This window comes from Pseudomonas abyssi, from assembly GCF_002307495.1.
Classification (GTDB): domain Bacteria; phylum Pseudomonadota; class Gammaproteobacteria; order Pseudomonadales; family Pseudomonadaceae; genus Halopseudomonas; species Halopseudomonas abyssi.
The window spans coordinates 1-229,114 of sequence record NZ_NTMR01000012.1; the positions used below are offsets into that span (position 1 = coordinate 1).

General features: G+C 61.7%; 210 protein-coding genes and 1 pseudogene (1 of these 211 cut by a window edge). 97 read left to right on the forward strand and 114 right to left on the reverse strand.

Translation table 11 applies throughout. From position 1 onward, the window contains the following. Positions 1-43: 43 nt before the first annotated feature. A complete protein-coding gene (locus tag CNQ84_RS10430; protein WP_096004822.1) occupies positions 44-2,167 on the reverse strand; it encodes a methyl-accepting chemotaxis protein in 2,124 nt (707 codons plus the stop codon). A gap of 266 nt (positions 2,168-2,433) precedes the next feature. Then, positions 2,434-3,453, reverse strand: a complete 1,020-nt coding sequence (locus CNQ84_RS10435) for a cyclase family protein (RefSeq protein WP_096004823.1) — start codon at positions 3,451-3,453, stop codon at positions 2,434-2,436. Between the two features lie 237 nt (positions 3,454-3,690). On the opposite strand from CNQ84_RS10435, the gene CNQ84_RS10440 reads away from it, so the two are divergent. Next, entirely contained in the window at positions 3,691-4,488 is a 798-nt protein-coding gene (locus CNQ84_RS10440) for an undecaprenyl-diphosphate phosphatase (protein ID WP_096004824.1), read from the forward strand. Positions 4,489-4,551: 63 nt separating this feature from the next. Here the strand turns inward: CNQ84_RS10440 and CNQ84_RS10445 are convergent, their stop codons facing one another. Beyond that, positions 4,552-6,825, reverse strand: a complete 2,274-nt coding sequence (locus CNQ84_RS10445) for a putative bifunctional diguanylate cyclase/phosphodiesterase (protein WP_096004825.1) — start codon at positions 6,823-6,825, stop codon at positions 4,552-4,554. A gap of 150 nt (positions 6,826-6,975) precedes the next feature. On the opposite strand from CNQ84_RS10445, the gene desA reads away from it, so the two are divergent. Further along, complete coding sequence (desA, locus tag CNQ84_RS10450; protein WP_096004826.1) at positions 6,976-8,157, forward strand: delta-9 fatty acid desaturase DesA; 1,182 nt, start codon at positions 6,976-6,978, stop codon at positions 8,155-8,157. Between the two features lie 76 nt (positions 8,158-8,233). Continuing rightward, complete coding sequence (locus CNQ84_RS10455; protein WP_096004827.1) at positions 8,234-9,121, forward strand: peptidoglycan DD-metalloendopeptidase family protein; 888 nt, start codon at positions 8,234-8,236, stop codon at positions 9,119-9,121. Between the two features lie 80 nt (positions 9,122-9,201). Here CNQ84_RS10455 and rpmG read toward each other — a convergent pair whose 3' ends face one another. From rpmG to radC, 3 genes are all read right to left on the reverse strand, one after another. Beyond that, on the reverse strand, positions 9,202-9,357 hold the full coding sequence (gene rpmG, locus CNQ84_RS10460) for a 50S ribosomal protein L33 (RefSeq protein WP_083723973.1): 156 nt from the start codon (positions 9,355-9,357) through the stop codon (positions 9,202-9,204). A gap of 11 nt (positions 9,358-9,368) precedes the next feature. After that, positions 9,369-9,605, reverse strand: coding sequence for a 50S ribosomal protein L28 (gene rpmB / locus CNQ84_RS10465; protein WP_083723971.1), 237 nt, complete (start codon positions 9,603-9,605; stop codon positions 9,369-9,371). Between the two features lie 187 nt (positions 9,606-9,792). Beyond that, on the reverse strand, positions 9,793-10,467 hold the full coding sequence (gene radC, locus CNQ84_RS10470; protein WP_096004828.1) for a RadC family protein: 675 nt from the start codon (positions 10,465-10,467) through the stop codon (positions 9,793-9,795). A gap of 123 nt (positions 10,468-10,590) precedes the next feature. Here radC and coaBC point away from each other — a divergent pair, with 123 nt between their 5' ends. Genes coaBC through CNQ84_RS10495 form a run of 5 tightly spaced genes read left to right on the forward strand, consistent with a single transcriptional unit; the run spans position 10,591 to position 16,221 of the window. Then, a complete protein-coding gene (gene coaBC, locus CNQ84_RS10475) occupies positions 10,591-11,799 on the forward strand; it encodes a bifunctional phosphopantothenoylcysteine decarboxylase/phosphopantothenate--cysteine ligase CoaBC (RefSeq protein WP_096004829.1) in 1,209 nt (402 codons plus the stop codon). A 9-nt stretch (positions 11,800-11,808) separates the two neighbouring features. Beyond that, positions 11,809-12,264 carry a dUTP diphosphatase gene (gene dut / locus CNQ84_RS10480; RefSeq protein WP_096004830.1) on the forward strand — a complete coding sequence of 152 codons (456 nt, stop codon included), beginning with the start codon at positions 11,809-11,811 and terminating at the stop codon, positions 12,262-12,264. Positions 12,265-12,305: 41 nt separating this feature from the next. Further along, positions 12,306-14,828, forward strand: coding sequence for a phosphomannomutase/phosphoglucomutase (locus tag CNQ84_RS20920; protein ID WP_096004831.1), 2,523 nt, complete (start codon positions 12,306-12,308; stop codon positions 14,826-14,828). A gap of 23 nt (positions 14,829-14,851) precedes the next feature. After that, positions 14,852-15,760 (forward strand): acetylglutamate kinase, encoded by a 909-nt coding sequence (argB, locus tag CNQ84_RS10490; RefSeq protein ID WP_096004832.1) that lies wholly within the window; start codon positions 14,852-14,854, stop codon positions 15,758-15,760. Beyond that, the gene (locus CNQ84_RS10495; RefSeq protein WP_096004833.1) at positions 15,760-16,221 is read left to right on the forward strand and encodes an acyl-CoA thioesterase; all 462 of its coding nucleotides are present in this window, start codon (positions 15,760-15,762) and stop codon (positions 16,219-16,221) included. Before argB ends, CNQ84_RS10495 begins: the two co-directional genes overlap by 1 nt. A gap of 33 nt (positions 16,222-16,254) precedes the next feature. Here CNQ84_RS10495 and CNQ84_RS10500 read toward each other — a convergent pair whose 3' ends face one another. After that, the gene (locus tag CNQ84_RS10500) at positions 16,255-16,848 is read right to left on the reverse strand and encodes a DUF4124 domain-containing protein (RefSeq protein WP_096004834.1); all 594 of its coding nucleotides are present in this window, start codon (positions 16,846-16,848) and stop codon (positions 16,255-16,257) included. 132 nt (positions 16,849-16,980) lie between these two features. After that, on the reverse strand, positions 16,981-17,625 hold the full coding sequence (gene pyrE, locus CNQ84_RS10505) for an orotate phosphoribosyltransferase (protein WP_096004835.1): 645 nt from the start codon (positions 17,623-17,625) through the stop codon (positions 16,981-16,983). 72 nt (positions 17,626-17,697) lie between these two features. Between pyrE and CNQ84_RS10510 the strand changes: the two genes are divergently transcribed. Continuing rightward, complete coding sequence (locus CNQ84_RS10510; protein WP_096004836.1) at positions 17,698-18,477, forward strand: exodeoxyribonuclease III; 780 nt, start codon at positions 17,698-17,700, stop codon at positions 18,475-18,477. Positions 18,478-18,580: 103 nt separating this feature from the next. Here CNQ84_RS10510 and CNQ84_RS10515 read toward each other — a convergent pair whose 3' ends face one another. Further along, complete coding sequence (locus tag CNQ84_RS10515) at positions 18,581-18,973, reverse strand: DUF4870 domain-containing protein (protein WP_096004837.1); 393 nt, start codon at positions 18,971-18,973, stop codon at positions 18,581-18,583. Positions 18,974-19,052: 79 nt separating this feature from the next. Then, positions 19,053-19,772, reverse strand: a complete 720-nt coding sequence (gene rph / locus CNQ84_RS10520; protein ID WP_096004838.1) for a ribonuclease PH — start codon at positions 19,770-19,772, stop codon at positions 19,053-19,055. Between the two features lie 159 nt (positions 19,773-19,931). Here rph and CNQ84_RS10525 point away from each other — a divergent pair, with 159 nt between their 5' ends. Then, positions 19,932-20,798, forward strand: coding sequence for a YicC/YloC family endoribonuclease (locus CNQ84_RS10525; protein ID WP_096004839.1), 867 nt, complete (start codon positions 19,932-19,934; stop codon positions 20,796-20,798). 44 nt (positions 20,799-20,842) lie between these two features. Here CNQ84_RS10525 and CNQ84_RS10530 read toward each other — a convergent pair whose 3' ends face one another. The 3 genes from CNQ84_RS10530 to puuE are packed head-to-tail and all read right to left on the reverse strand — an operon-like array spanning position 20,843 to position 23,137. After that, on the reverse strand, positions 20,843-21,343 hold the full coding sequence (locus CNQ84_RS10530; RefSeq protein WP_096004840.1) for an ureidoglycolate lyase: 501 nt from the start codon (positions 21,341-21,343) through the stop codon (positions 20,843-20,845). A gap of 10 nt (positions 21,344-21,353) precedes the next feature. Further along, the gene (locus tag CNQ84_RS10535; RefSeq protein ID WP_096004841.1) at positions 21,354-22,199 is read right to left on the reverse strand and encodes a bifunctional allantoicase/(S)-ureidoglycine aminohydrolase; all 846 of its coding nucleotides are present in this window, start codon (positions 22,197-22,199) and stop codon (positions 21,354-21,356) included. 2 nt (positions 22,200-22,201) lie between these two features. After that, on the reverse strand, positions 22,202-23,137 hold the full coding sequence (puuE, locus tag CNQ84_RS10540) for an allantoinase PuuE (RefSeq protein ID WP_096004842.1): 936 nt from the start codon (positions 23,135-23,137) through the stop codon (positions 22,202-22,204). A gap of 137 nt (positions 23,138-23,274) precedes the next feature. Here puuE and CNQ84_RS10545 point away from each other — a divergent pair, with 137 nt between their 5' ends. Then, positions 23,275-24,018, forward strand: a complete 744-nt coding sequence (locus CNQ84_RS10545) for an aspartate/glutamate racemase family protein (protein ID WP_096004843.1) — start codon at positions 23,275-23,277, stop codon at positions 24,016-24,018. Between the two features lie 111 nt (positions 24,019-24,129). Then, complete coding sequence (locus tag CNQ84_RS10550) at positions 24,130-25,488, forward strand: NCS1 family transporter (protein ID WP_096004844.1); 1,359 nt, start codon at positions 24,130-24,132, stop codon at positions 25,486-25,488. A 45-nt stretch (positions 25,489-25,533) separates the two neighbouring features. Here the strand turns inward: CNQ84_RS10550 and CNQ84_RS10555 are convergent, their stop codons facing one another. The 3 genes from CNQ84_RS10555 to CNQ84_RS10565 form a co-directional block, all read right to left on the reverse strand. Then, complete coding sequence (locus CNQ84_RS10555) at positions 25,534-26,277, reverse strand: GntR family transcriptional regulator (RefSeq protein ID WP_096004845.1); 744 nt, start codon at positions 26,275-26,277, stop codon at positions 25,534-25,536. A gap of 83 nt (positions 26,278-26,360) precedes the next feature. Continuing rightward, on the reverse strand, positions 26,361-26,672 hold the full coding sequence (locus CNQ84_RS10560; RefSeq protein WP_165771271.1) for an EthD family reductase: 312 nt from the start codon (positions 26,670-26,672) through the stop codon (positions 26,361-26,363). A gap of 50 nt (positions 26,673-26,722) precedes the next feature. Further along, positions 26,723-27,970 (reverse strand): DUF2254 domain-containing protein, encoded by a 1,248-nt coding sequence (locus tag CNQ84_RS10565; protein ID WP_096004847.1) that lies wholly within the window; start codon positions 27,968-27,970, stop codon positions 26,723-26,725. Between the two features lie 106 nt (positions 27,971-28,076). Between CNQ84_RS10565 and gmk the strand changes: the two genes are divergently transcribed. The 4 genes from gmk (at position 28,077) to CNQ84_RS10585 (ending at position 31,667) form a co-directional block, all read left to right on the forward strand. Beyond that, complete coding sequence (gene gmk / locus CNQ84_RS10570) at positions 28,077-28,700, forward strand: guanylate kinase (RefSeq protein WP_096004848.1); 624 nt, start codon at positions 28,077-28,079, stop codon at positions 28,698-28,700. Between the two features lie 83 nt (positions 28,701-28,783). Further along, positions 28,784-29,047: a DNA-directed RNA polymerase subunit omega gene (gene rpoZ, locus CNQ84_RS10575; protein WP_096004849.1), complete on the forward strand. Its 264-nt coding sequence runs from the start codon at positions 28,784-28,786 to the stop codon at positions 29,045-29,047. Positions 29,048-29,121: 74 nt separating this feature from the next. Further along, positions 29,122-31,269 (forward strand): bifunctional GTP diphosphokinase/guanosine-3',5'-bis pyrophosphate 3'-pyrophosphohydrolase, encoded by a 2,148-nt coding sequence (gene spoT / locus CNQ84_RS10580; RefSeq protein WP_096004850.1) that lies wholly within the window; start codon positions 29,122-29,124, stop codon positions 31,267-31,269. Between the two features lie 17 nt (positions 31,270-31,286). Next, positions 31,287-31,667, forward strand: coding sequence for a RidA family protein (locus CNQ84_RS10585; RefSeq protein ID WP_096004851.1), 381 nt, complete (start codon positions 31,287-31,289; stop codon positions 31,665-31,667). Between the two features lie 168 nt (positions 31,668-31,835). On the opposite strand, the gene CNQ84_RS10590 is transcribed toward CNQ84_RS10585, so the two are convergent. Together CNQ84_RS10590 and CNQ84_RS10595 are read right to left on the reverse strand one after the other, a co-directional pair. Further along, positions 31,836-32,258 (reverse strand): OsmC family protein, encoded by a 423-nt coding sequence (locus CNQ84_RS10590; RefSeq protein WP_096004852.1) that lies wholly within the window; start codon positions 32,256-32,258, stop codon positions 31,836-31,838. Positions 32,259-32,347: 89 nt separating this feature from the next. After that, positions 32,348-33,187 (reverse strand): NAD-dependent epimerase/dehydratase family protein, encoded by an 840-nt coding sequence (locus tag CNQ84_RS10595; RefSeq protein ID WP_096004853.1) that lies wholly within the window; start codon positions 33,185-33,187, stop codon positions 32,348-32,350. Between the two features lie 214 nt (positions 33,188-33,401). Here CNQ84_RS10595 and CNQ84_RS10600 point away from each other — a divergent pair, with 214 nt between their 5' ends. The 3 genes from CNQ84_RS10600 (at position 33,402) to CNQ84_RS10610 (ending at position 37,885) form a co-directional block, all read left to right on the forward strand. Continuing rightward, on the forward strand, positions 33,402-34,316 hold the full coding sequence (locus CNQ84_RS10600) for a hydrogen peroxide-inducible genes activator (protein ID WP_096005006.1): 915 nt from the start codon (positions 33,402-33,404) through the stop codon (positions 34,314-34,316). Continuing rightward, a complete protein-coding gene (recG, locus tag CNQ84_RS10605) occupies positions 34,313-36,388 on the forward strand; it encodes an ATP-dependent DNA helicase RecG (RefSeq protein ID WP_217350085.1) in 2,076 nt (691 codons plus the stop codon). Before CNQ84_RS10600 ends, recG begins: the two co-directional genes overlap by 4 nt. 90 nt (positions 36,389-36,478) lie before the next feature. Then, the gene (locus CNQ84_RS10610) at positions 36,479-37,885 is read left to right on the forward strand and encodes an aminoacyl-tRNA deacylase and HDOD domain-containing protein (RefSeq protein WP_096004855.1); all 1,407 of its coding nucleotides are present in this window, start codon (positions 36,479-36,481) and stop codon (positions 37,883-37,885) included. Between the two features lie 36 nt (positions 37,886-37,921). Here the strand turns inward: CNQ84_RS10610 and CNQ84_RS10615 are convergent, their stop codons facing one another. From CNQ84_RS10615 to rubA, 3 genes are all read right to left on the reverse strand, one after another. Next, complete coding sequence (locus CNQ84_RS10615; protein ID WP_083723913.1) at positions 37,922-38,194, reverse strand: HU family DNA-binding protein; 273 nt, start codon at positions 38,192-38,194, stop codon at positions 37,922-37,924. Positions 38,195-38,381: 187 nt separating this feature from the next. Continuing rightward, positions 38,382-39,536, reverse strand: coding sequence for an NAD(P)/FAD-dependent oxidoreductase (locus CNQ84_RS10620; protein WP_165771272.1), 1,155 nt, complete (start codon positions 39,534-39,536; stop codon positions 38,382-38,384). 42 nt (positions 39,537-39,578) lie between these two features. Further along, positions 39,579-39,746, reverse strand: coding sequence for a rubredoxin RubA (rubA, locus tag CNQ84_RS10625; protein ID WP_083723909.1), 168 nt, complete (start codon positions 39,744-39,746; stop codon positions 39,579-39,581). Between the two features lie 242 nt (positions 39,747-39,988). On the opposite strand from rubA, the gene CNQ84_RS10630 reads away from it, so the two are divergent. The 4 genes from CNQ84_RS10630 to phoR all read left to right on the forward strand — a co-directional run bounded on the left by CNQ84_RS10630 (position 39,989) and on the right by phoR (position 43,648). Further along, positions 39,989-40,510 (forward strand): chorismate--pyruvate lyase family protein, encoded by a 522-nt coding sequence (locus CNQ84_RS10630; RefSeq protein ID WP_096004856.1) that lies wholly within the window; start codon positions 39,989-39,991, stop codon positions 40,508-40,510. 27 nt (positions 40,511-40,537) lie between these two features. Then, positions 40,538-41,428, forward strand: coding sequence for a 4-hydroxybenzoate octaprenyltransferase (gene ubiA, locus CNQ84_RS10635; RefSeq protein ID WP_096004857.1), 891 nt, complete (start codon positions 40,538-40,540; stop codon positions 41,426-41,428). Between the two features lie 108 nt (positions 41,429-41,536). Continuing rightward, positions 41,537-42,226 (forward strand): phosphate regulon transcriptional regulator PhoB, encoded by a 690-nt coding sequence (gene phoB, locus CNQ84_RS10640; protein WP_083723905.1) that lies wholly within the window; start codon positions 41,537-41,539, stop codon positions 42,224-42,226. A gap of 120 nt (positions 42,227-42,346) precedes the next feature. Continuing rightward, entirely contained in the window at positions 42,347-43,648 is a 1,302-nt protein-coding gene (gene phoR, locus CNQ84_RS10645; RefSeq protein WP_096004858.1) for a phosphate regulon sensor histidine kinase PhoR, read from the forward strand. Positions 43,649-43,804: 156 nt separating this feature from the next. Here the strand turns inward: phoR and CNQ84_RS10650 are convergent, their stop codons facing one another. After that, positions 43,805-44,701, reverse strand: a complete 897-nt coding sequence (locus CNQ84_RS10650) for a response regulator (RefSeq protein WP_096004859.1) — start codon at positions 44,699-44,701, stop codon at positions 43,805-43,807. 330 nt (positions 44,702-45,031) lie between these two features. Between CNQ84_RS10650 and CNQ84_RS10660 the strand changes: the two genes are divergently transcribed. Genes CNQ84_RS10660 through CNQ84_RS10705 form a run of 10 tightly spaced genes read left to right on the forward strand, consistent with a single transcriptional unit; the run spans position 45,032 to position 53,740 of the window. Further along, on the forward strand, positions 45,032-46,147 hold the full coding sequence (locus tag CNQ84_RS10660) for a hypothetical protein (RefSeq protein ID WP_133065892.1): 1,116 nt from the start codon (positions 45,032-45,034) through the stop codon (positions 46,145-46,147). Then, positions 46,134-46,712 carry a peptidylprolyl isomerase gene (locus CNQ84_RS10665; protein WP_096004862.1) on the forward strand — a complete coding sequence of 193 codons (579 nt, stop codon included), beginning with the start codon at positions 46,134-46,136 and terminating at the stop codon, positions 46,710-46,712. Before CNQ84_RS10660 ends, CNQ84_RS10665 begins: the two co-directional genes overlap by 14 nt. A 16-nt stretch (positions 46,713-46,728) precedes the next feature. Beyond that, on the forward strand, positions 46,729-48,453 hold the full coding sequence (locus tag CNQ84_RS10670; protein ID WP_096004863.1) for an OmpA family protein: 1,725 nt from the start codon (positions 46,729-46,731) through the stop codon (positions 48,451-48,453). Positions 48,454-48,456: 3 nt separating this feature from the next. Beyond that, entirely contained in the window at positions 48,457-48,936 is a 480-nt protein-coding gene (locus CNQ84_RS10675; RefSeq protein WP_083723893.1) for a hypothetical protein, read from the forward strand. A gap of 30 nt (positions 48,937-48,966) precedes the next feature. After that, complete coding sequence (locus CNQ84_RS10680) at positions 48,967-49,674, forward strand: hypothetical protein (protein WP_202974654.1); 708 nt, start codon at positions 48,967-48,969, stop codon at positions 49,672-49,674. Between the two features lie 11 nt (positions 49,675-49,685). After that, the gene (locus CNQ84_RS10685; RefSeq protein ID WP_083723891.1) at positions 49,686-50,216 is read left to right on the forward strand and encodes a hypothetical protein; all 531 of its coding nucleotides are present in this window, start codon (positions 49,686-49,688) and stop codon (positions 50,214-50,216) included. After that, the gene (locus CNQ84_RS10690) at positions 50,213-50,965 is read left to right on the forward strand and encodes a hypothetical protein (protein WP_096004864.1); all 753 of its coding nucleotides are present in this window, start codon (positions 50,213-50,215) and stop codon (positions 50,963-50,965) included. Before CNQ84_RS10685 ends, CNQ84_RS10690 begins: the two co-directional genes overlap by 4 nt. Before the next feature lie 15 nt (positions 50,966-50,980). After that, a complete protein-coding gene (locus CNQ84_RS10695; RefSeq protein ID WP_096004865.1) occupies positions 50,981-51,709 on the forward strand; it encodes a hypothetical protein in 729 nt (242 codons plus the stop codon). 10 nt (positions 51,710-51,719) lie between these two features. Further along, on the forward strand, positions 51,720-53,069 hold the full coding sequence (locus CNQ84_RS10700) for a PASTA domain-containing protein (RefSeq protein ID WP_096004866.1): 1,350 nt from the start codon (positions 51,720-51,722) through the stop codon (positions 53,067-53,069). 11 nt (positions 53,070-53,080) lie between these two features. After that, on the forward strand, positions 53,081-53,740 hold the full coding sequence (locus tag CNQ84_RS10705; protein ID WP_096004867.1) for a PASTA domain-containing protein: 660 nt from the start codon (positions 53,081-53,083) through the stop codon (positions 53,738-53,740). A 112-nt stretch (positions 53,741-53,852) separates the two neighbouring features. On the opposite strand, the gene CNQ84_RS10710 is transcribed toward CNQ84_RS10705, so the two are convergent. After that, entirely contained in the window at positions 53,853-55,007 is a 1,155-nt protein-coding gene (locus CNQ84_RS10710) for an iron-containing alcohol dehydrogenase (protein WP_096004868.1), read from the reverse strand. Positions 55,008-55,287: 280 nt separating this feature from the next. Between CNQ84_RS10710 and CNQ84_RS10715 the strand changes: the two genes are divergently transcribed. After that, the gene (locus CNQ84_RS10715; protein WP_407920690.1) at positions 55,288-55,587 is read left to right on the forward strand and encodes a c-type cytochrome; all 300 of its coding nucleotides are present in this window, start codon (positions 55,288-55,290) and stop codon (positions 55,585-55,587) included. 60 nt (positions 55,588-55,647) lie between these two features. On the opposite strand, the gene phoU is transcribed toward CNQ84_RS10715, so the two are convergent. From phoU to CNQ84_RS10740, 5 genes are all read right to left on the reverse strand, one after another. After that, complete coding sequence (gene phoU / locus CNQ84_RS10720; RefSeq protein ID WP_096004870.1) at positions 55,648-56,385, reverse strand: phosphate signaling complex protein PhoU; 738 nt, start codon at positions 56,383-56,385, stop codon at positions 55,648-55,650. Between the two features lie 17 nt (positions 56,386-56,402). Continuing rightward, on the reverse strand, positions 56,403-57,236 hold the full coding sequence (gene pstB / locus CNQ84_RS10725; protein ID WP_096004871.1) for a phosphate ABC transporter ATP-binding protein PstB: 834 nt from the start codon (positions 57,234-57,236) through the stop codon (positions 56,403-56,405). Between the two features lie 27 nt (positions 57,237-57,263). Then, on the reverse strand, positions 57,264-58,880 hold the full coding sequence (gene pstA, locus CNQ84_RS10730; RefSeq protein ID WP_096004872.1) for a phosphate ABC transporter permease PstA: 1,617 nt from the start codon (positions 58,878-58,880) through the stop codon (positions 57,264-57,266). 71 nt (positions 58,881-58,951) lie between these two features. Further along, complete coding sequence (locus CNQ84_RS10735) at positions 58,952-61,228, reverse strand: ABC transporter permease subunit (RefSeq protein WP_096004873.1); 2,277 nt, start codon at positions 61,226-61,228, stop codon at positions 58,952-58,954. A gap of 114 nt (positions 61,229-61,342) precedes the next feature. Continuing rightward, positions 61,343-62,311: a PstS family phosphate ABC transporter substrate-binding protein gene (locus tag CNQ84_RS10740; protein WP_096004874.1), complete on the reverse strand. Its 969-nt coding sequence runs from the start codon at positions 62,309-62,311 to the stop codon at positions 61,343-61,345. 234 nt (positions 62,312-62,545) lie between these two features. Here CNQ84_RS10740 and CNQ84_RS10745 point away from each other — a divergent pair, with 234 nt between their 5' ends. The 3 genes from CNQ84_RS10745 to CNQ84_RS10755 are packed head-to-tail and all read left to right on the forward strand — an operon-like array spanning position 62,546 to position 64,915. Next, complete coding sequence (locus CNQ84_RS10745) at positions 62,546-62,938, forward strand: acyl-CoA thioesterase (protein WP_083723866.1); 393 nt, start codon at positions 62,546-62,548, stop codon at positions 62,936-62,938. Positions 62,939-62,978: 40 nt separating this feature from the next. Continuing rightward, entirely contained in the window at positions 62,979-63,539 is a 561-nt protein-coding gene (locus tag CNQ84_RS10750; RefSeq protein ID WP_096004875.1) for a TRAP transporter small permease subunit, read from the forward strand. Then, positions 63,539-64,915: a TRAP transporter large permease gene (locus CNQ84_RS10755; protein WP_096004876.1), complete on the forward strand. Its 1,377-nt coding sequence runs from the start codon at positions 63,539-63,541 to the stop codon at positions 64,913-64,915. Before CNQ84_RS10750 ends, CNQ84_RS10755 begins: the two co-directional genes overlap by 1 nt. 40 nt (positions 64,916-64,955) lie before the next feature. Here CNQ84_RS10755 and CNQ84_RS10760 read toward each other — a convergent pair whose 3' ends face one another. The 6 genes from CNQ84_RS10760 to CNQ84_RS10785 form a co-directional block, all read right to left on the reverse strand. After that, positions 64,956-67,019 carry an LTA synthase family protein gene (locus CNQ84_RS10760; protein WP_096004877.1) on the reverse strand — a complete coding sequence of 688 codons (2,064 nt, stop codon included), beginning with the start codon at positions 67,017-67,019 and terminating at the stop codon, positions 64,956-64,958. A 26-nt stretch (positions 67,020-67,045) separates the two neighbouring features. Next, a complete protein-coding gene (locus CNQ84_RS10765; RefSeq protein ID WP_096004878.1) occupies positions 67,046-67,450 on the reverse strand; it encodes a diacylglycerol kinase in 405 nt (134 codons plus the stop codon). After that, positions 67,440-68,150 (reverse strand): lipopolysaccharide kinase InaA family protein, encoded by a 711-nt coding sequence (locus tag CNQ84_RS10770; protein ID WP_096004879.1) that lies wholly within the window; start codon positions 68,148-68,150, stop codon positions 67,440-67,442. The genes CNQ84_RS10765 and CNQ84_RS10770 overlap by 11 nt, the downstream gene beginning before the upstream one ends. Then, a complete protein-coding gene (locus tag CNQ84_RS10775) occupies positions 68,147-68,839 on the reverse strand; it encodes a class I SAM-dependent methyltransferase (protein WP_096004880.1) in 693 nt (230 codons plus the stop codon). The genes CNQ84_RS10770 and CNQ84_RS10775 overlap by 4 nt, the downstream gene beginning before the upstream one ends. 130 nt (positions 68,840-68,969) lie before the next feature. Beyond that, positions 68,970-70,232 (reverse strand): sensor histidine kinase, encoded by a 1,263-nt coding sequence (locus tag CNQ84_RS10780; protein ID WP_096004881.1) that lies wholly within the window; start codon positions 70,230-70,232, stop codon positions 68,970-68,972. After that, positions 70,229-70,906: a response regulator transcription factor gene (locus CNQ84_RS10785; protein WP_096004882.1), complete on the reverse strand. Its 678-nt coding sequence runs from the start codon at positions 70,904-70,906 to the stop codon at positions 70,229-70,231. The genes CNQ84_RS10780 and CNQ84_RS10785 overlap by 4 nt, the downstream gene beginning before the upstream one ends. A 114-nt stretch (positions 70,907-71,020) precedes the next feature. Here CNQ84_RS10785 and CNQ84_RS10790 point away from each other — a divergent pair, with 114 nt between their 5' ends. From CNQ84_RS10790 to CNQ84_RS10800, 3 genes are read left to right on the forward strand one after another with little or no spacing between them, the layout of a single operon-like run. Then, a complete protein-coding gene (locus CNQ84_RS10790) occupies positions 71,021-72,985 on the forward strand; it encodes an LTA synthase family protein (protein WP_096004883.1) in 1,965 nt (654 codons plus the stop codon). Further along, complete coding sequence (locus CNQ84_RS10795) at positions 72,982-73,725, forward strand: phosphatase PAP2 family protein (RefSeq protein ID WP_165771273.1); 744 nt, start codon at positions 72,982-72,984, stop codon at positions 73,723-73,725. The genes CNQ84_RS10790 and CNQ84_RS10795 overlap by 4 nt, the downstream gene beginning before the upstream one ends. Further along, on the forward strand, positions 73,712-74,425 hold the full coding sequence (locus CNQ84_RS10800; protein WP_245841332.1) for a dual specificity protein phosphatase family protein: 714 nt from the start codon (positions 73,712-73,714) through the stop codon (positions 74,423-74,425). Before CNQ84_RS10795 ends, CNQ84_RS10800 begins: the two co-directional genes overlap by 14 nt. A 7-nt stretch (positions 74,426-74,432) precedes the next feature. Here CNQ84_RS10800 and lepB read toward each other — a convergent pair whose 3' ends face one another. Both lepB and CNQ84_RS10810 read right to left on the reverse strand, forming a co-directional pair. After that, positions 74,433-75,269 carry a signal peptidase I gene (gene lepB, locus CNQ84_RS10805; protein ID WP_096004884.1) on the reverse strand — a complete coding sequence of 279 codons (837 nt, stop codon included), beginning with the start codon at positions 75,267-75,269 and terminating at the stop codon, positions 74,433-74,435. Between the two features lie 60 nt (positions 75,270-75,329). Continuing rightward, the gene (locus CNQ84_RS10810) at positions 75,330-76,256 is read right to left on the reverse strand and encodes a LysR family transcriptional regulator (protein WP_096004885.1); all 927 of its coding nucleotides are present in this window, start codon (positions 76,254-76,256) and stop codon (positions 75,330-75,332) included. Between the two features lie 102 nt (positions 76,257-76,358). On the opposite strand from CNQ84_RS10810, the gene CNQ84_RS10815 reads away from it, so the two are divergent. Further along, on the forward strand, positions 76,359-77,093 hold the full coding sequence (locus tag CNQ84_RS10815; protein ID WP_096004886.1) for an SDR family oxidoreductase: 735 nt from the start codon (positions 76,359-76,361) through the stop codon (positions 77,091-77,093). Between the two features lie 2 nt (positions 77,094-77,095). On the opposite strand, the gene CNQ84_RS10820 is transcribed toward CNQ84_RS10815, so the two are convergent. The 4 genes from CNQ84_RS10820 to CNQ84_RS10835 form a co-directional block, all read right to left on the reverse strand. Then, positions 77,096-77,485 (reverse strand): DoxX-like family protein, encoded by a 390-nt coding sequence (locus CNQ84_RS10820; RefSeq protein WP_217350086.1) that lies wholly within the window; start codon positions 77,483-77,485, stop codon positions 77,096-77,098. Continuing rightward, on the reverse strand, positions 77,478-77,888 hold the full coding sequence (locus CNQ84_RS10825) for a thiol-disulfide oxidoreductase DCC family protein (RefSeq protein ID WP_096004888.1): 411 nt from the start codon (positions 77,886-77,888) through the stop codon (positions 77,478-77,480). Before CNQ84_RS10825 ends, CNQ84_RS10820 begins: the two co-directional genes overlap by 8 nt. A gap of 11 nt (positions 77,889-77,899) precedes the next feature. Continuing rightward, on the reverse strand, positions 77,900-78,352 hold the full coding sequence (locus CNQ84_RS10830; RefSeq protein ID WP_096004889.1) for an RDD family protein: 453 nt from the start codon (positions 78,350-78,352) through the stop codon (positions 77,900-77,902). A 102-nt stretch (positions 78,353-78,454) separates the two neighbouring features. Then, positions 78,455-79,024, reverse strand: a complete 570-nt coding sequence (locus tag CNQ84_RS10835) for an AraC family transcriptional regulator (protein WP_245841334.1) — start codon at positions 79,022-79,024, stop codon at positions 78,455-78,457. 7 nt (positions 79,025-79,031) lie between these two features. Here CNQ84_RS10835 and CNQ84_RS10840 point away from each other — a divergent pair, with 7 nt between their 5' ends. Next, the gene (locus tag CNQ84_RS10840; RefSeq protein ID WP_245841336.1) at positions 79,032-79,535 is read left to right on the forward strand and encodes an alpha-isopropylmalate synthase regulatory domain-containing protein; all 504 of its coding nucleotides are present in this window, start codon (positions 79,032-79,034) and stop codon (positions 79,533-79,535) included. 47 nt (positions 79,536-79,582) lie between these two features. Here CNQ84_RS10840 and CNQ84_RS10845 read toward each other — a convergent pair whose 3' ends face one another. The 4 genes from CNQ84_RS10845 to uvrD all read right to left on the reverse strand — a co-directional run bounded on the left by CNQ84_RS10845 (position 79,583) and on the right by uvrD (position 84,497). Further along, positions 79,583-80,041 (reverse strand): GNAT family N-acetyltransferase, encoded by a 459-nt coding sequence (locus CNQ84_RS10845; RefSeq protein ID WP_096004891.1) that lies wholly within the window; start codon positions 80,039-80,041, stop codon positions 79,583-79,585. A gap of 23 nt (positions 80,042-80,064) precedes the next feature. Further along, the gene (locus CNQ84_RS10850) at positions 80,065-80,778 is read right to left on the reverse strand and encodes a lipopolysaccharide kinase InaA family protein (RefSeq protein WP_096004892.1); all 714 of its coding nucleotides are present in this window, start codon (positions 80,776-80,778) and stop codon (positions 80,065-80,067) included. A gap of 177 nt (positions 80,779-80,955) precedes the next feature. Continuing rightward, a complete protein-coding gene (locus CNQ84_RS10855) occupies positions 80,956-82,056 on the reverse strand; it encodes a TRAP transporter substrate-binding protein (protein WP_096004893.1) in 1,101 nt (366 codons plus the stop codon). Between the two features lie 266 nt (positions 82,057-82,322). Further along, entirely contained in the window at positions 82,323-84,497 is a 2,175-nt protein-coding gene (uvrD, locus tag CNQ84_RS10860; RefSeq protein WP_096004894.1) for a DNA helicase II, read from the reverse strand. Positions 84,498-84,847: 350 nt separating this feature from the next. On the opposite strand from uvrD, the gene CNQ84_RS10865 reads away from it, so the two are divergent. Then, on the forward strand, positions 84,848-87,700 hold the full coding sequence (locus CNQ84_RS10865) for a putative bifunctional diguanylate cyclase/phosphodiesterase (RefSeq protein WP_096005012.1): 2,853 nt from the start codon (positions 84,848-84,850) through the stop codon (positions 87,698-87,700). Here CNQ84_RS10865 and zwf read toward each other — a convergent pair. Further along, entirely contained in the window at positions 87,694-89,163 is a 1,470-nt protein-coding gene (gene zwf, locus CNQ84_RS10870) for a glucose-6-phosphate dehydrogenase (protein WP_174704255.1), read from the reverse strand. The two genes, CNQ84_RS10865 and zwf, sit on opposite strands and share 7 nt — an antisense overlap. Positions 89,164-89,295: 132 nt before the next feature. Here zwf and hexR point away from each other — a divergent pair, with 132 nt between their 5' ends. Then, complete coding sequence (gene hexR / locus CNQ84_RS10875) at positions 89,296-90,165, forward strand: transcriptional regulator HexR (RefSeq protein ID WP_096004895.1); 870 nt, start codon at positions 89,296-89,298, stop codon at positions 90,163-90,165. 40 nt (positions 90,166-90,205) lie between these two features. Then, entirely contained in the window at positions 90,206-90,484 is a 279-nt protein-coding gene (locus CNQ84_RS10880) for a peptidylprolyl isomerase (RefSeq protein WP_096004896.1), read from the forward strand. On the opposite strand, the gene CNQ84_RS10885 is transcribed toward CNQ84_RS10880, so the two are convergent. Continuing rightward, on the reverse strand, positions 90,472-91,053 hold the full coding sequence (locus tag CNQ84_RS10885; RefSeq protein ID WP_096005014.1) for a helix-turn-helix domain-containing protein: 582 nt from the start codon (positions 91,051-91,053) through the stop codon (positions 90,472-90,474). The genes CNQ84_RS10880 and CNQ84_RS10885 overlap by 13 nt on opposite strands. Positions 91,054-91,175: 122 nt before the next feature. On the opposite strand from CNQ84_RS10885, the gene CNQ84_RS10890 reads away from it, so the two are divergent. After that, positions 91,176-92,336: a benzoate/H(+) symporter BenE family transporter gene (locus CNQ84_RS10890; RefSeq protein WP_096004897.1), complete on the forward strand. Its 1,161-nt coding sequence runs from the start codon at positions 91,176-91,178 to the stop codon at positions 92,334-92,336. Here the strand turns inward: CNQ84_RS10890 and CNQ84_RS10895 are convergent. Next, a complete protein-coding gene (locus CNQ84_RS10895) occupies positions 92,327-92,794 on the reverse strand; it encodes a DUF1003 domain-containing protein (protein ID WP_245841341.1) in 468 nt (155 codons plus the stop codon). The genes CNQ84_RS10890 and CNQ84_RS10895 overlap by 10 nt on opposite strands. 119 nt (positions 92,795-92,913) lie before the next feature. Next, positions 92,914-93,675 (reverse strand): TOBE domain-containing protein, encoded by a 762-nt coding sequence (locus tag CNQ84_RS10900; protein WP_096004899.1) that lies wholly within the window; start codon positions 93,673-93,675, stop codon positions 92,914-92,916. A 73-nt stretch (positions 93,676-93,748) separates the two neighbouring features. Between CNQ84_RS10900 and modA the strand changes: the two genes are divergently transcribed. From modA to modC, 3 genes are read left to right on the forward strand one after another with little or no spacing between them, the layout of a single operon-like run. After that, a complete protein-coding gene (gene modA, locus CNQ84_RS10905) occupies positions 93,749-94,498 on the forward strand; it encodes a molybdate ABC transporter substrate-binding protein (protein ID WP_096004900.1) in 750 nt (249 codons plus the stop codon). A 1-nt stretch (position 94,499) separates the two neighbouring features. Beyond that, positions 94,500-95,195 (forward strand): molybdate ABC transporter permease subunit, encoded by a 696-nt coding sequence (modB, locus tag CNQ84_RS10910; RefSeq protein WP_096004901.1) that lies wholly within the window; start codon positions 94,500-94,502, stop codon positions 95,193-95,195. Beyond that, positions 95,192-96,271 (forward strand): molybdenum ABC transporter ATP-binding protein, encoded by a 1,080-nt coding sequence (gene modC / locus CNQ84_RS10915; RefSeq protein WP_096004902.1) that lies wholly within the window; start codon positions 95,192-95,194, stop codon positions 96,269-96,271. Before modB ends, modC begins: the two co-directional genes overlap by 4 nt. Here modC and CNQ84_RS10920 read toward each other — a convergent pair. Together CNQ84_RS10920 and CNQ84_RS10925 are read right to left on the reverse strand one after the other, a co-directional pair. Beyond that, complete coding sequence (locus CNQ84_RS10920; RefSeq protein WP_096004903.1) at positions 96,246-96,908, reverse strand: restriction endonuclease; 663 nt, start codon at positions 96,906-96,908, stop codon at positions 96,246-96,248. The genes modC and CNQ84_RS10920 overlap by 26 nt on opposite strands. Before the next feature lie 112 nt (positions 96,909-97,020). After that, entirely contained in the window at positions 97,021-97,323 is a 303-nt protein-coding gene (locus CNQ84_RS10925) for an ArsR/SmtB family transcription factor (protein WP_096004904.1), read from the reverse strand. A 91-nt stretch (positions 97,324-97,414) separates the two neighbouring features. Between CNQ84_RS10925 and CNQ84_RS10930 the strand changes: the two genes are divergently transcribed. Beyond that, entirely contained in the window at positions 97,415-98,503 is a 1,089-nt protein-coding gene (locus CNQ84_RS10930; protein ID WP_096004905.1) for an NADH:flavin oxidoreductase/NADH oxidase, read from the forward strand. A 79-nt stretch (positions 98,504-98,582) separates the two neighbouring features. Beyond that, complete coding sequence (locus CNQ84_RS10935; RefSeq protein ID WP_096004906.1) at positions 98,583-99,203, forward strand: flavin reductase family protein; 621 nt, start codon at positions 98,583-98,585, stop codon at positions 99,201-99,203. A gap of 2 nt (positions 99,204-99,205) precedes the next feature. Here CNQ84_RS10935 and CNQ84_RS10940 read toward each other — a convergent pair whose 3' ends face one another. From CNQ84_RS10940 to CNQ84_RS10965, 6 genes are all read right to left on the reverse strand, one after another. Next, positions 99,206-99,538: a DUF3325 family protein gene (locus CNQ84_RS10940; RefSeq protein ID WP_096004907.1), complete on the reverse strand. Its 333-nt coding sequence runs from the start codon at positions 99,536-99,538 to the stop codon at positions 99,206-99,208. Beyond that, complete coding sequence (locus tag CNQ84_RS10945) at positions 99,535-101,109, reverse strand: PepSY-associated TM helix domain-containing protein (protein ID WP_096004908.1); 1,575 nt, start codon at positions 101,107-101,109, stop codon at positions 99,535-99,537. Before CNQ84_RS10945 ends, CNQ84_RS10940 begins: the two co-directional genes overlap by 4 nt. Beyond that, positions 101,106-101,408, reverse strand: a complete 303-nt coding sequence (locus CNQ84_RS10950; RefSeq protein ID WP_174704256.1) for an iron transporter — start codon at positions 101,406-101,408, stop codon at positions 101,106-101,108. Before CNQ84_RS10950 ends, CNQ84_RS10945 begins: the two co-directional genes overlap by 4 nt. A gap of 97 nt (positions 101,409-101,505) precedes the next feature. Next, positions 101,506-103,566 carry a TonB-dependent receptor domain-containing protein gene (locus tag CNQ84_RS10955; RefSeq protein ID WP_096004909.1) on the reverse strand — a complete coding sequence of 687 codons (2,061 nt, stop codon included), beginning with the start codon at positions 103,564-103,566 and terminating at the stop codon, positions 101,506-101,508. A gap of 130 nt (positions 103,567-103,696) precedes the next feature. Then, positions 103,697-105,028 (reverse strand): sensor histidine kinase, encoded by a 1,332-nt coding sequence (locus CNQ84_RS10960; RefSeq protein ID WP_096005016.1) that lies wholly within the window; start codon positions 105,026-105,028, stop codon positions 103,697-103,699. After that, positions 105,028-105,744, reverse strand: a complete 717-nt coding sequence (locus CNQ84_RS10965) for a response regulator transcription factor (protein WP_425439964.1) — start codon at positions 105,742-105,744, stop codon at positions 105,028-105,030. Before CNQ84_RS10965 ends, CNQ84_RS10960 begins: the two co-directional genes overlap by 1 nt. Positions 105,745-105,888: 144 nt before the next feature. Here CNQ84_RS10965 and CNQ84_RS10970 point away from each other — a divergent pair, with 144 nt between their 5' ends. Together CNQ84_RS10970 and CNQ84_RS10975 are read left to right on the forward strand one after the other, a co-directional pair. Beyond that, entirely contained in the window at positions 105,889-107,478 is a 1,590-nt protein-coding gene (locus CNQ84_RS10970; protein ID WP_096004911.1) for an ABC-F family ATPase, read from the forward strand. 178 nt (positions 107,479-107,656) lie between these two features. After that, entirely contained in the window at positions 107,657-109,864 is a 2,208-nt protein-coding gene (locus CNQ84_RS10975) for a TonB-dependent receptor domain-containing protein (protein WP_096004912.1), read from the forward strand. Between the two features lie 27 nt (positions 109,865-109,891). On the opposite strand, the gene CNQ84_RS10980 is transcribed toward CNQ84_RS10975, so the two are convergent. Beyond that, positions 109,892-110,602, reverse strand: coding sequence for a DUF1294 domain-containing protein (locus tag CNQ84_RS10980; RefSeq protein ID WP_096004913.1), 711 nt, complete (start codon positions 110,600-110,602; stop codon positions 109,892-109,894). Between the two features lie 196 nt (positions 110,603-110,798). Here CNQ84_RS10980 and CNQ84_RS10985 point away from each other — a divergent pair, with 196 nt between their 5' ends. From CNQ84_RS10985 to CNQ84_RS11000, 4 genes are read left to right on the forward strand one after another with little or no spacing between them, the layout of a single operon-like run. Beyond that, positions 110,799-112,739 carry a TonB-dependent receptor domain-containing protein gene (locus tag CNQ84_RS10985; protein ID WP_096004914.1) on the forward strand — a complete coding sequence of 647 codons (1,941 nt, stop codon included), beginning with the start codon at positions 110,799-110,801 and terminating at the stop codon, positions 112,737-112,739. Next, on the forward strand, positions 112,739-116,644 hold the full coding sequence (gene cobN, locus CNQ84_RS10990; RefSeq protein ID WP_096004915.1) for a cobaltochelatase subunit CobN: 3,906 nt from the start codon (positions 112,739-112,741) through the stop codon (positions 116,642-116,644). The genes CNQ84_RS10985 and cobN overlap by 1 nt, the downstream gene beginning before the upstream one ends. A 1-nt stretch (position 116,645) precedes the next feature. Then, positions 116,646-117,149 carry a MotA/TolQ/ExbB proton channel family protein gene (locus CNQ84_RS10995; RefSeq protein ID WP_096004916.1) on the forward strand — a complete coding sequence of 168 codons (504 nt, stop codon included), beginning with the start codon at positions 116,646-116,648 and terminating at the stop codon, positions 117,147-117,149. Continuing rightward, on the forward strand, positions 117,149-117,451 hold the full coding sequence (locus CNQ84_RS11000; RefSeq protein ID WP_096004917.1) for a DUF2149 domain-containing protein: 303 nt from the start codon (positions 117,149-117,151) through the stop codon (positions 117,449-117,451). The genes CNQ84_RS10995 and CNQ84_RS11000 overlap by 1 nt, the downstream gene beginning before the upstream one ends. 41 nt (positions 117,452-117,492) lie before the next feature. Here the strand turns inward: CNQ84_RS11000 and CNQ84_RS11005 are convergent, their stop codons facing one another. The 7 genes from CNQ84_RS11005 to CNQ84_RS11035 all read right to left on the reverse strand — a co-directional run bounded on the left by CNQ84_RS11005 (position 117,493) and on the right by CNQ84_RS11035 (position 128,994). Then, positions 117,493-119,688: a TonB-dependent siderophore receptor gene (locus CNQ84_RS11005; RefSeq protein ID WP_217350087.1), complete on the reverse strand. Its 2,196-nt coding sequence runs from the start codon at positions 119,686-119,688 to the stop codon at positions 117,493-117,495. A gap of 116 nt (positions 119,689-119,804) precedes the next feature. After that, entirely contained in the window at positions 119,805-122,264 is a 2,460-nt protein-coding gene (locus CNQ84_RS11010) for a TonB-dependent siderophore receptor (protein ID WP_096004919.1), read from the reverse strand. A 446-nt stretch (positions 122,265-122,710) separates the two neighbouring features. Then, the gene (locus CNQ84_RS11015; RefSeq protein WP_096004920.1) at positions 122,711-123,673 is read right to left on the reverse strand and encodes a FecR domain-containing protein; all 963 of its coding nucleotides are present in this window, start codon (positions 123,671-123,673) and stop codon (positions 122,711-122,713) included. Beyond that, a complete protein-coding gene (locus CNQ84_RS11020) occupies positions 123,670-124,173 on the reverse strand; it encodes a sigma-70 family RNA polymerase sigma factor (RefSeq protein WP_425439963.1) in 504 nt (167 codons plus the stop codon). Before CNQ84_RS11020 ends, CNQ84_RS11015 begins: the two co-directional genes overlap by 4 nt. A gap of 205 nt (positions 124,174-124,378) precedes the next feature. After that, entirely contained in the window at positions 124,379-125,530 is a 1,152-nt protein-coding gene (locus CNQ84_RS11025) for a glycerate kinase (protein WP_096004922.1), read from the reverse strand. Continuing rightward, positions 125,530-126,888 carry a GntP family permease gene (locus tag CNQ84_RS11030; protein WP_096004923.1) on the reverse strand — a complete coding sequence of 453 codons (1,359 nt, stop codon included), beginning with the start codon at positions 126,886-126,888 and terminating at the stop codon, positions 125,530-125,532. The genes CNQ84_RS11025 and CNQ84_RS11030 overlap by 1 nt, the downstream gene beginning before the upstream one ends. Before the next feature lie 999 nt (positions 126,889-127,887). Continuing rightward, positions 127,888-128,994 carry a sugar diacid recognition domain-containing protein gene (locus CNQ84_RS11035; protein WP_096004924.1) on the reverse strand — a complete coding sequence of 369 codons (1,107 nt, stop codon included), beginning with the start codon at positions 128,992-128,994 and terminating at the stop codon, positions 127,888-127,890. 89 nt (positions 128,995-129,083) lie between these two features. Between CNQ84_RS11035 and CNQ84_RS11040 the strand changes: the two genes are divergently transcribed. Beyond that, positions 129,084-129,290 (forward strand): PA3496 family putative envelope integrity protein, encoded by a 207-nt coding sequence (locus CNQ84_RS11040; RefSeq protein ID WP_096004925.1) that lies wholly within the window; start codon positions 129,084-129,086, stop codon positions 129,288-129,290. On the opposite strand, the gene CNQ84_RS11045 is transcribed toward CNQ84_RS11040, so the two are convergent. Continuing rightward, positions 129,284-130,234: a LysR family transcriptional regulator gene (locus CNQ84_RS11045; protein ID WP_096004926.1), complete on the reverse strand. Its 951-nt coding sequence runs from the start codon at positions 130,232-130,234 to the stop codon at positions 129,284-129,286. The two genes, CNQ84_RS11040 and CNQ84_RS11045, sit on opposite strands and share 7 nt — an antisense overlap. Before the next feature lie 216 nt (positions 130,235-130,450). On the opposite strand from CNQ84_RS11045, the gene CNQ84_RS11050 reads away from it, so the two are divergent. The 5 genes from CNQ84_RS11050 to CNQ84_RS11070 all read left to right on the forward strand — a co-directional run bounded on the left by CNQ84_RS11050 (position 130,451) and on the right by CNQ84_RS11070 (position 136,343). Then, positions 130,451-131,866 carry an acetyl-CoA carboxylase biotin carboxylase subunit gene (locus tag CNQ84_RS11050; protein ID WP_096004927.1) on the forward strand — a complete coding sequence of 472 codons (1,416 nt, stop codon included), beginning with the start codon at positions 130,451-130,453 and terminating at the stop codon, positions 131,864-131,866. Positions 131,867-131,946: 80 nt separating this feature from the next. Beyond that, positions 131,947-133,758 (forward strand): sodium-extruding oxaloacetate decarboxylase subunit alpha, encoded by a 1,812-nt coding sequence (gene oadA / locus CNQ84_RS11055; RefSeq protein WP_096004928.1) that lies wholly within the window; start codon positions 131,947-131,949, stop codon positions 133,756-133,758. Positions 133,759-133,885: 127 nt separating this feature from the next. Further along, on the forward strand, positions 133,886-134,593 hold the full coding sequence (locus CNQ84_RS11060) for a carbonic anhydrase (protein WP_096004929.1): 708 nt from the start codon (positions 133,886-133,888) through the stop codon (positions 134,591-134,593). Between the two features lie 165 nt (positions 134,594-134,758). Next, on the forward strand, positions 134,759-135,250 hold the full coding sequence (gene purE, locus CNQ84_RS11065; protein ID WP_096005017.1) for a 5-(carboxyamino)imidazole ribonucleotide mutase: 492 nt from the start codon (positions 134,759-134,761) through the stop codon (positions 135,248-135,250). A gap of 10 nt (positions 135,251-135,260) precedes the next feature. Further along, positions 135,261-136,343 (forward strand): 5-(carboxyamino)imidazole ribonucleotide synthase, encoded by a 1,083-nt coding sequence (locus CNQ84_RS11070; protein ID WP_096004930.1) that lies wholly within the window; start codon positions 135,261-135,263, stop codon positions 136,341-136,343. A 512-nt stretch (positions 136,344-136,855) separates the two neighbouring features. Here the strand turns inward: CNQ84_RS11070 and CNQ84_RS11075 are convergent. Next, complete coding sequence (locus CNQ84_RS11075; protein WP_096004931.1) at positions 136,856-138,076, reverse strand: acyl-CoA dehydrogenase family protein; 1,221 nt, start codon at positions 138,074-138,076, stop codon at positions 136,856-136,858. Positions 138,077-138,236: 160 nt separating this feature from the next. On the opposite strand from CNQ84_RS11075, the gene CNQ84_RS11080 reads away from it, so the two are divergent. From CNQ84_RS11080 to CNQ84_RS11125, 10 genes are all read left to right on the forward strand, one after another. Further along, positions 138,237-138,884, forward strand: a complete 648-nt coding sequence (locus CNQ84_RS11080; RefSeq protein ID WP_096004932.1) for a TetR/AcrR family transcriptional regulator — start codon at positions 138,237-138,239, stop codon at positions 138,882-138,884. A 122-nt stretch (positions 138,885-139,006) separates the two neighbouring features. Continuing rightward, positions 139,007-142,660, forward strand: coding sequence for a PAS domain S-box protein (locus CNQ84_RS11085; RefSeq protein WP_096004933.1), 3,654 nt, complete (start codon positions 139,007-139,009; stop codon positions 142,658-142,660). 4 nt (positions 142,661-142,664) lie between these two features. Next, entirely contained in the window at positions 142,665-143,654 is a 990-nt protein-coding gene (locus tag CNQ84_RS11090; protein ID WP_096004934.1) for an HD-GYP domain-containing protein, read from the forward strand. A 77-nt stretch (positions 143,655-143,731) separates the two neighbouring features. Beyond that, positions 143,732-144,259 carry a DUF3299 domain-containing protein gene (locus tag CNQ84_RS11095; protein WP_425439965.1) on the forward strand — a complete coding sequence of 176 codons (528 nt, stop codon included), beginning with the start codon at positions 143,732-143,734 and terminating at the stop codon, positions 144,257-144,259. Positions 144,260-144,382: 123 nt separating this feature from the next. Continuing rightward, positions 144,383-145,315, forward strand: a complete 933-nt coding sequence (locus CNQ84_RS11100) for an alpha/beta fold hydrolase (RefSeq protein ID WP_096004936.1) — start codon at positions 144,383-144,385, stop codon at positions 145,313-145,315. A gap of 2 nt (positions 145,316-145,317) precedes the next feature. Beyond that, positions 145,318-146,010, forward strand: coding sequence for a tRNA (N6-threonylcarbamoyladenosine(37)-N6)-methyltransferase TrmO (gene tsaA / locus CNQ84_RS11105; RefSeq protein WP_096004937.1), 693 nt, complete (start codon positions 145,318-145,320; stop codon positions 146,008-146,010). A gap of 74 nt (positions 146,011-146,084) precedes the next feature. Then, complete coding sequence (locus CNQ84_RS11110) at positions 146,085-147,290, forward strand: diguanylate cyclase (RefSeq protein WP_096004938.1); 1,206 nt, start codon at positions 146,085-146,087, stop codon at positions 147,288-147,290. Positions 147,291-147,320: 30 nt separating this feature from the next. Then, a complete protein-coding gene (locus tag CNQ84_RS11115; protein WP_096004939.1) occupies positions 147,321-147,710 on the forward strand; it encodes a DUF3301 domain-containing protein in 390 nt (129 codons plus the stop codon). A 58-nt stretch (positions 147,711-147,768) separates the two neighbouring features. After that, positions 147,769-148,725 (forward strand): CobW family GTP-binding protein, encoded by a 957-nt coding sequence (locus CNQ84_RS11120; RefSeq protein ID WP_096004940.1) that lies wholly within the window; start codon positions 147,769-147,771, stop codon positions 148,723-148,725. A 24-nt stretch (positions 148,726-148,749) separates the two neighbouring features. Next, positions 148,750-149,112, forward strand: a complete 363-nt coding sequence (locus CNQ84_RS11125; protein ID WP_065336022.1) for a hypothetical protein — start codon at positions 148,750-148,752, stop codon at positions 149,110-149,112. Positions 149,113-149,120: 8 nt separating this feature from the next. Here CNQ84_RS11125 and CNQ84_RS11130 read toward each other — a convergent pair whose 3' ends face one another. From CNQ84_RS11130 to mnmG, 17 genes are all read right to left on the reverse strand, one after another. Beyond that, positions 149,121-149,570: a DUF192 domain-containing protein gene (locus CNQ84_RS11130; protein ID WP_133065895.1), complete on the reverse strand. Its 450-nt coding sequence runs from the start codon at positions 149,568-149,570 to the stop codon at positions 149,121-149,123. Continuing rightward, positions 149,567-150,406, reverse strand: coding sequence for a flagellar brake protein (locus CNQ84_RS11135; protein ID WP_165771274.1), 840 nt, complete (start codon positions 150,404-150,406; stop codon positions 149,567-149,569). The genes CNQ84_RS11130 and CNQ84_RS11135 overlap by 4 nt, the downstream gene beginning before the upstream one ends. Positions 150,407-150,494: 88 nt before the next feature. Beyond that, positions 150,495-151,679, reverse strand: coding sequence for a C17 cyclopropane fatty acid synthase CfaB (gene cfaB / locus CNQ84_RS11140; RefSeq protein WP_096004943.1), 1,185 nt, complete (start codon positions 151,677-151,679; stop codon positions 150,495-150,497). 53 nt (positions 151,680-151,732) lie between these two features. Then, positions 151,733-153,094 (reverse strand): bifunctional UDP-N-acetylglucosamine diphosphorylase/glucosamine-1-phosphate N-acetyltransferase GlmU, encoded by a 1,362-nt coding sequence (gene glmU, locus CNQ84_RS11145; RefSeq protein ID WP_096004944.1) that lies wholly within the window; start codon positions 153,092-153,094, stop codon positions 151,733-151,735. Between the two features lie 201 nt (positions 153,095-153,295). Further along, positions 153,296-153,739: a F0F1 ATP synthase subunit epsilon gene (locus CNQ84_RS11150; RefSeq protein WP_096004945.1), complete on the reverse strand. Its 444-nt coding sequence runs from the start codon at positions 153,737-153,739 to the stop codon at positions 153,296-153,298. A 42-nt stretch (positions 153,740-153,781) separates the two neighbouring features. After that, positions 153,782-155,158, reverse strand: a complete 1,377-nt coding sequence (atpD, locus tag CNQ84_RS11155; protein ID WP_096004946.1) for a F0F1 ATP synthase subunit beta — start codon at positions 155,156-155,158, stop codon at positions 153,782-153,784. A 50-nt stretch (positions 155,159-155,208) separates the two neighbouring features. Beyond that, positions 155,209-156,072 (reverse strand): F0F1 ATP synthase subunit gamma, encoded by an 864-nt coding sequence (gene atpG / locus CNQ84_RS11160; protein ID WP_083728477.1) that lies wholly within the window; start codon positions 156,070-156,072, stop codon positions 155,209-155,211. Positions 156,073-156,148: 76 nt separating this feature from the next. Further along, the gene (atpA, locus tag CNQ84_RS11165) at positions 156,149-157,693 is read right to left on the reverse strand and encodes a F0F1 ATP synthase subunit alpha (RefSeq protein ID WP_083728478.1); all 1,545 of its coding nucleotides are present in this window, start codon (positions 157,691-157,693) and stop codon (positions 156,149-156,151) included. Positions 157,694-157,722: 29 nt separating this feature from the next. Then, entirely contained in the window at positions 157,723-158,259 is a 537-nt protein-coding gene (locus CNQ84_RS11170) for a F0F1 ATP synthase subunit delta (protein WP_096004947.1), read from the reverse strand. Between the two features lie 11 nt (positions 158,260-158,270). Beyond that, a complete protein-coding gene (locus CNQ84_RS11175) occupies positions 158,271-158,741 on the reverse strand; it encodes a F0F1 ATP synthase subunit B (protein ID WP_096004948.1) in 471 nt (156 codons plus the stop codon). Between the two features lie 63 nt (positions 158,742-158,804). Next, the gene (gene atpE / locus CNQ84_RS11180; protein ID WP_083728481.1) at positions 158,805-159,059 is read right to left on the reverse strand and encodes a F0F1 ATP synthase subunit C; all 255 of its coding nucleotides are present in this window, start codon (positions 159,057-159,059) and stop codon (positions 158,805-158,807) included. A gap of 71 nt (positions 159,060-159,130) precedes the next feature. Beyond that, positions 159,131-160,006: a F0F1 ATP synthase subunit A gene (atpB, locus tag CNQ84_RS11185; RefSeq protein ID WP_096004949.1), complete on the reverse strand. Its 876-nt coding sequence runs from the start codon at positions 160,004-160,006 to the stop codon at positions 159,131-159,133. Between the two features lie 17 nt (positions 160,007-160,023). Continuing rightward, entirely contained in the window at positions 160,024-160,422 is a 399-nt protein-coding gene (locus CNQ84_RS11190) for a F0F1 ATP synthase subunit I (protein ID WP_096004950.1), read from the reverse strand. Positions 160,423-160,774: 352 nt separating this feature from the next. Continuing rightward, positions 160,775-161,635 carry a ParB/RepB/Spo0J family partition protein gene (locus tag CNQ84_RS11195; RefSeq protein ID WP_096004951.1) on the reverse strand — a complete coding sequence of 287 codons (861 nt, stop codon included), beginning with the start codon at positions 161,633-161,635 and terminating at the stop codon, positions 160,775-160,777. A 17-nt stretch (positions 161,636-161,652) separates the two neighbouring features. Next, entirely contained in the window at positions 161,653-162,456 is an 804-nt protein-coding gene (locus CNQ84_RS11200; RefSeq protein WP_096004952.1) for a ParA family protein, read from the reverse strand. A 17-nt stretch (positions 162,457-162,473) separates the two neighbouring features. Next, a complete protein-coding gene (gene rsmG, locus CNQ84_RS11205; RefSeq protein ID WP_096004953.1) occupies positions 162,474-163,118 on the reverse strand; it encodes a 16S rRNA (guanine(527)-N(7))-methyltransferase RsmG in 645 nt (214 codons plus the stop codon). Further along, entirely contained in the window at positions 163,115-165,013 is a 1,899-nt protein-coding gene (mnmG, locus tag CNQ84_RS11210; RefSeq protein WP_096004954.1) for a tRNA uridine-5-carboxymethylaminomethyl(34) synthesis enzyme MnmG, read from the reverse strand. Before mnmG ends, rsmG begins: the two co-directional genes overlap by 4 nt. Before the next feature lie 718 nt (positions 165,014-165,731). Here mnmG and codB point away from each other — a divergent pair. The 4 genes from codB to CNQ84_RS11230 all read left to right on the forward strand — a co-directional run bounded on the left by codB (position 165,732) and on the right by CNQ84_RS11230 (position 170,428). Next, positions 165,732-167,015, forward strand: coding sequence for a cytosine permease (gene codB, locus CNQ84_RS11215; RefSeq protein WP_096004955.1), 1,284 nt, complete (start codon positions 165,732-165,734; stop codon positions 167,013-167,015). Next, on the forward strand, positions 167,012-167,755 hold the full coding sequence (locus tag CNQ84_RS20490; RefSeq protein WP_165771275.1) for a PucR family transcriptional regulator: 744 nt from the start codon (positions 167,012-167,014) through the stop codon (positions 167,753-167,755). The genes codB and CNQ84_RS20490 overlap by 4 nt, the downstream gene beginning before the upstream one ends. Then, a complete protein-coding gene (gene codA / locus CNQ84_RS11225; protein ID WP_096004956.1) occupies positions 167,752-169,008 on the forward strand; it encodes a cytosine deaminase in 1,257 nt (418 codons plus the stop codon). The genes CNQ84_RS20490 and codA overlap by 4 nt, the downstream gene beginning before the upstream one ends. Positions 169,009-169,093: 85 nt before the next feature. After that, positions 169,094-170,428, forward strand: coding sequence for an MFS transporter (locus CNQ84_RS11230; protein ID WP_096004957.1), 1,335 nt, complete (start codon positions 169,094-169,096; stop codon positions 170,426-170,428). Here the strand turns inward: CNQ84_RS11230 and mnmE are convergent, their stop codons facing one another. The 5 genes from mnmE to rpmH form a co-directional block, all read right to left on the reverse strand. Beyond that, on the reverse strand, positions 170,429-171,799 hold the full coding sequence (gene mnmE, locus CNQ84_RS11235) for a tRNA uridine-5-carboxymethylaminomethyl(34) synthesis GTPase MnmE (protein WP_096004958.1): 1,371 nt from the start codon (positions 171,797-171,799) through the stop codon (positions 170,429-170,431). A gap of 72 nt (positions 171,800-171,871) precedes the next feature. Then, positions 171,872-173,560 carry a membrane protein insertase YidC gene (gene yidC / locus CNQ84_RS11240; protein ID WP_096004959.1) on the reverse strand — a complete coding sequence of 563 codons (1,689 nt, stop codon included), beginning with the start codon at positions 173,558-173,560 and terminating at the stop codon, positions 171,872-171,874. Continuing rightward, positions 173,557-173,808, reverse strand: coding sequence for a membrane protein insertion efficiency factor YidD (gene yidD, locus CNQ84_RS11245; RefSeq protein WP_096004960.1), 252 nt, complete (start codon positions 173,806-173,808; stop codon positions 173,557-173,559). Before yidD ends, yidC begins: the two co-directional genes overlap by 4 nt. After that, a complete protein-coding gene (gene rnpA / locus CNQ84_RS11250; RefSeq protein ID WP_096004961.1) occupies positions 173,801-174,199 on the reverse strand; it encodes a ribonuclease P protein component in 399 nt (132 codons plus the stop codon). Before rnpA ends, yidD begins: the two co-directional genes overlap by 8 nt. Before the next feature lie 11 nt (positions 174,200-174,210). Then, a complete protein-coding gene (gene rpmH, locus CNQ84_RS11255) occupies positions 174,211-174,345 on the reverse strand; it encodes a 50S ribosomal protein L34 (protein ID WP_083728495.1) in 135 nt (44 codons plus the stop codon). 600 nt (positions 174,346-174,945) lie between these two features. Here rpmH and dnaA point away from each other — a divergent pair. Genes dnaA through gyrB form a run of 4 tightly spaced genes read left to right on the forward strand, consistent with a single transcriptional unit; the run spans position 174,946 to position 181,120 of the window. After that, entirely contained in the window at positions 174,946-176,433 is a 1,488-nt protein-coding gene (gene dnaA / locus CNQ84_RS11260; protein ID WP_096004962.1) for a chromosomal replication initiator protein DnaA, read from the forward strand. Positions 176,434-176,482: 49 nt separating this feature from the next. Further along, entirely contained in the window at positions 176,483-177,586 is a 1,104-nt protein-coding gene (gene dnaN, locus CNQ84_RS11265; protein WP_096004963.1) for a DNA polymerase III subunit beta, read from the forward strand. 6 nt (positions 177,587-177,592) lie between these two features. Continuing rightward, a complete protein-coding gene (gene recF / locus CNQ84_RS11270; protein ID WP_096004964.1) occupies positions 177,593-178,687 on the forward strand; it encodes a DNA replication/repair protein RecF in 1,095 nt (364 codons plus the stop codon). 18 nt (positions 178,688-178,705) lie between these two features. Continuing rightward, a complete protein-coding gene (gene gyrB / locus CNQ84_RS11275; protein WP_096004965.1) occupies positions 178,706-181,120 on the forward strand; it encodes a DNA topoisomerase (ATP-hydrolyzing) subunit B in 2,415 nt (804 codons plus the stop codon). 126 nt (positions 181,121-181,246) lie between these two features. Here the strand turns inward: gyrB and CNQ84_RS11280 are convergent, their stop codons facing one another. The 7 genes from CNQ84_RS11280 to CNQ84_RS11310 are packed head-to-tail and all read right to left on the reverse strand — an operon-like array spanning position 181,247 to position 192,787. Then, positions 181,247-181,972, reverse strand: coding sequence for a M48 family metallopeptidase (locus CNQ84_RS11280; protein ID WP_096004966.1), 726 nt, complete (start codon positions 181,970-181,972; stop codon positions 181,247-181,249). Next, positions 181,962-185,069: a type I restriction endonuclease subunit R gene (locus tag CNQ84_RS11285; protein WP_096005018.1), complete on the reverse strand. Its 3,108-nt coding sequence runs from the start codon at positions 185,067-185,069 to the stop codon at positions 181,962-181,964. The genes CNQ84_RS11280 and CNQ84_RS11285 overlap by 11 nt, the downstream gene beginning before the upstream one ends. Beyond that, positions 185,066-186,991, reverse strand: coding sequence for an ATP-dependent nuclease (locus CNQ84_RS11290; RefSeq protein WP_096005019.1), 1,926 nt, complete (start codon positions 186,989-186,991; stop codon positions 185,066-185,068). Before CNQ84_RS11290 ends, CNQ84_RS11285 begins: the two co-directional genes overlap by 4 nt. Positions 186,992-187,044: 53 nt before the next feature. Further along, the gene (locus CNQ84_RS11295; RefSeq protein WP_096004967.1) at positions 187,045-188,283 is read right to left on the reverse strand and encodes a restriction endonuclease subunit S; all 1,239 of its coding nucleotides are present in this window, start codon (positions 188,281-188,283) and stop codon (positions 187,045-187,047) included. Continuing rightward, positions 188,280-190,679 carry a type I restriction-modification system subunit M gene (locus CNQ84_RS11300; protein ID WP_096004968.1) on the reverse strand — a complete coding sequence of 800 codons (2,400 nt, stop codon included), beginning with the start codon at positions 190,677-190,679 and terminating at the stop codon, positions 188,280-188,282. The genes CNQ84_RS11295 and CNQ84_RS11300 overlap by 4 nt, the downstream gene beginning before the upstream one ends. A 56-nt stretch (positions 190,680-190,735) precedes the next feature. Further along, complete coding sequence (locus tag CNQ84_RS11305) at positions 190,736-192,499, reverse strand: type I restriction-modification system subunit M/S (RefSeq protein WP_096004969.1); 1,764 nt, start codon at positions 192,497-192,499, stop codon at positions 190,736-190,738. 33 nt (positions 192,500-192,532) lie between these two features. Beyond that, the gene (locus tag CNQ84_RS11310) at positions 192,533-192,787 is read right to left on the reverse strand and encodes a DUF4258 domain-containing protein (protein WP_096004970.1); all 255 of its coding nucleotides are present in this window, start codon (positions 192,785-192,787) and stop codon (positions 192,533-192,535) included. Between the two features lie 329 nt (positions 192,788-193,116). Between CNQ84_RS11310 and CNQ84_RS21100 the strand changes: the two genes are divergently transcribed. After that, positions 193,117-193,452: a DUF6957 family protein gene (locus tag CNQ84_RS21100; protein ID WP_425439966.1), complete on the forward strand. Its 336-nt coding sequence runs from the start codon at positions 193,117-193,119 to the stop codon at positions 193,450-193,452. Here the strand turns inward: CNQ84_RS21100 and CNQ84_RS11315 are convergent. The 5 genes from CNQ84_RS11315 to CNQ84_RS11335 form a co-directional block, all read right to left on the reverse strand. After that, entirely contained in the window at positions 193,368-193,991 is a 624-nt protein-coding gene (locus tag CNQ84_RS11315) for an ATP-binding protein (RefSeq protein WP_281254823.1), read from the reverse strand. The two genes, CNQ84_RS21100 and CNQ84_RS11315, sit on opposite strands and share 85 nt — an antisense overlap. Then, positions 193,985-195,280, reverse strand: coding sequence for an IS21 family transposase (gene istA / locus CNQ84_RS11320; protein WP_165771277.1), 1,296 nt, complete (start codon positions 195,278-195,280; stop codon positions 193,985-193,987). Before istA ends, CNQ84_RS11315 begins: the two co-directional genes overlap by 7 nt. Before the next feature lie 78 nt (positions 195,281-195,358). Further along, positions 195,359-195,574, reverse strand: a complete 216-nt coding sequence (locus CNQ84_RS11325) for a rhodanese-like domain-containing protein (protein ID WP_235846679.1) — start codon at positions 195,572-195,574, stop codon at positions 195,359-195,361. Between the two features lie 61 nt (positions 195,575-195,635). Continuing rightward, positions 195,636-196,967, reverse strand: a complete 1,332-nt coding sequence (chrA, locus tag CNQ84_RS11330) for a chromate efflux transporter (protein WP_245841343.1) — start codon at positions 196,965-196,967, stop codon at positions 195,636-195,638. 29 nt (positions 196,968-196,996) lie between these two features. Further along, on the reverse strand, positions 196,997-197,935 hold the full coding sequence (locus tag CNQ84_RS11335; RefSeq protein ID WP_096004973.1) for a chromate resistance protein ChrB domain-containing protein: 939 nt from the start codon (positions 197,933-197,935) through the stop codon (positions 196,997-196,999). Positions 197,936-198,209: 274 nt separating this feature from the next. On the opposite strand from CNQ84_RS11335, the gene CNQ84_RS11340 reads away from it, so the two are divergent. Continuing rightward, complete coding sequence (locus CNQ84_RS11340; protein ID WP_165771278.1) at positions 198,210-199,175, forward strand: hypothetical protein; 966 nt, start codon at positions 198,210-198,212, stop codon at positions 199,173-199,175. A gap of 34 nt (positions 199,176-199,209) precedes the next feature. Here the strand turns inward: CNQ84_RS11340 and CNQ84_RS11345 are convergent, their stop codons facing one another. Then, positions 199,210-200,283, reverse strand: a complete 1,074-nt coding sequence (locus tag CNQ84_RS11345) for a hypothetical protein (protein WP_096004975.1) — start codon at positions 200,281-200,283, stop codon at positions 199,210-199,212. Positions 200,284-200,392: 109 nt separating this feature from the next. On the opposite strand from CNQ84_RS11345, the gene CNQ84_RS11350 reads away from it, so the two are divergent. The 7 genes from CNQ84_RS11350 to CNQ84_RS11385 all read left to right on the forward strand — a co-directional run bounded on the left by CNQ84_RS11350 (position 200,393) and on the right by CNQ84_RS11385 (position 208,593). Next, entirely contained in the window at positions 200,393-201,088 is a 696-nt protein-coding gene (locus CNQ84_RS11350; RefSeq protein ID WP_133065896.1) for a hypothetical protein, read from the forward strand. Beyond that, the gene (locus CNQ84_RS11355; RefSeq protein WP_096004977.1) at positions 201,078-202,985 is read left to right on the forward strand and encodes a transposase; all 1,908 of its coding nucleotides are present in this window, start codon (positions 201,078-201,080) and stop codon (positions 202,983-202,985) included. The genes CNQ84_RS11350 and CNQ84_RS11355 overlap by 11 nt, the downstream gene beginning before the upstream one ends. Beyond that, a complete protein-coding gene (locus CNQ84_RS11360) occupies positions 202,982-203,917 on the forward strand; it encodes a TniB family NTP-binding protein (protein WP_083728294.1) in 936 nt (311 codons plus the stop codon). The genes CNQ84_RS11355 and CNQ84_RS11360 overlap by 4 nt, the downstream gene beginning before the upstream one ends. Then, positions 203,901-205,715 carry a TniQ family protein gene (locus CNQ84_RS11365; RefSeq protein WP_165771279.1) on the forward strand — a complete coding sequence of 605 codons (1,815 nt, stop codon included), beginning with the start codon at positions 203,901-203,903 and terminating at the stop codon, positions 205,713-205,715. The genes CNQ84_RS11360 and CNQ84_RS11365 overlap by 17 nt, the downstream gene beginning before the upstream one ends. A 590-nt stretch (positions 205,716-206,305) precedes the next feature. After that, positions 206,306-207,388: an ATP-binding protein gene (locus tag CNQ84_RS11370; RefSeq protein ID WP_096004979.1), complete on the forward strand. Its 1,083-nt coding sequence runs from the start codon at positions 206,306-206,308 to the stop codon at positions 207,386-207,388. Positions 207,389-207,411: 23 nt separating this feature from the next. After that, a complete protein-coding gene (locus CNQ84_RS11375; protein ID WP_096004980.1) occupies positions 207,412-207,972 on the forward strand; it encodes a DNA-binding protein in 561 nt (186 codons plus the stop codon). Between the two features lie 288 nt (positions 207,973-208,260). Further along, positions 208,261-208,593 carry a YegP family protein gene (locus tag CNQ84_RS11385; RefSeq protein WP_096004982.1) on the forward strand — a complete coding sequence of 111 codons (333 nt, stop codon included), beginning with the start codon at positions 208,261-208,263 and terminating at the stop codon, positions 208,591-208,593. 226 nt (positions 208,594-208,819) lie between these two features. Here CNQ84_RS11385 and CNQ84_RS11390 read toward each other — a convergent pair whose 3' ends face one another. Beyond that, positions 208,820-209,746: a hypothetical protein gene (locus tag CNQ84_RS11390; RefSeq protein WP_096004983.1), complete on the reverse strand. Its 927-nt coding sequence runs from the start codon at positions 209,744-209,746 to the stop codon at positions 208,820-208,822. A 126-nt stretch (positions 209,747-209,872) separates the two neighbouring features. Between CNQ84_RS11390 and CNQ84_RS11395 the strand changes: the two genes are divergently transcribed. Next, positions 209,873-210,736: a competence protein CoiA family protein gene (locus CNQ84_RS11395; protein ID WP_112220869.1), complete on the forward strand. Its 864-nt coding sequence runs from the start codon at positions 209,873-209,875 to the stop codon at positions 210,734-210,736. Between the two features lie 401 nt (positions 210,737-211,137). Here CNQ84_RS11395 and CNQ84_RS11400 read toward each other — a convergent pair whose 3' ends face one another. From CNQ84_RS11400 to CNQ84_RS11430, 7 genes and pseudogenes are all read right to left on the reverse strand, one after another. Continuing rightward, positions 211,138-212,325 carry a PilT/PilU family type 4a pilus ATPase gene (locus CNQ84_RS11400; protein ID WP_096004984.1) on the reverse strand — a complete coding sequence of 396 codons (1,188 nt, stop codon included), beginning with the start codon at positions 212,323-212,325 and terminating at the stop codon, positions 211,138-211,140. Positions 212,326-212,385: 60 nt separating this feature from the next. Continuing rightward, positions 212,386-213,120 carry a lysophospholipid acyltransferase family protein gene (locus CNQ84_RS11405; RefSeq protein ID WP_096004985.1) on the reverse strand — a complete coding sequence of 245 codons (735 nt, stop codon included), beginning with the start codon at positions 213,118-213,120 and terminating at the stop codon, positions 212,386-212,388. Between the two features lie 4 nt (positions 213,121-213,124). Next, positions 213,125-213,658: a D-glycero-beta-D-manno-heptose 1,7-bisphosphate 7-phosphatase gene (gmhB, locus tag CNQ84_RS11410; RefSeq protein WP_096004986.1), complete on the reverse strand. Its 534-nt coding sequence runs from the start codon at positions 213,656-213,658 to the stop codon at positions 213,125-213,127. Between the two features lie 77 nt (positions 213,659-213,735). Continuing rightward, on the reverse strand, positions 213,736-215,808 hold the full coding sequence (gene glyS, locus CNQ84_RS11415) for a glycine--tRNA ligase subunit beta (RefSeq protein WP_096004987.1): 2,073 nt from the start codon (positions 215,806-215,808) through the stop codon (positions 213,736-213,738). After that, positions 215,808-216,755 carry a glycine--tRNA ligase subunit alpha gene (gene glyQ / locus CNQ84_RS11420; protein WP_096004988.1) on the reverse strand — a complete coding sequence of 316 codons (948 nt, stop codon included), beginning with the start codon at positions 216,753-216,755 and terminating at the stop codon, positions 215,808-215,810. Before glyQ ends, glyS begins: the two co-directional genes overlap by 1 nt. A gap of 154 nt (positions 216,756-216,909) precedes the next feature. Then, a pseudogene (ilvA, locus tag CNQ84_RS11425) lies at positions 216,910-217,929 on the reverse strand (threonine ammonia-lyase, biosynthetic); the annotation flags it as partial. Between the two features lie 177 nt (positions 217,930-218,106). Beyond that, a complete protein-coding gene (locus CNQ84_RS11430; RefSeq protein ID WP_096004990.1) occupies positions 218,107-218,448 on the reverse strand; it encodes an FKBP-type peptidyl-prolyl cis-trans isomerase in 342 nt (113 codons plus the stop codon). 79 nt (positions 218,449-218,527) lie between these two features. On the opposite strand from CNQ84_RS11430, the gene CNQ84_RS11435 reads away from it, so the two are divergent. From CNQ84_RS11435 to CNQ84_RS11445, 3 genes are all read left to right on the forward strand, one after another. Next, positions 218,528-219,097, forward strand: coding sequence for a DNA-3-methyladenine glycosylase I (locus CNQ84_RS11435; RefSeq protein WP_096005020.1), 570 nt, complete (start codon positions 218,528-218,530; stop codon positions 219,095-219,097). Positions 219,098-219,165: 68 nt separating this feature from the next. After that, on the forward strand, positions 219,166-220,053 hold the full coding sequence (locus CNQ84_RS11440; protein ID WP_096004991.1) for a lysophospholipid acyltransferase: 888 nt from the start codon (positions 219,166-219,168) through the stop codon (positions 220,051-220,053). A 129-nt stretch (positions 220,054-220,182) separates the two neighbouring features. Continuing rightward, complete coding sequence (locus CNQ84_RS11445; RefSeq protein ID WP_096004992.1) at positions 220,183-220,452, forward strand: PilZ domain-containing protein; 270 nt, start codon at positions 220,183-220,185, stop codon at positions 220,450-220,452. Positions 220,453-220,468: 16 nt separating this feature from the next. Here CNQ84_RS11445 and CNQ84_RS11450 read toward each other — a convergent pair whose 3' ends face one another. From CNQ84_RS11450 to def, 5 genes are read right to left on the reverse strand one after another with little or no spacing between them, the layout of a single operon-like run. After that, a complete protein-coding gene (locus CNQ84_RS11450) occupies positions 220,469-221,917 on the reverse strand; it encodes a TrkH family potassium uptake protein (RefSeq protein WP_096004993.1) in 1,449 nt (482 codons plus the stop codon). Between the two features lie 11 nt (positions 221,918-221,928). Further along, on the reverse strand, positions 221,929-223,302 hold the full coding sequence (trkA, locus tag CNQ84_RS11455) for a Trk system potassium transporter TrkA (RefSeq protein ID WP_096004994.1): 1,374 nt from the start codon (positions 223,300-223,302) through the stop codon (positions 221,929-221,931). Then, entirely contained in the window at positions 223,299-224,633 is a 1,335-nt protein-coding gene (gene rsmB / locus CNQ84_RS11460; RefSeq protein ID WP_096004995.1) for a 16S rRNA (cytosine(967)-C(5))-methyltransferase RsmB, read from the reverse strand. The genes trkA and rsmB overlap by 4 nt, the downstream gene beginning before the upstream one ends. Further along, positions 224,630-225,583, reverse strand: a complete 954-nt coding sequence (fmt, locus tag CNQ84_RS11465; protein ID WP_096004996.1) for a methionyl-tRNA formyltransferase — start codon at positions 225,581-225,583, stop codon at positions 224,630-224,632. The genes rsmB and fmt overlap by 4 nt, the downstream gene beginning before the upstream one ends. Positions 225,584-225,637: 54 nt before the next feature. Then, on the reverse strand, positions 225,638-226,150 hold the full coding sequence (gene def / locus CNQ84_RS11470; protein ID WP_065335664.1) for a peptide deformylase: 513 nt from the start codon (positions 226,148-226,150) through the stop codon (positions 225,638-225,640). A gap of 140 nt (positions 226,151-226,290) precedes the next feature. On the opposite strand from def, the gene CNQ84_RS11475 reads away from it, so the two are divergent. From CNQ84_RS11475 to tsaC, 3 genes are all read left to right on the forward strand, one after another. Next, complete coding sequence (locus CNQ84_RS11475) at positions 226,291-227,316, forward strand: LysM peptidoglycan-binding domain-containing protein (protein ID WP_096004997.1); 1,026 nt, start codon at positions 226,291-226,293, stop codon at positions 227,314-227,316. An 80-nt stretch (positions 227,317-227,396) separates the two neighbouring features. Next, complete coding sequence (gene dprA, locus CNQ84_RS11480; RefSeq protein ID WP_096004998.1) at positions 227,397-228,509, forward strand: DNA-processing protein DprA; 1,113 nt, start codon at positions 227,397-227,399, stop codon at positions 228,507-228,509. Positions 228,510-228,563: 54 nt separating this feature from the next. Then, positions 228,564-229,114, forward strand: partial view of an L-threonylcarbamoyladenylate synthase type 1 TsaC gene (gene tsaC / locus CNQ84_RS11485; protein WP_096004999.1) — the 5' portion only. 7 nt of this gene lie beyond the right edge of the window; 551 of the gene's 558 nt are visible here — the first part of the coding sequence; it begins with the start codon at positions 228,564-228,566; its stop codon lies beyond the right edge, outside the window.

Here is a 229,114-nt window from a genome sequence, read left to right on the forward strand (position 1 = left end):
GCGGCTTGAAGCTTGCCGCTACCGCTAGGCCAGCGTTGCTGGCCTAGCGGTCCGCACTAACCTGAAACGTATCCGACAACTGATGCAGCCGTGATGCGGTTTCCTTGACCTGCCCGGAGCTGGCGCGCAGCGCGATGATCACCTGGCTCATGGACTGGGTGGCTACCGCTACATGGCCGGCCTGACGGCCGTGCTCCTTGCTGTTGGTGTCCATCACCGAGATCACCTCGAACAGCTCCTCCACCGTCTTGTGCAGCATGTCATTGTCGTCCGACGCACTGGCGGCTTGCTGCAGCTGATGGTCAACATCCGCCACGCCCCGCTCCATCACCACCACCGTCTCCCGGGTGGCATCACGAATGGTGGTAATGCCCTGACTGATCTCCTCTGCGGCTTTCGCCGTGCGTGAGGCCAGTGCCCGCACCTCATCAGCCACCACGGCAAAACCACGACCATGCTCACCGGCCCGCGCGGCCTCGATGGCGGCGTTCAGCGCCAGCAGGTTGGTCTGACTGGTGATGTCGGTAATCAGCGAGACCATGCCGACGATGTCGCCGGTGCGCTTGTCGAGCTCCTGAACGCTGGCTGCGGAGCTTTCCACAATGTTGCGTATCTTGCGCGTTCCGCTGCTTACGGTATCCAGGCGCTCTCGCGCCGCATCGACCACGCTGGCCATGTTGGCCTTCATCTGCGCGGCAGTTTCAGCGGCGGCCGTCACCGTCTGCAGCTGCGCTTCGATCATGCTGAGCATCTGTTGAATATTGGTGGTCACTTCCTCGGCGGTGTCACTGGCCTGCTGATTGCGCCCCAGCATCTGCTCGCTGTTCTGCAGTGCGTGTCGACTGGCCTGCTTGACCCGGCCCACGATGGTATCGAGATTGTCGATAAAGCTGTTGATCCAGCGTCCCAGCTCACCGGTCTCATCGGCAACCAGACGCGTGGTGTCCATACGCTGGCTGAGGTTGCCCTCGCCCTCGGCGATATTGCGGATGATTTCCGTCATGCGCCCCAGCCGGCGAGCGAGCTTGCGGGTCGCGGCGAAGCGAAACCACAGGCCCGCGCCCAGCAGCACCGCCAGGTGCGCCAGATGCATTGTCCACCCTTGCAAGCCCAGCCAGGCAAAGCCCAGCTGAGCGCCAAACACCAGCAGCGCCAATACCCAGAACTGGGTCATCAGCGAAAAGCTGAGCGAGCGATAACGGTACACCTCTTCCAGATCGGCCTCGCACATCATGCCCCAGCGGTCGGGTGAGCCCGGCAAACTGAAGGTCACGCCCTTGCCGATAACCGGGATATGCCGGTAGTCGGAGTATCCCGGGTATTTCACATAGAGGTTTTCGCCGTGGCGAATGGTTTCACGCACCCCGGGATGCAGCTCACCGGTGGCCGGGTCGGTAAAGCGCACCTCAAACTCGGTGTGCTCTCGTACGCTGACCGTGCCCCAGGCCGTCTTGATGCCGCTTTTCAGGTTGTCGCCGTGACTGAAGGTACTGTCTTCGAAGCGCGAGCGGGACAGCGCACGGCCCGGCTCGATGCTCGGGTTGAAGCGCGACTCGACCATGAAGATGTAGTTGTCGCCGGACTCCTGGTAGATGTGCCCGGCTTCGCGCTGAATCAAGTCACCCAGCACGTCGTTGGGTATCCGGGCGCACAGACAGCCGAGAGGCTCCCCGGCGGCGCTGCTCAGCGGCTGGTAAAACATCAGCGTCACCGCATCATGGAAGCTGGAGGTGGACGGCCCCAGCTGGCGGGTACGCGAATCAACGAAGGGGCCGTGGAGAAAGCGATGCTGCAGGCCGGCCCGGATCGCCTGGGCATCCGGCTGCAGACCGGCCAGCTCACCGGCGCTGCTGCACAGCGGCACACCGGTGCTGTCGAGCACAAACAGCTCGGATGCGTCGGGCAGCTTGTTGCGCAGCTTCAACAGCGTCGCCTGATCCAGCTGCGTCAGGTCTTCACCGAGTTGCTGGGCAACACTCAGCAGGCCACTCCACTGGTTTTCGCACCATTGCTGCAGCAACCGCACCCGCGTCGCGGCAAAGCTGTTGAAGATCGATTCCAGCTGCGCATAGCGGTTCTGGTTGACCCGGCAAGCCCAGCCCATGGCCAGCTTGCCGCTGGGACCAAACCACGGCAGCCAGCGACGCTCGGCTGCAGACAGATTCATTTGATCGCTTCGAAGAGTCACGGTGGCAGCCTCGCAGAGTCAGTCGGATCCTGAGTTCTGCAAGAAGCGCACCAGCCATAGTGGCAACCCGCCATATCGCTGCATCGCCCCCCTTAGCAGGAGGGGGGCAACAATCGCGCACCAACATAGATCACACCAAGATGCACCTCGGTACAAATGCACCAAAAAGGTTACCATCTTGTCCAAATGGTCGAGTTTTGCGGGCTGCACGACGGTAGGCCCACTCGACCCGCCGACAACTCGCCCTAGATCAGTGCAACAGGCGATACCGGCGAGCCCACCGCACCCGGCAACCGCAGCGGCGGTGCGGTCAGCAGAAAGCGGTTGCGCCCGCTGCTGCGGAGCTGCTGCGCCAGCTCGGTCAGGTACCAGAGTTCGCCCAGGTGAATACCCAGCTTGAACAGGCAGTGCTCATGCAGCGGCAGCGCAGCACAGCAGCCATCGCCCGCCCGCGCGGGATACGCTTCGACCGCGTAATTGTCGGCAATCAGCACACTCAGGCCTGACTCGGTAATCCACTGCAACAGTGCCGGATCGCGCCCGTCGAGCACCGCGCAGCTCGTTGCCAGGCGTTGCGCATCGGGCTCGCGCGCCATCTCCAGAATGACGTCAGCAAACCCGGTATACAGGCAAACCATGTCGCCGGGCTCCACCATCACCCCGTCGGCCTGCATGATCTGCTGCAGACGCGCGTAATCCACCAGTACCCGCTCGCGACCGCAGTGGCGCGCCAGATCAATCAGCACCGCGCGGCCGCTGACCGCCGTCTCGGCCATCTTCTCGATACCCAGCCGCGCGGCGTTGACGCCCTCCAGCGCGTCTTCGTGGCCGGCCGGGCCACAGATGTGCTCCCCGGCCTTCCAGCCGTTGTAATACAGCGGCTCGGGCACACCATCGCCGTCCGCATCAAACAGCGCCCCGACGTGCGACAGCGCATCCCACTGGGTCGAGTACTGGGTATACAGCAACACCGCATCGTCACTGACCACGTCGGTAAAGTCCGGATTCAGACGCTGCAGTTCAAAGTTGTAGTTGAGCTTGTCGGCACGCCCGGAGGTAAAGCGCCGGGGCGGATGACGCAGGCGGTTAAGCGCATTGCCGCCGGGGTAGTCGAGCGGTAGGCTGAGACAGAAACTGCGCCCCTCGCGCACCTCGGCCACGCCCTGCAGCACCTTGTCGGCGGTCAGCAAATTGAGCCGCCCCAGTTCGTCGTCAGCACCAAAGTCACCCCAGTTCGAGCCCTCCGGCCGATGTGTCCAGCGCATGCGCCTCTCCTGTTTGTTGTTGTGATTGTTCGACAATGCCACGCAATGTGAACACGGAACCATCGCGGCAACGGTGGATCAATGAGCGTGTTGTGTCCGCATAATCAGAAACAGAGGCGCCAAAGGCCGCCCCAGGGGGTCGCGTCCAGGCCGTCGGCGTGCTTTACTTGCGCGTCTTTTTTCAGCCGCCGCGCCAGCGCGCCCGGCTACCTTCAACTCACGGAGAACAGCGTCAACATGGATTGGCTGCAGGTCGTCATCCTGGCAATTGTTCAGGGCATCACCGAATTTCTTCCCGTTTCCAGTTCCGCCCACCTGATTCTGGTCCCGGTCCTGACCGACTGGCCGGACCAGGGCCTGGCCTTTGACGTCGCCCTGCACCTGGGCAGTCTGTCAGCGGTGCTGATCTACTTCCGCAGCGACATTCTCAACATGTTGCAGAGCTGGACCCGCTCGCTGCATACACGCCAGCTGGACGCCGACGCCAAGCTGGCCTGGGCGGTTATTCTGGGCACCATTCCGGTCGGCCTCGCTGGCCTGCTGCTGAAAGATACCGTGGAGACGGTGCTGCGCTCTCCCGTCTACCTGTCGATCGGACTGATTGGCTTTGGTCTGCTGCTGGGCTGGGCGGACTGGCGCTTTCGCGGTAGCCGCAGTGAATATCAGATGAACTGGAAGGATGTGCTGTTCATTGGCTGTGCGCAGGCACTGGCGTTGTTTCCGGGCACCTCGCGCTCGGGCATCACCATGACGGCGGCACTGATGCTGGGCCTGAGCCGGGAAGCCTCGGCGCGTTTCTCGTTCCTGTTGTCGATCCCGGTGATCGTGCTGGCCTGCGGCCTGGAAACCATCGAGCTGATCAAGAGCCAGGTCGCCGTGGACTGGCTGCAGATGGCTGCCGGCGTGGTGCTCTCCGGCATCAGCGCCTACCTGTGCATCCACTACTTCCTGGCCTTCATCAAGCGCATCGGCATGCAGCCCTTCGTGGTGTACCGCATTGTGCTGGGTGCGCTGCTGCTGTGGATCTTCCTGTAACCCGCGACCGGCGCCGATGACAGCTTGAGCGCCCACCCAGCGAGGCGCTCAAGCCGCTGCCAATCAATCGGCGAGGTGCCGAGTCTGCTGCAGCATGGTCTCCAGCTCCGCCGCCGGCATCGGTCGGTTATACAGATACCCCTGCCCCAGATCGCAGCCCAGCTCGTGCAGCAGCGCCTCCTGGGCAGCGGTTTCCACGCCCTCGGCAATCACCTTCAGCTGCAGGCTCTTGCCCAACGCGATAATCGCGCGGGCCATGGCGCTGTCGCTGTCGCTGCACGGCAGATCCACCACAAACCCGCGATCGATCTTCAGCTTGTGCACCGGCATACGCTTGAGCCGCAGCAATGACGAATGCCCAGTGCCGAAATCATCAATAGCCAAGCCCACACCCAGTGCCGCCAGGTGGTCCAGCAACGCCACGCCCTGCTCACCGAAGTCCATCATTTCATCCTCGGTAACCTCCAGCTCCAGGCACTCGGGCGGCAACCCGCAGCGCTCCAGCGCGTGCTGGACGCGCGCGGCGATGTCCCCCCGCTCCATCCAGAACCCGGACATGTTGACCGCCACCGAGCGAAGATCGTAACCACCATCCCGCCAGCTGCGCAGCTGGCGACAGGCTTCATCCAGCACGTACTCGTCAATGTCGGCGATCAGGCCAGTCTGGCGCGCCACTGACAGGAACTCTCCGGGGGAAACCAGCCCACGCACCGGGTGCTGCCAGCGCACCAGCGCCTCGACACTGACCCAGCGGCCACTGTCCAGGGCTTTTTGCAACTGATAGTGCACGCACAGCTGGCCACGCTGAATGGCTTCGTGCAGGTCGGTTTCCAGAGCCAGCCGACGTCGCGCCTGCTCGGTCAGGTCCTGGGTATAAAAGGCGTAGCTGTTGGGTCCGCGTTGTTTCGCCACCGACATCGCCGAGTCGGCGTTCTTGAGCAGTTCAGCCCCGTCAGCAGCGTCTGTGGGGAACATCGCCAGACCAACGCTGGCACTCATGTGCACCAGGTGCCCCACCAGGTCAAAGGGGGTCTGCAGCAGCTGCAGAATGTGTTCTGCCAGCTTACCCAACTGTTCAACCCCCAGCGGACGCTCCAGCAACAGGGCGAATTCATCGCTGCTCAAACGTGCCAGGGTATCGCTGTCATCGCACACCTGCAGAATGCGCTGGGCCACCAGCTGCAGCAATTGGTCACCGGCGTTGTGTCCCAGACTGTCGTTGACGCCCTTGAAGCGATCCAGGTCGATAAACAACAGCGCCAGCTCGCTCTCCTGGCGACGGGTACGCGCCATCGCGGTGTTCAGGCGTTCGGTGAGTAGCAGACGATTGGGCAGCTTGGTCAACGGGTCGTGGTGGGCCAGATAGTCAATTTCTTCCTGGGTGCGCTTGAGCGTGCTCATGTCGGCAAACACGGCGACAAAATGGCTAAGCTCACCGCGCTGGTCACGCACCGCGATAATGTTCTGCCACTGCGGATAGATTTCGCCATTCTTGCGCCGATTCCAGATCTCCCCGGACCAACGGCCACAGCACATCAATTGCTGCCACATCTGGCGGTAAAAGTCGCTGTCGTGACGGCCGGACGCCAACAGGCTCGGCTGGCGCCCGATCACTTCTTCGGCACGGTAGCCGGTAATCTTGCAGAACGCGTTGTTGACGTCGACGATGTTCTGCCCGGCATCACAGATCAGCATGCCCTCGCTGGTGCAGTCGAACATCACGCCGGCCTGAAGCAGCCGTGTCTCCCGCGCGACCTGCTCGCTGACATCGCGCAGCACGCCAACCAACCGCGTGGCGCGGCCTTCGGCGTCGCGCAGAGCACGCCCACCTGCATGCACCCAGCTGACCCCGTTCACAGGCCGGGCCAGGCGATAGGTAATGTCCAAGCGTTCGGTGGTGCCCCTCAGGTGCTGCACCAGGGCCGCATGCACGGCTGCGCGATCCTCTGCGGCCAGCAGGTGCTGCCAGTCTCCCAACGGCGAACTGCCGACCGGCAGGCCGAATAGCTCGCAGCTGCGCGGCGACAGGTACAGGCTCTGGTTGTCGATATCCCAATCCCAGATACCGTCGTTTCCGCCACTGAGCGCCAAGTCAAAGCGCTCGCGCTCAAGGCGCAGCGCCTCCTCCTGCTGTCGACGACGGCGCAGGTGGTAACGGACGAAAAAGAACAGCAAGGTGCCGGTAACCAGCACAAAACCAATGCCTTTCAGCGTCTGCAGACGCTGCTGGTCTTCAAGCTCCAACATCAGCAGCAAAGCGTCGCTGAACAGCACCCACAGGGTCGCAACCAGCAGGTAAGACAGGGTGACGACCCAGGCACGCGCGGTGGAGGTCATGCCAGCCTTCCGCAGCGGGCAATCAACATTCGGTAACTAAAGCAGTCGGGTCGGGGCGACCCGCGGTCATGTTCATCGTACATCTGTTGGTCCATAATCGGCCCGACGCAGGCCTGATGCCTGCGTATTCTAACGAGGTAATCTGGCTTTATGTGGTACAACGGCTTACTTGATATGTCTGTGTGGCAACTGATTGCAATCACGCTTGTCCTGACGCACGTTACCATCGTCAGCGTCACAGTCTACCTGCACCGCTACTCAGCGCATCGCTCTCTTGAGCTGCACCCGGCGCTCAAGCACTTTTTCCGCTTCTGGTTGTGGCTCACCACCAGCATGAACACCCGCGAGTGGACAGCTATCCACCGCAAGCACCACGCCAAGTGCGAAACCCCCGACGACCCTCACAGCCCGGTCCACAAGGGCCTCGGCACGGTGCTGCGCAAAGGCGCAGAACTCTACATGGAAGAGGCCAAGAACGAGGAGACGCTGCGCATCTACGGCAAGAACTGCCCTGATGACTGGATCGAGCGCAATCTCTACAGCCGCTTCCCGATCGCTGGCGTGACCCTGATGGCACTGATCGACCTGGCACTATTCGGCGTGCTTGGCATCACCGTCTGGGCGGTTCAGATGATGTGGATCCCGGTGCTCGCCGCCGGTGTCATCAACGGTCTGGGCCATGCGCTGGGCTACCGCAACTTCGAGTGCCGCGACGCGGCCACCAATATCCTGCCCTGGGGCATCCTGATTGGTGGCGAAGAGCTGCACAACAATCATCACACCTACCCCAACTCCGCCAAGCTGTCAGTGAAGAAGTGGGAGTTCGACATGGGCTGGCTGTGGATTCGCCTGTTCAGCCTGGTCGGTCTGGCCGAGGTGCGCCGCACCGCGCCGATTGCCCACCGCGTCGAGGGCAAGCAGACACTCGATATGGACACCGCCATGGCGATTCTCAACAACCGCTTCCAGATCATGGCCCAGTATCGCAAGCTGGTCATCAAGCCCGCGGTGCGCAGCGAACTGGCGCGCATGGATGAGTCGGTTCGCCACCTGTTCCGCCGTGCCAAGCGCCTGCTCAGCCGCGAAACCAGCCTGCTGGACGACCGCCACCAGGCGCGCATCCAGACCATGCTGGAACACAGCCAGGCACTCAAGGTGATCTACGAGAAGCGCCTGGCGCTGCAGCAGATCTGGGGGCGCACCAGCGCCAACAGCCACGAGATGCTGCAGGCTCTGAAGGACTGGTGCAACCAGGCCGAAGAAAGCGGCATCAAGGCGCTGCAGGAGTTTGCCGACTCGCTGCGCACCTACTCGCTGCGCCCGGCCAGCTGACAAACGCGGGTCGCCACGACCCGCATTCAGCGCTAGACTCGCCAGACAGCACCAATCACAACAAAGGTAGCAGCGGATGCGTGCCTTACTGCCAACCCTCTTGCTGGCCAGCCCCCTGGTGCTGGCCGGCAACATATACAAGTACACCGACGCCAACGGTGTCACCACCTATACCGACCAGCGGGTCGAAGGTGCCCAGGTCATCGTGTTCCGCGATGCCATGGTCGAGAACGTCGACCGCGAGGTGTACGTCACCAAGAAGCGCCACGCCGGAGGCGAGACGCTGATCGTGCATAACGACCTGTACGCGCCGGTGGAGATTCGCCTGACCATCAGCAACGCCCAGAATGTGCTTGGGGTGCCGGCTGCCCCCATCGAGTGGGTACTGCCGCCACGCCAACAGATTCGCCTGGTCACCCTGCAACCGACCGCCGACGGCGCACCAAGTTACGACTACCGGCTGGAGCACGCTCTAGGCGACCCCCGAGCCGAACAGACCCTGACTCACTATCCGCTGCCCTGGCGCGGCGGCCCGTTCCGCATGACCCAGGGACCCGGTGGCCGCTACAGCCACAGCGGGCCCAAGGGCCGCTATGCGATCGACATCGCGATGCCGGAGGGCACACCCATCGTCGCGGCGCGCGCCGGTCAGGTAGTGAAGATCGAGAACAATCAAAGCGGCCGCGGCACCAACCCGTCAGGCAACTTTGTACGCCTGCTGCACGACGACGGCACCATGAGTGTCTACCTGCACCTCAAACGCGGCTCGGTGCAGGTCCGCGAAGGGGAGCGCATCAACCCAGGACAGTTGCTGGCCCTGTCGGGCAACACCGGCAACAGCACCGGTCCGCACCTGCACTTTGTGGTGCAGAAGAACGTTGGCCTGCAGACCGTCTCCATCCCCTTCGAGTTTGCCCAACCGGTCGACAGCCTGCCGAATTTCGCTATCGGCGGCGAGCCCTGAGCCTGGGAGCTACTGGATCCTAAATTACAGGCAACAAAAAACCCGCTCGAGAGCGGGTTTTTTGTCAGCAAGCGAAGATCTTATTTGATCTTGGCTTCCTTGTAGGTCACGTGCTTACGCACGACCGGATCGAATTTCTTGATTTCGATCTTGTCGGGAGTGGTGCGCTTGTTCTTGTCGGTAGTGTAGAAGTGACCAGTACCGGCAGAAGACACCAAACGAATCAATTCACGCATGATGATGCTCCTTAGACTTTTTCGCCGCGGGCGCGGATTTCAGTCAGCACGGCATCAATGCCGCGCTTGTCGATGATGCGCATGCCCTTGGCGGAAGTGCGCAGACGAACGAAACGCTTTTCCGACTCAACCCAAAAACGATGGTACTGCAGGTTAGGCAGAAAACGACGCTTGGTTTTGTTGTTAGCGTGGGAAACGTTGTTCCCAGTAACCGGGCCCTTGCCGGTCACCTGACATACTCGAGACATGGTTAACCCTCTCCAACCACTTGCCCAACCCGAACTGGTTGGAAGCCATAAAAGAATCTGTTGTCCAGCCGGGGCGAGCGGATTTAACCCGCCTGAAAAACATGCATAACAGGCGCAGCCCCGAGAAGAGCGGAGCTTTATACCAAAAAGCGTCAACACAGGCAACGACTTTTCCTACGCAATGTCATCACAGCAACCCGCGCTCGGCCATGGAAACCGGGTCGCCATCGCCGATCACCAGATGGTCGAGCACCCGAATATCCAGCAGCGCCAGACTCTCGCGCAGGCGCCGGGTCAGCTGCAGGTCTGCCTGGCTCGGCTCGGCCACACCCGACGGATGGTTATGGGTCAGGATCAAGGCCGCTGCATTGTGTGCCAACGCCCGCTTGAGCACTTCACGCGGGTAGACGCTGGCGCTGTCGATCGTGCCACGAAACAATTCCTCAAAGGCGATTACCCGATGCTGGTTATCCAGAAACAGGCAGGCAAATACCTCATGGGGCAACGCGGCCAGCTGGCTGCGCAAAAAGGCCCGCACCGCACCCGGCGAGGTCAGTGCATCGCCGCGCTTGAGGTCCTCGAACAGATGCCGCCGACCCATTTCCAGCACCGCCTGCAGCTGTGCGTACTTGGCAGACCCAAGCCCGGGATGGGCGGAGAACTGACGCAAATCGGCCTGTAACAACGCGCGCAGACTGCCAAAACGGGTCAACAGCTGACGCGCCAAGTCCACCGCACTGCAGCCGGGCAGACCGGTACGCAGAAAAATCGCCAACAGCTCGGCGTCAGACAGGGCCGGCGCTCCCTGACTCAGCAACTTCTCTCGCGGTCGTTCACTGACCGGCCAATCGGTAATCGGCATGGACTCTCCCTGTCGTGCAACAGCACTGTGCTGCGCAGCGCCACACATGGCGGCTGTGCTATCGTAGCGGGCATTTCGCGGGGCCTCCAACGGCGCCACGCGCAGCATGAGGGCGAGTTCACAATGCAGTCGTTATTCAACAAGCAGGTGGTGCTGGGCGTCAGTGGCGGCATCGCCGCCTATAAAAGCGCCGAGCTGATTCGCCGCCTGCGCGATGCCGGCGCCGAGGTACGGGTGGTCATGACCAACGCCGCGCGCGAATTCATCACGCCGCTGACCCTGCAGGCGCTGTCCGGGCACCCCGTGCACGGCGACCTGCTGGACCCGGAAGCAGAGGCCGCGATGGGCCATATTGAACTGGCACGCTGGGCCGACCTGGTGCTGATTGCACCGGCCACTGCCGACCTGATGGCCCGCCTGGCCCAAGGCCGCGGCGACGACCTGCTGACCACCCTGGTGCTGGCCACCGACGCCCCCATCGCCATCGCGCCGGCCATGAACCAGGCGATGTGGCGCGACGCCGCCACCCAGCACAACCTGACTCAGCTACTGGCGCGCGGCGTGAAGGTGTTTGGACCCGGTGACGGCGGCCAGGCCTGCGGCGACGTCGGCCCCGGCCGCATGCTGGAGCCGACCGATATCGCCGCCCGCGCCAGCGAGTGCTTCGAGCGCGGACTGCTGAGCGGGCGTCATGTGTTGATCAACGCCGGACCGACCCGCGAAGCCATCGACCCAGTGCGCTACATCTCCAACCACAGCTCCGGCAAGATGGGCTTTGCCCTGGCCGAGGCGGCCGCCGAAGCCGGCGCGCGCGTCACCCTGGTGGCCGGGCCGGTCAACCTGCCCACCCCTGCCCGCGTTCAGCGTATCGACGTGATCAGCGCGCAGGACATGCTCGACGCCTGCCTGGCCGCGCTGCCGGCCGATGTCTTCATCGCCTCCGCCGCGGTAGCCGACTACCGCCCGGCAAGCGCAGCCGAGCAGAAGATGAAGAAGGACGCCACCAATGAAGACGGCCTGACGCTGACGCTGGTGCGCAACCCGGACATCCTCGCGACCCTGGCAGACCACAGCCAGCGTCCCGCCTGCTGCGTCGGCTTTGCTGCCGAAACCCACGACGTGCTCAGCTATGCTGCCGACAAGCTGCAGCGTAAAAAGCTGGACCTGATCATCGCCAATGATGTCAGCCAGAGCGGGATCGGCTTTAATAGTGACGACAACGCCGTCACCCTGATTGACCGCCAGCTGGAACGCTACAGCCTGCCGCAGGCCAGCAAGCAGAAACTGGCCCGCCAAATCATCGCCCGGCTCGCCGGGCAACTGAACGACTAAGGACTCCTGATGCACGCGCTGCAAGCAAAAGTACTGGATGCCCGCCTGGGCCACGAATGGCCACTGCCGAGCTACGCCACCGAAGGCTCCGCCGGGCTCGACCTGCGCGCCATGCTGGAGGCCCCGCTGACCCTGGCACCGGGCCAGACCGAGCTGCTGCCCACCGGGCTGGCCATTCATATTGCCGATCCCGGACTGGCGGCGATGATCCTGCCGCGTTCAGGTATGGGCCACAAGCACGGCATCGTGCTGGGCAATCTGGTCGGGCTGATCGATTCCGACTATCAGGGCCAGTTGATGGTCTCCTGCTGGAACCGCAGCAACAGCGCCTTTACCATCAACCCGGGCGAGCGCATCGCACAGCTGGTTCTGGTCCCGGTCTTGCAGGCTCAACTGCAGATTGTCGAGGAGTTTGACGACAGCCAGCGCGGCGCCGGTGGGTTTGGCCACACAGGGACTCACTGACCGGCGTACCCGATCATGTTCGCAGGGAGGCAAATAAGAAGATGAAACTCAGCCGAAAAGCATCCACCACCAGCAAGCCCGCCGGGCTGCCCAGCGTCAACCTGCCGGTCGGCCTGGCCATGGCCGGCATTGCCGCAGCCGCCGCTGTGCTCTGGGTCGCCATGAGCGGCTACGCCAGCAGCCTCAACCAGGCACTGGTCAAGGGCTACGCCAGCCAGCAGGTCAGCGGCCTGAATCAGGGCATGGCACAACTGGATCGCGACCTTACCCGCATCGCTGCCAACCCGCAGCTGCAGGTCGCCCTGAGCCAGGGCGGCAGCCCCACCCTGGACCGCCTGCTCAGCTATCACCAGGCCGACACCCTGGGCATCTATACCCACGCTCCCGGCCAGGCAGAACGCATTGAAAGTGGCGCAGCACCGCTCAACTTCGCTGCGCTGGACATGATTCGCCGTGCCGAGCGGGACCTGCCCGTTCCGGTCGAAGCCCACCAGATTGGCGACCAATGGTTGCTGTACGGCGTCAAGCCGCTGCGCGCCTCCCCCAACGCGCCGGCCAATGGCACCCTGACCGCCGTCATGCAGCTGTCGCGGATGCTCGGCAGTTTGCCCGCGCTGGCCGACGGTGATGGCCGCGTGCGTCTGATTCAGCAGTTTCCAGGCGGCCCTGAACAAGTGCTGTTTGACCAGGGCGAGGGCCGCGGCGACAGCATTCGACTGGCGACCGACAATCCCGCCTGGCACATCGACTTTCAACCCGGGCGGGGGCTCTCCAGCGTGACACCGAACCTCCTGCTGCTGGTGGCCAGTGCCCTGCTGGCCCTGCTGGGCGGCCTGTTTGCGCTGCTGCTGCTGCAGCGCGGCTGGACCGCGGCAGTGCGTGCCGACGCCAACACCCTGACCCAGCTCACCCTGGGCCACAAGGCTGGCGGCCTGACACTGGGCCCATTGGAAGCACCCGCGCAGAACATCATGCAGCTGGTCAAGCGCAGCGGCCAGACGGTCGGCGCCAATAGCCCGCGCGAAGACGCCACCAAACCCGTCGCTGCCAAGCCGGCGCAACCGCTCGACAACGAGCTGAGCAACCCCATCTTTCAGCCCAACGAAGTCCTGGATATCGACATTCTCGACGAAGACGACCCCTTCGCAATGCAGGATGGCGACGGACAGGCGAACAGCGCCCAGGCCATCCCGGCCCTGCCGGCAGAAATTTTCCGCGCCTACGATATCCGCGGCGTAGTTGGCAAAAGCCTGACCGAAGAAGGCGTGTATTGGCTTGGCCGCGCGATTGGCAGTGCCTCGCTGGACGCCGGAGAAGCGCGCGTGCTGGTCGCCCGTGACGGCCGCCTGTCCGGTCCGGCGCTCAGTGAACAGCTGATCCAAGGGTTGATGGACAGCGGCTGCCAGGTGAGCGATATCGGCATGGTGCCGACCCCGGTGCTGTACTTTGCCACCCACACCAGCGGCGCCACCTCCGGCGTGATGATCACCGGCAGCCACAACCCCCCGGCCTACAATGGCCTGAAGATCGTGGTCGCCGGCCAGACCCTCTCGGGCGATCAGATCAGCGCCCTGCACCAGCGCCTGCAGCAGAACAACCTGCGCGTCGGCAATGGCAGCCGCGACCAGCTGGAGGTGCTGGACAGCTACCTGCAGCAGATCGTCGACGACGTGGTCATTGCCCGCCCACTCAAGGTGGTCGTCGATTGCGGCAACGGGGTTGGCGGCGTCATTGCCGAACGCCTGCTCGAAGGTATCGGCTGCGAGGTGATTCCGCTGTACTGCGATGTCGACGGCCTGTTCCCCAACCATCACCCGGACCCGGGCAAGCCGGAGAACCTCACCGACCTGATCGAGATGGTCGAGCGCAGCGGCGCCGACCTGGGTGTCGCCTTCGACGGCGATGCCGACCGTCTGGGCTTTGTCACCGACAAGGGCGAGCTGATCTACCCCGACCGTCTGATGATGCTATTCGCCGAAGACATCGTTACCCGCAACCCAGGGGCCGACATCGTCTTTGATGTGAAGTGCTCGCGCCAGTTGCCCAGCATCATCAGCCAGGCCGGCGGACGCCCGGTGATGTGGAAGTCCGGCCATTCGCTGGTCAAGGCCAAAATGAAGGAAACCGGCGCCCTGCTCGGCGGCGAGATGAGCGGCCACCTGTTCTTCAAGGAGCGCTGGTACGGTTTTGACGACGGCCTCTACAGCGCCTGCCGTCTGCTGGAGCTGTTGTCCATGCAGCCCGACAGCGCCGATGCCGTGATGACCCGCTACCCCGCTGGCATCAGTACCCCGGAGATCAACCTGACGGTCGGCGAGGAGCGTAAATTCGAGATTATTCGCGCGCTCACCGAGCAGGCCGACTGGGGCGAAGGCCAGGTCACCAACCTGGACGGTATACGTGTAGACTTTGCCCACAGCTGGGGCCTGATCCGCGCCTCCAACACCACACCGGTGCTGGTGATGCGCTTTGAAGCGGACAGCAGCGAGGAACTGAACCGGGTCAAAACCCTGTTCCGCGAGCGCCTGCAGGCGGTAGCGCCTGACCTCAAACCCACATTCTGAACCACCGCAGGAGACATCAGAGCATCATGTTGAGTCGCGACGCCGCCGCCCAGGTTTCCCGGGTACTGACCGAAGCGCTGCCCTACATCCAGCGCTTTACCGGCAAGACCATCGTTATCAAGTACGGCGGAAACGCCATGGAAAACGATGAACTGAAGAACAGCTTCGCGCGCGACATCGTGCTGATGAAGACCGTCGGCATCAACCCGGTGGTAGTCCACGGCGGCGGCCCGCAGATCGGCGACCTGCTCAAGCGCCTGAATATCGAAAGCCAGTTTATTGAAGGCATGCGCGTGACCGACAGCCAGACCATGGACGTGGTCGAGATGGTACTCGGCGGCCAGGTCAACAAGGACATCGTCAACCTGATCAACCAGCACGGCGGCAGCGCCATCGGCCTGACCGGCAAGGATGCAGGCCTGATCAAGGCACGCAAGCTGAAGGTCAGTCGCCACACCCCCGGCATGGACAAGCCCGAGATCATCGATATCGGTCATGTCGGCGAGGTCTCCAGCGTCAATGCCAACCTGATCAACCGCCTGGTCTCCGATGACTACATCCCGGTGATCGCACCCATCGGCGTGGGTACCGACGGCGCCTCCTACAACATCAACGCCGACCTGGTTGCCGGCAAGGTCGCCGAGGCACTGGGCGCCGAGAAGCTGATGCTGCTGACCAACATCGCCGGCCTGATGGACAAGGAAGGCAAGGTCCTGACCGGCCTGAGCACCACCCAGGTCGATGCCCTGATTGCCGACGGCACCATCTACGGCGGCATGCTGCCGAAGATTCGCTGCGCACTGGATGCGGTGCAGGGCGGCGTCGGCAGCGCCATCATCGTCGACGGCCGGGTACCCAATGCGGTGCTGCTCGAACTGTTCACCGATACCGGCGTCGGCACCCTGATCACCAACCAGGAGCGCGAAGCCTGATGCTCAAGAGCGATTTCCGCTTCAGCACGCCGCTGCGCGTGCGCTGGTCCGAGGCCGACCCGCAAGGCATCGTGTTCAACGGTCACTACCTAAACTACGTGGATGTCGGCGTGACCGAGTACTACCGCGCATTGCGCGCGGCGGCAGGGGCACAACCGGGTGAAGGGCTGGATGGCAGCGAGTTTTTCGCCGCCAAGACCGTGCTGGAGTACAAGGCGCCGGCGCTGTTCGACGACCTGCTGGATGTACATCTGCGCGTAGCCTACTTCGGCAACAGCAGCATGCGCTTTGTCGCGGCGATCTACCGCGCTGACGAGCTGCTGCTGACCGGCGAAGTGGTTTACGTGCATGCGGATCAGACGAGCCGTCGACCAACGCCCATTCCCGACAGTTTCAAACAAAGCGTGAGCGCGTTTGAGTGTCTGGCGCCGGAGCAGGCAGCGCCGGCGGTACAGGGCTGAAAAGACAAGCCGCCCGCCTGACGGCGGTGCGGCTCAGTCGTCGCCCAGCAAAAACTCCAGCCGCTCGCGCTTGCGGGCAAAGTCCTCGCGAACCTTGACTGCCTCCTCCTCCTGGCGCTGAATCAGCCGCTGCAGGCGGGCCGTCTCGGCATCCACGGCAGCCAGCTGATCCAGAATCGACTGATCGACTGTCTTGCCGGCGCGCTCCTGGTCGGCAGCGCGCGACTGCAAGGTCTCGCGCTCATCGCGCAATTCGGAAATATTGGTTTTGGCTGCGGTGATCTGGTTGTCAATCTGCAGCAACTGGCGCTGCTGCGCGCGATCCAGGTCGGCAACACTGCTGTACAGGCGCAATAGCGTGGCATCGGCAGCGTCACGCTGCGCCTGCTCTTCCAGCGCCGCGCGGCGCGCCTCCCGTTCAGCAGCGGTCGGCGCCGCCGGCACAACGAGCTTGACTCGCCCATGGGCGTCGAGCACTTCGTAACCACGACTGATGAACTTGGGCGGCACCCGACTATCGAGCACGGTGACACCCTTGTCGTCGACATAGCGATAAAGCTCGGCCATCGTCTGCGCCGACCACAGCAGGGTCAGCGCCAGCGCAGCGTTTGTTATCTTCCATTGCATCGCAGGCGGTTCCTTTCCGTTCCCGAGGCGTTCAACGTGAACCGTATCAGGTTAATGGCCAGTTGGCAGCATATCGCCCGTTGGCAGCGTTGATCAAAACCACTATAGCTGTCGCCTGCGCGGACGGAAGGCTCAGATACCGTACTCGGCCCGATAGGCCTGGACCGCCGGCAGGTGCTGCTGCAGCTCGGCATCGTCCTGGATGAACGCCATCACCTGATTCAGGCTGACAATGCTGATCACCGGAATACCGAAGTCCCGCTCGACTTCCTGAATCGCCGACAGCTCGCCCTGGCCGCGCTCCTGACGGTCCAGCGCGATCATCACGGCAGCCGGGGTCGCGCCTGCCTGCTGAATGATCTGCATGACTTCGCGCACGGCGGTACCGGCAGTGATCACATCGTCGATGATCAGCACACGACCTTCCAGTGGCGCACCAACCAGCGTCCCGCCCTCGCCATGGTCCTTGGCTTCCTTGCGGTTGAAACAATAGGGCAGATCACGGTCAAAGCTGTCAGCCAGGGCAACAGCGGTCACCGCCGCCAGCGGGATGCCCTTGTAGGCCGGGCCAAAGATGACATCCACGTCGGGCAAATCGCTATGCACCAGTGCCTGGGCATAAAAACGTCCGAGTCGACTCAGCGAGCCGCCATCGTTAAACAGGCCAGCGTTAAAAAAATAGGGGCTTTTACGGCCCGACTTGAGGGTAAATTCGCCAAATCGCAGGACGTTGCGATCCAGGGCAAAACGAATGAATTCCCGCTGATATTCGTGCATCTGCACCCTCATCATTAACAAAACTACATAAAGGTCGGGTATCATACACCCTGCTTTTTTGGGGAGCCACGCATGCGAATCATCAGTCTCAATGTCAACGGAGTGAAGGCCGCCGCCGAGCGGGGTCTGTTTGACTGGCTGCGCACCCAAGACGCCGATGTCATCTGCCTGCAGGACATCCGTGTTACCGCCCCCGAACTCGAGCAGGATCCTTACTGGCTGGACGGCTACTGGCAGTATTGCTTTGAAGCCGAAACGCCCTCCCAGGGCGGTGTCGCCATCTACACCCGCACCGCGCCCAAAGCCATCATCATGGGATTGGGCTTCGAGACCGCCGACCGCTACGGCCGCTTCATGCAGGCCGACTTCGACAAGGTCAGCATCGGCTCCCTGCTACTGCCCTCCGGCCGCGACGGCGACGCGGACCTGAACCAGAAATTCAAGTTCATGGACGACTTTGCCGGCTACCTGAACAAGCAACGGCGCAAGCGCCGCGAGTTCATTTACTGCGGCTCACTCTACGTTGCCCACCTCAAGCTGGATGTAAAGAACTGGCGCGACTGCCAGAACGAGCCCGGTTTCATGGCACCAGAACGCGCCTGGATGGATGAAATCTTCGGCACCATGGGCTATGTCGACGCGACCCGCGAGGTGACGCGCGAGTCCGAGCTGTACAGCTGGTGGCCGAACAGCGAGCAGGCTGAAAACCTCAACCTCGGCCTGCGCTTTGATTACCAGTTTCTGACGCCCGGGCTGCGCCGCTTCGTCAAGCAGGCGAAGATCCCGCGCAATGTCCGCTTCTCCCAGCACGCTCCGGTCATCATTGATTACGACTGGACGCTGAGTATCTGACAGCTGGAAATAGTCTAGGCGTACCGGCCTGAGTGCAAGCGCACCGGCAGGATCAGCCACAGAAAAAGCCCCCGCAGCCGTTGGTTGCAGGGGCTTTTTTCGTCTACTTGATCAGGCGCCAGCAGAACGGATAGCGGTAGGCGGTGCCTTCGTTGGACTTGATGGCGGCGATGATCACCAGCACCAGGGCCGCAATACCAACCACCCACGCCAGCAGAATGCCGATCAACACCAGCATCAGCAGCACGCAGACCACCAGCATCAGGGTAACGGTGATCTGGAAGTTCAGCGCTTCCTTGCCCTGATCGTCAACAAAGGGGTCCATGTCCTTCTTCAGCTGCCACACAATCAGCGGGCCAATCAGGTTGCCAAACGGCAGCACGCAGCCCAGCAAGGCAGAGACGTGGGCGATCAGCGCCCACTGACGCGCCTCCGAACTGGGCTTGCCCGGTGGTGGCTCGGGGGCTTCTACGGCGGGATCAACGGGGTCGGTCATGGGGCACTCCTTGCATGTGCGGTAAAGAACAGAGTGCCCGTTTTAACAGACTTGTGCGTTACTGCCTACCGACGCGATCTCAGTCTGCCAAGGCCGCCTGCTGCAGGCTGAACAGCTGCTCACAGCCCTGACGTGCCAGCGCGAGCATGGCGTTCAGGTCGTCGGCGCTGAACGGCGCCGCCTCGGCCGTGCCCTGTACCTCGATAAAGCCGCCCTTGTCAGTCATGACGACGTTCAGGTCGGTATCGGCGGACGAATCCTCAGGGTAGTCCAGATCCAGCACGGGCACGCCTTTATAGATACCCACCGAGATGGCCGCAATCATCTGCACCTCGGGCACCTTTTTCAGCGCACCGCGCTGCTTCATGGCACGCAGAGCGTCGACCAGCGCGACACAAGCGCCGGTGATGGAGGCGGTGCGGGTGCCGCCATCGGCCTGAATGACGTCACAGTCGATATACAGGGTGTTTTCACCCAGCGTCTTCAGGTCAACCGCCGCGCGCAACGAGCGGCCGATCAGGCGCTGAATCTCCAGGGTACGACCACCCTGCTTGCCACGGCTGGACTCACGCTGCATGCGCGAGCCGGTCGAGCGCGGCAACATGCCGTACTCGGCGGTGATCCAGCCCTGGCCGCTGCCACGCAGAAAGCGCGGTACACCGGCCTCGACACTGACGGTGCAGATCACCTTGGTATCACCGAATTCAACCAGCACCGAGCCCTCGGCATGCTTGGTGTAGTGGCGGGTCATGCTGACCTGGCGCATCTGGTCAGGGGCGCGTTCGCTGGGGCGTTTCATCATCTGGGTCCTTGTACAGCGGGGAGGAAGTGCGCGGAGTATAGCAGGCCAACGTCTGCCACCGCTGTCTCAGCCGCGCGCCAGAGATTACCCAGGCGCACGCTGCCGAGGTTACAATGCCTGCCGAACCATCGACCACCGACAGGGAAGCAAGACACCATGGCCAATAGCATGACCGCCTTTGCGCGCAGTGAACTCAGCACCGATCAGGGCAACCTGGCTTGGGAGCTGCGCTCGGTCAATCATCGCTATCTGGAAGTCACCCTGCGCCTGCCCGAAGCTTTCCGCGAGCTGGAAGGCCCATTGCGCGAGCTGCTACGCAAGCAGGTGGCCCGCGGCAAGGTCGAGTGCACTCTGCGCTTTAACCCGGCCGAGCAGCAGTCCAGCGAACTCAGCCTGAACCAGCCGCTGCTGGACCAGTTGATCCGCACCACCGAGCAACTCGGCGCTCGCTTGCAGAACGCCGGCCCGGTCAACCCGCTGGAGCTGCTGGCCTGGCCTGGCGTGGTGATTGGCGAGAAGGCGGATCAGGGCGACTTGGTCAAACAGGCCCGGACGCTGTTCGACCACGCGCTCAAGGAGCTGAAGGAGCACCGCGCCCGCGAAGGCGCCGAGCTGAAGCAACTGATCGAGGACCGCCTGAGCAGCATCAGCGAGCGCACTGCGGTGATCCGTGACATGATGCCGACCCTGCTGACCGCCCACCGGCAGAAGCTGATCGACCGCTTCAACGACGCCAAACTGGAGCTGGACAGCACCCGCGTCGAGCAGGAAATCGTGCTGCTGGCGCAGAAGATCGACGTCGCCGAAGAGCTCGACCGCCTCGATACCCATGTCGCCGAAACCCGCCGCGTACTGGACAGCAAAGACGCCATCGGCCGCCGCCTGGACTTCCTCATGCAGGAATTCAACCGCGAAGCCAACACCCTCGGCTCCAAGGCCATCGATACCCGCAGTACCCAGGCAGCAGTAGACTTGAAGGTGTTTATCGAGCAGATGCGCGAGCAGATTCAGAATATCGAGTAAGCCGATACCGCTCCGTTGCGGAACGGCATCACCTTTGCGCAGGGTTACTCCAAGGAAACCCGGATGGCGATCGGATACTCATCACAGTTGTGCCCGGCACCGCCGCGATCGACCACCAGAAACTCCCCTTCGCGCTCCAGTACCGACTGAATCGCATGCCAGGTACCGATACGGTAGTTGACGCCCTGGCGGCCGTCAGTAATGAAGGCGCGGACTTCTGTGGGGTCAATCGCATCGCCCGGCGGCGCCACCACGATCAGGAACTGCTCCTCGTGCAACGGCATGAAGGCCTGACTGCCGAGCGGATGCCGCTCGAGAAAAGTCAGCTCCAACGGCACGGTGACCGGCTGGCTGACGAAGATGCTGATCAGCACTCGTGGCGACTCGCCGGCCACCTCGACCTTGGCCAGATCGTGATGGCGACGGGTGCGGCCCGAGTTGATCATGAAGTACTCGGAGCTGCGCGAGTCGATTACCTCACCGAAGGCCGCGAAGGCCTCCGGTGTCAGGGGTTGGGCCGTCAGCTCCAATACGTCAGTGCTCATCCCCTGCTCCTCAACGGCCAAAGGTCGGCAGTTTCATATGGCGGTTGACGTCCTTGTACAGCAGGTAGCGGAACGGGCCGGGGCCGCCGGCGTAGCAGGCCTGCGGGCAGAAGGCACGCAGCCACATGTAGTCGCCGGCTTCCACCTCGACCCAGTCCCTGTTCAGCAGGTAGACCGCCTTGCCCTCCAGCACATAGAGGCCGTGCTCCATGACGTGGGTCTCGGCGAAGGGAATCGCGCCGCCCGGCTGGAAGTTGACGATATTCACGTGCATGTCGTGGCGCATGTCGCTCATGTCGACAAAGCGGGTGGTGCTCCAGGCGCCATCGGTGCCAGGCATTTCCAGCGGCGTAATGTCGTTTTCGTTGGTAACGAAGGCTTCCGGCACGTCAACGCCGTCAACTTTCTCGTAGGCCTTGCGCACCCAGTGGAAGCGCACCACAGCACCGCTGTCGTTGCGTACCTGCCAGTCACTGTTCGGCGGGATGAAGGCGTAACCGCCCACGTCCATCTGGTGAGCCGTCCCGTTCAGGGTCAGCGTCAGGCCGCCCTCAACAATGAACAGCACGCCTTCGGCGGTCGGGTCGGTTTCCGGCTTGTCGCTGCCGCCGCCGGGCTGCACCTCCATGATGTACTGCGAGAAGGTCTCGGCGAAACCGCTCAGCGGACGTGACAACACCCACAGACGGGTGCCGGTCCAGAACGGCAGGTGGCTGGTGACGATGTCGCGCATCACGCCCTTGGGAATCACCGCGTAGGCCTCGGTGAAGACCGCGCGGTCGGTGGTCAGCTGGGTCTGCGGCGGATGTCCGCCGGTCGGCGCGTAATAGCTGCGGGGGGTCGATTGCTTGGCCATGCTTACTCCTGATGTTGAACCGGGTGGTGGGTTGCCCAGTGGTGGGCAATGTCGACACGGCGTGTCACCCACACCCGATCATGGGATTCGATGTAGTCCAGAAAGCGCTGCAGCGCCCGGAAACGGCCTGGTCGCCCAATCAGGCGGCAGTGCAGACCGATCGACAGCATCTTCGGCGCCTCTTCACCTTCGGCATAGAGCACATCGAAGGCATCTTTCAGGTACTGGAAGAAATGCTCGCCGGTGTTGAAGCCCTGGGCCGCGGCAAAGCGCATGTCGTTGGTATCCAGCGTGTAGGGGACGATCAGATGGTTGTGCAACTGGCCCTGGCTGTCGGCCTCGCGGGTCCAGAACGGCAGGTCATCGCCATAATAATCGCTGTCGTAGGTAAAACCACCCTGATCGAGCAGCAGACGCCGCGTGTTAGGGCTGTCGCGGCCGGTGTACCAGCCTTCGGGCTGGGCGCCATACAGCCGCTGGAAGATCTCCATGGCGCGCTGCAGATGCTCGCGCTCCACCGCCTCGGGGATGGTCTGGTAGTGAATCCAGCGCCAGCCGTGGCAGGCCACTTCATGGCCCAGCTCGACAAACGCCTGCGCCAGCTCAGGGTGACGCTCCAGCGCCATGGCCACGCCAAACACGGTGAGCGGCAGACCACGGCGCTCGAACTCGTTAAGGATGCGCCAGACACCGGCACGCGAGCCGTACTCGTAGATCGACTCCATGCTCAGATGACGGTCATCGAAGGCCGCAGCGCCGATGATTTCAGAGAGAAACTGCTCGGAATGGCTATCCCCGTGCAGCACGCAGTTCTCGCCGCCTTCTTCATAGTTGAGCACAAACTGAACGGCGATCCGCGCCTTACCGGGCCAGTTGGCGTGCGGCGGGGTGCGGCCGTAGCCCACCAGGTCGCGGGGATAATCTGCGCTCTGAACCATGAGAAATCACCTCTGCAATTAAAAGAAAAACACCAGCGGCGGCTGTTAATCGACATAACCGCCGCTGATTCGATGTCGTAGATGCCAACGATTGTATACAATTAATCAGTTTAGTTGTGTACAAATAGGTTCCCAGCATGCATATACGCGTTATCAACCCCAATACCACCCAGGCGATGACCGATACCATCGGCACCGCCGCCACAGCTGTCGCAGCACCCGGCACACGCATCAGCGCGACCCAGCCGAGCAGCGGCCCCGTGTCCATCGAAAGCCACTTTGACGAAGCCGTCAGCGTACTTGGCGTGATCGATGAAATTCGCGCCGGCGAACGCGATGGCGTCGACGCCTACGTCATCGCCTGCTTCGGCGACCCCGGCCTGAACGCCGCGCGTGAGCTGACCCGAGCGCCGGTCATCGGCATTGCAGAAGCCGCCTTCCACGCCGCAACGCTGATCAGCACGCGCTTTTCCGTGGTCACCACGCTGCCGCGCACGACTATTATTGCCGAGCATCTGCTCGACAGCTACGGCATGGCCAGCCGCTGCCGCCGCGTACGCGCCGCCGACATTCCAGTGCTGGAGCTGGAAGCCAACCCGGATCTGGCGCTGGAACGCATTATCGAGGAATGTCTGAAGGCCAAACAGGAAGACGGCATCGGCGCGATTGTGCTCGGCTGCGGCGGCATGGCCGACCTCACGCCGCAGATCAGCGCCGCCGTCGGCCTGCCGATCGTTGAGGGCGTGACGGCTGCGGTCAAGCTGGCCGAGGCGCTGGTTGGCCTAGGACTGCAGACCAGCAAGCACGGCGACCTGGACTTTCCGCCGCCCAAACCTTTCACCGGACGTTTTGCCGAGTATTCGAACCTGACGCCCGACTGAGCACACCACGCCGGGGCCGGCGTGGGCGGCCCCGGATGTGGATGACAACCACCGATCGATCACAGAATCGCGGGAGACAATAATGCGCATCACACATCAACTGGAGGCCGTATGAGCACTGACATCAGCAGCGCAACGGCCAGCGAACTGCCGGCACATGACGGCAAGGCTGCAGGGGAAGAGTCCCTGGCCCCTCAACAGGTCCGCATCATGGGCCGCTTTTCCTACCTGCTGGCCTGGTTTGGCGGCTGTGTCGCCATTGGTACCTTTACCATGGGCTCCAGCGTGGTCGGCACCCTCAACCTGATCCAGGCGACCGTCGCCATCGCCATCGGCTGCTTCGTCATTGGCGTAGCCCTGGTCCTCAACGGCGCCGCCGGCTACAAGTACGGCATTCCCTTCGTGGTGCAGGCGCGCAGCGCCTTCGGCTTTACCGGCACCCGGCTACCAGGCCTGGTTCGCGCCGTGCCGGCGATCGTCTGGTACGGCTTCCAGAGCTGGATCGGTGCCGGCGCGCTGAACATGGTCTCGGCCACGCTGTTCGGCTTCGACAATCTGGTGTTCTTCTTCATCGCCTTCCAGTTTCTGCAGATTGGCCTGTCGGTGATGGGCTTCCAAGGCATCAAGTGGCTGGAGAACGTCGGCAGCGCCTTTATCCTCGCCTCGCTGGTATACATGTTCTACAGCACGGTGCAGCGCTACGGTGACGAGCTGTCGATGAGCCTGCTGACCATGCAAGGCTCCTGGGGGCTGCCGTTCTGGAGCGCGACCATGCTGTTCCTCGGCATCTACAGCACCATGATCCTCAATGTCAGTGACTACTCGCGCGAGCACGAACACGGCTCCAGCCCGGGCCTGCTGACCACGCTGTACTCGATGTCGATTCTGCCGTGCACGCTGTTCATGGGCCTGATCGGCTACATGGTCTCCGAGGCCACCGGTGTTGCCGACCCCATCGAGGTGTTCGCCAACGCCGTGGACAACACCCCGCTGCTGATGTGCACCTTGCTGTTCATCGCCTTTGCCCAGGTCACCACCAACGTGCTGAACAACGTGGTGCCGCCGACCTATGTGCTGATGGACGTGTTCAAGTTGAAATTCCGTCCGGCCACGGTGATCGTCGGGCTGCTGGCCTTTGCGACCTTCCCCTGGAAGCTGGTCAGCGCGGACTCGGCTGCGGGCCTGCAGGTGTTTGTGCAGACCTACTCGGCGTTTCTCGGGCCGATCTTTGCCATTCTGGTGGTGGACTACTACCTGATTCGCAAGCGCACCCTCAACCTGCAGCACCTGTACGATGCCGAAGGCCCCTATCGCGGCGTCAACTACGCGGCGCTGGTGGCCACAGCGATCGGTGTGGTGGCTGCGCTCAGCCTGTCGAGTATTTCCTGGTACGCCAGCCTGATCCCGGCAGGCCTGAGCTACTACCTGCTGATGCAGTACTGGCCCGCCTGCGCGCGCTTCAGACAGTGAGCCCTGGTATCGCCGCTGGGTTGATTTAAGGAAGCACTGATTAACTCAGCGGCGATAACCGGCAAACACATCCTGCAGATCAGGCACGGCCTGCGGCTCATCACCGATCGACAGCGACGCTTCGATGTCCTCCAGGTGCTTTGCCATAAAGGCCGCCGCCGCCTTGCCATCGCCCTTCTCCAGCAGCTCCAGTAGTTGCTGGTGGTCCGTGCAGTCGCAGCCCAAATTGCCGGCGTTGCCGTAGACCGCCAGGATCAGCGACGAGCGCGAACACAGCTGGACCACAAAGGTGGCCAGGGTCTGATTGCCGGCCAACGCCGCCAGCGTGCCGTGAAACTGCGCGGAGCACTGAATGGCTGCGCTCTGTTCTCCAGCCTCCAACGCCTGCTGCTCCTGCGCTGCCAGAGCCCGCAGCCGGGTCAGCCCGGCGGCATCCAGGGTCTGCGCCAGCGGCAACATGGCCCCGCATTCAACCAGCCGTCGCGCCTCAAATACCTCCCGCGCTTCCTCGGCCGAGGGTCGGGTAACGCTGGCGCCCTTGCCGGGCGTCAGGGTGATCAACTGGTCCATTGCCAGCCGCTGCAACACCTTGCGAATGCCCGTGCGACTGACCCCAAACACATCGGCCAGGGCATCCTCACGCAAGCGCGCGCCCGGTTGCAGGCGATGCTCGATAATGGCGGCGCTGATGGCCTGATAAATGCGCTCATGGCGCTGCGCTCCGGCGTCGGAGACAGGGCTGGCAGTGGCTGCGGCGCGCAACGCCGACGCGACCCGGCGGGCAGTCATCGGGGAGTTCCTCGGTCTGGTGAAGGGTAAGGCACGCTATTGTAGCGGGTTCGGGGCGTCCAGTGCTGCCGCCGCCCCGACGATCAGGCGATCACCTGGCTGATGGTAACGACCGGCACAATGTCACTGTAGTTGACGATATCCTCATTGAGCGCCTTGCCGCCGGCCGCAAACGCCGCCTGAAACTGCGCCATATCAGCAAAGAACAGGTGGGCTGCGGCCACGATCGGCGGCGCCTTGCCGGCACCGTCGGCCAGACACTGGTCTATCTCAAGCTTCAGCAGACCATGCGCGTCAAGCTGCTGATGAATCAACTGGGCGTGGTGCTGCTGGTAGTAGCTGTGGTCAAAGCGGGCGTTTTCCTGGGCGGGATAGCTGACAGTCACGCGAATCATGGCATCAAATTCCTGTTGTTGTTGTGCTTGGCCAAGCACCATAGCACGCCTCAGCCGAGCAGCGTCTCTACCCGCTCACGCAGGCGCTGGCGGTCCGCATCAAGCACCAGCGCCTGCTCACCCAGAGCCAGCGCCTCGCGCGCCAGACGGCGCGCCGGCGCGGCAAAGCAGGCATCTTGTGCGGCCAGCGCCTGCAGCGACTTGACCAGCCGCAACTGCACGTCGATGCGCCCCGCGCCGTCACGCGCTATCGGGCCAAACAGGTCATCAAACAGGTCATCCAGCGCCAGCGGCGTCAGCCAGACCCCCTGACAGGACACCTCGGCTTCCTGCGGCGACGGCCCCTTCGCCCAGGGGGCAAACAGGCGTACTCCGCGCCCCAGAATGTCGATGGCGGTACCCGGGTCGTTGACCGCCGGCGACAACGCCCGCGAGGCAATCTCCGACAGTACCGAACAGCCAAAACGCGGGTCCTGATCAAAGGAGCGCAGACTGTCGAGGGTAAAGCAGTCACACAGCGCGCACTGCAGGTCCTCATCCAGTCGCCCGTGCACCCACAGCAGCGGCTCGGCCGGATGCACAAAGGCGCCGGGCTGTACCGGTACGTAGAGCGCCAGCTGGTGTTCCTCAGCCAGCTCGGAGAGGGTCAGCACATCCAGATGCTGCAGATAAAAGCTGTCATCCGGATACAGCGGGCGGCAGCCGGCCGGCACCTCCCCATCCCAGCAATGGGCACCGAGGCAGGGGTTGGCAATGCGCTCGCGCAGCGCTCGCGTGGTGACCTGCTCGACCCGCTCGGTGGTGTCGCCCACCCGGCCAAAGCGCGACAGGTGATCAATCCAGCGCAGAATGGTCACCACAATCAAGGCGATGACCAGCAGCGTGATCGCAAACAGCACGACTCGGCCGCTTTCGCCGTAGGCCCCGGTGCTCAGCGCCACCAGCCCCACCAGGCTGAACAGAAAGGCACCGATAAAGGTACCCAGCACGTTTTGCGTGGTGGTGTCCTGCATCAGCAGTCGGGTGGCGCGGGGCGTCACGTTACTGGTCGCGGTACTGTAAGCCGCCACCATGACACTCAGCGAGAAGGTGGTGACCGCCAGCATGCTGGAGGCGAGGATGTCGAGAATGCGATCCACCGCGTCGGCGCCGATATCCACCGGCAGCGGCCCGGGCAGCAGGCGCTCGATCAGCACCGCCAGCAGCGCCGCCGCCAGCGCCAGCACTACGTAGAGCGTGGCGCGAATCCACAGCGTCCGTGTCAGCTGCGCCAGCAGCCATTGCCATTTCGAGATCATCCCACACCCCTATACCGGTGAAGCCCACAGCTTACCGCACCCATGACGCGACACGGCAGACGTCCTATAATGGCGCGCTTTACCCTTACCCGCAGGAAACACCTCGATGAGCCACGCCACCGGCACCCTGTATATCGTCTCCGCCCCCTCCGGCGCGGGCAAAACCAGCCTGGTCAAGGCGCTGATCGAGCTGACCCCCAACCTGCAGGTGTCGGTGTCCCATACCACCCGCGCCATGCGTCCGGGCGAGGTGGACGGCGTGAACTACCACTTCACCGACCGCGAGACCTTCCTCAAGCTGGTCGAGGCCGGTGATTTTCTGGAACACGCCGAAGTCTTCGGTAACCTCTACGGCACCTCCCAGAGTGCGGTCGAGCAGGCGCTGGCCGAAGGCCGCGACCTGATTCTGGAAATCGACTGGCAGGGCGCGCAGCAGGTGCGTCGCAAGCTGCCGCAGGCCCATTCGATCTTCATTCTGCCGCCGTCCCGCGAAGCGCTGCGCCAGCGCCTGACCCAGCGCGGCCAGGACCAGGACGAGGTGATCGACCAGCGCATGGCCGAGGCCGAGGCCGAGATGAGCCACTACGTCGAGTTTGACAGCCTGGTCATCAACGATACCTTCGAACACGCGCTGGAAGACCTGCGCGCCATCGTACGCAGCTACCGTCTGCAAACCGGCGCGCAACAGGCACGCCACACCGAGCTGCTGCAGGCGCTCTTGTCAGACTGAGGCACCACCCGGTAGACTGTCAGGTCCTGCGCCCCTGCTCGGGGCGCCTTGCGTTCAATTGTTTATCCTTTCCGGAGTACCCCATGGCTCGCGTTACCGTTGAAGACTGCCTGGAAAATGTAGAAAACCGTTTTGAGCTGGTCATGCTGGCCTCCAAGCGCGCCCGTCAGCTGGCCACCGGTGGCAAAGACGCCAAGGTAGCCTGGGAAAACGACAAACCGACCGTGGTGGCACTGCGCGAAGTGGCCGAAGGTCTGGTCACCAACGCCATCATGGCTGAAGAAGCCCTGCAGGATCAGCAGGAGCCGCTGTACTCGCTGGAAGCGACCGACGAGCCGGCCGAGTAAGAAACAGGTTTGCTGTTGCGCAGGCCGGGCATCCCTGAGGTCACCACTCGCGCTGGCGGGTGCGGGAGAGCTGCATGTCTGCGATAGAAGTATTTGCCGACAACCTGGGTAACTACCTTGAGCCGGAGCAGGTCAACCTGGTCCGGCGCGCCTATTTCTACGCCGAGCAGGCTCATGACGGGCAGACCCGCCGCAGCGGCGAGCCCTACGTTACCCACCCGCTTGCGGTAGCCCACATCCTTGCCGACATGCACATGGACCATCAGAGCCTGATGGCCGCCATGCTGCATGACGTGATTGAAGACACCGGCATTCCGAAGGACGCACTGATCGAGCAGTTCGGCGATACCGTCGCCGAGCTGGTGGACGGGGTCAGCAAGCTGACCCAGATGACCTTCGAGACCAAGGCCGAAGCGCAGGCCGAAAACTTCCAGAAAATGGCGCTGGCGATGGCCCGCGACATCCGCGTGATTCTGGTCAAGCTGGCCGACCGCCTGCACAACATGCGCACCCTCGGCGCACTGGCGCCGGAAAAACGCCGACGCATCGCCAAGGAAACCCTGGAGATCTACGCGCCAATCGCCAACCGTCTGGGCATGCACAGCCTGAGCACCGAGTTTGAAGATCTCGGCTTCAAGGCCATGTACCCGATGCGCTCGATGCTGATTGACCGCGCCGTGCGTAACGCCCGGGGCAACCGCAAGGAGCTGCTCAACCGCATTCTCGAATCGCTGCAGGCCTGCCTCGAGCGCGAAGGGCTGCAGGGCAAGGTGATGGGCCGCGAGAAGCACCTGTACGGCATCTACCAGAAGATGCGCGGCAAGAAGAAGTCGTTCAATGAAATCATGGACGTCTACGCCTTCCGCATCATCGTCGACAAGCCCGACACCTGCTACCGCGTGCTTGGTGCCGTGCACAGCCTGTACAAGCCCTTCCCGGGCCGCTTCAAGGACTACATCGCGATCCCCAAGGCCAATGGCTACCAATCCCTGCACACCACGCTGTTCGGTATGCACGGGGTACCGATCGAGATTCAGATCCGTACCGACGAGATGGAAGAGCTGGCCAACAACGGCATTGCCGCGCACTGGGTCTACAAGTCCAAGGACGACGTGATCAACGGCAACCATGCGCGTACCCGCCAATGGCTGAAAAGCGTACTGGAGCTGCAGCAGAACGCCGGCAACTCGCTGGAGTTCATCGAGAACGTCAAGATTGACCTGTTCCCCGACGAAGTCTACATCTTCACCCCAAAAGGCCGCATCATGGAGCTGCCAAAGGGCTCCACACCGGTCGACTTCGCCTACGCCGTACACACCGACATCGGCAACAGCTGCATCGCCTGCCGGGTCAACCGCCGCTTGGCGCCGCTGTCCGAACCACTGGAAAGCGGCGAAACCGTCGAGATCATCACCGCGCCAGGCGCCCGCCCCAACCCGGCCTGGCTCAGCTTTGTGATCACCGGCAAGGCGCGCAGCAACATCCGCCACTTCCTCAAGCATCAGCGCCACTCCGAGTCGATTGCCCTCGGCGAGCGCCTGCTGGATAAAGTGCTGGCCAGCTTTGATACCCAGCTTAGCGCCATTCCCGAGGCCCGCATCCAGGCTGTGCTGAACGATTGCGGCATGGAGCTGATGGAAGACCTGCTGGCCGACATCGGCCTGGGCAACCGCATGGCCTACGTGGTCGCCCGCCGCCTGCTGGCCAGCGGCGACGGCGCCAGCGAGGACGAACCGCAGAAAGTCGATCAGCCGGCCAGCGCCGCAGACAGCAGCGAAAAACCGCTGGCCATCCGCGGCACCGAAGGCCTGGTGGTCAGCTTTGCACGCTGCTGCAACCCGATCCCCGGCGACCCGATTGTCGGCTATCTGTCATCGGGCAAGGGTATGGTCATTCACCAGGAAAACTGCCGCAATCTGGCCGAGCTGCGCCACAACAGCGAGAAGACTCTGCACCTGACCTGGGACAAGGATGTCAGCGGCGAATTTACCATCGAGCTGCGCGTCGAGCTGGAGCACCAGCGCGGCATCATCGCCCAGCTTGCCACCGGCATTACCGTGGCCGACGCCAGCATCGACAAGATCAGCGTCGATGAGCGCGACGGCCGGGTCAGCGTAGTACAACTGGTGGTACGCGTCCGCGACCGCCTGCACCTGTCGCAACTGATCAAGCGCATTCGCAACCTCAAGGGCGTGATGCGCATTACCCGTCTCAAGAACTGAATTTCGTCGGAGAACACATGAACAAGCAAGTTATCACCAGCGATCAGGCGCCTTCCGCTATCGGCCCCTACTCGCAGGCCATCAAGGTTGGCAACACCGTCTACCTCTCCGGCCAGATCCCGCTGGACCCGGCCACCATGGAGGTCGTTGAAGGCTTTGAAGCGCAGGTCTGCCGCGTATTCGACAACCTGAGCGCGGTTGCCGAAGCGGCTGGCGGCAAGCTGCAGGACATCGTCAAACTGAACATCTTCCTCACCGACCTGGGCAACTTCGCCACCGTCAACGAGATCATGGAGCGCTACTTCGAGAAGCCCTACCCGGCCCGCGCCGCCATCGGCGTTGCCGCACTGCCCAAGGGCGTGCCGGTCGAGATGGACGGGATTATGGTGGTGGGCTGAAGCCCAGCTGCAAGCTGCAAGCTTGGTCAGTGTCTGCTCGGCGACCACACCGTCAACTGTTTTACGGTTTCCGGGCCGCCAGCAGCCCATAAAAAACCGCGCGATTAGACACCGCGCGGTTTTTTTCTTGCGGCTTGAAGCTTGTGGCTTGCCGCTGGCTTAGCTCGGCTAACCGAGCGAAGCCTTGAGGCTGATATCAGCATTCAGCAGCTTGGAGATCGGGCAACCCTTCTTCGCCTTGTCGGCGATCTCTTCAAAGGTGCTCTGGTCAATACCGGGGATGGCGGCATTCATGGTCAGTGCCACAGCAGTCACTGCGAACCCATCGTCCTGCTTGCTCAGCGTCACCTCGGCCTGCGTGTCGATGCTGTCAGGCGTGTAGCCAGCTTCGCCCAGCAGCATGGAAAAGGCCATCGAGAAGCAGCCGGCATGCGCGGCACCAATCAATTCCTCGGGGTTGGTGCCGGGCTGGTTCTCGAAGCGAGTATTAAACCCGTAGGGGTTGGCCTTGAGGGCGCCACTTTCGGTCGAGATAGTGCCCTTGCCTTCCTTCAGTGAACCTTCCCAATGAGCGGATGCTGATTTTTTCATCTGCGCCTCCTCGTGTGCGGTTACAGGTTTGTGCTACTCACCTTGCGACCCACACGGCAGGCAGATAATTCCCCTCAATTTTTACGCCGCTAGTCGAGCAACGCCGCATAGCCCTCGCGGTAGCTCGGATACTGCGGCACCCAGCCGGACTCGCGCGCCAGTGCATTGCTGCAGCGCTTGCTGCCCATCCGGGTACTGCCGGGGCCATCGGCCTGGGCGCTGACACCAAGCTGCTGTTGCAGCCAGCCGACCACCTCATGCAAGGGGGACGGCTCGTCATCCACCCCCAGATAGCAGGGCGCCAGCAACTCACGCTGCTCGGCCTGGGCCAGCAGGTGCGCGAGCAGACCCGCGGCATCATCGCGATGGATACGGTTGGTGTACTGCGGCGGCTCGGCCGGCACGTTCATACCCGCCCTGGCCTGCTCAATCAGCCGATTGCGGCCCGGCCCATAGATACCTGCCAAGCGCACTACGGACGCCGGATGGCCGCTGCGCAGCGCGACATCCTCTGCCGCCAGCAGCGCGCTGCCGGTCTCACTGGCAGCCAGCGCCGGGCTGTTTTCAGTCACCCATTCGCCGTCCTGCTGCGCGTAAACGCCGGAGCTGGAGACCTGCAACAGATGACGCAGCGGGCGCTTGCGCTCGCCCAGCCAGCTCAACGCATGCTGCAACCCCTGAACATAGAGGCGCTGATACAAAGCGGCATCGCGCTTGCCAGCCGCCGGGCAATAAACCAGATAATCGAGCTGCGCTGGCCAGTCTGCCGGGCGCTCCGGCGAGCACAGGTCACCCGCCACCGGCACAATGCCCGCTGGCAAGGCGGCGGTATCGCGGCGCAGGCCATAGACCTGCCAGCCCTCCGCCAGCAGCCGCCGACCCAGCTCGCTTCCCACATCACCGCACCCGGCAATCATCACACTCGGCATGGCACTCGCGCCTCCTCTCGGTTCATTGGCCGTCTACTCTAACAGGCCGACAGGCCAGCGATGCACTGAGATGAGCATGGCGTCACCCTTCGCTCGATCAACGCCGCCAGGCGTGTCGCCATTAGGTCTATCCTGTGGCGCCAGCGATTGTTTTACTCTATTAGACAACGGGCTATGCTAGAGCCTGTTTCCACGCCAATGCAGATTTCCACCGATGACTCTGACCGAACTCCGCTACATCGTCACTCTCGCCCAGGAACAGCACTTCGGCCACGCGGCCGAGCGCTGCCACGTCTCACAGCCGACCCTCAGTGTCGGCGTGAAGAAGCTGGAGGAAGAGCTCGGCGTGATGATCTTTGAACGCAGCAAGAGCGCGGTGCGTGTTACGCCAATCGGCGAGCGCATCGTCGCCCAGGCGCAGAAGGTGCTGGAAGAAGCCCTGGGTATTCGCGAGCTGGCCAGCGCCGGCAAAAACCAGCTGGCAGCACCGCTGAAGGTCGGCGCCATCTATACCATTGGCCCGTACCTGTTTCCGCATCTGGTGCCGCAGCTGCACCGGGTCGCGCCGGAGATGCCGCTGTATATCGAAGAGAACCTTACCCACGTGCTGCGTGACAAGCTGCGCAACGGCGAGCTGGACGCGATCATCATCGCGCTGCCGTTCCAGGAGCCAGACGTACTGACCAAGACGCTCTACGACGAACCCTTCAGCCTGCTGCTGCCGGCCAGCCACCCCTGGGCCAAACGCGACGCCGTGACCCTCGACGAGCTGGATGACAGCAAGCTGCTGCTGCTGGGCGAGGGGCACTGCTTCCGCGACCAGGTGCTCGAAGCCTGCCCGACGCTGCAAAAGGGCGATCAGCAACACCGGCAGACCACGGTCGAATCCAGCTCGCTGGAGACCATCCGCCATATGGTCGCCTCAGGGATCGGCATGACCGTGCTGCCCATGTCCGCCGCGGATGACCGCTACTACAGCTCGGACCTGCTGGTCACCAAGCCCTTCAAGACGCCGGCGCCCTATCGCACCGTGGCCGTTGCCTGGCGTGCCAGCTTCCCGCGGCCCAAGGCCATCGAACTGCTCAGCGACTCAATCCGTCTATGCTCGGTAGGCCAGCCGCCCCAGTGAGCGAATACACCCCGCTGACCGTTCTCAAGGGCATCGGGCCAGCGCTGGCCGACAAGCTCGACCGACTGGGCCTGAGTTCGGTACAGGACCTGCTGTTTCACCTGCCGCTGCGCTATCAGGATCGCACCCGGGTGACCCCCATCGGTGCCCTGCAACCGGGCCTGGACGCCGTGGTGGAAGGCACCGTGCTGGCCGCCGAGGTGGTCATGGGCCGGCGGCGCAGCCTGCTGTGCCGGTTGCAGGACGGCAGCGGCACGCTGAGCCTGCGCTTTTACTACTTTTCCGCTGCGCTCAAGGCAAGCCTGAGCCGCGGCAGCCACTGGCGCTGCTACGGTGAAGTGCGTCCCGGCGCGTCGGGCCTGGAGATCTATCACCCGGAACTGCACAACCTCGATACCGCCCAGGCGTTACCGGTCAGCGACACGCTCACGCCCATCTACCCGGCCACCGAAGGCTTGTCCCAGCAGCGTCTGCGCAGCCTGACCGACGGCTCCCTGGCCTGGCTGGCACAGGGCAATCACCTGACCGAGTGGCTGCCCGCGCCACTGGCCGACGCGTATCGGCTACCGCCGCTGCGAGAGGCCGTACAGCTACTGCACCGCCCACCGCCGGATATCGATCTGGAAGCGCTGCAGGATGGTCGCCATTGGGCCCAGCACCGGCTGGCCTTTGAAGAGCTGATGGCGCACCAGCTGGCCATGCTGCGCCTGCGCGCCCAGATGCGCGCACACAAAGCTCCTGCGATGCGCGCCGCCGGCGAACTGGCCGACGCCTTCATCCAGCAACTGGGCTTTGCCCTGACCGGCGCCCAGCGCCGGGTGGCCGACGAGATCCTGCTGGATCTGGCCCAGCCCCGCCCGATGCTGCGCCTGGTGCAAGGCGATGTCGGCGCCGGCAAGACTGTGGTCGCCGCGCTGGCCGCGCTGCAGGCCATCGAGGCCGGCTGGCAGGTAGCATTGATGGCGCCGACCGAAATCCTTGCCGAGCAGCATTTCAACAACTTCCAGCGCTGGTTCAGTGCGCTGGGCCTGTCGGTGGCCTGGGTCGCCGGCAAGCTCAAGGGCAAAGCACGCGCCAACCAGCTGCAGCTCATTGCCAGTGGCGAAGCCGCCATGATTGTCGGCACCCATGCGCTGTTCCAGGACGACGTGCAGTTTCGCAATCTGGGCCTGGCCATTATCGACGAGCAGCACCGCTTCGGCGTGCAGCAACGGCTGGCGCTGCGCGACAAGGGCGCCACCAGCGGCGTCTCACCACACCAGCTGATCATGACGGCAACCCCCATACCACGCACCCTGGCAATGAGCGCCTACGCCGACCTGGACACGTCGGTACTCGATGAGTTGCCGCCAGGCCGCACCCCGGTCAATACCGTGCTGATTGCCGACAGTCGCCGCGCCGAGGTCATCGAGCGGGTGCGCGCCGGCTGCGCCGAGGGCCGACAGGCCTACTGGGTCTGCACCCTGATCGAGGAGTCCGAGCAGTTGCAGGCGCAGGCCGCCGAAGCCACCTGGGAGTCGCTGTGCGAGGCCCTGCCGGGGCTGTCCATCGGGCTGATCCACGGCCGCATGAAAGCGGCAGAGAAAGCCGAGATCATGGCCGCCTTCAAGGCTGGCGACCTGCACTTGCTGGTCGCCACCACGGTCATCGAGGTCGGCGTCGATGTACCCAATGCCAGTCTAATGATTATCGAGAACCCCGAGCGCCTCGGCCTGGCCCAGCTGCACCAGCTACGTGGCCGGGTGGGCCGTGGCAGCGCCGCCAGCCACTGTGTGTTGCTGTATCACGCACCTCTGTCCGCTTTGGGGCGCGAGCGCCTGGGCATCATGCGCGAGAGCACAGACGGCTTTGTGATTGCCGAGAGGGACCTGGCCCTGCGCGGCCCCGGTGAGGTGCTCGGTACTCGGCAGACCGGCGTGGTGCAATTTCGCGTGGCCGACCTGGTGCGCGACGCCGACCTGCTGCCCGATGTACAGCAGGCCGCCCAGCAACTGGCCCAGCAGTACCCGGACCATGTACAACCGTTACTTGACCGCTGGATAGCCCAAGGCCAGCATTTTGCCCAGGTATGACAGCCGCTATGCTCACGCTGTCAGGCCCAGTTCACATGCAAGACTGCTACGCTGAAACAGGCAGACCGCCGTCAGCGCAAGGAAGAGTTCATGAATAGCCAAACGGCCCCAGAACAGCACGCCGCCACCCTGCCCGATCTGATCGAAAAGCTGTTGCAGCAGCAAGGCATCGCCTACCAGCTCAGGCCGACCAGCGACAGCTGGCCAGCCGCCCAGCAGATTCAGGCCAGTCTGGTGTGTGATGCCGTCGGTACGGTACTGACACTGATTCCCAAGAATCACCTGCTGGACCTGAAGGTACTGGGCGCATTGCTCGGGCGCGAACTTGAGCCGGTGCGCGACCAGCAGCTGCAACGCATCCTCAGCAAGCACCAGCTGAACCAGCTGCCCGGTCTGCCGATCCTGTTCAATTCCCCCTGCGTCTGCGAACAAAGCCTGCTGGAGCAGAGCGAAGTCTGTCTGGACAGCGGCCTGACCGGCTGGAGCCTGGTCATCAGCCAGGATGGCGCCCGCACCCTGATGGGCAAGGCCAGTCTGGCGCGCTTTGCCGTCCCCCTGGCCGGCTTGAGCGCGGTTTCCAGCGGCATTGAGCAAGACGGGCAGGACCTGAGCGATGCCGTGCAGAACTTCACCGCACTGCGCATGAAACAGCGGCTGGAGGAGACCATCGAGATTCCGCCGCTGCCTGAATCTGCCCAGAAGATCATGAAACTGCGGGTAGATCCCGATGCCGACATCGCCGACCTGGCCGACGTGGTCGAAACCGACCCCAGCCTGGCCGCGCAGGTCGTCAGCTGGGCCGCCTCCCCCTACTACGCCGCCCCCGGCAAGATTCGCTCGGTGGAAGACGCCATCGGCCGCGTGCTGGGCTTTGATCTGGTGATCAATCTGGCCGTCGGCCTGGCCCTGGGCAAGACCTTCCGCCTGCCGGGCGACGCCCCGGAGCGCAGCACGCCTTACTGGGAGCAGGCCATCTACACGGCTGCGGTGATCGAGGGGCTAGCCAAGGCAATGCCGCGCGACCGCCGTCCCGAACTGGGCCTGAACTACCTGGGCGGCCTGCTGCACAACTTCGGCTATCTGGTGCTGGCCTATATCTTCCCACCCTACTTCAAGCTGATCTGTCGGCATATCGAAGCCAACCCCCACGTCCCCCCGCACCTGATCGAACAGCACCTGATCGGCGTCAGCCGTGATCAGGTCGGTAGCTGGTTGATGCACTACTGGGACATGCCGGAGGAGATCTGCACCGCCCTGCGCCAGCAGCATAACCCGCTGTATCAGGGTCAGGATCACATCTATGCCAACCTCATCTACCTGAGTCTGGCATTGCTCAGACAGCACGATATTGGCAGCGGCCCGCGCGTGCCGATCCCCGACACACTGCTCGCCCGGCTGGGGCTGGACAGGGCGCAGGCCGATGCGGCGGTAGACAAGGTACTGGATGCGCGCGATGCGCTGCGCTCGCTGGTCAACAAGTACCAGGAGCAGAGATAAACAGGGGCTCGGACGAGCCCCTGTCAGACTGCAGAATCAGTTGACGGCGTCGCGCAGGCTTTTGCCGGGTTTGAAGGAAACGGTATTGCTGGCCTTGATCTTGACCGGCGCGCCAGTCTGGGGGTTTTTGCCGGTACGGGCGCCACGGTGGCGCTGCAGGAAGGTGCCGAACCCAACCAGGGTAACCGAGTCTTTCTCGCTCAGGGCCTTGGTGATTTCGTCCAGCACGGCGTTGAGTACCCGGTTCGCCTGATCCTTGCTCAGGTCGGCCTTATCGGCGATCGCCGCCGCGAGATCTGGTTTACGCATATGAAGCCTCATTGTCTGTTGTTTTTGTTTTGACCGCCGCGTCCTCACAGCGGGCTTGCCAGAGCATCTGCGTCAATGCCACAGGCTCCATCGAAGCCCGGCCAGCATGGCACGACTGAGCCAGATACGCCAGCCGTCTCAGCCCCGAAGCGGCAGCCTATCACGCAATTTCCCGACAAATGGCCCGTCAGGACAACCAGGCCGGCAACTCCCGGGTCAGCAGCGCCTTTTCTGATACCGCCGCGCCAGTCAGAGCAAAGCCCTGCAGCTGCCCTGTCTGATCGATAAAGACCGCGCGCAGGTCCTCCCCTTCGCCGCTGATCTGCCACTCGCCGCTAACACCGGCAAGCGGCGGCGCAACCACCAGCGGACACGCAGGCGTCTTCACCATGATCGGCATCGCCGGATAGCTGACCGCCGTCGGCGTACCCGCCAGCGTCTTGGCCAGCGCACGGGCCGACGTCATCAGCGGCATCACGTACATCAGGTTCAGCCCCGCCACCTCGGCGCAGTCGCCCAGCGCATAAATGTGCGGGTCGCTGCTGCGCAGTTGCGCATCTACCCGCACGCCGCGCCCAACGCTGAGCCCGGCGGCAGCCGCCAGGTCAGTGCGCGGTGCCAGGCCGATGGCAGAGAGGCCCTGATCGGCGTGCACTTCGCTGCCGTCATCAAGCAGCGCCAGCAGAGCATTCTCGCTGGCGGCCAGTTCACGGATGCCACACCCCAGATGAAAGGTCACGCCCAGCGCTTCGAGGCGGCGCTGCAGCGCCGCTGCTACCGGTTCCGGCAACAGCTGGGGCATCACCCAGGGGTCGGTAGCCACGACGGTCACCTCAAAGCCGCCCAGGCTCAGATCGTTGGCGAACTCGCAGCCGATCAACCCGGCGCCGATGATCAGCACCTTCTTGCGTCCGGTCAGCGCCGCACGGAAGAGCCCGTAGTCCGCCAGATCATTGATCGACAGCAGGCGCTCACCCAGTTGCTCGCGCCAGGGCAAGGCCCGAACCTCGGCGCCCAGTGCCAGCACCAGATCGCTGTAGGCTTGCTGCCGATCGCCCAGAGTCAGGGTGCGCGCGGCAGGATCAATGGCGCTGACAGACACGCCTGTCAGCACCTCAGCGCCGAGCTGGGCGGCCATCGCGTTGGCGTCCTGCATGGCCAGCTCATCGGCTTCCTTGCCCTTGGCAAAACCGGTCGAGAGCAGCGGCTTGGAATAGAAACGGCCGTCATCGGCACTGACCAGCAGCATCGGGCGCTGGTTATCCAGCTTGCGAAATTCCTTGGCCAGGTTGTAGCCGGCCAGGCCGGTTCCGACAATAACCAGCGGGGCGGTGTCTGCCACGGGTAGGGTCTCCTGCAGGGGGTATCAATCAACGCGGTACAATCAGCCGATCTCGATCATCTCGAAATCTTCCTTGCCTACGCCGCAATCGGGGCACATCCAGTCCGCCGGGACATCTTCCCAGCGCGTACCCGGGGCAATACCGTCATCCGGCCAGCCCTCGGCTTCGTCATAGATGTACCCACACACGATACATTGCCACTTCTTCATACTTGCTTCTCACGGTGTTCGGATGTTGTTCTTTGGGGGTCAGCTCAGACAGGACAATAGCGCAGTGCGGCCTGAAAATGGCACCTGTTGGCAACGGCACGCCAGCCTGACGCAAACAGACCCTACCGTAAACGCCCTGCAAGTCCAAGGCCAACCCCCGGCACAGCAACGCCCGAAACAGAGGGCTTTCATGGTACTCTTGCCGACACCCTGACCCTCTGCCCAGACCTTGCGATTACCGAATGTTGCCCGACTGGTACCCTGCCGACCGACACCCCGCGCCGCCGCCCGAGCCGCTGTTCAACTGGCTCTGCCATGAGGGGTCGCTGACCCAGCGGCTGACCGAAGCGGGCAACCGGGACTTTCGCGTCGAGCTGCTGCAGCAAGCCCCCCAGCCGGCGCGCGAAGACGAAGCCCAGGCCCTGGGCCTGGCCGCCGGCGCCCCCGTCTGGACCCGGGAGGTCCTGCTGCACACCGCCGGCGCACCGCGGGTCTACGCCCGCTCGGTGGCGCCGCCCAGCGCCCTTGGCAACGCCGAGGTGGCGCTGGACAACCTGGGCACCACCAGCCTGGGACACCTGCTGTTTCGCAATCCGCAGATCCAGCGCGGCCCCATCGAGATCAGCCGCTACCCGGCGGCCTGGTTACCGGCGACCTGGCGTGCCGAGGGCCTGTGGGCCCGCCGCTCGCACTTCTCCGACGGTGCATTACAGCTGCTGGTGTGTGAAGTATTCTTGCAGGGCTGGCCCGCCGCCGGCACCTGAGCCCCTGCCCCTGACTGGAGAACTCCCTTGCTCAGCCTGCTGATCAAACCCCTGGTACGCCTGCATCCACGGGCCAAGGACTACATCGAGCTGATGCGCCTGGACCGTCCGATCGGCACCTACCTGCTACTCTGGCCGACACTCTGGGCGCTGTGGCTGGCCGCCGAGGGCGTGCCGAACCTCGACACCCTGATCATCTTCGTGCTCGGCGTCATCCTCATGCGCGCCGCCGGCTGTGTGATCAACGATTATGCCGACCGCGACTTCGATGGTCACGTTGAACGCACCCGCGAGCGACCGCTGGCGACCGGGCGGATCAGCGCTCGTCAGGCGCTGATCGCCTTTGCCGTGCTGGTGGGGTTGAGCGGCCTGCTGGTGCTGCTGACCAATGCCCTGACCATTCAGCTGGCCTTTGTCGGCGTCGGTCTCGCCGCCCTGTACCCTTTCTGCAAACGCTTTACCTTCTACCCCCAGGTGGTGCTCGGTGCAGCCTTCTCCTGGGCCGTTCCCATGGCCTTTGCCGCCCAGGCCAACAGCCTGCCGATGCCGCTGTGGCTGCTGTTTATCGCCAACCTGCTGTGGACCGTGGCCTACGATACCGAGTACGCGATGTGCGACCGCGAAGACGACCTGCGCATCGGCATCAAATCCACCGCGATCCTGTTTGGCGACGCCGACCGGCTGATCATCGGCCTGCTGCAGGGGCTGACCCTGGTCTGCCTGCTGCTGGTCGGCGCGCGCTTCGGCCTGGGCCTGTATTACTACCTGGGACTGCTCGGCATGACCCTGGGCTTTGCCTGGCAGCACTGGCTGATGCGTGAGCGCGAGCGCCTTGCCTGCCTGCAGGCGTTTCTGTCCAACCACTGGGCCGGCATGCTGGTCTTTATCGGCCTGGCGCTGGACTATGCGCTGCGCTGATGCCATCAAGCCGTGCTGCAACAGACTTGCCCTCGCGACGTAATACAACTGAAATAAAAGTGTTATCTAATCGGCGCATGACTCATATCTGCAACGAGACGGAAACCCATGTCAGGTAAAAGCATTCTGATCGTCGATGATGAGGCGCCCATCCGCGAAATGATCGCAGTGGCGCTGGAAATGGCCGGCTACACCTGCCTTGAGGCCGAAAACACCCAGCAGGCCCACGCCTGTATCGTCGACCGCAAACCCGATCTGATTCTCCTCGACTGGATGCTGCCGGGCACCACCGGCATCGAGCTGGCCCGTCGACTCAAGCGCGACGAGCTGACCGCGGACATTCCGATCATCATGCTCACCGCCAAGGGCGAGGAAGACAACAAGATCCAGGGCCTGGAAGTCGGCGCCGACGACTACATCACCAAGCCCTTTTCACCACGCGAGCTAGTCGCCCGCCTGAAAGCCGTACTGCGCCGCGCCGGCCCGGTCGACAGCGAAGCACCGATCGAGGTCGCCGGGCTGATGCTGGATCCGGTCAGCCATCGGGTGACCATCGACGAATCCGCTGCCGAGATGGGCCCCACCGAGTATCGTCTGCTGCAGTTCTTCATGACCCACCAGGAACGCGCCTACACCCGCGGACAATTGCTTGATCAGGTCTGGGGTGGCAATGTCTACGTCGAGGAGCGCACCGTCGATGTGCACATCCGTCGCCTGCGCAAGGCACTGGGCAACAAGTACGAGCATCTGGTACAAACCGTCCGCGGAACCGGCTATCGGTTTTCGACCAAGGCCTGAGGCATTGCTCGGAGAAGTGGCGAGGATCTGGTCTGTTGGCGTTTCGCCCACCCGCCTGCTGCTGCCGGTAAAGTCGCCAATCAAAACGACATATCAACAGACCCTAGATGAGCGTATTCAGTGACCAGACATAGTTTCAGCCGGGTTCTCGGTCAATTGCTGCTGCTGGTGCTGGTCTGCCTGCTGGTCGGCTGGATCGTCGGCCAGCCCGCCTGGGTGCTGGTCGTCGGTCTGGGCTGCTACCTGGCCTGGACCCTGCGCCAGATGTCGCGCTTCTACCACTGGTTGAGCAGCCACCCGAATGACCCGCCACCCGAGGCGCGCGGCATCTGGGGCGAGATTTTTGACAGTATCTACCACATGCAGCGCCGCGACGGTCGCATGCGGGCGCGTCTGCAAGCCGTCATCGACCGTATCCAGGCCTCGACTGCCGCCCTGCGCGAAGCGGTGGTCATGGTTGACCGGGACGGTCACCTGGAGTGGTGGAACCATGCTGCCGAGCGGCTGATCGGTCTGCGCAGTCCGGACGACAGCGGCCAGCACGTTGCCAACCTGATCCGCGATCCGCGTTTTATCGAATACTTCGAGCAGGGCGACTTCCGCGAGCCGCTGGAAATCCCCGCGCCGGCGGACATCAACATCCAGCTGCAGTACGCGATTACCCGCTACGGGCCGGGCGACCGCCTGATGGTGGTGCGCGATGTCACTCGGCTGCATAACCTGGAACAGATGCGCAAGGACTTTGTCGCCAACGTGTCCCATGAACTGCGCACGCCGTTGACCGTGGTGGTGGGCTACCTGGAGACCATGCTCGACCTGGACGACGACCTCAACCCACGCTGGAAACGGCCGCTGCAGCAGATGCAGCAGCAGGCCAACCGCATGCAGGCACTGCTCAATGACCTGCTGCTGCTGGCCCGCCTGGAAACCTCGGACAACCCCAGTGAAGACGAACTGGTTGATGTGCGTCCGCTGCTGGAGCACATCCGCAAGGACGCCGAGGCCCTGTCCGGCGAGCGCGGCCACCGCATCACCCTGGAGATCGACGGCAATACACGCCTGTATGCGATCGAAGGAGAACTGCGCAGCGCCTTCTCCAACCTCGCCTTCAACGCGGTGAAGTACACCCCGGATGGCGGTGATATCACCCTGCGCTGGCACAGCGACGCCCAAGGTCAGCATCTGAGCGTGATCGACAACGGCGAAGGCATTGCTCCGCAACACCTGATGCGCCTGACCGAGCGCTTCTACCGGGTGGATACCAGCCGCAACAGCACCACTGGCGGGACCGGGCTGGGCCTGGCCATCGTCAAGCACGTGTTGCTGCGCCACCAGGGCAAACTGGAGATCAAAAGCGATGTCGGCAAGGGCAGCTGCTTCAGTTGCCACTTCCCGCCAGCACGCAGCGCGCCTCGGGTCTGATGATGTTGCAGTCATCCGTCTGCCGAGGCCACTTTCGGCCAGGCACGGCGGACGCTGAAGCGCAGGGATGCGCTGAACAAACTAGGCTCCCCGCTCCTTGATTGACGGCTTTACAGACAGCAACAGGCGGGTGGAATTGATCAGAGCTTCCCTAACTCAGGCGCTCGGCGAGTAGTGCGCCTGGGCGGTGCCCGAGGCAATCAGCCGGGAGAGGTAGTCGAGCTTTTCCGGGTCCTGGTCGACAAACTTCAGCGTCACCTTCACCCAGTCGCAATCCATCTTGGCTTCCAGCGCCGCCACCGCGTGCACGTAGCCGTTGATCCGCGCGACCGAGCGATCCGCGTCCTGCTCCAGATCCAGCACGCCGCTTTCAAACACCTGCGGCAGACGCTCGCCACGGCGCACAACCACCAGCGCGTCGCGCAGGCTCAGGTGCTTGATCACACAGGCAAACTGCCCCCCGGCCAGACGCAATTGGGATTGCCCTCGTACACGCTGACCGCTGTCCTGATCGGGCGGCGGCGCTGGCTGGGCTGCACGCGGAGCGCTGGCTGGCGCTGCCGCAGGAGCTGGAGGTGAGCCGGTTTGCCGGCCTCCGGTCAAACTAGCCACCGAGCCGATCGCCGCACCGGCACTGGGCCGCGGGCGCGGCGCCTGCAGCTGGGCCAGTTTGCCGGTCCGATGCAGCGCCTTTTTGACCTTGGCAATCAGTTGCTCATTGCTGAACGGCTTGCCGATATAGTCGCTGACACCGGCCTGGATCGCCTCAACCACATTCTCCTTGTCGCCCCGGCTGGTCACCATGACAAAGGGAGTCGAGCCCTGCTCCGGCTGGGTGCGAAACCACTGCAGCAACTCAAGGCCACTCATTTCAGGCATTTCCCAATCACACAGGATCAGGTCAAACCCGGTGCGTGACAGCAGCTGCTGTGCCTTGCGCCCGTTCACCGCTTCCTCGATCTGCAAACCGGGAAAGTGGCTGCGCAGGGCCTTTTTGACCAGATCGCGGATGAAGGGGGCGTCATCCACAATCAGGACCGATACATTCGACATAAGGGCGTTATCCTCAATTGTTAGGCGTACTGTACCCCAGAGAGCCAGCGTCGCGACAATCGACGTGCAAATGGCCACCATTGACAGTGTAGCGACCTGAGCTAACGTAAGATCCGAGCAGTTACTTTCATCCTGAATCGTCGGACACCCCCAGCGGTGTCGCAGTCGTCGATACCCAACACGGAGGTGTGGGTTTTGACGAATTTAATGCAGTGGTGCGCGGCCGATAGCCGCCCATCAGCCTTACCCCGATCCTTACGTTGTTCCAATACGGCCAGCCAGCAGTTGCCGTGGTTATCCACTGCGCCTCTGACCTGACGGAGCGACACCATGCCAACGCCAAGCCCGACGACCCAGACGCCGTCACAGCGGGTGGTGGTCGAATCCATCGGCTCCGCGCGACCGGCCCTTGCCGGCCTGCTGGCCAGTCAGTTGGGGCTGCCGGCCAACCAGGTGGCCAACGCCCTGTACAAGGCCCCATCGGTTTTGCTCGAGGCGCTGCCGCAGGAGCAGGCCTGTGGCCTGGCCACCATTCTGCAGCAGGCAGGCCTGGCGGTGCGGGTCGAACCCAACAGCGTGCCACGCCCCGCCGCTGCCGCGACCTTCGACATTGCCCTGTACGTCACCGAGGTGGCCGATCTGCCGGCCTGCTGCGAGCGGCTTGCACGCTTTCTCGGTTGCCTCCCTGCCGCCGTACTGGGCCTGCTGAGCAGCCCGCCCGGCGTCATCATCGGCGACGTAAGCGCCGCCACCTGCGCAGCGCTGCAGCAGCAACTGGCCGATCTCTCCGTAGAGCTGGTCTGCTCGCGACGCGATGAAGCCCGCTATCAACTGCTGATCGAGCGCGCGCCCGGTCCGCAGCTCGACAGTCTGCTGCACGACCTGCGCCAGCTGGGAATCGCGCTCGACCCGGCGAACGATCAGCCACAGGGTACCCTCAACCACACCAACGCCCAGCAGTTGTGGCGCCGCCACCAGGCCGGCGGGGGGCTGCGTCTGCTCGATACCGCCTTTCTGCGCTACGACCTGTCACTGGAAGCCGTCGACGCCAACAGCCAGACCGAGCGTCTGCCCGAACTCGCCGGCCTGCCGGCAGCGCTTATCGACTGCGTGCTGGAGAATCTGCCGGTGGTGGTCGAAGAAGGCGTGGCCCACCCGGCGCTGCCCGCGCGTCTGCAAGCCTGGCAGGCAGCGGGCATGCCGGTACGACCACAGGTCGCCAGCCTGCGTCGCTGTCGCCTGCGGGTGCCAGCCGGCAGCCAGCTTGGGCCGGCGCTGAGCCTGCTGCAACAAAGCGGCCTGCTGCCACCCGACAGCGCCTTGCCCCGACTGCCATGGCAGTCCCCCGTGCTGCATGGCGAGCTGCTGCCACGCTGGCTGCAGCACAGCTTCGAGCAACTCGACATCCCCGTTGAATGGCAGGAGCTGGATCATGAGCAGCAATGACAAAGCCCACCAGCTGCACCTGGGTATCGCCGAGCAGGGCAAGGTGCTGGCCCTGGCCAGGCGCCATGCCGACGCCCTGCAACACTATCAGGAAGCCCTGCGCATGGCGGTCAGCAGCCGCGCACCGGAGGTGTTCTTCCGCCACTACACCCAATGCGTGATGGAAAGCCTGGAGCTGAGCGGCGAGCTGGACAGCGTGCTGCGCTACTGCGATGAAGCCGAGGCCCACTACGCCCGATTGGACTCACCGCTGCCGCTGGTTGCCCGTGACCGCGCCGAGAACCTGCAACGACGTGGCTGTATCCAGCTGCGCCAGGGCCGGCTGGAAGCGGCACTGGCCAGTCTGCAGCAGGCCATCGCTCTGGTGCAGCCGCCGGAGCTGCCGCTGGCCCGGGCACTGGTCGGCTGGGCCGCCCGCGGTCTGAGCATCGGTGAGCGGCAGTTACGCGACGCGCAGCAACGCCACGACTACTTCATCGTCCGCAAGGGGCTGGTCGAGCCCAAACGGGCCATCCCCCTGCCGCCCGAGCGCCTGCGCAGCGCCCATGCGGCCTCACTTGTTTGAATAACAGGAGCCAGGCATGAGTGACTACAACGGTCTTCGCCCCGGGCAGGTACTGGCCGACGCCAGCGTCGCCGACTTTATCTCCAGCCTCGGGCTCGGCATCGCCCGCGCCCAGCAGGCGCTGGATACCAACTCCATCGAACAGCTGGACGCCTTTATTCAGCCGATTCCAGGGTTGGGCGGCAAAACGCTGATCGAGATGGGTTTCAGCCCCGCCTTCTACCACTACCAGCACGCCGATATCAGTTGCTCGATGAACCTGCACCTGCGCGTGGAAGAGTCCACCGGCGTCGACTTCGGCATCAATGGCGCCTATAACAACGCCGAAACCAGCAACGACGACAGCGAAAGCAGCTCATCCAGCAGCAGCAGCGGCAGTCGCAGCGAGACGCGCAACCGCGAAGCCAGTCTGCAGATCACGGCACGGTCGGCCGGTGAGGTGCGCCTCAACGACAGCCGGGTAACGCTCACTGGCGCTGACCTGGAGAGCCGGCTGACCAGTCTGGTAGATGGGCTGGCCGGCAACGCCGACATCAGCGCCGTGGCCTTTGAGCGCAGCGAAACCCCGATCAACCCGACCACCGATGCCAGTGCACAGCAGGTCATCGTCTCGCCCAATGCCGTGGCCTTCCGCGCCTTTGGCTACGCTGGCGGCGTCATCCGCATTGCCAGCAACAGCGATACCACCTTTGTCGCCAACCCCGACACCAGCCTCAGCGTCAGCCGCTCCAACAGCGTCGCCAACTATGCGCGCAAGGTGAAAACCGCGTTCGAAGACGCCGGCTTCGAGGTCACCCACTGGCCGCCGGGCGAGGTGATCCATGAGGTGCTGTTTGATATCGACCGCAACCATATCCACGCCGATCAGCGCGACGGCCTGCAAGAGACTGCGCAGATGCTGGCCCGCGCCGGCGTGCCCTTCCGCCTGGTCGGCCACGCCGACGCACCGGCCAGTCCCGGCTACAACCTGGGGCTGTCGCAGCGCCGGGTGGACGAGGTCGAACGTCAACTGATTGCCAACGGTGTCGACCGGACACAGATCACCTCGGCGGTCGGCGCAGGCGAAGCCGCCGCCAATCCCGGCGGCGACGAAGGTATCCCTCACGATCAGGCCCACCGTCGGGTGCAGATCTTGCTGGATGTCGACCTGCTGGTGATCGAGGGCGCCGACGGCCAGGTGATCAGCGGCGTCGAGCCCGACCGCCGGGATCACGCCGAGTCAGCCAGCAACGGCTGGATTCACACCTTTGACGCCAATGACATGAGCGGCGTCAACGGCAAGCAGGTCAGCGCCGAGGGGCGCAGCTGGACGCTGTCCGGCAGCGCCGTCGACGGTCACGCCGCAGACAGCCCGCAGGCCTTTGCAAAAAACCTGGCCAACAGCATCAACGCCGACGCAGACAGCCAGATCAGTGCGTCGGCCGGTGGCGCAGTCTGCAACCTGGCGCGCAAGAGCGACCCGATCCAGCTGCACCTGATCAGCAGCTCCAGCCGCGACCTGCGCATGACCAGCAGCGAGAGCATCACCATCAGCGAGCAGTTTGCCAACAGCAGCAGCGAACGCGAGACCACCCGCCGCACCGGCAACAGTACGGTTGCCTTCGGCGCCACCCTGGATGTCCGTCACGCCAAGCAATTCGAACTGGACGTCACCGGCAACTCGTCGATCTCCGCCCGACTGGTGTCGATTCCCGCGCCGCCGGAATTCCTCGACACCATCCGCAGCTATCTGGGGAGCTAGGCCATGAGCGAGACCACCACCGTTACCCGCTCGCTGGTCAGCGCGCCGCTACCGCAGATCATCGAGCGCCTCGGCCTGTCGATCGCCCAGGCCCAGGCCGCGCTGGACAACAACTCGGTCAAGGTCGCCCAGGCCATGGCCGAAACGCCGGTCGAGCTGGGCGGCCAGACCTACAACCTGCTGACGCTGGGCTTTACCCCCAGTTTCTACGCCTTCACCGAGGCCACGGTGGAGGCCAAGCTGTCGTTCAGCATGTCTGAAACCACCGAAACCTCGGTGTCCGCCGGGGTCACCGCCAAGGTCAACTACGGCGTCGTCATGGTCGCTGCCAGCGTCGATGTGTCCTACGCCCGCAAGTTTTCCGTTTCCGCCGAAGGGTCCAGCTCGATAGCCGCTCGCCTGGTATCGCTGCCTGCTCCCGAGGCTTTCAATGAAGTCCTGCGGCGCCTGTACGACGACGGGCTGCCCGGAGCCGACAACTGATCCGTCGATATCCCCACAAGGAGCAACACCATGAGTATTGGACGAGAGCTGTTGAACGTGCCGATGGGCGACATGATTCGCCAGATGGCCTTCGCCATTGCCGAGGCCCAGGTCAAGCTGGATGAAAGCTCGATCGAGGTCGCCGAGATGATGGGCGGCCTGCGCACCGTGTACGACGACGAGGGTAACATCGCCTTTGACGACAGCCGGATCTTCTTCGGCCACGAGTACATGACGCCCTCCGAGGCCGATTCGCTGGTCGCCCTCGACCCCGGCTACGGCGAGATCGTCACCGCCGCCAAGAAACACCAGACCGAGAACGGCCAGATTCGCGTGCCGACCCGGCTGTCGATGCTGGAGCTGGGCTTTACCCCGGTGTTCTACAACTTTGTCGATACCATCATCGAGGTAAAAATCGCCATCAAGATCACGCGCAGCAGTGAGCGCACCCACACCTCCAGCAACAAGACCACCAAGAACCGCAACAGCAAGAAGGCCAGCGGCCTGTTCGGCAAGGTGTTCGGTGGTCGCGACAGCAACCGTTCCAGCGTCTCCACCAGCCAGGTGGATGCCACTTACGCCTCCAAGTACTCCTATTCAGCAGAAGGGTCCAGCCTGCTGCGCACCAAGCTGTCACCGGTGCCGCCGCCGCCGATTCTCGAAGAGCGCATTCGCGCCATGATGGAAGAGGCCGAAGCCCGCCGGCAACCGGCGCCCGCGCCGGAAGATGACGACTGAGGAGACGCACCATGAGTGTCGGATCAGAACTGCTCAACGCGCCTTTCCCGCTGATCGTGCGCAACCTCGGCGTGGGGATCGCCGAGGCCCAGCTGGAGCTCGACCTGGTGTCGCTGCGCATCGCACGCATGATGGCCGGCTTTCCCACCGGCAGCGACGAAGAAGAAGACGGCCCGGAGGCCCCCTACAAGGTCGAGTTCAGCAACGGCAAGTCCTACAGCCTGCTGGAGCTGGGCTTTACCCCCAGCTTCTACCAGTTTGTCGACACCGTGATCGAGCTGAAGCTGTCGATCAGCATCAACAGTGAGCGCAGCTCGACCCACAAGCGCAGCCAGGTCAAATCCAGCGCCAAGGGCGTCGGGCTACCCTTCTTCGCCGCCGGGTCAGTGAGCGCCAGCTCGGTCAGCGCCAGCTACGCCAGCAAGTACCAGTATTCGGCCGAGGGCAGCTCGGTGATGCGCACCAAGCTGGTGCCGGTGCCCGCACCGGCGATTCTGGAGGAACGTATCCGCGCCCTGATCGACGCCGAGGCCGACGAATGAGTCGCAAGACCTGGCGCGACCTGGCCCGGCAGGAAAAACGTCCGGAGCCGGCCTCCCCCAGCCCTGACCTGCAGCAGCTGGCAGGCCGGGTACCCGGCTTGCAACGCCTGCTGGCGCAACGCGACACCCTGCAGCAACAGATGCGCCGCCTCGGCGGCCAGGGTGATGACAGCACATCCGTCGAGCGCGTGTACCCGGTGCCCAGCGCCAGCGAGCGGCGCGCAGAGCACGCCGCCTGGGAGCGCCAGCGCGATGGCCAGAACGCCCCGGCAGCACTGGCTCAGGTGCGTCAGGCTGCCGGCGCCGCGCGCCGCTGGCAGCAACAGCGCGAACGCCAGCAACAACAGGCCGGCAGCCGCGCCGGTCAAGCGCTGCGGCAGCAGCGAGCACTCATGCAGCGGCTGGACGAGCGGGTCGAGCAGGCGCGCAGCACCGCTCGCGAACGGCCGCGCGAGGCCATCGCTGAACCGCTGCTGCGCCCGCTGCAGGACCGCCTGGACAAGGCCTTTCAGGCGCCCTCAGCCGGCACCTCCCTGAGCGATTTCGACAACCGCTACCAACGCCGCCAGCAACGGTTGCTGGGCGTTGACACCGGCTCGCTGGAGAACCTGCAGGAGCGCGCCCAGCAATTGGCCGAGCGCCGCCAGCAGGCGCGCCGCGAGGCGCGCAAGGCCGAGCAACAACAGGAACGACAGAAGGCCCGTGCCGACGAACGCCGCCGCCAGCGCCCCCACCTGAGTACCGACTGATCAAGAGCCCTGACCATGACCCAATCCAGTAAATTCGTCGCCAACTCGGTTGAGCAGATACTGCTCGGGCTGGCCCGCGGCCTGCGCGACGCCCAGGCGGTGCTGGACGACCTGCCGCCGACCGACGCCTTTGGCCGGCCCCAGCCGGGCTATCACCTGCCGTACCTGGACTTCAACATCAAGGCCACGGTGCAGGCACAGCTGGACGCGCCCGAGGGCAGCAGCGGCCTGGCCGTGCTGCCTGGAGGCCTACGCAAGGCCAGACCCATCCCGCAGTTGCAGCTGGCGCTGCCCAATCCCAGGAAAGCGCCGAACGACGCCAGCGGCAGTACCGAGCTGATCAGCACCTTCAGCGGCCGGCTGGTGTCGATACCACCCAGCAATGCGCTCCCGGTGGTGCGCCTGGCTGCACGCAGTCTGGTCAAACAGCCGACCAAGCCGCGCGAGCAACAACTGCTGGTCACCCTGTCCAACAGCGCCGGCCAGCTGATCAGCGATGCCGCCGTCGAACTCAATCTGGACATCGACGCCAGCCTGGCGCTAAGCGAGGCTGCCGGGGCCAGCGGCCTGACCGCCGAGCAGGTGCGCAACGGCCTGCAGCTGAACGAGCGGCTGCTGATGACCGACCAGCAGGGCAGCGCCACTTGCGACCTGACGCTAGCAGCCGGATTACCTGCCAGCACCCAGCTGGTGCTGCTGGTCAGCAGCGGCGCCACCCTGACCCAGCTCATCCTGACCCCATAGGATTCAACCCATGCAATGGAGCATTACCGGCACCCTCTTCGAGCCCGACGGCAAGGCCGCCAGCGGTCAGGTGGAGATTCAAACCTTCGAGCTGGCCCGCAGCCAATGGCGCACCGTCGCCAAGGCGCGGCTTGATGCCAAGGGAGACTTTGCCATCAATCTCAACCTCGGCGACGGCCCGCAACTGCCGGCCGTGCGCCTGTGCGAAACAGTCAAGGCCAGGGAGACGCCTCGCGTACTGGCCGAAGGCGCGCTGGTGCAGGTCGAACCCGGCAGACGCATTCACCTGGCGTTCGGCGATATCGAACGCCTGGGCGACGAGGCGATTGCCCGGCGCGAACGCAGCGCGCCCTTCAGCGCCGCAGACGACTACCTGCTGGCCGGTACGCCCCGCGCCGTGGCCCAGCTCGCCGTCAACATGGCCGCGCTGCGCGTGAGTCCGCAGTTGGCCGTCCGCGCCCAGCCGGCCAGTACACAACTCAAGACCCAGGCCGCACTCAGCAAACAGCTGGAAGCCCAATCGGTTGAGCTGAACCAGAAGGTACTGCTGATCAACAACCTGGAACGCGAGAAGCAAAGCCATGCCAACGAGCTGAAACAGGCGCAGCTGAAGATCCGCACCCTGGAAAAGCAGCTCAAGGACAAGCCCGCCGCCGCCGGCAACGAACAGATTGAACTGGCAACCCAGCAAATCCGGCTCAACCTGAGTGAGCAGATTCTCAGGCAAGCCACCGAGTTCGAGCTGAAGGAGAGCGACCTGCAGCGCACCCTGAACCTGCGCAATCTGGAGATAGCCCAGTTCTCCGAGCGCATTCGCGACCTGACCAAGGCGTCGCGCGAAGCGGCTGAGGAAGCAGCCCGCGCTCGCGAGGAAAGCGAGGACCTGAAGGCGCAGCTGGACACCCAGGTTGACGCCGACCAGCTGTACGGCAACATCGCCCGCCAGCTGCAGCAGGCCCAGAGCCAACTCAGCAAGGATGGCGTGCCCTATCGCCTGGGTCGCGTCTCGCTCAATCTCAAGACCCTGGTCACCGGCAACAGCCTGACCCTGCCCACCCTCTCCGACCTGAAGAGCAAAGGCAGCTCAGGGTTGTTCACCGATGTGTCGCTGGAGTATTTGCCGGACGGCGACCAGCCAGCCGACGACGTCCCGTCAGGCATCACCGTACCGGACTTCAGCGACCTGACCGAAACCCTGGCGCGACGCCTAGCCCGCGACCTGGGTCTGGAGCTGGAAGCGGCCTACCAGAGCATCGGCGACAGCGGCCAGCCGGTCGGTCAGGCGATCCGCCAGGTGCCGGCCAAAGGCACTGAAGTGACACTCGGCGAACGTGTACTGGTGGTATTCACTCAACCCTGAAGGACAGCCCCATGCCCACCATCAAGGAACTGGTCAGCGATGTCATGGCAGCCCCTATCGGCGAGCTTATTGCTGCCGTCGGTCAAGGCGTTGCCGAAGCGCAGCAGGCGCTGGACCGCGGCTCGCTGGCGCAAATACTGGACATCTACAGCCACGCCGACAGCGACGAACTCAAACTGCTGCAGCAGATCGGCTATCAACCGACCTTCTACGCTCTGCCGGAAACCACCGGCGAGATTCAGGTCGCCCTCAGTCTCAGCGGACAGCAGACGCCGACAGCCAGCCCGGCGCCAAAACAGCTGAAAACACGCTCACTGGCCAGCCACCTGCGTACCAGCCTGCCGACCGCCCGCGTGTACGCCGCCCCGGTCAATGCCGACTTGACCAACCGCTACGGCTTTCAGGCCAATGCCGCGGCCAAGATTCAGTTCAAGATTGTCCCCATCCCGGCCCCCGGCCAGGCCAGCGACATCCGTGTGGCGCCCAATCTGACGGGGATGCAACTGGCGGCCGCCGAACAGCTCGGCAACCAGCTGGACATCAGTCTGGAGGTCGTCGACCAGCAGGGCGACCCGGTAGCCAACCCTGCGGCCAACGCCAAGATCAGCGCCCAGCAGCCGGAGGCAGGGGAAATCATGCTCGCCGGCGCGGTCATACAGGTCGAGCTGTAGTTAGGGCCTACAGCCCCTAGTGGACGCGCATAAAAAACCCGCTCGGCAGCGAGCGGGTTTTGCATCTTAACGGTCGGGCACAGGCCCGCCCAATCAACTCAGCGCGGAGCCATCACAGCTCGCCGCGCAGCGCCTTGAGGAAGATCGCCTGATACTGGGCGGCGTCATAACGCTGCGGGTTGGTCTTGCCGGCCACGTCCTTGGCCGACATGGCACCGATGGTCTCGGCCTGGGCGTCATCGATATTGATCTCGGCCAGGGTATGCGGAATACCCAGTTCAGAGCGCAGATCCAGAATCCAGTCCAGCATGCCATCGAAGTTCTGCTTCGGCAGGTCGAGGTAGCGAGCGGCACGCGCCATTTCGTCTTCGATCACCGGACGGTTGGCTTGCAGCATGTAAGGCATGACAATCGCGTTCAGCAGACCGTGGTGCGCATCGTAAACGGCGCCCAGACTATGGGATACCGCGTGGATACCGCCCAGACCACGCTGGAAGGCTACCGCACCCATGCTGGAGGCCACCTGCATCTGCAGACGGGCGTCGATATCATCACCCTGCTTGGTGGCGCGTGGCAGGAAATCCTTGACCAGGCGCATGCCTTCCAGCGCGATACCCTCAGCCATCGGGTGGTAAACCGGGGCACAGAACGCCTCAACGTTGTGTGCCAGCGCATCCATACCGGTCGCAGCGGTCAGCTTGGCCGGCAGGCCGACAGTCAGCTCCGGGTCCAGGATGACGATGGCGGGGACCATCTTCTGGTGGAAAATGACGCGTTTGACGTGGCTTTCATCGTCGGTGATGACCACCGCCTGGCCTACTTCGGAGCCGGTACCGGCAGTGGTGGGCACCGCCACCACCGGCAGCATCTTGCTGGCGTCGACAGTACCGGGGCCAGCGTCCCACAGCGTGCATTCCTGATGCGCGACCAACGCGATGGCCTTGGCCGCATCAATCGCCGAGCCGCCGCCAAAGGCAATCACACCATCGTGCTGGCCCGCTTTCAGCGCGGCGACACCGTCCGTTACGTTGCCGCCGGTGGGGTTACCCTTCACGCCGCTGAACAGGCCAACCTGCAGGCCCGCATCACGGCATAGTTGCAGCGCCGCCTCGACCATCGGCAACGCGGCCAGCCCTGGGTCGGTGACCAGCAACGGAGACGTCATGCCCAACTGCCGGCAGGCCTTGGGCAGCTCACTGATACGACCGGCCCCTACGCGTATGCCGGTAGGGTAGTGCCAGTTCATGCTGTAGGACTTGATCTCCATGCTATCTCCGAATCTCTCAGGTTTATTGTGGGTGCAGGTGCGCGTCGCGGCCCGCATTCTTGTGTGAATCTTCGGTTGCGGGCAGACACAAGATACAAAATGAAATTATGTCCCGCAATGTACTCAAAGTTACGACTTTTGTGCTGACACTCTGCGACAAATAGACACTTGTCAAAGCACCATGGCCGGTCCATCTTGATGAAAGCAACAGCACCTTCACAACGACACAAGCAGGACCACCTGCAACCATGGCCCGTGAGGAACACCGATGAAACGCTTTATGATCACTGCCCTCAGCGCTGCCGCGCTGCTCAGCTCTGGCTCCCTGTTCGCCACAGACGGCGAGACCCTGTACAAGACCAAGGCCTGCGTGGCCTGCCATCAGATCGATACCAAGGTCGTCGGCCCGTCCTACAAGGACGTGGCTGCCAAGTATGCCGGGCAGGACGGTGCGGTGGAAACCGTCGCCGGCCACATCAAGAACGGCGTGTCCGGCATTTGGGGGCCGATTCCCATGCCGGCCAACCAGGTAACCGACGAAGAAGCCCGTATTCTGGCCGAGTGGGTGCTCAGCCAGTAATAACAAAACTCCAACAAAAAACCCGCCGATTGGCGGGTTTTTTGTTGGCTGATGCCCGACTCACTCGTCGGCATTGCCTTCTTTTTTGACTTCGGCTTCCATGCGTTTGAGGCCGATGTGACGCACATCGGTACCATTGACCAGGTAGATGACGTGCTCGGCCACGTTGCGCGCATGGTCACCGACCCGCTCCAGTGAACGCAGCACCCAGAGGATGTTGAGCACCCGGCCGATGGAGCGCGGGTCTTCCATCATAAAGGTGACCATTTCACGCATGGCGGTCTTGTACTCCTGGTCCACCGCCTTGTCTTCGCGAGCAACCGAGAAGGCCTGCTCGGTGTCCATGCGCGCAAAGGCATCCAGCGCCTCCTGCACCATGCGACGCACGTGGTGGCCAATATGGCGGCACTCGACATAGCCACGCGGCGCCTGACCGTCCTCTGCCAGATCGCGGGCGCGCTTGGCGATCTTCGAGGCTTCGTCGCCGATGCGTTCCAGATCGACAATGATCTTGCTGATGCTGACCACCAGGCGCAGATCGCTGGCCGCCGGCTGACGCCGCGCCAGGATGCGCAGACATTCCTGGTCGATGTCCAGCTCCATCTGGTTGATGGCGTTATCCTTCTCGCGCACCTGCTGCGCCAGCTTGGCATCGCCCTCGATCAGGGCAACGATGGCGTCATTGATCTGTTTCTCGACCAGACCGCCCATCTCCAGCAACTGGGTGCGAATTTCCTCGAGTTCGTCGTTGAACTGCTGGGAAATGTGCTGATTGAACAATTCTTTATCTGAGGGCATGGCGCAGCGCTCCCGGGTTAACCGTAACGGCCGGTGATGTAGTCTTCCGTCTGTTTCTTCGACGGGTTGGTAAACAGCGTGTTGGTGTCACCAAATTCGATCAGTTCACCCATGTACATAAAGGCAGTGTAGTCCGACACGCGGGCTGCCTGCTGCATGTTGTGGGTCACGATGACGATGGTGAACTTGGTTTTCAGCTCGTTGATCAGCTCTTCGATCTTCAGCGTGGAGATCGGGTCCAGCGCCGAGGCCGGCTCGTCGAGCAGCAGCACTTCCGGCTCGACCGCGATGGTGCGGGCGATACACAGACGCTGCTGCTGACCACCGGACATGCCCAGGGCCGACTCGTTCAGACGGTCCTTGACCTCGTCCCACAGGGCCGCGCCCTTGAGCGCCCATTCGACCACTTCATCCAGCGTGCGCTTGTTGTTTACGCCCTGAATGCGCAGACCGTAGGCGACGTTTTCGTAGATCGATTTGGGGAAGGGGTTGGGTTTCTGAAACACCATGCCAACGCGGCGACGCAGCTCGGTCACGTTGACGTCCTTGCCGTAGATGTCCTTGCCGTCGAGCAGAATCTGGCCGTCCACGCGGCAGCTGTCGACCAGATCGTTCATCCGGTTGAAGCAGCGCAGCAGGGTGGACTTGCCGCAGCCGCTGGGGCCGATAAACGCGGTCACGCGGTTGCGCGGAATCTTGATGCTGACGTCGTGCAGCGCCTGCTTGGTATCGTAGAACAGCGAGAGGCCAGGCACTTCCAGCGCGATGGACTCCTTGTCCATGTTCAGCTCCTGCTGGGAGCGGCCCAGGGCGCTCATATCCATTGCATGGGTCTTGGTCGTATTAGACATAGTCGTGCGTCCGCATAGAGAGGGTTATCAGTTTTCCAGTGCCTTGTACTTTTCGCGCAGATGGTTGCGGATAGAGACCGCTGCAAAGTTCAGCGCAGCGATAACACCCACCAGCAACAGCGCGGTGGCGTACACCAGCGGACGAGCCGCTTCGACGTTGGGGCTCTGGAAGCCGACGTCATAGATGTGGAAGCCCAGGTGCATAAACTTCTGGTCCAGGTGCAGATAAGGGTAGTTGCCGTTGACCGGCAGGGTCGGTGCCAGCTTGACCACACCCACCAGCATCAGCGGTGCCACCTCACCGGCGGCGCGAGCCACGGCGAGAATCAGGCCGGTCATCATGGCCGGGCTGGACATCGGCAGAATCACCTTCCACAGGGTTTCCGACTTGGTCGCACCTAACGCCAGCGAGCCTTCACGCAGCGAGCGCGGAATCCGGGTCAGGCCTTCTTCGGTGGCCACGATCACCACCGGCACGGTCAGCAGCGCCAGGGTCAGCGACGCCCAGAGCATACCGCCCGTGCCCAGGGTCGGCGACGGTAGCGCCTCCGGGAAGAACAGCTGGTCGATGCTGCCACCAAGCAGATAGATGAAAAAGCCCAGACCAAACACGCCGTAAACGATTGAGGGGACACCGGCGAGGTTGTTCACCGCGATGCGAATGGTGCGAGTCACCACACCCTGCTTGGCGTATTCACGCAGATAAACCGCAGCCAGTACACCGAACGGGGTAACGATGATCGACATCAGCAGCACCATCATCACGGTGCCGAAGATCGCCGGGAACACACCACCCTCGGTGTTGGCTTCACGCGGCTCGTCGCTGACAAACTCCCACAATTTGCTGAAGTAGTGGCCGATCTTCGCGCCCACGCCCATGGCATTGGGTCGGAACACGCGCACGATCTTGCCCAGGCTGACGTCAACCTCACGACCATCCATCGAGCGCAGATGCACGCTGTCGCGGTTGAACTCGCGGTACAGGCCCACCAGTTGCGTTTCCAGCTCGGCGTACAGGTCGTGCTGCACCTTGCGCTCGGCGTCCAGCTCAGCCTGCAGCTCCGGGGTCAGAGCGTTGTCCAGTTCCAGACCACGCTCGCGCAGACGGATGCGCTCCAGCTGGGAGTTGATTTTGCCAATGGCACCGGTTTCCAACGCGTGGATATCGCTGTAGATCTCCAGCGCACGGTCCACCGCCGGCTGCAGCGCCTGCCAGGCCTGATCACCTTCGGCGATCACCTTGCCGTCCTGTTTGACCTGCTGGACGTAGCCGTAGAAGTTGCCCCACTCACGCCGCTCAACCACCACGATGTCTTCGGGATAGCGCTCGTCTGTCAGCCAATCGGCGACAATCCAGCGGAAATCGGCACCATTCAGGTCACGGTTGCCCACCTTGAGCAATTCGCGCTCCATGAACTCGGTCTTCTCCGGGTCCACCGGCAGGCCGGCACTGTGCAGACGCTCGGTTGGCACCTGCTCACGGGTAGTTACCTCGCCGATCAGCGTGATGGCGGGCTGACCCGGGATGGTGTACTCGGCTTCGACCACATCGGCTGGCCAGAAGTGGCTCAGACCACGCACCGCGATCATCGCCAGCAGACCGAGCGTCATGATCACCGCAATCGCGACCGCGCCGCCGTTCATCCAGATCCAGGGGGCGCCGGATTTGAACCAGGTTGTGAAGTTACCTTGTTTCACTGTCTCGATTCCCCTGCTTAGAGTGACGCGTATTTCTTGCGCAGACGCTGACGAATCAGTTCTGCGGCCGTGTTCATCAGGAAGGTGAAGCTCAGCAGCACCAGCGCAGCGAGGAACAGCAATCGGTAATGGGTACTGCCCACTTCGGACTCCGGCATCTCTACCGCGATGTTGGCCGACAGCGTGCGCATACCCTCGAAGATGTTCCAGTCCATGATCGGCGTGTTGCCGGTGGCCATCAGTACGATCATGGTTTCACCCACGGCGCGACCCATCCCGATCATCACCGCTGAGAAGATGCCCGGGCTGGCGGTCAGAATGACCACGCGGCTAAGGGTCTGCCAGGGCGAGGCGCCCAGCGCCAGCGAGCCTTGAGTCAGGTGGCGCGGCACGCTGAAGACCGCATCTTCGGCAATCGAGAAGATGGTCGGAATCACCGCAAAGCCCATGGCCAGACCCACGACCAGCGAGTTGCGCTGGTCAAAGTTGATGCCCATGTCGCGGGTCAGGAACACGCGCATGTCACCACCGAAGAACCAGGCCTCGATATACACACTCATGGTGAAGCAGAACCAGCCCAGCACGATCAGCACCGGGATCAGCAGCGCCGCCTCCCAGCCGTCGGGCACGCGCTGGCGCAGCTTGGGTGGCGCCAGACTCCACAGGTAGGCAAACAGGATGAAGACAATCGGCGTGAGAATCAGCAGCGAAACGATGCCCGGCAGGTTGTCTTCCAGCAGCGGCGCCAGCCAGAGACCGGCCAGAAAGCCCAGAATCACCGTCGGCAGCGCTTCCATCAGCTCGATCACCGGCTTGACCTTGCGGCGCATCGCCGGTGCCATGAAGTACGCGGTATAGACCGCTGCAGCGATGGCAATCGGGGTCGCCAGCAGCATCGCGTAGAACGCGGCCTTCAGCGTACCGAAGGTCAGCGGCGCCAGGCTCAGCTTGGGCTCGAACTCGGAGGTCGCCGAGGTGGACTGCCAGACGTAATCAGGCTCGGGGTAGCTCTCGTACCAGACCTTGCCCCACAGAGAACTCCAGGATACTTCCGGGTGTTCGTTGTGCACGTCCCAGTAGCTCAGCTGGCCATCGTCATGCTCGACCAGCAGGTGGTCGGCACGCGGACCGATGGCAAAGGCTTGTACCTGCTCACCGCCAAGCGGTTCGACCAGCAGGTTATTGTGTGCGGTGGAGTTGTAAACGCCCAGTTGCCCCTCGGCATCCAGGCTGAGGAATACCTTGCGGCGCTCTTCCGGCTGGATCAGGGCAATGGCGTTGCCCTCCTGCTGGTCAAAGCCGCGCACCCGGGTCAGTTGCGGGTTGCCATTGCCACGCACCATAAACCACTGCGCCAGGCCACCACTGCTGTCGCCGATAATCAGCGAGATGCCGCCCAGCATGAGACTGGCCGAGGTCACCGACTTGCCGGTGCCTTCCAGCACGCGGTAGCGGCCATTCAGCTCGCCGCCCTGGCGCAGCGCCAGCACGTCAACATACTGCTCGCCATTGACCACATACATCCACTGCCGCAGCGGGTCGATCAGAATCTGGCGTACGTCGCCGCTCGCCGCTTCCAGCGTCAGCGCGCGCTCGTTGCGGGTTTCCGCACCGGTCATCAGGTTGCGGGTCACGCTTACCGTGGTGCCCACCAGCTCACGGCCGACGCTGGCAGCCAGCACCAGACCATCGCTGTCGCTGCTCATGGCCACTTGGCTCAGCGCGCGGCCCTGCTCATCCAGGGTGATCGGCGCATCGCCATAGGGAAAGGCCAGGCTCGGAGTAATCAGGCGCACATCATCGGGATAGGTCACCTTGTAGTTGTGCTGGGCAATCAGCACCTGGCCATTGCTCAGGCCGACGACAAAGCGACGGGAATTGGGGGTTTCGACGCTGAAGCTGGTCACTTCCACGCCAGCCGGAATCGGCAATTGCTGCTGCAGAACCGGTTGCCCGTCCTGCGCCTTGAAGAAACTCACCTGACCACTGCGGGCCACGCGGATAGCGACCTCACCCTGCTCTTCCATCGCCAGCATCAACGGCGGGTCGTTGGCTTGCACCCAGCTGGCGCTGTAGCGCTCCCGCTCTTCAATCTCGGCACCACCAAACAGCGGCAGCACTTCGTACAGCAGGTAAAGGAAGATCAACAGAACGGCCACAATGACGCCCAGACCACCCACCGCAACATACCAGCGGGTGAGATGGTCCTTGAAATGACGCGCTGCACGGTGGCGTTGCATCGCTGGCGTATTGAAGTCCAGGCGAGAGGTCTTGGGTGGGGATTGAGTAGTCATGGCGCACACCCTACAGGGTCAATATGACGGATTGGTTACAGCCAGGTGACGGCAAAAAAGGGGCGTGTCGTCGACACACCCCTTTTTCTGGCATCCGTGCCGAAAAGCTGCTGCTTAGAAGCCCAGTTCCTGATGGACGTTGTCCACGGCACGCTTGGGCATCGGCACATAACCGTCCTTGAAGACCACTTCCTGGCCTTGCTTGGACAGCATCATCTTGACGAACTCGCGCTCCAGCGGAGCCAGCTCGCCATTCGGCGCCTTGTTCACGTAAACGTAGAGGAAGCGCGACAGCGGGTAGGTACCGGCGATGGCGTTCTCTTCGTTGGCTTCGATGAAGGGTTGGCCTTCCTCAGCTGCCAGCGGAACAGCGCGAACGCTGGAGGTCTTGTAACCCAGACCGGAGTAACCAACGGCGTTCAGCGACTGGCTGACAGACTGAACAACAGAGGCAGAACCGGGCTGCTCGTTCACGCCGCTGCGGAAGTCACCTTTGCACAGTGCGTTTTCTTTGAAGTAACCGTAGGTGCCGGAAACCGAGTTACGGCCGTACAGCTGAATGTCACGGTCAGCCCAGGCGCCGGTCAGACCCAGCTTGCCCCAAGTGTCCAGATCTTCGCCGCCGCACAGACGGGTAGCAGAGAAGATGCCGTCAACCTGAGCCATGGTCAGGCCTTCGATCGGGTTGTCTTTGTGTGCGAAGACAGCCAGGGCATCGATGGCAACCGGAATAGCGGTCGGCTTGTAGCCATAGCGCTCTTCGAAAGCCTGGATTTCGCTGTCTTTCATCATGCGGCTCATCGGAGCCAGGTTCGACGTACCTTCAGTCAGTGCCGGCGGCGCAGTGGAAGAACCAGCAGCCTGGATCTGCACGTTGACGTTGGGGTACAGACGCTTAAATTCTTCGGCCCACAGGGTCATCATGTTGGCCAGAGTATCGGAACCAACGCTGGACAGGTTGCCGGATACGCCACCAACGCGCTGGTAGTCTTCCAGCGCCGGGTCAACGGCGGCGAAGCTGGTGCCGGCGACCAGGCCGGTAGCAGCGAAAGTAACGGCAGCGAACAAGCGCTTGAGTTTCATGTCATTCTCCTGTTGAGGTAGTGTTTGCAACACGCGACTCAGTATCAGAGCGGGTTGTGACAACTCTATTCACGAATTATGACAATTGTGTGAAGCGCAGAATTTGCAGCAGAACGCTGCCAGACAATGATTGAGAGGCAGGCGGCAATCCCTTACCATAGGCGGCTTGCCGCGTAACGGGCTCGCGCCGGGGCACGGCACAACAAATACAATAGACCATTACCGAGTCTACCAATGCACGATTTAGATACCGATCCCGTGCCGCAGGGTGAACTGGCTCTCAAAATCACCGCTCTGCCACGCGACTGCAACAGCTTTGGCGACATCTATGGGGGGTGGCTGGTGGCACAGATGGACGCCGCCGGCACCAGCATCGCAGCACGCATTGCCCGTGGCCGCGTCGCCACGGTCGCCATCGACCGCATGGGCTTCATGGTCCCGGTTCCGGTGGGTGCGCAGCTGGCCTTCCACGGCGAGGTGCTGGATATTGGCCGCAGCTCGATCAAGATCCTGGTCGAAGTCTGGAGCGAAGACCTGGCCCACGATGAAAGCCGCAAGGTCACCGAAGCCACCTTTGTCTTCGTCGCCATTGATGACCGCGGTCGTACCCGGGTGATTCCGTCCTGAGCAGGTTGGCATCCCCAACCCCCTGACGGACACCTGCTACATGACCCAACGCTTTCTCTCCGCCGGGCTTGGCCTTGCCAGGCACATCGACCGTGGCACTAGCCTGCTCGGCCGCGCAGTCGCCTGGCTGACGCTGTTCATGGTGCTGCTGACCTGCGCCGTGGTCCTGCTGCGCTACGGTTTCAGCATTGGCGCCACCGCCACCCAGGAAATCATCCTCTACGCCCACTCGCTGGTCTTTCTCGGCGCAGCCGCCTGGGCACTGCAGCGCGATGCTCATGTACGCGTGGATATCTTTTACCGGCGCATGGGCAATCGCGGCAAGGCGCTGATCGACCTGCTCGGCTGCCTGTTGTTTCTGTTGCCGATGTGCCTGTTTCTGGCGTGGAACTGCTGGGAATATGTGGCCATGTCCTGGCAGCGTCAGGAGCGCTCCGCCGACGCCGGTGGCCTGCCGTGGGTCTATGTGCACAAGAGTTTCATCCTGTTGCTGGTCGCCAGCCTGCTGCTGCAGGCCGTGGCGCAGTTGCTCAAGACCCTGGCGGTGCTGGGTGGCATCCAGAGCACGCATTTGCCGGCAAGCCATGAGGAGCACCTGTGATGGGCGGCGAATTTATGGCCATTGCCCTGTTTGTGTGCCTGTGTCTGGCCCTGATGGCGGGCTTCCCGGTGGCCTTTACCCTGGGCGGCGTATCCCTGCTGTTTGCCGGCATCGGTATCCTGTTCAATCTGTTTGAACCGAGCTTTCTCGGCGCCCTGCCCAGCCGTCTGTACGGCACCATGACCAACCAGACACTGATGGCGGTGCCGCTGTTCGTGTTCATGGGCGTGATGCTGGAGAAATCCCGCATCGCCGAAGACCTGCTCGATGCCATGGCCCGGCTGTTCGGCGGACTGCGCGGCGGCCTGGCGTTTTCGGTCTGCATCGTCGGCGCGCTGCTGGCGGCCAGTACCGGGATCGTTGGCGCCACCGTGGTCACCCTCGGCCTGCTGGCCCTGCCGACCATGCTGCGCCGGGGCTATGACTCGTCACTGGCGACCGGCACGCTGGCGGCGACCGGTACGCTGGGGCAGATCATTCCGCCGTCGATCATTCTGGTCCTGCTCGGTGATGTGCTCGCCAACGCCTACCAGCAGGCGCAGCAAAAGTTGGGCATCTTTTCGCCCAAGACCGTGACCGTCAGCGACCTGTTCGTCGGCGCTTTGCTGCCCGGCCTGCTGCTGGTGGTGCTCTACCTGCTGTATCTGGCCTTTGTCGCCTGGCGCCAGCCACACAAGCTGCCTGCGCCGAGTCCAGATGATCAAGGCAGCGTCTCGCTGAGCCAGTTGCTGCGCAGCCTGCTGCCGCCGCTACTGCTGATCATGGCGGTACTCGGGTCGATTCTGGGCGGCGTTGCGACGCCCACCGAAGCCGCTGCCGTCGGCGCACTAGGCGCCGGTATTCTGGCCCTGTTCAAGCGCCAGCTGAGTGTCGGCAAACTGCGTGAGGTGGCCCAGGCGACCGCCGAAATCAGCGCCATGGTGTTCATGATTCTGCTGGGCGCGTCCATCTTCTCGCTGGTGTTCCGCGGCTTTGGTGGCGACGAGCTGATTCATGAGCTGTTCCACTCGCTGCCCGGCGGCACCTTTACCGCCGTGCTGGTGGTGATGCTGGCGATCTTCCTGCTCGGCTTTATTCTCGACTTTATCGAAATCACCTTCGTGGTGGTGCCGATTGTCGGTCCGGTGCTGCTGAGCATGGGCGTCGATCCGGTCTGGCTGGGCGTGATGATCGCGCTCAACCTGCAAACCTCCTTCCTGACGCCGCCCTTTGGCCTGTCGCTGTTCTACCTGCGCAGCGTCACACCCGCGCAGGTCCCCACGTCGGCGATCTACCGTGGCGTGCTGCCCTTTATTGTCATTCAGTTGCTGATGTTGGCCATTGCCGCCTGCTGGCCCAGTCTGGTGACCTGGCTACCGAGCGTATTGGCTCAGTGACAACCAGACGGCTGGGGCGTTGCCCGGCCGCCTGCCTCGCTCAACCGCGCTTGCCGGTCGCCACGTCTACACCCACCTTGTCGTCCAGCAGCGCGCTGGTTGCGGTCTGCACGTATGCCTTCAGCGCGTCTCGCAGCTCCGCCGAAACCCCGGGTTGTTCGGTCACAGCCGCCTCCGGCCCAAGCTGGTAGCGATACGCGCGGGGCTGCTCGCCACGCGGCTGCAGCACCAGTTCGTCGCCGCGCAGCAGACCCACGGTCTGACCGCCACCGGACGGCTTGATAATCCCGAAGCCGGGGTCGTCCGCCGGCAGCGCCAGCAGGTCCCGGCCCCAGCACTGGTGCTGCACCTCGCCCCCCAGCCGCCCCATGATGGTCGGCACCACATCCACCTGGGTACCGACAGTGTCGTTACGCGCGCCAAAGCGCCCAGTGATGCCCGGGGCGATCAGGAGCATGGGCACGTTGAAGCGCAGCAGATCAAGGTCCGTCAGTTGCCGCGGGGTGCCAAAGCCGTGGTCACCGATCACCACAAACAGGGTGTCCTTGTACCAGGGTTGGTTACGCACCTGATCGAAGAATCGGCCTAGCGCCCAGTCCGAATAGCGCATGGCTGTGAGGTGTTCATCATTGGCGCCCTGGCCAGTGACCGCCTGCACCGGCAGCGGGCTCGGCAAGGCATAAGGCGTGTGATTGGACAGGGTCTGCAGCAGTGCATAGAACGGACGGTCATGATCCAGCGCGTTCAGCTCGGTTACCGCCCGGTCAAACATGTCCTGATCGGATACGCCCCAGGTCGGGTCGGAAAACACCGGGTTGACGTACTCGTTGCGACCGATGAAGTGGCGCATGCCCTGCTTGCCAAAAAAACCCTTCTGATTGTCCCAGGCAAAATCACCGTTATACACATACAGGTCGTCAAAGCCGCGCTTGCTCAGCAACTGCGGCAGACCGGAAAACGCATGGCCACCCTCCGGCTCCTGCATCAGGTACTCAAAGCCGGGCAGGTTGGGGAAACAGGCCATGGTCGCGAACATGCCCTGGTGGGTATGGGTGCCGTTGGAGAAGTAACGGGTAAACAGCAGGCCCTGTTTGCTCAGCTTGTCGAACTCCGGGGTAATCCCCAGCGGCGAACCCAGCGCCCCGGTGTAGTAACCGGAAAAACTCTCCATCAGCACCACCACCACGTTGCGCACCGGCAACACGCCATCGACAGGGGGGTCAGACACACGGCGCACCGGCGCCTGTTCGGCGTCGATCAACTGGTCATGCTCGGTCAGCAGCAGGTCACGGGCGATCTCGGTCGCCTTGGCGTCATCCATCAGGCCGAGCCAGGCGTTGTTACGGTGATCAGAGAACTGCGCCTTGGCGGCCGAATAAAGCGTCAGCGCCGGGCTCAGGCCGAGCTGATTGGCGAAGGTCGACTCGGTGGTGAAGGCGTCCCCCCAGCGCAGCGGTGGGCCCTGACGCAGGGTGCCACGGGCCAGTACCGTCGAGCTGACCAGCAACAGCAGCAGCACCGAAACCCGTGCCGCCAGCGCTCCCAGCCGGCTGTGCTGCCGGTTCGCCGCGGTCGCCGGCAGCCAGGTGCGGCGATCCAGCCAGCGGTAACTGCGATACATCAGCCAACTGACCAGAGTCAGGCCGAGCAGCAGCCGCACCACCGGGAAGCCATACCAGAGCATGCTCAGCACGGTCGCCGAATCTTCCTGCAGATACTGGAACACCAGCGTGTTCAGGCGCTGATGAAACTCGCGGTAAAAACTCAACTCGGTGGCGCCGAGCAGACACAGCAGCACGGTCGCCAGCGCCAGCCACAGACACTGCAACGTGCGCATGGCCATCAGCCGCGCGCTGAGAACGGTGAGCATCAACGGCGCGCCGACGATGACGACGACCCGCAGGTCGAAGCGCAGACCGTTGAAAAATGCCTCCAGCAAATCAGCGCGGGCTACCTCGGCAGCCAGCTCCCAGTTCCAGGCCAGCAGGGCGCCACGCCACAGCGTCAGCATCAGGGCCAGTGCCGCCAGCGCACCGACGATGAACAACAGTTGGCCACGCAGGCCAACCACCGGCCGGCTGGCCGAGGCAGTAGACAGGGTCATCAAACAGGTTCCACAGACAGGCCCGCTCAGGCGGGCGAGAAAAGAATCAGACTCCAGACGCTGGTAATCAGCAGCAGCGCGAGCATTTGCGCGGCACTGCCCAGATCCTTGGCGCGCTTGGACAGCGGATGCAGTTCCAGCGAAATACGGTCAACCACCGCCTCGATGGCGGAGTTGATCAATTCGACGATCAGCGCCAACAACACCACCCCGACCATCAGCGCGCGCTCTACCCGGTTGACAGGTAGCCAGAAAGCCAGAGGAATCAATGCCACTGCCAGCCCCAGCAACTGGCGAAATGCAGCTTCGAAAATAAAGGCGGCGCGCAGTCCGGCCAACGAGTAGCCAGCGGCCTTGAAGACCCGCACCACACCGCCCCGGCTTTTCAGCTTCAGCGCGTCCTGCGCGCCCGCCAGCGACTCATGCTGCATGACGACTGCCTCCGTTGCCGTCAGCCAGGCTGTGATAACAGGCCAGCAGGTACTGCCAGTCGCTCTCCGGCATGCCTTCACGGCGGCGGCTCAGCTGGTCCAGGTCATGGCGTACCGCCCGACTGCGCAGCAGGCGTCGACGGCTTTTCTCCAGATCAAGCAAGGCAACCTCGGCCTGTTCGCCCTCAACCCGGACATAGATATGCTTGGCGTAGAGACAGCCATGTTGCCGACGCCCGCGATGCAAGCGCTTGAGCACACACGCCAGTTGCTGCAACACTGCGTGGCGCTGAGCAGTGGTCGCACCAAGCTGATACCACTGGCCGAGACTGACGTAGCCACTCAGCTCCTCAGTCACCAGCAGCCCCTGCCAGCGCCCCTGATGCTGACGAGCGGCACAGAACACCAGGTTGGGTACCGGCACACCCAACGCCTCGCAGGCACGCAGCGCCAGCTCTTCACGCAGCACCGTCGGGCGGCCAAAGGGATGCAACCAGCTGCGGTAGATATGCCCTACCTGACGTTTGCTGTAGAGCCTCGGCATATCGCGGCCCTGCGCCGGCAGCAGCTTTACACCGCTCTCGCCACCGCGACGCTGATTGGGCGCTTCAACCCATTTACCATCCAGATCCCACCAGCGCTCAAAACGCGCCTGACCAAATGACGGCAGTCGGCCCTGGGCCGAGATAACGGCGCTCATGCGTTCACCTTGCGCAACACGTACACCCGCCACATGGCATAGCCCGGCAGGAAATCGTGATGGCTGACTTCGCTGAAACCGGCCTCGCGGAACTCGGCTTCAATCACATCACGCGCAACCACAAAACGGTTCTGGTTCTGTCCGGCGCGCGCCTTCTGCGCCCGGCGTGCTTCCAGCCGGGCACGCTTCCAGGATTTGTAGTTGCCATCGACCCACAGCGAGATGATCAGCGTGTCCCGGGTAACCCGGGCGCACTCACGCAGCAGCGCCAGTCGGTGCTCGTGGTCAGCCACATGGTGTATCAGGCGCATGCAGAAGATGCTGTCGACCGCGTTGTCGCCAAGGTCTATGTCAAAGGCCGAGGTCTGGAAGGGCTTGACCCGCGCCACCACCTCCGCTGGCTGGCCAGCGACGGCGGTGCGGATCATGTCGGCCGAATTATCGGCCGCCAGAATCATCCGGTTCGGTGCTTCAGCCAGTAACGGCCAGAAGCGACCGGCACCGCAGGGCAGGTCCAGTACCAGGTTGGGCTCACCGGCGTCTTTCAGCGCACGGCGCGCGAGCTGCATGTCGCGCCAGCTGGAGAGCCGACGCGAGAGGCCGGTCTGATGCTTGTCGAGATACTGCTGAGAGTGAGCGCGGTCGTACTTGTCGGAGAAGGCGAGTTCGATCGGTTTGACTTCGGACATGACGGTGACCCTGACAGTGATAAGTGCTGTCAGGGTATTGACCGGCGGATCAAGGCCCCGTCAAAGGGATGTCAAAATTTCGTGAAAACAGCGGTTAATCGCTCTGCAATCGGGGTTATTCCATCCGGCATCAGCCGAGACTGACCTCAAAGCAGCTGCCGCCAGAGGCCGGCGAACGCATGGTCACCGACCAGCCCTGATGGGCACAGATACGCTTGACCAGCGACAGGCCAAGCCCCAGCCCTTCGCCCCGCGCTTCGCTGCCCCGCACAAACGGCTCGAATATCTCGCTCTGCTGCTCAGAGGGTACGCCGGGACCGGTGTCCTCCACCCGAAATCCGCTCTGCTGCAACACCAACCGCACGTGCCCTTGCTCGGTGTAGTGCAAGGCATTGCGCAACAGATTGGACATCACCGTTGCCAGCAGCCCCGGATGGTAGTTTCCCGCGTCCTCTGCCTCGACAATCAGATCAAAAGAAAGCCCCTTGTCAGCAAAACCTCGCTGCCAGCGTTCGGCCTGCTCGCGCGCGATATCCAGCAACCGTGAACTACCGGTCAGACGCACTGCCTGATCCTTGGCACGTGCCAGCAACATGAAAGTGCCCACCAGCTCGTTCATTTCCTCTGCGGCGCGGGCAATGCGATCCACCTGTCTACGCTCACGCTCACCCAGATTGCTGGCCTCAAGCAGCTCGGTCGAGGTGGCAATGATCATCAACGGCGTGCGCAGCTCGTGGCTGACATCGCCGGTGAACAGGCGCTCGCGCTCCAGCGTACGACGCAACTGGCTGAGGGTCGCGTCGAACGCCTCGGCCAGGTGACCGACCTCATCATCGGCGTAGTCCGAGGCCAGCGGCGGGGCCAGTGGCAGCAGCTGGTCGCGGTGCTGTACCTGGCCTGCCAGGCGGATAATCGGCGCCAAAATCTTTTGCGCCATCAGCCAGCCAAGCAGCGCCCCGAGCAGCACACTGAGCAGAAATCCGGCAAAGACCACGGCGAACAGGATACTTTCGCGCGCTTCAAATTCAGCCTGCTCCTGCACCAGCACAAAACGCTGCTGACCCATCTGGCGCACGTACACGTAAGCAGCATGGTCGTCGTCAACTAGTTCGCTGAACCCCTCCTCCATGTCGCGCAGGCTTGCCGGGATCTCGTAGCCCGGCATGTGCGAGGCATACAAGCGGGTCTTGGCGTCCAGTCGAGGGGGCAGCCCGTGCGCCAGGTCCTGCTTCAGGACGCTATCGAGCTCTTCCCCCATCTCCTGGGAGACCAGATGCTCCTCGACAAAATGCACAATGCCGACAATCCCCAGCGAAAACACCCCGCTGACCGCCAGCGTCATCAGCGTGAAGGCAATTACGATCCGCCGCCGCAGCGGCTGCTTACGGATCATTGCGCCGGCTCCGAAAGGCTGTAACCAACCCCGTGCACGGTATGAATCAGCGGCGTTTCAAAAGGTTTGTCGACGATCTGCCGCAACTGATGAATGTGGCTGCGCAGGCTATCGCTGTCGGGCAGTTCGTCGCCCCAGAGCGCCTCTTCCAGCACAGTACGGCGAATCACCGCCGGGCTCTTGCGCATCAGCACTTCCAGCAGCTTGAGCCCGACCGGGTTGAGCTTGAGCGCTTTGCCCGCGCGGCTGACCTGCAGGGTGTCCAGGTCATAGCTCAGATCACCCACCTCAAGCCGGTGGCGTCCGCCACCACTGCTGCGGCGCAGGATGGCTTCAATACGGGCTACCAGTTCGGATAGCGCAAAGGGTTTGAGCAGGTAATCATCGGCGCCAACCTTCAGGCCCTTGAGCCGATCGTCCAGCGCATCACGCGCGGTCAGCATGATAATCGGCGTGTCACGGCCTGCGTCCTCGCGCAGACGCTGACACAGCTGATAGCCGTCCATGCCCGGCAGCATGATATCCAGCACAATCAGATCGTAGTGCTCGCTGACCGCCAGATGCAGCCCCGAAATCCCATCCTGGGCGCAGTCCACCGTGTAGCCCTTGAGCTGCAGGTAGTCCATCACGTTGGCGAGGATATCGCGGTTATCCTCAATGACCAGAATACGCATGCAGGGGGCTCTCCGGAAACAGCGCAGCTTGACAAAATTTTCACAGCGCGTTGACGCTGCGCCGACAGCAAGATCACCACACTGCGACGGTCGATTTCAACTACGGACCGTCACATGCCCCTGCTCAAATCCGTCCAAGCCCGCTTTCTTGGCCTGCTCGCAGCCCTCTGGCTCGGTGTTTTCTTCGTTACCCGCTCGACCCTGCTGCTGATGACCCATCTGAGCGAAGCCCAGCTCAGCCTGGGCGACGTGCTGCGCCTGTACGGCGAGGGTGTGATCTACGATGTCAGCTTTCTGCTCTACGCTTTAGCACCGCTGGCGCTTTACCTGCTGCTGTGCCCAGGCTGGCTCTGGCGAAAGCGCTGGCATCTGCGGGTACTGCAGGTGGCAATGACCATCGGCGTGTTCCTGATGCTGTTTACCGCCGTGGCCGAATGGCTGTTCTGGGATGAGTTCGGCGTGCGTTTCAACTTTATCGCCGTCGACTATCTGGTCTACTCCGACGAGGTGATCAACAACATCCTTGAGTCCTACCCGGTCTATCCGCTGCTGGCAGCGCTGACCGTCATCGCCGTGATCACCACCGCGCTGCTGCAACCACGGGTGCGCCGCATCGCTGCCGCTCCGCTGCTGAGCTGGCCCCAGCGTGGCGTCAGCCTGGCTGGCGCCGTGACCACGATCACCTTGAGCATTGTCATCATTGGCCAGAACTTCCCGCGCAGCCCGGGCGGTAACGCCTACCAGCATGAGCTGGCCAGCAACGGGCCGTACCAGTTCTTTGCCGCCTTCCGGAACAACGAACTGGACTACACCCAGTTCTACCCGCAGTTGCCCGAGGCCACCGCCGCCAAGAGCCTGCGTGATGAAGTCAGCGAGCCGAACGCCCGCTTTGTCGACACCGACCCGATGGGCATTCGCCGGCAGATCGATAACCCCGGCCAGCCGCGCAAGCTGAACCTGATTCTGGTCACCATCGAGAGCCTCAGCGCCAAATACATGGGCAGCGAAGGCGATGCGCGTAACCTGACACCGAACCTCGATGCCCTGCGCAAGCAGAGCCTCTACTTCAACCAGTTCTACGCCACCGGCACCCGCACCACCCGCGGCCTGGAAGCCATCACCCTGTCGATCCCGCCGACCCCCGGCCGCTCGATCGTCAAGCGCATCGGCCGCGAAACCGGGTTTGCCAGCCTCGGCCAGCAACTCGGCGCGCAGGGCTACGACAGCGTGTTCGTCTACGGCGGTCGTGGCTACTTCGACAACATGAATGCGTTCTTCGCCGGCAACGGTTACCGGGTAGTCGATCAGGCCAGCGTGCCTGACGAGGAAGTGACCTTCACCAACGCCTGGGGCATGAGCGACGAAGACCTCTACAACCAGACCCTGAAGCTGGCCGACGCCGATGCTGCCGCCGGCAAGCCGTTCCTGCTGCAGCTGATGACCACCTCCAACCACCGCCCCTACAGCTACCCGGAAGGCCGCATCGACATCCCCTCCGGCACCGGTCGTGAAGGTGCGGTGAAATACACCGACTACGCCATTGGCCAGTTTCTGGAGCAAGCGCGTGAGAAACCCTGGTTCAAGGACACCGTCTTCGTGTTCGTTGCCGACCACACCGCCGGCAGCGCCGGCAAGGAAGACCTGCCGGTGCACAACTACCACATCCCGCTGTTCGTCTACGCCCCGGGCCTGATCGACGCCCGCGAGGACAGCCGCGTGGCCAGCCAGATCGATCTGGCACCGACGCTGATGGGCCTGCTGAACATGGATTACACCTCGACCTTCTTCGGCCACAACCTGCTGCGCGCGGATACCGGCCCGGGGCGGGCGCTGATCGGTAACTATCAGCATCTGGGCCTGTTTGACGGTCAGGATCTGGCGATCCTCAGCCCGCGCGGCCTGATCCGTCGGCACGACGACGCCATGGACCTGAGCGTAGAAAAGGCGGCGCAGGCCACTGATCCGCTGGTCCGTCGCGCCATCGCCTACTACGAGGGCGCCAGCTACGACTACGGCCACCAGCTATTGGCGTGGCAACCTTCCAGCAGCCACCCTGTCCGTCAGGTAAGCCAGCGATGAGCCGCAGCGCGCGCCCAACGCGCCCCTTTCCGGTCGGTCGCTGGCTGCTGATTCCGGCAGCAGTCATGGCGCTGATGCTGGTGTTTGACACCAGCGCGCTGGATTTCTGGTTCTCCGGCCTGTTCTACGTGCCGGGCGACGGCTTCGTCGGCCGCCACAGCTTCTTCCTCGAGGACATCCTGCACGACCGGGTCAAGCAGGCCGTCATCCTGATCGGCGTGCTGGCGATCATTGGCTTTCTCCTCAGCCTGCTGCCGGCCCGGCTGCGGCGCTGGCGGCCGGAGCTGGGCTATCTGGTGCTGTCGCTGGCCTTGGCTACCAGTCTGGTCACGCCGCTCAAGCAGCTGACCAACGTGCCCTGCCCCTGGAGTCTGGTGCAGTACGGCGGCACGGAGATTCACACGCCGCTGCTGTCGGCCCGCCCGGACAGCAACAAGGCCGGACGCTGCTGGCCCGGCGGTCATGCCTCCTCCGGGTTCTCGCTGCTGGCCTTGTTCTTTGCCCTGCGTGACCGCTTTCCGCGAGCCGCCCGCGGCGCCCTGATCGGCGCACTGGCACTCGGCAGCGTGTTGTCACTCGGGCGCACCATGCAGGGCGCGCATTTCCTCTCGCACAACGTCTGGACCCTGTTGTTCGACTGGTGCATCGCGCTGCTCTGCTACCGGCTGCTGCTGTACCGCCCGGCCCCACAGCCAAACACAATTACTCAACTAGGGGAGCTGCGCCATGAAACTGCGTAATCTGATGCTGGCCACCGGCCTGCCGCTGCTGGCCTTTACTGTCGTTGCACTGGCCCGCCCGGACGTGCTGCGCAGCGATCAGGTCCAGATGCCCGCTGCTACCCTCGCTGCGGGCCAAGCCCGCCCTGCCGACTGGGCCACTCCGGTCGACCCGGCACTGCGGCTCTACCGCATCGCGCCCAACCTGTACCGCAGCGCACTGCCGGATGGTGAAGACTTGCCGACCCTTCAGGCCCAGGGCATCAGTACCGTTATCAACTTCTACCAGCGCAACGACGATTGGCTGAGCGGCAGCAACCTGACCGCCGTCCACGAGCCACTGCACGCCGACCGGGTGACCGACGCCGACGTGATTCGGGTGCTGCGTGAGATTCGCGCTGGTCAGCAACAAGGCAAGGTGCTGATCCATTGCAAGCACGGCCAGAACCGCACCGGCCTGATGGCCGCCATGTACCGCATCGTGTTTGATGGCTGGAGCCGCGAACAGGCCATGGCGGAAATGCTCGAGGGCGGCTTTGGCGACGGCGAGCTGATGAGCGATGCGGTCGGCTACCTCAACCGCGTGAATGTAGCTGCGGTACGCGACGCCGTGGCCAGCGGCGCATGCAGCACCAACGCCATGGCACTGTGTCAGCTGCGCGCGCTATGGCAACGAGCCGACCCTTTGCCTGATCAGCGTATGGCCATGGAAGGGGGCTGACGCTGCGTCATTCGAGCCCCTGCCAGACCAGCTCTCCGACAATCTGGTCAGCCGGCACGCTGCCAAAGTAGCGACTGTCATTGGAGTTGTCGCGGTTATCGCCCAGAAAGAAGTAATGTCCGGCCGGCACCTTGAAGGTGCGGACCTCGGTGGGCGGCGCATCATCCAACTGCTGGATACGATAGCTTTGCGGGCCGTTGTCCTCACGATAGACATGCAGGCCCGCAGCGGATACCAGCTCGGTACGCGCCAGGGTCTGGCCGTTGATCACAACCCCGTCCGGGGTCAGCGCGATAATGTCGCCCGGCAGGGCCATCAGGCGTTTGACGTAAAGCATCTCATGCCCCGGTGGATAAAACACATAGACCTGACCACGGCGCAGGCGTGCGGTATCCACATGGCCACTGCCCGGCAGGCGCAGGCCGAACAGGCTGCGATGGGCGAAGCCCCACTTCTGGGCGATAAACAGGTCACCTTCGCGCAGGGTGGGATGCATGGAGGCGGACGGCACCGAGTAAGGCTCGTAAAGGTAGGTGCGCGTACCCAGGATTATCGCCATCAGCAGCAGGTAAAGCCCGACCGGCACCCAGGCACGACAGTACCAGCGCCGAGGTTGGGTCGGATCATAACGACGCGCGATCAGCGCCGCATGCAGCGGGCACAACACACTGAATAACAGCGTCAGCGCCCAACCGAAGTACCAATCCACTCCGGCGCACACCAGGCTGGCGACGAGGTACAGCCAGAACAGCCCTGGCCGGTTGACGTACAGGAAGACAAAGGGCTGCAGGAAGATGCCCAGCACCACGCTGAGCCAGATTCGGGGGGACCAGGATGCCGGCACAACCACTCCTTGGAAAGCGGGCCCCAACGGCCCAATCCGGAGTTGGACCGCGGCGGCGGCTCAGGGTTGCAGCTGATGTCTGTCCAGCGGTCCGAAACGCTCGGCGTAGATAACGCTGACCCAGTCGATAAAGACCCGAACCCGCCGCGACGGCTGGCGATGGCGCGGATACAGGGCGTGCACCGGCAAGCCCGGACTCGGGTAGCCAGCCAGCACCTCGACCAGCTCGCCATTGGCCAGCTCGCGCTCGACACGATAGCGCGGCAGCTGAATCAACCCGCAGCCGCGCAGCGCACAGGCGACATAACTGTCTGCGTCATTGACATCGATACGGCTGGCCAGCTCAACCCGCCGCACCACGCCGTCGACCAGAAACTCGAAGGGGTAGCGGCGATCCTGATGACGGGCAAAAAAGCCGACTGCCAGGTGCGCGGCCAGCTCATCCGGATGCTGCGGACGGCCGTAGCGCTGCAGATAGTCCGGGCTGGCGCAGGTGACCTCGGGGATCAGCGCCAGCGGCCTGGCACTCAGCGACGAATCCTCAGGCATGCCGCTGCGAACCACACAATCCACGCCTTCGGCGACCAGATCCACCAGCCGGTCGCCGCTGCCGACCACCAGATGAATCCGCGGGTACAGGCGCTGAAAGCTGTCGATATGCGGCAGCACGATGCGCGAGGCATGGGAGCCGTGCAAATCCAGCCGCAGCGTGCCTTCGGGCTCACGCGCACGCCTGGCCACATCCTCGTCGGCGGCCTCCAGCTCGGCCAGAATCCGCTGGCAGCGCTGGTAGTACTGCTGACCATCCAGCGTGGCCGTCACCTTGCGCGTGGTGCGCTCCAGCAGACGCGCGCCCAAACGTTCTTCCAGCGCCTTGATCGCGTGGGTTGCGGTCGCTCGCGGAATACTCAGGTCCGCCGCCGCCCGAGTAAAGCTGCCCTGTTCGACGATACGCACGAACAGCCGCAGGCTGTCAAAACGATCCATAGGGATTGTTGTTCCTGATTGAATTCTCTTGGCAGTTTAGCGGCATTTATCCATATGCACGCAACAACAATACTAGGCCACCACTCAACGGGAGACACCACCATGACAACGCCAAACACCGCGCTGGTGACCGGCGCATCCCGCGGCATCGGCCGCGCCATTGCCCAGCGTCTGGCTGCCGACGGCTTCACCGTCATCGTCAACTACGCACGTGACGCCGCCGCTGCAGCGGATACCGTGACCGAGATAACAGCAGCCGGCGGCAAGGCCGTTGCCCTGCAGGCCGACGTCAGTGACCCGCAACAACTGCAGCAGCTGTTCAGCGATGCCGTTCAGGCCGCCGGTCCGCTCGCCACCATCGTGCACAACGCCGGCATTCTGCCGATGGCCAACATCGCTCTGGAGCACCTTGAGTCCTTCGATCAATGTGTGGCAGTTAACCTGCGCAGCACCTTTCTGCTGATGGGCCACGCCCGTGAGCAGCTCAGCGAGGGCGGCCGCTTTGTCGCGCTGTCCAGCAGCGTGCTGGCGCGCAACTTCCCCGGCTACGGGCCCTACATCGCCGCCAAAGCCGGGGTTGAGGGGCTTATTCGGGTATTCGCCAACGAGCTGCGCGGCCGCCAGATCACCGCCAACGCAGTCGCTCCGGGGCCGGTAGCAACCGAGCTGTTCTTCAAGGGGAAAACGCCGGAGCAGATCGCCCAGCTGGCGGCGATGAATCCGCTGGAGCGCCTGGGCGAGCCGGAGGATATCGCCAACACCGTGGCCTTTCTTTGCAGCCAGGACGGTGGCTGGGTCAACGGTCAGGTGCTGCGCGCCAACGGCGGTTTTGCCTGAGCTCAGCTCTCTGCGCTCTGCTCCAGACGGAAGATCAGGACGCAGAGCAGCAGGGCCGGCAGATTGGTCGATACCGGGTTGAACGCCTCGATCAGCAGCATCGGAGTGAACACCGCGACGTAGGCGAGCAGCCCAACCAGTCCAAGCCCAGCGGCGAGTACCGGCCAGCGGCCAAACAAACCAAACAGAATCACCAGCCCCAACACCACTTCTGCCAAGCCGGCCAGAGGCGACACCACCCGCGCATCCAGGCCCAGCCCGGCCGCCTCGACCATCTGCACCTCAACCGGGCTGAGAAACAGCAGCTTGGGCACCAGGCCGTGGTAGATAAAGACCAACGCCAGCATCCAGCGACACCAGCGCGCCATCGTCAGCGCGTCCTGCCTACTCATCGACAAAGCGCCCCGCGTGATCAGCCGACGGCAGCTGGCACAGCTCGTAGCGGCCAAACAGCCGGTAGCGATTCAGCGCGATACGGTCGTACAGCCAGTCGCGCAGCGGCCGCGGAATCAGTCGAAACACCAGCAGTCCACGCCACGGCCAGCCAAGCCGCTTCATCACGAAGAAGAACGCCGCACTTTTCTCAAAGCAGCGCTGCCCATCGCTCACCAGCATGGTTTCAAAGGTATCGGTCGGATAACCGTGTTGCGCCAACAGCCGCTGGCCAGCCGCCGACTGCACGCTGCAGAGCCGGAAGCGATGCTCAGCATCATGCGCGATGATGAAGTTGGCCCAGGCGCTGCAGAGCTTGCAGACCCCGTCGAACAGAATCACCGGCGACTCGGCAACGGTCATGACGGCGTTCCTTAGTCTCGGCCTTCGAAGCGCACCGGCTCACGGGGTTCGACAATCACCACACTGCCGCCGATCTTGTCGTGCCAGCCCTGCTTACGTGCATCGAACGCGACCCAGAGAAAGCCCAGGCACAGCGGCAAGGCAGACACGAAATAGCCGATATAGCGCAGCACGCACTGGCCCAGCGGCAATGGCTCCCCGGTGCGCGCATCGACCACCCGCAAGCGCAGCAACATCTTGCCGGGTGTACCGAGAAAGCGGCGCCAGAACCAGAGCGTGGCAATAAAGGGCACGATATAGCTGAGCAGGACGTCCCAGACGCCATGCACCATGGTTTCATCGATCCAGTAGCTTTCACCGTAGATCAGCGCCAGCGGCACCATCAGCACCAGTCCGAAAATCACAGAATCGATAATGGTGGCGCCGAAACGCAGCCAGAAACCGGCGTATTGGGGTTCGCTCATGGTCAGTCCTTTGGGCAGATGAGAATCCCGCGAGCATATCAGGCTTGGCCTGCGCCGTGTGCGCTCCGCGCGCTGTCAAGCCAGCGCATGGCAGCGCCACATCTATCGGGTCGCAACAAAAGCCGAAGGCGTCTGCCCGAACTGTTTACGGAAGGCCGTGCTGTAGGCGCTATGGCTGTCATAGCCGCAGGCGAGCGCGACCTGAGTGATCGGCAACCCCTGCAGCAACAGCGTCAGCGACGACATCAACCGCAGCTGCTGTCGCCACCTGCCGAACGTCATGCCGGTGGCCTGCAAAAAACGCCGCTGGAACGTCTTGTCGCCGATGGCCAGCCTGCTCGCCCACTCGGCAGCCGTGGCGCTATCGCCCGGATCGTCCACCAGTGCCTGACACACCTGCTGCAGGGCGCTGTCAGCGCCACCAGCCGGCCACGGCAAATGCAGCGGCAGCAGCGGCTGAGCGTGCAGCTCCTCAACCAGCAGCTCGCCAAGCAACTGCCTGCGCCGGACACCACCAGGGATATCGCTTTGGGTCAGCGCCATGATCAGCTCCCGCAGCAAGCCCGAGACATGCACCACGCAGTCGACCGCAGGCAGGCGCGCGCATAGGTCCTCACGCACGAACAGACCATGCGCCTGCAGCGCAACGGGCACCACCAGCCAAGGCGGCATCGCCTTTGTGCTGCAACGCGACAGCGGCATCCGCATGCCACGCCGCATGCAGGTCGAGTTCAGTGCCATCGTGCAGGCGCTGGCTGACACCAGTGAGACGGAGTTGAGCAGTGCGCAGATCTGGGCGATTTTCGAGCAGACCTATCTCGCACCAACGCAGGTGCGATCAAGCCTCATCTACCGCAACCATCGTCTGTTCGAGCATCTGGACGGTCAAGGCATCGCACTGGAGCTGGCAGACAGCGACGGTGCCGTCAGGACCATCGCCGGATCGGGCAACGGCCCGATAGCCGCCACCGTTGCGGCCCTGGGGCTGCCGCTGCGTATCGACAGCTTTGAAGAGCGCAGTCTGGCTGCAGGGTCAGAGGCCGCAGCCGTCGCCATAGTTGAAGCCGCCATGCCCGGCGTGCCCGGCTCACGCTTCGGCGTCGGTCGACACCCGAATATAGCGACGGCATCGGTATTGGCGGTGCTGAGTGCCGCTGCCCGGTTTGCCGACGCGACAGACTAAGCAAGGACAAGGCGGCGTCGGCACAGAGCGGCCCCCCCTGGCGCAGCTCAGTTCGCTGGCGCCGGCAGCGTTTTAGCGTAATGGAAAAAGACCTCATCACGGACCCAGCCGGTCGACTCGTAGAGCCGCTGGGCCGCCGTATTGGTGATCGCCGTTGCCAGCTCCATGCGCACCGCGCCGCGAGCCTCGGCCTGCTGGCCGGCTGCCGTCAGCAACTGTTCGGCAATGCCCTGACGACGAAAGTCAGCGGCAACAAACAGATCGTACAGAACGCAAATAGGGGCCATATCCACCGAACAGAAAGTCGGGTACAGCTGGCAGAAGCCCGCCAGCTCGCCCTCTGCAGTCTCGGCGATGAGCACCACCGACTCCCCCTTCTGCAGGCGGGCATGCAGGTAGGCGATCGCGCCCGCTAGATCGGCAGCTTGCTCATAAAACTGACGGTACAGGTCAAACAGTCGCCCCACCCGCCCGGCGTCGGCAGCGGTGGCGAGGCCAATGCGCATGTCATTCACCAGAGAGACAACGCCTAGGCCTGACGCGGCCGGACCGGCGTTTTGCGGCCCAACAGGCGTTCGCTGGGTGCGATCTCAGCGACCTGACGATAATCCTCCAGCAACTGGAACCAGTCTGCCTCGGGCATCGGCCCACGGTGGCGGTAAAGCTGCTTCAGGTCGTGGCGCACGGCGGCGCTGCGACGCCAGCGGCGGCGACATTTCTCCAGGTCGAGCAGCGCGATTTCCACCCCCCGACTGCGTACCCGGATGAAAATATGTTTGGAGTACAGGCAGCCATGCTGCAGGCCGGCGTTATGCGCCAGACTCAGGCAGCTGGCCAGCTCACGCAACATGTGGCGGTGCACGGCTTCGCCATGCTGCGCTCTGGCATCGCCGGCATACCACTCATCAAGGCTGATGAAGTCGCGCAGCTCTTGGGTCACCAGCAGCCCTTGCCACTGGCCCTGCTGCTTGCGCGCACCCGCAAAGCGGATCTGCGGCACACGCACACCAGCGGCGCGATAAGCCTCCAAAGCCCAGGCTTCGCGCACCACAGTGGGCCGTCCAAGGGGATAACGCAGCGAGCGGCTGAGGTGGCCAATCTGGCGTTTGAGATAGAGGGTGACGTCTTGATCGGTCAGCCGCTGCACGCCGCTGTTGCCGTCGCGGCGCTCGTTGGGCTCTTCTACCCAGTCGCCCTGCCGGGCCCACCAGTCACTGAACGCGGGATGCGCCTTGTCTTTCATATTGTTATGCCTCGCTGTCGTCACGCACTGTCTGACGTCGAACTGCAAGGACCGCGCCAGTGGGACAGGTGATTGTTGTTAACGGCCAATCACCTTACCCACTATCGCCCTGTGTGGTCAAAACAAATACTACGGCAGCGATCATCGGCGAACAGGCCGACTTACCCCTGACAGCGCTCAGCTGCGCAAATCGTACATCGCCTTCTCGCCCAGCGCGTGCCAGGCCTGAATGCGTTCACGGAAAGCCTGCATCGAGTCCCAGACCTCACGGTTGAGCGGGTCCATGGCGGCGGTTTCTTCCAGCACGTCACCGCTGATGTCACGCAAGCGGTCCAGCACTGAGTCCGGCAGGCGGCGTAGCTGGACGTGGTGCTCGTTAACCAGCGTGTGCAGGGCTTCGGCGTTACGTCGACCGTACTCATCCAGCATGGCCTGGTTGGTCGAGCGCGCGGCCTCGATGACGATGGCACGCAGATCATCTGGCAACTCGGCCAGCTTCTGCTTGTTGATCGTCAACTCCAGCACCGCGCAGGGCTCCTGCCAGCCGGGGTAATAGTAGTACTTGGCGGCCTGGTAGAGGCCGAAGGCGAGATCGTTGTAGGGGCTGACCCAATCGCTGGCGTCGATCACGCCGGTCTGCAGGGAGGTGAAGATCTCGCTGCCGGGCAGGTTGACGGTGGTCGCGCCGGCCCGTGCCAGCACCTCGCCACCAAAGCCGGGCATGCGGATCTTCAGGCCCTGCAGGTCATCCAGGCTGTTGATTTCCTTGTTGAACCAGCCGGCCATCTGCACGCCGGTGTTGCCGCAGGGCAGCGGCACCACGCCCAGCGGATCGTAGGCCTTCTGCCACAGCTCAAGCCCGCCACCCTCGTACAGCCAGGCGTTCATTTCCTGCGCGTTCATACCAAAGGGCACAGCGGTGAAAAAAGGCGCAGCGGCGCTCTTGCCCTTCCAGTAATAGGCCGCGCTGTGGCCCAGCTCAGCGGTGCCACTGGATACCGCGTCAAACACTTCCAGCGCCGGCACCAGCGCACCAGCAGCAAAAACCTGAATGCTCAAGCGGCCGTTGGACAGCCGCGCTACCGTGTCGGCAAAGCGCTGCGCGGTGGTACCCAGGCCAGGAAAGTTCTCCGGCCAGGAGGTAACCATTTTCCAGCGAAAGCGCTGCTCCGGCGCAGCACTCGCCCCACCCGCCGGCGCGCTATCGTCCTTGCACCCGGCCAGCGCCGCAGCCCCCAAACCCAGTCCGGCGGCGGTCAGTAAGTTACGTCTATCCATTCTTATAGCTCCAAGCTTCAAGCGGCAAGCTGTCCGCTGCTGACTTTTATAGGGGTGTAGGCAGCGTCGACACGCGCCCTCCTCTCCGGCGAATTACCCAAACCGCAAAATATTCAAAGCCACACGCTGTCCGCGTGGTCGCGGATTAGCCTGTCGACAACCGCGCGCCGTCAACCACAACGTCGTGCAACCTGGCAAAGTGCTTCCCGCACGCACAAACCGCTTGCAGCTTGAGGCTTAAAGCTTGCGGCTCCGAGCTGCTGGCGCTACAGCGCCTGCAGCTTGGCATACGCCACCATCAGCCACTTGCTGCCTTCGTCATCAAAGTTGACCTGAATGCGCGCTTGCGCGCCCTGGCCTTCGTAGTTGAGCACCACACCTTCGCCGAACAACGCGTGTTCGACGCGTTGGCCAAGGGCAAAACCGGTGTTCTCTGACGCTTCGCTGGCAAACAGACCACCCTTGGCCGGGCCAAAGGGGCGGCTGACCTGATTGCCCAGCCGGACTTCCTGAATCAGTTCACCCGGGACTTCACGTACAAAGCGCGAGACCTTGTTGAAGGTTTCGCTGCCATACAGGCGGCGCGTCTCGGCCCAGGTGATCACCAGTTGCTGCATCGCCCGGGTAATGCCGACGTAAGCCAGGCGGCGCTCTTCCTCAAGCCGGCCCGGGTCTTCCAGGCTCATCTTGTGCGGGAACAGCCCTTCTTCCACCCCGGCCATAAATACCAGCGGAAACTCCAGCCCCTTGGCGCTGTGCAAGGTCATCAGCTGCACGCTGTCTTCAAAGCGATCGGCCTGGGTTTCGCCCGCTTCCAGCGAAGCGTGCGCGAGGAAGGCCAGCAGCACGTCGCCGTCCTCTTCCGCGTCGGCCATGTCGTTCTCGAAGCCACGCGCGGCGGACACCAGTTCTTCCAGGTTTTCCACCCGGGTCTGACCCTTGTCGCCCTTTTCCTGCTCATGAAAGCGCAGCAGGCCGCTGTGCTCGATGGCGATCTGCGCCTGACTGTAGAGCGGCAGACCTTGAGCGCGCTCGGCCATCTCCTCGATCAGCACCATAAAGCCCTGCACGGCATTGGCAGCGCGGCCCGGCAAGCCTTTGTTATCGAGCAGGTCGCAGGCCGCCTGCCACATCGAGACATCCTGCTCCCGGGCCTGCTGACGCAGCAACTCGACGGTCTTGTCGCCGATGCCGCGGGTGGGCAGGTTGATAATGCGTTCCAGCGCGCCATCGTCGCCACGACTGCCCATCAGCCGCAGGTAGGCCATGGCGTTCTTGATCTCGGCCCGCTCGAAAAAGCGCTGCCCACCATAGATGCGATAGGGAATGCCACTGCGCAGCAGCGCTTCTTCCAGCACTCGCGACTGGGCGTTGGAGCGATACAGGATGGCGATCTCACTGCGGCTCAGGCCATCGCGAATGCCCTGCTCGATACGCTCGACGATGTAGCGCGCTTCGTCCTGCTCGTTGAAGCCGGCATACAGGGCAATCGGCTCACCCTCGTTGCCATCGGTCCACAGCTCTTTGCCCAGGCGCCCGGCGTTATTGCCGATCAGCGCGTTGGCGGCCTTGAGGATGGTCGCGGTAGAGCGGTAATTCTGCTCTAGGCGAATCATCTCGGCGTTCGGGTAATCGGTCTGGAACTGCTGGATATTTTCGATGCGTGCCCCGCGCCAGCCATAGATCGACTGGTCGTCGTCACCCACCACCATCAGGCTCGGATTGTTGCCAGCCAGGTGCCGCAACCAGGCGTATTGCACCGCATTGGTGTCCTGAAACTCGTCGACCAGAATATGCCGGAAGCGCGCGCGGTACTGTTCACGCAGGGCCGGATTGTCGCGCCACAGCTCCAGCGAGCGCAGCAACAGCTCGGCAAAGTCCACCGCGCCGGCACGATTGCACACCTGCTCGTAGGCTTCGTAAATGCGCACCATGGTGGTCATGTACAGGTCACCCGCCGGCTGGATGTGCTGCGGGCGCAAGCCTTCATCCTTCTGCGAGTTGATCCACCACTGGGCCTGCCGGGGCGCCCACTGGTTGTCGTCCAGGCCCAGCTCGCGAATCACGCGCTTGATCAACCGCTGCTGGTCATCGCTATCGAGGATCTGAAACTGTTCAGCCAGGCCGGCCTCTCGCCAGTGGGCGCGCAGCAGACGGTGCGCCAGCCCGTGGAAGGTGCCGACCCACATACCCTGCGGCGAGATGCCGAGCAGCTGCTCGATCCGCGCGCGCATCTCATGGGCAGCCTTGTTGGTGAAAGTAACCGAGAGAATGCTCCAGGGCGACGCCTGTTCCACCTGAACCAACCAGGCGATACGGTGCACCAGTACTCGGGTTTTGCCGGAGCCGGCCCCGGCCAGCACCAGTTGCTGGCCGACTGCGGCGCTGACCGCCTGGCGTTGGGCTTCGTTAAGCGAATTAAGCAGGTGGGAAATATCCATCGCGGCATTCTAGGGAAGCACTGATCCATTCCACAAGCCCTCTGCATGCTTGGGCGCCCGCCGTGCGGGGCTGCCTGCTCAATTCAAATAGGCCATTTCAGTACAGCGCACACGCGCTACTGCCGCCCCGTCGCCGGGCCCGTCACTGGCGGACCTTGCGGTCATCCGCCCAACGGCTGAGCGTCTGCGTCGGATTCCCGAGATAGAGACCTTGGCAAGCTGTTTTTTGCGCACCAGGGACTGTGCCGGGCACGTCCCCTGGTGTATGGTTGGGCAGGCACACAAGCCGACCCGACAGACACAACAATGACAAAAAACAACGTCAACGGACCATGGAGCAGCGCAGCCGCATGAGCGCCAGTCCAGCGGCCTTCAGCCCGATTCCCCGCGATGAACTGCGCTTGCAGCAGCTGAACCAGCTGTACGCCCAGTCCCGCTTGCCGCAATGGCTGTTGCTGGTCACCGCCGTTTTGATCACCCCGCTCGCCTGGGCCCACAGCACCCGCAGCAGCCTGCTGGTGTGGATAGCCCTGCTCGGCCTGCTGGTGGCAACCCGTCAGGTGCTGGTAGGCCGTTACTGGCAGGCCTCGGCACGGGAGCGCCTGCAGCGTCGCTGGAGCCTGTTTTTCCATCTCGGCAACCTCGCCTCCGGACTCTGTCTGAGCTGGGTACATATCGCCCTGACCCCGCTGGACAACTTTGCCCTGCAGGCGCAGATGTACAGTATCGCCAGCGGCGTCAGCATCTGCGTTGGCGTACTCTACGCGCCGCGCTACAGCGCGTTCGCCTCTTTCATGCTGCCCGCCTGGCTGCCGCCGGTCATCTGGCTGCTGGCCGACGGCACGCCCAGCAGCCTGGTCTGGGCGCAGACCGGCGCCATGATGTTCTGCTTTATCCTGCTGGCCGCTGCGCTGATCCACCGGACCATGCGCAACGCGCTGATCAGCAACCTGCGCAACGAAGCCCTGCTGGGCAATCTCGGCAGCGCCCACCAGCACACCGAAGAGCTTAACCAGCAACTGACCCGCGAGATTAACCAGCGCCGCCGCGCCGAGCAGTCCCTGCGCGACAGCCACGACGATCTGGAAGAACGGGTGCGCCAGCGCACCGCCGAGCTGGAAAAGGCCACCCACGATCTGCAGGCCAGCGAGGCGCAGCTAACCCTGGCCATGGAGGCCAGCCAGCTCGGTCTGTGGGACTGGGATCTGACCACCGACAAGGTGTACCACTCGCGCCTCAACGCGCTCTTCGGCATGCCGGACGAATACGTGCCCAGCATGCGCCAGGATCTGCGCCCGCTGGTACACCCGGCTGATGTCACCATGGTGCGCCGCACGCTGGTTCGGCATATGAAGAGCCAGACCGCGGCCTACCGCATGGAGTACCGCGTACGTCACAGCAGTGGCCACTGGCTGTGGGTCGAGGACAGCGGCCGTGCAGTGGAACGTGCCGCCGATGGCCGAGTACTGCGCATGATCGGCACCCGCCGCGATATCAGCGCACGCAAGCATCAAGACGAACAGGCGCAGCTGGCGTCTACCGTGTTCGAGGCGACCAGCGAGGGCATTTTCATCCTCGGCCCGACACTGGATATCCTCGCCGTCAATCAGGCCTACACCGTGATCACCGGACTGTCACAGCAAGACGCCGTTGGCCACAACATTCTGGATCTCAGCGGCAGCGACGATCTGCGCCAGCAATTCCTCCATCTGCAGCAACTGCTCAACAATCAGGATCGTTGGCAAGGAGAAATGACCGCCCGGCGCCGCAACGGAGAGCTGTTCCCGATCTGGCTGCAGCTCGCGGTCGTGCGCAGCGCCGGCGGACAGCTGACGCATTACGTCGGCTTCTTCGCCGACCTGACCACCCACCGCCAGACCGAAGAACAGCTGCAATACCTGACCAACTACGATCCGCTGACCCAGCTGGCCAACCGCAGCCTGTTCACCGACCGCCTGCAGGACGCGGTTGCCCGCGCCCGCCAGCACCACCACGCGGTTGCGCTGCTGCATATCGATCTGGACCGCTTCAAGCACATCAACGTGACCCTCGGCCACGCCGTGGCAGACGGCCTGCTGCAGGAGGTTGCACGCCGGCTCAGCACCGAAGTCGACAGCCGGCACACCCTGGCGCGGCTGTCGGCAGACGAGTTTGTGGTGATTGTCGAGCAGGCCGACGACGAACAGCAGCTCGGCGTCCTGGCCAGCCAGTTGCTGGAAGCCCTGCGCAAACCCATGCTGGTGGCCGAGCACGAGCTGGTCACCACCGCCTCCATCGGCATCAGCGTATTCCCGACCACCGCGCGCGACAGCCTGCTGCTGATCACCCAGGCCAACCAGGCGATGCAGCACGCCAAGCACCTGGGCGGCAACCGCTGGCAGTTCTACACACGTGAGCTGCGCGCCTACAGCCTGGACCGTCTGCAGCTGGAAAACCAGCTGCGCAAAGCCATCGACGAAGACCAGCTGGTGGTGCACTTTCAGCCCAAGCTGCACCTGGCCAGTGACCGTATCTGCAGCGCGGAAGCGCTGGTGCGCTGGCAGCATCCGGACAGAGGGCTGGTGATGCCCGGCGACTTCATCACCATCGCCGAGGAAACCGGCATGATCGTGACGCTGGGGCAGAAGGTGCTGGATATCGCCTGCGAGCAGGCCGCGCTCTGGTGCCACCAGGGGCCGCAATCGGTCGCGGTGTCGGTCAACCTGTCAGTACAGCAGCTGCGCCAGGAAGGCTTTGCCGAGCGCGTGCGGATGACCCTGCAGCGCCACAACCTGCCTGCCCGCCTGCTGGAGCTGGAACTGACCGAAAGCATGCTGGCCGAACACAGCGACCAGGTCGCCGAAAACGTTGCCGCGCTGCGAGCGCTGGGTGTGAGCCTGTCGGTGGACGACTTCGGCACCGGGTATTCATCGCTGGCCTACCTCAAGCGCTTCCCGATCAGCACGCTGAAAATCGACCGCGCCTTCGTCGCCGAGCTGGACGCCGCCAATGCCGACAACGCCATCGTGCTGGCCATCATCGCCATGGCCCGCAGCCTGTCGCTCAAGGTGGTCGCAGAGGGTGTCGAACACGAGGGCCAGCTGAACTTCCTCAAGGCCAACGGCTGTGACGAAGTCCAAGGCTACCTCATCAGTCGGCCGATCGAGGCCGGCGCCTTTACCCGGTTACTGGAACAGAACAGCTGCCAACTGCTCGATCAATAGCGCGAATCGAGCCAGCTGTGGCCCAGGCGCTCCAGCAGGCTGTCGGCGGCGTCCGGGCCCCAGCTGCCGGCGGCATAGGGCTTGGGTGAACGGTAAAAGTCGCCCCAGCCCTCAATGATCGGATCAACCCAGCGCCAGGCCGCCTCGATTTCGTCACGGCGCATGAACAGCGTCGCATCACCCTCGATCACATCCAGCAACAGACGTTCGTAGGCGTCCCAGCGGCGCCGGGTGAAGGCGGCGGCGAAATCCAGGTTCAGATCCACGTTCTGCAGCCCCATGCCGCGCCCGGGCGACTTGGCCATTAACGACAGGCGGATACCTTCGTCCGGCTGCAAGCTGATGATCAGGCGGTTGTTCTCCGGGTTGTCGCCACTGCGCGGAAACAGCCGATGCGGTACCGGTTTGAACTGAATGACGATCTCCGACTTGCGCTGGGCCATACACTTGCCGGTGCGCAAATAAAACGGCACCCCAGCCCAGCGCCAGTTATCGACCTCGGTCTTCAGCGCGACAAAGGTTTCGGTATTGCTGTCATGGTCGACCTTCTTCTCGAAGTAGTAGGCGGGCAGGCGCTCGCCCGCGTGCTGCCCGGCGCCGTACTGACCGCGTACGGTGCGGTCCTGCACATCCATCCCGGTGATCGGCCGCAGGGCCTCGAGGATCTTCAGCTTTTCGTTACGCACGGCCTCGGGCTCGAAATGCACCGGCGCTTCCATGGCCACCAGGCAGAGCAGTTGCAACAGATGGTTCTGCACCATGTCGCGCATGGCGCCCGCGCGGTCATAGTAGTCGCCGCGGTTCTCTACCCCGACACTTTCCAGCACGCTGATCTGCACATGATCGATATGCGCATTGCGCCACAACGGCTCGAACAGGGCATTGCCGAAGCGCAGGGCGAGCAGGTTCTGCACCGCTTCCTTGCCGAGGTAGTGATCGATACGGAACACCCGTGATTCGTCGAATACCTTGCCGATGCGGTCGTTGATTTCGTTAGCCGTTTCCAGGCTTTCGCCCAGCGGCTTCTCCAGCACCACCCGCGCGTGCTCATCGACCAGCCCGACCGAGGACAGATGCTGCACCGTGGCGGCAAACAGAGCCGGCATGGTCGCCAGATAGAACACCCGCACACGCCCGGTGCCGGGGCTCAGGACCTTGGTCAGGCGCGGAAAGGCAACGCGTTGACTGACATCCAGCGACAGGTAGTCAAGCCGTTCGGCAAAACGTTCCCACTGCGCCGTGTCAAAGTCACCACGGGCAACATGCTGGCTGACATGCCGTCTGACCAGCTTGCCGTAGCTCTCCAGGCTGTGCTGAGCGCGGGCCAGGGCAAGAATGCGGGTATCCGGATGCAGGTGCCCGTCACGGTGCAGATAGTAGAGCGCCGGCAACAGCTTGCGCATGGCCAGATCACCCGTGCCGCCGAACACCACGATGTCACAACTGATACCCGCCTGAGCCACGCTCTGCCCTCCCCTGCATCACACGATGGGCCTTTTTGTAGTATAACTACAAGCTATACGCCCGCCGGCCCCACCCGCCGACGGGAAACTGGCAGCCATGCTGCCCTCACCTGCTGCCGACATCATGCCACCGTGAACATGCTCCAGCACATCGCCGCCAGCCGTGACCTGCTCAGAAAGTCAGAGCTCAAGGTCGCCGATTTTGTCTTGGCGCAGGCGGCGCAGGTGATGCATTCATCCATGGCGGACCTGTCGCAGCAGGTCGGTGTCAGCGAGCCCACCATCGTACGCTTCTGTCGCGCGATTGGCTGCAGCGGATTTCAGGACCTCAAGCTCAAGCTGGCGCAAAGCCTGGCCGCCGGCGCCAGCTTCGGGCAGTTCTCGATCAACGAGGACGACAGCGTCGATGCCCTGTCGCACAAGATCTTCGACACAACCCTGGCAACATTGATGGAGGTACGCGAGCGCCTCGACGCTGCGGCCATCGAACAGGCCATCAGCGCACTGACCCATGCCCGCCGTGTCGAGTTCTACGGTTTTGGCGCCTCCGGTGCGGTGGCCAGCGACGCCCAGCACAAGTTCTTCCGCCTGCTGGTGTCCACCGCCGCCTACTCCGACCCGCACATGCAGGCCATGTCAGCAGTGACCCTGGGGCCGGAGGATGTCGCCGTTGCCATCTCGCAGACCGGGCGCACCAAGGACCTGCTGCATTCAGCCAGTCTGGTAGTCGAAACCGGCGCCACCCTGATCAGCCTGTGTCCGAGCCGCACGCCGCTGGCCGACGTCAGCCAGGTACACATTCCGATTGATGTGTCCGAGGACACCGATATCTATACACCGCTGTCCTCGCGCATTGCCCACCTGGTGGTCATCGACGTGCTGGCCATGGGCATGGCCATGCGTCGCGGGCCTGAGCTGGTCAACCACCTGAAGAGCGTCAAGCGCAGCCTGCGCGGCCTGCGCCTGTCGAACAAGAGCCAGCGCGGCGAGCTGAACGAGTAACCCAGCAGCCGCCTTAGTACCAGCCCCAGGAGCACCCCCTATGCCAGTCGCCATGGCCCGCCACATTCTGGTCAAAACCGAAGCCGAAGCCGCCGCGCTGAAAAAACGCATCGCTGCCGGAGAAGCCTTTGACGTGCTGGCCAAGAAACACTCCACCTGCCCGTCAAAGAAACGCGGCGGCGATCTGGGTGAGGTACGTCCCGGCCAAATGGTCCGTGCGATCGACCAGATCATTTTCAAAAAGCCGCTGAAAGTGGTGCACGGCCCGATAAAGAGCCAGTTCGGCTATCACCTGGTGCAGGTGTTCTACCGCGACTGACGCGCGCTGCCCGGCGGGTAGTAGATCAGGTTATGAAATACCGCTGGCAGCGTGCCCGGGTTGCGATAACCGTGCGGCTGGTCAGCGGCAAAACGTACCGCCTCTCCCTCTTTCAGCGGTTGCCAGACGTCCCGCACCAGCAACTCCATCTCGCCACGCACCACCACCACGTGCTCGACCACACCCTCACTGTGCGGCTCGGACAAACGCTCGTAACCGGGCAACAGCGTCAGCTCGAACAGCTCAAAGCCGTAACGCGCATCAAAGGGGAACAGCGGCGCAATCAACATCTGGTCCGCTGCGGGTCGTTGACGCACGGCGTCGGCGCTACGCAGTGTCATGCCGCCCTGCTCGGCGGGCGAGGGCTCCAGAAAGGTCGACAACGAGGTACCGAAGCCAGTAGCGATCTTCCACAGCGTCGCCACCGTAGGGCTGGATTCGCCGCGCTCGATCTGGCCGAGCATCGCTTTGCTCACGCCACATTCGGTGGCGGCCCGATCCAGACTCCAGCCACGGTCGCTGCGCCACTGCCGCAGGGTGGCTGCCAGATACTGATTGATTTCCTGCATCACAGGTCCGCTCATCGAAAGGCCGCACAGCATAGCAATTTCCTTTTGTGCGTTATAGCGCACAGTGCTAGGATCAGCCACTCGTGCGCTATAGCGCACGACCATCGATCGAGGATTACCGCATGCTGAAAGCCTGGTTTAACCCGTCCCACATCGCCGCCGGCTTTATCGCCGTGCTGGTGGGCTATACCAGTTCAGCGGTGATCATCTTCCAGGCCGCCGAGGCTGCCGGTGCCTCGCCACAGGAAATCAGCTCCTGGCTGTGGGCATTGGGTATCGGCATGGCGGTCACCAGCATCGGCCTGTCGTTGCGCTTTCGTGCGCCGGTGTTGATTGCCTGGAGCACACCGGGCGGCGCGCTACTGGCCACTGGCTTGCCCGGCTTCAGTCTGAACGAGGCGATTGGCGTGTTTCTGTTCAATGCCGCACTGATCACCCTGTGCGGGTTGCTTGGCTGGTTTGACCGCATCATGCGCCTGGTGCCGGCGTCGCTGGCCGGCGCCATGCTGGCCGGGGTGCTGCTGCCGTTTGGCCTCAACCTGTTTGGCGCGCTGCAGGAGCAAACGCTGCTGGTCGGCCTGATGCTGGCCTGCTATCTGGCTAGCAAGCTGGTGTTCCCGCGCTACGTGATTCCGGTCACCTTGCTGGTGGGCGTACTGGTGGCGGCGTTGGCAGGCCAGCTGCATCTGGAGCAGCTCGACTGGTCGCTGGCACAGCCCGTGTGGACGACGCCGGCCATCTCGCTGCAGGCGCTGCTCGGGGTCGGCATTCCGCTGTTCATTGTCACCATGGCCTCGCAGAACGTACCGGGCATGGCGGTCCTGCGCGCCAACGGCTATCAGCTGCCCGCGTCGCCGCTGATGACCACCACCGGCATCACCGGCCTGCTGCTGGCGCCGTTTGGCGGTTACACCTTCAACCTGGCCGCGATCAGCGCTGCAATCTGCGCCGGTAAAGATGCCGACCCGGACCCAGCCCAGCGCTTTCGCGCCAGTGCCTGGGGCGGTTTCTTCTATCTGCTGACCGGGCTGTTCGGTGCCACGGTCGCCAGCCTGTTTGCCGCCTTTCCGCAGGCGCTGGTCATGGCCATTGCCGGCCTGGCGCTGCTCGGCACCATCGGCAACGCACTGGCCACCGCCCTGCACGACGAGGCGCAACGCGAAGCAGCCTTCCTGACCTTTCTGGTCACCGCCTCCGGGCTGGCACTATGGGGTATCGGCAGCGCCTTCTGGGGTCTGCTGCTCGGCCTGCTGGTGCTGCGCCTGCCGCGCCGTCAGGGCTGAGCCGGGCGCTCACACACACCGCGATGGATTTCGCAGGTCAGCGCTTCAATGCGCTGGCTCAGCTGGTGTACCGTCTCGGTCAGCCGGGTGTTCTGCTCCATCAACTGCAGCAGCTGTTCGGTCTGCTCCGCCGCGTGGGCGGCGCGCTGTTCGCTGGCTTGCGCCAGGGCTTCGCGATGCAGCGCATCGGCCTGCGCCGAGGCCTTGTCCCGATCAGCCTGACGGGTCTGCGCCAACAAAATCAGCGGCGCGGCATAGGCGGCCTGAAAGCTGAACGCGAGATTCAGCAGAATGAAGGGATAGCGGTCAAAGCTGACCAGATCGGTCACGTTGATGGTGATCCACAGACCGACGATCAAGGTCTGCGCGATGAGAAAAACCGGCGTACCAAAAAACCGCGCGAAGGCTTCCGCGCGCAACGCAAACCAGCCGTCGCCAAATACCGAATCCAGGTGCATGTTCGGTCGCAGAAAGCGGAAATGATGCCGGCCTGCGGCGGGTGTCGCCGGGCTGATTGATCCCCTGTTGTCTTGCTCGGGTGCAGCCATACGTACGCTCCTTGCCTCTGTTATCGGCACTATAGTGCGCAGAGAATGATCTGGTCAGGATCGACCCACAAGGTCACCGGCTCGCCGATGCCGGGCACAGCGGGGACATCAGCCAGCGTCGCTACCAGCTGCACACCCGCATTCAGTTCCACCTCCAGCGCCAGTTGGTCACCCACCTGCTCCCGGCCCAGCACCGTGCCAGTCAGCCGGTTCTGCTCCGCACCGTCGCTCGCCAGCTTCACCCAGGGCGCCTTGATCAGCGCAAATACCTCCACGCCCTTGCTCAATCCAAGACGTTCACTGCTACTGCGCGTGATCACGGCCGTCAGCGCCTGACCTCCAGCCAGCGTCAGCGCCACCCGCTCGTTCAGCCCCTCAGACTGCAGAGCGGCCACCCGGGCAAACAGCTGGTTGCGCGCGCTGGTACGCAGCCGCAGCCGGTGCATGACCTGCAGATACGGGTCCAGGCTGGCGTCCTCGCTCAGCCTGGCCAGGAACACGGCGTGCTCCTGCTGATAACGGCGAAAGGCGCTCACCAGCTGGTCCCCTGCCGCCGTCAGACGCGTGCCGCCACCGCCGCGCCCGCCCGCCGCGCGCTCAACCAATGGCTGATCGCTGCTGCTGTTCATTGCATCCACGGCATCCCAGGCGGTCTTGTAACTCATGCCGGCCGCCTTGGCCGCTTTGCTGATCGAGCCGGTTTCAGCGATACAGGCCAGCAACTCGATGCGATCCTGCCCGGCCAACCGTCGGCCCTGGTGGGAAAACCAGAACTGTCCTTCAAGCTTCATTGCACACTACCCCAAGCGCTATATAACGAATAATATAACGACAACCTGCCTTCCTCGCTGCCCAGGAGTTTCCATGCGCTTGCCGCTGCTCTTCGCCACCGCTTGCTGCATCAGTATCAGCCACCCTGCCCTGGCCGGCGAGGTCCAGGTCGCCGTCGCTGCCAACTTCACCGCCCCCATGCAGGACATCGCCAAGGCGTTCGAGCAGGATACCGGCCATCGCGTCATCGCGGCCTTCGGCTCGACCGGCCAGCTGTACGCCCAGATCAGCCACGGCGCCCCCTTCGAGGTATTTCTGGCTGCCGATGACACTACCCCGGCACGCGCCGAAAGCGACGGGCTGGCGGTCTCAGGCTCGCGCTTTACCTACGCCACCGGCGCGCTGGCGCTGTGGTCCGCTGATGCCGGTCTGATCAGCGACGGCGCACAGTTGCTGCGCAGCGGCAACTTCGAGCATCTGGCTATCGCCAACCCGAAAACCGCGCCCTACGGGCTGGCCGCCACACAGGTGATGCAGCAGCTGGGCCTGACGCAAGCGCTGGCACCCAAGCTGGTCGAAGGCCAGAGTATCGGCCAGACCTACCAGTTTGTCGCCAGCGGCAACGCCGAAGTCGGCTTCGTTGCTCTGTCGCAGGTCTCCCGCGACGGGGAGATCACCAGCGGCTCAGCCTGGCAGGTTCCGGCGGCGCTGTACCAACCCATCCGCCAGGATGCCGTGCTGCTCAACACCGGCGCTGACAACGACGCCGCTGCCGCCCTGCTCGACTACCTCAAAGGCGAGCAGGCGGCAGCGGTCATCAGCCGCTACGGCTACGGTCACTGACATGTCCCTGCCGCTGGACAGCGCCGACCTGGCAGCCATCTGGCTGACGCTCAAACTGGCGTCGCTGACGACCCTGGTCCTGCTGCTGATCGGTACGCCGCTGGCCTGGTGGCTGGCCCATACCCGCTCGCGGCTGAAAGGCCCGATCAGTGCGCTGGTAGCCCTGCCCCTGGTGCTGCCGCCGACGGTGCTGGGCTTCTACCTGCTGGTTGCGCTGGGTCCGCACGGGCCGATTGGCGCGCTGACTCAGCAGCTCGGGCTGGGCACCCTGGCGTTCAGCTTCAGCGGCCTGGTGATCGGCTCGGTCTGCTACTCCATGCCCTTTGTCGTACAACCCATTCAGAACGCCTTCGAATCCATCGGCAAACGCCCGCTGGAAGTAGCCGCCACCCTCGGCGCCAGCCCGCTGGACCGCTTCTTCACCGTCGCGCTGCCGCTGGCCCGCCCGGGCATCATCACCGCCAGCGTGCTGGGCTTTGCGCATACCCTCGGCGAGTTTGGCGTGGTGCTGATGATCGGCGGCAATATCCCGGAGCGCACGCGCGTGGTCTCGGTGCAGATCTTCAACCACGTCGAAGCGATGGACTACGCCAGCGCCCACTGGCTGGCTGGCGGCGTGCTGATCTGCTCCTTCGTGATTCTGTTGCTGCTTAATCGGCGCGGGCGCCTGACGGTCATGCCGGGGGCACGCAGGTGATCCATATCAGGCTCAAACAGCAGCTGGCTGCCTTTACGCTGGACCTGGATCTGACGCTGCCGGCGCGCGGGATCAGCGCCATCGTCGGCCCGTCCGGCTCGGGCAAAACCACGCTGCTGCGCTGTATCGCCGGCCTGGAAAGGGCGGAACAGGCGTTTATCGAGGTCAATGGCCACTGCTGGCAGGACAGCCAGCGCGGCCTCTGGCTGGCGCCGCACAAGCGCGCGCTGGGTTATGTCTTTCAGGAGGCCAGCCTGTTCGATCACCTGAACGTGCAGGCCAATCTGAACTACGGCAGACACCGCAGCGCAGAGCCGGCCAGCGACCAGCAGGCAACGCAGATCATCGAGCTGCTCGGCATTGCGCAGCTGCTCCAGCGCAGTACCAGCGGGCTGTCCGGCGGTGAGCGGCAGCGCGTCGGCATCGCCCGCGCGCTATTGGCCAACCCGCGCTTGTTGCTGCTGGATGAGCCGCTGACCGCGCTGGACCCGCAACGCAAGGCCGACATCCTGCCGTATCTGGAGCGCCTGCACGCAGAACTGGACATGCCGCTGCTTTACGTCAGCCACTCCCCGGACGAGGTCGCCAGACTGGCGGATCACCTCGTCCTCCTGGACAACGGCACACTGCGCGCCAGCGGCCCGCTGCAGACGCTGCTGCCGCGTCTGGATCTGCCCATGGCGCACAGCGACGACGCGCGCAGCGTGCTGCACGGGCAGGTCAGCGCCTGCGATGATCGCTATCAGTTGCTGGAGCTGACCCTCGATGGCAGCCCGCTGCAGCTGCGCCTGCCGCACTCGGCGCTACCGCTCGGGCAGCGCGTGCGGGTCGCGGTCCAGGCCCGCGATGTCAGCCTGGCGCTGGAGAAGCCGCAACACAGCAGTGTGCTCAACCAGTTGCCTGCGCACATCGAGGCCATCGAACCCGGCAGCCACCCGGCACAGGCGCTGGTGCGCCTTGCGCTGGGTGACAACGTCTTGCTGGCACGCCTTACGCGCTACTCGGTAGACCAACTGCAGTTGCAACCGGGGCTGCCGGTGTGGGTGCAGATCAAGGCTGTGGCGCTGTTCGACTGACCGACGCGCATAACCACTGCTGCAGCAGGCGTCGATCAATCAAGCGGATGCCCGAGCGCCGCGCCAGCGTCCGGGCATCGGCATCGATACGCCCATGACAGACCAGCAAGCCACCATCAACGCCCTGCTTGGTCATCCGCTCACGCAGCGCCAGCAGATCGGCCCGCCGCAGGTGGGGGGCGCGCCAGCAGGTAAGGTCCAGCACAACGTCCTCCTCGCCCTGGCGCAGGAGGATGCCGCCATCCGCCGCACAGCCGTTCTGCAGCAGCAGTCCTTCCGCCTGCAGAGCCCAAAGCACCAGCGCGCGCACGTCCTGACGGCTGAGCTGCTGGAGCAGATGGTCGGGTGACGCTTCCTGCTGCAGTCTACTGACACGCCGACGACGCGACAGACGATTGAACAGATCGGCCACCGCAGCGCACAGCAGCGCCAGCGGCAACAACACCTGACCGACCAGGGTAAAGCCGTGCAGCAAGGTCCCACCGGTCGCCGGAACGCTGCCCTGCCAGAACCGATAGCCCAGCCAGTGCAGCAGCAAACCACTGAGCAGCGCCAACAGCAGATACAGCCACCAGGGAACCTGGGAACGGCTCTGCAGCAGGGTTTCCAAAGGGGTAAGGGGGCGGCGGGCAGTCATCCGTAACTCCTGAAGCTGGCTCCTTGCCAGCACTATTGCAACGATAGTCGCAGTCACCGATCAGGTAAAGACCGCGCCGCAACGCAGCGGTAGCGCTCAGGCAGATCGACAATCAGCCTGGCTGATTCAGGATAGCATCCAGCAGGCCGGGGAAACGGGCATCCAGGTCAGCGCGTCGCAGGCTGTTCATGTGCGTGGTACCGACGCTCTGGGTGCACACCAGGCCGGCATCGCGCATCACGCGGAAATGGTGAGACATGCTCGACTTTGGCCTGCCGCCATCCAGATCACCGCAACTGGCCTCGCCTACCTCGGCCAGGCGGCGCACGATTTCCAGCCGCACCGGATCACTCAGGGCGTAGAGCACACGTTCGAGCAGCAGCTCGTTGGCAGGGGGGTGTTTGAAGGGTCGCATGACGCTGATGATACACAGGGGTTTACTTCTGATCCATAGTTCCAATATTATCGAACTATTGAATAACCCAATCAGCTGCCGGAGGCTATCCATGTCAGCGCTGTTTCAACCCTTCTCTCTCAAAGACATCACCCTGCGTAACCGCATCGCCGTACCGCCGATGTGCCAATACTCGGCCACCGACGGCGTGGTCAACGACTGGCACGTCGCCAATTACACCGCTCAGGCCCGCGGCGGCGCCGGACTGGTGATTGTCGAAGCCACGGCAGTTGCACCGGAAGGCCGCATCACGCCGGCCTGCGCCGGACTGTGGAATGACGCCCAGGCTGAGGCGTTCATGCCTGTCGTGCGCGGCATCAAGGCGCACGGTGCTGTACCCGGTATTCAGATTGCCCACGCCGGCCGCAAGGCCAGCGCCAACCGTCCGTGGGAAGGTGACGATCACATCCCCACCGACGCCGCCAACGGCTGGCAAACCATCGCCCCCTCCGCCATCCCCTTCGGCGCGCACCTGCCGAAAGTGCCAGAGGCCATGACGCTGCAGGACATTGAGCGGGTCAAGGCGGATTTCGTTGCCGCCGCCCGCCGCGCACTGGCCGTCGGCTTCGAGTGGCTGGAGCTGCACTTTGCCCACGGCTATCTGGCCCAAAGCTTCTTCTCACCGCACGCCAACCAGCGCACCGATGCCTACGGCGGCAATGCCGATAACCGCGGCCGCTTCCTGCTGGAAACCCTGGCCGCCGTGCGCGAAGTCTGGCCGGAACATCTGCCACTGACCATCCGCTTTGGCGTCATCGAGTTCGACGGCAATGACGAGCAGACCATGACCGAGTCGATCGACCTCACCCGCCGCTTCAAGGCCGCCGGCATGGACATGATGAGCGTCAGCATGGGATTTAACATCCCCACCGCCAAAATCCCCTGGGCTCCGGCGTTCATGGGCCCGATTGCCAAGCGCGTGCGTGATGAAGCCGGCGTGCCGGTCTCCTCGGCCTGGGGCTTTGGCGAGCCGCATATCGCCGAGAAAGCAGTACAGGACGGTCAACTGGATCTGGTCATGGTCGGCAAGGCGCATCTGGCCAACCCGCACTGGGCCTACCACGCCGCCCGCGAACTGAAGGTGGAGCGCCCATCCTGGGTCATGCCGGCACCCTATGCCCACTGGCTGGAACGCTACTGATCCACAGCCACCCCTTGCGCGCGCCGCCACGGCGCGCTGCAATGGCAGGCAACCAATCAGATAACCGGATGGGGGCAACATGCAGGACAACAGCTACTACTATGAACCCGCGCAGGGCCACGGGCTGGCCCACGACCCGTTCAATTCCATCGTTGGCCCCCGCCCGATCGGCTGGATCAGCAGCCGCAGCAGCGACGGTATCCTGAACCTCGCTCCCTACAGTTTTTTCAATGCGTTCAATTACATACCGCCGATCATCGGCTTTGCCAGCATTGGCCACAAGGACAGCCTGAGCAATATCGAGCAGACCGGCGAGTTCGTCTGGAACCTCGCTACCTTGCCGTTGGCCGAGGCGATGAACCAAAGCTGCGCCGCGGTGGCGCCCGAGGTCGACGAGTTTGCGCTGGCGGGGCTGACCGCGTTGCCATCACGCCAGATCGACGTACCAAGGGTAGGCGAAAGCCCGGTCTCCTTCGAATGCCGCAAGACCCAGATCATCCAGCTGCAGAGCGCGGCGGGCGATGCACTCAATACCTGGCTGGTGCTCGGCGAAGTGATTGGCGTCCATATCGACCGCCGCCTGCTGGTCGACGGTGTCTACCAGACCGCTGCCGCCGAGCCGATTCTGCGCGGCGGCGGCCCGGCCGATTACTTCCGCGTCGAGACGGGCGCGCTGTTTCGCATGCACCGCCCCGGCTGAACTCACCCCGACATGAACACTGGCGCCAGCAGCACGCCCAGCAGTGGCAAGCCTAGCGCCAACCTTGGCGCATAGGGCAACAGCAGTAACAGAACCAGGCCGCACAGCGACAGCATGCCCAGCCAGCCGACCAGCGCCATGCTGGCTGGCCAGATCTGCAGACTCAGCAGCAGTGCCAGCAACAGCAGCAACACGCCCAGCGGGCGGCACCAGGCTCGCAAACTCGGCGGCGCCGCTGCAGCCAGTTGCTTCCAGTGCCGCTCCGTGCCCAGACACAGCGCCAGCATGCCGGCATAGCTGGCGCTCAGCGCCAGACACAGCAGACTGGCGTTCATGACTGCACCTCCGCCATCACCGCAGGCGCTCGTCGCGCAGCCCGAGCCGTTGCCGCCGGCCGCTTTGACACTTTCCACGCCGCCAGCGCCAGCAAGGCTCCGAGCCCAAACCCGGTCAGATCAACCCCCAGTCGAATGCGGTCAGGAACGGCAAGCGCGGTTTGCAGATCCAGCAGTGGCAAGCCCAGCAGCAGCACCGCACTCGCCGCCAGTTGTTCCAGCCAGCCACGCAACGGCGCGCGCAGCCGTGCATGCAGCAGTGCTGCCAGCCAGGCGCCGAAGAATACCCGCAACTCCCAGCCCTCACGCTCGGCCAGATCCGCCGGCAACAGGCGGTTGGCCCACAGCAGCGCCACGCAGGCCAGCATCAGTCCGCCCACGCAGGCCAGATTGAGCCACTCCACTTGACGCAGCCAGACGCCCTGTGCCGCAGACTGCCGTCGCCGCTTGACGGTATACAGCACCAGTCCGCTGGCGATCATGGCGCTGCTGACCAGACCACATAAGAAATACAGCCAGCGCATGGGGTAACCGCCAAACTGGGCAAAATGCAGCCCCGCCATCACTTTTTGCACCAGCAGGCTGGTGCGGGTCGGCGGCGGCGCGCGCAGCAGCTCGCCGGTGATCGCATTGAAGGCCAGCGCCTCGCCCTTGGTCAGCTCCAGACGACTGCCAAGCAGCGGCCGCACCTCGACCCGCGCATTGACGCGGCCCGGTTGAGCGACCGACAGCGAAGACAGCATGCCCGCACCGTAATGGGCTTCGCCCAGGGCAATGAACTGCTCCAGCGGCAGCATGGCGGCGCTCGCCGCCGGCACCTCACGCGATGGCCGACCGCCCTCGCCCCCGCGCGCCGCGCCCTGTTGCTGCTGGGCACCCGGGCGCAGCTCGCGCAGCAGCGCATCGCGATCGCCGTTGTACAGCGCATCGGTTGCGGCCGGCATGTAGATCAGGAAGAAGATCACCAGACCGGTGTAGGTAATCATCAGATGGAACGGCAACAGCAGCACGGCGCTGGCGTTGTGACCATCCAGCCAGCTGCGCTGACCCTTGCCCGGGCGGAAGGTAAAGAAGTCCTTGAAGATCTTCTTGTGGATGATGATGCCGCTGATAATCGCCACCAGCATCGCCATCGCAGCAAACCCGACGACCCAGATACCGAGAAAGCGCGGCATATGCAGGGTGTAATGGAAACGGAAGAAGAAACTGCCTCCTGCGGTCTCTCGCGGCGTTATCTGCTCGCCGCTCTCGGCGTCGATCAGCGTGCGCTGGCCACGCCGCTGTTCACCCGCCGAGACGCTCAGCGAGGGATCGCGCGCCGTCGGCAGGCCGATATTCCAGGCACTCGCCGCCGGATGGTTGGCTTCCAGCCAGCGCTGGGCAACCTGCACGGCACTGGCCTGATCGACCTGCCGGTCCTGCAGTTCCGGTTGCATCCACCAGTTCAATTCGCGATCAAACACCGCCAGGGTGCCGGTCAGAAAGATCGCAAACAGCAACCAGCCGAGCACCAGGCCAGTCCAGGTATGCAGCCCCGACATTGATTGGGTCAACGAGGGTTGGCGACTCATACCTCCCCCCCTGCAAACCACTGCGGGCCAAAGCCGATCAGCAGCAATACCAGCGTCACCGGCAGCGCCCAGAGCGCCTGACGAAGCGGGCGTGCGAACACCCACAAGACAAACACGGTGTAGACCGCGAACGACAGCAACGTCGCACTGATCGCCGCATCAATCCGCGCCAGCGGCAGCAGCCGTGCCAGCGCTGCGGTCAGGCTATAGGTGAACACATAGCCACCCAGCACTGCGAACAGGATGCGGGCCAGGGCATTCGGCCAGACAGCGCCGCCACGAGAAACCAGCTTACTCATCCAACACTCTCCAACAGGGCCAATGCCCAGAGACAGAACGCAGTCCGCCCGCTGAGCGGGTTCAGCGGGCGGGCTACCAGACAGTCTGACCGGCGGATCAGAAATCGACCGTCATGCCCACCGTCAACCGGCGGCCATCGAGTACCACGCCGTAGCTGTCGTTGGTCACTTCCTTGTTGGCGACGTTGTAGAGGCCGGCCTTGACGTTGACGTTGTCGGTCAGGCGATAGCCCGCGCCGATATCGACAAAACCGTATCCGGGCGTGCCGTCCGACATGCTGGTGCGGCCCATGTAATCGGAGGTTTTGCTGCGATAGTTACCCTGCAGCCAGGCGTTCAGGCGCGCATTGACGTCCCATTCCAGCAGGCCGTTGAGCATATGCCGTGGCTGCCGGTTCAGAGGCTCGCCCTTGAACTCGCCGGACTTCTGCTCGGAACGGGTAAAGGTGTAGCTGCTGGAGAGGTTCCAGTTCGGCTGGAAGCGGTAGTCGAGCGTCAGCTCGACGCCCTGCATAACGGCCTCGGAGATGTTCTTGCGGGTGCTGAGGAAGTAGTAATTGTTACCGCCAAACCCGCAGGTCCAGGTCGCCGGATCGCCGCGATCACCGTTCGGGCTTTCGCAAAACCGATCCTCGGCAATCTTGTCCTTGTACTGGGTATGGAACAGCATGGCGCTGGTATTGAGCCCCAGCGCAGCGTTGTCGTAGACGTAACCGATCTCGTAGTTGGTGCTGGTTTCCGGCTTCAGGTCCGGATTGCCGATGATCAGTGCACGGGGATGCGGGGCCGGCGAGCCGCCACCGCCGGTACCGCGACCGAAGCCCTCGGTGGCATCGGACAGAGTCGGCTGACGGTAGCCGGTAGACACCCCACCCTTGATCACCCACTCCGGGTTCAGCCGGTAGACGCCGTAGAGCCGTGGCGACAGCTCGCCGCCGAACAACTCGTCGTCGTTGTAGCGCAGTCCGGTGGTCACAGACAGATCGTCGGTGAGAGCCCAGTCCACCTCAGTGTAAAGCGCCGCAATCCAGCGATCGACGCTTTTTACCGCTCCCGGAATGTTGGAGGTCAGCAGGCCGTTGGTTTCATCAACAAACTCCTCCTGCTTGTATTGCCCGCCGAAGGTCACCACGTGATCACCCCAGAAGTAGCTTGCCTGGGTATTGAGCAGGCTGACCTCCTCCTGCTTGGTGCTGCCGGTACCCGGCTTGTCGGACACATCGTGCTGCAGGAAGCTGTTGATGATCAGGTCGCCATAATTGCCATCATGGCTGAAGACATAGACGTCCTTTTCATAGCGATAGGTCGACGGATCAGCGTCCGCAGCGATGCTCTTGCCCGGCGTGTGGGTATATTTCAGCTCGGATGCGGTGTAGCCGAGGCTGAAGCGATTCTGCTCGTTGGGCGTCAGGTAGAACTCGGCGCCACCCTGTTTGCGGGTACTCTCCGGCATGCTGGCGGCGGCATCGCCACCACCGATGTAATCGCTCTCGTCGGTGCCGACATAGGTGCCGGTGAACTGCGCACCGAGCAGGCCCTGAATGATCGGGCCGGCCAGATAGAAATCAGCCTGCTGCGCGTCGCTGCTGATATCGTTCATGGCGCCGGTGTACTCGGTCGAGATGCTGCCGGCCCATTCGTCACCGCCGCGACGGGTGATGATATTGATCACCCCGCCCATGGCTTCAGAGCCATAGAGCGAGGACATCGGCCCGCGGATCACCTCGATCCGCTCGATCATCGAGATCGGCGGCAGGCCGATCTGCTTGCCGCCATCGGCACCGTTGGTGTTGACCATGCGGCCGGCAGAAATCGGCCTGCCATCGACCAGATACAGCGTATAGGTGTCATCCATGCCGCGAATGCTGATGTCCTGCATATTGCCGCCGCCGGTGACAAACACGCCGGGAATGTTACGCACGGCATCGGTGACGTCGGAGTAGGACTGCTTCTCCAGTTGCTCGCGGGTAATGACCGAGATGCTGGCAGGCGCATCGGCGATGTTCTGCTCGTAGCCAGCCGCGGTGACCACCGTGATCTCGTCCAGCGTCACCACCTCCCCATCGGTGTCCGGCTCGGCGGCCAGCGCACTGGCGGTCAGTCCGACGCTGGCCACAGCGACTGCACAGGCCAATTGGTGGCGTTTGAAAATCCGCATACTCTCGACTCCCTGACAAGATAATGATCGAATGCATCAGCAACGACCCGCTCCCGTCAGGCCGATCCAATGTGGTGAAATCGGCACAAATGATATTGATTGCCATTTAAGAGTAAAGCGCATTTACATTCTATACAGCGCGTAAACTGAACCAGAGCTGCAAGCCAGGATGGCCATTGCGCGCCCAGATCCTGCCGCCCTGCAGGCGAATCTGGCGCTCGGCGATAGCCAGACCAAGACCGAAGCCGCCGTCACCCGGGCGCGCGCTGTTCAGGCGGGAAAACGGTCGAAAAATCTGCTCCAGCTGGGCCTCCTCAACGCCCGGGCCCTGATCAGCCAGGCACAGCAACCAGTTGGCGCCTTCGCGCTGCGCACGCATTTGCACCAGGCCGTTATCCGGTGAATGCCGTATCGCATTGCGCAATACATTCTCCAGAGCCTGACTCAGGCCGTTGAGGTGGCCCTGCACCCGACAGTCATCAGGCAGCTCGGCGCTGATGCGCTCGGGCGCCCAGCCAGACTCGAACAGCGCGTCTTCGCGCAGCACTTCCCAGAGCGCATTCAAGTCAACGGCTTCCAGTTGCAGTTGACCCGGCTGGCTGTCCAGCCAGGCGACCTCCAGCGTGCCGTCGAGCAGCTCCTGCATGCGATCAACCTCATGCTCCAGACGCTCGCGCAGCTCACGCTGGCTGAGGTCGCTTTCAGCCGCCACGCGCAACCGGCTGAGCGGGGTACGCAACTCATGGGACACGTCCCGCAGCAACTGCCGTTGTTGCCCGATGGAATCGCGCAGGCGCCGGGTCAGGTAATCCAGCGACCGGCCCAGCTCGCCCAGCTCATCCCGGCGCCCGGCCAACTCGGCAGGCAGCAGGGTTTCCAGCGGGTTGGCGCGCATGGCGTTGGCCTGACGGCGCAAGCGCTCCAGCGGCGAGATCAGCAACATGTACAGCAGCGCACAAAACAGCAGCGACAGCAGCGCCGGCATCAAATAAAGCACCAGGGCATTAAGCAGCGGGCGCACAGCCCAGGGCGTTAGCGACTCGGGCAGGCGCAGCACCAGCGACTCGTCCCGACCTTGCATGGGTACATAGATCACCTGGCGGCCACCGCCACGCATGCTCATCGGCGCCGTATAGCTGCGCAGAAAGGTCAGCATGTTGCGCTGCTCGTCACTCAGCGGCTGGCCGGGCAACGCCTGTAGGGCAGCATCCACCACCACGAGAATTTCCGGGGACAGCTCTGCGTGCTGGTCTCGCCAGGCATTCAGTGCGTCGACGCCCTGATCCAGCGCGCTGGCGGCATCGGCGGCATAACCACGCAGCTCGCGCAGGGTCGATTCGGGCAGGTGCGCCAGGTAGCTGTCCACCCGTTGGGCCGCGTAGTCGGTTACCGCAATCATGCACAGGCAAAAGCCGGCGACCAACAACACCATGCGCCAGTAGAGCGAGCGGCGGCCGAGCATCAGCACGGGTCCCGGCTGAGCAAGTAGCCGTGCCCCCAGACAGCTTCCAGACGCAGGCAATCTATCCCGGCCTGACTCAGTTTGCGGCGCAGATTGCTGACATGCATATCCAGCACCCGGTCATGCCGGGTAAAACCGCGATGCAGCACCTGCTGATACAGAAAGGCCTTGCTCTGCACCTCGCCGGCGTGCGCATGCAGCACTTCCAGCAGGCGATACTCGGTCGGCGTGAAGATGACGGCAATGTCGCCATAACGCAGACGCGAGGCTTTTTCGTCAAAGTGCAGTTCGGCATCGTCGACCGCGGGCTGCGCTACTCCCTGCCCCCGCTCATAGCTGATGCGGCGCAGAATCGCATTGACCCGCACCTCCAGCTCGCGGCTGCTGAAGGGTTTGGGCAGATAATCGTCGGCGCCGCGATCAAAGCCGGTGACTCGGCTCTCTTCATCGCCCAGTGCCGACATCATCAAGACCGGCGTGACGCACAGCCGACGCAGGCGGCTGATCAGCTCCATGCCACTGAGGCCCGGCAGCATGACATCCAGCAGGATCAGATCAAACGCGCCCTGACTGGCCTGCGCCAGGCCCTGCTGACCGTCGGTAGCCAACACGACATCGTGCCCGCTGTTGCCGAGCGACTGCAGCAAGTGCTCGCCCAGCACCGGGTCGTCCTCCACCGCCAATATGCGTGCTTGAAATACCTGCACCCGTCGCACCAAGAATGAGAACCATAAACGCCCGCAAACATACTGCATCCACCACCGTCCGGCAAACACCTCCGGTCGCACTCGCCTGTCACCCGCGCCGCCAAGTCGCTACAATGCGCGCCCACTTCTTCGCTCTCAACATCAGGACTTTCCGTGATCTCCACCGCCAACATCACCATGCAGTTTGGCCCCAAGCCGCTGTTCGAAAACGTCTCCGTCAAATTCGGCAACGGCAACCGCTACGGCCTGATCGGTGCCAACGGCTGCGGCAAGTCGACCTTCATGAAGATCCTTGGCGGCGAGCTGGAGCCCTCCGGCGGCCAGGTCATGCTCGAACAGAACGTGCGTCTGGGTAAGCTGCGCCAGAACCAGTTTGCCTACGAAGAGTTCAGCGTGATCGACACCGTGATCATGGGTCACGAGGAGCTGTGGAAGGTCAAGGCCGAGCGCGACCGCATCTACTCGCTGCCGGAAATGAGCGAAGAAGACGGGATGAAAGTCGGCGAACTGGAAGGCGAGTTCGCGGAAATGGACGGCTACACCGCCGAATCCCGCGCCGGTGAACTGCTGCTCGGTCTCGGCATTCCGCTGGAACAGCACTTCGGCCCGATGAGCGAAGTCGCCCCCGGCTGGAAGCTGCGTGTGCTGCTGGCCCAGGCGCTGTTCTCCGATCCGGACGTACTGCTGCTCGACGAGCCCACCAACCACCTGGATATCAACACCATCCGCTGGCTGGAAAGCATCCTCACGGCGCGTACCAGCACCATGATCATCATCTCCCACGACCGTCACTTCCTGAACTCGGTCTGCACCCACATGGCCGACCTGGATTACGGCGAGCTGCGCCTGTTCCCGGGCAACTACGACGAGTACATGACCGCCGCTACCCAGGCGCGCGAGCGTCTGCTGTCGGACAACGCCAAGAAGAAAGCGCAGATCGCCGAGCTGCAGACCTTCGTCAGCCGCTTCTCGGCCAACGCCTCCAAGGCCAAGCAGGCCACCAGCCGCGCCAAGCAGATCGACAAGATCCAGTTGGAAGAGGTCAAACCCTCCAGCCGCGTCAGCCCGTTTATCCGCTTCGAGCAGTTCAAGAAACTGCACCGTCAGGCGGTCACCCTGCAGAACGTCAGCCAGGGCTACGACGGCGAAGTGCTGTTCAAGGGCCTGAACCTGCAGATCGAAGCCGGCGAGCGGGTCGCCATCATCGGCCCCAACGGCATCGGCAAGACCACCCTGCTGCGCACCCTGGTCGGCGAGTTGGCTCCCATGGCCGGTGAAGTAAAATGGGCCGAAAGCGCCGACATCGGCTACTTCGCGCAGGATCACGCCGACGACTTCAAGGACGACTGCACCCTGTTCGAATGGATGGCACAGTGGACCCAGGGTGGCGAACAACTGGTCCGCGGCACTCTCGGCCGCATGCTGTTCTCCAACGACGAGATCGGCAAATCGGTCAAGGTGATTTCCGGGGGCGAACAGGGTCGCATGCTGTTCGGCAAGCTGATCCTCGGTAAGGCCAACGTGATGCTGATGGACGAGCCGACCAACCACCTCGACATGGAATCGATCGAAGCGCTCAACCTGGCGCTGGAGAACTACCCGGGCACGCTGATCTTCGTCAGCCACGACCGTGAGTTCGTCAGCTCGCTGGCCACCCGCATCATCGAGCTGTCGGAAAACGGCGTGACCGACTTCTCCGGCAGCTACGACGACTATCTGCGCAGTCAGGGCGTGCTGGTCTGATCAACACCGCCGACCAGCAGAGTCTGCTCTCTGGTCGGCGCTTTACAGAATTTACACCTCCCTCTACCCCTTGCTGCACGCGCCCTCCAGACGATTTTCACAGATAGAAACATTGCCGATGAAACTATTTCATTTGCAACTGATTATCATCTGCGAAATTTTCCACTGGAGCCTCTGAATGTCCCCGATTCGCCATCGCACGCTGCTGGCCAGCGCAGTCGCCCTGTCGGCAGCCACCGCCGCTCACGCCGAAGACGTCATTACCCTTGATCGGCTGGTTGTTACCGCCTCCGGCTTTGAACAGAAGCTCACCGACGCCCCGGCCAGCATCAGCGTGATCAGCCAACAGGATCTGCAGGAGAAGCGCTACAACAGTCTGGCGCACGCATTGGGGGATGTAGAAGGGATCGATATCGGGCAAGGCACCGGCAAGACCGGCGGGCTCAACATCAGCATCCGCGGCATGCCCAGCGAATACACGCTGATCCTGATCGACGGTCGGCGCCAGAACGCCGCCGGCAACGTCACGCCCAACGGCTTCAACGAGACCTCCACCAGTTTCATGCCGCCGCTGTCGGCCATCGAGCGCATCGAAGTCATTCGCGGCCCGATGTCGACCTTGTACGGTTCGGATGCCATGGGCGGGGTGATCAACATCATTACCCGCAAGGTCGCCAGCGAGTGGACCGGCTCCGTAACCCTGGACCACACCTTCCAGGAAAACAGCGATTACGGGGCCACCAGCAACGCCAGCCTGTACACCAGCGGCCCGCTGGTCGAAGACCTGCTTGGTCTGCAGCTGCGCGCCAGTGTGTTTGACCGCCAGGAGTCGGATCTCAGCTTCGGCGACGGCAGCGATGTGAGCAAACGCGGCCCGTCCCCGGTCGATGGCCGCAACCACACCCTGGGCGCTCGTCTGACTCTGACACCCCATGACGACCACGACTTCAGCCTGGACTTTGAGCGTGGCCGCCAGCGCTACAACAACGACGAGTGTCAGCTGGGCACACTGGATGGCCTCAACCGTGCCTGCACCGCGCCATCCACCACCGCCAACGGCTATGCCGACGAATTGCGCTTTGAGCGCGAGCAGATTGCGCTGACTCATACCGCCCGTCTGGGCATTGGTACGCTGGATTCCAGCCTGATGCGCAGCCAGACCGAAACCATTGGCCGTACCCTGCCCGGCGACCCGATCGGCAGCCCCTCCGGTATTCCCGGCAGCCTGGCCGGTGACGATCGCGAGCTGGAAACCACCAACCTGGTATTTGATACCAAGCTGGTCGCGCCGGTCGGCGAAAACCACATGACCACCGTGGGTGCGCAATGGTGGAAGGCGGACATGACCGACGGCATTGCGGTCGAAGACTTCGAGCAGAAAACCTGGGCGCTGTTTGCCGAAGACGAGTGGATGCTGCGCGACGACCTGGCACTGACCCTCGGCGCCCGCTATGACGATCACGATGCCTTTGGTGGCCATATCAGCCCGCGCGCCTACCTGGTCTGGAACGCCGCTGACAGCTGGACGATCAAGGGTGGCGTCAGCCGTGGCTACCGCACCCCGGACCTGAACGAACTGCATGACGGCATCAACGGTATCAGCGGTCAGGGCACCGTAGTCACCATCGGCAACCCGGACCTGGACCCGGAAACCACCACCAGTACCGAGTTTGGCGTGTACTACAACGGCCTGGCTGGTTTTAACGCCAACGCCACCCTGTTCCACAACGAGTTTGAGGACAAGATCGCCAGCGGTAACCCGGTGGCGGATCCGCTGTGCGCCGGCAACGCTGGCGGTACCTGCTCACAGCTGGTGAATATCGACGAGGCGGTCACCCGCGGCCTGGAGCTGGCAGCCAGCTGGGAATTCATTCCCGCCTGGACGCTGAGCGGCAATTACACCTATACCGACAGCGAGCAAAAAAGTGGCGCGGACAAGGGTCAGCCGCTGACCAACACACCGGCGCATCTGGCCAACGCCAAGCTCGACTGGCAAACCTCCAGCCGCCTGAACCTGTGGCTACGCGGCGAGTATCGCGGCGAACGTGCGCGCTTCTCGTCCAGCTATGCCAACCTGGCCAACGGCAACGGCAGCTACTCCAGCAACCAGTCGCTGTACGACGCATTGGGTGCGAAGACCAAGGCCTACACCCTGTTCCATCTGGGTGGCTCGTTCCAGGCAACCGATAACCTGACCCTGAACGCAAGCATCTACAACCTGTTCGACAAGGACTTCCTCAAGGGCCAGACCTACACCACCTACACCAACGCTGGCGCCGTGGACGGCACCGCCTTTGGCAGCGACTACATTGTCAGCGGTCGATCGACCACCGGTGTGCTGGAGGAAGGACGCCGGCTCTGGCTGTCAGCCAACCTGACGTTCTAACCGCTAGGCCGGTCGTGCGGGTGCTGCTCAGGTTGGCAGCAGCCCGCCCAGCAGGCTGCTGTCCAGCACCAGCCAGTCGAGCCAGACCAACTGGTGCACGGCAACAATCAGCCAGAACAGCACCTGAAAGGACACCTTGCGGGTCTTGTGGCGAAACAACTGCTGGGCCACCAGCGCGCCAGGCCAGCCGCCCAGTAGCTCGGTGATGTGCAGGGTGTTTTCGGTCGTGCGCCAGCGGCCGGTCTCGGCGCTGCGCTTGTCCATCGCGTATTGAATAAAACTGACGATGCTGACCAGCAGATAAGCCAGCAGCGGCCAGGGCAGATACTGCTGAAGCCAAAGCTGCAGACTGCCGGCCAGCGGCAGGGCGCACAGCAGGGCCAGAATCCCCAGCTTGAGCCCGGCATAACGCACCGGCTGCGCAGGCCGGGAAGGCGCTGCCTGCCGCCGCGGCGCAGGCTTGGTGCTGGTCTTGCCGTTACTGCCACGGGCCGCTTGTGGCTTGCGGCGAATCGCCGGACGATCCAGCGCCAACCCAGTGCCCCGCATATGCTCGGCGCGCAGGCGTCCCTGAGCATCCCGCGCGCCGACAAAACGCACCGCCATGCCCGCCACCGGTCGCGCGTCGCCGCGCATCACCGAGATATGGGCAAATACCCTGTCACTGCCGTCATCGGGCTGGATAAAGCCGAAGCCCTTGGCATCGTTCCAGTTGACCAGCTTGCCGCCCTGCTCCATCCCTGCTTCTCCCGTTGGCCGCCAGTGCCCCCAGCGGACCGTCGGCCGCCACTCGAGGTCGCCATCATACCGGTTTATTGCAACACCTGACGCAGCCTTAAACGTTATGTTATAACTACAAATATAATAACGAACCAACACCCTCTCCTGGCAGCCTGCAGCGCAGGCCGTCGCAGAATCATCGCAAGGACCAACCATGAAACACAGAATTGAAGCCGCCAGCGGCGGCCTGCTCGCGCTCGCGTTGCTGGGGAGCAACGCCTGGGCAGCGCCCGCCACAACCAACCTTCCGACCATGGTGGTCACCGCCACCACCACCGAGCGCAGCACCGCCGATGCGCCGGCCAGTGTCAGCGTGGTGGGCGGTGATGAGCTGCGCCGCCGACCGGTCAATGACCTGGCCGACGCGGTGCGCAATACCGTCGGTGTCGATTTGCAGGACCTGGGCCTCGGTCGCCGTGGCATCTCCATCCGCGGCATGGACTCCGAACAAACCCTGATGCTGGTCGACGGCCAACGCATCAACGCCTCGGCCTCGGGTATTGCTCATTCGGACTTTGAACTGGGCTGGGTGCCCACCGAAGCCATCGAACGAGTCGAGATCGTGCGCGGGCCGATGTCCTCGCTGTATGGCTCCGAAGCCCTTGGCGGCGTGGTCAACGTGATCACCCGCGCCGCCACCGATGAATGGCAGGGCTCGCTCAGCAGCAACGCCACCTTTACCGACAGCAGCCTGGATGGCGACCAGCGCAAGACCGGTTTCTATTTGGGCGGCCCGCTGGTCGATGGCACACTGGGGCTCAACCTGTGGGGCGAGTTTCGCCAGCGCGACGCCCTGCATGATGCCGCCAACCCGGCGCTCAGCCAGCTGGATGAGCAGGACGCGCGCACCGGGCACCTCGGCCTGAGCTGGACGCCGCTGGACAATCAGCGCATCGACCTCTCGGTCGACGCCGGCAACGAGGAGCAGGACGGCGACCGCAGCTCCACTGCCAGCCCGCTGTACCAGACCCACTACGACGTCGACCGTCGGCGCTACTCGCTGTCGCACAACGGCGATTGGGGCTGGGGCGACAGTCAGGTGCGCCTGTATCGCTCTGAGCTGGAGCGCAAGGCTTACCGCAGCGACGGCGGCGACGCCAGCGGCCCCAACACCTTCACCGATACCGTGCTGGATGGCCGTGTCGGCCTGCCGCTGGGCGAGCACCATCTGCTCACCCTGGGCGCAGAAACCCGCCGCGAGGAACTCGAAGACCCCACCGTCAACCGGGGCGGCAAGGCCGAACAGGACCACTACGCCGCCTTCGCCCAGGATGAAATCTGGTTCAACGAGCAGTGGGAGCTGGTGCTCGGCGCGCGCGTCGACCGCCACGAGGACTTTGGTTGGGAGACCAGCCCGCGCGGCTATCTGATGTACCACCCCAGCGATGCCCTGACCCTGCGCGCCGGCGTGGGCCACGGCTTCAAGGCGCCGACGCTGAAGCAGCTGTCGCCCGAGTACGAGTCGCGCGCGGCCATGGGTGGGCGCGGCATCATTCGTGGCAACCCCGAGTTGGAGCCGGAAACCAACCAGTCCTTCGAGCTGGGCGCCGAGCTGGACCAGGGCCGCTGGATGGTCGCCGCCACCTTGTTCCGCAACGATGTCGACAACCTGATCGAAACCATCCGTCTGCCTACCTGCGACGTGCCCGGCCGCGTCTGCCTGGAGTACGACAACATCGCCGAAGCACGTCTGCAGGGCCTAGAACTGAGTGGTCGCATCACCCTGCTCGACCCGTTGAGTCTGAGCGCCAACTACACCTATCTGGACGCCGAAAACCGGGTCACCAAGGAACGTCTGGCTGACCGCTCGCGCCACCGTGCCAACGCCAGCGTCAACTGGGATCTGACCCCGGCGCTCGGTACCCGCCTGCAGGCTGAGTACCACAGCTCGCAGTTGCGCTCGGCAACCGAACCGGACAGCCCCGGCTACACCCTGGTCAACTGGTATCTGGACTACGCCGTGACCCGCAATCTGAGCCTGCACACCGGCATCGAGAATATCGGCAACGAGCGTCTGGCCAACGACGACCCGGACGACTATGACCGCGTTGATCCCGGCCGCCGTTACTTCGTCGGCCTGACGGTCAGCTTCTGATGCACTTCAATCGTGGTGTCCGCAGCAGCCTCTGCGCGCTGCTGTGGCTGCTGGCCGCGTGCATGACACAAGCGCAGACACCGGGCGCCAGCGTGCTGGTGTTGCACAACAGCTTTGTCTCCAGCGAGAAATTCCAGTGGCTGCAACCTCTGGCGGCGCAGCGCGATATCGCGCTGCAGCACCTGAACGTCGAGAGCGCAGACAGCGAGGCGCTGCAACAGGCGCTGGAGAACAGTGCGCTGGTGGTTCTGGACGTGCCTCGCCCCAGTGACCGTGCACAAGTCAGTCGGGCACTTGAAGCCCGGCAAGACCTGCCGCCACAGCTGACCATCGGCGGTGGCCGTCCACTCTGGGATCAGCTGCCGCCCAGCGTGGCTGGCCCGCTGGTGGCGCTCTATGCCGCCGGCGGGCAGCCCAACTTCAGCCGCTTCTTTGCCCTGGCTGCCGCCATTCAACGCGGCGCGCCGGTCACGCCTGAGTTACTTGCCCCGCCCGAGCAGCTGCCGGCTACCGGGTTTTATCACCCGCAGGCACCCGCGCTGTTCAGCACCCTGGCCGACTATCTTGTCTGGGCTGATCAGCGGCTTCCCAATGCCAGGGGACGCATCGCTTATCTGATCCACTCGGGCATGGTCGGCGATATGCTGACCCGCGAGCTGGATGAGCTGGTCAGCCGCAGCGAGGCCGCCGGTCTTCAGCCGGTGATGTTCTGGTTCGACGGCAACGCCGAGGGCGGCCTGACCGAATTGTTCGCCGGCCAGTCGATCGACGCACTGGTCAACCTGACCCATATGCAGAACAGCTCGGCGCGCAGCGCCGACTTTCTCGCCCTCGACGTGCCGGTGATCCAGACCCTGCGTTTTCGCGAGGGCGAAGCAGCCGACTGGCCTGGCGCGGTCAGCGGTGTCGCTGCGCGCACCACGGCGGTGTTTCTGGCCGGGCCTGAAGGCTGGGGCGTCAGTGATCCGCTGGTGCTGTCGGCCACCACCGAGGGCGTCGACGATTTGCTGCCCGCGCAGGCCGATGCCCTGATCGCCAAACTGCAGCGGCTGGTTGCCCTGCGCCACACCCCGGCGGCGGACAAACGGCTGGCGCTGCTGTTCTGGAACTACCCGTCCGGGGAGAAGAACCTCGGCGCCTCCAACCTCAATGTGCCGCGCAGCATCGTCTCGACCCAGCGGGCGCTGCGGGCCGAGGGGTATCAGGTAGGCGAGCCGGTCAGCGAGCAACAGGTGATCGAGCATGCCCAACGCCTGCTCGGCGCCCTGTACGGCAGTGTCACCCCCGAGCAGCTGCTGGCCGAGGGGCTGGCCGTCAGCTACCCGGTTGCTGACTACCAAACCTGGCTGGACAGCCTGCCCGCCCGGCGCCAGCAGGCACTGGCCGCGCAAGGCCCGCCCGAGCAGCACCCGGCCGTGCGCGAAGTGAACGGCGAACCGGCATTTATCCTACCGGCCTGGCAGCTGGGCCAGCTGCTGCTGATGCCGCAAATGCCGCGTGGCGGCGAACCCGGCAACTATCACAGCCAGGACAGCACCCCGGATCACCGCTATCTGGCCGCCTACCGCTACCTGCAAACCCGCGCCGGCACGGATGCGCTGATCCATCTGGGCACCCACGGCACCCAGGAGTGGCTGCCGGGCAAGGACCGCGGCCTGGCAGCGGATGACTATCCCTGGCTGGCGGCGGGTGATCTGCCGATCTTCTACCCCTACATTCAGGACAACGTCGGTGAAGCCATCCAGGCCAAGCGCCGCGGCCGCGCTGTGACCATCAGCCACCAGACCCCGCCCTTTGCCCCGGCCGGCCTGTATGACCAGATGCGCGACCTGCACCACCTGATCCACGAGCACGAACAGCTGGATGAGGGTCAGGTGCGGGACACCGTGCGCGAGCAGATCCGCACCAGCGCCATCGAAGCCAACATGCACGCCGATCTCGGCTGGAGCGAGGAACAAATCGCCGCCGATTTCGACGGCTTTCTGCAGGCCCTGCACGATCATCTGCACGAGCTGGCGCGCACCGCCATGCCCCTCGGGCTGCATACCTTCGGTCAACCGGCCAGCACCGAACACCGCATGATTACCCTGATGCAGCAGTTGGGCGCGCCCTTCTATGCGGCACTGGGTACCGATCGGCTGGAGCTGTTTGCGGTCGAGCACGAGGCGCTCACCGCCACCCCGGCCTACCGCGCGGTCGAGCAGCTGCTGGATGAACAGGCGAGCACTGACCTGCCTCCCGAGGTCGCCGCCTTTGCCGAACGCGCGCGCCAGCTGGACCGGCAATTGCGCAATACCGGCGAGAATGAGGCGCTGCTGGCCGGGCTGGCCGGTCGCTTTGTCGCGCCGGGCTCGGGCGGCGACCCGATCCGCAACCCGGATGTGCCCAGCGGCCGCAACCTCTATGCCTTCGAGGCCGACAAGATTCCGGCCCGCGCCGCCTGGGACAGCGGCGCTGTCGCCTACCAGCAGCTGGTCGACGCCTTCCGCGCTGAACACGACGGCGCCTGGCCAGAGAAGCTGGCCTTCAGCCTCTGGTCATCGGAGGCCATCCGCCACCTCGGCGTGACCGAAGCCCAGGTGCTGCACGCGCTGGGGCTGCGGCCGATCTGGGATGACGGTGGCCGGGTCACCGCGCTGGAGATCATCCCGGCCAGCGAGCTGGGCCACCCGCGCAGCGATGTGGTGGTACAGGTCACCGGCGTCTACCGCGACCAGTTTGACCACTTCATGCGCCTGCTGGACGATGCCATCGCCCGGCTGGCCGAGCTGGATGAACCCGGCAACCCGATTGCCGCCAACAACCGCCGTATCGCCACCGAGCTCCAGGCCCAGGGCATGAGCGCCGAACAGGCCGCTGAAGCCGCCGGCTACCGCATTTTTGGCAACGCCCCCGGCGAATACGGCACCGGCGTGCCTGATCTGACCATGGCCTCGACCGAGTGGGATGACGATGCCGTGCTGGCCGAGCAGTTCCTCGCCAGCAACGGCTACGCCTTTGGCAATCGGCAATGGGGCGAGGCCAGTGGCAACATCAATTTGCTGGCCTCGCAACTGCGCGGCACCCAGGCGGCCATCATGTCACGCTCCTCCAACCTGCATGGCGTGCTGTCCACCGACCACCCGTTCGAGTTTCTCGGCGGCTTGTCGGCTGCCGTGCGTCACCTCGATGGCGCCGCGCCGCAACTGCTGATCTCTGACCTGCGCAGCAGCGAGACCCGCACCACCGGTCTGGACCGTTTCCTCGCCGATGAGCTGCGCGTGCGTTATCTCAACCCGCAGTGGATCGAAGGCATGCAAGCCGAGGGCTATGCCGGCACGCTGGAAGTGCTGAAGGTCACCAACAATCTGTTTGGCTGGCAGGCAGTGGACCCGTCGACCGTGCGCGACGATCAATGGCAGGCGCTGTTCGACACCTACGTCAACGACAGTCAGGAGCTGGGCACCCAAGAATGGTTCGAGCAGCACAACCCCACCGCCCAGGCGCAAATGCTGGAACGCATGGCCGAGGCCATTCGCAAGGACTACTGGGACGCCTCCGAGCAGACCCGCGCGCAGCTGGCCGAGCGCTGGCAGCAGCTGCAGGACGAGTTTGACGTAGCACCCGGCAACCCGGTAACCAGCGCCTTTATCGCCGAGCTGGCGCGCGGCGCCGGCTTCGAGGCGCCAGCCAGCAGCGAGCCGTCGGCAGCACGGCCCGAGATGCCCGAGCAGCTCGATGCCGCCAGCGAACCTGCAGCGACTCAGCCGGTGCAGGGCCAGGTGCTCGAAGCCGTCGGCGAAAAATCCGAACCGGACTACACCGCCTACTGGGCGCTGGCGCTCATGCTGCTGTTGATCGGCGGCGGCGCGCTACAGCAGGCGCGGCGCTCGCGTACCTTCCACAACCCTGACAAGACTGAGTGATATGAGCTTTTTTAACGACATTGAACACCTGTTATACGCCGTATCCCGCCTGTTTCTCGCCCCGGTGATGCTGCTGATTGCCCTGGCGCTGGCCTATGCGCTGGTCACCCTCGGCGCCTTTGCCGTGGAGGCCTGGCAACGCAGCCGTAACCGTCACCAGGCTGCGCTGCTGCAACAGGCGACTGCCGCCGATGGCTCGCCGGTAGCCAGCGATGATCTGGAACTGTGGATCATGCGCCGGCTGGAGTGGCTGCGCGTGGTATCGCGGACCGCTCCCATGCTCGGGCTGATCGCCACCATGATTCCCATGGGGCCGGCACTGCTCGCGCTGGGTAACAATGATGCGCAGGCGGTCGGCCGCAACATGGTCGCGGCCTTCTCGGCGGTGATCCTCGCCCTGCTGGCCGCCAGCCTCTGCTACTTCATGCTCACCGTACGCCGTCGCTGGTTGCTGGAAGACCTGCGCCAACTGGAACAACAACGCGCTCGCGCAGAGGCCAGCTGATGCGTTTTCTGGACGAAGATGACGACGATCCGATGCTCTCGGTAGTCAACCTGATCGACCTGTTTCTGGTCATCATCGGCATGCTGATGGTGGTGATCGCACAGAATCCGCTCAACCCCTTCTCCGAGGAGCGGGTGGTCGTGGTGGAAAATCCGGGGGAGGACAACATGCGCATTACCGTCAAGGACGGCCAGGAGCTGACCCGCTACGAGTCCAGCGGGGAGATGGGCGAAGGCCAGGGCGCCCGCGCCGGTGTGACCTACCGGCTGGATGACGGACGCATGATCTACGTGCCGGAGTAGGGGTAGGCAGCAGCGGCGCCAGCTGGCGCCGCTGCACACACTCAGAAGCTGTAGCGCAGCTCGAGCTTGCCGTTGCGCGGCTCACCAAAGGCATGTTGCTGGTAGAAGCCGATCTGGCTGTAGTACTTCTTGTCCAGCAGGTTATCCACGTTCAGCTGCAGACTGAGTTCATCGCTGAGCGCGTAGCGTGCCATGACGTTGACCAGTGCGTAGGAGCTCTGCTCCAGCTTGTCGCGCTGGCCCAGCGGGTTGGTCGCGATAGTGTAGTTGCCGTCTTCCCAGTTCACCCCGCCGCCCAGGGTCAGACGCCCCATACGGTAGGTGGTGAACAGGTTTGCGCTGCGCCGTGGGTAACGCGTATTGACCTTCTCCCCATCGGCGTCCTCGGCACTGAACTGCGCCCAGCCCACCAGCAGATTCCAGTTCTCGGTCAAGGCCCCGGACACTTCAATCTCGTAACCATCGCTGGTCGTGCCCTGCGCCGCGTAATACGCCTGGGCTATACCACCCGGCACCACCTGGCCGATGTCCGGTTGCGCCAGGTTGTCCTGCTCGATGCGGAATACCGCCAGCGAGGCATTCAGGCGCCCGCCAAAATACTCGGCCTTGATACCGGCCTCATAATTCTGACCTTCCAGCGGGTCCAGATAATCGCCATTGCGGTCCTGGTAGTCCTGCGGGTTGAAGATCTCGGAGTAGCTCACATAGGTGGAGTACTGATCATTGATGTCGTAGATCAGGCCGGCATAGGGCGTGATTTCATGCTCGTGCTCGAACTTATAGGTCGAACCGTCCCACTTCATGCCGCTGGTCTCCCAGTTGCTGATGCGGCTACCAATAATCAGCTGCAGCGGATCGGCCAGCCGCAGGCGTGCCACGGCGTAGGCGCCCAGCTCGTCGGTGTCCTGGGTGGTGTACACCGCAGACGGCCCCCACTCTGGCTCGGGATAGGAGCCATCCCACTCGAAATAGTTACCCACCGGCGGACGCGTCAGCGGCGCGCGGCGATCGGTAACCAGCTCCTGCTGGCTGTACATGGAGCCGATTACCACCTCGTGATCCTGACCGGCAAAGTAGAACGGAATGGTGGCGGACAGGTCGAGGGTGTCCTGCTCGCGGCTGACGTCGTACCAGGTAGGGCTGGCACTCATGCCCAGACCTGTGGTCTTGTCCGGCGCGCCGGACAGGTACAGCAAGCGCAGATCCGCCTCGTTGGTCGCCCGGCTGTAAGCCCCGTACAGGCGCACACCAGAGTCAAAGGTATGCTCCAGGTTGGCGTAGTAGGTGGTCTGCGTGGAGGCCCACTCGGCCCACTCCGGGGCGGTGGTCTTGGAGGAGCTCCAGTCGGTGCGCGTGCCATCGCTGAACCAGGTCGGCAAGCCACCCCACATAGACGCGGTCGGACTGTTCTCCTGGTAGCTGGCGCCCAGATTCAGCAGCGTGCTATCGGTCAGGTCGATACCCAGGGTGCCCAGCAGGACTTGTTTCTCATTCTCCGCCAGATCGATATAGGAGCCTTCTTCCAGATAACTGCCAACCACACGGCCGCGGATTTTGCCGCTGTCGTGCAGGGCACCGGACAGGTCCACTGTGCCCTGATAGCGATCCCAGGAGCCCACCTGCCCGCTGACAAACCCGCGCGGCTGCACACTGTCAGCGCGTTTGCGCACCATGTTGATCGCGGCCGACGGGTTGCCTGCGCCGGTCACCAGCCCGGTGGCGCCGCGCACCACTTCCACGCGGTCATACAGCAAGGTGTCCATCTGCGTCTCGCCCGCAGCCCAGCCGGCGCTCCAGGTGGTCGGCACGCCGTCGATCATCAGATTGGTGATGTCAAAGCCCCGGGCAGAGAAGCCGTTGCGCGAGCTGTCGAACGCCTTGCTGGAGACCCCGGTGGTCATGTTGACCACGTCGGTAATCGACTCCACCGCGAAGTCGTCCATCACCTGACGGGTGATCACCGAGACTGACTGCGGTGTCTCGCGCGGTGCCAGAGTAAGACGGGTGGCGGTCCGAGTGGCCTCGGTGGTGTAGGAGCCGGTGCCTTCGGTCACCGGCGATGCGCCCGCGGATTCGGCGGTCACAGTGACCGCTTCAAGCTGAATTCGCTCCTCTTCCGCCGGGACGGCCGACTCCTGGGACCAGACCGGCGCGGCGTGCACGGCGGCGAGACTCAAGCTAATGCTCAGCAGCGAGCGGGGAAAACGGTGCGGGGTTTGCTGGGGTAAACGAGACACGTCGGGAACCTCCTTTTCCATAGGAATGAGGCGACGGATGCTAATCTAAATAAAAACAACTCTCAACAACACACAAGAAAGACCGGGACAGAGTCTGCCGCCCTGCCCCGGAGGCACTACAGTTGATAGCGCAGGCTCAGCATATAGTTGCGCGGTGCGCCGAAGCTGTTACCGCCCTCGGTCCAGCCAAGGCTCTGATAGTACTCGCGGTCCAACAGGTTATTGACGTTCAGCCGCACCTCGGTCTGCTCGGTCGGCCGATAGGCCGCGTGCAAGCCAACGGTGGCATAGCCGGGCTGCTGAATACGACTGTCGTCGCTGGCCTGGATGTCGCTTTGCGCATACAGGCTGCCACCGACGCGCCAGCGCTGCAGGGTACCGGTCAGCTGGTGGCTGCTGGTGAGCTTGAACTGATGACGCGGAATGTCCGTGTCATAGGGCTCGCCTACGTTGGCCGGGTCGGTATCCTTGCTGAACTCGGCATCGATGAAGGCATAGCCGGCCGTCAACTGCCAGTTGGCGGTCAGCGCGCCGCTGATTTCCATCTCGACACCCTGGCTTTCCACTTCACCCGCCGCGCGAGAACAGTAGCCCCAGCTGCCCGGACAGGGGTTGGGACCGGCGAGGTCGGAGACCGCCCGGTTCTGCTGTTTGATCAGGAAGGTCGCGAGACTGGCGTTGAGCTGACCATCAAAGTACTCGCCCTTGATCCCCAGCTCGTAGTTGGTGCCGGTGATCGGCTCAAGAAAATCGCCATATTGATCCGTGACCGTCTGCGGTTCAAAGATCTCGGTCCAGCTGGCATACACCGAGTGGTTGTCATCCAGGTCAAAAACCAACCCGGCATAGGGTACGGCCTCAGCGTTGATCTTCAGCGTATCACCACTGCCGGTCAGTAGTTCACGCTCATACCAGGTCACCCGCGTGCCCAGTATCAGGGTCAGCGGATCGGCCAACTGCAGACGGGTGGCAGCGTAGACCGCCTTTTGCTGATCGTCGAAAGCATGGGTCCACAGACTCATGTCGATAGGCGGGCGCGGCACCGCCGAGGCATCCCAGTTGTAAGGGTCCGCGGCGGGTGCAGCGGCGGTCCAGCTGTAGGCCGCCCAACCACCCCAGTTGCGGTTCTCCCGCTGCTGGTAGCTGGCGCCCAGCACCAGCTCGTGCTCGCGACCGAACAGGCGGTATGGGCCGGTCAAAGACAGGTCATAGCTGTCCTGCTTGTTGTCCAGTCGATAGCGCTGGGAGCTCTGGCGCAACACACCGGCGGTGCGGTTCAGGCCGGTAAACAGCATATCCTGCTCGGGACGTTTCCAGACGGCCGCGGCCTTCAGTTGCCAGCCACCTGCGAGGTGCTGGGTCAGGTCGGCAAACAGGGTCTTGTCGGTCTGCCGCCAATAGTCGAACTCATTGATCAGGTTGATGGAGCGGCTCAGCCCCTCCAGGAAGCTGCCATCGGTATTGGTCGGCTGGCTGGCCAGAATGCCGTCGTTATCGACCTTGCGGTAATGAAAGCCGATGGAGGCAAGGGTATCGGGGGTCAGGTCCGCTTCGAGAATGCCGTAAAACTGATGATTGCGGTCGCGCGCGTAGTCGTAAAAACGCTGGGCATCCTGCCAGCTGACCACGGTGCGACCCCGAACAACGCCGCCGTCGGTGAGCGGGCCAGCGGCGTCGAGCACGCTGCGGTAGTTGTCCCAGCTGCCGGCGCTGACGGTGATGCTGGCCTGCGGATCGGCGGTCGGGCGTTTACGCACCAGATTGATCGCCGCCGACGGTGTACCGGCGCCGGTGGTCAGGCCGGTTGCGCCCCGGACTACCTCGACCCGGTCGTAGATCTCCAGTGCATCGTTGTCGGCATTGAAGGTGCCGTTGGCGCCGGTGCTGGTCGGCAGGCCGTCCAGCAGGATGCTGGAGACCGGAAAGCCACGCGCCATAAAGCTGCCGGAGTCACCCGTGTAGTACCCCTTCTGCATGGTCAGACCGGTAATATTCTGCACCGCGTCGTCCAGGGTGGTGAGATTGAGATCGTCGATCTGCTGCCGGGTCAGCACGCTGACCGCCTGCGGCGTTTCGCGGATCGACAGCGGCAGTTTGGTCGCGGTGCTGGTCGAGCCGGTGGTGTAGGACCCGGTGCCTTCTGTGGTCGCAGACAACTGCTGGCCGGTCACGGTGATCGGGCTCAGCTGCAGGTCCGCCCCCGCCTCCGGCAACGGCAGTAGCACCACCCGGCCGTCGGCCCGAGTCTGTGCGCTCAGGCCACTACCTTGCAGCAGTTGCTGCAGACCCTGCTGCTGGCTGTACTGGCCGCGCAGGCCGGGGCTGGTCTTGCCGGCGGTCAACCGGGCATCGGCAGCGAATAGCAGATTGAGCTGGTCGGCAAACTGGCTGAGCGCGCGGTCCAGCGGGCCGGCAGCGATATTGAAACTGTGCAGCTCGGCACTGACGGCCGCCGGTGTTTGCGCCACGGCCGGCGACGCCAGCAGCAGTGCCGGACCGGCCAGCAGGCCGCCGAACAGAGCGCAGCGCAGGGCTTGCGCCAGCGGCGTGCGGGCGGTGAACAAGCGGGTTGGCATGGGGGTGACTCCTTGTAGTTGGCAGATATCACCGGATATCCCGAACGAGATCGCCAATCCGACAAGGCGCGAGGTGATTTTTTTGCTCTGATCGCTCCCAAGATCCTGCGTGGGAGCGCCGGTAAGGACGCTCTGCGCCCGGTTGTGGTGGTGTGTTTTTCGCTCATGTGCCGCTGGATAGCCCGCATTTCGCCTTTCACGGCGAGCCAAGAGGGGCCGCTTGCCCGGCCCCCCTTAGCGATCCCCCGGGGCACCCGACTACGCGGCCCTTCGGGTTCGCTGCGTTGCTCGATTAATCGGGGAGTCGCAGAACTCGTCGCTACGCTCCTCAGACATGCTGCGCCTCTTTCTCCCGAATAATCTGCGCTACTCGCCCGCGTAAACGGGACGAAACCACGTGCACGCTTGACCGTCGGGGTCAAACGAAGAAACACCCCAAAAAACGCTCAAACAGCCGTCACCCGCACCCAATAACGGGTGTAGTAATGAATGCGTACCGGCAGTATGTCGGTCAGCGTAGCGAGCACACGGTCGGTGTCGGCCAGGGGGAATACCCCGCTGAGCGGGAGCGCGGCGACGTCGGGGTCGCAGTGGATCACGCCGCGGCGATGGCGAGCGAGTTCAGCGAGGAAGTCGCCGATGGGTTGCTGCTCGGCAATCAGCTTGCCCTGCTGCCAGGCTACCCGACGCAGGTCTGCGTTGCCGCTGGCCAGCGGCCCGCTGGCGGAAAAGGCCAATGCGCTGCCAGCGGACAAGCGCAGCGGCGTGGCCTCCCATGGGCGAACGTCCAGCTCGCCCTGGAACAGATCCAGCTGACTGACAGCCTCGCGCTGGCGCACGGCAACGCGAGCGCCCAACGCTTCGAGCTCACCGGCGACCGTCTCCACCAACAGGGGCCTGGGGTCACGCACGCTGCGCTGCACACTGGTCAGCAGCAGTTCGCCGCTGACCAGCTGGATGCGCCGCTGGTGCTGATCAAAGCGGATGTTGACGGCGCTGTCGGAGTTAAGGTCCAGCAGGCTCTGATCCGGCAGCTGCAGTTGCCGACGCTCGCCGGGAGCCGTGCGCTGATCGGCCAGCGCCTCACGCCAGGGCAGTCTTTGCTGCGCCACGTAGCCGGTGGAACCCACCATCAGCGCCAACCCGAGCAACTTGATCAGCTCACGGCGGCTGGTCTGGCCACGGCGCGACAGTACCTGGCGCACCGTCTGCTGCGGCGCCATCTGCAGGGTCCCTTGCAGGTGCTGCAGCCGGGTCCATGCGCGACGGTGCTCAGGGTCGGCCTCCTGCCAATGTTGCAGGGCCTGACGCTGCTCGGCATTCAAGCCGCCGTCCCACTGCAACATCAGCCAATAGCTGGCCTGCTCCACCACAGCGGCAGCAATGGGGCGCTCAGCGGACGCTGTCATGAACCGTAAACCACCTGATAACAGGCGCCGATGGCACGCAACATATACTTCTGCACCGCGCTGACACTGACACCAAGCCGCGCGGCAATCTGCGCATAGCTGAGCCCCTCGAACTGTGACATCACAAAAGCGCTGCGGACCCGCTCCGGCATGGCGTCGAGCATGGCGTCGACCTGCAAGAGGGATTCGATGATCAGCATGCGGGTTTCCGGCGAGGGTGTCTCAGGCGCCGGCAACTGGGCGAGGCTCTCCAGGTAGGCCTGCTCGATGCGCTGCCGCCGCCAGTGATCGACCACCAGATGACGGGCGATCTGCAGCAGAAAACGCCGCCCCTCCCCAACCGAGGGCAACCGCTGGCTCACCAGCAGGCGAACAAAGGTGTCCTGAGCAATATCCGCCGCCTGCTCGCGATCACCCAGGCGCGCGCGCAGCCAGCGCTGCAGCCAGCCGTGATGGTCGCTGTACAGGCCTGACAGTTGTTGTTGCGAGGTATTGGGCACCGACGGCTCCAGGATGGCGGCTGCAGATAAGAATCAGTCGCATCCTAAAGCAAAACGCGGAGGCAGAGAACCGGCGAATTAGATCATCGGCTTGGGTTCTCGGCCGCTCGGCCACCACATGTCGCGTCCGTGAAGCGCATGGCCACACAGCGCCGGCCATTGCTGCACCGAACAGCGCTATGTGCGTAAACGCAGGCGCTGCGGCTCAGCGGGCGCGCAGCGCCGCTGTACCGGCAATCTGCCAGAGCCGCGCCAGGTCGGCGGCGCGGGCACTGAGCTGGTCGGCGGCCTGCTGCATGGCCTGCTCAAGACTGAGCGGTCCCGGTGCCAGACTGAAGGCGGCGCCGATGCCTTCAGCGTAGAGCCGTTGATAGCCCTCACCCAGACTGCCAGCCAGCGCAATCACCGGCACGCCGGCGGCACGGGCGATGCGTGCCACGCCGACAGGGGTCTTGCCGTGCAGGCTCTGGCCATCCAGACGGCCCTCGCCGGTGATTACCAGGTCCGCACCCTCGACTGCCGCCGCCAGGCCGGACAGCTCGGCGACCAGCTCGACGCCCGGCCGAAAGGCAGCACGCAACACTGCGCGGGCGGCAAAGCCGAGACCACCCGCTGCGCCCACGCCCGGGTAATCGCGCAGATCCTCACCCAGGGTGGCCGCCATCACGTCAGCGTAATGCGCCAGCGCAGCATCCAGCTGTTCAACCTGCGCCGGACTCGCGCCCTTCTGCGGGCCAAATACTGCCGAAGCGCCACGCGGACCGCAGAGCGGGTTGTCGACATCCGCCGCAACCATCACCTCGACTTGCGCCAGCCGGGTATCCAGACCTGTCAGATCGATCTGGCTCAGGCTGGCTAGCGCCGCGCCACCGAGTGCCAGTTCCTGTCCTGCGCGATCCAGAAAGCGCACCCCAAGAGCGGCGAGCAGGCCGGCGCCGCCATCGTTGGTGGCACTGCCGCCAAGGCCCAGCACGATACGCCGCACGCCGGCATCCAGCGCCGCGCGTATCAGCTCGCCGGTGCCATGACTGCTGGCCGCCAGCACATCGCGACGCGCCGGCTCGACCCGATGCAGGCCGCTGGCCTCGGCCATCTCGATGATCGCCTGGGCATCCTGCAGCAACCCCCAGCGCGCCTCGACCGGATCGCCCAGAGGCCCGCTGACGCGGGTCTGCTGCAGCGTGCCCCCAGTGGCACTCAACAACGCATCAACCGTGCCCTCCCCGCCGTCGGCCATCGGGCACAGCAGCAGGTCGGCATCGGGGTAAACGCGTGCCCAGCCCGCTGCTATGGCTTCAGCAACGGCGCGGGCACTCAGGCTTTCCTTGAACGAATCGGGGGCGATAACCAGTTTCATCAGAGCAATACCAGACTCAGCAGCCAGACGGTGATAATGCCGGCGATGCCCTGCATCAGGGTGCCGAGTGTTTGTGCACGGTAGGCGGTGCTGACGCTCATGCGACTGAACTGGGTCACCACCCAGAAGAAGCTGTCGTTGGCGTGGGACACAGTCATCGCGCCGGCACCGATGGCCATAACGCACAGCACGCGGCCCATTTCGCTGTCCAGCCCCAGCTCCGGCAGCAGCGGTGCAACCAGCGCCGAGGTCGTCACCAGCGCCACCGTGGTCGAGCCCTGCGCCGATTTCAGCGCGGCCGAGACGATAAAGGGCATGAAGATACCAATACCCAGCGCCGACAGGGTCGCCCCGAGATAGTCGCCCAGCGGCGTGACCTTGAGCATCGCGCCAAAAGCGCCACCGGCACCGGTGATCAGCAGGATCGGTGCGGCCGCCTGTATACCTTCAACGACGCGATCATGAAACTCCTGCCGCTTGTTGTCCGAGCGCAACAGTGTGCAGGCCAGTGCCAGACCCACCGCCAGCGCCACCACCGGCTGACCGAGGAAGGCCAGCAGGGTATACAGGAAGCCGTCGCCAACCGGTTTGGCCGGCAGATTGGCCAGGGTACCCAGACAGATCAAACCAATCGGCAGGAAGATCGGCGCAAACGCCTTGGCCGGGCTGGGCAGCACGCCGTACTTGGCGCGAATCTGCTCATAGTCCTCGGCATCCATCACCTGGGCGCCGTTGTCCTCCAGCGGAATATCCTTGCCGATAAAGCGGTTGGCCCAGAGCATGCCAGCGACCGCGGTTACCAGAGACACCACCAGACCGACCAGGATCACCAGGCCCAGGTTGGATTCCAGCCCCAGGTTACCGGCAGCGGCAATCGGGCCGGGGGTCGGCGGCACAAAGGTGTGGGAGGCATAGAGGCCGGTCGCCAAGGCCACGCTCATGGCGATCACCGAAATCTTCATGCGCGCTGCCAGGGCATTTTTCAGCGAGTTGAGGATGACGTAGCCCGAATCGCAGAACACCGGGATCGACACCAGATAGCCGATGATCGACATGGTCAGCGTCGGGAAGCGCTCGCCTAGCAGCTTGATCACCGTCTCGGCCATGGTGATCGCCGCGCCGCTGCGCTCAAGGATCACACCGATAATGGTGCCCAGGGCAATAACGATGCCGATGTAACCGAGAATACCGCCAAAGCCACCGGTGATCGTCTTGACGATCTCCATGGTCGGCACCTGATAGGCAAAGCCGGCCAGCAGCGCCGCCGCCAACAGGGCAAGAAAAGGGTGTAACTTCAGACGAGAAGTCGCCAGAACGATAAAGGCAATCAGGGCGACCAGAATCAGTACCAGACCCATGCTGAACTCCTTTTTATTGTGTTTGCCGCAATGGGCAGCCAGAAAGCAGCCATTGTCACCCAGCCTGCGGGACAAAAGCCTTATGCCCTGGCACAACAATAGACGGGAATTAGCAACGCATTCTTGTTCGCTCGCCCAATAGCAATAAACCTGAAACTGGGTGGATCCGCTCTGGTTATGGAACTGTGGCGGAGAACAGGACCAGTCGGAGGACACGCGCACGAAAGCTTGGAAACCATCAGTCGCAGCGAACCGGCTACAGCATGAGTGCGACTGCCAAATCAGCTTTTCGCCTTTTACGGCGAGCCAAGGGGGGCCGCTTGCCCGGCCCCCCTTAGCGATCCCCCGGGGCACCCGACTACGCGGCCCTGCGGGTTCGCTGCGTTGCTCGATTTATCGGGGAGTCATAAAACTCGTCGCTGCGCTCCTCAGACAGCCTATGACTCTTTTTCCCGATAAATCTGCGCTACTCGCCCGCGTAAACGGGACGATACCCGGTGCACACTCCACCATCCAAGTGTTTGACAGTTTGCCAGAGCGCGATAATTAGGCGTGCGTTAACAGCCGCTTCTGGCGCAGAACAAATCAGCAGACATAAAGCACTGACCCGGACGAGGAGCATCCTGACAGGCGCTTCCACGCAAGAGCCTGGGAGCGATAAGGTCTATGTCGGCAAGACATGATGGATGCACGGATCAACTCCCCGTTTACGCGGGCGAGTAGCGCAGGGCTGGCGGGAAATAGGACGGCAGCATGTCTGAGGAGCGCAGCGACGAGTTCTGCCGGCCCCCGTTAGCCCGAGCAACGCAGCGAACCCGCAGGGCCGCGTAGTCGGGTGCCCCGGGGGATCGCTAAGGGGGGCCGGGCAAGCGGCCCCCCTTGGCTCGCCGTAAAAGGCGAAAAGCGGACAATCAGGCAGTGCTACAGCCCGTACTAAGCACAAAAAAACCAACGCGGAGCGCGTGTTCAAGTAAGAACGGAGCGGCAGCCGCCGCCCAGCTACTCCGGAAACAACGCCAACCCAATACTCAACAGCATCCGATCCGTCATCCGATCCAGATCCAGCCCAGTAATCTCGGCAATCCGGTCCAGCCGATAGCGCAAGGTATTACGATGCACCTGCAAAGCGACGGCGCAAGCCTGGGTATGGCCGTTATGCTGCAGCCAGCTGCGCAGGGTGGCGACCAGTTGACCATTGCCATCGGCCCGCCGCAGCGGCTGCAGCGGCGCCAGCAGACGTTGCACGGTCCAACTGCCCTGTTGCTGATGCAGCAGCACCGCCAGACGGTAATCCCCCAACCCGACCAACCGCTCGGACAGACGCATTTCCTGGGCGTAATCACGCAGGTTGATCAGCGCCTCGGTCGCTTCACGCAGGTCCGCCAGCGACTCCACCGCTTCGGCCAGCAACAAACGACCGACCGGCCAGCCGCGCTGATCGGCCTGCTCCAGCCAGCTGCGCCGCACCGTCTCGGCCTTGCCGCTGCGCAGCCAGAGCACATCGTGCAGGCCCAGCGGCAAGATGATGTCCTGCGGATGGCGCAGACGCATCTGGCTGATCAACTGGCCCTGCGCCAACTCGTGATCGGTTTCGCTGGCCAGACACAGCAGGCAGCCTTGCAACGGCCACTTCCAGCGCATGCGCAGACGTTCGGCGTCGGCCTCCAAGCTGGCCAGCGGATAGCCCCGCTCCAGCAGGTTGACCAGCCAGGCCTCCTGCTGCTGACCACGCCAGTGCTGCTCGGCCTGCAACACACGCTGCTCGACCAGCATCTCGGCGGTCATGCGCAGCAGCTCGGCAAAGGGCCGTACCTGTTCCGGGTCGCCGGTAATGCCCAGCACACCGACCAGCCGCCCCGCGTGCAGCAGCGGCAGGTTGATGCCGGGTTTGACACCCTGCAGGCAGGCTGCGGCCTGTTCGTCCAGCGCTACCACGCGCTGGTTGGCGAGCACCAGCTGGGCGCCTTCATGCAGAGAGTCAACGCGCTGGGCGTCCCCACTGCCAATGATCACGCCCTGCCGATCCATCACGTTGACGTTGTAGGGCAAGATCGCCATCGCCCGGTCGACAATGTCCTGGGCCAAATGCCGGTCCAGTTCAAACATAGTTCACTCCTGTGTCATCACCCGGTCATGCAGGGCAGCGCATCATGCCCCCGTGAAACCGCACCCATCACGACTCGGGAGACGCCAACATGGCCTTTGATCCGGATTTTGCAGGTGACACTCACTCCGCTTCCAGCGAGCGCCGCGAACGCCGCCGCCAGGAAGACAAGAAGCGCATGGCCTATCGCCGCGCCATTGAAGACTACCGCGAAAGTCAGGCGCTGCAGGCGTCTTTCAGTGACTTTCCCGAACTGCTTGGTCAGACCGACTTTCATCGTTCGCATCGTCTCTACTGATCGGCAACGGTGGGTTCGAAGGGTTCCGCCAACTGACGGATCAGCGCCTTTTCCTCGCGCAGAAAAGCCAAAAACGCTTCTGCGACCGGGCTCAGGCGCTTGCCTCGCGCATGCACTGCGCACCAGCTGCGCATCAGCGGCAGCTCGCTGATATTCAGGCAGACCAGCTCACCACGCCGAATCCACGCCGCCGCTGCGTGCCCCGGTACCAGAGCGACGCCCAGCCCGGCGATGGCGCCCTGTACCAATGCCTCGGTCGACCCCAGTTGCATGGTCTGTCCCAGGTGCACACGCTTGAGCTGCAAGAACTCATCACAGGCCTTGCGGATACCCGACCCGGCCTCGCGCAGCAGGACCATTTCCTCTTCCAGTCTAGCCAGCGGAATATGGGTTTGCCTGGCCAGCGGATGGGTCGGGCGGGCAACTGCCACAATCGGGTTATTAAGGAAGGGAAAAAACTCCAGCGCCCGATCGGCAGGCACCAAACCCATGATCACCAAGTCATCGAGGTTGTCTGCCAGGCGCTGGATAATCTGCGCCCGGCTGGTCACGTCGAGACGAAAGGTGACCTGCGGGTAGCGCTCACGAAACGCGGCCAGCAGATGCGGCAGCAGATACTGCGCGCTACTCGCCGCCGACAGCCTCAGCTCGCCACGCAAGCTGCCTTCCAGCGTCGACAGGTTCATGTCGAGGCTGTCCAGCCGATCAAAGATGTCAGCGGATGCAGCCAGCAGCGACTCCGCCGCCTCGGTCAGATAAAGCTTGCGGCCGACGTATTCAAACAGCGGCAAGCCCACCTGCTCTTCCAACTGGCGAACCTGCAGACTGACCGCCGGCTGGGTCAGCGCCATGGCTTCGGCCGCGCGGCTGTAGGAGCGGGACTCACAGACAGCGCGGAATACCTGCAACTGGCGCAGGGTCATTCGCAGCAATGATTTGCGCATGATGGTCTAGCCTTGATGGACGGGGCGGCTTTGCATGATCGCAGTATATATAAGCAATCACTTATAGATAAGCCAAGTATTATTCATTTCACAGAATACTGCCGGCCCCCTTAGGGTATGCAGGACACATTTTGCAATGTGTTGCCCGGGGCCACGCACCCCGACACGCAAGATGTTCACCGCATCCACTCGATCACCACCACGAGGAACGCGTACGTGATCAAGAAAATTCTGATTGCCAACCGGGGCGAGATTGCCGTTCGCATCGTCCGCGCTTGCGCGGAGATGGGCATTACCTCGGTTGCGGTCTATACCGATCCCGACCGCTATGCCCTGCACGTCAAGCGTGCGGACGAATCCTACAACGTCGGCAGCGACCCGCTGGCGGGTTATCTGAACCCGCGCCAGCTGGTCAACCTGGCGGTAGAAACCGGCTGTGATGCCCTGCACCCGGGCTACGGTTTTCTCTCCGAGAATGCCGAGCTGGCGAAGATCTGCGCCGAGCGCGGCATCAAGTTCATCGGCCCGGCCGCCGAGGTCATTACCCGCATGGGCGACAAGACCGAAGCGCGTCGCAGCATGATCGCCGCCGGCGTCCCGGTCACCCCCGGCACCGAAGGCAACCTGGCGGATCTCGACGAGGCGCTGCGCGAAGCCGAGCGCGTCGGTTACCCGGTCATGCTCAAGGCCACATCCGGTGGCGGTGGTCGCGGTATTCGTCGCTGCAACAACCGCGAAGAGCTGGAATCGGCCTATCCGCGAGTCATCTCCGAGGCCACCAAGGCCTTCGGCAGCGCGGAAGTCTTCCTCGAAAAGTGCATCGTCAACCCGAAACACATCGAAGCGCAGATTCTCGCCGACAGCTTCGGCAACACCGTGCACCTGTTCGAGCGTGACTGCTCGATCCAGCGCCGCAACCAGAAGCTGATCGAGATCGCGCCCAGCCCGCAGCTGACCCCGGAACAGCGCGCCTACATCGGTGATCTGGCGGTCAAGGCCGCGCAGGCGGTCGGTTACGAGAACGCCGGCACCGTCGAGTTCCTGCTGGCCGACGACGAAGTGTATTTCATGGAAATGAATACCCGGGTTCAGGTCGAGCACACCATTACCGAGCAGATCACCGGCGTCGACATCGTCCGCGAGCAGATCCGCATCGCCTCCGGTCTGCCGCTGTCGATCAAGCAGGAAGACATCCAGCACCAGGGCTTTGCCATCCAGTTCCGGATCAACGCCGAGGACCCGAAGAACAACTTCTTCCCCTCCTTCGGCAAGGTTACCCGCTACTACGCACCGGGCGGTCCGGGCGTGCGGGTCGATACCGCGATCTACACCGGTTACACCATTCCGCCGAACTTCGACTCCATGTGTCTCAAGCTCATCGTCTGGGCCATGACCTGGGAAGAGGCGCTGGACCGTGGCCTGCGCGCGCTGGACGACATGCGCCTGCAGGGGGTCAAGACCACGACCCCGTACTACCAGGAAATCCTGCGTAATGCCGAGTTCCGCTCCGGCGTGTTCAACACCAGCTTCGTGGAAGCCCACCCCGAGCTGTTGAACTACTCGATCAAACGCAAACCCGAGGAGCTGGCGCTCGCCATCGCAGCCGCGATTGCCGCCCACGCCGGACTATGACACTAGCGGCAAGCTTCAAGCCGCAAGCGACAAGACACACCGCTTGCAGCTTGGCGCTTGAAGCTGATGAGGAACAGAAAATGAGCAACACACGCAAAATCACCGTTACCGATACCATCCTGCGCGACGCCCACCAGTCTCTGCTGGCGACCCGTCTGCGTACCGAAGACATGCTGCCGATCTGCGACAAGCTGGATCAGGTCGGCTACTGGTCGCTGGAAGTCTGGGGCGGCGCGACCTTTGACGCCTGCGTGCGCTTTCTGAAAGAAGATCCCTGGGAGCGTCTGCGCACCCTGCGCAAGGCGCTGCCGAACACCCGCCTGCAAATGCTGCTGCGTGGCCAGAACCTGCTTGGCTACCGTCACTACAGCGACGACGTGGTTCGCGCCTTTGTTGCCAAGGCTGCCGAAAACGGTATTGACGTATTCCGCATCTTTGATGCCATGAACGACGTGCGCAACCTCAAGGTCGCCATCGAAGCAGTCAAGGCGGCCGGCAAGCACGCCCAGGGCACCATCGCCTATACCACCAGCCCGGTGCATACGGTTGAAACCTTCGTGCAGCAGGCCAAGGACATGGCAGCGATGGGCATCGATTCCATCGCCATCAAGGACATGGCCGGTCTGCTGACCCCATTCGCCACCGGCGATCTGGTCAAGGCGCTGAAAGCCGAACTCGACCTACCGGTGTTCATTCACTCGCACGACACCGCCGGCCTGGCCGCCATGTGTCAGCTCAAGGCGATCGAAAACGGTGCCGACCACATCGACACCGCTATCTCGTCCATGGCCTGGGGCACCAGCCACCCGGGCACCGAGTCGATGGTTGCCGCGCTGAAAGGCACCCCGTACGACACCGGTCTGGATCTGGAGCTGCTGCAGGAAATCGGCATGTACTTCCACGCCGTGCGCAAGAAGTACCACCAGTTCGAGAGCGACTTCACCGGCGTGGATACCCGCGTGCAGGTCAACCAGGTACCGGGCGGCATGATGTCCAACCTGGCCAACCAGCTGAAGGAACAAGGCGCACTGGACCGCATCCAGGACGTATTCGCGGAAATCCCGCGGGTGCGTGAGGACCTCGGCTTCCCGCCGCTGGTGACCCCGACCTCGCAGATCGTCGGCACCCAGGCGGTGTTCAACGTGCTGGCCGGCGAACGCTACAAGACCATCACCAACGAAGTGAAGCTCTACCTGCAGGGCCGTTACGGTCAGGCACCGGGTACCGTCAACGAGAAGCTGCGTCGTCAGGCCATCGGCGGCGAAGAGGTCATTGACGTGCGCCCGGCCGACCTGATCAAGCCGGAAATGGACCGCCTGCGCAGCGAAGTCGGCGCGCTGGCCAAGTCGGAAGAAGATGTGCTGACCTTCGCCATGTTCCCGGACATTGGCCGCAAATTCCTCGAAGAACGCGAAGCCGGCACCCTCAAGCCCGAGCAACTGCTGCCGGCGCCCGGCCAGGGCGCTCCGGCTGCCGCCAGCGAAGGCGTACCGACCGAGTTCATCATTGATGTTCACGGCGAGTCCTACCGCGTCGATATCACCGGCGTCGGCGTCAAGGGCGACGGCAAGCGTCACTTCTACCTGAGCCTCGACGGCATGCCGGAAGAAGTGGTGTTCGAGCCGCTGAATGCCTTTGTCGGTGACGGTGGCAGCAAGCGCAAGCAGGCCAGCGAGCCGGGTCACGTGACCACCAGCATGCCGGGCAACGTGGTCGACGTGCTGGTCAAGGTCGGCGACAGCGTCAAGGCCGGTCAGGCCGTGCTGGTCAGCGAGGCCATGAAGATGGAAAGCGAGATCCAGGCGGCCATCGCCGGCACCGTCAAGGCGGTCAACGTCGCCAAGGGCGATCGCGTCAATCCGGGCGAGATCCTGATCGAGATCGAAGCCTGAGTTGCCGCACTGCAGCGGGTGGCAACACCCGCTGACCCTTTGTGCACCGGCGTCACCAGAGGCCGGTGTCGTCACAGGAATACTGATCGTCTATCCATACAGCCCAACCCGAAATTGAGACTGCGACATGAATAACGACTCCAGACGCAATGAGAGTGCCGAAGAAGCCCTCAAGCAAATCGTCGACGGCTTCAACCGCTTCCGCAACGAGGTCTACCCGGCGCAGCAGGAACTGTTCAAGCAGCTGGCCCACGAGCAGATTCCGCGCGCCATGTTCATCACCTGCGCGGATTCGCGCGTGGCGCCGGAGCTGATCACCCAAAGCGCGCCAGGCGATCTGTTCGTCTCCCGTAACGTCGGCAACGTGGTACCGCCCTACGGCCAGATGATGGGCGGCGTGTCCACCGCCATCGAGTTCGCGGTCCTGGCGCTGAACGTGCAGCACATCATTATCTGCGGTCACTCCGACTGCGGCGCGATGAAGGCGGTACTGGCCCCGGAAACCCTCGACTCGCTGCCGACCGTCAAGGCCTGGCTACGTCACGCCGAAGTCGCCAAGATTGTGGTCGAAGACAACTGCGACTGCTGCGACGACAAACTCTCGATGATGACCGAGGAGAACGTGATCGCCCAACTGCAGCACCTGGCGACCCACCCCTCGGTTGCATCCCGTCTGGCCCGTGGTGAGCTGTTCATTCACGGCTGGGTGTATGACATCGAGACCGCGCACATTCGTGCCTACGACGCGGAAACCAACAAGTTCCGCCAGATCGGCGAAGGCCCCCTGCCGATGGCCACACCGCGCGCGCGCTACCCCGGCCGCAACGCGGGCTAACCGACGGGCGCATTACTGTATTTACGCAATTACAGGTATACTGCGCCGTCTGTTTAGCGGCAGGCCCTCGATAAGCCTGCACTCTCCAAGCAAGCCACGCCAGTTCGCTGCCGTGGCTTGTTGGTTTCTGCCGCCGAGGCGGCCCTGATGAGCGAGGCACTACAGATGACCGCACTGGTTGGCGTGATCATGGGCTCCAAGTCCGACTGGTCCACCCTGAGCCATACGGCCGACATGCTTGAACAGCTGGGCATTCCCTACGAAGTGAAGGTGGTTTCCGCCCACCGCACGCCTGATCTGCTGTTCCAATACGCAGAAGAAGCGGCCGATCGCGGCATCGAAGTGATCATCGCCGGCGCCGGCGGCGCAGCCCACCTGCCGGGCATGTGTGCGGCCAAGACCCACCTGCCGGTGCTTGGCGTACCGGTGCAGTCCTCCATGCTCTCCGGTGTCGACTCCCTGCTGTCGATCGTGCAGATGCCCGCCGGCGTGCCGGTCGCCACCCTGGCCATCGGCAAGGCCGGTGCGGTCAACGCGGCGCTGCTGTCGGCCAGCATCCTCGGCGGCAAGCACCCGCAGTTCGGCAAGGCGTTGCAGGATTTCCGCAGCCAGCAGACCGACAACGTGCTGAACAACCCAGACCCGCGTCAGGCGTGAGGAATCGGATATGAAGATCGGTGTCATCGGTGGTGGACAACTGGGTCGCATGCTGGCACTGGCCGGCACCCCGCTCGGCCAACAATTCGCCTTTCTCGATCCGGCCCCGGATGCCTGCGCCCAGGCCCTCGGTGAACATATCCGCGCCGACTACAGCGACACCGATCACCTGCGCCAGCTGGCCGATGAAGTGGACGTGGTGACCTTCGAGTTCGAAAGCGTCCCGGCCGAAACCGTCGCCTTCCTGTCGCAGTTCGTGCCGGTCTACCCGAACGCCGAATCGCTGCGCGTTGCCCGTGATCGCTGGTTCGAGAAGTCGATGTTCCAGGACCTCGGCATCCCGACTCCGGAATTTGCCGACATTCAGTCGCAGGACAACCTCGACGCCGCGGTCAAGCGCATCGGCCTGCCGGCGGTGATGAAAACCCGCACCCTGGGTTATGACGGCAAGGGCCAGAAAGTGCTGCGTCACCCGGACGATGTAGTCGGGGCCTTCGCCGAACTGGGCAGCGTGCCCTGCATTCTGGAAGGCTTTGTGCCCTTCACCGGTGAAGTGTCGCTGGTGGCCGTGCGCGCCCGCGACGGCGAAACCCGCTTCTACCCGCTGGTGCACAACACCCACGAGAACGGCATCCTCAAGCTGTCCATCGCCAGTACCGACCACCCACTGCAGGCACAGGCCGAAGACTACGTTGGTCGCGTGCTCGACAAGCTGGACTACGTCGGCGTGCTGGCCTTCGAGTTCTTTGAAGTCGACGGTGGCCTGAAAGCCAACGAGATCGCCCCGCGCGTACACAACTCCGGCCACTGGACCATCGAAGGCGCCGAGTGCAGCCAGTTCGAAAACCACCTGCGCGCCATCGCCGGCCTGCCGCTGGGCTCGACCGCCAAGGTCGGTGAAAGCGCGATGCTCAACTTTATCGGTGAAGTCCCCGCCGTCGAAGCCGTCAGCGCCATCGAGCACTGCCACCTGCACCACTACGGCAAGGCTTTCAAAGCCGGTCGCAAGGTCGGCCACGCCACCCTGCGCTGCCCGGATATGGCGACGCTGAAAGCGCGCATCGCCGAGGTTGAGGCGCTGATCGACAAATAAGTTGGTGGCGGGAAAAACGAGAAAGGCGCAGCACTGGGTGTTGCGCCTTTTTTTATCATCACGGAGTGTCCGGCCACACCCTGCACGCACCAGCACAGCGGACGCGGAGCGTCCTGGCAGGCATTCCCACGCAGAGCGTGGGAACGATCAAGGCAGCAAAGGTGGCGGATGCACGGACCCACGTCCCGTTTACGCGGGCGAGTAGCGCAGGGCTGACGGGAAAAAGAGTCATAGGATGTCTGAGGAGCGAAGCGACGAGTTTTATGACTCCCCGTCAGGCCGAGCAACGCAGCGAACCCGAAGGGCCGCGTAGCCGGGTGCCCGGGGGGATCGCTAAGGGGGGCCGGGCAAGCGGCCCCCCTTGGCTCGCCGGAGAAGGCGAAAAGCGAACTGTCAGATTACGCGCCAACTAGCCCTAAAAAACGCCCCAACAAAAAGTGTCCTCACAGGCGTTTCCAAGCAAAACCCCGCAGCACCATGAGGTGCTACGGGGCTGCTCACCGCTCATTGCATTACTGGAAGCGCTTGAGCTCCGCCTTGGCAATCGCGTTACGGTGCACCTCATCCGGACCATCGGCGGTGCGCAGGTGCCGGGCGTAGACGTACAGCTGCGCCAGCGGGAAGTCGGAGGAGAAACCACCGGCGCCGTGGGCCTGAATCGCCCAGTCGATGACCTGACACGCCATGTTCGGCGCGGCTACCTTGATCATCGCGATCTGCTTGGCGGCGACCTTGTTGCCGACGGTATCCATCAGATGCGCCGCGTTCATCACCAGGAAGCGCGCCTGATCGATCATGATCCGCGACTCGGCGATGCGCTCACGCCACACGCCCTGCTCTGACAGGGGCTTGCCGAACGCCACGCGCTTGCTCAGACGCTCACACATCAGCGCCAGCGCCCGTTCGGCCTGACCGATCACCCGCATGCAGTGGTGGATACGACCCGGGCCAAGACGACCCTGAGCAATCTCGAAGCCGCGGCCTTCACCCAGCAGCATATTGCTGGCCGGCACGCGCACGTTCTCGAAGATGATTTCCGGGTGGCCGTACGGTGGATCCATATAGCCGTAGCAGCCCATATCACGCAGCACGGTGACGCCGGGGGTGTTCATCGGCACCAGAATCATCGACTGCTGCTGGTGGCGGTTCGGGTTGTCCGGGTCGCTCTTGCCCATCACCACCATGATTTCGCAGCGCTCGTTGGCGGCGCCGGAGATATACCACTTGCGGCCGTTGATCACGTACTCGTCGCCGTCACGCTCGATGCGGGTTTCCACATTGGTCGCATCGGAGGACGCCACCAGCGGCTCGGTCATGGCGAAGGCAGAGCGGATTTCGCCATTGAGCAGCGGCGTCAGCCAGCGTTCCTGCTGTTCCTTGGTGCCATAACGCGCCAGCACTTCCATGTTGCCGGTATCCGGCGCGCCGCAGTTGAACACCTCGGACGCCCACATGCCCGGCACGCGCCCCATCAGCTCGGCCAGCGGGGCGTATTCCATGTTGCTCAGACCCGGACCGTGCTCGGCTTCCGGCAGAAACAGGTTCCACAGACCTTCAGCTCGGGCCTTGGCCTTCAGCTCTTCCATCAACTGCACGGTGGTGTAGGCGTTTCCGGCCTTCTCGTTGGCGCGGATTTCCTCTTCGTAGCGCCGCTCATTGGGGAAAACGTGCGCGTCCATAAAATCGGAAACGCGCTTTTGCAGATCCAGCGAGCGTTCGGTCTGGTGGTACATGGCGAACTCCTGAGGTGTCGATCATGCGGTTGCGATGGCAGCCGTCCTGGACACAAAATCTCAATACACATATGTATTGTCAATTGTGTATGGAAATAGATATGACGCGGCCTTCGCCTGACTTATAATCCGACCACTACCCACATCACCGGAGCTGCAGATGTCCGCTGCCAGCAAACCCGCCCGCCGCGGCCGTCCTACCGGCCGCGCCGTATTGACGCCCCAGGACTGGTTCGACGCCGCCACCGACGCCATCCTTGAAGGCGGCTTCGATCAGTTGCGTGTGCTGCCGCTGGCCAAGCGCCTGAAGGTGACCCGCGGCAGTTTCTACTGGCATTTCGAGGACCTGCCGCAGTTTGTTCGTCTGTTCCTCGACCAGTGGCAAGCCCAGCGCATGAAAGGCTTGCGCTACTGGCAACCCGGGCTGGACCCGGCATTGAGCCCACAGCAGGAAGTAGAACGCGTGCTGCTGCTGATGTTTGAAGGCCCGGCGGTGGAGTTCAAACGCATGAAGGTGGAGTTTGCGATTCGCGATTTCGCCCAGCGCGACCTCTACGCCCGCGATATCGTCGCTGCGGTGGACGAAGCACGGGTCGAGCAGACAGCGCAGTTGCTGGCCCCGCTGGTGCCACCCGGTCAAGCACGCGGCATGGCGCTGATCCAGTACGCCGCGGTGCTAGGTGGCGTGCTGCTGTTTCGTGGTCAGCTGGGCGGCGAACAGTCCCTGCGCAGCTTGCGGGAACAATGGCAACAGCTGCTGCACCCCCCTCAAGTTGTCACCCAGTCCGCCGATACTGCTGCCAGATAGCCGGACGCAGCTGGACAGCCAGCGTCAAGCCCGCCATGATTTCAAAGTGCCGTCACCCGCCGGATGCGAACGACCGCGCACCTGCTTAAGCCGCAAGGCGTTGAAGCCGTCAGGAGCAAAGCGTGCCGATCCAATCCTGGTTCTACCAAGCCGAACTGCATCAGGGCAACCTGCTGCATGGGCACCACCACCACAGCCTGATGCTGCTGTCGATACTGGTTGCCATCGCCGCCGCCTGGCTGGCGCTGCAGGTGGCAGGTCTGGCGCGTCTGGCCGCTACGCCGGCAACCCGGCGGGGCGCGCTGCTCAGCGGCGCAGTTGCCCTGGGCGTCGGTATCTGGGCGATGCACTTTATCGGCATGCTGTCGTTCACCCTGCCTCTGGAAGTGCACTACGACCTGACCATTACCCTGCTGTCCATGCTACCGGCGCTGGGCGCCTCGCTGGTGGCCCTGCAATTGCTGTCGCGCCGCGTTCTTGGGGCAAGGGAGCTGCTGACAGGGGGCATCCTGATCGGCGCAGGTATCGGCACCATGCACTACATCGGCATGGCCGCCATGCGCATGGACGCGCAACTGCTATTCGACCCCTGGTGGTTTGTCGGCTCGGTGGTGGTCGCGGTGGTGCTGGCCATTCTGTCGCTGTGGATTCGCTTTGGCCTTGGCAAACCGACCAGCAAGACCTTGCTGATCGCCGCGCTGGTGATGGGCTCGGCCATTGCCACCATGCACTACGCCGGCATGGCGGCGGCCCGTGTCATCGGCCAGCCGCAAAGCGATTACCTGGGACAGTTTGATGCGCAGCGCAATCTTGGTTTGCTGATTGCCTTCTCCACCTTGGTGGTGGGTATTCTGGTTGGCGCGGTCAATGGCGCGGTGCGCTTCAATCAGCTGTACCAGAAGGTACAGGCCAGCGAAGCCCATATCCGCGGCATCGTTGACACCGCAGTCGATGCGATCATCACCTGGGATCGCTACGGGCGCATCCGCGAGATCAATCGCGCAGCTGAACACATATTCGGCTGGCCCGAATCCGAGCTGCTTGGCCAACCTCTGGATGTGCTGCTACCGCTGGCTACCCGAGAGCGCTTGCGCAGCTTTCTCAGCGAGTATGCCGCCGGTCAGCGTCCGGCACAGCTGGGCACCAGCACCGAGTCCTGGTGGATGCGGCGCAATGGCGAGCACTTTCCGGTGCGCCTGTCGATCGGCCAGACCCTTATCCGCGACGGCGTGCGCTTCGTCGGCTTTGTCAGCGACATCAGCGAGCGCCGTGAGCTGGAAAACTCGTTGCAGGAGCGCGAAGAGCAGTACCGCAGCCTGATCACCAATATCCCCGGCGTCACCTTCCGCTGCCTGCCCCGTGAAGACTGGCGCATGCTGTTTATCAGCGACGCGGTGGAGCCCCTCACCGGCTGGCCGACAGAACGCTTTCTCAACGGCGAGATGAGCTTTGCCGACATCATCCATCCGGCAGACATCGACTTCACGGTCGATCATGTCATGGCCGCCATCGGCCGTCGCGAGAACTACAACCTTGAGTACCGCATCTTCCACCGCGACGGCCAGATTCGCTGGGTCTCCGAATACGCGAGCGCGATCTTTGACGAGCAGGGCAACCCCGAGTGGATCGACGGGGTCATCCTGGATATCACCGACACCAAGCTGCGCGCCGCCGAATTCGAGGGTATCGTGCGCGCCATCAGCCAGGCCCAAGGCATGCTGGACCTGGACATGGACGGTCGTATTTGTTTCGCCAACCCGCATTTCCTGAGCCTCAGCGGCTGCTCTGAAGCAGAGCTGAAGGGACGCACCTTCCAGCAGTTGATCGACGATGGCGAGTTTACCGATGAAGCCTGGGCCAGTGTTCGCCGTGGCGAGTACCTGGTCGGCGAGTACAGCCTGACGCATCGAAACGGCGACAACGTCTATGTGCAGACCTACTGCAACCCGATCATCGACAGCTTTGGCGAGCTGACCAAGGTGATCGTGCTGGTCACCGACCTGAGCGAACGCCGACGCATGGAGGTGGCCCTGCTCGAAGCCAAGGAGCGGGCCGAACTGGCGGCCGAATCCAAGGGTGCCTTCCTGGCCAACATGAGTCACGAAATCCGCACGCCAATGAACGCCATCATCGGCTTCAGCGAGGTGCTGCTCAACGACAACCTGACCACCAGTCAGCGCAAGTACGCGCGCACCGTGAATCAATCCGCCCGCTCGCTGCTGGGGCTGCTCAACGACATTCTCGATACCGCCAAGCTGGAAAAGGGTCAGGTACGGCTGGAGCGCCAGGACTTCTCGCTGCGCGAACTCTGCCAGCAACAAATCAACGTGTTCAGTCTGGAAGCCAATCGCAAGGGCTTGCAGTTGACGTTCAGCTACCAGCTACCGCAGGAGCACTTCAGCGGCGACCCGACGCGTATCCGTCAGGTGCTGACCAACCTGCTGGGCAATGCCATCAAGTTTACCGAGCAAGGCCGGGTCGAGCTCCGCGTGGATCAGCACCAGAAACAGGTCCGTCTGCGCATCAGCGACACCGGCATCGGTATCCCGACGGATCGCCTGCAGCAGATTTTCGAGCCGTTCGCCCAGGCCGATGCGTCCATGAGCCGGCGCTTTGGCGGCACCGGCCTGGGCACCACTATCGCCCGCCAGCTGGTCGAGCTGATGGGCGGGCACATCAGCGTCGAGAGCATCCCGAGCCAAGGCTCCAGCTTCCAGGTACTGCTGCCGCTGACCGCCGCCAGCGCGGACGCCAAGGCGTTGAGCGCACTCAGCAGCAACCGTATCGAGCTGCCGCCGCTGCGCATTCTGGTCGCCGATGATGTTGCCGACAACGTACAGTTGATGGAGCTGCTGCTGCACAACGAAGGGCACCGGGTGCGCAGTGTGAACAACGGTCTGCGCGCCTTCGAGCTGGTGGCCGAGGAGCCCTTCGACCTGATCCTCATGGACATGCAGATGCCGGAGGTTGATGGTCTGGAAGCCACTCGCATCATCCGTCGCTACGAAGCCAATCTGGGGCGACGCCCGACCCCCATCATTGCCCTCACCGCCAGCGTGCTGGACAAGGATCGCCAGGCTGCCCGCGAGGCAGGTATGGAAGGCTTTGCCTCGAAGCCGGTCGACCGCGTGGCGCTGCGCCAGGAAATGGCGCGGGTATTGGGCCTGCAAGTCCCCAGCGCCGACCACGACAGCGCCAAGGCGGAGCAGACTACCCCCTTGATCGACTGGGCCAGCGGTGAGCTGCGCTGGGGCAACCGCGACGCCCTTGAGCAGGCCATCCACCGCTTCCTTGGCGAATTACCGAGCCAACTGGCCGAGCTGGACCAGGCGCTGGACCAGCAGGCTCTGGAGCACGCCCGCAGCCTGGCGCACAAACTCAACGGCAGCGCCGGCAACCTGTCTTTGCAGGCGCTGCGCCAGCTCGCCAGCGAACTGGAAAGCAAGCTGGCAGCGGGCCAGAATGATACCGAGGCACTGCGCGAGGCGCTGCACGCCTGCGCGCGCGCCAGCCGCGCTGCAGCGCCGACACCCGCGCCCGTGCAGACCACTCCGGCTGACGAGACGCTGGATAACGCCGCCCGTGACAACCTGATCGACAAGCTGATTACCGTGCTGCGTCGCGGCGAGGTGAACGAACAGGCTCTGCAGCGCCTGGCAGGCAGCCTCGCCAGCGAGCAACGCACAGCGCTGGAGCAGGCGCTGGACGATTTTGACTTTGCAGCCGCCATCGCTCTGCTGGAAGCCGAGCGACGTACTGCATCCACCCAAGGTTGACCCCATGCCCTTCAAGGACCGCCGCCCGTCGATACTGCTGGTGGATGACGAACCAGCCAACCTGCATGTGCTCAAGCATATCCTGCAGGACGACTACCGCCTGCTGTTCGCCCGCGACGGCGAGCGCGCGCTGGAGCTCGCCAGCAACGAGCGACCACATCTGATTCTGCTGGATGTGATGATGCCCGGCACCACCGGCCATGAGGTCTGTGTACGGCTGAAGGCCGAGCCGCAGACCGAGGCCATTCCAGTGATCTTCGTCACCGCCCTGTCCAACCCGGAGGACGAGGCGCTGGGCTTCGAGCTGGGCGCAGTCGACTACATCAGCAAACCGGTGAGCGCTCCCATTGTGCGCGCGCGGGTGCGTACGCACCTGTCACTGGTACGCGCCGATGTGCTGCGTCAGACCCGCCTCAACATCGTGCAGGCGCTGGGTATGGCCGCCGAGTACAAGGACAACGAGACCGGCCTGCACGTCATTCGCATGAGTCACTTCTCGCGCATCATCGCTCTGGAGGCCGGCTTCAGCGCCGAAGACGCCGAGGAGCTGCTGCACGCCGCCCCCATGCACGATGTCGGCAAGATCGGCATTCCCGACGCCATCCTGCAAAAACCCGGCAAGCTGGACGCTGACGAGTGGGCCATCATGCAGCAGCATCCGGACATTGGCGCGCGCATCATCGGCGAACACGACGCCAGCATGCTGCAAATGGCCCGGCGCATTGCCCTTGGTCATCACGAAAAGTGGGATGGCAGCGGCTATCCTGCAGGGCTGGCCGGCACCGACATCCCCATTGAGGCGCGTATCATCGCGATTGCCGACGTCTTTGACGCCTTGACCAGCGAGCGTCCCTACAAGCGGGCCTGGAGCGTGGAAGATGCCGTCGCCCTGATTCGTGAACAGAGCGGCAAGCACTTCGACCCCCACCTGGTGAACTGCTTCCTTGCCCGTCTGGAGGAAATTATCGAGATTCGCGACCGGTGGGCGGAGTAGGCGCCGACTCACGGATGTGGAACACTGACGCGCTGAATCTGTCTCAGCACTGCCAGAGAAATTGGAAAACGCTGATGTTGCGCGCCCTGCTACTGCTATTTACCTTCGTACTCCCCCTTACCCTGAGCGCCGCACCCGCGACCATCGACTGGCTCGACCTGCTGCCAGCCGAGGACTACCAGGCCATGCTGGACATGCCGGAAATCGACCACGGCAGCGGTCTGGACAGCGAGGGCGACTTTACCCAGAGCCTGCGCCAGCGGGATGACAGCCTGCCCGAGGTGATGTACTCGACCCGCGTGGTCAGCGACTACGACGGCCGCTCGGTGCGTATTGGCGGTTACCCGGTGCCGCTGGAAACCGATGCCGAAGGCCGCTACCTGAGTTTCTTTCTGGTGCCCTATGCCGGCGCCTGCATTCACGTACCACCGCCACCGCCCAACCAGATCATCCTGGTCGACTATCCCGATGGCATCGCGATCGACGATATCTACCAGCCATTCTGGGTGCAGGGCACCCTGCACATCAGCCAGACCAGCAACCAGCTGGCCGACGCCAGCTACGCCCTGTCCGCCGAGCGGGTGTGGCTCTACGACGGCGAATAAGCGCGCAGCAGAACGCGCTTGGTGAGTAAGCAAATCGCCCAGCCGGGTGGCCCCACGCCAGCACCGAATCCGTTATGCTGTGGCCAACTCATCGTTGGCCCGCTCACAGGGAGCCTTTTGTACATGCATATTCTGATTGGCTTGGTCGGCCTGTTCATCCTGATTGCCACCAGCCTGCGCCGCTGGTTGCTACGGCGCGAAACGCCGCAGGTGCAAGCCATCGACTTTCAGGGTGAGCTGTATCAGGTGGGTCAGGCTTGCGTTGCCCGCCAGGGGCCGGAGGATGCATCGCAGTGCGTCATCGTAATGCCGGGTTTTGTCGAGAACTTCCTGTATTTCACGGCGTACTATCAGGATCCTGCCCTGCAGCTGATCATGCTGACCAGCGCCGACTACCATGTTCCGGTCAACCGTCCACGCTACCAGAAGGCCGCGTGGGTTGCGCCACTGCGCTCGCGCCCCGGTACCATCGCCTATGACGCCGAAGTGCTCAACCAGGCCCTGGAGCACCTGGCTACCGCTCGTCAGATCCGCGTGCACGGCCACTCCCGCGGCGGAGCGGTCATCCTGGAAGCGGCGCGCCAGCGTCCGGAGTTGTTCAGCCGGGTCGAGGTCATCCTGGAAGCGCCGGTGCTTCCTCAGGGCAAGCCCTTCCGTGAGGTGCCCAGAGCCGCACGCTGGTTCCTGCCGTTCTATCTGTTTGCCTGGCAACAGCAACCTATATCGCCCAGCAACCGCCACCTGTTTGGGCCGCTGGATGACCCGCGCAAGCGAGAGCTGGTCAGCGCCCTGCCGTTCAACCCGCGCCACGGCAAGACCTTTGTCGACAATATCCTCGACCTGGCAGACTGGATGGAGCGCACCCCCACCGACATCTACCAGCACCTGCAGCGCGGCGCCATCCTGGTCCCGGAGAAGGACCGTATTCTGCAGGCTCAAGCGATGCGCCGCAGCGCGGACCAGGCAGAGAACCTGCAAATCATCCAGGTCCCGGACTGCAGCCATCTGATCACTCAGGACCGCCCCGACTGCATCCCACCGCTGGCGGAGTCCTGATCGTGGGCTGGCAGTTCGAGCCGGTCGGCATCATCCACTCCTGTTTCGCCGAGAAGTTCGCCATCCCGCGCCAGCCACTGCTGGCCCCGGCGGCCACCGCCACCCTGGAGTTGCTGCCCCCCTTTGACCAGCCCGAGGCGCTGGAAGGCCTGGAAGGCGTCAGCCACCTGTGGCTGTTGTTCGTTTTTCACGCTGCTGGCCACGGCAGCAAGCACCTGCGGGTACGCCCGCCGCGACTCGGCGGCAACCAGCGTATCGGCGTGTTCGCCAGCCGCGCCACCCACCGGCCCAACCCGATCGGCCAATCGGTCGTGCGGCTGGATGGCATCGTCGACGGACGCCTGCTGCTGTCCGGCGTCGACCTGCTGGACGGTACCCCGATACTCGACATAAAACCCTACGTGCCCTATGCCGATGCCATTGCCGATGCCCACAACCCGCTCGCCGCTGCGCCCCCTGCCCCCATCGCGGTCGACTGGCACGATGTCGCTCGCGAGCAGGCCGAGGCCCAGCAGCGGCGTCTGGGTCAGCCGCTGGTGGCGCTCATTGAGCAGTGCCTGGCACAGGACCCGAAACCGGCCTACCAGACACCCGATGCCGGACGCGAGTACGGTGTGCGCTTCTGGGACGTCAACGTACGCTGGCACTACCCCGCCCCCGAACGCATCTGCGTGCTGGGCGTCGAGCCGGTCTGACCTGCCGCAGGTGGCAGTAGCCCAAGGGCGCGGTATACTCGGGCCACGTTGATTCACAGGGTCGTGTACACGCCATGGAGCAGCTGTATTTCTCGCCAATGCTGCTGGGCATCTGCCTGCTGGTTGCCATCGCGCTGTGCGCCACGGCCCTGTTCCGGACCGTGCCCGGCGAGCCCGGCCCGGGGTTCTGGCTGGCCGGCTGCTGGAGCCTGATCGCCGGCATCGTCCTGTTTCTGATCTTCGTGATAACCCGCAACCCGGTGCTCAACGTACTGGGCAACGCCCTGCAGCTCGCAGGAGAGGCGCTATTTCTGCTGGGTATCTTTCGCTTTTTCGGCCGCCGAGTGCCCTGGTGGACACTGCCAGCGAGCACCGGCGTCATGGTGCTGTTCAACAGCTGGTACTGGCTGGCCAATGGCAGCTCCGATTTGCTGATGGGGGTGTACTCCAGCATTGCCGGGTTGCTTCCGCTGCAAGCCATCATGCTGCTGCTGCACGAAAGCCGCGACCCGGCAACCCGTCCGGCCCGGCTGCTGGTCACCGTCGGTCTGCTGATCTACAGCGCAGTAACCCTGCTGCGCGGCATCCTTGGCTACCGCAACTGGTGGCTCGATGCAGCCTATGTTCAGCCCTACGAGTCATTCAGCTACCTGCTGTCTTACAATTTCGCCCTCCCCGCGCTGGTTCTCGGTTTTGTCGGCTGCTGCCTGATGACTACCCAGCGCGTGCTGGCGCGCAGTCAGCAGTTGGCTGCACAGCTGCAGGAACAGACCTTCCGGGACCCGCTGACCGGCGCCTTCAACCGCCGCGCCTTCCATCGGCAGCTGGCCGATGAAGTGGCTCGCAGTGAGCGCTACGGCAGACCGCTGTGTCTGGCCATTTTCGATCTGGACCATTTCAAGCAGCTGAACGACCAGCTCGGTCATCAGGCGGGTGATCATGCCTTGCAGCATTTTGCTGCCCTGTGCCAGCAGCAGGCACGACATAGCGACCTGTTTGCGCGCTTTGGCGGCGAGGAGTTTGTACTGCTGATGCCCGAAACCTCAGCAACCCAGGCCAGCCATTCGCTGGAACGCCTGCGCCAACTGGTCGAAGCGCACCCGTTCCAGTACCGGCAGCAACGCTACAACCTGCGCGTCAGCATCGGCCTGGCGCAACGGCAGATGAGCGACAACGCTGACCAGTTGCTGCGTCAGGCGGACCTGGCCCTGTACCAGGCCAAGAGCCAAGGCCGGAACCAGCTCCAGCTGTGGTCAGCCGAGCCAACCGTGGCATACTGAGCCACCTGCCCACACCAAGGATCTTGCACCGTGTTCAACCTGGGCCACGCCACATTATTGCTCGTATGCGCCCTTGCCGGCTGGTGGCTCTGGCGAGCCCTGGGCCAGGGTGATCAGGCCCTGCAACGCGTGCGACAGCACTGCGAGCGTGCTGACGTGCAGCTACTGGACGACAGCGTGGCGCTCAGCTCAGTGCGTGTCGGGCGCAACCGCCGGGGCATGCCCGGACTGATTCGCCGCTACAGCTTCGAGTTCACCGTCACCGGCGAGCACCGCTACAGCGGCCATCTTGACCTGCATGGCCTGCAGGTACTGCAGATCGAACTGGCGCCGCACCCGTTTCCGGGCAGTGACGCCCCGTCCGCAACGCCACACGGCGCTGGCGAGAGGCAAGGCGCCAAGATTCATAAAATTTATTAAAGCAACAACATAAAGTTATTTTGTCTATTTGTTAGTTCCACGTGGAACCCTTCTCCTGATGCTCAGCCAAATTCCGACACACCTGATCGCCGGTCCGCTTGGCGCCGGCAAGACCAGCTTGCTGCAGAACCTTCTGGCGCAACGTCCTGCGGACGAACGCTGGGCTGTGCTGATCAACGAGTTTGGTCAACTGGGGCTAGACCGCGCGCTGCTGCAGTCCAGCACAGAATCGGGAGTCAGCATGGCGGAAATACCCGGCGGCTGCCTTTGCTGCGTAAATGGCGTGCCTTTTCAGGTCGGCCTGGGCCGCCTGTTGCGCAAGGCACGACCTGACCGCTTATGGATAGAGAGTTCCGGACTGGGCCACCCTGCCGAACTGCTGCAGCAGCTGGCGCGCGAGCCCTGGCAAGGCGTGCTAGACCTGCAACCACTGTTGATGGTGGTCGATGCCGGCCAACTGGCAAGCGGCGAGCCCCTGCCGGACAGCCAACAGCGCAGCCTGCCCCTCGCAGGGCTGCTGATAGCCAATCGTACCGATCTGCTCAGTGCCCAGACGCTGGCACAGCTACGCAGCACCTGGCCACAGGCTCTGCCCTGCGTACACGCAGCCATCAGCTGGGCAGACATACCACGGCACCCAGCCCCGGCGCCAAGCGCCGAGTTAACAGTACCTGCCGGGCAACCGATCGGCCAGATCGCCTTGCTGCCGGGTCAGTGGCAACGCCACGCCCAGTTGCAGCAAGCGCCCTACAGCCTTGCCTGGCGTGTCGCCAGTGACCAGTGCTTTTCGCTTGAATTGCTGCAACAGTGGCTCGCCAACCTACCCTGGCAGCGAGCCAAAGGCATCCTGCACACTGATAAAGGCTGGAAAGCCTGCAATCTGCTGCCAGGTCAACCGATCACCTGGACTGACAGCGCCTGGCGACAGGACAGTCGGCTCGAACTGATCTGCGCCGATCTACCCGATCCACAGCAGCTTGAACAGGGCTTGCGGGCGACCTGTCGCAGCCAGTAAGGTGGCGTTTTTGCCGGCGCTATCATGACCCGTTTCCTCATTCTCGCCCTGTCACTGCTGAGCCCTGGCGCCTTTGCCAGCGCCTGCCTGATCGAGTCCTCGGATGACCAGTTGCCCATTCGCCTATGCCAGGCCAATCGCAGCATTCCCGACGGCTTGTTCGAGCAACAGTTCTGCCAGCCGCAGATTCCCGACCGCAGCTTCCAGGTGCAGTTGCTGGAGGCCTGCCCAAGCGGCGCCTACGGTGTCTGCGCCGGCGCGCATACTGAAGGTGTGGGATATCAGCAGGATATTCACTACTACAGCGACGCAGAGGATGCGCCGGTGCTGCAGGCCTATTGCGAGCAGGTCAGCCGGGGCCAGTGGCAAATACCCTCCTCGCCCTGAGCTAGGGTCTATTGCATTGGCGCTGTCGGCGGCAGCCCTGACATGTCCAGCTGGTCGCCCTCTTCCAGCCCCAAGCGCGCAACACTGCCTGCCGGCAGCTCTATCACCCAGCGCAGTGGCTGCGCCGCCTGGTAGAGGGCACACGGCAACTCGGCACACGGCGGGACCTCGGCGAACACATGGCGAATCTGGCCGCTGTCGGCAACAAACACCAGATCCAGGCTGATCAGCATGTTGCGCATCCAGATGGCCGGCTGGGTGCCGGCAGGAAAATCAAACAGCATGCCGGTACCAAAGGGCAGATCAGACACCCCCATCAGGCCCTGACGACGGCTGTCTGGATCAGCCACATAGGTGAGCTCAAAGGCGGTGTTGCCCAGCATCACAGAGCGCGTGCCGGCCTGAGCACCGGTGCACGCCAGCACGGCCACAACCATGAATAACAGACTTGTCTTCACAGGGTATCTTTCAGCAGGTTCTGATAGACCAGATTGGTCAGGTACAGGCGGTTCTGTTCGCTCAGCTCAACAAACTCCACCCCGGTGGCAACCTGCTGCTCCTGAGCGTCTTCCACGGTCACTGCGCGCACACGCGCATCCACCGTCATATACACATCCAGCCCCGAAGGGTTGATGCGGAAGGACAACTTCAGCTCTTCGTCCTTGTTGGCAAAGGGTTTGGCGGACACCAGACGTGCCCCACCCACGCTGATATCGGTCATGCGAGCCGAACCCTGGGCGCCGTTCTGGCGGACCACCGCCGTGACCAGATCCACCGATGCGCGGGCCGAGCTACGGATACGCATGGACTGCACGGTCTCAGGGTAGGCCAGATGCAGGTAGGGAAAGGGCGACAGACTGGATTTAAGTACACGGGTCTTGTAGGCCACCGCGTCCTTACCCACAAAGCCGCGGACCAGAAACTGCTGGCCTTCCTTCACGAACACCAGCTTGCCCTGCACCGTCGGCGCGGTCACCAGCAGGCTGACCGGCGCGTGAAAGCCGATCATGCGCACCTGATAACGCTCGGCACTGTTGCTGTTCATGGTCTGCAACTGCACGGCGTCGCCCGGCGCCAACTGGATCTGCTCCAGCGTGGATACGGTTGCACCCTCTCCGTTGCTTGCCTGCTCTGCCGCACCGCTACGAAACAGACCCAGTTTGACCAGTTGCTTGAGCAGCGAACGGTTCTCTACCACCTTCGACTGGGCAAACAGCACCTTGCCATCAGCATCGACAACGTTCCACGGCAACGGCTTGCCGACGGGGATGTCTTCTTCAGTCAGCGCGATCATTGGCACAAAACAGCTCCGATCCAGAATTCCAATTGGCATCAAATGTATCAGCGTCCGGACGGCGCGGCTATATGCTGTTGTAGCCAAATCAGATGTACAGGTCCGCCCGGGTCAGCGGCAGGTTGTGCCCGCCACCTTGAAGCGGCTTGACCGCCAGTATCTGATGAATGTTCATCCAGTTGTGCGCGAACCCGTAGGCGCATCCAGCCAGGTAAATACGCCAGATTCGCAGGCTACGTTCGCCCACCAGGGCCCTTGCCTGCTCCAGTCGCTCTTCCAGATTGTGGCTCCAGTGCTGCAAGGTGTGGGCATAGTGCAGCCGTAGACTCTCCACATCGACCACCTCCAGACCCTGCTCGCTCATGCTGCCAATCGCGGTCGCCAGGTGCGGCAGCTCTCCGTGAGGAAACACATAGCGCCCAATAAAGCGTCCTGCGCCGCGCCCTACGGGCCTGCCATCGACATACCTGGCCGTGATGCCGTGGTTGAGCACCAACCCACCCGGACGGACCTGCTCGGCCAGAATACGAAAGTAATCATCCAGATTGGCGTGCCCGACGTGCTCAAACATGCCAACACTGACGACCTTGTCATACTGCTCCCCGCCCGGCAGATCGCGGTAGTCGCACAGCTCCAGTCGTACCTGCTGGCTCAGCCCCTGGGACCGCACCCGCTGATTGCCCAGCTCCAGCTGCTGTTCACTTAACGTAATGCCGTGCACGCGCACGCCGTATTCCCGTGCGGCATGACGCGCCAGAGCGCCCCAACCGCAGCCCACGTCCAGCAGGTACTCGCCGCGATGCAGTCGCAGCTTGCGACACAGATGATCAAGCTTTTGTACCTGCGCGCGGGCCAGCGAGTCCTCCGTATGGCGGAAATAGCCACAGGAATAGACCATCTCCGGGTCCAGCCAGAGCGCATAGAAGCTGTTGGACAGATCGTAGTGGTAGGCGACCGCCTGAGCATCGCTCTGACGGTCATGGGGGACGGTTGCAGGCGGGTCGCCGGGGGCATTGACCACCAGCGACTGACTCAGTCGGTCAGCAATGGCCATTGCCTCCGGCAACGGCCCGTGGATATCCAGGCGTTCTTCGATATAGGCCTCGCCGAGTGCATCCAGCGTCGGCCGCTGCAACTCGGCGAGTAAGGCTGGATCGCGTATCCGCAGCTCCACTGTGGGTGACTGTGCCAGATCCAGCGATTCGCCATCGGGCAGGCTGATCCGCAGCGGCAGCTGCAACGCACCAAGGGTGCTGGCCAGTTGGGCAAGCATGGCTATTCCCCGTGAGATGTTTACCCCACTATAGAACAGCCAGGCGGCGGGCCTCAGGACTTGGTTGGATGCTTCCAGCCGTCGATGTTGCGCTGGCGTGCGCGGCTCACGGCCAACGTGTCTGCCGGCACATTGGTGGTGATGGTCGAGCCCGCCGCGGTGGTGGCTCGCGCGCCTATGGTTACCGGCGCTACCAGCGCGGTGTTGGTGCCGATAAAGGCACCTTCCTCAATGGTGGTCAGGTGCTTGTTCACGCCATCGTAGTTACAAGTGATGGTGCCGGCACCAATGTTGACGTCCGGGCCGACGACCGCATCGCCGATATAGGACAGGTGGTTAACCTTGGCGCCTGCGCCGATGTCAGCCTTCTTGGTTTCGACAAAATTCCCGATCTTGGCGCCCGCCTGCAGGCGCGTGCCGGGACGCAATCGGGCATAGGGGCCCACATCACAACCGCTCGCCAACTCGGCGCCATCGATATGGCTGAAGGCCTTGATGTGGCTGCCGGCACCGATATGGCAATCACGCAGGACACAGTTGGGCTCGATGATCACGTCGTCCTCGATCACCACGTGCCCTTCCAGAACCACGTTGATGTCGATGCTGATATCACGTCCCACGCGGACGTCGCCACGCACATCAATGCGCGCCGGATCCGCCAGGCTGACACCTTCGGTCATCAGTCTCTCGGCCTGACGACGACGGTACTCGGCCTCCAGAACCGCCAGTTGCACCCGGTTATTGGCACCCAGCACCTCGTATTCGTCGACCGCGTGAGCGACCTCAACCGGAATCTGCTCGGATACTGCCATGGCCACGACATCGGTCAGATAGTATTCACCCTGGGCATTCTGATTGGACAGACTGCCCAACCAGCGAGCCGCGTGCTTGCCCGGCAGCGCCATGATGCCGGTATTGCCCTCGCAGATGGCCAGCTGCTCGGCGCTGGCATCTTTCTGCTCAACAATCGCCTGCACCTGCCCTGCGGCGTCACGCACAATGCGCCCATAGCCCGTCGGATCAGCCATGGTCACGGTCAGCATGCCCAACGCCTGGGCGCCTGCCTGGCTGCTCAACTGCTGCAAAGTGTCGACGCGCAGCAAGGGCACGTCGCCGTACAACACCAGCACCTGATCAGCCCCCTCGGTGCCCGGCAGCGCCTGTGCCACAGCGTGACCAGTACCCAATTGCTCGGTTTGCAGTACCCAGTGGATATCCTCGGCGGCCAACCGTTCACGCACCAACTCGGCACCGTGGCCAATCACTACATGAATCCGCGTTGGTGACAGGCTGCGCGCGCAGTCAATGACATGCCCCAACATGGGCTTGCCTGCCACCGGGTGCAGTACCTTGGGCAGTTTGGAGCGCATACGGGTGCCTTGACCGGCGGCTAGAATGACAACGTGCAGATTCATGGGAACGTCCTGTCGGAAAAAAAGAGTTCGCGCATTCTAGCAAAGCTTCAAGCCTCAAGCCTCAAGCTACACAGGATCGTCGGACCAGCCATGCAGATAAATAGCCGACGGTCGTTGTCGCTAACGAGAAGCAAAAAAAACCGCGCGGCTTGGCGCCGAGCGGTTTTTTTGCAGCTGGCGGCTTGTAGCTTGCCGCTCGCCTTACCGGTTGTTAAGCGCCGGTCCGCCGTACTTCTTGCGCAATTCCTGCACGGTCCGCAATTGGGCCGCCGCCTCGGCGAGACGGGCAGAAGCCGAACCATAGTCGAATTCTGCGCCTTTCTCGTTGAGAGCGCTTTCAGCGGCTTTCTTTGCTTCCAGAGCAGCTGCCTCATCGATGTCGCCAGCACGGATAGCCGTGTCGGCAAGCACCTTGACCACGCTCGGCTGAACTTCCAGGAAGCCGCCAGAGATGTAGAACACCTCCTCTGTGCCATCCTGTTTGATCACCCGAACCGGGCCCGGCTTGAGGTCGGTCAGCAGCGGCGCGTGACCGGGCATGATGCCCAGATCACCCAGGTTGCCGTGTGCGATGACGCGTTCAACCAGACCTGAGAACAGCTCTTCTTCCGCGCTTACGATATCGCAGTGCACTGTCATAGCCATTGTATCGCCTCGGTTCAGCGCCCCCTTGCGGGGGCGCACCCATTACAGTTTCTTCGCTTTCTCGATCGCTTCGTCGATGGTACCAACCATGTAGAAGGCCTGCTCGGGCAGGTGGTCGAACTCACCCTTGAGGATGCCGCCGAAGGCACGAATGGTTTCTTTCAGCGGGACGTACTTGCCGGGTGCACCGGTAAATACTTCAGCAACGAAGAACGGCTGGGACAGGAAGCGCTGGATCTTACGAGCACGGGCTACCAGTTGCTTGTCTTCTTCAGACAGCTCGTCCATACCCAGAATCGCGATGATGTCCTTCAGCTCCTTGTAGCGCTGCAGAACATACTGAACGCCACGCGCAACGTCGTAGTGCTCTTGGCCGATAACCAGCGGATCCAGCTGACGAGAGGTGGAATCCAGCGGGTCTACAGCCGGGTAGATACCCAGGGACGCGATGTCACGGGACAGTACCACGGTCGCATCAAGGTGAGCGAAGGTGGTGGCCGGAGACGGGTCAGTCAGGTCGTCCGCAGGTACGTATACGGCCTGAATGGAGGTGATGGAACCGGTCTTGGTGGAGGTAATACGCTCCTGCAGAACGCCCATCTCTTCAGCCAGAGTCGGCTGATAACCTACCGCGGACGGCATACGACCCAGCAGAGCGGATACTTCGGTACCGGCCAGGGTGTAACGGTAGATGTTGTCGATGAACAGCAGAACGTCACGACCTTCGTCACGGAACTTCTCGGCCATAGTCAGACCGGTCAGTGCTACGCGCAGACGGTTACCCGGCGGCTCGTTCATCTGGCCGTATACCAGAGCTACCTTGTCCAGTACGTTGGAGTCCTTCATCTCGTGATAGAAGTCGTTACCTTCACGAGTACGCTCACCCACACCGGCGAATACCGAGTAACCGCTGTGCTCGATCGCGATGTTACGGATCAGCTCCATCATGTTGACGGTCTTGCCTACACCGGCACCACCGAACAGACCAACCTTACCGCCCTTGGCAAACGGGCAGACCAGGTCGATAACTTTGATGCCGGTTTCCAGCAGCTCGTTGGAGCCAGCTTGCTCGTCGTAGCTCGGAGCCGCGCGGTGGATACCCCAGCGCTCTTCTTCGCCGATCGGGCCAGCTTCGTCAATCGGGTTACCCAGCACGTCCATGATACGGCCCAGGGTCTTGACCCCGACCGGCACGGAGATGGCTGCACCGGTGTTGGCGACGGTCAGACCGCGCTTGACACCTTCGGTGGTACCCATGGCGATGGTACGTACGATGCCATCACCCAGTTGCTGCTGGACTTCCAGGGTCAGACCCTGATCGGTCACCTGCAGCGCGTCATACACCTTCGGCACGTCTTCGCGCGGGAATTCCACGTCGATGACGGCGCCGATGATTTGAACGATACGTCCGCTACTCATTTGTTGGTTCCTCTAAATGGTTGAAACCGTTCCGGTTAAACCGGGTCGCCTCAAACCGCGGCGGCGCCGCCGACGATTTCCGAAATTTCCTGCGTGATCGCTGCCTGACGAGCCTTGTTGTAGATGAGCTGCAGATTGTTGATGAGCTCACCGGCGTTGTCAGTCGCGTTCTTCATCGCGATCATCCGGGCTGCCTGTTCACAGGCATTGTTTTCGACCACAGCCTGGTAGACCTGGGACTCGATGTACCGTACCAGCAGTCCATCAAGCAGTTCCCGGGCATCGGGCTCGTACAGATAGTCCCAGCTGCCTTTCTGTGCGCCTTCGTCTTCGGAGGGCACCAGCGGAATCATCTGTTCCACTTTGGGCTGCTGAACCATGGTATTGACGAAGCCGTTGGAGACCAGGTACAGACGGTCGATGCGTCCTTCGTTGTAGCCGTCCAGCATCACCTTGACGCTGCCGATCAGGTCGTTCAACGCAGGCTTTTCGCCCAGGTTGCTGATCGCCGCGACAACATTGCCGCCGTAGCTACGGAAGAAGGAAGCGCCCTTGCTGCCGATAACACAGAGTTCGGTTTCGACGTTACGGTCACGCCATTCTTTCATGCTGTTGACCAGAGCCTTGAACAGGTTAGTGTTCAGGCCGCCGCACAGACCGCGATCCGTGCTCACCACGATGTAACCCACACGCTTGACTTCACGCTCTTGCATGAACGCGTGGCGGTACTCGGGGTTGGCGTTGGCCAAATGACCGATCACCTGCTGGATACGCTCAGCGTACGGGCGGCTGGCAGTCATGCGCTGTTGTGCCTTGCGCATCTTGCTGACCGCCACCTTTTCCATGGCGCTGGTGATCTTCTGCGTACTTTTAATACTCGCGATCTTGCCGCGAATCTCTTTTGCGCCTGCCATGTCACACCTTTCCAGGTTTGCCCTTGGCCGGATCGCGCGAAGCGGGGCTCAGCTCACGCTGCGCCCCGCCGTCGGCTTACCAGCTCTGGGTCGCCTTGAACTTCTCGATGCCGGCTTTGATGCCTGCTTCGATATCGTCGTTGTAATCGCCCTTTTCGTTGATCTTGGCAAGCAGGTCTGCGTGCTCAGATTTGAAGTAGGCAATCATGGCTTTCTCGAAAGCACCGACCTTGTTCTGCTCGACGTCGGACAGGAAGCCCTTCTCGGCTGCGAACAGGCTGACACCCATCTCGGCGATGGACATCGGCGCGTACTGGTCCTGTTTCATCAGCTCGGTAACGCGCTGACCGTGTTCCAGCTGCTTGCGGGTCGCTTCATCCAGATCAGAGGCAAACTGGGCGAAAGCGGCCAGTTCACGGTACTGCGCCAGTGCGGTACGGATACCACCGGACAGTTTCTTGATGATCTTGGTCTGAGCAGCACCACCTACACGAGATACCGATACACCGGCGTTAACGGCCGGACGGACACCCGAGTTGAACAGGTTGGATTCCAGGAAGATCTGACCGTCGGTGATGGAGATCACGTTGGTCGGTACGAACGCAGATACGTCACCAGCCTGGGTTTCGATGATCGGCAGAGCGGTCAGCGAACCAGTCTTGCCAGTTACGGCACCGTTGGTGAACTTCTCGACGTACTCTTCGGAAACGCGGGAAGCGCGCTCCAGCAGACGGCTGTGGAGATAGAACACGTCACCCGGGTAGGCTTCACGGCCCGGCGGGCGGCGCAGCAGCAGGGAGATCTGACGGTAGGCAACGGCTTGCTTGGACAGGTCATCGTAGATGATCAGCGCGTCTTCGCCGCGGTCGCGGAAGTACTCACCCATGGTGCAGCCGGCGTAAGGAGCCAGGAACTGCAGAGCAGCCGGGTCGGAAGCGGAAGCGGCGACGATCACGGTGTGACCCATGGCATCGTGCTCTTCCAGCTTGCGTACCACGTTGGCGATGGTCGATTGTTTCTGACCAACCGCGACGTAGACACACTTAACGCCGGACCCTTTCTGGTTGATGATGGCGTCAACAGCCATCGCAGTCTTACCGGTCTGGCGGTCACCAATGATCAGCTCACGCTGACCACGACCTACCGGAACCATCGCGTCGACGGCCTTGTAGCCAGTCTGGATGGGCTGGTCTACCGACTTACGCCAGATCACGCCCGGCGCAACCTTTTCGACCGCGTCGGTGGCGTTGGCGTTGATATCGCCCTTGCCATCGATCGGCGCGCCCAGTGCGTTGACAACGCGGCCCAGCAGTTCCGGACCTACCGGCACTTCCAGGATGCGACCGGTGCACTTGACGGTCATGCCTTCGGCCAGACCCAGGTAGTCACCCAGGATGACGGCACCGACGGAGTCTTGCTCCAGGTTCAGTGCCATACCAAAGACGCCTTCGGGAAACTCAAGCATTTCCCCGTACATTACATCGGCGAGACCGTGAATCCGCACAATACCGTCAGATACGGAAAGAATCGTACCTTCGTTACGTGCCTGAGAAGAGATATCGAGTTGCTCGATCCGCTTCTTGATGATGTCACTGATCTCTGATGGATTCAGTTGTTGCATGCCTTTATCCTCAAAACCTTATGCTGAAATCAGGAGCCCAACGACTCGGCCAGTTTGGTCAGCTTTCCGCGCACGGAGGCGTCGATGACCAGGTCGCCGGTGCGAACAACCAGTCCACCAATCAGTGACTTGTCCAGGGTCGCGTCGATGCGCACATTGCGATCGAGCTTCTTGGACAGCGCCTGGGCAAGCTGCTGCTGCTGTGCGTCAGTCAGCTCGAAAGCAGAGCTGACGTCAATGTCGATAGTGCGCTCAAGTTCAGCTCGGAAGCTGTTGAATAGCGTCGCAATCTCGGGCAGCAGGGCAAGCCTGCGGTTATCGGCGAGGATCATCAGAAAGTTGCGTTGCTCCTCGGACACCGTTTGACCGGTGCACTCGAGGATGACCTCGGCTTTCTTCTGTTCCGCCAGACCCGGATCGGTCAGCAGCTGGCGAGTTGCCTCGTCTGCGGCCACCTGGCCAGCAGCGTTCAGCACCTCAGCCCATTCGGCCAGGGCCTGTTGGGCTTTTGCCCGCTCAAATGCCGCTTTGGCGTAGGGGCGGGCCAGCGTAATCAGTTCTGCCATGATGACCTCGCTTAGAGTTCGGCTACCAGCTTGTTCAGCATGTCACCGTGCTTGTCAGCGTCGACAGAAGTTTCCAGAATCTTCTCGGCGCCAGCCACTGCGATGGCAGCGATTTCGGCGCGCAGAGCGTCTCTGGCCTTGATGCGCTGCTGTTCGATTTCCGCCTGGGCCTGAGCCAGAATCTTCTCGCCTTCTTTGCGAGCGTCCTCTTTGGAGGCTTCAACAATCTGGTTGGCACGCTTGTTAGCTTGCTCAATCAGTGCTGCAGCCTGCTCTTTTGCCTGACGCAGTTCCTGGGCTGACTTCTCTTGTGTCAGTTCCAGGTCCTTGGCGGCGCGATCAGAGGCTGCAAGGCCGTCTGCGATCTTCTTCTGGCGCTCCTGCAGAGCAGCGATGACCGGAGGCCACACATACTTCATGCAGAACACCACGAAGATGAAGAACGCGATCGCTTGACCGAGTATCGTCAAATTGATGTTCACGTCTTCACCTCTTGCCTGTTATTCAAAACCATCAAGTTGGAGTCGCCGTTACCGGCGACTGCATTACGCAACTTGGGCAATGAAGGGGTTGGCAAAGGTGAAGAACAGAGCGATACCAACACCGATCATGGTTACGGCGTCGAGCAGACCGGCGACGATGAACATTTTCACCTGCAGGGCGGGGATCATTTCCGGCTGACGCGCAGCGCCTTCCAGGAATTTGCCACCCAGGATACCAAAGCCAATTGCAGTGCCCAGTGCGCCCAGGCCAATCAGCAGTGCTACGGCAATCGCGGTCATTCCAACTACAGTTTCCATTTAAAGCTCCCAGTTTTCAGTTAATTGCAAGTTATGGGTTTTCGGGTAGAACTAAATCGTTATCGCCTGAATCAGTGACTGTCTTCGTGCGCCATACTGAGGTACACGATGGTCAGCATCATGAAGATGAATGCCTGCAGCGTGATGATCAGAATGTGGAAGATAGCCCACGGCACGGACAGCGCCCACTGAGCCCAGAAGGGCAGCAGAGCGATCAGGATGAAGATCAGCTCGCCGGCGTACAGGTTACCGAACAGACGCAGAGCGAGGGAGACCGGTTTGGCCAGCAGGCTGACGCCTTCGAGCAGCAGGTTGACCGGAATCAGCAGGACCTTCAGGAAAATGTTGCTGGAGGAGAAGGGATGCAGGGTCAGCTCACCGAGGAAGCCGCCAACGCCCTTGACCTTGATGCTGTAGAAGATGATCAGCGCGAAGACCGACAGGGACATGCCCAGGGTGGCGTTGACATCGGTAGTGGGTACGACCTTCATGTACTCGACACCGGCCATGTGGAACAGCTGCGGCAGGAAGTCGACGGGTACCAGGTCCATCAGGTTCATCAGGAAGACCCAGCAGAAGATGGTCAGCGACAGCGGTGCGATCACCTTGTTGCGACCGTGGAAGGTCTCTTTAACGCTCTGATCGACAAACTCGACCATCATTTCAACAAAGTTCTGCAGACCGCCGGGAACATCGGAGGTGGCTTTCTTGGCCGCCATGCGGAAGAAGAACAAAAACAGCACACCGAGGAACAGTGACCAGCCGATGGTGTCTACGTGAATAGCCATGAAACCCATGTCGGACGCTTCCTGAGCGCCGTGGGCCATGGTCCAGGTGTCCTGCCCCAGAACCGTGCCATCGGCACGCTCATAACCGGCCGGGAGTTTCCCGTAGGTCAAATTCTGAAGGTGGTGCTTGATGTACTCTGATGCGGTAGCGCCTGCCATAACGTTCCTCAGGTCCTTTAGCTGTGCTGCGTTTTTCCACCCATTACCGCAGGTGTTAGCCAGTTCGTGACCAGCATGATCGCAAATGTAAGAAACAGTGCCGATACATCAATCGGCTTAATACTTTTGAACGCTATCGCAAAGAGGACAGCGCAGAGGATGAGCTTGCCGGCCTCACCCTTGTAAAAAGAATCCATTATCTGCTTTGCAGCGCGCGCCCCGGTGTACCTGAAAGCCTTGAGCGCGAAATACACATTGGGCAGGAGAAAAATAAGCCCTCCCACCAGGGCGGAGTATGCCGCCACGGGGCTTTTAATCCAGAAAAGCGCCCCCATCAAAACCACAACAACAGCCTGAAACGCGAACCACTTGATCAGCGGGGGACGACGAATGGCATTGGTCTTCACAGTCGTCATCAGTACTCAAAACCCTGCGGGTGGTGCATGCGTGAAACAAATTGCCGGGCTGTCCGGCCACCTTGACTGCGCGCGCACTCGGCGCGGGGATTCGTGTGGCCGCCCCCTAAAGCGCCGGTGATTATATGTGTTCGACCTGTCAGTAGCAACCAAACAGGCGCGGCACTACAAGGCGCGAGGGCGCATGCTGCCTGATCTGCGCGGCATCCCCGGCTGCTTTGGTTGTGCCTTGGGGTCAGGCACTACATGTTGTGGTCAAAACGCCGGACGGGCCGCCTGACAGTCATCTTTTGTAATAATTGACCGCGCCTCGCCAAGTCAGCAATGACGCTGCTTGCGCGCTCGCAAGAGCTTAGCGGATGTGCTCGAGAATGCCATCAAGCTCGTCAAGCGAGCTGTAGCTGATCACCAGCCGGCCTTTGCCGCGGGCACCGTGCTGCAACTTCACATCGGCGCCCAGACGCTCGCCCAGGTCCTGTTGCAGACGCTCCACGTCCGGGTTGGTGCGCTGTTGTGTCGCATCCCTTCTGGGGTTCAGCCACTGGCGGACCAGCGCTTCGGTCTGACGAACGGTCAGACCCTTGGCGACCACCTGGCGCGCGGCGGTGGTCTGCTGCTCAGCCGGCAAGCCCAGCAAGGCACGGGCATGGCCCATTTCCAAGTCGCCGCGCTCCAGCATCAGCTTGACGTCTTCGGGCAGGCTCATCAGGCGCAACAGGTTGGTAATACTCACCCGCGACTTGCCAACCGCGTCAGCCACCTGCTGCTGGGTCAGTTCGAATTCCTGCTGCAGGCGCTGCAGGGCGATGGCTTCCTCGATCGGGTTGAGGTCTTCGCGCTGGATGTTCTCGATCAGCGCCATGGCGATAGCGGCTTCATCCGGCACTTCGCGGATCACCGCCGGAATGCTGTCCAGGCCGGCCAGCTGACTGGCACGCCAGCGCCGCTCACCGGCGATGATCTCGTAGCGGCCTTCGCTGATCGGGCGTACGACGATGGGCTGCATCACGCCCTGGGCACGAATCGACTCGGCGAGTTCCTCCAGTGCCTGCGGGTCCATGTCCCGGCGTGGCTGATACTTGCCGCGCTGGACCAGATCTACCGGCAGCTCCTTGAGGATCCGATCCTGGCTGTCGTTCTCGCTGGCCGCACCGGCGCCTGCACTCAGCAGTGCATCCAGTCCCCGTCCCAAGCCGCGCTTCTTGCCCGCCATGCTCGTTGTCCTTGTTGTCATTCGTTCAAATCGGTAACGGCAGCCGCCTTGGCTGCCTGCTTGCTGCGACGTACCACCTCGCCGGCGAGCGCCAGATAGGCGACAGCGCCACGCGACTGCTTGTCATACGCCAGCGCGGGCATACCGAAGCTCGGCGCCTCGGCCAGACGCACGTTGCGCGGAATCACGGTCTGATACAGCTTGTCGCCAAAATGGGCACTGAGCTGGGCGGATACATCCAGCGTCAGGCTGTTGCGCGGATCGTACATGGTGCGCAGAAGACCTTCGATCTGCAGACTCGGGTTGAGCACCGAGCTGATGCGGCTGATGGTGTTGACCAGCGCGGACAAGCCTTCCAGCGCGTAATACTCGCACTGCATCGGAATGATGACCCCGTCAGCGGCAACCAGGCCGTTGACGGTCAGCATGTTCAACGACGGCGGACAGTCGATGAGGATGAAGTCGTACTGCTCGCGGGCATTGACCAGCGCGTAGCGCAGCCGGCTTTCTTTCATTTTGATGTTGATCAGCTCGACTTCGGCAGCGGTCAGGTCACCGTTGGCCGGCAGCAAATCGTAGCCGCCGTATTCCGAGCGACAGACCGCGTCGGCAAACTCGCACTGCCCGGTCAGCAGCTCGTACACCGAGTTGTCCAGGTTCGCCTTGTCGATGCCGCTGCCCATGGTCGCGTTGCCCTGGGGGTCGAGATCGATCAGCAGCACCTTGCGCTTGGTTGCGGCCAACGAGGCGGCGAGATTGATCGTGGTGGTGGTCTTTCCCACACCGCCTTTCTGGTTGGCAATTGCCAGCACCTTGCCCACGTATGACCCCCTTGATCTCAGCCCTGATTCATCCGTCGCAGTATCAACAGATGGCGGCTGCCGACGCAACCGGGAACCTGCAATTGTGCACTGCTCTCGAGCTGGAAGTCGACCGGCATGGCAGCCAACTCGTCGTCGGGGTACACCCCTTTCATTGCCAGCCAGCGGGTATCCGGGCTACCCAGGTGACGGGTCAGGTGGGTGAAGTCGGCCAGCGAGGCGAAGGCCCGCGAGGTAATGCCGTCGAACGGCTGCTCAACATTGAACGCCTCGACACGGCTGTTGATCACCTCCAGGTTGGCCAGCCCCAACTCGGTTTTTACCTGGGTCAGAAAGCGGGTCTTCTTGCCGTTGCTGTCCAGCAGGGTGAAATGGCGGGCAGGAAGCATGATCGCCAGCATCACACCGGGCATGCCACCGCCGCTGCCCACGTCGAGCCAGCGCTCGCCTTCGATGTAGGGCAGGATGCTGAGGCTGTCGAGCAGATGACGGCTGACCATTTCGTCCGGGTTGCGCACCGCGGTGAGGTTGTAGGCCTTGTTCCACTTGTTCAGCAGACTGAGGTAGGCCAGCAGTTGTGTCTGCTGGTCGTCGGTCAGATCGATACCGAGCTGCCGCGCGCCGTGGGCCAGCTCGATTGCGTGTTGCCCCATCGCGCTCATGCCTCCCTGGCCAGAGAGCCACTGCCCAGCGCGTTGCGTTTTTTCAGGTGAATCAGCAACAAGCTGACTGCCGCCGGCGTGACGCCCGGGATGCGCGAGGCCTGTCCCAGCGTCTGCGGCCGCACATCAGCCAGCTTGCCGCGAATCTCGTTGGACAGCCCATTCAGGCTGGCGTAGTCCAGGTCCTCGGGCAGGCGGGTCTGTTCGTGTTGGCGCAGGCGGTCGATTTCTTCCTGTTGGCGCTCGATGTAGCCGGCGTACTTGGCCTGAATCTCAACCTGCTCGGCGGCATCGGCGGGCACGTCACTGCCGCCGGTCAAGGCCACCAGTGCGGAATAATCCACTTCCGGGCGCCGCAACAAGTCCAGCAAGCTGTACTCGTGGGTCAGCGGTGTACCGTACTGGGCACTGTAGGCCTTGCCCTGTTCGCTGGCGGGCTGCACCCAGGTACTGCGCAGGCGCTGGGTTTCCTGCTCGATGGCTTCGCGCTTGGCGTTGAACGCCGCCCAGCGAGCGTCATCGACCAGACCCAGTGCACGGCCCTGCTCGGTCAGCCGCAAGTCGGCGTTGTCTTCACGCAGCACAAGGCGGTACTCGGCGCGCGAGGTGAACATGCGATAAGGCTCGCGGGTGCCCATGGTGATCAGGTCGTCGACCAATACGCCGATGTAGGCTTCATCCCGACGCGGACACCAGGCGTCCAGTTCCTGCGCACGCCGTGCAGCGTTCAGACCCGCCAGCAAACCTTGGGCGCCGGCTTCTTCATAGCCTGTGGTGCCGTTGATCTGACCGGCAAAGAACAGGCCGTCGATCACCTTGGTTTCCAGCGAGTACTTCAGGTCCTGCGGGTTGAAGTAATCGTATTCGATGGCATAGCCCGGGCGCAGGATGTGCGCGTTTTCCATGCCCTTGATCGACTGCACAATCTGCAGCTGGACGTCGAACGGCAGCGAGGTGGAAATGCCGTTGGGGTACAGCTCATGGGTAGTCAGGCCCTCGGGCTCGATAAACACCTGGTGGCTGTGCTTGTCGGCAAAGCGATGAATCTTGTCCTCGATCGACGGGCAGTAGCGCGGCCCAATGCCCTCGATGACGCCGGAGTACATCGGCGAGCGGTCAAGATTCTCGCGAATGATGTCGTGGGTACGCTCGTTGGTGTGCGTGATGTAGCAGTTGACCTGCTCGGGGTGCAGCGCTGCACTGCCCATGAACGACATCACCGGGATCGGTGTGTCACCCGGCTGCACGGTCATCTGGCTGAAATCGACGCTGCGCCCGTCGATGCGCGGCGGAGTACCGGTTTTCAGGCGATCAACCCGCAGGGGTAATTCACGTAATCGTTTTGCCAGGGCAATGGCCGGCGGATCACCCGCGCGGCCACCGGAGTAGTTATCCAGGCCGATATGAATCAGTCCGCCGAGGAAGGTACCGGTGGTCAGCACCACGTTGTCAGCCAGAAAACGCAGGCCCATCTGGGTGACCACACCGCGCACCTGTTGTTGTTCCACAATCAGGTCATCACAAGCCTGTTGGAAGATCCACAGGTTTGGCTGGTTTTCCAGCGTATGGCGAATGGCAGCCTTGTACAGCACGCGGTCAGCCTGGGCACGGGTAGCGCGCACAGCGGGGCCCTTGCGGCTGTTGAGCACGCGGAACTGGATGCCGGCCTTATCGGTAGCCAAGGCCATGGCGCCACCCAGCGCGTCGATTTCCTTGACCAGATGGCTTTTGCCGATACCACCGATAGCCGGGTTGCAGCTCATCTGTCCCAGCGTCTCAACGTTGTGACTGAGCAGCAGGGTCTTCACGCCCATACGCGCCGCTGCCAGCGCAGCTTCGGTACCGGCATGGCCACCACCGACCACAATGACGTCAAAACGGCTGGGAAAGTCCACCTGTCACCTCGTTTGCCGGGCGTATCCCCGACGCAGAAAAAAGGGGCTGATTATAGGGCCAAGGGGAGAAAATTGCAGCCGTGCTGACCATTTTTTGTACAACCGGCTTTTTTCTCCCGGCAAAGAGTTAAAAAGAATAAAGATGAAAATATATAAAAAGATTGAATAAGTTAATGCTATTGGGGCAACGCCTGTCTGTGGAAAACTCAATAAATTCTTTTATTTTCAATGCACTGCAGAAAACAAAAGGCTGTGTGAAAGCCGTCGACGACAGGTGGGTACCCAGTGGTACAGCCTGTGGATGAATGGGCGTGTTATCCACAGGTTGGTTATGCCCAGGCTTATCCCCCTGGTTATCGACCGAGTTGAAGGGCAGTTTTCCACAGCCCTCAGGAACAGCCTGTTTGGTCTGCCCTGTCTGCTGTCGGGTGGAGCCTGGCGTCGAAACAGGGCCTTGCCAGCCTGGCTCTGGGCGTACCACGTTCACCCAGGAGGATGCTGTGTTTGCAGGCCTATTTGCTCAGCGCTTCGTTAATTCGCTCTAATATGTGCCTCGTATTGGGGCAACCTCCTCGGTTGTTTGTGCAGTCTGCACAGCAATCCGCGCACCCAAACGGAGGTCAGCGGCTCAATTCGGGCTGCTGGCACGCTGGTTGCTCGTTGCCGAGCACGCATCCGCCGTCGTGGATGCAACCGCTGCCAACCGGAGAAAAAGACAATGAGTGAGTTAATCGATAGCGCCGATCAGGATTACCCGCTGAGCCCGGTGCCGACCCATGCACGCAAGAGCATGTGGTCAATGAGTTTCGTCCTGCTGGGCTTTACCTTTTTCAGTGCCACCATGTGGGCAGGCGGTAGCGTGGGAGCTGCCTTCGGGTTTTCCACGCTGCTGTGGATTCTGCTGGTCGGCAACCTGCTGCTCGGTGCCTACGCTGCGGCGCTGGGCTACATCGCCGCCCGCTCGGGCCTGAACACCGCGCTGATGAGTCGCTATGCCTTTGGTGATATGGGCAGCAAGCTGTCCGACTTCATTCTCGGTTTCACCCAGATTGGCTGGTACGCCTGGGGCACGGCCACCATGGCGCTGCTGCTGGTGAAAATGACCGGGCTGCCGGAAAGCCTGACCTTGCCGCTGATGGTGCTGTTTGGTTTTGGCTTCTGTATCAGTGCCTTTATCGGCTATCGCGGGCTGGATCTGCTGTCGCGGGTGGCCGTACCGGCGATGATTATTCTGATTGCCGTCAGCCTGGGCATTGCCGGCTCCGATGCCGGCGGGTTGGCCGGCTTGTCAGCAATCGACCCGAGCGCCGAGATGAGCGTGGCGGCGGCCATTACCCTGGTGTTCGGCACCTTTGTCAGCGGTGGCACCCAGGCCACCAACTGGACCCGCTTTGCCAAGTCCGGCAAGGCGGCGGTGATTGCTACGCTGGCGGCGTTCTTCGTCGGCAACGGCTTGATGACACTGGTCGGCGCGTTCGGTGCGCTGGTTTATCAGCAGGCCGACATCGTTGACATCATGGTCGCTCAGGGGCTGGCGACGCTGGGTGTCCTGATGCTGTTCCTCAACCTGTGGACCACCCAGGACAATACGGTCTACAACTTCGCCGTGGCCGGCTGTAATTTGCTGCGTACCGAGCGTCGCCGCACTGTCACGGTCGTCGGCGCTGCCATCGGCACCTTGCTGGCGGTACTGGGCATGTACGAGTGGCTAATTCCGTTCCTGATTCTGCTGGGCACCTTTATCCCGCCGGTGGGTGGCGTGATCATGGCCAATTACCTGGTCACCTGGCGTGGTCGCTATGGCGATCTGGCAACGACCGCCCTGCCGGCTTTCAACTGGGTCGGCCTGAGCGCCTACGCCATCGGTTCGCTGGTTGCCTATACCTCCAACTGGGTTGCTCCCCTGGTGGGTGTGCTGACAGCAGGCGTGGCCTACACGCTGCTGGCATTGCTGATCAACCCGGTACGTGAACGCCGTGCCGCGCTGTCCAGCCGCGCATGAGCGAGCTGCTGTGTACGGCCGATATTCCTGATCTGCCCGGTCTCGGCGCCATCCGTCTGCGCGCCGGGCAAGCCGGTGCCGGGCGGCGGGTACGCTGGCCCTATGTGGCGGAGAACCGCTCCTTCGCGCCCTGGATCAAGGGCGGAGAGCTGGTGTTCATCACCGGGATCGGTCGGCATCACAGCCTGGATAACCTGTTTGAGCTGGTGCATGAGGGCGCGGCGACCGGTGTTGCCGGGCTGGTGATCCTGACCGGTGATGCCTATATCGGCCAGCTCCCCAGTGCTCTGCTCAAGCGGGCCGACGTATTGCAACTGCCGGTGCTGGAGCAGCCCTATTCGTTGCCGATGGTGACGGTGACCGAAGCCATCAGCCGCGCCATTATCAGTCGTGAGCAACTGGCCAGCCGGGAGGATGAAACCCGGGCCGAGACCCTGCTGCAGCGCCTGCAGCTGCGCTTGGGTAATTTGCCGGCCCGTCGGGAGTTCATCGCCCCCTGGTTTGCCGAGCATCAGGCCTTGCTGGATGACCTGGGCCCGACACTCACCGCCTGGTTGCAGCACGGCGGTAATGTCAGCGCGGCCGCCAGCAGCCTGGGCAGCCACCGCAACTCTGTACGTTATCGACTGAACAAGCTGTTTCGCGCCACCGGGCTGGATCCAAAACGGCCCGACGATTTGAATAACCTGATACTGGCGCACCTGCTGTGCCAATGCCCTGATTCTGGAGAACACCCATGACCCTGCCCCTCACCGCCATCGTCAACGCCCGCCTGGCCGGGCGTTCCGGCCTGTACCGCGTCGGCATGGCTGACGGTCGCTTCACTGCGATTGATGTCCAATCTGCCAGCCAGAGCGCGGCGGCTGGCGAGCTGGATGCCGGCGGCAACCTGTTGCTGCCTCCTTTTGTGGAGCCGCACATTCACCTCGATGCAGCGCTGACCGCCGGTGAGCCGCGCTGGAACCAGAGCGGCACCCTGTTCGAAGGCATCGAATGCTGGGGCGAGCGCAAGGCCATGCTCAGCCGTGACGACGTTATCAGTCGGGCCGAGCAGACGCTCAAGTTGTTCGCCGCCCATGGCATTCAGTATGTGCGCACCCATGTCGACGTGACCGATCCGCAGCTCACTGCATTGCGCGCGATGGTCGAGGTGCGCGAGCGGGTTGCCGAGTTTGTCGATCTGCAGATTGTTGCCTTTCCGCAGGAGGGCATTCTGTCCTTCCCCGGTGGCAAGGAGCTGATGCACGAGGCGGTCACGGTGGGGGCCGACGTCATCGGCGGTATTCCGCACTTTGAGTTCACCCGCGACTACGGCGTGGAATCGGTCAAATGGTTGATGGATCTGGCCGAGCGCAACGGCTGCCTGGTGGATGTGCATTGCGACGAGATCGACGACCCACAGTCGCGCTTCCTGGAAGTATTGGCGGCGGAAGCTCTTAGTCGTGACTACGGCAGCCGGGTAACCGCCAGCCACACCTGCGCCATGCACTCCTACGATGAGGCTTACTGCAGCCGCCTGTTCCGTCTGCTGGGCAAGTCGGGCCTGAACTTTGTTGCCCTGCCAACCGAGAACCTGCACCTGCAGGGCCGCTTTGACGGTTACCCCAAACGCCGTGGCGTGACCCGGGTACCGGAGCTGCTTGATGCAGGTCTTAAAGTCTGTTTTGGCCAGGACTCGATTCGCGATCCCTGGTATCCGATGGGCAACGGCAACCTGCTGCGTACCCTGGATGTCGGCCTGCACGCCTGCCACATGCTGGGGATGGAACGCATTGAGACCGCGTTGGAGATCGTGACCGACAACGGCGCGGCAGCGCTCAACCTGAACGACTACGGCATTGCCGTCGGCAATCCGGCACGCTGCATGGTGGTGAACGGTGCTACACCTTACGAGGTGTTGTTGAACCAGTCGCCGGTGCTGGCCTCAATCCGTGACGGCCGCTGCCTGGTGCAGCGCGATGCGCCCGTGCATGAGGTTGCCGGGTGGCGCTGAAGGAGCCTGTGCTGTGCTAAGGTGACCGGCCGGTTCTGTCATTCAGAGGCCCGACTTGTCCCCTGCACACCAAGACGGTTTACCCATGCCGCAGCGCCTCGGGGCGATCATTGCGATCGCCCTGGGGGTGACCATGGCCGTACTCGACGGCATGATCGCCAACGTCGCCCTGCCAACTATCGGCGCCGATCTGGGCGCCAGTGCCGCCAGTTCCATCTGGGTGGTCAATGCCTATCAGCTGGTCATTGCCGTCAGTCTGCTGCCGCTGGCTTCACTCGGAGATTTGTGGAGCTACCGGCGCATCTATCTGATCGGGCTGGCGGTGTTTGCCAGCATGTCGGTGTTCTGTGCCCTCAGCGATTCCCTGCTGGAGCTGACCCTGGCGCGCATGCTGCAAGGCCTGGGTGCGGCGGCGGTGATGAGCGTCAACGGTGCACTGACCCGGCTGATCTACCCGCGCGCACGTCTGGGCCGGGGTGTGGCCCTCAATACCCTGATCGTCTCCGTTGCCGCCGCCGCCGGGCCCAGTGTGGCGGCGGCCATTCTGTCGCTGGCCAGCTGGCCCTGGCTGTTTGCCGTCAGCGCGCCGGTTGGCCTGTTGGCGTTGATCATGGGCTGGCACTTTCTGCCCTCCAACGAGGGCGCCCCGAGTCAGCGCTTTGACCTGCCCAGCGCCCTGCTCAACGTGCTGACGCTGGGGTGCTTCTTTCTTGCCGTGACCGGTTTTGCCCAGGGCCACGCCGGCTGGTGGCTAGTGCTGCCGGTACTCATCGGTGTGCCGTTGGGCTGGCTGTTCGTGCGCCGGCAGCTGAGCCGCAGCATGCCGCTGTTGCCGGTGGATTTGCTGCGCATTCCGATCTTTGCCCTGTCTATCTGCAGCTCGATCAGCGCCTTCACCGCGCAGATGCTGGCGATGGTCTCCATCCCCTTCTATTTTCAGCATCAACTGGGCCTCAATGCCATCCAGACCGGTCTGCTGATGACACCCTGGCCACTGGCAACCATGTTGACTGCGCCCCTGGCCGGTCGACTGCTGGAGCGTTATCACGCGGGTCTGCTGGGGGGCATCGGCATGCTGCTGTTTGCTGGCGGGCTGTGGGGGTTGGCCAGCCTGCCGGATAGCCCTGGATTTGCCTTGATACTGGCGTGGATGATGTTGTGTGGTGCGGGCTTCGGCTTGTTTCAGTCGCCGAACAATCACACCATCATCACCGCCGCGCCGATTCATCGCAGTGGTGGCGCCAGTGGCATGCTCAGCACCGCCCGCCTGGTTGGCCAAACCAGCGGTGCTGCGCTGGTGGCCCTGGCGTTCAACCTGTTTGTGGACGATGGCACCCATGTCGCCCTGCTGGCTGCCAGCGCCTTTGCGGTCATCGCGGCGTTGGTCAGCAGTTCGCGAATGCGTCAGGCGCTGCCCTGACTATTTACCAATACAGAAGCTGGAGAAGATCCGCCCCAGCAGGTCATCGGCGGAAAACTCGCCGGTGATCTTGCCGAGGGCTTGCTGGGCCATGCGCAGGTCTTCGGCCAGCAGCTCGCCAGCGCCCATCAGGGTGAGCTGATCAAAGCCATGCTGCAAGTAACTAGCGGCTTCTTCCAGTGCTTCGAGATGGCGCCGGCGGGCGCTGAACAGGCTTTCGCCGGTTTGCTCAAAGCCCATGCAGGCTTTCAAATGTTCACGCAGCAGATCGATACCCTCACCCTGCCGGGCTGACAGATGCAGCACCACCGAGCCGTCTGCTGCGATGTCCTGTGCAACGGGCTCTGCGGTGACATCGATCTTGTTATAGATCAGCGTGACCTTGGCCGGGTCGGGGCGTTGGGCGAGAAACTCCGGCCACAGCAGGTCTGGATTCTTGGCTTCCGGCTGACTGGCATCGACCATCAGCAGAATCCGATCGGCCTCGCCGATGGCGTTCATCGCACGCTGCACACCAATACGCTCGACCTGATCGTCGGTGTCACGCAGGCCCGCGGTATCGATGATATGCAGCGGCATGCCATCGATGTGGATATGTTCGCGCAGGATGTCCCGGGTGGTGCCGGCAATATCGGTGACAATCGCACTTTCGCGCCCGGCCAGGGCGTTGAGCAAGCTCGACTTGCCGGCGTTGGGCCGCCCGGCGATCACCACGTTCATGCCGTCACGCAGCAGCGCGCCCTGCCCGGCCTGGCGCTGTACCTGGGTCAGTTCAGCCTGCACTGCCTGCAGTTGCGACAGCACGTGACCGTCGGCGAGAAAGTCGATCTCTTCCTCAGGGAAGTCGATCGCCGCTTCAACGTAGATGCGCAGGGCAATCAGCGACTCGGTCAGGGAACGCACGCGCTGGGAGAACACCCCTTGCAGCGAGTTGAGGGCATTGCGCGCCGCCTGCTCGGAGCTGGCTTCGATCAGATCGGCAATCGCTTCGGCCTGGGCCAGGTCCAGCTTGTCATTGAGGAAGGCTCGTTCACTGAATTCACCGGGGCGCGCCTGTCGTGCGCCGGCGGCCAGGCATGCCTTGAGCAACAGATCCATTACCACCGGACCGCCGTGGCCCTGCAGTTCCAGCACGTCTTCACCGGTAAAGGAATGCGGGCCGGGGAAGAACAGCGCGATACCTTCGTCCAGTGTCTGCTCACCAGACCAGAACGGGCCGTAGTGGGCGTAGCGCGGTTGCAGGTTGCGGCGGGCGATGCGCTCGGCAATGTCCCGAGCAGCCGGGCCGGAGACACGAATGATCCCGACGCCGCCCTGGCCAGGAGCGGTGGCCAGCGCGGCAATGGTATCGGCGTGATAGGGCGTGCTCATGGCGGCTCCGGTGTTTTCTGTGGATAGCAAAACGCCCCGCGAACGGGGCGTTTGACTGGCGGTGAGCCGGACTTAGTCCTTGCTCGCGGCGCCCTTTTCGATCTGCCGGGTAATGTACCACTGTTGCGCAATGGACAGGCAGTTGTTGACTACCCAGTACAGCACCAGACCGGCCGGGAACCACAGGAAGAAGAAGGTAAAGATGATCGGCAGCATCTTCATCACCTTGGCCTGCATCGGGTCCGGTGGCGTGGGGTTCAACTGCTGCTGCAGGAACATGGTCGCACCCATGATGATCGGCAGGATGAAGTACGGGTCCTTCAGCGACAGGTCAGTGATCCAGCCCAGCCATTCGGCCTGACGGATTTCGACGCTTTCCATCAGGGTCCAGTACAGGGCGATAAAGACCGGCATCTGCACCAGGATCGGCAGACAGCCACCCAGCGGGTTGATCTTCTCCTTCTTGTACAGCTCCATCATGCCCTGGGACATTTTCTGACGGTCATCGCCGTACTGTTCACGCAGCGCCTGCAGCTTGGGTGCAACGCGGCGCATATTGGCCATGGAGCGGTAGCTGGTAGCCGACAGCGGGAAGAAGATCAGCTTGATCAGGCAGGTCAGCAGGATGATGCTCCAGCCCCAGTTGCCGACAAAGCCGTGGATCAGGCTCAGCACCCAGAACAGCGGCTGGGCAATCCACCACAGGAAGCCGTAGTCGACGGTCAGCTCCAGACCCTGGGAGATGGCCTTGAGGTCATCCTGGATCTTCGGACCGGCGTAGAAGTCGGCGCTGATCTGCTGCTGCTCGCCTGCCGGCACGGTAACGGCCGGGCTGGTGAAGCCGACAATGTAGTTGCCGCTGCGGTCTTTCAGTGTGCGGTAGTGATGTGTCACCTCGGGGCTGGGAATCCAGGCACTGACAAAGTAGTGCTGCAGCCAGGCAATCCAGCCACCGGTAACGTTCTCAGCCAAGCGAGTGTCGTCCAGCTCGGACATCTTCATCTTGGTGTAGGAGGCGTCGGCGCTCCAGTAGGCGGTACCCAGGAAGGTCGCCATACCGGTCGCTGTGGAGCTGGAAGGATCACCGCTGCCATCGCGCTTGATCTGACCGAACAGACTGCCACTCCAGGGCTGGCTGCTCTGGTTGTCGATCAGGTAGCTGACGCCGACCAGATAGCTGCCGCGGGTAAAGGTGAAGCGCTTGGTGACATTGACGCCGTCGTTGCTGGTGGTCAGGTCAACAACCAGTTGCTCCTGGCCATCAGCCAGCTGGTAACTGTTCTGCTCGACGCTGTACTGCGCGCGGCCGCTGGACTTGTCCGGGCCTTGTTGACCGGTCAGGCCGCTTTGCGCGATGTAAGTGCGGTTGCCCGATTGCTCCAGCAGCTGGAATGGCAGATCCGGACGATCCTTGCGGGTCGGATACTGCGGTAGTGCCAGGGAGACAATGTCACCTCCCACCGGGTTAATGGTCACCTGCAGGGTGTCGGTTTCAACCTTGACCAGTCCACCCTTTGCATCCGGGGTGGTCACCTGGGCCGGCGCCAGGGCTTCGCCCTCGCCATTGATGGCAGCCGGCACGTCACCGTCGTGGGACGCGGCGGTGTCATCGCCCGGCAGATCGCTGCTGTCGAGCGGGGCCATCTGGGTCTGGGCTGCCGGAGCAAGATCCTGCTGAACAAAATCCTTATTCCACTGCACCACCATCAGGTAGGTGATCACCAGTAGAGCACCGATGAGGATATTACGTTGGAGGTTCATGGTTTGTTGGCCATTCGGGTCGGTCGGTTGGCAGAAGCTGGCGGTACCGGATCATATCCACCGGGGTTCCAGGGATGACAACGTCCCAGGCGGCGTGCGCTGAGCAGGCTGCCCTTGAGAAGACCATGCTGTTCGATGGCTTCCTGGGCGTAGCAGGAACAGGAGGGATAGAAACGGCAGTGACTGGCCATCATGGGACTGATGGCGTAGCGGTAAACCTTGATCAGTCCGAGCGCGATGCTACGCATGGGATGACGGGGGTCCGGGGTCACGTGAGCGGTTTTTTGCGGCCGATTTTATAAGCCTGCGCCACATACCCTGATACAGGGCATGCAGTGCAGCATTGTCCAGGTCGCCCAGTCCCTTGCGGGCCAGTACGACAATGTCCAGATCCCCCAGCTCAGCACGATGCTGTCTGAACGACTCGCGGGCAATGCGCTTGACCTTGTTACGGTCTACCGCACGCCGAACACTTTTCTTGGCAATGACCAGACCCAGCCGTGCGTGGCCCAGAGAGTTTTCTCTGGCCAACAGCAGCAGGCTGGGTCCTGAGGCTTTGCAGGTGGCTCCATCGAATACGCGCTTGAACTGAGCAGGCGTCAGTAGCCTGTGTTCAGGTGTGAACCCGAGATCCACCAGTAAACCGGTGCTTAAGCGGACAGGCGTGCGCGGCCTTTGGCACGACGGCGAGCCAGAACAGCACGGCCGTTCTTGGTAGCCATACGAGCACGGAAACCGTGGGTGCGCTTGCGCTTCAGTACGCTGGGTTGGAACGTTCTTTTCATCTTCAGATACCTGAGTAAGTCACATCAGAGCTAAGTGCCCCTTCGAGGGACCGGCAATTCTAGAGAAAAAGCTGGCCGAGGTCAATTTCCCCGCAGGGCAAAAGAACCATGAATAAATAATATGAAATCAGTTTGATTAAAAGATAAATACAGTGACTGTATATGGTGCCGTGATTTTCTGTGGATAAGGCCATAAAAGCAAAGCAGATCAGTGGGTTGCTTGCATGATAACCCTGCGGATAAGCGGGGGACGGCACCCGGGTGTCCCTGTGTGCGCCCTGTGGATAAAAGGCATGGATATCCACAGGCGGTTTTATCCACCGGTTAGAGGGCTGTTTGCCAACAAGGCTGAGGTGCAGTTGTTCACAGCTCCTACAGAGCGCGATTTGCAAGGCGTTGGTGTATTCCGGCGGTCTGTTCTGCAACCTGACAAGGCAAAACGCCAGTCGCTTTTTGTCACCGGGAGGCGGCTGGTGTGTGGATAAGTCAGGGGTGAAGGGATAGAATAGGCGGCTCTGTTATCCGTAGTTCGTCGCCTTGCCGCGATGTGCATTTGTCTTCAATAAAAGCCGCTGGTGTCAGTGGTCCCCGGGGGATTCAGTGTCTGTTGCACTTTGGCAGCAATGCATCGATTTTTTGCGTGATGAGCTTCCATCTCAACAGTTCAATACCTGGATCCGCCCGTTGCAGGTTGATGGCGATCAGGCCGAGATCCGTCTGTATGCGCCCAACCGCTTCGTGCTTGATTGGGTCAACGACAAATACCTGAATCGTATTCAAGAGCTGCTGGATGACCTCTCCCAGGGGCAGGCGCCGATGGTGTCGCTGCTGATTGGCAGTCGTCGCGCGGCTCCTGCGGCAGCACCAGCTGCTCAAGTTGCGCCGGCAGCCGCGCCGCGTCCGATCGACCCCACGCCAGCCGCGGCTCCTGCCAGCCCCGCGGTGACACCGGTGGTGGTGAGCTCGCAACCCGCTGCCGATCACCGCGGCGCGTCCGATGCCGCAGCCGAGTTCGCCGGCAACAGCCAGCCCGATACCAGTCAGCCGCCACCGACGCTGATCAAGCACACCAGCCTGCTCAACCGCAGCTTTACCTTCGAGAACTTTGTTGAAGGCAAGTCGAACCAATTGGCGCGCGCCGCCGCCTGGCAGGTGGCCGATAACCCCAAGCATGGTTACAACCCGCTGTTTCTTTACGGCGGTGTGGGTTTGGGTAAGACCCACCTTATGCACGCGGTGGGCAACCACCTGCTGAAGAAGAACCCGGCGGCCAAGATCGTCTACCTGCACTCCGAGCGCTTTGTTGCCGACATGGTCAAGGCGCTGCAGATGAATGCCATCAACGATTTCAAGCGCTACTACCGTTCGGTCGATGCGCTGTTGATTGACGACATTCAGTTCTTTGCCAAGAAGGAGCGCTCCCAGGAGGAGTTCTTCCATACCTTTAACGCGCTGCTCGAAGGCGGGCAACAGGTCATTCTTACCAGCGACCGTTACCCGAAGGAAATCGACGGCCTGGAAGAGCGGCTCAAATCGCGTTTTGGCTGGGGGTTGACCGTGGCGGTCGAGCCGCCGGAACTGGAAACCCGCGTAGCCATTCTGATGAAGAAGGCCGAACAGTCGCGGGTGGATCTGCCCCACGATGCGGCGTTTTTTATTGCCCAACGTATCCGCTCCAACGTGCGCGAACTGGAAGGTGCGCTCAAGCGAGTGATCGCCAGCGCGCACTTCATGGGGCGCGATATCACCATCGAGCTGATTCGCGAGTCATTGAAGGACCTGCTGGCCTTGCAGGACAAATTGGTCAGTATCGATAATATTCAGCGCACGGTCGCCGAGTATTACAAAATCAAGGTTGCGGATGTGCTGTCCAAGCGTCGTTCGCGCTCTGTTGCCAGGCCGCGACAGGTTGCCATGGCTTTGTCCAAAGAGCTGACCAATCACAGCCTGCCCGAGATTGGCGATGCCTTTGGTGGACGTGATCACACCACGGTATTGCATGCCACGCGCAAGATTGCTGAACTGCGTGAAACGGATGCGGATATCCGCGAGGACTACAAGAATTTGTTGAGGACGCTGACGACCTGAGATCGTCAGCCCACACCACTGCCAACCAGCACGAGGTCGAAGGAAGACAATGCAATTCACCATTCAGCGCGAAGCTCTGTTGAAGCCCCTGCAACTGGTTGCGGGTGTTGTGGAACGCCGCCAGACCCTTCCGGTTCTGTCCAACGTACTGCTTGTTGTTGACGGCAATACCCTGTCGCTCACCGGTACCGATCTGGAAGTCGAACTGGTTGGTCGCATTCCCCTGGAAGAAGGCAGCGAAGCCGGCGAGATCACCGTGCCTGCGCGCAAGCTGATGGACATCTGCAAATCGCTGCCAGATGAAACTGCTATCACTCTCAAGGTGGAAGAAGGCAAGGCGCTGATCAAGGCTGGCCGCAGTCGCTTTACTCTGGCCACTCTGCCTGCGGCAGACTTCCCCAACGTCGAAGACGGGCCGGGCGCCATGAGTTTCGCCATTACGCAGAACAAACTACGTCGCTTGATCGACCGTACCAGTTTCGCCATGGCGCAGCAGGATGTTCGTTACTACCTCAACGGCCTCTTGCTGGAAATCAACAAAGGGCAGCTGCGTGCGGTAGCCACTGACGGTCACCGTATGGCGATGTGTACCGTCGATGCCAATATCGATTACCAAGAACGCTATCAGCTGATTGTGCCGCGTAAGGGCATCCTCGAGCTGGCCCGGCTGCTCGGCGAAGCCGACGACACCGTCAACGTTGTGCTGGGTAGCCACCACATTCGCGCGACCACCGGTGACTTCACCTTCACCTCCAAACTGGTGGACGGCAAGTTCCCGGATTACGAACGTGTGCTGCCGCGGGGTGGTGACAAGATCGTTATCGCCGATCGCCAGACCCTGCGTGACGCTTTCAGCCGTACAGCCATTCTGTCGAATGAGAAATACCGCGGTATTCGTCTCACTCTGGAATCCGGTCAGCTGAAGATCCAGGCGAATAACCCGGAGCAGGAAGAGGCCGAAGAAGAAGTAATGGTCGACTACAACGGCGCGGGCCTGGAGATCGGCTTCAACGTCAGTTACCTCCTCGACGTGATGAATGTGCTGGGTCACGAACAGGCCAAGCTGGTACTGTCCGATGCCAACAGCAGTGCACTGGTTCAGGAAGCTGAATCCGATGAAAGTCTTTACGTCGTTATGCCCATGCGCCTCTAATCGCGCATGCCCCTGACTCGTCTTGCGGTCACCGCGGTGCGCAATCTGCACCCGGTGACCCTGCTCCCCTCTCCGCGTATCAACCTCGTTTCCGGCGCCAACGGCAGTGGCAAAACCAGTTTGCTGGAGGCCGTTCACATTCTTGGCCTCGCGCGCTCCTTCCGAAGCACTCGACTGCAACCCGTTATTCAGTACGACCAAGACAGCTGCACGGTGTTTGCCGAGTTGCAATCAGTGCAGGGTGTCGCGTCGCGTTTGGGGATTTCACGTAACCGCCAGGCGGATTACGAAATTCGTATCAATGGGCAGAGCGCACGTAGTACGGCTCAGCTCGCTGAGTTGTTGCCGCTGCAGTTGATCAATCCGGATAGCTTTCGGTTGCTCGAAGGGGCGCCCAAGCAGCGCCGCCAGTACCTGGACTGGGGCGTGTTCCACGTGGAACATCGTTTCCTACCAGCCTGGCAGCGGCTGCAAAAGAGTCTCAAACAACGGAATTCACTGCTTCGACGTGGTAGAATCGAACGTTCGCTCCTCGCCCCCTGGGAGGCCGAGATTGTCGCCGCTGGCGAGCAGATAGACGGCTTCAGACAGGCTTATCTGCAGCAGCTGAAACCGATCTTCGAGCAGACGCTTGCCGAGCTGGTTTCACTGGACGGTCTTACCCTCAGTTACTTCAGAGGTTGGGATAAGGAGCGAAGTTTGGCCGAGGTGCTGGACAGCCAGTTCGCGCGCGATTGCGCCCTCGGGCATACCCAGGCTGGCCCACAACGGGGCGACCTGAGGTTGCGGCTTCGGGGGTTGAATGCCGCTGAGGTGCTGTCCAGAGGCCAGCAGAAGCTGGTGGTATGCGCGCTCAAGATCGCCCAAGGGCGCTTGCTGCGGCAGCTGGATCGTCAGCAGGACTGTGTTTTCCTGGTGGACGACTTGCCCTCTGAACTCGATAGCGCGCATCGGCAGGCGTTGTGTCGCCTGCTCGAATCGCTGGAGTGTCAGGTATTTATTACCTGCGTAGATGCCGACTCGCTGAGCAATTGCTGGCAGCCGGATACACCTTTATCCATGTTCCACGTGGAACATGGGCACATTGTGCAGACCGAATGAAGTCTGGAGTGACTCAAGATGACCGATAACAAAGCCTATGATTCGTCGAGCATTAAGGTACTCAAGGGCCTAGATGCAGTGCGCAAGCGCCCCGGTATGTACATCGGCGACACGGATGATGGCACTGGCCTCCACCACATGGTCTTCGAAGTCGTCGACAACTCTATCGACGAAGCCCTGGCGGGATACTGTAGCGATATCGACATCACCATCCACACCGATGAGTCCGTCAGCGTGCGAGACAACGGCCGGGGCATCCCGGTTGATGCGCACGAGGAAGGCGTATCGGCGGCCGAGGTGATCATGACCGTCCTGCACGCAGGCGGCAAATTCGACGACAACAGCTACAAGGTGTCCGGCGGTCTGCACGGGGTGGGGGTTTCCGTCGTGAACGCCCTGTCTGAAAAGCTGATCCTAACCATTCGCCGTCACGGTAAAGTCTGGGAACAGACCTATGTACACGGCGTGCCACAGGCTCCACTGGCTGAAGTCGGCGACACCGATAGCACCGGCACGCAGATCCACTTCAAGCCCTCCGCCGAGACCTTTAGCAGCATCAGCTTCAGCTGGGATATCCTTGCCAAACGCCTGCGCGAGCTGTCCTTCCTTAACTCGGGTGTGGGTATCAACCTGAGGGATGAGCGCACCGGCAAGCATGAGCTATTCCGCTATGAAGGTGGCCTGCGTGCTTTTGTCGACTACCTGAATCAGAACAAGAGCAGCATCAACTCGGTGTTCCACTTCAACCTGCAGCGCGAAGACGGCATTGGCGTGGAAGTGGCGATGCAGTGGAACGACAGCTTTAACGAAAGCATTCTCTGCTTCACCAACAATATTCCTCAGCGCGACGGCGGTACCCACCTCGCGGGTTTCCGTAGCGCCCTCACCCGCAGCCTGAACGCCTACATTGAGCAGGAAGGTTTGCTGAAAAAGCTCAAGGTCAACACCTCCGGCGACGATGCCCGGGAAGGCCTGACTGCGATCATTTCGGTCAAGGTACCGGACCCCAAGTTCTCCTCCCAAACCAAGGACAAGCTGGTGTCGTCCGAGGTGAAGACGGCGGTGGAACAGGAAATGAACAAGTTCTTCGGCGACTATCTGCTAGAGAAGCCCAGCGAAGCCAAGGCCGTTGTCGGCAAGATGATCGATGCCGCCCGTGCCCGTGAAGCGGCCCGCAAGGCGCGCGAGATGACCCGCCGCAAGGGTGCACTGGATATCGCCGGTCTGCCGGGCAAACTGGCGGACTGCCAGGAAAAAGATCCGGCGTTGTCCGAACTGTACATTGTGGAGGGTGACTCCGCCGGCGGCTCTGCGAAACAGGGCCGCAATCGTCGTACCCAGGCGATCCTGCCGTTGAAGGGTAAGATCCTCAACGTCGAGAAAGCACGCTTTGACAAGATGCTCTCCTCCGCCGAGGTCGGTACTCTGATCACGGCGCTGGGTTGCGGCATCGGTCGCGAAGAATTCAATATCGAAAAGCTGCGTTACCACAACATCATCATCATGACCGATGCGGACGTCGACGGCTCGCACATTCGTACCCTGCTGCTGACCTTCTTCTTCCGCCAGATGCCGGAGCTGATCGAGAACGGCTACGTGTACATCGCGCAGCCGCCGCTGTACAAGATCAAGAAAGGCAAGCAAGAACAGTATCTGAAGGACGATGAGGCGCTGGAAGAGTACCTGACCCAGTCCGCCCTCGAAGACTCCTACCTGTACGTCAACGAAGACGCGCCGGGCATCACCGGTGAGGCGCTCGAGCGTATCGTGCAGCAGTTCCGCGCGGTCATGCGTACCCTCAAGCGTCTGGCCCGTCTGTATCCGCAGGAGCTGATGGAGCACTTCGTTTACCTGCCGCGTCTGACCGTCGAGAACCTTGGCGACAAGGCGTTCATGGACGAGTGGATCAAAGGCCTGGCTACCCGTGTCGCGGCGACCGAGCGCTCGGGCCAGCAGTACAACGTCAGCCTGCGCGAGGATACCGAACGCCACCTGTGGCTGCCCGAAGTGGAATCCATCACTCACGGTCTGTCCAGCTACATCACCTTCAACCGCGATCTGTTTGCGAGTAACGATTACCGCTCCATGGCCGAATTGGGGGAAACCCTGCAAAGCCTGCTGGAGCCGGGTGCATACATGCAGCGCGGCGAGAAGAAGAAGCCGATCAGCACCTTCAAGGAAGCGCTCGAATGGATGATGAACGAAACCGCGCGTCGTCATTACATTCAGCGCTACAAAGGGCTGGGTGAGATGAACCCGGACCAGCTGTGGGAAACCACCATGGATCCGGAAAGCCGTCGCATGCTGCGGGTCAACATTGAAGATGCCATCGCGGCGGATCAGATCTTCAACACCCTGATGGGCGATCACGTTGAACCGCGTCGCGAGTTCATCGAAACCAACGCGCTGGCCGTGTCTAACCTGGACGTCTAACGGCTTGTAGGCGGGCAAAGTTACCTGCCACTTCGGTCAAAGTTAAACGTCTTGGCCAAAGTTATGTGACGGAAAAACCCCCGGTTGAGCTAGCTCAACCGGGGGTTTGCTATAAGGGGGGAGCTCTTACCAGCGCTCTTCAGCAAGATGTGAGTTATTCAGCAAGGCTCTGAGTTGACCCCACTGAGGAAGGTGTTGATCCAGAAGACTGATGAAACGGTCGTTGTGATGCCGTTCATGCAAATGGGCCAGCTCATGCACCAAGATGTACTCTAGGCATTGCACGGGCTTCTTGGCCAGTTCCAGGTTGAGCCAAATGCGCTGGGCTTCGATGTTGCAGGTGCCCCACTTGGTCTTCATGCGCTTGATGCCCCAGGCGCGCACTTCAACCCCTAGCTTCGGTTGCCATTTTTCCAGCAGCTCCGGCACCAAGCGCTTCAACTCTGCACGATAGAAGTCCTGAATCACCTGCTCGCGCCGCTCGACGGTCGTCTCCGGGCGTACGAAAAGATCCATGATGGTCTTCCCGCGCAGCGCCACACGCAGTGCTGTACCACCGCTCTCATGCACGCGAAGGCGATACCGCTGGCCGAGGAAGTAATGGCTCTCGCCACTGACCATACGACGCTCGGACTGCCGGGGCTGGGCCTGAAACTTCGCCTGTTGGCGTTTGATCCAGCCCAGCTTACCTACGACTGCCAAGCGCACGGCTTCGTCATCTACCGCCAACGGAGCTGCCACACGCACACGCCCCAGTGGCGGATAAACACCCAGGTGCAGGTTCTTGATCGGCTTGCGCACGACTTCCACGGCCAAGCCGCTGACCGTGATCTTTCGGGACTCAGTACTCATGTTGATGCTTGACCAGTTCGAGCAAGGCATCTAGCCGTTCGTTCTCCTGTCCTGCCAAATATTCCCCCCTGGTATCAGCTATGTCGCTGCCCCATTGATCCAAAGCCCCTTTGATTGCCAGACGCACGCGTTTAATCTTCATTGCATTGCCGCGCCAGTCGTCCTGCCGGCTATCCAGCACCGCGGCATCCACAGCCAGTGCCAGGCCGGCATTCTGGCCCAGGTTGTCATACAACGCCTTGCGGGCAGGGCTATTGATCGAGCCAGGATAGTTGGTCGAGCTGGTGGGCTTTTGGGCCTGCTGAGCCAATTTCACCACCTCATCCAGGTATTCCTGGTAGCTGATGGCGTCTTCCTTACGCTTGGCGATCAGCGCATCCAGCAGCGAAGACATGGTCTCGTAGTACTTGGGGTTGATCGGTGACTCGTCGATGATCAGCTTGCGCACGTTGTTTTCAATGGTTTCGGCGACGGCTTCCTGGCTTTCGCGAATGCCCTTTGGCAGCGCGTCCACAGCGCTGGCACCGCGCTCTACGATCAGCTGGATCAGCGACATATCGTCGAACGCGGAGATCTTCTCGCTCTCATCGGCACGGATATAGGTGTCGATCAAGAAGCGCATGTCCGGCTCGTAGGCCTTCAAGTCGATGTAATCGCCACTGGCCAGCTTCACCTCGTCGCGCACCTTGTTGAAGTGATCGACCTCATCCTTGATCTCGCTGATTTCCGTGGCGCTATAGCCCGCCTCCCCCAGCTCATTGGCCAGATTGCCGAAGCAGCGAATCAGCGCCGAGGTCATCTTGTACAAATTCAGGCGCTTCGGCTCGTTGGCCTTGAGTACCTCAGCATTACCTGAGTCGGTGCCGCAGAAGAAGCGGAGATAGGCAGGCGTGTCCTTGGGTTTCTCCACCGGATCGCACAGGGCCTTGATCGCCTCGCGGGCTTCCTCCAGGTCTTCCTGTGCCTTGCTCAGCCGGTCTTCGAGCAGGCCTGCCACATCGGCCTTGTCGTATCCGTCCAGCGCACCGCTGGTGTAGTCGTCGATGGCGCCTTCCAGCTGCTTGAACAAGTCCTTGTAGTCGATGATGTAGCCGTACTGCTTGTCCTCACCGTCCAGGCGGTTGACCCGGCAGATAGCCTGGAACAAGCCGTGGTCGCGCATCTGTTTGTCGATGTAGAGGTAGGTCGCTGATGGCGCGTCGAAACCGGTCAGCAGCTTGTCCACCACGATCAGCAGCTTCATCTGGCCCGGCTCTTTGATGAAGCGCTGTTTCACCTCCTTCTCGAATGTCTCCGGGTCTTTATCGCCGAGCATCTGATTGTAGATTTCGTACTGGCGCAGCTTCTCGGTCAGCCCCTCGCCGGTGGCTTCACCCTTGATATCGGCGGGCGACGGCTTGTAGCTTGTGACGATGGCGCACTTGTCGCCCATGCCAGCCTTGCAGAACAGCTCGTAGCATTTGCAGGCTTCGAAGATGCTGCTGGTTACCAGCATGGCATTGCCCCGGCCATCAGCCAGGCGCGGCTTGATGGCCATGTCCAGCAGGATATCTGCGACGATCTTCTCCAGCCGCGACTGGCTGGACAGCACCTTCTGCATGGTGCCCCAGCGTTGCTTGAGCTGGGCCTTGGCCAGGTCGTTCAAACCCTTGGTATGGGCCTCAAACCACTGGTCGATCTTCTTCTGCGAGGTAATGTTCTGGTCGATGTCTCGAGCTTCGTAGCGCAGGTCGAGCACCACGCCATCGGCCACGGCCTCATTGAATTTATAGGTGTGGATGTAACGGCCAAACACCTCGATGCTCTTCTGCTTGTCGGCCTTGAGCAGCGGCGTGCCGGTAAAACCGATGAACACGGCATTGGGCAGAATGGCCTTCATCGCCTTGTGCAATTCACCTGACTGGGTGCGGTGGCACTCATCGACGAACACATAGAGGTCGCCCTTGGCGCGGAAGTCTGGCGGCAGGCTCTTGCGCAGCTCCTCAACAAAGTCTTCTACATCGGCATCCTCGCGGACACCGAACTTGTGGATCAGCGAGCACAGCAGCCAGGGAGAAGGCTGGTTGAGTTTCTCGATCAGGTCGGCACCGCTGGTGGTACGGACGATCTGCTCGTTGACGCCGGTAAACACCTTCTCGATCTGCTCATCCAACTCGGTGCGGTCGGTGATGATCAGCACCCGCGAGTCCTGGATGTTTTCCCGAATCCATTTGGTCAGCCAGACCATGGTCAGCGATTTGCCGGAGCCCTGGGTGTGCCAGATGATCCCGCCCTCGCGCCGCCGCAGGTAGCGCTGCGCCTCGCGGATGCCGAAGTACTGGTTATGCCGGCAGAGCTTCTTCACCCCGCTGTCGAACACGATGTAGTCGTGGATCAGCTCAAGAAAACGCGCCTTGTTGCACAGCTGGAGCAGGTGCCGATCCAGCAGGTTGTCGGCAGCGGTGCTCTCATCGCTATCTTCCTTCCAGGTCAGGTAGTACTTCTCGCCGGTCTGGATGGTGCCGTAACGCAGGCCCTGGGTATCGTTGCCGGCCATCACGTACTGCATGGTGGAGAAGAACGGCTGGATAAATTCAGCCTTCTGGTTATCGAGGTTCTGCCGGATACCCTCGTTCACCGCTACCTTCGAACGCTTAAGCTCCAGCACTCCCAGCGCAATACCATTCACGTAGAGCACGATATCCGGGCGCTTGGTATGGGCCTTGGCATCAGCGCCCTTGATGGTGACTTCCTCGGCAATCGCGAAGTGGTTACGCTCCGGGTGTTTCCAGTCGATCAGCCAGACGGTCTGGGTGTTTTCACCCACCTCAGGCTTGATCTTCACGCCATAGCGCAGCAGCTCGTACACTGCCTTGTTGCGGTCATACAGGCCCTTGCTGGCGTCGTTGGCAGTCTTGTTCAGCTCAAAGATGGCCCGGCTGGCAAGATTGGCTTCAACACCCTGATCAAGCAGCCAGTCGCGCAGCAACTCTGGCGCGATATTGGGGTTATCCGGACGGTCGGCCCAGTCGCCCAAGTAGTCGTAGCTCAGCTGTTGCTGGAACAGAGCGACCACGCGCTGCTGGGTCTTTTTTTCGATCTGGCCAACGGTGCTCATGAGATCCATCCTCGAATTTCATTAATCCAGGCCGGAACTTTATGTGTATCAGTTAATCGAGCAATGTATCTTTGAGCGAAAACATATTTATTGTTTCCACTGTCAAAAAAATTATTAATCAAATCTCTTTCGCTCGTGCGAAGATCTAAAGCAAAATACGAGTTTTCCTCTGTGGCCGAGTCAAAGAGATCGCATAGAACTTGATTTTTTAACTCAGCAGAAAATTCCTTGAGCGTTTCATAGAATAGTTTCCCATTTAGCGCGTCCTCTATTTCTGTTTGTGGCGAAACAGGATTGGACTTTATATGTACAAGTCGCGCATCTCTTGTTTTGGAGTCGCTTACTAGTCTCTTGCAAATGAGATTCGAGAGGTTGTTGTTTGTCTCGTATGAGACCAACTCTGTATCCGTATCTGAAATTAAAACAATCTTGCCATTTATTTCGTCTTTAAATTCTTCGTATGAGACGGCGAGATGTTGATAAATTCTTTTGATTTCTTTCGCTCCACCCACGGGAACAACACGAACTCGCCGACTTGAAACTATATCTTTGAAGTAGGCATTGAGATATATTCTTTCAGAGCTGCCCTCACACAATACCCAGGTATATGGGTTGTCGCCGATAGTGCTTGATATGATGGACTGAACTAAATCATTTATGCTTTTTAATCTGATGTCGTACGGGAACTTTCCGCGGCTGCTGCTTGCGAGTTGCTTAACCTGCTCCCGGTGACTAGGCAGATTTATAAGGTCGAAGACGTGGTCGCCATCTTTTTTAGTGATAACTGTTGCACTGCCATCCTCAATGGTCGGGAAAAATCCATACCAGTGGGTAGAAAACAGCAGTTGCATGCATGACTGGCTTATATCGTGTAATGCATCAAATTGATCAAAACAAGCAGACATATGAAGCGATGACTCAGGTTCGTCGATGGCCAGTACAAGATTATGTCCACTAGTGCGATGGTTTTTTATTAGACTATGCGCAACGTCGATTATTGCCTTTTGTTTTTCGCCGGAGCTGAGTGCATTGATTTCGAGCCAGCTCTCGCCTTGCTTCTTGTGCAGCTTTCTAATATTGAAAAAAGCCTGGGTAATCAAATTGTATACGTCTTGCTTTTTTAGATTTTGCTGCCTATCTGTTGGGGTTCTATACGAGTACTCAATGAGCTCCTGGGAAAGTCCGTCAATAAATTCATTGAGACTTCTATTAATGCTTTGTATTGCGTGAGTGGTGACGCAGCGTTCGAGAATTTCATTTAAAGTCTCCCCCATCAATGCTTGGATTTCTATGGTTTCAAGTTTCGTGAAGGACTCAGAGTCAATATCTTTTGGTATGTATATATACTCAATGCCGTTCTTTAGCTCCCGCAGCAGTGGAGAGAATTCAGAAACTTCAGAATCATTTAAACTAATTAACTGAGGGTCAGCTTGCTCGCCATGAGTAATTTCGACCAACTTTCGGCAGTTAAATACTGAAAGGGTTGGGTTTGAGTTGTGATCGACTCCAATTGGGATCAAATAGTGTTCGCTTATTTTGATATTTCTAAGTAGAGACTCGCGATGGGTGATAAAACGCTTTATATGCTGCCTGTTTGCGGGATTAACATCTGCTTCGGAAATTGAAAGAGCGAGTTGGCTTAGCTTTTCCGCCAAGGCTGTCAATGGTTCCGGTATCTTGATTTTTTTTACAAGAAATACTGGGAGTATTGATGGCTTTGTTTCGCTATAGCCACTTCTCTTGACTGCAATATTTAGCGTAATTTGCCTTTCATTGAAAAATGAATCCAAGGCTTCAAGCACGGAACTTTTTCCAATTCCATTGTCGCCTACTAAGCCGCAAAAGTTTGAGGCTTCCGTCAAGGGGATATAATTAATTCCCTTGTATGTTTTGATGTATCTTAAAAGCACGCCAACTATCACATCGACCACCTTATTTTGATTTTTAGGTAGAGATAACTCAAAATGCCTTTTTATTAATTGCCGTAAGACAATCTTATTCTTCCGGTTAGTAACTCTTGCATCATGCCTTGTTTCATGTAACAGGCTTTGGCGAGGCGGTTTTCGAGGGTGGCGAGTTCGTTATCCATATCGGAGAGGATATTGGCGATGGCGGTCTGCTCACCCTTGGGTGGCAGTTTGATTTCGACCGTGCTCAGCGCATTTGCACTAATGTGAACAACCGCATCACCTTGACCCTTGCTCGCTTTTTGCCGACATATTTCTTGTGTGTTCAAGGCGTAACCAAGGTAAGTTGAATCGGAGTTAATTGGACGGAGAATTACGATATCTCCGCCTGCATATGCTTCGAAGTTATCGACATAAGCGACGCACTTCCCGATCTCAGCTTTTGTTTCTCCCGATCCTGCGAACAAGATGTCGCCCATTTTTAAACTAGCAGCGTTGGCTGCAACTTCTTTTGAAATAAATGACTGGAATACTCGCAGGATGTATTTATGTGCTGTGTAAATCTCTCCGTATCGCACACAAGGCAATACGCCGCTGCTAGCTTGATCGCGTGTGACTCCACTGCCCTTCAAAAATATTCCAATTTCATCCAGCCGCTTCACCTCCCACTCTCCATTAAACCCCGGTAGGCGGCGTCGGCCGGTGAGGAGTTGTTGCATGGTGGCTTGCTGGATGTCGCGCTTTTTGGTGATAATTTTATCTAAGCCATCAATAAGGGCATCGATATCTTTTAGGGCTTTAGAAATATTTCTTTGGCTTTCTAATGGTGGCACCCTGATAAAGTACTTCTCCATCTCGCTTTTTTGAGTATGCACGAGAGCAGAAGCGCCATGGGCGTCACCCTCGATGTGACTCGTAAGATCTCTAAGCGCATAGAAGAAATAGTCAGAATCAATGCGCGACTGCTTTATCTCAATTTTCCACGTATGATAGTTAAGGAGCGCGTCGTTACCTTTCCACACATGCGGGCCAAACGAGGTTCCTCGGCTGCCAGACCATGCGAAAAGAAGTTGGTTGTATTTAACTAAAATCTTGCTATCAAATTTTCCCGAGAAATAATTAAACTCATTGGAACCATTAAGATTTTGAATTCTAATGATAGGTAATCCATTACTTTGCCACTCGTGAGGCTTAAAGCCCCGTCCATTTATCAGAGTGCAGACTTCTTTTATTTGCGCAATCCCCCAATCTTCAGGGATTATTCCAATTTCAGTCTGTTTGTACCCGAGAATTAAATCTGCACTCATACGGAAAACCCCATCTTAACCAGATGAGAATTGACCTTGACCGCCAACGCCTCCACCTCGGCATTCAGCGCTGGCAATGGCGTGGCATAGCGTTCGGCCAGTTGACGGATACGACCGGTCAGCGCCTGCGACACCCGATCTAGCTCGGTCTGCACATCCGCTTGCAGGGTGGCCAGCCATTTGTCGTCCACCACCAGGGTTTTCAGCTCGGCCTCACTGAGTTGGGCGTAGTGGGCAAGCACCTTCGCATCCAGCAACTTCTGGGCAGCTTTGACCTTTTTGCTAGCCTCGGCCTCGCGCTGGATTAGTTCCAAGCATTGCTCCAGTGCCTGGCGTTCTTCGTCGGCGTCACGCTCGTGCTTGATGGCTTTCAGTCGTGCCTTGACGCTGGCGGCGGTGAGCTTGCCCTTGTCGGTTTTGCCTTCGGTCAGAGGGCCGTCTTCGCCACCCTTCTCCTCGTCCAGCTCTTCCAGCTCGCGGCTGATGGCATCACGTTTGGCTTCCAGCTCGGTGATGGCGGCGGCTTCGGCGGCGTAGTAGCGGCGCACGATCAATTCGGGCGGCAGCAGGTCGGTATTGGGGGCGCCCTGGCTAGAGCCGCTGGCAATTAGCGGCTTCCATCCATCGATCACCAGTTGGTAGACATCATCCTGCAAGGTGGCATACCAATAGTCCTGAAGGTGCTGGTAGACGTCGTAGGCATTCAGCAGCTGCGCGGTCTCGAAGCGGTGCAGCAAGTCTTCAGCCAGTTGCTTGAGCAGCGCCTTGGGCTGGTCGCCAATGGCGATGCCGGTTAGGTTCGGGCGGTGTTCGTCACGCCAGGCCTCGAACAGGCCTGCCACCGTCTGACGAAAGGCGTCGAACTCGGGATGGCGGAAGATGGTTGGCTTGATCTCGCTGATGGCGACTTTAAGGTTGAGGTAGCCGGGGCGCAGTGGCTCGAATAGCGCGCTGCGAAGATTAGGCATTACGTCCCAGTAGGCACACAGAGCGTCAATATCACGTTCGGGAATGCCTCCATGCAGGTGGGCCTCGATGTCCTGAAGATCCTCTGCTTCGCTGGTGTCGATATAGCGCGGGATATTCAGGTTGAAGTCGTTGGCCTCGATCTCGGCCATGGGCACCAGTCGTGCGAATTTCTCCACTTCAAGCTGCTGGGTGAAGGTATCGACGATCTTGTGGATGTCCTGTTCACGCAGGCGGTTCTTGTTGCCGTCCTTGATAAAGCCCTTGCTGGCATCGATCAGGAACAGGCCCTTGCGCCCGGCACTGCCCTCTTTATCGAGCACGATGATGCAGGCAGGAATGCCGGTGCCGTAGAACAGGTTAGCCGGCAGGCCGATGATGCCCTTGATGTAACCCTGCTGGAGGATGCGCTTGCGGATTGTGGCCTCGGCACCGCCCCGGAAAAGTACACCGTGGGGCAGAATCACCGCCGCTTTGCCGGTGCTCTTCAGCGAGGTGAGCATGTGTAAGAGGAAGGCATAGTCGCCGTTCTTCTCGGGTGGAATGCCAAAGCTGAAACGGTTGTACTCATCCTCCGCCGGGTTGAAGCCATTGCTCCAAGCCTTGGTGGAGAACGGAGGGTTGGCGACGATAAAGTCGAACAGCTTGAGGTAGCCCAGCCGGTCTTTGAAATGGGGTGCGGACAGGGTGTTGTCCTTCCAGATCTCCGCCGTGGGGCAGTCATGCAGGATCATGTTCATTTTGGCCAGGGCGCTGGTGGCGTTGTCCATTTCCTGGCCGTAGATGGCCAGATCCAGCCCTGTGGCGCTCTTTGCTTCGTCGTGAGCCTTGAGCAGCAGCGATCCTGAACCGCATGTCGGATCATAGATGCTCTGCTTGCTGTCAGTGGCGCCGGCCAGGCCGATGACTTGAGATATGATCCGAGACACTTCAGCCGGGGTATAGAACTGCCCCTTGCTCTTGCCGGACTCGGTGGCGAAGTGCCGCATCAGGTATTCGTAGGCATCACCTAGGATGTCGTCACCCTGAGCGCGGTTTCCTTTGAAGTTGAGTGCCGGGGTGTTGAAGATGCTGACCAGGTTGGACAGACGGTCGACCATCTCCTTGCCCTTACCGAGCTTCTCCTGGTCGTTGAAGTCGGCCACGTCGATAACGCCGGTGAGGTTATTGGCCTCAGCCAGGCGGGCGATGATCTGGTTGATCTTGTCGCCGATCTCCTTGTCGCCCTTGAGCGCCACCATGTCAGCAAAGCTGCCGCCGGGGGGTACTTCGATCAGGGAATGGGGGTTGCCGGCGTACTTATCCGAAACGTACTTCACGAACAGCAGCACCAGAACGTAGTCCTTGTACTGCGAGGCATCCATCCCGCCACGCAGCTCGTCGCAGGATTTCCAGAGGGAGGAATAGAGTTCGGATTTCTTGATAGCCATGTGTTTCTTAGTGTCCTTTACGTATGCCGCTAGTTTAGTGAGCTTTGATTCGGCTTTTAAAGCGGCCAGAATGCTTTGGTGAGCTCTGCTTGTTGAAAGCGCAAGCTCTCAATTTCCGCTTCGAGCCGAGCCTCGTTATCGAATGCCTGAACCATAGCGTGCATGGTCTGCAAAGGAGGCACTGGAATATCAATGTTCTTAAGGGTCGAAAGCTGAATGGAGGGGATGCTTGCCCCCACTGCTGCTTGACTCAGCAGGCCCTGTCCAACGGCGGATCGCAGGAATATCAGCAGCGCTTTGGGAGGGTATTGATCGGGGAATCGGCTGCGCAAGACCACTAATGATTGCCCTGCTATCCAGCGGTTCTGGCCAGGCGGCGGGACGTCGCCTGCTATGCCTGCCTTGCCTACGACACCTTTGAAAGTCACCAGAATGTCGTCAGTTTTGATGAAGTAGCTGTCAGCCTTGGGCGACTGCAGGTCGAACAGTGCTTCTTTGCTGGCACTGCGGATATAGCCGAACGATGGAATGTCTTGGGCCAGTACTTCGTTGACCTCTGCACCCTCTGAGGCAGTGCTGTGTTGCCTGGGACGAAGGACTTCAAAGAAGTCCCCCAGCTTGCGCAGTGGGTAGCGCTTCAGGGCGTTGCTAAGCTTCTGTGCAGACTCATCCTGGACGTAGCGACTCGCCTCAAGGCTGTAGTCGCTTGCTTCAATCTCTTTAGCCGCCACATTCCTGGCAAATGGGGAGGCATCTTCGCTCGCTGCTAGTTGAAGCAGTGCATCGATGTCCTTCAGATCCACACGCCGTTTGCCAGATGTCTCCTTGAACGCTTCATGGTTGGCATTTACAAAACGGATCGACTGGCTGCGACTCTTGCCGTCCAAGACCAGGATACTTACAGGGATTGATGTACCGCTGCACAGCCCACCTGGTAGCGCGATCACTGCGCGGACATGGCCAAGACTGACCAGATCTTCGCGCAGCTGCCGCTCGACCCCCTTTCCGAATAGCACAGAGCCTTGAACTGTCATAACAACTAGGCCTTGTGTTTGGGCGAGCAGGTGACGGATTTGCAGCACGTTGCCGACCTGGGTCTTTTCGGTGAAACGCTCCCAAAGATCGTCATTGCAGATTTCGTTTGGGTACTTCACGCCCATCGGCGGAAAGCAAATGGCCGTATCGAATTGAACCAGCTTTCCTTGTTTAATAGCTCTTGGTGACTTCACTGGGTCGGTTATATGCAGCTCCCAGTTCGCACCGCCTACCAGGTTGAGCATCTGAGCGCAGGTGTGTGGCACTTGCGACTCAACCCAGAGGTTTGCTCCGGTGCGAGCAACACGGGCAGCCAATTGGCCAGAGGTTTCCCATGGGATGTAGATTTTTTGGGTTTGGTCGACATGGGCAAGAGACACCATCAGCTCACAAAGGCTAGGTGAGTAGCTGACGGACTCACCGCGCGACTCGATACTCCAATGCGCTGCGTCGTCTAGCAGCAGCGTGTCGATTAAGCCTTGAGTGCCTAGCAAGCGGATTTTCTGGATTAAAGCAGAAAGGTCGCTGGCCCCGTGAAGCCCTTGCCATGCACCTTCATCTAAGAATGGGTGGCGAGTGTATTGCTGTGCGCTCCGGAGAGCCTCCAGCTGTGCTGAGGTGCTCTGCTCGCACAGCGCCTCAAAATGCAGATGTTCTGGTAGAACTAGCTCTTTGGAGAGTTTCCACCAACACAGCAGTTGTAGGACTAGGGACAGAGCATTGGCGGGGACTGTGCCAGTTCCTCGAATGGTGTCGAGCAGTTGCCAGAGGACTTTATCGTTCATGGATTTTCCGTGTTGTCCGGGGGGCGTATTCGTTCAGTGACGCTGGGAGCAGTTGTAGGTTGTGACCAGAGCATCACCGTCGGCGACTACTACCACTCCACCTTTGTCGCTAATTTTCATCAGCAAACGGCGTTCGTTATCCAGAGCCGCTATGCGCTGTTTCGCTTCCTTTTTGCCGAACACGACTTTGTCCTTCTCCTGAGAGCCATGTGCCAGAACGTATTCGACCATATCGAGTGAGATCCCGCGCTGGGATTGGCGTGCCTTGCAGTGATGAGTGGTGTGCATGGTGTTCTGCTCCATGGAGTGATGAACATGGAGTTAGATTAGGTGATAGCTTTCTATGCGTCAATTAAGCAATTAATGCTTAAAATAAGCACGAGATTCATTTTTGGTTAGGTCGACTGCTTGAGGCGCTTGCAGGCCGGGTGCATGTGCGGCTCCGTTAACAGTTACTCAGAATTTGACTGCTTTAGGAACTCCATCTATATCTATTTCGTAACTTATCCTGCGAATGGATGGCCAAGCAATTGAGCGAATGGAGCATGACGATGGATGAATTGAACAAGTTAGGAGAGTTGCTGTACGGCCCTGGAGAGGCAATGCAGGGAACGGAAATGAGCGTCGAAGACGCGATTGAGTTTGTGCAGGAGCGATATCCCTCGCGACCTTTTTGCTTGGTGCGGGATTGGATATGGATCGACCTGGAGCTACCAGACAGGTTGATTCAGGAGGTGCAGAATGATCAACAACAGCCGGTTCTGCTTTATGCACACGATGTCGTACATGACTATGCTGAGCGTTTTCCAGCACCAGGAAGCTATGTTCGCACGACTCTGCTTGTGTCATTTTCGGAGGGGTTTGTCTTTCAGACGCGTAACACTGTGTACGTGTTGCTGGGCACAGGTAAACGCAAGCGAGCCAAGCCTGACGTCTTGAGAGGGCTATTTTGATACAGGGGGGCACGAAAGTGCTTTTCTGCACTCAGTGCATTGAGGATCAACAAGTGGACTTTGCTCAAGGCCGTTCGGTACTTGGGCAGGGAGCCGTCGCCAATGGCGATTTGCATCTCTTCATAGAGTTTTGAGGCGCTTTTGTAGATCACCGAGTAGCCCTGTCGGCACGCCTGGCTGCCAAATGCGCAGGCGAGCCAACTCTTGCCTGTGCCGGTGGCTCCGGTCAGCAGCAGGTTCTGTTGCTGACCAATCCAGGAGCATCCTGTCAGACCTGCGATCACTTGCTTATCCAGACCGCGACTGCTGCGGTAATCCACATCCTCCAGGTGCGCGGCATAGCGCAGCTTCGCCTGCTTCAGTAGGCGAGACAGCTTGCGGTTCTCGCGTTCGCTGAGTTCACGATCCACCATCAGGCCCAAGCGGTCATCAAAAGGCAGTTCCTGCATGCGTGGTTGTTCAAGCTGGTCGCGGTAGGCCTTGGCCATACCGGACAGTTGCAGTTGCTGGAGCTTGCTTTGGGTCTGCTGGTTCAGCATGTCGAATGATCCTTTTCATCGGCAAAGTAATGGGCACCGCGCAGGTTTTCGTGAGCGGCTGTCGAGCTGGGTAGGGATTTCAGGCCAGGACGTTTGTCGGGCTGCTCGCGCAAGATGGATTGCAGGCTTTTCAGGGCGAAGGTCTTGATGGTCAGCGCATAGGCACAGGCCTCCTCCAGTCGTGCATCGCCATGTATACGGGCTTCCTTGCGCAAGGCGTTGGCGGCCTTATGTCCATTGGCCACATCGGTTCGCTCGGTCAGGTGATAGTGCAGATGGCGCAGTAGTGCAGGCCCGACCCGCTCACCCCAGGCGAGCAATGCGGCGGGCTCACTGTCAGCGTAATACTGGTGGTTCGGCGGCCTGTGCTCCGGCTGCACGCTGATGCCGGAAACATACTGCCGGGCATGACTGCTGACGCGCAGATGATTGTGAAAGACCTCCACGATCTCGCCCGTAGCGCGTACATCCACTTGCTGCTGTACCAATCGGCTCGGCACGGAATAGTGGTGGTTGTCGTACTCCACCAGGTAGTCGCTGCGCATTCGCACCTTGAAGCGCCAATCGGCATGCTCGTAGGCGTGGATCGGCAGCGGCTGGAGCGCGGGCTGCTCCACCTCGACGAATAGGCTATGCCGACTGCTGCCAGGCTGGCGTTTGAACGGGCGTTGATTGAATGCCGGCAGCAACTCCAGGATGGCCTGATTGAGTTCTGCCAAGCTGAAGAAACGGCGGTGGCGTAGGGCTGCCAGCAGCCAGCGTTGAACCAGCTTCACCCCGGCCTCCACTTTGCCTTTGTCTTTGGGTCTACGCGGGCGGGCCGGCAGGATAATGGCCTGGTAATGGTGGGCCAGTTGCTGATAGATCAGGTTGAGCTGGACTTCATCCTTGCCGTGCTTGATCACCGCTGCCTTGAGGTTGTCGGGAACCAGTAGGCGGGGCACCCCCGCGAAGAAGTTGAAGGCCTGCACGTGGCAGTGCATCCAGTCTTCAATCCGCTGACTCCACACGGCACAGGCGAAGGTGTAGCTGGAGTAGCCCAGCACGCCGACAAAGATTTGTGCCAGACGAGGTTCCGATTGGCCGTCCAGATAGATCGGCATGGTCTTGCCGGAGAAGTCCAAGAACAGCTTGTCGCCAGGTTGATGCAGCTGACGCATTGCCAATGGTTGCTGCTGCACAAAGCTGCGATAGCTGGCCGTGAACTGTGAATAGGCGATGCCGTCTGGCTCGGTAGTCCGCCACTCACGCCATACCGGTCGATCTTCGGGCGTTCGCGGGTGATCCACTTCATGCAGCACCTCCTGCCTATCGGGATAGGCTCCGGGTGGGCTGGCGAGCGCTGTGCCAGCCAGAAAAACCATCGATCAAGTAGCGCGCATCCAGACCCATGGCCTCCAGTGTGGCGGCGTGCCCTGGCTGATTTCATGCCCCTTGGCGCAATAGAGAATCACTGGCCTGTCCCGTGGAACCTGATCCTTCCAGGTGAATACTTCCTCGGGATCGCGCCAGTGTGCACCGGGGATTTCTGTGGCATCGGCAAGTCGCACGCTGGTGCGACGCACATCCAACAGAGTGAACATCCGATCTGCTGCCTGCCATTCCGCCAGTTCGCATATCGAGATTCGGCTCATTTCCCACCTCTCAGTTTTGCAGCAGGTGCACAGCCAGACCTACCAGCGCACAGGCCGCCAGCACCTGGATGACGCCGCGCTTGAAGCGGAACAAAGCGATGGCCGCTGCCAACGCGATCAGCGCCGATGGCCAATCGAAATGACCGTTGAAGCCTTGCGGCCAGAGCACGTGGTAACCGAAGAACAGTGCCAGGTTGAGGATCACCCCGACCACGGCGGCGGTGATGGCCGTCAGCGGTGCGGTGAACTTAAGTTCGTTGTGAGTCGACTCCACCAACGGGCCGCCTGCGAGAATGAAAAGGAAGGACGGTAAGAAGGTGAACCAAGTGACCAGGCTGGCCGCCACGGCTCCAGCCAGGAAGGCCTGATCGGCACCGAATACCTGTTGCACATACCCACCGACGAAACCGACAAAGGCCACCACCATGATCAGCGGCCCCGGCGTGGTCTCGCCCAAGGCCAAGCCATCGATCATCTGCGTCGGGCTCAGCCAGCCGTAGTGGCCGACTGCACCTTGGTAGACATAGGGCAGCACTGCATAGGCACCGCCAAAGGTCAGCAACGCGGCCTTGGTGAAGAACCAGCCCATCTGGGTCAACGTGCCTTCCCAACCGAACAGGGCGGTCAACAAGCCCATGGGCAAGGCCCACAGTGCCGCACCAATGACGGCCAGCACGAGCAGGCGCGGCCAGCGAAAGCGCGCATGTTCCGGTGTCGGGGTGTCGTCATCGATCAGCGCAGAGCCGAAGGATTGCTTGGCCGCACCGTGGCCGCCACCGACACTGAATTTCTGCGGGGCAAATCGCCCGCCGAAATAGCCGATCACGGCGGCACCCAATACGATCACCGGGAACGGTAGGTTCAACGCGAAAATGGCGACGAAGGAGGCGGCGGCAATCGCCCACAACCAGTTGTTCTTCAATGCACGGGAGCCGATGCGGTGGGCGGCCTGCACCACGATGGCGGTCACTGCGGGTTTGATCCCGTAGAACAACCCAGCCACCACCGGCACTTCGCCGAAGGCGATATAGACCCACGACAGCGCGATCAGGATGAATAGCGAGGGCAGTACGAACACTACCCCGGCAATCACCCCGCCCCAGGTACGGTGCATCAGCCAGCCGATATAGGTGGCCAACTGCTGTGCCTCCGGGCCGGGCAACAGCATGCAGTAGTTCAGGGCATGCAGAAAACGCCGTTCGGAGATCCAGCGCCGGCGCTCTACCAGCTCCTGGTGCATGATCGAAATCTGCCCGGCCGGGCCACCGAAACTGATGAAGCCAAGCTTCAGCCAGAAAGCGAAGGCCTGCCAGAAGCTGACCGGCTGCGGTGCTTGCGTCAGTGTTTCCGCGTTCTGCGCGGCTGTTTGCGTCACGTCGAGGGTACTCCTTTGTCGAAACTGGCCAGCAATCCGTCAAAAATGGCGGAAGCGGCGGTCAGCAATTGATCGTCTTGAGTCAGGGTTTCGCGCAGTCCGGCTAGCACGCTCTCGATACCGGCGGCCTCGGGCGGCTGCACGCCGCCCACGTCGAGGTAATGCACAAGTAAACCCAGCCGTGCGATAGCGGGCTGCTCCAGGCCGAAGCTTGCCGCCAACACCTCGAAGGTGACGCGACTGCCGACATGACTGAAGGTCGCGCCGTCGAAGTCGAAACCCAGCGCATCGGCCGGACAATCCCCGGGACTGGCCAGCCACAGGATCCTGGCCTGTGGGTCGATAAAACGGCGGATTAGCCAGGCACTGGCCAAGCGATCCACCCATGGCCGCTGGCGGGTCGCCCAGGTGCGCTCCTGGTAGTCGGATGAATGCAGCCGCGCGATGACACCGGCCATGGCGTTCGGCTCATCCGGGGACAGGGCCCGGGCGCAGGCTAGCTCCAGCTCCTGCAAGGCTTTATCCGTTTGCTGTTGTGCCTCATCAGGGAAAAAGTCGATTTCGACCAGGCTGGCGAAAGCTTTGCGGAGCTTGCGTACCTGCTTGAGCGTGTCCTGCACGGTATCGGCAGTCAGCACATTCCGCACTTGTACGACTTCACCCAGCACGGCCGCATAGTCTTCGCCGCGATCAAACAGGTCGGTAAAGTTCGCTCCCTCAGGCTCTTCGACGCGCAGCACATGGGCTGCCCCACCAGCGTCCCGTACATCTGAGGCCAAACCATCCAGGGTGGCGCGACAGTCCTCGCGCTCAGGCATCAGATAGACACCATCACGCAGCACTGCCGCCCCGGAGGCTTTCAGCGAGCGCCAAGCCCGTTGCCGAGCAGTAGCATTCTCGGTGGGCAAGGAAAGGATGAGTGCTAGCAGCTTCATATTGTAGAGATATATTCATTTATGAGTGAGTCTCTACATATTGATCTGAGACGAAAGAGACCGCAAGCGTTTTCGGCGCACCTACCGGCTTTCGGGGCGGGTCAGAATCATCAGCGGTGTGGATCACAACCACTGGAATGGGTGGGATAGAACCTCCAGCATGGACGGGTCACAATCGCTGGAACTGGGTGTCAGCATCACTGGAATACACAGGATGCGGGCAAACGAAGACTCAGGCAGGTCGCCCATACCATCATGGCGAGACGATTCTGAGGTGCACTACGTTAGATGGATGGGAGAGCGAGGCAGCCCATCGGGCCTATCGGATCTGGAGATCGAAGTAGCGAAAGCCATTGCTGCAGAGTGGGATGCAGTAGCCCAGAAACATCCGTTCTCCCCGGAAATCTATTTTTACTCCATGGGAAATTGGCTCTCGCCTTCACGAGACTACCAGCTGTTGAAATTGCTGCATGTTTGCTCTGTGCTGAAGCTGCAGGGCTACGGGGCAATGCGCGAGCACGTTCTCCGGTGTATTAGTGAGTCTATTTCAGATGAACGCCTCTCAACCATGATCCATCAGCCGTGGCTGCTTCAGGCTCTAATACTTCATGGTTCTGCGGATGGGGTTGCCGGCCTGGAGCAACTGCTCATCTCCATGACGCAAAAGGTTGTAGAGGCAGAGCAGGCGCACGTGGTTTGGTTGAAAGCAAACGTATTTAGGAAGCTATATCACCTTGCATTTGCTAAAGCAGATTTTACGTGTTGCCTACGTGTCGCGCGCGATGGACATACATTGGTAGACGATTTTAGCGGCGCGGTGCCCAGCGAAGTCGGATTAGGTGAGATGCAGAGTAACCTGCTGACTTGTAAGCATTGGAAGTATTTGGAGCTCAGAGCTGCGATAGAAATTGCCATTGAATCGGATGCGGCACGCCAATCGCTGTTGTCCGTCGAAGACCCCGCGACCTACTTTTCCGACGAACACGATTACTGCATCCGTGAGGTAATTGACTTCGATTTTGGGGACGAATGCTATGTGACGCCATACGGCCACTCGATTATCAAGGGTGGGGATTGGATGAAGATGCTATCGGCTATGCTCGAGGCTGAAGGAGGGTTTTCGAGCCAACAGGAGATCGAGGTCGCGCACCGGATAATGGCGGAGCTGGGGCCCTTAATGGAAGATCTCTCGGATCAAGAAAACGCCTTTGCAGCGTGGTCTTTATCTGACTTCGAATAATCGGGCAGTGCCGGGCGTTGCAGTGCACGTAGGCTCAAATTGAAAAATCGTGAGCAATCCGAAATTTCTTGTCCCAAGCTGTGGCGGTGCCTTTGTTAACGCGGTTTTGAATTTGTTCGATGATGAGGTCGTCAAAAGCACGTGCTTTCTTCTTGAGAGATGGTTTCACAGGGCTAAACCGAAGCGGTAAAGGCAGTTGGCGCGACCCACCAGGTCGCGTTGACTTCAGCTTTGGAGATAGGCGTTCTTTGGTAACCCGCCCTTGCCCTTGGATGATTCTGTCATATACCTCTAAATATTCACGCTCAAACAATGTGTGGAGCCGTAGCCCTGCTGAATCCTTGGCCAGGTAGCTAAGGTACAGCCAGTCTTGTCCGAAAACACAGGCCTGATCCTGAACGGCTATCTCTGCCAAGAGTGCCATTACCTCGGAGAGCGCCGGGAGAATGATCCATACCCTGCCATCCGGCGCGTCTGCATGGCGGGCTTTTGCGAGGTCGTATAAATCCATGGCCATCTTGAGAGGGTCTATGGACTGGCCTGCTCGTTTGCATAAAATCTGAGCATAGACCTTGCCGCCTTTGTCCAAGATCAAGTACCTAGGGCCATCGTAAAACGCGGAGTTCTCTACTTGGACTATGGCTCCATCGTGGATGCCAAACATGTCTGAAGGGTTGGACGTAATGCAGGCATCGATATCACGATAGAAACTCACAGTGTCACGGCGGTTCTGAGCTCTGGCTATCTGCAGAGGCGAAACGCTGGGGCTTTCTTGGCGAAGCGATTCAAGAGTTTTCTTTAAGTCGGCAATCGATACGGCGTTGCTTAGTGCTTGCTCGGTCAACGAACTCGCGACGTCTGGCGATATGCGTGAAATCTTCTCAAGCGTCTCGAAGTGCACATAGCTGCAGCGCACTTGCGCTGCCGTGGTGTTTGGCAGCGTCCTTCTGAGAAACCTCCCTGCTGCAACTATCCTGCCGAGTAGCTTGGGGTTCACTTCAAGCTCTGCGGCAATGCTCGTTGTGTTGGAGTCGGGGCCTCGAGCGCTAAAAAGCTGCTCTGCTTTGTGGTAAGTGCTGAACCAGGTTGTGCTTATCGGGCGTGCCATAACTGAACCGTCGAGATTGTTACGAGCGATGCTACACCCTAAAAGCTTGACAGCGCACTAGTGATCGCCATTAATAACGTAGATGGAGATGCGAAATGGTGTCGTGGTTATGAAAACAGACAAACAGAGCCCGGCTTTTGCTCGAAATGTGGCGCGGCGAACCAGGAGAGCCGGTCGCGCGTATGTGATGTGCTCGCCTTTAAACGGCTCAACAGACGTGCGTTTTGAGTCGCGTCTGGAGCTGGCAGTCGCTCAGCTATTGGAGCTCGATCCACGAGTGAATGGGTACCGAGCTCAGCCCTACACGCTCTCCTTTGAGATGGAGCTGGATGGCGTTGTGAAGCGTCGATTGTATACACCTGACTTCGAGCTAGAGGTTGGTGGAATAACGGTCGTGATTGAGGTCAAGCCACAACGTTGGGTTGATGAGCATGCTGCGCTTTTTGCTAGGGCTCAGAGCGAGCTTTTGAAGTCAGGGAAGCGTTTCCTCGTTGTCACCGAGCAGAGCTTTACAGGCCACGTGCAACGCAATGTTGAGGTACTTCTGGGGTTTTATACCCAAGCAAGGGCGTGCTTGCAGGACTGGGCTGCACCGCTGCTGCTGAAAGGTACTGATGAGCTAAGCGGACACGTGTCTCGTGTCGTTCAAGGCGACCTGCCAAGCAACTATGTTGCCGCTGCAGGTGTGTTGCTGGGCATCTTGCGATTTGACATGACCAATGACCTGTTCGAAACCATGGACTTTGATGTCTGGCCGACGCAAGGAGCCCTGTGCGGCTTCGAGGTGCTCTCCTATGAACAATGAGCTGAAGGTCGGTACCACTCTGTCGTGGGAAGAAGTCACTTACCGGATTAGTGCTATCAAATTGGATCTGGGTGACATCCGATTAGAGGCAAAAGGCGGGCTCGAGAAAACGCTGGATCGGCACGACTTTTTTAACAAGATTGCCTCAGGTGAAATTCAGATAGATGGATATAGACCAGTCGCTATCGAGCGGCAGTGGTCTGATCGAGAGCGCGCAGAGGCCGATATCCGTCAGCAGCTGGTGACCTATTTCAATGGCTTGCCTCGTGACAAGCCGTGGCCAGAAAAAGAGGTGTTGCTACAACGTTTTTGCGAGGCGCGTGGGCACCGATGCCCGAGCAGGAGAACGTTAAATGGCTACGTCGCTCGTTATGCGCAGCAAGGGTTTGCTGGACTAGTACCCTCGTTTAGTAGGCGTGGTGGTAGCGGGTGGAGCTCAAAGGTTGAAGCTAAAGAAGCTGCACGCGAAGCGCTGACAGAGCTTTATATGCGTGATGACAAGATCAACCTAACTCAGGCCTCGTACGCGGTTGCTGATCAACTCAAGGAGAAAGGCATCACTGATGGTAGCCGCTGCATAGGCAGAAGTACCGTGCGCCGGGTGTTGCTCTCGATGCCAAAAGACCTGGTAAAGGGAGCCCGTTTAGACTCGCGGACATACAATTTGTGGAGCCGCCAAGCAGTCAAGAGCTATGAGGTAAAGCAACCGTTTGAGCGTATGGAGATCGATGCAAAAACGCTGGATCTCTATTACCTGGATTCGGAAGGAAACCGATGCACCGGCGCGACGCTCTACGCGATGGTTTGTGCACGTACCTCTTATCCTGTTGCGATTTATGTGACGCCAGGCAAGCCGAGCGAATACGGATTGCTCCAACTGCTGCAGTTTTTCTTCAGGCCCAAAGGTGAAGATTTTAAACAAGAGTTCGGCATTAAGACGGAATGGGTTCCTCCCTGTGCCGTGCGCACGATTGTGCTTGATAACGCCACTGAAAACGCGTCGGATTTGGCGCTGAACGTGGTACGTCAGCTTGGCATTCAGATTGAGTATGCGCGTATAGCCAGGGGCGATGACAAACCGCATGTTGAGTCGTTTTTTGGCGCATTGGATAAGCGCCTCATCAACCTGATGCCGGGCGCGACGCGCAGCCAGGACGCCAGAGTTGCTAACCGGCATAGTAAAGCTGAGTCAGAGGCCCGCTATACCATTGAGGACATTTATCGGTACGTCGTGCAGTACGTTGCCGACACTTATATTCATGAGCCTCGAGTGAAGCAGGGGTTTCTGTACGGTGAGCCAATGTCGATCAAAGCGGCCATGGACAGGTCGCTTGCTGCGTTCATGCCGCCTCCGCCGCCTGCCAAAGACTTGCTAGAACGGTTGGCTCTAGTACCGGGCGGCGTGCAACGGAAAGTCCAACACTACGGTATCGATTTCAAAGGCTTTCAGTTCCACAGCCATGACTTGGCGGTTCTGCTGAGAGAGCGAAGCATCAGCGAGCTGTGTATTTTGCATAACCCCGAGGATTGCCGAGAAGTCTTTGCCGTTGATCCGGACGATAAGACGTTGATCAGATTAAAAAATAAAACCGTGAACATGCCCGCCATATCGTTCGACGAGGCGGCTCGCTTGAAAGCGTCCTACAGCAGGCCCGTCGTCGATATGACCGGCCACGATTACCAAGCGGCGTACGCGAAGATGAGAGCCGCGTTTGCCGCTGATAGCCGAAAGCGTTCAATCACAGCCAATAACCGCGCGCAGCGTCGGAAAGAAAAGGACTCGCGCCATGCTGAGCTAGCAGAGCGGGTAAAGCCAGCGAGAGTGGATGCGCTAGCTGAGGGCTTTGATGATGATGTCCCGATCAAGCCCTCCCCGCGACGGGGGAAAAAGACATGACGGGCATCGATAAACTAGACATCGAGCATGCTCGGTTTGTTGAAGCTCGGGACGCACTTCACGAAGCGCTGCTGCAATCGCAAGCGGGCAGCCCCTGGATCGTGTCTGTTTGTGGGCCGTCGCGGGTCGGGAAAACCCGAGTTATTGATTCGTGTGTTGAAGTCTATGGTGAGTGTGGAGGGCTCTCGGGGAAAGAGATTCTTCGAGTGGTTAGCCCAAAATATTTGACCGGGAGAGCATTGCCAGACGCGTGTTTGGAGAGCCTTGGCCTCAGAGCGGCTTTCTATAAAAATCAACTCCAGGCGACTCAGGCACTGGTTAAAGCCCTAGCCAGGGCTGAAACGAAGTTGATCATCTTCGACGAAACGCAGCACATGATTGAGCGAAGTGGGAGTACTTCAGTCAGGGCTGCGGGGGATTTTTTGAAGACGCTTTTCGACGAGGCACGTACAAGCATTGCTTTGGTTGGCCTCCCTGAGCTGCTACGGCTATTCGATGTCAACGAGCAGCTGCGGAACCGAGCCAGGACGCCACTCCGCTACTACCCATACAGCTATCAAGGTAAGGAGTACGTTGAGTTCCGTAGGGCCTTGGCCGGGGCGATGAGCTATTTCCTCGACATGGGCTGGGACACGTATGAGGTTGATGATCCGTGCTTTGCAAAGCGCATGTATGTGGCTTCTGCAGGCAGGTTTGGCATGGTTATCAAGATTCTTGCAGAGGTTGAACGTACCTGTTCCACAACCAAGAAGGCAACGCAGAAGCATTTTGCAAAGGCGTTCGCAGATACAGCTGGATTCGACCGACAACCTGGCAATCCATTTTCTGCAGTGGAGCCTATATCGGTTGAGCAGTTGGCCAAGGTCTACTCCTCAGTAATGCATGAAGCCGGACTGGCCGTGGGAGGTGCGAGCTTTGCTGATTTTGCCTAAACAAAACTACTCGGATGAGAGCTTGCTGGGTTATCTGGCTAGGGTCGCAGATGAGAATTATTTGGCCAGTGTCGGAGCGTTGTTAGCTCCCGTAAAACTTCGAGTAAAAGGGCACTACTCGTCCGAAGAACTCCTAGAAATGAGTCAGGGTCTGGGTCTGTCGTTGGAGCACTTACAACAGTTGGCCAAGCCTGGCTGCGTTGAGAGCACCGGGGCTGATTGGAGTCGCCTTCGCAAACAAACAGTAGCGGTATGCCCTCATTGCCTAAACGAAGAGCCCTACATACGGAAACTTTGGCATCATGAGCTCGTGACGGCGTGTCCTGTGCATTCATCGCTGCTGGTGCACTGCTGTCCTGAGTGCGAACAGCCGATATCTATCGGAAGCGCCGGCATGATGGTCTGTCGTTGTGGTTTTGACTATAGGACGGCTGAGATTAGCGATGCCGGTAAAGGGGATCTTGCTGTAGCAACCTTGCTTCAGGCGAATGACGAAAAAAGAAAACAGCTTCTTGGCCTCGATGCGGGCAAAAGCGTCTTGGCAGACTTTGACGGTTTTTTGGTTTATCTGGGGCTTCTAGACTCTGGGATTGTGCATCGACGTAACGCTTCGATTAGCTTCGCCATGGCACAACAGCTGAATGCCGCTGCCTACCCGTTTATTACCGACCTTGTGGGGCATTTTGAAAAATTTGTCGCCAGGAGAGTTGAGCAGGCAAATCAGCAGCAGACTACCCGCTTCATCAGCGCGTTGGGGTCTTGGTACAAACAGCTTGCCGTTCAGTTTGGGGGCGATGCTTACGCCCCGTTTCGACAGGTCGCCTACCGAGTCGTGGTGCTAAATGCACAAGCACCAATTAATCGGAAGTTAAAGCAGATATCCGCTGAACTGTGGGGTTTGAAGTCTGTGTATACCGTGGCCGAAGCGGCCCGCGTGCTGAACTCATGTACAGATCGCATCGTGCCTTTTGTGAAAAGTGGGTTACTGGAAGGACGCGTCGTATCTGGAGGAGCAAACGAGTTTTGTATTGTAAGCCGCGTGCAGGTTGAGCAAGAGCGGCATGCAGCTCAAGCGTTCACAGACGGTAAGGCAATCATGTCGTTGCTAGGGATATCACGGCGTGTTCGTGATCGGTTGATAGAGGCTGGCATTATTCGTGAACTGAGCCGCAATGACAGACCTCTCTTTGCCAAAGGCGGCTATCGGATTGATGAGGTGAAGAGGTCGGTGGCCCTGACGCTGCAAACTAACGGGCCAGCACCCGCCGATGCTGACATGTTGAGTCTGGAGGACATCAATGAGCGGAGTTACTCAAAAAAACAGGTGATAGAGCTGTATCAGCTGATCTTCCGTGGAGATCTGAAACCTGCTGCTTTGGTGACGGGCGAGCCTGGATTGCAGGCTTATCGTTTCAACAAAGCGCAGTTGGACGCCTTAGCAAAGGTCTCTCCCAGACAATTTGAGTTTTCCATTGCTGACCTTACTCGCTTGACGCCCTGGAAGCATGAAACCATCAACTCCTGGATCAAGCATGGGCACCTGAAGTGTCAGAAGCACAATGGTGGGGGTAGGCAGACCGTATCCGTCTCTTTGTCTGATCTAATCGAATTTCTGTCGACGCATGTGGTGGTGGCCGACGCAGCCAGGCGGAAAGGTACGAAAAGCGTGTGGCTCTCGAAGTCACTAGCTGCGCGACAGGTATCGGCTATCTCTGTGCACCAAACAGCGGGCGGAGCCCAGAGGGGAGTGCTGTTCTGCACTGATGCATTGATTGATCAAGCGCTACGGGGTTGCTAGGTTGATCGCGAGTGATTGTGTGAACCGGTCTTATGAAAAGCAGGGCTGGCTTCCCTTTTGCCAGCGGGGGACAGGTTAATGACGTTGTTAAGGCTACCAACACCGGAACTGGCTGGTGCTTTTTCTCGGTTCTGTATCGATTGGGGCCGTCGCGTAGTTTTGCGGTGCTAGGAGTAGGTCGCCGCCGGGTCTAACTTAGTGGGCGTGTACTAAGAAAAAAAGCGTTGGTTGCTGAGGCGACATGGACACCCGGGAGCTAACGTTTATAGCGGATGTCAGAGCTATGTAACTGCTCGCCGAAAGGTAGGAGGGCAACCCCGCCCTGCTTGAGTCCAGAGTAGGTTGCGCAAGCGGGTTTAGTGCAGTCAATGTGTCTGACGGGGGCTGCCAGGGTCGAACTATTGCAAAGCCCCTGCGTGGAGGCTACGGGGCAGACGGAAGCAGCAGTAGCTCTTCCGAGGCTGTGTTTTTGATATTTTGAAAAGCTAAGTGAAGATGAGCATCAGCTCGGGAAAGCAAAGAATGAATGGTGCTGTTCGATGATGGCTGATGAAGCTTCGGAGTGCCCATAAGCCAGGGAGAATAGGAGGTTGATTGCTGAAGTTGAACGTTATTTACGGGAAAACCCAGGCACAAAGGCAAAGGACATTGCAAAGCATTTTGGCGTGAACAAGAGAGAACTCAACTCGCTTCTTTACAGAAATGCCGATAGGTTTGCCCAAGATTCTGATCATCGCTGGTCAGTGGTGGTGGAGAAGCTGACAGTTTTCCTGAAAAGAGAGGGCTGGGTGGATAGTGCATCATTTGAAGATGCGCTGGCTGCCGTTGGGTCGCCCTTAGATTCGGCCTGTTCGGGCGCTGAGTTCGTTTTACCCAAAGGCTGCAAGATTATGATCGACGCGGCTGCGCGAATCTTAGCGTTATGTAACCAGCTCGTCATGGTTGGCAAAACGGCGTCGATTGATTTCAGTGCGTGCAAAGCGACGCTGACCTATTTCAATCGATTAGGTTTTTTTGACCACCTAGCCGGGGCCGTAGACGTTATTCCGGAGCGACCGTCCAGATCGGGAGCGGCGATTTATCGGGGTAACAATGACGGCGTGGTTGAGCTTGCTTCCATTGACCCTCGTGTCCCCGACGAGTCGATCCCTAAACGTCTGAAAAACAGCCTCGTCAGTTGTGCCGGCGAACGTTATTCGCAGTCCGCGTTTACATTCATCTCCGAATTGTTTGGTAACGTGGGTGATCATTCAAAGTCAGATATACCGGGCTTTGCCGGCCTCCAATACTACCGGAAAGGCGGAAAGATCCAGACAGTGATCTCTGATAGCGGGATTGGCATTGTTGGCAGCCTTGAGCCCGTTCTAGAACGTAGGTATCCGGAGCTTTTGCAGCAGCTTGATTTCTCGAAGTCAACAGCTGGGCCGGAACTGGTCTTGCATGTCATCAAGCAGGGGCGAGTCTCCAGCTCTGACGAAGATGGTCGAGGACTCGGATTGAAGCGAAGTGGTGAGGTGGCTGCTGCTTTCGACGCAACGGTTACGGTGAGACAAAAAAACTTTGAGCTCACGGTGGTGTACAGCGATGGTCAATTCAGTCGCAGTTCTCATCGCGTGGACATGCCGACCATTCTAGGAACGCATATCTGCTTTGACTTCCTAATTGACAGCTAGCAACCTCTCGTTAAACTGAGCAAATGAATCAGAAATCAATCACTCTCAAGCTAAGAGACTTCACAGAGGACGACCATCCTTTTGGCAATGTCCAAGGAAAGGCTACCTTTGGGAAGCTTCTCGACTTCGTCGACGCCCACCCGCAGTGCTCAGTGTTTGGAGTATCTCTTTCTGGGATTGAAGCGACTGATGCATCATTTCCGAGAGAAAGCGTGGTGGCTGTTGCCAAGCTTTTTCGAGGAGAGCGCGGCTTCTTCCTCAAGGATCTCAAGAATCGAGACTTGTTAGATAACTGGAGCTATGCGGCCCAAGCAAAAGATATTCCCCTGACAGTTTGGGGGGAAGACCACTACCAAGTCATCGGGCCTGAGGTCAGCTCTTCCACGCAGGAGCTTCTGGATTGCGTGTTGCCTCGACGTGCGGTTACCGCCGCCCAGGCAGCGGAAGCGCTGAACATTTCGGTTGCGAACGCCAGTACTAAGCTCAAGAAGCTCAAGGATCAGGGGTTTATCCTCAGGGCCGAAGAGACCGCCGAGTCTGGCGGAATTGAGTACGTATATCGAGCCATTGCGGATTCTGATTAAACTGCTTTACAAATCCAGAATTGAGGCGTAGTGTTTATCTCGACTCTAGGTGCTTTTTTGGCACCTGGTTAAACTGGATAAATTAATCAGATTGGTGATCGACATGGCAACTAATCCCCCGGCAGGTGATGGGCACCGTAATGGCGCGGTGCGTCAGCGCTCCCAGACGCAGACTCCGTCTGGTCATTGGGTAAAGCGCGACACGGAAACAGGACAGTTCCTGGATGTGAAAACGTCGAACAAAACGCCCTTTAAAGGCGTTCGGAAAGAGAAATAGGAGAGAAGCTTATGAGTGCGAAATACGAGGTTTTTCTAGGCACGGATCGTCAGTACTACTTCCGTTTGAAAGCACCTAATGGTGAGAAGATTCTTGCGAGTGAAGGTTATACCACTAAGGCGAATTGCCTGAATGGCATCCAGTCGGTGAAGGTCAACTCCCCATATGATGCTAACTACAAGAGACTGACAGCCGTTAACGGTCAATACTATTTCACTTTGCATGCAGGTAACGGTCAGGTGATAGGCAAGAGTGAAATGTATGTCTCCAGCCAGGGGCGTGACGGTGGTATCACGGCGGTTAAGACATATGGGCCTACTGCAGCAACAGTAGACCTAACCTAAATTAACCTGCATTTATACACCCGCTTCGGCGGGTTTTTTTGTTTCTTTTTCAGCTTTCAGGTGAAAGCGACAGCACTGCGCTCAGCAAGAGCAATATCACATCGGAGAGGCGATGCGTCTTGGCTGTTTCTACTACCGCTTGGAGCTTGCTCAAGTAGATGCGGTTGAGGCGGTGGGGAAAATTGATCTTGAGGGCGCGAAGCGCTTTAAAAGCTGAATGGCACCGTCAGGGGCCGATGTACTTGCCTCTTAGGGTCATGCGATCAAAGCTGTAAACATGGGCATGAGGGCTTTCAATGCATCGCCCGACCAGTGGTAATACGTGGTCTGGCTTGCCCTGCCTTAGCTCAATATTACTGCCGCATAGGGGACAGTCGGCGCTGAATCTGACTAAGCGTGTCCACCGGGAGCGCTCGTGTCGGAACATTTCTATCTCGCAGCTATCTTCGAAAATAGCTGCTACGCCAAGAGGTGCTTTGACGACACAGTCATCAATTACTTTGAACCATGGTGCCAACGATTGCTTCCAAATAAAAAGGAAGCCAATTACCGCGATTAACAGGTGAAACAGACTTCCCATGTTTATCGATTCGTCACGTAATACAAGGCTCAGAATGACTAGGCTGAGCATCGCAATCCAAGTGAGGCTTGCCAGCATGATCGAGGTTAGAAATGCCGTGCCAACGACGCTACGATTTTTAATCTCCCCTTTCTTGAAGAAAAAACGTGCCGTTATAGATGGCTTAATCGAGCCTGGGGCGGATCTCCGGTAAGTGACTTCATCAGGTTGTACTTCTCTACCAGACTGGTTCTCGGCTTCTTCTGGTGCGAGCTCAAGCCAATAGAGACTGACATTGCCTCTTCCACCTCCCGGAGAGTACCCAAATCTAAGGCGCCTCGCCTCTGAGGTTTGGGTTAGATTCAGTGCTTTTTGCAAGACAGAGATGCTAGGCATCCACTTCTGAGGATCCATCTCCCGCTCGGCGGCGGTACCACAGCAATGCAGTAGGGTCGCCGCCTCAAAAGTTAGCTTTTCATAGACATCGTCACGCTGGAGGCACGCGTCAACTATGTACGAGATGATCTCGTAGGATCGTCCCCGCGTAGGTTTGGCCTCTAGGTTCGATTTCAGCTGCTTCAGGGCATCGATCATGCATTTCCCTATGCTTTTGATTAATAAGAATATTTAACCACAAAAACCGGAAGATGCGGGTTAGTGGAGGTTTTTTCCATTTGAGATTTTCAGTCTTGGGGCTTCTTAACTCCAGAGGGAATTCTCATGAGCATGACCATAGCTGAAGACTTTCAAGGGCATGTGGTTACGGTCGGCGAAGTAGTAAGCGGCTTGGGGTGTAACTGCCGATGCCTCGAGTGTGGTGAGACGCTCATCGCGCGCAAGGGTCGACAGAGAACGCACCATTTCTCACACGCATCGTCCAAAAGAGCATGTCGAATCAGTCTAGAAAGCTTTGTGCATAAATACGCCAAGCAGCTAGTGAAGGAAAGTCTAGGTCTGCAATTGCCACTGATGCCGGGCCACCATTCTGAGGCGGCTGATAGCAGTGCTTGGTGGGATTTCGTGTCTGTTGAAGAAGAGGTTTGGATGGGCGACTTCAGGCCTGATCTGGTAGCGGAGCTGCCTGATGGGCCGCTAGCTGTGGAGTTTGCTTATACGTCTTTTGTGGATGACGAAAAGCAAAGCAAGATCACAAAAAGGGGGCTGCGCGCGATCGAGGTGAACCTCAGTGGGTTAGTTGTAGCGCCGACCATTGACGGCCTGATAGAGCTCAGGCGGGTGATATTGCATGATCCGTCTTTGAAGGTCTGGCTTCATCCGCGTGAGGAGTTAGTGGCAGAGGATGAGGGTAACGACGAAGTGATCGAGAGCGACGTGAACTGCACTGCAGTATTGCCTCTTGCAGTGCGCTATACGATTCAGGGCTTGTGGGTAGACGTTCGAGTTCTGCCGTTTGGTGAAATTGTTGTTCGTTCGGTTTCATATAGTCCGGTCGTCGTCGACCTTCTCAGACAGCTAGCGAGACGTTATGGCGGCAGTTATATAAAAAAATATAGAAACTGGCGATTTGCTAGCTGGACACACGCATTGCTTCTGAATGAGCTGGAAGCGTTAGCTGGCGGTTGAGCTCTCCCAAACAGCTCTCATGAGGCTTGGGTCGAAAGTATGAACTTATGAAGTTGTATATGCGGAAGCCATACGGTGGTGTTAATTCGTATAAATTGACAAGTCGTCAATTTTTCTGATAGATTTTTACCATCCAGCTTCTGGCCAAGTTGTGTGGTTTGTTAACTTTTTCCGATATTGGGTCTTTGCAGATTAACTTTGGTCGGTGGTGAAAATAACTTTTCTCGTTCTGTCGTGTATAACTGATCTTTCGGATGCGTCAATGACGAGTAACTTTGAACGCCTACAGGCGCTCGCAGGTTGATGGTAAAAACCCCTTTAACTGTATGGTTAAAGGGGTTTTTTAATGCTCGCTGCCTGCTGCCCTGCCCCGTGCCTCAGAGCCCCAGGCAAGCCGGGAGCTAGCGAAAATCGTCGGTCAGATCTGAATCGGAGAAGCTGTTGCCGGACGACTTGAAGGTGAGCTCCGTTTCCTGCTGCGGGGAAGCCTCAGGCTTCTGCTCGGGCATGCTCAGCGGCGACTCGCTGCGGGTGTCGCTGAACTTGGCCTTGAGCTTCAGGTCGGTCGCCGAGTCGGCGTAGCGCAGCGCCATATCCAGCGTGATGCTGCCCTTGCCGACCAGCTCGTACAGGTGCTGATCAAAGCTCTGCAGGCCGGGCTCCTGACCACGGTTCATTGAATCCTTGATCTCGTGCAGTTCATCACGGGCGATCAGGTTGCGTATGTACGGCGTACGCAGCAACACCTCGACGGCGGCGACCCGCTTCTTCTCTACGCCCGGAACCAGCCGCTGGGCAACGATGCCGGCCAGGTTCATTGAGATGTCACCGAGGGTCTGTTTGCGCTCGCCTTCGGGGAACAGATTGACGATGCGCTCGATCGCCTGAACGCTGTTGGTGGCGTGCAGGGTGGCGACCACCAGGTGACCCGTTTCGCTGTAGTGCAGTGCGTGCTGCATGGTCGCCTTGTCGCGGACCTCGCCGATCATGATCACATCCGGCGATTCACGCAGCACGTTACGCAAGGCATGGGCAAAGCTCTGGGTGTCCAGGCCGACCTCACGCTGATCGACGATGGACTTTTTGTGCTTGTGCAGAAACTCGATGGGATCTTCGATACAGACGATATGCCCGGCGCGGTTGGTGTTGCGGTAATCGAGCATCGCCGCAAGCGTAGTGGATTTACCGGAGCCGGTGGCACCGACCACCAGGATCAGCCCGCGGTCCTTGAGGGCCAGCTTCTCCAGCTGCGCCGGCAAGCCCAGTTCGGCGAATGCCGGGATCTGGTGGCTAATGTGGCGGACCACCATGCCGACTTCGCCGCGCTGGTAGTAGACGTTGATACGGAAACGCCCGCAGTTGGGCAGGCCGACCGCGAGGTTCATTTCCTGCTCGCGCTCAAACTCCTCGATCTGCTTCTCGCTCATCACCTGCCAGGCGAGTTCCTTGACGGCACCGGAGGCGAGTGGCTGGTTGCCGAAGGCAAAAAAATCCCCCTCGCGCTTGAGGGTGACGGGGGCGCCAACGCTGAAAAACAGGTCTGATCCTTCCTTCTCGACCAGGGCTTTGAGATAGCGATTAATATCCATATCAAGACACCGAGCAGACAGTAGTTGTAGGGCGAACCCCCATTATGGACCAGAGCGCACTCAGGCGTCGCGCAGGCTCTGCAGTTGGCTGTTGATCCAGGCCTCGGCCTGCTTGTTGGCGGCCACGATAGAGCGCGGGTCGGCGCCGGCGGGATAGATCGCCGGGCCAATCATGACCTTGATGGTGCCGGGCTTCTTGCCCCAGCCGTGACGGGGCCAGAATTCGCCGGCATTGTGCGCCAGCGGAATAATCGGGGCACCATTGGCGCAGGCCAGCGCCGCGCCACCACGGGAGAATTTGACCGGCTGGCCGGGCAGGTTACGGGTCCCCTCGGGGAAGACCAGAATCCACATGCCGTCTTTCAGCCGCTCGCCGCCGATGCGGGTCAGCTGTTGCAGTGAATCGCGAGCCTTGCTGCGGTCGATGGCGATGGGTTTGGCCAGCGCGAAGGCCCAGCCAAAGAACGGCACCAGCAGCAGCTCACGCTTGATCAGCTGGGTTTGCGGGCGGAACAGACGAGGCAGGAAAAAGGTTTCCCAGGTGCTCTGGTGATTGGCCAGAATGACGCCGGGCTGATCGGGAATGTTTTCCTGCCCGCTGACCTCATAGTGGATACCGACGATGTGGCGGGTCAGCCAGACGGCGACGCCGGTCCACCACTCGATGATCACCTTGACCCGCCAGCGGACATTGAGAAAGGGCGCAACCGGGATGATCAGCACGCACCAGATCGCGGCGCTGGTCGACAGCAGCAGATAGAACAGGGCGACGCGTAGGGACATCAGCAGGGACATGGGTTCAGGTTTCCAGAAGATGATCGACGACGGCCGCCAGGTCATCGAAGACCTGCGTGCCGGTGGGCAGCGTCTTGTGCTCGCTGCGAGCGCCCTTGCCGGTGCGTACCAAGTAGGGTGTACAACCGACGGCAGCGCCGGCCTCCAGGTCACGCGGGCTGTCGCCCACGGTAGGCACGCCGTTCAGCGACTGATGGAAATGCTCGGCGATCTGAATGAACAGGCCCGGCAGCGGCTTGCGGCAGTCGCAGCCGGCCTCTGGTGTGTGCGGACAGTACCGGATGAGGTCCACCTGGCCGCCCTGCTCCGCCACCAGCTGGCAAAGGCGGTCATGCATGCTTTGCAGGGTGGCTTCGCTGTAGTAGCCGCGGCCCACGCCGGATTGGTTGGTCGCGACAGCGACCGTCCAGCCCGCCTTGCTCAGCCGCGCGATGGCGGTGATGGAGCCCGGTAGCGGAATCCATTCTTCCAGCGATTTGATATAGGCGTCGGAGTCGTAATTGATGACTCCGTCGCGGTCGAGAATAATCAGCTTCACAGCGGCAAGCTCCAAGCGGCAAGCTACAAGTCAACGCGGACGGCTTGCCGCTTACAGCTTGTAGCTTGCGGCTGCTTTTAACCCAACAGCGAAATATCCGCTACACCCAGGAACAGGCCGCGCAGGCGCGCCAGCAGCGCGTAGCGGTTGGCTTTCACGGCGGCATCGTCGGCGTTTACCAGTACCTGCTCGAAGAACGCATCTACCGGCTCACGCAGGGCGGCCAGTCGTTCCAGAGTGGGTTGGTATTGACGTTGCGAGGTCAGCGGCGCGACAGCCTGCTCTGCGGCTTCTACGGCGGCCGCCAGGGCTTTCTCTGCGCTCTCGCTCAGCAGGGCGGCGTTGATCTGGGTACCCACCACGCCGTCGGCCTTGGACAGGATATTGGACACCCGCTTGTTGGCCGCAGCCAGGGTATCGGCCTCGGGCAGACGACGGAAGGCCTGTACCGCTTGCACACGCTGATCAAAGTCCAGCGGCGAGGTCGGGCTGACGGCGCGGACGGACTGGTATACGGCGACGTCGATGCCTTCGTCCTCGTAGCGGGCGCGGAGGCGATCGAAGATAAAGTCCTTCACCAGATCGACCAAGCTGGTGTCACCGTCCTTCAGCGAAACGCCCGACTTGCTCAAATACTCCTGCCTGGACCAGGCCACTGTGCCGACCAGGTCGAGATCCAGCTGTTTCTCGATCAGGATACGCAGCACACCCAAAGCCGCACGGCGCAGGGCATACGGGTCCTTGGAGCCGGTCGGCAGCATGCCGATACCGAAGATGCCGACCAGCGTGTCGATCTTGTCGGCCAGCGCGACGGCGGCACCGGTCAGGGTGCTTGGCAGTTCGGCACCGGCGCCACGTGGCATGTACTGCTCGTTCAGGGCCAGGGCAACGTCATCGGCCTCGCCGTCGTGCTTGGCGTAGTAGTAACCGGCAATCCCCTGCAGCTCGGGGAACTCGCCGACCATCTCGGTCGCCAGGTCGCACTTGGACAGCAGGCCGGCGCGGGCGGCGCGCTCGGCGTCACCACCTAGCTGGTTGGCGATCAGGCGGGCCAGATCGGATACGCGCTGTGCTTTCTCGAAGACACTGCCCAGTTCAGCCTGGAACACCACATTGGCCAAGCGCTCGTTGCGCGTCTCCAGGGGATGTTTCTGATCCTGCTTGAAGAAGAACTCGGCGTCGGTCAGGCGCGGGCGTACGACTTTCTCGTTGCCCTCGATGATCTGTGTCGGGTCTTTGCTCTCAAGGTTGGAGACCGTGATAAAGCGCGGCAGCAGCTTGCCGCTCGCATCCAGCAGGCAGAAGTATTTCTGGTTGTCCTGCATGGTCGAGATCAGCGCTTCCTGCGGTACGTCGAGGAAGCGTTCTTCGAAGCTGCAGACCAGCGGTACCGGCCACTCGACCAGCGCGGTCACTTCGTCCAGCAGATCGGCCGGCACGATGGCCGTACCCTGCTGCTCGGCCGCCAGCGTGTCGACGCGGTTCTTGATGATCTCGCGGCGCTCGGCGAAGTCGGCGATCACGTGTGCGCTGCGCAGGGTTTCCGCGTAGGCCGCCGGACTGGCGATGGTGACCTGATCCGGATGATGGAAGCGGTGGCCACGGGACAGGTTGCCGGCCTGCTGGGAGAGAATCTCGCAGGGCACGACCTGCTCGCCGAGCAGCATCACCAGCCACTGGGTCGGACGGACGAATTCGGTCTTGCGGGCACCCCAGCGCATGCGCTTGGGAATCGGCAGCGCGGCCAGTGCGGCGTCGACGATGCCCGGCAGCAGGTCGGTGGCCGGCTGGCCCGGGATGTTCTGCACAAAGCGCAGCTTCGGGCCGCTCTGATCGATCTCGGCCAGACTGACACCGCACTTGCGGGCAAAGCCCTCGGCGGCTTTGGTCGGCTTGCCGTCGGCATCGAACGCGGCCTGCAGCGGCGGGCCATCAAGCTGGCTGGTGCGATCGGGCTGCTGGGTTGCCAGCGCCTCGACCAGCACGGCCAGGCGGCGCGGCGCGGCGTAGTAGCGAGCCTTGCTGTAGTCCAGGCCAGCGTCTTTCAGGCCGCCTTCAACCCCGGCCAGAAAGGCTTCGGCCAGTTTCTTCAGGGCCTTGGGAGGCAGCTCTTCGGTGCCCAGTTCAACGAGAAAATCCTGCGCCTGCATTATTCGGCCTCCTTCAGCTTGGCCAGTACTTCGTCACGCAATTCGGGGGTGGCCATCGGGAAGCCGAGGCGGGCGCGGGCCAGCAGATAGCTCTGGGCAATCGCGCGGGACAGGGTGCGAACACGGAGAATGTAACGCTGACGCTCGGTTACCGAGATGGCGCGGCGGGCGTCCAGCAGGTTGAAGGTGTGCGATGCTTTGATGACCATTTCATAGGCCGGCAGCGGCAGTTCCAGCTCGATCAGGCGGTTGGCTTCGCTCTCGTAGAAATCGAACAGTTCAAACAGCTTGTCGACGTTGGCGTGCTCGAAGTTATAGGTCGACTGCTCCACCTCGTTCTGGTGGAACACGTCGCCGTAGCTGACCTTGCCGAACGGGCCGTCGGAGTAGACCAGGTCGTAGACCGAGTCGACGCCCTGCAGGTACATCGCCAGACGCTCGAGACCGTAGGTGATCTCGCCGGTGACGGGATAGCACTCGACGCCACCGACCTGCTGGAAGTAGGTGAACTGGGTCACTTCCATGCCGTTGAGCCAGACTTCCCAGCCCAGACCCCAGGCGCCTAGGGTTGGCGATTCCCAGTTGTCTTCAACGAAGCGGATGTCATGCACCAGCGGGTCGATGCCGATGTGGCGCAGTGAATCCAGATACAGCTCCTGGATGTTGTCCGGGTTGGGCTTCAGCACCACCTGGAACTGGTAGTAATGCTGCAGGCGGTTCGGGTTCTCGCCGTAGCGGCCGTCAGCGGGGCGGCGGCTGGGTTGTACGTAGGCGGCGTTCCAGGTTTCCGGGCCAATGGCGCGCAGGAAGGTAGCTGTGTGGAAGGTGCCGGCACCCATTTCCATGTCGTAGGGCTGCAAAACCACACAACCCCGCTCTGCCCAGTAGCTTTGCAGGGCAAGGATCAGTCCTTGAAAGGTGTGGACGGCTGGATTGGTTTGAGTCACGTGTTTCACCAGGTCGGGCTGTGAAATTGAGAAAGGCCGAAGTATACAGTCAGAACGCCTGCGACATACAGGAAAGCGGCGTATTTACTGGTCTGCGCCGCAGAATGCGGCGACCCTTGCCTATCGCTTTGCGTGCTCATGGGTGCGCCACGGCCGAACGTTCGATGACCTGCCCAAGACGGTCGAAATCGATATTGGCGCCGGAGTTGATGGCGATCAGGGTATCGCCCTGGATGCCCTCCCGGCGCACGTACTGGCGTAGCCCGGCCACCGCCAGTGCACCGGAGGGTTCGGTGATGGAGCGGGTATCGTCGTAGATGGCGCGCACGGCGCTGCAGATCTCATCGTTGCTGACCGTGATTACCTCATCGACATAGCGCCGGCAGTACTCGAAGTTCAGCGCGCCGATCTGCGCGACGGCGACGCCGTCGGCAAAGCGACCAACCTGGGGCAGCACCACGCGCGCATTGGCCGCCAGCGCGGCCTGCAGGCAGGCAGACTCCTTCGACTCGACACCGATCACCCGTACCTCCGGGCGCAGGTACTTGATGTAGGCCGCCACCCCGGCAATCAGCCCGCCGCCGCCAACCGGCACGAAGACCGCGTGCAGTGGGCTCTGGTACTGGCGCAGCAGCTCCACGGCGACTGTGCCCTGGCCAGCGATCACATCGGGGTCGTCAAAGGGCGGGACAAAGGTATAGCCCTGCTGTTCGGCCAGTTGCAGGGCGTGGGCCAGCGCCTCGGCAAAGCTCTCACCGTGCAGCAGTGCGGTCGCGCCGCGGGCGCAAACCCCCTCTACCTTGAGCCGGGGGGTGGTGGTGGGCATGACGATCAGGGCGCGCGCGCCGAGTCGCTGGGCGGCCAGCGCCAGGCCCTGGGCGTGGTTGCCGGCAGAGGCGGTGATGACGCCGCGTGCGCGCTCGCTGGGGGTAAGACGCGCAACCCGGGTATAGGCGCCGCGGATCTTGAACGAGAACACCGGCTGCAGGTCTTCGCGCTTGAGCAACACTTGATTGTTCAGGTTGGCTGACAGGCGCGGGGCAAATTGCAGCGGGGTTTCAAGCGCAACGTCGTAGACCGGGGCCGAGAGGATGCTGCCGACCAGCGCGCGTAGCTGCGCCGTGCCGTCGTCCTCGCTGAGGTCGGTGTCGGAAGTGGGTGTGGCGGTGTTCATGCTGTCTCCTGATGCGGTTGGAACCTCGGAGACAGTGCTGATTACCCGCCTCGGAGGCGGGTGGGGTCTGGACGCAAGCTAGCCCGCCGTTGCTGGAATGGCGGTAATAATCATGGCGGCGTTGAACAGGTGTGCGTTGGTCATAGGGTCGAATCTAGCGCGTGGGCGTGCTGGGCGTCAATCGTCGCGGGTCAGCACTTCCAGCAATTCGATCTCGAAACACAAATTGCTGCCGGGTTTGATGTGCTCGCCGACGCTGCGTTCGCCGTAGGCCAGCGCTGCCGGTACAAACAGTTGGCGACGGCCGCCGACGCGCATGCCCATCAGGCCCTGATCCCAGCCCTTGATGACCCGGCCGGTGCCGATGACGCACTGGAACGGGCGGCCACGCTGGTGTGAGGAGTCAAATACGGTGCCGTCTTCCAGGGTGCCGGTGTAGTGGGTCGTGATCAGCGCGCCTTTGACGCACTCCTTGCCCTCGCCCACGCTCAGGTCGATGATTTGCAACTGGTCGCTCATGTGGTTCTCCGTGGGCAGATGTAAGATGGCGCTCAGGTGGCGAGTATAACTCTCAGGTTGGAGCAAAGGCATGAACCCGATGGACCCGGTGCGCTGCAGTTGGTGCAGTGATGACCCGCTTTATCAGCGCTATCACGACGAGGAGTGGGGCGTGCCCTGCCGCGATGCTGACAGCCTGTTCGAGATGTTGATGCTGGAAGGCTTTCAGGCGGGCCTGTCGTGGATCACCGTGCTGCGCAAGCGTGAGCACTACCGTCAGGTGTACCGAGGCTTTGATATCGACTTTATGGCCAATCAGACGGACGACGAGTTGCAGGCGTTGTTGCAGGACCCGGGCATCATTCGCAACCGCCTCAAGGTCTATGGTGCGCGGCGCAACGCCCGTGCCTGGCAGCGTTTGTGCGCCGAGCATGACCCGGTCGAGTGGCTCTGGCAGTTTGTCGGCGGCCAGCCGCTGATTCGCCACGCCGCAACCTTGGGCGAGATTCCGGCACAGACGGACCAGGCCAGGGCGATGAGCAAGGCATTGCAGAAAGCCGATTTTACCTTCGTTGGCCCGACCATCTGCTACGCCTTCATGCAGGCCACCGGCATGGCAATGGATCACACCACCGATTGCCACCGCTACCCGGCCCTGGCTGTCGGCTGAGCCGGGTTCTCGCCCTGCCCGCCCGAGCGGCTTACAATGGCGGCTGATTTCTTGTTCGGAGCATTACCGTGGAGCGGTTGAAAGGCGCCATCATCGTTGGATTTCTCAAGCTGTTTTCCATGCTGCCGTTCAGCGTGGCACAGCGGTTGGGTGCGCTGGTTGGCTGGTTGATGTGGAAGCTGCCCAACCGCTCGCGTGACGTGGTGCGTATCAACCTCACTCACTGCATGCCGGAGCTGACCGAGGCTGAGCTGAACGATCTGGTGCGTCGTACCCTGATCGATACCGGGCGCAGCTTTGCCGAGAGTGCCTGCGCCTGGATGTGGTCGCCGCAGAAGACCGTCAGCCTGATCAAGGAAGTGGAAGGCGAAGAGGTCCTGGTCAAGGCGCTTGAGGCCGGCAAGGGCGTGGTGGGCATCACCAGCCATCTGGGCAACTGGGAGGTGTTGAATCACTGGTATTGTCTGCGCGCCAAACCGATCATCTTCTATCGTCCGCCCAAGCAGAAAGCGGTGGATGAGCTGCTGCAGCGCCAGCGTACCCAGCTGGGCAACAAGGTGGCGGCGTCTACCCGCGAAGGCATCATCAGCGTCATGCGCGAAGTGCGCCGCGGCGGTGCCGTGGGTATTCCGGCCGACCCGGAGCCAGCGCTCAAGAGCGGCCTGTTCGTGCCCTTCTTTGCCACCCAGGCGCTGACCAGCAAGTTTGTGCCCAACCTGCTCAAGGGCGGCGAGGCCCAGGCGGTGTTCTTCCACTGTGTGCGGCTGCCGGACAACAGCGGTTTCAAGGTCATTCTCGAGGCAGCGCCCGACGGGCTCTACAGCCAGGATGAGTACGAGGCCGTGGCCTGCATGAGTGCGGTGATCGAGAGTTACGTGCGGCGCTGGCCGAGCCAGTACATGTGGAGCATGAAGCGCTTCAAGAAGCGGCCCGAAGGTGAAAAGCGCTGGTACTGAGCGATAAGTCGCGCGCTTGCACTCTGGCTGCAAAACCGTCAACGGGCTATGTTAGTGTTCGCCAAGGTGATGATGTAATACGCGATGACTGGTGCTCATCAGGCGTATCTTGCGAAGTGAGGAAAGGGATTGGCCAACCAGCGACAGCATCCGCGCACGCCGATGAAGGCACAGATCAAGATTGCCCACCCGAGTTTTGGTGACGTGGTTGGTCACACACGAGACCTGTCCGACGGTGGCGTTTTTGTCGAGCATCCCGTGCTCGCCACGCTGCAGCCCGGTGATGAGGTCACCGGGCAGGTGCAAGGCATGCCCTTCGAGGCGCCGATTTTGCGCATGCAGGTGCAGCGGGTGATCGCCGGTGAAGGGGCTGGTCTGGCCTTTATCGACGAGGCCTGATCTGATGGTCGGCGTGCTAGCGCCGCCAGAACATCGGTGACAGCAGCACCAGCAGGGTAAATACTTCAAGACGCCCGAGCAGCATGGCAAAGCTCAACACCCACTTCACCCCGCCATCCAGATTGCCGTAGTGCACCGCCACCTCGCCCAGACCCGGGCCAAGGTTGTTGATGCAGGCGGTCAGCGCCGAAAAGGCGGTGACAAAGTCCAGACCGGTGCCCAGCAGGATCAGGAACAGCATCGCGAAGGTAAACACGTAGACCGCGCAGAAGCCCCAGACGGTTTCTACCACGCGATCCGGCACCGGGCTGTTGCCCAGCTTGACCGGAAAGATTCCGCGCGGATGCAGCAAGCGCTTGATCTCCCGCTCACCCTGTTTGTACAGCAGCAGCACGCGAATCACCTTCATGCCGCCGCCGGTAGAGCCGGCGCACGCACCGATGAAGCTGGCGTACAACAACAGGTACGGCAGCAGGGTCGGCCAGGTTGAGAAGTCGGTAACGCCGAAGCCGGTGGTGGTGGCGATGGACACGGTTTCGAAGGCCGCATAGCGCACGGAGGTCCAGACATCGTGGTGCTGATAGTGCACCAGCACCGCAAAGCAGATGATGAACAGCGCCAGAATCACCAGCACGTAGGCCCGGCATTCCGGATCCTGCCAGTAGTTTTTCAGCGAGCGGAAGCGCCAGGCGAGAAAGTGCAGCGCAAAGTTGATGCCCGAGATCAGCATGAACAGGATGCAGATCGCCTCGATCAGCGGGCTGTTGTAATAGCCGATGCTGGCGTCGTGGGTCGAGAAGCCGCCGATGGCGACGGTCGAGAAACTGTGGCCGATGGCGTTGAACAGATCCATGCCGGCGGCCCAATAGGCCAGCGCACAGGCCACGGTCAGGCCGGCGTAGATGTACCAGAGCACCTTGGCGGTTTCGGCAATACGCGGGGTCAGCTTGTTCTCTTTCAGTGGGCCGGGCATCTCGGCGCGGTACAGTTGCATGCCGCCCACGCCCAGCATCGGCAGAATGGCCACCGCCAGCACGATGATCCCCATGCCGCCAAACCACTGCAGTTGCTGGCGGTAATACAGCAGCGCGCGCGGCAGCGTATCCAGCCCGGTAATCACCGTGGCGCCGGTGGTCGTCAGCCCCGAGAAGGACTCGAACACCGCATCGGCGACGGTCAGGTCGGGCATATCCAGCAGCCACAGCGGCACGGCCCCGAACAGGCCGAGAACCAGCCAGAACAGAACGGTAATCAGATAGCCGTCACGGGTACGCAGCTCCGCGCGTTGTCCGCGCACCGGCAGCCAGATGCAGGCACCGACGATCATGGTGATGACAAAGGCGCTGAGGAAGGCGTTCATCGCCTCCTCGTGGTAGTACAGCCCAACCGCTGCGGCCGGCAGCATGCTGGTGGAGAAAAGCATCAGCAGGATGCCGATGATGCGCTGTATCTGCGGATACTGCATTCCGGGGCGCCTTAGAGAAAGGTCAGTCCGACCTGGAACAGACGCTCCACATCGCGAACATGTTTTTTGTTGATGACGAAGAGGATGACGTGGTCATCCGATTCGATCACGGTGGAATCGTGGGCAATCAGTACCTCGTCATCGCGCACGATGGCGCCGATGGTCGTGCCCGGCGGCAGATCGATCTGGCCGACCGACTTGCCGACCACCTTGGAGGAGCGGCCGTCGCCGTGGGCGACCACCTCGATGGCCTCGGCCGCCCCCCGGCGCAGGGAGTAAACATTGACGATATCGCCCCGACGCACGTGGGTCAGCAGCGTGCCGATGGTCGCCTGCGAGGGTGAAATGGCAATGTCGATCTCGCCGCCCTGCACCAGATCAACGTAGGCCGGGTTGTTGATCAGCGTCATCACCTTGCGCGCGCCCAGTCGCTTGGCCAGCATCGACGACATGATGTTGGCCTCATCGTCGTTGGTCACGGCGCAGAAGATATCGACGTCCTCGATATTTTCCTCGATCAGCAGCTCGCGATCCGAGGCGCTGCCGTGCAGTACGACCGAGCGGTCGAGATTTTTCGACAGGTAGTCGGCGCGGGCCTTGCTGGCTTCGATGATCTTGACCTGATAGCGGCTCTCGATGGCCTCGGCCAGGCGCTCGCCGATATTGCCGCCGCCGGCGATCACCACCCGCTTGTGGGTCTTCTCGACGCGACGCAGCTCGCTCATTACCGCGCGAATGTCGCGGGTGGCGGCGATGAAGAACACCTCGTCATCGGCCTCGATGATGGTGTCACCCTTGGGAATGATCGGGCGGTCCTTGCGGAAAATGGCCGCCACCCGCGTATCCACGCCGGGCATGTGCTGGCGCAGAAAGCGCAGCTCCTGGCCGACCAGCGGGCCGCCGTAGTAGGCGCGCACCGCCACCAGCTGGGCCTTGCCCTCGGCAAAGTCGAGTACCTGCAGCGCACCGGGGTTCTCGATCAGGCGTTTGACGTAGTTGGTCACCACCTGCTCGGGGCTGATCAGCACGTCGATCGGCACGGCCTCGTTGTGGAACAGGCCGCCGCGGGTCAGATAGGCCGATTCGCGCACGCGGGCGATCTTGGTCGGGGTGCGAAACAGGGTGTAGGCCACCTGGCAGGCGATCATGTTGGTTTCGTCGCTACTGGTGACGGCGATCAGCATGTCGGCATCATCGGCACCGGCCTGGCGCAGCACCGTGGGGAACGAGCCCTTGCCATGCACGGTGCGGATATCCAGGCGGTCGCCCAGTTCGCGTAGCCGCACGTTGTCGGTGTCGATCACGGTGATGTCGTTGGCTTCGCTGGCCAGCTGCGCTGCCAGGCTGCCGCCGACCTGACCGGCACCGAGAATGATGATCTTCATGCCGCAGACTCCCTGTTCTTCTGTTGCGGGCTGGCACTGAGCTTGATCAGGCGGGCCAGGTAAAAACCGTCGTGCCCGTCTGCCTGCGGCAGCAATTGGCGACCACAGGGCTGCACGATACCGTAGTCAGCAACGATATCCAGCGCGCGGGCACCGGGCTGGCGCGCGAGAAACGCCTCGACCACCTCGGTGTTTTCCTGCGGCAGCACCGAGCAGGTGGCGTACACCAGGATGCCGCCTACCTCCAGCGTAGGCCATAGGGCATCGAGCAGCTCGCCCTGCAAACTGGCCAGTGCGGCGATATCCGCGGCCTTGCGGGTCAGCTTGATGTCCGGATGGCGGCGAATCACGCCGGTGGCCGAGCAGGGTGCGTCCAGCAGGATACGCTGGAAGGGCGTGCCGTCCCACCACTGGTCAACGTCTCGACCGTCGGCGGCGATCAGTTGTGCTGCCAGCTGCAGGCGCGTGAGGTTCTCCTCTACCCGCTTGAGCCGCGCCGGTTCCAGATCCAGGCCGACCACCTCGGCCAGATCGGACTGCTGCTCCAGCATCTGACAGGTCTTGCCGCCAGGGGCGCAGCAGGCATCCAGCACGCGTAGACCGGGTTTGAGATCGAGCAGCGGCGCCGCCAGCTGAGCGGCTTCATCCTGCACGCTGACCAGCCCGTCGGCGAACCCGGGCAGCTGCTGGACGTCGCAGGGGCTGGCCAGCTGAATGCCGACCGGGCTGAAGGAGCAAGCAGTGGCGGCGATGTTCGCCTCGGCCAACTGCTGCAGGTAGGCGTCACGGCTCTGCCGGCGCACATTCACCCGCAGGGTCATGGGCGGATGCAGGTTGTTGGCGCTGGTGATGGCGTCGAGTTGCTCAGGCCAGGCGCGTTGCAGGCGCTTGTACAGCCAGCCCGGGTGGGCGCACCGCTGCGAAGGCGAGCTATCCACGGCGGCCAGCAGCGCCTCGCCATCGCGTTGCACGCGCCGCAGTACGGCGTTGAGCAGGCCCTTGGCCCAGGCTTTGTCCAGGCTGACCGCCGCGTTCACGGTTTCGGCGATGGCGGCGTGGGCCGGCACCCGCAGGTACAGCAGCTGGTACAGACCGATCAGCAGCAGCGCGTGCAAATCCTGATCGGCGGGTTTCATGGGTTTGTTGAGCAGCTCGCGGGCCAGCGCTTCGAGGCGGTTGTACCAGCGGGCGGTGCCAAAGGCCAGCTCTTGCACCAGAGCCTGATCGCGCGGGGCAACGTTCTTCTGTTGCACCGGCAGACTGCCGCCAAGTGAGGCCTTGCCGGCCAGCACGGCAGCCAGGGCGCGGGCCGCCGCAGCGCGCGGATTCACTGGCCGTTACCCAGCAGCAGGCCGGGCGCAAACTGCTCGCGGCGAGCGTTGTAGAGGTCGGCAAAGGCCAGCGGCTTGCCGCCGGGCAGTTGCAGGCGAGTCAGGCGCAGGGCGCCCTGGCCACAGGCAACCAGCAGGCCCTGCTTCTCGCAAGCCAGCACCTGACCGGGCTCTCCCTGCTCTTCCTCGACCTGCGCAGCCCAGACCTTGAGCGGCTTGCCATCCAGCTGCGCGTGGGCCAGCGGCCAGGGAGTGAAGGCGCGGATCAGACAGTCCAGCTCGCGTGCCGGGCGCTGCCAGTCGATGGCGGCCACCTGCTTGTTCAGTTTGTGAGCGTAGGTGGCCAGGGCATCATCCTGCACCTCGCCTTGCAGCGTGCCGGCGGCCAGGCCGTCGATGGCCTGCAGCACCGCCGGCGGGCCCAGCTCGGCCAGCCGGTCATGCAGGCTGCCGCCGGTGTCATCGGCGCTGATCGGGGTGCTGACCTTGAGCAGCATGGGGCCGGTGTCCAGCCCGGCTTCCATTTGCATCACGGTGACGCCGGTTTCGCGGTCACCCGCCTCGATGGCGCGCTGGATCGGCGCCGCGCCGCGCCAGCGCGGCAACAGCGAGGCGTGGCTGTTGATACAGCCCAGGCGTGGAATGTCCAGCACCGCCTGCGGCAGGATCAGCCCGTAAGCCACCACCACCAGCAGGTCCGGTTTGAGCGCGGCCAGCGCCTGCTGGTCCTCGGCGGCACGCAGCCGCTCGGGCTGCATGACCGGCAGGTTGTGGGCCAGCGCCAGTTGCTTGACGGCGCTCATGGCCAGTTTCTGGCCACGGCCAGCGGGTCGATCGGGCTGGGTGTAGACGCCAACAATGTTGAGTTTGGCGTCAATCAGCGCCTGCAGGTGGGCGGCGGCAAACTCGGGCGTGCCGGCAAAGACGATGCGTAGATCGGATGCGTTCATGGAAATCCGTAAAGAAAAGGCTTGCCGAAGCAAGCCTTGATACCCGGTGACAGATCAGGCTTGCGCCTGGCTGCGATGGATTTTCTCCAGCTTCTTGCGAATGCGGTCACGCTTGAGGTTGGACAGATAGTCAACGAACAGCTTACCGTTGAGGTGATCGCACTCATGCTGGATGCAGACAGCCAACAGGCCGTCGTAGACCTCGTCAAAGGCGTTGCCGTCACGGTCCAGTGCCTTGACGCGGACGCGCTCCGGGCGCTCGACGTTTTCGTAGAAGCCGGGTACCGAGAGGCAGCCTTCCTGCATCTGCTCCAGATCCTCGGTCAGCGGCTCCAGCTCGGGGTTGATGAACACCCGTGGTTCGGACTTGTCCTCGGAGATGTCGATCACGACGATGCGCTCATGCACGTTGACCTGGGTCGCCGCCAGCCCGATACCGGGAGCGTCATACATGGTCTCGAACATGTCGTCGACAAGCTGCTGGATTCGCGCGTCCACTGCTGCCACCGGCTTGGCGATGGTACGCAGCCGTGGGTCGGGAAACTCCAGTATGTTCAATATCGCCATGGGGTTTGTACCGCTTTGTCTGGAACAAATCTAAATTGTGCTGCTAAGATGATGAGCAGCTTGGAAATAAAGCGGGTCTAGCGTGTGGGAGCACGTCGCCAGGCCTGGATGCTGGCCTCTATAATAAAGGGATTCGTGTCATGAGGAAAACACTACTCGGCCTCGTGTTGCTCGCGGCGAGCGTATGGGTGCAGGCGCAAGAGCCTGTTTTCAAGGAAGATCATCCGGATACTTACACGGTGGTCAAGGGTGATACCCTGTGGGATATCTCGGGACGTTTTCTTCGTCTGCCCTGGAAGTGGCCGGAAATCTGGCACGCCAACCCGCAGATATCCAACCCCCATCTTATCTACCCTGGTGATGTGATCTCCCTGGTCTACATCGACGGTCAGCCTCGCCTGATGGTCAACCGCGGTAACGGCGGCACCATCAAGCTGTCACCACAGGCCCGCGTGAAGCCGATTGCCGAGGCCATTCCGACCATTCCGCTGGATGCCATCAACGCCTTCCTGCGTGCCGGTCGCATCATCGAGGATGAAGCCATCATCGAAAACGCGCCTTACGTCATCGGCGGTGAAGCCGAGAGCGTGGTGCTGGGTGCGGGCAACAAGGTGTACGCCCGTGGTGATTTCTCCGACAACGTCCCTGCCTACGAGTTCTATCGTCGCGGCAAGACCTACGTTAACCCCGAAACCAGCGAGTTCCTCGGTATTCACCTGCAGGAAATCGGCAACGGCACCGTTGCCGCCGTTGAGGGTGACATTGCTACCCTGAACGTCACCCGCAGCCGCCAGGAAGTCCTGGTTGATGACCGCCTGCTGGAATCCGAAGAGCGCGCCGTGGCGTCGACCTTCTTCCCCAGCGAGCCGAGCCAGGAGATCAACGGCCTGATCATGGATGTGCCGAATGGCGTGACCCAGATTGGCCAGTACGATGTGGTGCTGATCGACAAGGGCGAGCGTGACGGTCTGACGGTCGGCAACGTGCTGGCGATCTACAAGACCGGTGAAGTGGTGCGTGACCGCGTCATGAACGAGCGCGTGCAGCTGCCCGCCGAGCGTGCCGGTCTGCTGATGGTGTTCCGTGCCTACGACAAGATGAGCTACGGCATTGTGCTGCAAGCCAGCCGCCAGATGGCAATTCTTGATCAGGTTCGCAACCCCTGAGTCAAAACGCTGTGACAAGGCCGCCTTCCGGCGGCCTTGTTGTTTAAGCTCTGTCGTTTCCTTCTGATCAGGGACGACCCATGCCCCACGACCTGTCCGCCGAGCGGCAGGCCTGGTTGGCGCTGATGCTGCTAGACGGCGTTGGCCCGCGTTTTTTCCAGCGCTTGCGCTCCCTCGCCTTATCCCCCACCGACTTTCTGATTGCTCGCCCCGAGACGCTGGCACCTTTGCAGATGGCCGCATCGACCCTCGCCGATCTGCGCCGCTGGCAGCGGGGTGATGCCGAGCTGCACCAGCGTCTGCAGATGGCGCTGCAGTGGCAGGATCAGGAGGGCTGCCAGTTGCTGTTTGTGGATGACTCCGAGTATCCGCCGCTGCTGGCGGCCATCAGCGACCCGCCGCCGGTGCTTTTTGTGCGCGGCAACGCAAGCGCCCTGCACGACCCGCAAATCGCCATGGTCGGCACCCGTCATCCCAGCCCGCTCGGTGCTGAAACAGCCCGGCGCTTTGCCCACAGTTTCACCGCCAGCGGGCTGACGGTGACCAGCGGTATGGCGCTAGGTGTGGACGGTGCCTGTCATCAGGGCGCGCTGGATGCGGGCGGGCAAACGGTCGCGGTCTGGGGGACCGGGCTGGACAACTGCTATCCGCGTCGGCACCGCAAGCTGGCCGAGGCGATTTTAGAGTACGGCGGTGCGCTGGTGTCCGAGCTGTGGCCGGATGCCGGCCCGCATCCGGCGCAGTTTCCGCGCCGTAACCGCATCATCAGCGGCTTGAGTCTGGGCACGCTGGTGGTCGAGGCGAGCCTCAACAGCGGCTCGTTGATCACCGCGCGATTGGCGCTGGAGCACAACCGTGAGGTGTTTGCCATGCCGGGCTCGATTCACAACGTGCAGGCCCGTGGCTGCCATCGCCTGCTGCGTGAGGGCGCCTGCCTGGTCGAGCAGGTGCAGGACGTGCTGGATGCCCTGCGGTTGCCGTTAACGGCGGCGCTGGAAGAGCCGGACAGCAGAAGGCCGGGCTCCCCGGATACCCCGCTCTGGCGCTGGCTGGGCACGGATCCGGCCAGCCCGGACTGGCTGGCTCGACAGTCTGGGATCGGGGTATCCGAGGTGCTGCAGCAATTGCTCGACCTGGAGCTGGATGGCCAGGTGCTGGCTTCGCCGGCCGGCTATTGTCGTCGCCAGCCTTGAGCCGCCGCGCCGCCTCGGCTACTGTCGCAGGCATTGAATAACGGTGGAGTTCACATGCTGGCTAACTGGCGCATTACCCGTCTGAACCGTTTGCTGCAGGTAGGCGGTGTGATTGCCTATCCGACCGAGGGCGTCTGGGGGCTGGGCTGCAATCCGTGGAATGGTGCGGCGGTAGAGCGCTTGCTCGACCTCAAGCAGCGGCCGGTGCACAAGGGGCTGATTCTGATTGCCGGCGAGATCGAGCAGTTCGACTTCCTGCTTTGGGATCTGCCGGACGCTCAGTTGGCCAAGCTGCGGCTGTCCTGGCCGGGGCCGAACACCTGGCTGGTGCCGCATCAGGGCCGTCTGCCCGCATGGATTACCGGTGCCCACGATACCGTCGCCCTGCGGGTAACCACGCACCCCATCGTGCGCCAGCTGTGCGCGGCAGCCGGGCCGCTGGTGTCGACTTCGGCCAATCCGGGCGGTCGTCCGTCGGCGCGTTCTCGGCTGCGGGTCGAGCAGTATTTCCACGGTGAACTGGATGCGGTGGTGCCTGGTGCGTTGGGTGGCGCGCGGAATCCCAGTATCATTCGCGATCTGCAAACCGACCAAGTCATACGCGG

Excerpts from the sequence above, each read along its gene's own strand:
- CNQ84_RS11035 (WP_096004924.1), bottom strand. The coding sequence starts at position 128,994 with ATGTTTGAACTGGACCGGCATTTGGCCCAGGACATTGTCGACCGGGCG.
- CNQ84_RS10950 (WP_174704256.1), bottom strand. The coding sequence starts at position 101,408 with ATGAGTAAGCTGGTTTCTCGTGGCGGCGCTGTCTGGCCGAATGCCCTG.
- CNQ84_RS11295 (WP_096004967.1), bottom strand. The coding sequence starts at position 188,283 with ATGAGTGCAGATTTAATTCTCGGGTACAAACAGACTGAAATTGGAATA.
- CNQ84_RS10880 (WP_096004896.1), top strand. The coding sequence starts at position 90,206 with ATGCCAGTCGCCATGGCCCGCCACATTCTGGTCAAAACCGAAGCCGAA.
- rsmG (WP_096004953.1), bottom strand. The coding sequence starts at position 163,118 with ATGAGCGCGATGGGGCAACACGCAATCGAGCTGGCCCACGGCGCGCGG.
- CNQ84_RS11430 (WP_096004990.1), bottom strand. The coding sequence starts at position 218,448 with ATGAGCGACCAGTTGCAAATCATCGACCTGAGCGTGGGCGAGGGCAAG.
- CNQ84_RS10815 (WP_096004886.1), top strand. The coding sequence starts at position 76,359 with ATGACAACGCCAAACACCGCGCTGGTGACCGGCGCATCCCGCGGCATC.
- CNQ84_RS10900 (WP_096004899.1), bottom strand. The coding sequence starts at position 93,675 with ATGAAGCTTGAAGGACAGTTCTGGTTTTCCCACCAGGGCCGACGGTTG.
- CNQ84_RS10680 (WP_202974654.1), top strand. The coding sequence starts at position 48,967 with ATGAGTATTGGACGAGAGCTGTTGAACGTGCCGATGGGCGACATGATT.
- CNQ84_RS10760 (WP_096004877.1), bottom strand. The coding sequence starts at position 67,019 with ATGACCCTGTCTACTGCCTCGGCCAGCCGGCCGGTGGTTGGCCTGCGT.
- CNQ84_RS11475 (WP_096004997.1), top strand. The coding sequence starts at position 226,291 with ATGAGGAAAACACTACTCGGCCTCGTGTTGCTCGCGGCGAGCGTATGG.
- CNQ84_RS11355 (WP_096004977.1), top strand. The coding sequence starts at position 201,078 with ATGAACAATGAGCTGAAGGTCGGTACCACTCTGTCGTGGGAAGAAGTC.
- rpoZ (WP_096004849.1), top strand. The coding sequence starts at position 28,784 with ATGGCTCGCGTTACCGTTGAAGACTGCCTGGAAAATGTAGAAAACCGT.
- CNQ84_RS11385 (WP_096004982.1), top strand. The coding sequence starts at position 208,261 with ATGAGTGCGAAATACGAGGTTTTTCTAGGCACGGATCGTCAGTACTAC.
- CNQ84_RS10940 (WP_096004907.1), bottom strand. The coding sequence starts at position 99,538 with ATGAACGCCAGTCTGCTGTGTCTGGCGCTGAGCGCCAGCTATGCCGGC.
- mnmE (WP_096004958.1), bottom strand. The coding sequence starts at position 171,799 with ATGAGCACGCCCTATCACGCCGATACCATTGCCGCGCTGGCCACCGCT.
- CNQ84_RS10595 (WP_096004853.1), bottom strand. The coding sequence starts at position 33,187 with ATGCCGAGTGTGATGATTGCCGGGTGCGGTGATGTGGGAAGCGAGCTG.
- CNQ84_RS10610 (WP_096004855.1), top strand. The coding sequence starts at position 36,479 with ATGAATAGCCAAACGGCCCCAGAACAGCACGCCGCCACCCTGCCCGAT.
- CNQ84_RS11395 (WP_112220869.1), top strand. The coding sequence starts at position 209,873 with ATGAGCATGACCATAGCTGAAGACTTTCAAGGGCATGTGGTTACGGTC.
- CNQ84_RS11345 (WP_096004975.1), bottom strand. The coding sequence starts at position 200,283 with ATGGCACGCCCGATAAGCACAACCTGGTTCAGCACTTACCACAAAGCA.
- CNQ84_RS10590 (WP_096004852.1), bottom strand. The coding sequence starts at position 32,258 with ATGAAAAAATCAGCATCCGCTCATTGGGAAGGTTCACTGAAGGAAGGC.
- CNQ84_RS11150 (WP_096004945.1), bottom strand. The coding sequence starts at position 153,739 with ATGGCTATGACAGTGCACTGCGATATCGTAAGCGCGGAAGAAGAGCTG.
- CNQ84_RS10975 (WP_096004912.1), top strand. The coding sequence starts at position 107,657 with ATGTCCCCGATTCGCCATCGCACGCTGCTGGCCAGCGCAGTCGCCCTG.
- pyrE (WP_096004835.1), bottom strand. The coding sequence starts at position 17,625 with ATGCACGAATATCAGCGGGAATTCATTCGTTTTGCCCTGGATCGCAAC.
- CNQ84_RS10705 (WP_096004867.1), top strand. The coding sequence starts at position 53,081 with ATGCCCACCATCAAGGAACTGGTCAGCGATGTCATGGCAGCCCCTATC.
- CNQ84_RS10865 (WP_096005012.1), top strand. The coding sequence starts at position 84,848 with ATGAGCGCCAGTCCAGCGGCCTTCAGCCCGATTCCCCGCGATGAACTG.
- gyrB (WP_096004965.1), top strand. The coding sequence starts at position 178,706 with ATGACCGATAACAAAGCCTATGATTCGTCGAGCATTAAGGTACTCAAG.
- CNQ84_RS10935 (WP_096004906.1), top strand. The coding sequence starts at position 98,583 with ATGCAGGACAACAGCTACTACTATGAACCCGCGCAGGGCCACGGGCTG.
- CNQ84_RS11230 (WP_096004957.1), top strand. The coding sequence starts at position 169,094 with ATGCCGCAGCGCCTCGGGGCGATCATTGCGATCGCCCTGGGGGTGACC.
- CNQ84_RS10550 (WP_096004844.1), top strand. The coding sequence starts at position 24,130 with ATGAGCACTGACATCAGCAGCGCAACGGCCAGCGAACTGCCGGCACAT.
- CNQ84_RS10445 (WP_096004825.1), bottom strand. The coding sequence starts at position 6,825 with ATGACCTCCACCGCGCGTGCCTGGGTCGTCACCCTGTCTTACCTGCTG.
- spoT (WP_096004850.1), top strand. The coding sequence starts at position 29,122 with ATGTCTGCGATAGAAGTATTTGCCGACAACCTGGGTAACTACCTTGAG.
- gmk (WP_096004848.1), top strand. The coding sequence starts at position 28,077 with ATGAGCCACGCCACCGGCACCCTGTATATCGTCTCCGCCCCCTCCGGC.
- CNQ84_RS11285 (WP_096005018.1), bottom strand. The coding sequence starts at position 185,069 with ATGAGCACCGTTGGCCAGATCGAAAAAAAGACCCAGCAGCGCGTGGTC.
- CNQ84_RS21100 (WP_425439966.1), top strand. The coding sequence starts at position 193,117 with ATGAGCGTCGAAGACGCGATTGAGTTTGTGCAGGAGCGATATCCCTCG.
- CNQ84_RS20920 (WP_096004831.1), top strand. The coding sequence starts at position 12,306 with ATGAAACTCAGCCGAAAAGCATCCACCACCAGCAAGCCCGCCGGGCTG.
- CNQ84_RS10715 (WP_407920690.1), top strand. The coding sequence starts at position 55,288 with ATGATCACTGCCCTCAGCGCTGCCGCGCTGCTCAGCTCTGGCTCCCTG.
- CNQ84_RS11000 (WP_096004917.1), top strand. The coding sequence starts at position 117,149 with ATGCGTTTTCTGGACGAAGATGACGACGATCCGATGCTCTCGGTAGTC.
- CNQ84_RS10835 (WP_245841334.1), bottom strand. The coding sequence starts at position 79,024 with ATGCCGCCTTGGCTGGTGGTGCCCGTTGCGCTGCAGGCGCATGGTCTG.
- CNQ84_RS10530 (WP_096004840.1), bottom strand. The coding sequence starts at position 21,343 with ATGAGCACTGACGTATTGGAGCTGACGGCCCAACCCCTGACACCGGAG.
- CNQ84_RS10495 (WP_096004833.1), top strand. The coding sequence starts at position 15,760 with ATGCTCAAGAGCGATTTCCGCTTCAGCACGCCGCTGCGCGTGCGCTGG.
- CNQ84_RS10455 (WP_096004827.1), top strand. The coding sequence starts at position 8,234 with ATGCGTGCCTTACTGCCAACCCTCTTGCTGGCCAGCCCCCTGGTGCTG.
- dprA (WP_096004998.1), top strand. The coding sequence starts at position 227,397 with ATGCCCCACGACCTGTCCGCCGAGCGGCAGGCCTGGTTGGCGCTGATG.
- CNQ84_RS11015 (WP_096004920.1), bottom strand. The coding sequence starts at position 123,673 with ATGACAGCGTCCGCTGAGCGCCCCATTGCTGCCGCTGTGGTGGAGCAG.
- atpD (WP_096004946.1), bottom strand. The coding sequence starts at position 155,158 with ATGAGTAGCGGACGTATCGTTCAAATCATCGGCGCCGTCATCGACGTG.
- CNQ84_RS10565 (WP_096004847.1), bottom strand. The coding sequence starts at position 27,970 with ATGATCTCGAAATGGCAATGGCTGCTGGCGCAGCTGACACGGACGCTG.
- CNQ84_RS11350 (WP_133065896.1), top strand. The coding sequence starts at position 200,393 with ATGAAAACAGACAAACAGAGCCCGGCTTTTGCTCGAAATGTGGCGCGG.
- pstA (WP_096004872.1), bottom strand. The coding sequence starts at position 58,880 with ATGAACGGCGGCGCGGTCGCGATTGCGGTGATCATGACGCTCGGTCTG.
- CNQ84_RS10795 (WP_165771273.1), top strand. The coding sequence starts at position 72,982 with ATGAGCCGCAGCGCGCGCCCAACGCGCCCCTTTCCGGTCGGTCGCTGG.
- CNQ84_RS11360 (WP_083728294.1), top strand. The coding sequence starts at position 202,982 with ATGACGGGCATCGATAAACTAGACATCGAGCATGCTCGGTTTGTTGAA.
- CNQ84_RS10510 (WP_096004836.1), top strand. The coding sequence starts at position 17,698 with ATGCGAATCATCAGTCTCAATGTCAACGGAGTGAAGGCCGCCGCCGAG.
- CNQ84_RS11190 (WP_096004950.1), bottom strand. The coding sequence starts at position 160,422 with ATGACGACTGTGAAGACCAATGCCATTCGTCGTCCCCCGCTGATCAAG.
- CNQ84_RS10995 (WP_096004916.1), top strand. The coding sequence starts at position 116,646 with ATGAGCTTTTTTAACGACATTGAACACCTGTTATACGCCGTATCCCGC.
- phoU (WP_096004870.1), bottom strand. The coding sequence starts at position 56,385 with ATGCCCTCAGATAAAGAATTGTTCAATCAGCACATTTCCCAGCAGTTC.
- CNQ84_RS11040 (WP_096004925.1), top strand. The coding sequence starts at position 129,084 with ATGGCCTTTGATCCGGATTTTGCAGGTGACACTCACTCCGCTTCCAGC.
- fmt (WP_096004996.1), bottom strand. The coding sequence starts at position 225,583 with ATGAACGCATCCGATCTACGCATCGTCTTTGCCGGCACGCCCGAGTTT.
- CNQ84_RS10770 (WP_096004879.1), bottom strand. The coding sequence starts at position 68,150 with ATGAGCGCCGTTATCTCGGCCCAGGGCCGACTGCCGTCATTTGGTCAG.
- CNQ84_RS10980 (WP_096004913.1), bottom strand. The coding sequence starts at position 110,602 with ATGGAGCAGGGCGGCAAGCTGGTCAACTGGAACGATGCCAAGGGCTTC.
- CNQ84_RS10600 (WP_096005006.1), top strand. The coding sequence starts at position 33,402 with ATGACTCTGACCGAACTCCGCTACATCGTCACTCTCGCCCAGGAACAG.
- CNQ84_RS10740 (WP_096004874.1), bottom strand. The coding sequence starts at position 62,311 with ATGAAACTCAAGCGCTTGTTCGCTGCCGTTACTTTCGCTGCTACCGGC.
- CNQ84_RS10925 (WP_096004904.1), bottom strand. The coding sequence starts at position 97,323 with ATGCGACCCTTCAAACACCCCCCTGCCAACGAGCTGCTGCTCGAACGT.
- CNQ84_RS10790 (WP_096004883.1), top strand. The coding sequence starts at position 71,021 with ATGCCCCTGCTCAAATCCGTCCAAGCCCGCTTTCTTGGCCTGCTCGCA.
- puuE (WP_096004842.1), bottom strand. The coding sequence starts at position 23,137 with ATGGTTCAGAGCGCAGATTATCCCCGCGACCTGGTGGGCTACGGCCGC.
- rpmB (WP_083723971.1), bottom strand. The coding sequence starts at position 9,605 with ATGTCTCGAGTATGTCAGGTGACCGGCAAGGGCCCGGTTACTGGGAAC.
- glyS (WP_096004987.1), bottom strand. The coding sequence starts at position 215,808 with ATGCAGGCGCAGGATTTTCTCGTTGAACTGGGCACCGAAGAGCTGCCT.
- CNQ84_RS10850 (WP_096004892.1), bottom strand. The coding sequence starts at position 80,778 with ATGAAAGACAAGGCGCATCCCGCGTTCAGTGACTGGTGGGCCCGGCAG.
- CNQ84_RS10435 (WP_096004823.1), bottom strand. The coding sequence starts at position 3,453 with ATGCGCTGGACACATCGGCCGGAGGGCTCGAACTGGGGTGACTTTGGT.
- rubA (WP_083723909.1), bottom strand. The coding sequence starts at position 39,746 with ATGAAGAAGTGGCAATGTATCGTGTGTGGGTACATCTATGACGAAGCC.
- CNQ84_RS10585 (WP_096004851.1), top strand. The coding sequence starts at position 31,287 with ATGAACAAGCAAGTTATCACCAGCGATCAGGCGCCTTCCGCTATCGGC.
- CNQ84_RS10955 (WP_096004909.1), bottom strand. The coding sequence starts at position 103,566 with ATGCGGATTTTCAAACGCCACCAATTGGCCTGTGCAGTCGCTGTGGCC.
- CNQ84_RS10960 (WP_096005016.1), bottom strand. The coding sequence starts at position 105,028 with ATGCTCGGCCGCCGCTCGCTCTACTGGCGCATGGTGTTGTTGGTCGCC.
- rpmH (WP_083728495.1), bottom strand. The coding sequence starts at position 174,345 with ATGAAAAGAACGTTCCAACCCAGCGTACTGAAGCGCAAGCGCACCCAC.
- CNQ84_RS10515 (WP_096004837.1), bottom strand. The coding sequence starts at position 18,973 with ATGACCGACCCCGTTGATCCCGCCGTAGAAGCCCCCGAGCCACCACCG.
- cobN (WP_096004915.1), top strand. The coding sequence starts at position 112,739 with ATGCACTTCAATCGTGGTGTCCGCAGCAGCCTCTGCGCGCTGCTGTGG.
- CNQ84_RS10560 (WP_165771271.1), bottom strand. The coding sequence starts at position 26,672 with ATGATTCGCGTGACTGTCAGCTATCCCGCCCAGGAAAACGCCCGCTTT.
- CNQ84_RS10700 (WP_096004866.1), top strand. The coding sequence starts at position 51,720 with ATGCAATGGAGCATTACCGGCACCCTCTTCGAGCCCGACGGCAAGGCC.
- radC (WP_096004828.1), bottom strand. The coding sequence starts at position 10,467 with ATGCCGATTACCGATTGGCCGGTCAGTGAACGACCGCGAGAGAAGTTG.
- def (WP_065335664.1), bottom strand. The coding sequence starts at position 226,150 with ATGGCGATATTGAACATACTGGAGTTTCCCGACCCACGGCTGCGTACC.
- cfaB (WP_096004943.1), bottom strand. The coding sequence starts at position 151,679 with ATGCTTGCCCAACTGGCCAGCACCCTTGGTGCGTTGCAGCTGCCGCTG.
- atpB (WP_096004949.1), bottom strand. The coding sequence starts at position 160,006 with ATGGCAGGCGCTACCGCATCAGAGTACATCAAGCACCACCTTCAGAAT.
- coaBC (WP_096004829.1), top strand. The coding sequence starts at position 10,591 with ATGCAGTCGTTATTCAACAAGCAGGTGGTGCTGGGCGTCAGTGGCGGC.
- CNQ84_RS11080 (WP_096004932.1), top strand. The coding sequence starts at position 138,237 with ATGTCCGCTGCCAGCAAACCCGCCCGCCGCGGCCGTCCTACCGGCCGC.
- CNQ84_RS11125 (WP_065336022.1), top strand. The coding sequence starts at position 148,750 with ATGACCCGTTTCCTCATTCTCGCCCTGTCACTGCTGAGCCCTGGCGCC.
- CNQ84_RS10695 (WP_096004865.1), top strand. The coding sequence starts at position 50,981 with ATGACCCAATCCAGTAAATTCGTCGCCAACTCGGTTGAGCAGATACTG.
- modA (WP_096004900.1), top strand. The coding sequence starts at position 93,749 with ATGCGCTTGCCGCTGCTCTTCGCCACCGCTTGCTGCATCAGTATCAGC.
- CNQ84_RS10430 (WP_096004822.1), bottom strand. The coding sequence starts at position 2,167 with ATGAATCTGTCTGCAGCCGAGCGTCGCTGGCTGCCGTGGTTTGGTCCC.
- oadA (WP_096004928.1), top strand. The coding sequence starts at position 131,947 with ATGAGCAACACACGCAAAATCACCGTTACCGATACCATCCTGCGCGAC.
- CNQ84_RS11400 (WP_096004984.1), bottom strand. The coding sequence starts at position 212,325 with ATGGATATTAATCGCTATCTCAAAGCCCTGGTCGAGAAGGAAGGATCA.
- dnaN (WP_096004963.1), top strand. The coding sequence starts at position 176,483 with ATGCAATTCACCATTCAGCGCGAAGCTCTGTTGAAGCCCCTGCAACTG.
- CNQ84_RS11315 (WP_281254823.1), bottom strand. The coding sequence starts at position 193,991 with ATGCTGAACCAGCAGACCCAAAGCAAGCTCCAGCAACTGCAACTGTCC.
- CNQ84_RS11300 (WP_096004968.1), bottom strand. The coding sequence starts at position 190,679 with ATGGCTATCAAGAAATCCGAACTCTATTCCTCCCTCTGGAAATCCTGC.
- CNQ84_RS10710 (WP_096004868.1), bottom strand. The coding sequence starts at position 55,007 with ATGGAGATCAAGTCCTACAGCATGAACTGGCACTACCCTACCGGCATA.
- CNQ84_RS10800 (WP_245841332.1), top strand. The coding sequence starts at position 73,712 with ATGAAACTGCGTAATCTGATGCTGGCCACCGGCCTGCCGCTGCTGGCC.
- dut (WP_096004830.1), top strand. The coding sequence starts at position 11,809 with ATGCACGCGCTGCAAGCAAAAGTACTGGATGCCCGCCTGGGCCACGAA.
- atpE (WP_083728481.1), bottom strand. The coding sequence starts at position 159,059 with ATGGAAACTGTAGTTGGAATGACCGCGATTGCCGTAGCACTGCTGATT.
- CNQ84_RS11045 (WP_096004926.1), bottom strand. The coding sequence starts at position 130,234 with ATGCGCAAATCATTGCTGCGAATGACCCTGCGCCAGTTGCAGGTATTC.
- CNQ84_RS11070 (WP_096004930.1), top strand. The coding sequence starts at position 135,261 with ATGAAGATCGGTGTCATCGGTGGTGGACAACTGGGTCGCATGCTGGCA.
- CNQ84_RS10830 (WP_096004889.1), bottom strand. The coding sequence starts at position 78,352 with ATGAGCGAACCCCAATACGCCGGTTTCTGGCTGCGTTTCGGCGCCACC.
- purE (WP_096005017.1), top strand. The coding sequence starts at position 134,759 with ATGACCGCACTGGTTGGCGTGATCATGGGCTCCAAGTCCGACTGGTCC.
- CNQ84_RS10820 (WP_217350086.1), bottom strand. The coding sequence starts at position 77,485 with ATGAGTAGGCAGGACGCGCTGACGATGGCGCGCTGGTGTCGCTGGATG.
- CNQ84_RS10440 (WP_096004824.1), top strand. The coding sequence starts at position 3,691 with ATGGATTGGCTGCAGGTCGTCATCCTGGCAATTGTTCAGGGCATCACC.
- CNQ84_RS11450 (WP_096004993.1), bottom strand. The coding sequence starts at position 221,917 with ATGCAGTATCCGCAGATACAGCGCATCATCGGCATCCTGCTGATGCTT.
- CNQ84_RS10785 (WP_096004882.1), bottom strand. The coding sequence starts at position 70,906 with ATGCGTATTCTGGTCATTGAGGATAACCGCGATATCCTCGCCAACGTG.
- CNQ84_RS11435 (WP_096005020.1), top strand. The coding sequence starts at position 218,528 with ATGGACCCGGTGCGCTGCAGTTGGTGCAGTGATGACCCGCTTTATCAG.
- rpmG (WP_083723973.1), bottom strand. The coding sequence starts at position 9,357 with ATGCGTGAATTGATTCGTTTGGTGTCTTCTGCCGGTACTGGTCACTTC.
- CNQ84_RS10750 (WP_096004875.1), top strand. The coding sequence starts at position 62,979 with ATGACCCAACGCTTTCTCTCCGCCGGGCTTGGCCTTGCCAGGCACATC.
- CNQ84_RS10535 (WP_096004841.1), bottom strand. The coding sequence starts at position 22,199 with ATGGCCAAGCAATCGACCCCCCGCAGCTATTACGCGCCGACCGGCGGA.
- atpA (WP_083728478.1), bottom strand. The coding sequence starts at position 157,693 with ATGCAACAACTGAATCCATCAGAGATCAGTGACATCATCAAGAAGCGG.
- trkA (WP_096004994.1), bottom strand. The coding sequence starts at position 223,302 with ATGAAGATCATCATTCTCGGTGCCGGTCAGGTCGGCGGCAGCCTGGCA.
- CNQ84_RS11100 (WP_096004936.1), top strand. The coding sequence starts at position 144,383 with ATGCATATTCTGATTGGCTTGGTCGGCCTGTTCATCCTGATTGCCACC.
- CNQ84_RS10845 (WP_096004891.1), bottom strand. The coding sequence starts at position 80,041 with ATGCGCATTGGCCTCGCCACCGCTGCCGACGCCGGGCGGGTGGGGCGA.
- CNQ84_RS11110 (WP_096004938.1), top strand. The coding sequence starts at position 146,085 with ATGGAGCAGCTGTATTTCTCGCCAATGCTGCTGGGCATCTGCCTGCTG.
- uvrD (WP_096004894.1), bottom strand. The coding sequence starts at position 84,497 with ATGGATATTTCCCACCTGCTTAATTCGCTTAACGAAGCCCAACGCCAG.
- CNQ84_RS11325 (WP_235846679.1), bottom strand. The coding sequence starts at position 195,574 with ATGTTCACTCTGTTGGATGTGCGTCGCACCAGCGTGCGACTTGCCGAT.
- CNQ84_RS10735 (WP_096004873.1), bottom strand. The coding sequence starts at position 61,228 with ATGACTACTCAATCCCCACCCAAGACCTCTCGCCTGGACTTCAATACG.
- atpG (WP_083728477.1), bottom strand. The coding sequence starts at position 156,072 with ATGGCAGGCGCAAAAGAGATTCGCGGCAAGATCGCGAGTATTAAAAGT.
- CNQ84_RS20490 (WP_165771275.1), top strand. The coding sequence starts at position 167,012 with ATGAGCGAGCTGCTGTGTACGGCCGATATTCCTGATCTGCCCGGTCTC.
- CNQ84_RS11390 (WP_096004983.1), bottom strand. The coding sequence starts at position 209,746 with ATGATCGATGCCCTGAAGCAGCTGAAATCGAACCTAGAGGCCAAACCT.
- CNQ84_RS10890 (WP_096004897.1), top strand. The coding sequence starts at position 91,176 with ATGCTGAAAGCCTGGTTTAACCCGTCCCACATCGCCGCCGGCTTTATC.
- CNQ84_RS11030 (WP_096004923.1), bottom strand. The coding sequence starts at position 126,888 with ATGGGTCTGGTACTGATTCTGGTCGCCCTGATTGCCTTTATCGTTCTG.
- glmU (WP_096004944.1), bottom strand. The coding sequence starts at position 153,094 with ATGAATCTGCACGTTGTCATTCTAGCCGCCGGTCAAGGCACCCGTATG.
- CNQ84_RS10810 (WP_096004885.1), bottom strand. The coding sequence starts at position 76,256 with ATGGATCGTTTTGACAGCCTGCGGCTGTTCGTGCGTATCGTCGAACAG.
- modB (WP_096004901.1), top strand. The coding sequence starts at position 94,500 with ATGTCCCTGCCGCTGGACAGCGCCGACCTGGCAGCCATCTGGCTGACG.
- CNQ84_RS11060 (WP_096004929.1), top strand. The coding sequence starts at position 133,886 with ATGAATAACGACTCCAGACGCAATGAGAGTGCCGAAGAAGCCCTCAAG.
- CNQ84_RS10665 (WP_096004862.1), top strand. The coding sequence starts at position 46,134 with ATGAGCAGCAATGACAAAGCCCACCAGCTGCACCTGGGTATCGCCGAG.
- CNQ84_RS10985 (WP_096004914.1), top strand. The coding sequence starts at position 110,799 with ATGAAACACAGAATTGAAGCCGCCAGCGGCGGCCTGCTCGCGCTCGCG.
- CNQ84_RS11405 (WP_096004985.1), bottom strand. The coding sequence starts at position 213,120 with ATGTCCCTGCTGATGTCCCTACGCGTCGCCCTGTTCTATCTGCTGCTG.
- phoB (WP_083723905.1), top strand. The coding sequence starts at position 41,537 with ATGTCAGGTAAAAGCATTCTGATCGTCGATGATGAGGCGCCCATCCGC.
- CNQ84_RS11195 (WP_096004951.1), bottom strand. The coding sequence starts at position 161,635 with ATGGCGGGCAAGAAGCGCGGCTTGGGACGGGGACTGGATGCACTGCTG.
- CNQ84_RS10920 (WP_096004903.1), bottom strand. The coding sequence starts at position 96,908 with ATGACTGCCCGCCGCCCCCTTACCCCTTTGGAAACCCTGCTGCAGAGC.
- CNQ84_RS10765 (WP_096004878.1), bottom strand. The coding sequence starts at position 67,450 with ATGCAGCATGAGTCGCTGGCGGGCGCGCAGGACGCGCTGAAGCTGAAA.
- CNQ84_RS11305 (WP_096004969.1), bottom strand. The coding sequence starts at position 192,499 with ATGAACGATAAAGTCCTCTGGCAACTGCTCGACACCATTCGAGGAACT.
- desA (WP_096004826.1), top strand. The coding sequence starts at position 6,976 with ATGTGGTACAACGGCTTACTTGATATGTCTGTGTGGCAACTGATTGCA.
- rph (WP_096004838.1), bottom strand. The coding sequence starts at position 19,772 with ATGAAACGCCCCAGCGAACGCGCCCCTGACCAGATGCGCCAGGTCAGC.
- CNQ84_RS10745 (WP_083723866.1), top strand. The coding sequence starts at position 62,546 with ATGCACGATTTAGATACCGATCCCGTGCCGCAGGGTGAACTGGCTCTC.
- CNQ84_RS10630 (WP_096004856.1), top strand. The coding sequence starts at position 39,989 with ATGTTGCCCGACTGGTACCCTGCCGACCGACACCCCGCGCCGCCGCCC.
- CNQ84_RS10780 (WP_096004881.1), bottom strand. The coding sequence starts at position 70,232 with ATGATCCGTAAGCAGCCGCTGCGGCGGCGGATCGTAATTGCCTTCACG.
- CNQ84_RS10615 (WP_083723913.1), bottom strand. The coding sequence starts at position 38,194 with ATGCGTAAACCAGATCTCGCGGCGGCGATCGCCGATAAGGCCGACCTG.
- CNQ84_RS10500 (WP_096004834.1), bottom strand. The coding sequence starts at position 16,848 with ATGCAATGGAAGATAACAAACGCTGCGCTGGCGCTGACCCTGCTGTGG.
- CNQ84_RS10675 (WP_083723893.1), top strand. The coding sequence starts at position 48,457 with ATGAGCGAGACCACCACCGTTACCCGCTCGCTGGTCAGCGCGCCGCTA.
- CNQ84_RS10855 (WP_096004893.1), bottom strand. The coding sequence starts at position 82,056 with ATGGATAGACGTAACTTACTGACCGCCGCCGGACTGGGTTTGGGGGCT.
- CNQ84_RS10555 (WP_096004845.1), bottom strand. The coding sequence starts at position 26,277 with ATGACTGCCCGCCGGGTCGCGTCGGCGTTGCGCGCCGCAGCCACTGCC.
- recF (WP_096004964.1), top strand. The coding sequence starts at position 177,593 with ATGCCCCTGACTCGTCTTGCGGTCACCGCGGTGCGCAATCTGCACCCG.
- codA (WP_096004956.1), top strand. The coding sequence starts at position 167,752 with ATGACCCTGCCCCTCACCGCCATCGTCAACGCCCGCCTGGCCGGGCGT.
- codB (WP_096004955.1), top strand. The coding sequence starts at position 165,732 with ATGAGTGAGTTAATCGATAGCGCCGATCAGGATTACCCGCTGAGCCCG.
- CNQ84_RS10945 (WP_096004908.1), bottom strand. The coding sequence starts at position 101,109 with ATGAGTCGCCAACCCTCGTTGACCCAATCAATGTCGGGGCTGCATACC.
- CNQ84_RS11310 (WP_096004970.1), bottom strand. The coding sequence starts at position 192,787 with ATGCACACCACTCATCACTGCAAGGCACGCCAATCCCAGCGCGGGATC.
- CNQ84_RS10775 (WP_096004880.1), bottom strand. The coding sequence starts at position 68,839 with ATGTCCGAAGTCAAACCGATCGAACTCGCCTTCTCCGACAAGTACGAC.
- CNQ84_RS11375 (WP_096004980.1), top strand. The coding sequence starts at position 207,412 with ATGAATCAGAAATCAATCACTCTCAAGCTAAGAGACTTCACAGAGGAC.
- pstB (WP_096004871.1), bottom strand. The coding sequence starts at position 57,236 with ATGTCTAATACGACCAAGACCCATGCAATGGATATGAGCGCCCTGGGC.
- CNQ84_RS11280 (WP_096004966.1), bottom strand. The coding sequence starts at position 181,972 with ATGAGTACTGAGTCCCGAAAGATCACGGTCAGCGGCTTGGCCGTGGAA.
- CNQ84_RS10930 (WP_096004905.1), top strand. The coding sequence starts at position 97,415 with ATGTCAGCGCTGTTTCAACCCTTCTCTCTCAAAGACATCACCCTGCGT.
- CNQ84_RS11025 (WP_096004922.1), bottom strand. The coding sequence starts at position 125,530 with ATGAAACTGGTTATCGCCCCCGATTCGTTCAAGGAAAGCCTGAGTGCC.
- CNQ84_RS11335 (WP_096004973.1), bottom strand. The coding sequence starts at position 197,935 with ATGAAGCTGCTAGCACTCATCCTTTCCTTGCCCACCGAGAATGCTACT.
- CNQ84_RS11010 (WP_096004919.1), bottom strand. The coding sequence starts at position 122,264 with ATGCCAACCCGCTTGTTCACCGCCCGCACGCCGCTGGCGCAAGCCCTG.
- CNQ84_RS10650 (WP_096004859.1), bottom strand. The coding sequence starts at position 44,701 with ATGTCGAATGTATCGGTCCTGATTGTGGATGACGCCCCCTTCATCCGC.
- CNQ84_RS10825 (WP_096004888.1), bottom strand. The coding sequence starts at position 77,888 with ATGACCGTTGCCGAGTCGCCGGTGATTCTGTTCGACGGGGTCTGCAAG.
- CNQ84_RS10885 (WP_096005014.1), bottom strand. The coding sequence starts at position 91,053 with ATGCAGGAAATCAATCAGTATCTGGCAGCCACCCTGCGGCAGTGGCGC.
- CNQ84_RS11170 (WP_096004947.1), bottom strand. The coding sequence starts at position 158,259 with ATGGCAGAACTGATTACGCTGGCCCGCCCCTACGCCAAAGCGGCATTT.
- CNQ84_RS10755 (WP_096004876.1), top strand. The coding sequence starts at position 63,539 with ATGGGCGGCGAATTTATGGCCATTGCCCTGTTTGTGTGCCTGTGTCTG.
- CNQ84_RS10545 (WP_096004843.1), top strand. The coding sequence starts at position 23,275 with ATGCATATACGCGTTATCAACCCCAATACCACCCAGGCGATGACCGAT.
- CNQ84_RS10685 (WP_083723891.1), top strand. The coding sequence starts at position 49,686 with ATGAGTGTCGGATCAGAACTGCTCAACGCGCCTTTCCCGCTGATCGTG.
- CNQ84_RS10895 (WP_245841341.1), bottom strand. The coding sequence starts at position 92,794 with ATGCACCTGGATTCGGTATTTGGCGACGGCTGGTTTGCGTTGCGCGCG.
- CNQ84_RS10660 (WP_133065892.1), top strand. The coding sequence starts at position 45,032 with ATGCCAACGCCAAGCCCGACGACCCAGACGCCGTCACAGCGGGTGGTG.
- CNQ84_RS11075 (WP_096004931.1), bottom strand. The coding sequence starts at position 138,076 with ATGTACCACCAGACCGAACGCTCGCTGGATCTGCAAAAGCGCGTTTCC.
- CNQ84_RS10670 (WP_096004863.1), top strand. The coding sequence starts at position 46,729 with ATGAGTGACTACAACGGTCTTCGCCCCGGGCAGGTACTGGCCGACGCC.
- CNQ84_RS11090 (WP_096004934.1), top strand. The coding sequence starts at position 142,665 with ATGCCCTTCAAGGACCGCCGCCCGTCGATACTGCTGGTGGATGACGAA.
- CNQ84_RS10525 (WP_096004839.1), top strand. The coding sequence starts at position 19,932 with ATGGCCAATAGCATGACCGCCTTTGCGCGCAGTGAACTCAGCACCGAT.
- CNQ84_RS10690 (WP_096004864.1), top strand. The coding sequence starts at position 50,213 with ATGAGTCGCAAGACCTGGCGCGACCTGGCCCGGCAGGAAAAACGTCCG.
- yidC (WP_096004959.1), bottom strand. The coding sequence starts at position 173,560 with ATGAACCTCCAACGTAATATCCTCATCGGTGCTCTACTGGTGATCACC.
- CNQ84_RS11135 (WP_165771274.1), bottom strand. The coding sequence starts at position 150,406 with ATGATCGCGCTGACTGAAGAAGACATCCCCGTCGGCAAGCCGTTGCCG.
- yidD (WP_096004960.1), bottom strand. The coding sequence starts at position 173,808 with ATGCGTAGCATCGCGCTCGGACTGATCAAGGTTTACCGCTACGCCATC.
- CNQ84_RS11120 (WP_096004940.1), top strand. The coding sequence starts at position 147,769 with ATGCTCAGCCAAATTCCGACACACCTGATCGCCGGTCCGCTTGGCGCC.